Origin of the sequence: Nonomuraea sp. NPDC048881, from assembly GCF_040649795.1 — a bacterium.
GTDB lineage: Bacteria > Actinomycetota > Actinomycetes > Streptosporangiales > Streptosporangiaceae > Nonomuraea.
Genome location: NZ_JBEZGC010000007.1, coordinates 60876 through 286665 on the forward strand (window position 1 = coordinate 60876; position 225790 = coordinate 286665).

Annotated in this window: 210 protein-coding genes, 1 tRNA gene and 2 pseudogenes (2 of these 213 only partly in view); 109 read left to right on the forward strand and 104 right to left on the reverse strand. The window is 72.2% G+C overall.

What is annotated here, in order from left to right; translation table 11 throughout:
- The 7 genes from AB0C33_RS25195 to AB0C33_RS25225 all read right to left on the reverse strand — a co-directional run.
- Positions 1 to 1283: the 5' portion of an ABC transporter substrate-binding protein gene (locus AB0C33_RS25195; protein WP_358291912.1), read on the reverse strand. The gene continues 388 nt to the left of window position 1, outside the view; the window shows 1283 of its 1671 coding nt (coding positions 1–1283); its start codon is at positions 1281 to 1283; its stop codon lies beyond the left edge, outside the window.
- 359 nt (positions 1284 to 1642) lie between these two features.
- Complete coding sequence (locus tag AB0C33_RS25200; protein WP_358291913.1) at positions 1643 to 3448, reverse strand: prolyl oligopeptidase family serine peptidase; 1806 nt, start codon at positions 3446 to 3448, stop codon at positions 1643 to 1645.
- 40 nt (positions 3449 to 3488) lie between these two features.
- Positions 3489 to 4346, reverse strand: coding sequence for a glutamate ABC transporter substrate-binding protein (locus AB0C33_RS25205; protein WP_358291915.1), 858 nt, complete (start codon positions 4344 to 4346; stop codon positions 3489 to 3491).
- A gap of 121 nt (positions 4347 to 4467) precedes the next feature.
- The gene (locus AB0C33_RS25210) at positions 4468 to 5385 is read right to left on the reverse strand and encodes an amino acid ABC transporter permease (RefSeq protein WP_358291917.1); all 918 of its coding nucleotides are present in this window, start codon (positions 5383 to 5385) and stop codon (positions 4468 to 4470) included.
- Complete coding sequence (locus tag AB0C33_RS25215; RefSeq protein ID WP_358292773.1) at positions 5382 to 6038, reverse strand: amino acid ABC transporter permease; 657 nt, start codon at positions 6036 to 6038, stop codon at positions 5382 to 5384. Before AB0C33_RS25215 ends, AB0C33_RS25210 begins: the two co-directional genes overlap by 4 nt.
- Before the next feature lie 70 nt (positions 6039 to 6108).
- Positions 6109 to 6960 (reverse strand): glutamate ABC transporter substrate-binding protein, encoded by an 852-nt coding sequence (locus AB0C33_RS25220; protein ID WP_358291919.1) that lies wholly within the window; start codon positions 6958 to 6960, stop codon positions 6109 to 6111.
- A gap of 25 nt (positions 6961 to 6985) precedes the next feature.
- Positions 6986 to 7741 (reverse strand): amino acid ABC transporter ATP-binding protein, encoded by a 756-nt coding sequence (locus AB0C33_RS25225; RefSeq protein WP_358291921.1) that lies wholly within the window; start codon positions 7739 to 7741, stop codon positions 6986 to 6988.
- Positions 7742 to 7878: 137 nt separating this feature from the next.
- Here AB0C33_RS25225 and miaB point away from each other — a divergent pair, with 137 nt between their 5' ends.
- Positions 7879 to 9372 (forward strand): tRNA (N6-isopentenyl adenosine(37)-C2)-methylthiotransferase MiaB, encoded by a 1494-nt coding sequence (miaB, locus tag AB0C33_RS25230; protein WP_358291923.1) that lies wholly within the window; start codon positions 7879 to 7881, stop codon positions 9370 to 9372.
- A 57-nt stretch (positions 9373 to 9429) separates the two neighbouring features.
- Here the strand turns inward: miaB and AB0C33_RS25235 are convergent, their stop codons facing one another.
- The gene (locus AB0C33_RS25235) at positions 9430 to 9891 is read right to left on the reverse strand and encodes a hypothetical protein (protein WP_358291925.1); all 462 of its coding nucleotides are present in this window, start codon (positions 9889 to 9891) and stop codon (positions 9430 to 9432) included.
- Positions 9892 to 10216: 325 nt separating this feature from the next.
- Here AB0C33_RS25235 and AB0C33_RS25240 point away from each other — a divergent pair, with 325 nt between their 5' ends.
- From AB0C33_RS25240 to AB0C33_RS25250, 3 genes are all read left to right on the forward strand, one after another.
- On the forward strand, positions 10217 to 10762 hold the full coding sequence (locus AB0C33_RS25240; protein WP_358291927.1) for a hypothetical protein: 546 nt from the start codon (positions 10217 to 10219) through the stop codon (positions 10760 to 10762).
- 81 nt (positions 10763 to 10843) lie between these two features.
- The gene (locus AB0C33_RS25245) at positions 10844 to 11590 is read left to right on the forward strand and encodes an isocitrate lyase/phosphoenolpyruvate mutase family protein (protein ID WP_358291929.1); all 747 of its coding nucleotides are present in this window, start codon (positions 10844 to 10846) and stop codon (positions 11588 to 11590) included.
- Between the two features lie 38 nt (positions 11591 to 11628).
- Positions 11629 to 12300, forward strand: a complete 672-nt coding sequence (locus tag AB0C33_RS25250; RefSeq protein ID WP_358291930.1) for a hypothetical protein — start codon at positions 11629 to 11631, stop codon at positions 12298 to 12300.
- Positions 12301 to 12322: 22 nt separating this feature from the next.
- On the opposite strand, the gene AB0C33_RS25255 is transcribed toward AB0C33_RS25250, so the two are convergent.
- Positions 12323 to 13225 carry a ribonuclease Z gene (locus AB0C33_RS25255; protein ID WP_358291932.1) on the reverse strand — a complete coding sequence of 301 codons (903 nt, stop codon included), beginning with the start codon at positions 13223 to 13225 and terminating at the stop codon, positions 12323 to 12325.
- Between AB0C33_RS25255 and AB0C33_RS25260 the strand changes: the two genes are divergently transcribed.
- The 12 genes from AB0C33_RS25260 (at position 13224) to AB0C33_RS25315 (ending at position 27789) form a co-directional block, all read left to right on the forward strand.
- Positions 13224 to 13754 (forward strand): methylated-DNA--[protein]-cysteine S-methyltransferase, encoded by a 531-nt coding sequence (locus AB0C33_RS25260; RefSeq protein WP_358291934.1) that lies wholly within the window; start codon positions 13224 to 13226, stop codon positions 13752 to 13754. The two genes, AB0C33_RS25255 and AB0C33_RS25260, sit on opposite strands and share 2 nt — an antisense overlap.
- A gap of 40 nt (positions 13755 to 13794) precedes the next feature.
- Positions 13795 to 14700: a tRNA (adenosine(37)-N6)-dimethylallyltransferase MiaA gene (miaA, locus tag AB0C33_RS25265; protein ID WP_358291935.1), complete on the forward strand. Its 906-nt coding sequence runs from the start codon at positions 13795 to 13797 to the stop codon at positions 14698 to 14700.
- Between the two features lie 9 nt (positions 14701 to 14709).
- Positions 14710 to 15522, forward strand: a complete 813-nt coding sequence (dapF, locus tag AB0C33_RS25270) for a diaminopimelate epimerase (protein WP_358291937.1) — start codon at positions 14710 to 14712, stop codon at positions 15520 to 15522.
- Positions 15523 to 15574: 52 nt separating this feature from the next.
- Positions 15575 to 16330: a hypothetical protein gene (locus tag AB0C33_RS25275; RefSeq protein WP_358291939.1), complete on the forward strand. Its 756-nt coding sequence runs from the start codon at positions 15575 to 15577 to the stop codon at positions 16328 to 16330.
- Positions 16331 to 16349: 19 nt separating this feature from the next.
- Complete coding sequence (locus AB0C33_RS25280; RefSeq protein ID WP_358291941.1) at positions 16350 to 18629, forward strand: tetratricopeptide repeat protein; 2280 nt, start codon at positions 16350 to 16352, stop codon at positions 18627 to 18629.
- A gap of 1 nt (position 18630) precedes the next feature.
- The gene (locus AB0C33_RS25285; RefSeq protein WP_358291943.1) at positions 18631 to 19389 is read left to right on the forward strand and encodes a glucose 1-dehydrogenase; all 759 of its coding nucleotides are present in this window, start codon (positions 18631 to 18633) and stop codon (positions 19387 to 19389) included.
- A gap of 26 nt (positions 19390 to 19415) precedes the next feature.
- Complete coding sequence (locus tag AB0C33_RS25290; RefSeq protein ID WP_358291945.1) at positions 19416 to 20039, forward strand: GNAT family N-acetyltransferase; 624 nt, start codon at positions 19416 to 19418, stop codon at positions 20037 to 20039.
- 82 nt (positions 20040 to 20121) lie between these two features.
- Complete coding sequence (locus tag AB0C33_RS25295; protein ID WP_358291947.1) at positions 20122 to 22515, forward strand: FAD-dependent oxidoreductase; 2394 nt, start codon at positions 20122 to 20124, stop codon at positions 22513 to 22515.
- Positions 22512 to 23714 carry a sarcosine oxidase subunit beta family protein gene (locus AB0C33_RS25300; protein WP_358291949.1) on the forward strand — a complete coding sequence of 401 codons (1203 nt, stop codon included), beginning with the start codon at positions 22512 to 22514 and terminating at the stop codon, positions 23712 to 23714. Before AB0C33_RS25295 ends, AB0C33_RS25300 begins: the two co-directional genes overlap by 4 nt.
- Complete coding sequence (locus tag AB0C33_RS25305; RefSeq protein WP_358291951.1) at positions 23714 to 23962, forward strand: sarcosine oxidase subunit delta; 249 nt, start codon at positions 23714 to 23716, stop codon at positions 23960 to 23962. The genes AB0C33_RS25300 and AB0C33_RS25305 overlap by 1 nt, the downstream gene beginning before the upstream one ends.
- Positions 23959 to 27060, forward strand: coding sequence for a 2Fe-2S iron-sulfur cluster-binding protein (locus AB0C33_RS25310; RefSeq protein ID WP_358291953.1), 3102 nt, complete (start codon positions 23959 to 23961; stop codon positions 27058 to 27060). Before AB0C33_RS25305 ends, AB0C33_RS25310 begins: the two co-directional genes overlap by 4 nt.
- A 60-nt stretch (positions 27061 to 27120) precedes the next feature.
- On the forward strand, positions 27121 to 27789 hold the full coding sequence (locus AB0C33_RS25315; RefSeq protein ID WP_358291955.1) for an HNH endonuclease family protein: 669 nt from the start codon (positions 27121 to 27123) through the stop codon (positions 27787 to 27789).
- Here AB0C33_RS25315 and AB0C33_RS25320 read toward each other — a convergent pair.
- Together AB0C33_RS25320 and AB0C33_RS25325 are read right to left on the reverse strand one after the other, a co-directional pair.
- A complete protein-coding gene (locus tag AB0C33_RS25320) occupies positions 27776 to 29035 on the reverse strand; it encodes a HAMP domain-containing sensor histidine kinase (protein WP_358291957.1) in 1260 nt (419 codons plus the stop codon). The genes AB0C33_RS25315 and AB0C33_RS25320 overlap by 14 nt on opposite strands.
- Positions 29032 to 29709 carry a response regulator transcription factor gene (locus AB0C33_RS25325; protein WP_352322768.1) on the reverse strand — a complete coding sequence of 226 codons (678 nt, stop codon included), beginning with the start codon at positions 29707 to 29709 and terminating at the stop codon, positions 29032 to 29034. The genes AB0C33_RS25320 and AB0C33_RS25325 overlap by 4 nt, the downstream gene beginning before the upstream one ends.
- A gap of 93 nt (positions 29710 to 29802) precedes the next feature.
- On the opposite strand from AB0C33_RS25325, the gene AB0C33_RS25330 reads away from it, so the two are divergent.
- Positions 29803 to 30213, forward strand: a complete 411-nt coding sequence (locus AB0C33_RS25330; protein ID WP_358291959.1) for a hypothetical protein — start codon at positions 29803 to 29805, stop codon at positions 30211 to 30213.
- 24 nt (positions 30214 to 30237) lie between these two features.
- Here AB0C33_RS25330 and AB0C33_RS25335 read toward each other — a convergent pair whose 3' ends face one another.
- The 7 genes from AB0C33_RS25335 to aceB all read right to left on the reverse strand — a co-directional run bounded on the left by AB0C33_RS25335 (position 30238) and on the right by aceB (position 37591).
- On the reverse strand, positions 30238 to 30450 hold the full coding sequence (locus tag AB0C33_RS25335) for a DUF2277 domain-containing protein (RefSeq protein WP_352322770.1): 213 nt from the start codon (positions 30448 to 30450) through the stop codon (positions 30238 to 30240).
- 4 nt (positions 30451 to 30454) lie between these two features.
- The gene (locus tag AB0C33_RS25340; RefSeq protein ID WP_358291960.1) at positions 30455 to 31195 is read right to left on the reverse strand and encodes an IclR family transcriptional regulator; all 741 of its coding nucleotides are present in this window, start codon (positions 31193 to 31195) and stop codon (positions 30455 to 30457) included.
- A gap of 38 nt (positions 31196 to 31233) precedes the next feature.
- Positions 31234 to 31983: an IclR family transcriptional regulator gene (locus AB0C33_RS25345; protein WP_352322772.1), complete on the reverse strand. Its 750-nt coding sequence runs from the start codon at positions 31981 to 31983 to the stop codon at positions 31234 to 31236.
- The gene (locus AB0C33_RS25350; RefSeq protein ID WP_358291963.1) at positions 31980 to 33182 is read right to left on the reverse strand and encodes a heterodisulfide reductase-related iron-sulfur binding cluster; all 1203 of its coding nucleotides are present in this window, start codon (positions 33180 to 33182) and stop codon (positions 31980 to 31982) included. Before AB0C33_RS25350 ends, AB0C33_RS25345 begins: the two co-directional genes overlap by 4 nt.
- A gap of 2 nt (positions 33183 to 33184) precedes the next feature.
- The gene (locus tag AB0C33_RS25355) at positions 33185 to 34378 is read right to left on the reverse strand and encodes an FAD-binding oxidoreductase (RefSeq protein ID WP_358291965.1); all 1194 of its coding nucleotides are present in this window, start codon (positions 34376 to 34378) and stop codon (positions 33185 to 33187) included.
- Entirely contained in the window at positions 34378 to 35817 is a 1440-nt protein-coding gene (locus AB0C33_RS25360; protein WP_358291967.1) for an FAD-linked oxidase C-terminal domain-containing protein, read from the reverse strand. The genes AB0C33_RS25355 and AB0C33_RS25360 overlap by 1 nt, the downstream gene beginning before the upstream one ends.
- A 196-nt stretch (positions 35818 to 36013) precedes the next feature.
- Positions 36014 to 37591, reverse strand: a complete 1578-nt coding sequence (gene aceB, locus AB0C33_RS25365; RefSeq protein WP_358291969.1) for a malate synthase A — start codon at positions 37589 to 37591, stop codon at positions 36014 to 36016.
- Between the two features lie 157 nt (positions 37592 to 37748).
- Here aceB and AB0C33_RS25370 point away from each other — a divergent pair, with 157 nt between their 5' ends.
- The 8 genes from AB0C33_RS25370 (at position 37749) to AB0C33_RS25405 (ending at position 49092) form a co-directional block, all read left to right on the forward strand.
- On the forward strand, positions 37749 to 38441 hold the full coding sequence (locus AB0C33_RS25370) for a DUF4097 family beta strand repeat-containing protein (RefSeq protein WP_358291971.1): 693 nt from the start codon (positions 37749 to 37751) through the stop codon (positions 38439 to 38441).
- Between the two features lie 84 nt (positions 38442 to 38525).
- Complete coding sequence (gene hflX, locus AB0C33_RS25375) at positions 38526 to 39938, forward strand: GTPase HflX (protein ID WP_352322792.1); 1413 nt, start codon at positions 38526 to 38528, stop codon at positions 39936 to 39938.
- 427 nt (positions 39939 to 40365) lie between these two features.
- On the forward strand, positions 40366 to 41574 hold the full coding sequence (hutI, locus tag AB0C33_RS25380) for an imidazolonepropionase (protein ID WP_125633626.1): 1209 nt from the start codon (positions 40366 to 40368) through the stop codon (positions 41572 to 41574).
- 35 nt (positions 41575 to 41609) lie between these two features.
- Positions 41610 to 42425, forward strand: a complete 816-nt coding sequence (locus AB0C33_RS25385; protein ID WP_358291973.1) for a DegV family protein — start codon at positions 41610 to 41612, stop codon at positions 42423 to 42425.
- 686 nt (positions 42426 to 43111) lie between these two features.
- The gene (locus AB0C33_RS25390; protein ID WP_358291975.1) at positions 43112 to 43753 is read left to right on the forward strand and encodes a ComEA family DNA-binding protein; all 642 of its coding nucleotides are present in this window, start codon (positions 43112 to 43114) and stop codon (positions 43751 to 43753) included.
- A gap of 1 nt (position 43754) precedes the next feature.
- Positions 43755 to 46691, forward strand: coding sequence for a ComEC/Rec2 family competence protein (locus tag AB0C33_RS25395; RefSeq protein ID WP_358291977.1), 2937 nt, complete (start codon positions 43755 to 43757; stop codon positions 46689 to 46691).
- A gap of 948 nt (positions 46692 to 47639) precedes the next feature.
- Positions 47640 to 48185 carry an isochorismatase family protein gene (locus AB0C33_RS25400; RefSeq protein WP_358291979.1) on the forward strand — a complete coding sequence of 182 codons (546 nt, stop codon included), beginning with the start codon at positions 47640 to 47642 and terminating at the stop codon, positions 48183 to 48185.
- Positions 48186 to 48366: 181 nt separating this feature from the next.
- Complete coding sequence (locus tag AB0C33_RS25405; protein WP_358291981.1) at positions 48367 to 49092, forward strand: MBL fold metallo-hydrolase; 726 nt, start codon at positions 48367 to 48369, stop codon at positions 49090 to 49092.
- 490 nt (positions 49093 to 49582) lie between these two features.
- Here AB0C33_RS25405 and AB0C33_RS25410 read toward each other — a convergent pair whose 3' ends face one another.
- The 3 genes from AB0C33_RS25410 to AB0C33_RS25420 are packed head-to-tail and all read right to left on the reverse strand — an operon-like array spanning position 49583 to position 51094.
- Positions 49583 to 49822 carry a RidA family protein gene (locus AB0C33_RS25410; RefSeq protein WP_358291982.1) on the reverse strand — a complete coding sequence of 80 codons (240 nt, stop codon included), beginning with the start codon at positions 49820 to 49822 and terminating at the stop codon, positions 49583 to 49585.
- A gap of 58 nt (positions 49823 to 49880) precedes the next feature.
- On the reverse strand, positions 49881 to 50786 hold the full coding sequence (locus AB0C33_RS25415; RefSeq protein WP_358291984.1) for an LLM class flavin-dependent oxidoreductase: 906 nt from the start codon (positions 50784 to 50786) through the stop codon (positions 49881 to 49883).
- An 11-nt stretch (positions 50787 to 50797) separates the two neighbouring features.
- Positions 50798 to 51094, reverse strand: coding sequence for an aldo/keto reductase (locus tag AB0C33_RS25420; protein WP_358291986.1), 297 nt, complete (start codon positions 51092 to 51094; stop codon positions 50798 to 50800).
- A gap of 238 nt (positions 51095 to 51332) precedes the next feature.
- On the opposite strand from AB0C33_RS25420, the gene holA reads away from it, so the two are divergent.
- Complete coding sequence (gene holA / locus AB0C33_RS25425; RefSeq protein ID WP_358291988.1) at positions 51333 to 52304, forward strand: DNA polymerase III subunit delta; 972 nt, start codon at positions 51333 to 51335, stop codon at positions 52302 to 52304.
- Positions 52305 to 52334: 30 nt separating this feature from the next.
- On the opposite strand, the gene AB0C33_RS25430 is transcribed toward holA, so the two are convergent.
- Both AB0C33_RS25430 and AB0C33_RS25435 read right to left on the reverse strand, forming a co-directional pair.
- The gene (locus AB0C33_RS25430) at positions 52335 to 53474 is read right to left on the reverse strand and encodes an epoxide hydrolase family protein (RefSeq protein ID WP_358291990.1); all 1140 of its coding nucleotides are present in this window, start codon (positions 53472 to 53474) and stop codon (positions 52335 to 52337) included.
- A gap of 59 nt (positions 53475 to 53533) precedes the next feature.
- Positions 53534 to 54031, reverse strand: a complete 498-nt coding sequence (locus tag AB0C33_RS25435) for a MarR family transcriptional regulator (RefSeq protein WP_358291992.1) — start codon at positions 54029 to 54031, stop codon at positions 53534 to 53536.
- A gap of 68 nt (positions 54032 to 54099) precedes the next feature.
- Here AB0C33_RS25435 and AB0C33_RS25440 point away from each other — a divergent pair, with 68 nt between their 5' ends.
- Positions 54100 to 55404: an MFS transporter gene (locus AB0C33_RS25440; RefSeq protein WP_358291994.1), complete on the forward strand. Its 1305-nt coding sequence runs from the start codon at positions 54100 to 54102 to the stop codon at positions 55402 to 55404.
- Here AB0C33_RS25440 and AB0C33_RS25445 read toward each other — a convergent pair.
- The 6 genes from AB0C33_RS25445 to AB0C33_RS25470 form a co-directional block, all read right to left on the reverse strand.
- Positions 55397 to 56089 carry an ABC transporter ATP-binding protein gene (locus tag AB0C33_RS25445; protein WP_358291996.1) on the reverse strand — a complete coding sequence of 231 codons (693 nt, stop codon included), beginning with the start codon at positions 56087 to 56089 and terminating at the stop codon, positions 55397 to 55399. The genes AB0C33_RS25440 and AB0C33_RS25445 overlap by 8 nt on opposite strands.
- Positions 56079 to 57008 carry an ABC transporter ATP-binding protein gene (locus tag AB0C33_RS25450; RefSeq protein WP_352352447.1) on the reverse strand — a complete coding sequence of 310 codons (930 nt, stop codon included), beginning with the start codon at positions 57006 to 57008 and terminating at the stop codon, positions 56079 to 56081. The genes AB0C33_RS25445 and AB0C33_RS25450 overlap by 11 nt, the downstream gene beginning before the upstream one ends.
- Positions 57005 to 59596 (reverse strand): FtsX-like permease family protein, encoded by a 2592-nt coding sequence (locus AB0C33_RS25455; protein ID WP_358291998.1) that lies wholly within the window; start codon positions 59594 to 59596, stop codon positions 57005 to 57007. The genes AB0C33_RS25450 and AB0C33_RS25455 overlap by 4 nt, the downstream gene beginning before the upstream one ends.
- Positions 59593 to 62652, reverse strand: coding sequence for an ABC transporter permease (locus AB0C33_RS25460; protein ID WP_358292000.1), 3060 nt, complete (start codon positions 62650 to 62652; stop codon positions 59593 to 59595). Before AB0C33_RS25460 ends, AB0C33_RS25455 begins: the two co-directional genes overlap by 4 nt.
- Positions 62653 to 62861: 209 nt before the next feature.
- Positions 62862 to 63131 carry a 30S ribosomal protein S20 gene (gene rpsT, locus AB0C33_RS25465; protein WP_106235424.1) on the reverse strand — a complete coding sequence of 90 codons (270 nt, stop codon included), beginning with the start codon at positions 63129 to 63131 and terminating at the stop codon, positions 62862 to 62864.
- A gap of 131 nt (positions 63132 to 63262) precedes the next feature.
- Positions 63263 to 64252, reverse strand: a complete 990-nt coding sequence (locus AB0C33_RS25470; protein WP_358292002.1) for a hypothetical protein — start codon at positions 64250 to 64252, stop codon at positions 63263 to 63265.
- 55 nt (positions 64253 to 64307) lie between these two features.
- Between AB0C33_RS25470 and lepA the strand changes: the two genes are divergently transcribed.
- Complete coding sequence (gene lepA / locus AB0C33_RS25475) at positions 64308 to 66143, forward strand: translation elongation factor 4 (RefSeq protein ID WP_358292003.1); 1836 nt, start codon at positions 64308 to 64310, stop codon at positions 66141 to 66143.
- A gap of 3 nt (positions 66144 to 66146) precedes the next feature.
- On the opposite strand, the gene AB0C33_RS25480 is transcribed toward lepA, so the two are convergent.
- Complete coding sequence (locus tag AB0C33_RS25480) at positions 66147 to 66563, reverse strand: acyl-CoA thioesterase (protein WP_358292005.1); 417 nt, start codon at positions 66561 to 66563, stop codon at positions 66147 to 66149.
- Positions 66560 to 66853 (reverse strand): hypothetical protein, encoded by a 294-nt coding sequence (locus AB0C33_RS25485; protein WP_358292007.1) that lies wholly within the window; start codon positions 66851 to 66853, stop codon positions 66560 to 66562. Before AB0C33_RS25485 ends, AB0C33_RS25480 begins: the two co-directional genes overlap by 4 nt.
- 76 nt (positions 66854 to 66929) lie before the next feature.
- Between AB0C33_RS25485 and AB0C33_RS25490 the strand changes: the two genes are divergently transcribed.
- Positions 66930 to 67412, forward strand: a complete 483-nt coding sequence (locus AB0C33_RS25490) for a GNAT family N-acetyltransferase (protein WP_358292008.1) — start codon at positions 66930 to 66932, stop codon at positions 67410 to 67412.
- A gap of 60 nt (positions 67413 to 67472) precedes the next feature.
- Here AB0C33_RS25490 and AB0C33_RS25495 read toward each other — a convergent pair whose 3' ends face one another.
- Together AB0C33_RS25495 and ccmA are read right to left on the reverse strand one after the other, a co-directional pair.
- Positions 67473 to 68972, reverse strand: coding sequence for a DUF6297 family protein (locus AB0C33_RS25495; RefSeq protein ID WP_358292010.1), 1500 nt, complete (start codon positions 68970 to 68972; stop codon positions 67473 to 67475).
- A gap of 55 nt (positions 68973 to 69027) precedes the next feature.
- Positions 69028 to 69651 (reverse strand): heme ABC exporter ATP-binding protein CcmA, encoded by a 624-nt coding sequence (gene ccmA / locus AB0C33_RS25500; protein WP_358292012.1) that lies wholly within the window; start codon positions 69649 to 69651, stop codon positions 69028 to 69030.
- 210 nt (positions 69652 to 69861) lie between these two features.
- On the opposite strand from ccmA, the gene AB0C33_RS25505 reads away from it, so the two are divergent.
- Entirely contained in the window at positions 69862 to 70179 is a 318-nt protein-coding gene (locus AB0C33_RS25505) for a hypothetical protein (protein ID WP_358292014.1), read from the forward strand.
- Between the two features lie 111 nt (positions 70180 to 70290).
- Positions 70291 to 70923, forward strand: a complete 633-nt coding sequence (locus AB0C33_RS25510; protein WP_358292016.1) for an MOSC domain-containing protein — start codon at positions 70291 to 70293, stop codon at positions 70921 to 70923.
- Between the two features lie 27 nt (positions 70924 to 70950).
- Here the strand turns inward: AB0C33_RS25510 and AB0C33_RS25515 are convergent, their stop codons facing one another.
- On the reverse strand, positions 70951 to 72195 hold the full coding sequence (locus AB0C33_RS25515) for a glycoside hydrolase family 18 protein (protein WP_358292017.1): 1245 nt from the start codon (positions 72193 to 72195) through the stop codon (positions 70951 to 70953).
- A 63-nt stretch (positions 72196 to 72258) separates the two neighbouring features.
- Positions 72259 to 73464, reverse strand: a complete 1206-nt coding sequence (locus tag AB0C33_RS25520) for a styrene monooxygenase/indole monooxygenase family protein (RefSeq protein ID WP_358292018.1) — start codon at positions 73462 to 73464, stop codon at positions 72259 to 72261.
- 55 nt (positions 73465 to 73519) lie between these two features.
- On the opposite strand from AB0C33_RS25520, the gene hemW reads away from it, so the two are divergent.
- Complete coding sequence (hemW, locus tag AB0C33_RS25525; protein WP_358292020.1) at positions 73520 to 74737, forward strand: radical SAM family heme chaperone HemW; 1218 nt, start codon at positions 73520 to 73522, stop codon at positions 74735 to 74737.
- On the opposite strand, the gene AB0C33_RS25530 is transcribed toward hemW, so the two are convergent.
- The 3 genes from AB0C33_RS25530 to AB0C33_RS25540 are packed head-to-tail and all read right to left on the reverse strand — an operon-like array spanning position 74730 to position 77040.
- On the reverse strand, positions 74730 to 75389 hold the full coding sequence (locus AB0C33_RS25530; RefSeq protein ID WP_358292022.1) for a DUF4870 domain-containing protein: 660 nt from the start codon (positions 75387 to 75389) through the stop codon (positions 74730 to 74732). The genes hemW and AB0C33_RS25530 overlap by 8 nt on opposite strands.
- A complete protein-coding gene (locus AB0C33_RS25535; protein WP_358292024.1) occupies positions 75386 to 76195 on the reverse strand; it encodes a DUF3097 domain-containing protein in 810 nt (269 codons plus the stop codon). Before AB0C33_RS25535 ends, AB0C33_RS25530 begins: the two co-directional genes overlap by 4 nt.
- Positions 76196 to 76212: 17 nt before the next feature.
- Positions 76213 to 77040, reverse strand: a complete 828-nt coding sequence (locus tag AB0C33_RS25540) for a hypothetical protein (RefSeq protein WP_358292026.1) — start codon at positions 77038 to 77040, stop codon at positions 76213 to 76215.
- Between the two features lie 156 nt (positions 77041 to 77196).
- Here AB0C33_RS25540 and hrcA point away from each other — a divergent pair, with 156 nt between their 5' ends.
- From hrcA to AB0C33_RS25555, 3 genes are read left to right on the forward strand one after another with little or no spacing between them, the layout of a single operon-like run.
- Positions 77197 to 78210 carry a heat-inducible transcriptional repressor HrcA gene (gene hrcA / locus AB0C33_RS25545; RefSeq protein WP_358292027.1) on the forward strand — a complete coding sequence of 338 codons (1014 nt, stop codon included), beginning with the start codon at positions 77197 to 77199 and terminating at the stop codon, positions 78208 to 78210.
- 11 nt (positions 78211 to 78221) lie between these two features.
- On the forward strand, positions 78222 to 79364 hold the full coding sequence (gene dnaJ / locus AB0C33_RS25550) for a molecular chaperone DnaJ (protein WP_352324081.1): 1143 nt from the start codon (positions 78222 to 78224) through the stop codon (positions 79362 to 79364).
- A gap of 9 nt (positions 79365 to 79373) precedes the next feature.
- On the forward strand, positions 79374 to 80099 hold the full coding sequence (locus tag AB0C33_RS25555; RefSeq protein WP_358292029.1) for a 16S rRNA (uracil(1498)-N(3))-methyltransferase: 726 nt from the start codon (positions 79374 to 79376) through the stop codon (positions 80097 to 80099).
- Positions 80100 to 80106: 7 nt separating this feature from the next.
- On the opposite strand, the gene AB0C33_RS25560 is transcribed toward AB0C33_RS25555, so the two are convergent.
- Both AB0C33_RS25560 and AB0C33_RS25565 read right to left on the reverse strand, forming a co-directional pair.
- Positions 80107 to 80733, reverse strand: coding sequence for a hypothetical protein (locus tag AB0C33_RS25560; protein WP_358292031.1), 627 nt, complete (start codon positions 80731 to 80733; stop codon positions 80107 to 80109).
- Positions 80730 to 81242 carry a SigE family RNA polymerase sigma factor gene (locus AB0C33_RS25565; RefSeq protein WP_049573205.1) on the reverse strand — a complete coding sequence of 171 codons (513 nt, stop codon included), beginning with the start codon at positions 81240 to 81242 and terminating at the stop codon, positions 80730 to 80732. The genes AB0C33_RS25560 and AB0C33_RS25565 overlap by 4 nt, the downstream gene beginning before the upstream one ends.
- Positions 81243 to 81521: 279 nt before the next feature.
- On the opposite strand from AB0C33_RS25565, the gene AB0C33_RS25570 reads away from it, so the two are divergent.
- From AB0C33_RS25570 to era, 8 genes are all read left to right on the forward strand, one after another.
- The gene (locus AB0C33_RS25570; protein ID WP_358292033.1) at positions 81522 to 81866 is read left to right on the forward strand and encodes a histidine triad nucleotide-binding protein; all 345 of its coding nucleotides are present in this window, start codon (positions 81522 to 81524) and stop codon (positions 81864 to 81866) included.
- Positions 81867 to 81956: 90 nt separating this feature from the next.
- Positions 81957 to 82994: a PhoH family protein gene (locus AB0C33_RS25575; protein WP_352352470.1), complete on the forward strand. Its 1038-nt coding sequence runs from the start codon at positions 81957 to 81959 to the stop codon at positions 82992 to 82994.
- Positions 82991 to 83467, forward strand: a complete 477-nt coding sequence (ybeY, locus tag AB0C33_RS25580) for an rRNA maturation RNase YbeY (RefSeq protein ID WP_352329052.1) — start codon at positions 82991 to 82993, stop codon at positions 83465 to 83467. The genes AB0C33_RS25575 and ybeY overlap by 4 nt, the downstream gene beginning before the upstream one ends.
- On the forward strand, positions 83464 to 84759 hold the full coding sequence (locus AB0C33_RS25585; protein WP_358292035.1) for a hemolysin family protein: 1296 nt from the start codon (positions 83464 to 83466) through the stop codon (positions 84757 to 84759). Before ybeY ends, AB0C33_RS25585 begins: the two co-directional genes overlap by 4 nt.
- A gap of 307 nt (positions 84760 to 85066) precedes the next feature.
- A complete protein-coding gene (locus tag AB0C33_RS25590; RefSeq protein ID WP_358292037.1) occupies positions 85067 to 85720 on the forward strand; it encodes a hypothetical protein in 654 nt (217 codons plus the stop codon).
- A gap of 1 nt (position 85721) precedes the next feature.
- Positions 85722 to 86048, forward strand: a complete 327-nt coding sequence (locus AB0C33_RS25595; protein WP_352352801.1) for a cytidine deaminase — start codon at positions 85722 to 85724, stop codon at positions 86046 to 86048.
- A gap of 7 nt (positions 86049 to 86055) precedes the next feature.
- Positions 86056 to 86526 carry an NUDIX domain-containing protein gene (locus tag AB0C33_RS25600; protein WP_358292776.1) on the forward strand — a complete coding sequence of 157 codons (471 nt, stop codon included), beginning with the start codon at positions 86056 to 86058 and terminating at the stop codon, positions 86524 to 86526.
- 9 nt (positions 86527 to 86535) lie between these two features.
- A complete protein-coding gene (gene era, locus AB0C33_RS25605; RefSeq protein WP_358292039.1) occupies positions 86536 to 87453 on the forward strand; it encodes a GTPase Era in 918 nt (305 codons plus the stop codon).
- Positions 87454 to 87507: 54 nt separating this feature from the next.
- On the opposite strand, the gene AB0C33_RS25610 is transcribed toward era, so the two are convergent.
- Together AB0C33_RS25610 and AB0C33_RS25615 are read right to left on the reverse strand one after the other, a co-directional pair.
- Complete coding sequence (locus AB0C33_RS25610) at positions 87508 to 87981, reverse strand: hypothetical protein (protein WP_358292041.1); 474 nt, start codon at positions 87979 to 87981, stop codon at positions 87508 to 87510.
- Between the two features lie 181 nt (positions 87982 to 88162).
- Positions 88163 to 90730: a BTAD domain-containing putative transcriptional regulator gene (locus tag AB0C33_RS25615; protein ID WP_358292043.1), complete on the reverse strand. Its 2568-nt coding sequence runs from the start codon at positions 90728 to 90730 to the stop codon at positions 88163 to 88165.
- Positions 90731 to 90809: 79 nt separating this feature from the next.
- Here AB0C33_RS25615 and AB0C33_RS25620 point away from each other — a divergent pair, with 79 nt between their 5' ends.
- Entirely contained in the window at positions 90810 to 94226 is a 3417-nt protein-coding gene (locus tag AB0C33_RS25620; protein WP_358292045.1) for a protein kinase, read from the forward strand.
- Here the strand turns inward: AB0C33_RS25620 and AB0C33_RS25625 are convergent.
- Positions 94223 to 94663 carry an ATP-binding protein gene (locus AB0C33_RS25625; protein ID WP_358292048.1) on the reverse strand — a complete coding sequence of 147 codons (441 nt, stop codon included), beginning with the start codon at positions 94661 to 94663 and terminating at the stop codon, positions 94223 to 94225. The two genes, AB0C33_RS25620 and AB0C33_RS25625, sit on opposite strands and share 4 nt — an antisense overlap.
- Positions 94664 to 94770: 107 nt before the next feature.
- On the opposite strand from AB0C33_RS25625, the gene AB0C33_RS25630 reads away from it, so the two are divergent.
- Both AB0C33_RS25630 and AB0C33_RS25635 read left to right on the forward strand, forming a co-directional pair.
- Positions 94771 to 95544: a helix-turn-helix transcriptional regulator gene (locus AB0C33_RS25630; protein WP_352352480.1), complete on the forward strand. Its 774-nt coding sequence runs from the start codon at positions 94771 to 94773 to the stop codon at positions 95542 to 95544.
- Positions 95535 to 95774 (forward strand): DUF397 domain-containing protein, encoded by a 240-nt coding sequence (locus tag AB0C33_RS25635; RefSeq protein ID WP_352352481.1) that lies wholly within the window; start codon positions 95535 to 95537, stop codon positions 95772 to 95774. Before AB0C33_RS25630 ends, AB0C33_RS25635 begins: the two co-directional genes overlap by 10 nt.
- A gap of 19 nt (positions 95775 to 95793) precedes the next feature.
- Here AB0C33_RS25635 and AB0C33_RS25640 read toward each other — a convergent pair whose 3' ends face one another.
- Both AB0C33_RS25640 and AB0C33_RS25645 read right to left on the reverse strand, forming a co-directional pair.
- Positions 95794 to 96273 (reverse strand): hypothetical protein, encoded by a 480-nt coding sequence (locus tag AB0C33_RS25640; protein ID WP_358292051.1) that lies wholly within the window; start codon positions 96271 to 96273, stop codon positions 95794 to 95796.
- A 325-nt stretch (positions 96274 to 96598) separates the two neighbouring features.
- On the reverse strand, positions 96599 to 97330 hold the full coding sequence (locus tag AB0C33_RS25645; protein ID WP_358292053.1) for a Mut7-C RNAse domain-containing protein: 732 nt from the start codon (positions 97328 to 97330) through the stop codon (positions 96599 to 96601).
- A gap of 26 nt (positions 97331 to 97356) precedes the next feature.
- Here AB0C33_RS25645 and AB0C33_RS25650 point away from each other — a divergent pair, with 26 nt between their 5' ends.
- Positions 97357 to 98256: a TAXI family TRAP transporter solute-binding subunit gene (locus AB0C33_RS25650; RefSeq protein ID WP_358292055.1), complete on the forward strand. Its 900-nt coding sequence runs from the start codon at positions 97357 to 97359 to the stop codon at positions 98254 to 98256.
- Here the strand turns inward: AB0C33_RS25650 and AB0C33_RS25655 are convergent.
- From AB0C33_RS25655 to AB0C33_RS25680, 6 genes are all read right to left on the reverse strand, one after another.
- Entirely contained in the window at positions 98247 to 99572 is a 1326-nt protein-coding gene (locus tag AB0C33_RS25655; RefSeq protein WP_358292057.1) for a HAMP domain-containing sensor histidine kinase, read from the reverse strand. The genes AB0C33_RS25650 and AB0C33_RS25655 overlap by 10 nt on opposite strands.
- Positions 99569 to 100234 carry a response regulator transcription factor gene (locus AB0C33_RS25660; RefSeq protein WP_358292061.1) on the reverse strand — a complete coding sequence of 222 codons (666 nt, stop codon included), beginning with the start codon at positions 100232 to 100234 and terminating at the stop codon, positions 99569 to 99571. The genes AB0C33_RS25655 and AB0C33_RS25660 overlap by 4 nt, the downstream gene beginning before the upstream one ends.
- Before the next feature lie 9 nt (positions 100235 to 100243).
- Entirely contained in the window at positions 100244 to 101554 is a 1311-nt protein-coding gene (locus tag AB0C33_RS25665) for an MFS transporter (protein WP_358292063.1), read from the reverse strand.
- Positions 101555 to 101662: 108 nt separating this feature from the next.
- Positions 101663 to 103762: a glycoside hydrolase family 6 protein gene (locus AB0C33_RS25670; RefSeq protein WP_358292065.1), complete on the reverse strand. Its 2100-nt coding sequence runs from the start codon at positions 103760 to 103762 to the stop codon at positions 101663 to 101665.
- A 26-nt stretch (positions 103763 to 103788) separates the two neighbouring features.
- On the reverse strand, positions 103789 to 104763 hold the full coding sequence (locus AB0C33_RS25675) for a GNAT family N-acetyltransferase (RefSeq protein ID WP_358292067.1): 975 nt from the start codon (positions 104761 to 104763) through the stop codon (positions 103789 to 103791).
- Positions 104764 to 104819: 56 nt separating this feature from the next.
- Positions 104820 to 105065 carry a DUF2630 family protein gene (locus tag AB0C33_RS25680; RefSeq protein ID WP_352327988.1) on the reverse strand — a complete coding sequence of 82 codons (246 nt, stop codon included), beginning with the start codon at positions 105063 to 105065 and terminating at the stop codon, positions 104820 to 104822.
- A 38-nt stretch (positions 105066 to 105103) separates the two neighbouring features.
- Between AB0C33_RS25680 and ddaH (AB0C33_RS25685) the strand changes: the two genes are divergently transcribed.
- A complete protein-coding gene (gene ddaH / locus AB0C33_RS25685; protein WP_358292070.1) occupies positions 105104 to 105862 on the forward strand; it encodes a dimethylargininase in 759 nt (252 codons plus the stop codon).
- Positions 105863 to 106121: 259 nt separating this feature from the next.
- Positions 106122 to 107828: a 2-isopropylmalate synthase gene (gene leuA / locus AB0C33_RS25690; RefSeq protein WP_358292072.1), complete on the forward strand. Its 1707-nt coding sequence runs from the start codon at positions 106122 to 106124 to the stop codon at positions 107826 to 107828.
- 67 nt (positions 107829 to 107895) lie between these two features.
- Here leuA and AB0C33_RS25695 read toward each other — a convergent pair whose 3' ends face one another.
- Positions 107896 to 108591, reverse strand: coding sequence for a TetR/AcrR family transcriptional regulator (locus AB0C33_RS25695; RefSeq protein ID WP_358292074.1), 696 nt, complete (start codon positions 108589 to 108591; stop codon positions 107896 to 107898).
- Positions 108592 to 108708: 117 nt separating this feature from the next.
- Here AB0C33_RS25695 and AB0C33_RS25700 point away from each other — a divergent pair, with 117 nt between their 5' ends.
- The 3 genes from AB0C33_RS25700 to AB0C33_RS25710 are packed head-to-tail and all read left to right on the forward strand — an operon-like array spanning position 108709 to position 110857.
- Complete coding sequence (locus tag AB0C33_RS25700) at positions 108709 to 109062, forward strand: YrdB family protein (RefSeq protein ID WP_352327992.1); 354 nt, start codon at positions 108709 to 108711, stop codon at positions 109060 to 109062.
- Between the two features lie 2 nt (positions 109063 to 109064).
- Positions 109065 to 109976, forward strand: a complete 912-nt coding sequence (locus AB0C33_RS25705) for an NAD-dependent epimerase/dehydratase family protein (protein WP_358292077.1) — start codon at positions 109065 to 109067, stop codon at positions 109974 to 109976.
- Entirely contained in the window at positions 109973 to 110857 is an 885-nt protein-coding gene (locus AB0C33_RS25710; protein ID WP_358292079.1) for a Gfo/Idh/MocA family oxidoreductase, read from the forward strand. The genes AB0C33_RS25705 and AB0C33_RS25710 overlap by 4 nt, the downstream gene beginning before the upstream one ends.
- Here AB0C33_RS25710 and AB0C33_RS25715 read toward each other — a convergent pair.
- The 4 genes from AB0C33_RS25715 to AB0C33_RS25730 all read right to left on the reverse strand — a co-directional run bounded on the left by AB0C33_RS25715 (position 110841) and on the right by AB0C33_RS25730 (position 115245).
- Entirely contained in the window at positions 110841 to 111665 is an 825-nt protein-coding gene (locus AB0C33_RS25715) for a hypothetical protein (protein WP_358292081.1), read from the reverse strand. The two genes, AB0C33_RS25710 and AB0C33_RS25715, sit on opposite strands and share 17 nt — an antisense overlap.
- Before the next feature lie 71 nt (positions 111666 to 111736).
- A complete protein-coding gene (locus tag AB0C33_RS25720) occupies positions 111737 to 112741 on the reverse strand; it encodes an acetamidase/formamidase family protein (RefSeq protein ID WP_358292083.1) in 1005 nt (334 codons plus the stop codon).
- A complete protein-coding gene (locus AB0C33_RS25725; RefSeq protein WP_358292086.1) occupies positions 112738 to 114108 on the reverse strand; it encodes an APC family permease in 1371 nt (456 codons plus the stop codon). The genes AB0C33_RS25720 and AB0C33_RS25725 overlap by 4 nt, the downstream gene beginning before the upstream one ends.
- A gap of 57 nt (positions 114109 to 114165) precedes the next feature.
- Positions 114166 to 115245 (reverse strand): substrate-binding domain-containing protein, encoded by a 1080-nt coding sequence (locus AB0C33_RS25730; protein WP_358292088.1) that lies wholly within the window; start codon positions 115243 to 115245, stop codon positions 114166 to 114168.
- A gap of 51 nt (positions 115246 to 115296) precedes the next feature.
- Between AB0C33_RS25730 and AB0C33_RS25735 the strand changes: the two genes are divergently transcribed.
- Complete coding sequence (locus AB0C33_RS25735) at positions 115297 to 115782, forward strand: MarR family transcriptional regulator (RefSeq protein WP_358292089.1); 486 nt, start codon at positions 115297 to 115299, stop codon at positions 115780 to 115782.
- Here the strand turns inward: AB0C33_RS25735 and AB0C33_RS25740 are convergent.
- The 3 genes from AB0C33_RS25740 to AB0C33_RS25750 form a co-directional block, all read right to left on the reverse strand.
- Positions 115751 to 116233 (reverse strand): cupin domain-containing protein, encoded by a 483-nt coding sequence (locus AB0C33_RS25740; protein ID WP_358292092.1) that lies wholly within the window; start codon positions 116231 to 116233, stop codon positions 115751 to 115753. The two genes, AB0C33_RS25735 and AB0C33_RS25740, sit on opposite strands and share 32 nt — an antisense overlap.
- 28 nt (positions 116234 to 116261) lie before the next feature.
- On the reverse strand, positions 116262 to 116456 hold the full coding sequence (locus AB0C33_RS25745; RefSeq protein ID WP_352323421.1) for a hypothetical protein: 195 nt from the start codon (positions 116454 to 116456) through the stop codon (positions 116262 to 116264).
- A gap of 72 nt (positions 116457 to 116528) precedes the next feature.
- Complete coding sequence (locus AB0C33_RS25750; RefSeq protein ID WP_358292094.1) at positions 116529 to 117806, reverse strand: Glu/Leu/Phe/Val dehydrogenase; 1278 nt, start codon at positions 117804 to 117806, stop codon at positions 116529 to 116531.
- A gap of 240 nt (positions 117807 to 118046) precedes the next feature.
- Between AB0C33_RS25750 and AB0C33_RS25755 the strand changes: the two genes are divergently transcribed.
- From AB0C33_RS25755 to AB0C33_RS25770, 4 genes are all read left to right on the forward strand, one after another.
- Positions 118047 to 119576, forward strand: coding sequence for an alkaline phosphatase D family protein (locus AB0C33_RS25755; RefSeq protein ID WP_358292096.1), 1530 nt, complete (start codon positions 118047 to 118049; stop codon positions 119574 to 119576).
- A 9-nt stretch (positions 119577 to 119585) separates the two neighbouring features.
- Entirely contained in the window at positions 119586 to 120311 is a 726-nt protein-coding gene (locus AB0C33_RS25760) for a class I SAM-dependent methyltransferase (protein WP_358292099.1), read from the forward strand.
- A gap of 73 nt (positions 120312 to 120384) precedes the next feature.
- Positions 120385 to 120975: an RNA polymerase sigma factor gene (locus tag AB0C33_RS25765; RefSeq protein ID WP_358292101.1), complete on the forward strand. Its 591-nt coding sequence runs from the start codon at positions 120385 to 120387 to the stop codon at positions 120973 to 120975.
- Positions 120968 to 122161 carry a CU044_5270 family protein gene (locus tag AB0C33_RS25770; RefSeq protein WP_358292103.1) on the forward strand — a complete coding sequence of 398 codons (1194 nt, stop codon included), beginning with the start codon at positions 120968 to 120970 and terminating at the stop codon, positions 122159 to 122161. The genes AB0C33_RS25765 and AB0C33_RS25770 overlap by 8 nt, the downstream gene beginning before the upstream one ends.
- A gap of 140 nt (positions 122162 to 122301) precedes the next feature.
- Here the strand turns inward: AB0C33_RS25770 and rocD are convergent, their stop codons facing one another.
- The 3 genes from rocD to AB0C33_RS25785 form a co-directional block, all read right to left on the reverse strand.
- Positions 122302 to 123507, reverse strand: coding sequence for an ornithine--oxo-acid transaminase (gene rocD, locus AB0C33_RS25775; RefSeq protein ID WP_358292105.1), 1206 nt, complete (start codon positions 123505 to 123507; stop codon positions 122302 to 122304).
- A gap of 1 nt (position 123508) precedes the next feature.
- A complete protein-coding gene (gene ddaH, locus AB0C33_RS25780) occupies positions 123509 to 124306 on the reverse strand; it encodes a dimethylargininase (RefSeq protein ID WP_358292107.1) in 798 nt (265 codons plus the stop codon).
- A 124-nt stretch (positions 124307 to 124430) separates the two neighbouring features.
- A complete protein-coding gene (locus tag AB0C33_RS25785; RefSeq protein ID WP_358292110.1) occupies positions 124431 to 124919 on the reverse strand; it encodes an Lrp/AsnC family transcriptional regulator in 489 nt (162 codons plus the stop codon).
- 91 nt (positions 124920 to 125010) lie between these two features.
- On the opposite strand from AB0C33_RS25785, the gene AB0C33_RS25790 reads away from it, so the two are divergent.
- Complete coding sequence (locus AB0C33_RS25790) at positions 125011 to 127359, forward strand: GH1 family beta-glucosidase (RefSeq protein WP_358292112.1); 2349 nt, start codon at positions 125011 to 125013, stop codon at positions 127357 to 127359.
- Here the strand turns inward: AB0C33_RS25790 and AB0C33_RS25795 are convergent.
- The 5 genes from AB0C33_RS25795 to AB0C33_RS25815 form a co-directional block, all read right to left on the reverse strand.
- The gene (locus tag AB0C33_RS25795) at positions 127356 to 128303 is read right to left on the reverse strand and encodes a 2-oxoglutarate and iron-dependent oxygenase domain-containing protein (RefSeq protein ID WP_358292114.1); all 948 of its coding nucleotides are present in this window, start codon (positions 128301 to 128303) and stop codon (positions 127356 to 127358) included. The two genes, AB0C33_RS25790 and AB0C33_RS25795, sit on opposite strands and share 4 nt — an antisense overlap.
- Positions 128304 to 128383: 80 nt before the next feature.
- Positions 128384 to 129781 carry a glycoside hydrolase family 16 protein gene (locus AB0C33_RS25800; RefSeq protein ID WP_358292117.1) on the reverse strand — a complete coding sequence of 466 codons (1398 nt, stop codon included), beginning with the start codon at positions 129779 to 129781 and terminating at the stop codon, positions 128384 to 128386.
- A gap of 96 nt (positions 129782 to 129877) precedes the next feature.
- The gene (locus AB0C33_RS25805; protein WP_358292120.1) at positions 129878 to 130588 is read right to left on the reverse strand and encodes a hypothetical protein; all 711 of its coding nucleotides are present in this window, start codon (positions 130586 to 130588) and stop codon (positions 129878 to 129880) included.
- 255 nt (positions 130589 to 130843) lie between these two features.
- Complete coding sequence (locus AB0C33_RS25810; RefSeq protein ID WP_352323408.1) at positions 130844 to 131563, reverse strand: DUF5941 domain-containing protein; 720 nt, start codon at positions 131561 to 131563, stop codon at positions 130844 to 130846.
- Complete coding sequence (locus AB0C33_RS25815; protein ID WP_358292123.1) at positions 131560 to 133068, reverse strand: CDP-alcohol phosphatidyltransferase family protein; 1509 nt, start codon at positions 133066 to 133068, stop codon at positions 131560 to 131562. Before AB0C33_RS25815 ends, AB0C33_RS25810 begins: the two co-directional genes overlap by 4 nt.
- Before the next feature lie 140 nt (positions 133069 to 133208).
- On the opposite strand from AB0C33_RS25815, the gene recO reads away from it, so the two are divergent.
- The 4 genes from recO (at position 133209) to AB0C33_RS25835 (ending at position 137337) form a co-directional block, all read left to right on the forward strand.
- Positions 133209 to 133943, forward strand: coding sequence for a DNA repair protein RecO (recO, locus tag AB0C33_RS25820; RefSeq protein ID WP_352352515.1), 735 nt, complete (start codon positions 133209 to 133211; stop codon positions 133941 to 133943).
- A complete protein-coding gene (locus tag AB0C33_RS25825) occupies positions 133940 to 134722 on the forward strand; it encodes an isoprenyl transferase (RefSeq protein ID WP_358292126.1) in 783 nt (260 codons plus the stop codon). Before recO ends, AB0C33_RS25825 begins: the two co-directional genes overlap by 4 nt.
- 120 nt (positions 134723 to 134842) lie before the next feature.
- Positions 134843 to 135751, forward strand: a complete 909-nt coding sequence (locus AB0C33_RS25830; RefSeq protein ID WP_358292136.1) for an ABC transporter ATP-binding protein — start codon at positions 134843 to 134845, stop codon at positions 135749 to 135751.
- Positions 135748 to 137337 carry a polyketide antibiotic transporter gene (locus tag AB0C33_RS25835; protein ID WP_358292138.1) on the forward strand — a complete coding sequence of 530 codons (1590 nt, stop codon included), beginning with the start codon at positions 135748 to 135750 and terminating at the stop codon, positions 137335 to 137337. Before AB0C33_RS25830 ends, AB0C33_RS25835 begins: the two co-directional genes overlap by 4 nt.
- Before the next feature lie 257 nt (positions 137338 to 137594).
- Here AB0C33_RS25835 and AB0C33_RS25840 read toward each other — a convergent pair whose 3' ends face one another.
- Positions 137595 to 138122, reverse strand: a complete 528-nt coding sequence (locus AB0C33_RS25840) for a CGNR zinc finger domain-containing protein (RefSeq protein ID WP_352323427.1) — start codon at positions 138120 to 138122, stop codon at positions 137595 to 137597.
- Positions 138123 to 138213: 91 nt separating this feature from the next.
- Between AB0C33_RS25840 and AB0C33_RS25845 the strand changes: the two genes are divergently transcribed.
- Positions 138214 to 139131: a DMT family transporter gene (locus AB0C33_RS25845; RefSeq protein ID WP_358292140.1), complete on the forward strand. Its 918-nt coding sequence runs from the start codon at positions 138214 to 138216 to the stop codon at positions 139129 to 139131.
- Here AB0C33_RS25845 and AB0C33_RS25850 read toward each other — a convergent pair.
- The 5 genes from AB0C33_RS25850 to AB0C33_RS25870 form a co-directional block, all read right to left on the reverse strand.
- Positions 139071 to 139460 (reverse strand): transcriptional repressor, encoded by a 390-nt coding sequence (locus AB0C33_RS25850; protein ID WP_352323403.1) that lies wholly within the window; start codon positions 139458 to 139460, stop codon positions 139071 to 139073. The genes AB0C33_RS25845 and AB0C33_RS25850 overlap by 61 nt on opposite strands.
- On the reverse strand, positions 139457 to 140329 hold the full coding sequence (locus AB0C33_RS25855) for a metal ABC transporter permease (protein ID WP_352323402.1): 873 nt from the start codon (positions 140327 to 140329) through the stop codon (positions 139457 to 139459). Before AB0C33_RS25855 ends, AB0C33_RS25850 begins: the two co-directional genes overlap by 4 nt.
- The gene (locus tag AB0C33_RS25860; protein ID WP_358292144.1) at positions 140326 to 141105 is read right to left on the reverse strand and encodes a metal ABC transporter ATP-binding protein; all 780 of its coding nucleotides are present in this window, start codon (positions 141103 to 141105) and stop codon (positions 140326 to 140328) included. Before AB0C33_RS25860 ends, AB0C33_RS25855 begins: the two co-directional genes overlap by 4 nt.
- On the reverse strand, positions 141102 to 142007 hold the full coding sequence (locus tag AB0C33_RS25865; RefSeq protein WP_358292147.1) for a zinc ABC transporter substrate-binding protein: 906 nt from the start codon (positions 142005 to 142007) through the stop codon (positions 141102 to 141104). Before AB0C33_RS25865 ends, AB0C33_RS25860 begins: the two co-directional genes overlap by 4 nt.
- Positions 142008 to 142082: 75 nt before the next feature.
- A complete protein-coding gene (locus AB0C33_RS25870) occupies positions 142083 to 142427 on the reverse strand; it encodes a DUF6703 family protein (protein ID WP_358292150.1) in 345 nt (114 codons plus the stop codon).
- 57 nt (positions 142428 to 142484) lie between these two features.
- Between AB0C33_RS25870 and AB0C33_RS25875 the strand changes: the two genes are divergently transcribed.
- The gene (locus AB0C33_RS25875) at positions 142485 to 142772 is read left to right on the forward strand and encodes an antibiotic biosynthesis monooxygenase (RefSeq protein WP_358292153.1); all 288 of its coding nucleotides are present in this window, start codon (positions 142485 to 142487) and stop codon (positions 142770 to 142772) included.
- Positions 142773 to 142866: 94 nt separating this feature from the next.
- Positions 142867 to 144252 carry a glycine--tRNA ligase gene (locus tag AB0C33_RS25880; RefSeq protein WP_358292154.1) on the forward strand — a complete coding sequence of 462 codons (1386 nt, stop codon included), beginning with the start codon at positions 142867 to 142869 and terminating at the stop codon, positions 144250 to 144252.
- Positions 144253 to 144358: 106 nt separating this feature from the next.
- Here AB0C33_RS25880 and AB0C33_RS25885 read toward each other — a convergent pair whose 3' ends face one another.
- Positions 144359 to 145270 carry a dienelactone hydrolase family protein gene (locus AB0C33_RS25885; RefSeq protein ID WP_358292156.1) on the reverse strand — a complete coding sequence of 304 codons (912 nt, stop codon included), beginning with the start codon at positions 145268 to 145270 and terminating at the stop codon, positions 144359 to 144361.
- A 150-nt stretch (positions 145271 to 145420) separates the two neighbouring features.
- Here AB0C33_RS25885 and AB0C33_RS25890 point away from each other — a divergent pair, with 150 nt between their 5' ends.
- Both AB0C33_RS25890 and AB0C33_RS25895 read left to right on the forward strand, forming a co-directional pair.
- Entirely contained in the window at positions 145421 to 146083 is a 663-nt protein-coding gene (locus tag AB0C33_RS25890) for a response regulator transcription factor (RefSeq protein WP_352323395.1), read from the forward strand.
- Positions 146080 to 147252, forward strand: coding sequence for a HAMP domain-containing sensor histidine kinase (locus tag AB0C33_RS25895; RefSeq protein ID WP_358292160.1), 1173 nt, complete (start codon positions 146080 to 146082; stop codon positions 147250 to 147252). The genes AB0C33_RS25890 and AB0C33_RS25895 overlap by 4 nt, the downstream gene beginning before the upstream one ends.
- Positions 147253 to 147427: 175 nt before the next feature.
- Here AB0C33_RS25895 and AB0C33_RS25900 read toward each other — a convergent pair whose 3' ends face one another.
- Positions 147428 to 147871, reverse strand: coding sequence for a hypothetical protein (locus AB0C33_RS25900; protein WP_358292162.1), 444 nt, complete (start codon positions 147869 to 147871; stop codon positions 147428 to 147430).
- Between the two features lie 420 nt (positions 147872 to 148291).
- On the opposite strand from AB0C33_RS25900, the gene ppdK reads away from it, so the two are divergent.
- Positions 148292 to 150928 (forward strand): pyruvate, phosphate dikinase, encoded by a 2637-nt coding sequence (gene ppdK, locus AB0C33_RS25905; RefSeq protein WP_358292165.1) that lies wholly within the window; start codon positions 148292 to 148294, stop codon positions 150926 to 150928.
- Positions 150929 to 151214: 286 nt separating this feature from the next.
- Positions 151215 to 151685, forward strand: a complete 471-nt coding sequence (locus tag AB0C33_RS25910; RefSeq protein WP_358292167.1) for a GNAT family N-acetyltransferase — start codon at positions 151215 to 151217, stop codon at positions 151683 to 151685.
- Here AB0C33_RS25910 and AB0C33_RS25915 read toward each other — a convergent pair.
- The gene (locus AB0C33_RS25915) at positions 151682 to 153172 is read right to left on the reverse strand and encodes a M48 family metalloprotease (RefSeq protein WP_358292170.1); all 1491 of its coding nucleotides are present in this window, start codon (positions 153170 to 153172) and stop codon (positions 151682 to 151684) included. The two genes, AB0C33_RS25910 and AB0C33_RS25915, sit on opposite strands and share 4 nt — an antisense overlap.
- Before the next feature lie 80 nt (positions 153173 to 153252).
- On the opposite strand from AB0C33_RS25915, the gene AB0C33_RS25920 reads away from it, so the two are divergent.
- Positions 153253 to 154473 (forward strand): deoxyguanosinetriphosphate triphosphohydrolase, encoded by a 1221-nt coding sequence (locus AB0C33_RS25920; RefSeq protein ID WP_352352533.1) that lies wholly within the window; start codon positions 153253 to 153255, stop codon positions 154471 to 154473.
- A 77-nt stretch (positions 154474 to 154550) separates the two neighbouring features.
- Positions 154551 to 155714, forward strand: a complete 1164-nt coding sequence (locus AB0C33_RS25925; protein ID WP_358292173.1) for an FAD-dependent oxidoreductase — start codon at positions 154551 to 154553, stop codon at positions 155712 to 155714.
- On the opposite strand, the gene AB0C33_RS25930 is transcribed toward AB0C33_RS25925, so the two are convergent.
- Positions 155677 to 156549 (reverse strand): M23 family metallopeptidase, encoded by an 873-nt coding sequence (locus AB0C33_RS25930; RefSeq protein WP_358292175.1) that lies wholly within the window; start codon positions 156547 to 156549, stop codon positions 155677 to 155679. The two genes, AB0C33_RS25925 and AB0C33_RS25930, sit on opposite strands and share 38 nt — an antisense overlap.
- 242 nt (positions 156550 to 156791) lie before the next feature.
- Between AB0C33_RS25930 and dnaG the strand changes: the two genes are divergently transcribed.
- Entirely contained in the window at positions 156792 to 158633 is a 1842-nt protein-coding gene (gene dnaG / locus AB0C33_RS25935) for a DNA primase (protein ID WP_358292177.1), read from the forward strand.
- Positions 158634 to 158955: 322 nt separating this feature from the next.
- Positions 158956 to 160092, forward strand: coding sequence for an RNA polymerase sigma factor RpoD (rpoD, locus tag AB0C33_RS25940; protein ID WP_043627522.1), 1137 nt, complete (start codon positions 158956 to 158958; stop codon positions 160090 to 160092).
- A 100-nt stretch (positions 160093 to 160192) separates the two neighbouring features.
- On the opposite strand, the gene AB0C33_RS25945 is transcribed toward rpoD, so the two are convergent.
- Genes AB0C33_RS25945 through AB0C33_RS25975 form a run of 7 tightly spaced genes read right to left on the reverse strand, consistent with a single transcriptional unit; the run spans position 160193 to position 168465 of the window.
- A complete protein-coding gene (locus AB0C33_RS25945; RefSeq protein ID WP_358292181.1) occupies positions 160193 to 160999 on the reverse strand; it encodes a transporter substrate-binding domain-containing protein in 807 nt (268 codons plus the stop codon).
- Positions 160996 to 162375, reverse strand: coding sequence for a hypothetical protein (locus AB0C33_RS25950; RefSeq protein WP_358292184.1), 1380 nt, complete (start codon positions 162373 to 162375; stop codon positions 160996 to 160998). The genes AB0C33_RS25945 and AB0C33_RS25950 overlap by 4 nt, the downstream gene beginning before the upstream one ends.
- Positions 162372 to 163007 (reverse strand): FHA domain-containing protein, encoded by a 636-nt coding sequence (locus AB0C33_RS25955; protein WP_358292186.1) that lies wholly within the window; start codon positions 163005 to 163007, stop codon positions 162372 to 162374. The genes AB0C33_RS25950 and AB0C33_RS25955 overlap by 4 nt, the downstream gene beginning before the upstream one ends.
- A complete protein-coding gene (locus tag AB0C33_RS25960) occupies positions 163007 to 164293 on the reverse strand; it encodes a VWA domain-containing protein (RefSeq protein ID WP_358292189.1) in 1287 nt (428 codons plus the stop codon). Before AB0C33_RS25960 ends, AB0C33_RS25955 begins: the two co-directional genes overlap by 1 nt.
- On the reverse strand, positions 164286 to 165137 hold the full coding sequence (locus AB0C33_RS25965; RefSeq protein WP_358292192.1) for a protein phosphatase 2C domain-containing protein: 852 nt from the start codon (positions 165135 to 165137) through the stop codon (positions 164286 to 164288). Before AB0C33_RS25965 ends, AB0C33_RS25960 begins: the two co-directional genes overlap by 8 nt.
- A complete protein-coding gene (locus AB0C33_RS25970; protein WP_358292194.1) occupies positions 165134 to 167302 on the reverse strand; it encodes a tetratricopeptide repeat protein in 2169 nt (722 codons plus the stop codon). Before AB0C33_RS25970 ends, AB0C33_RS25965 begins: the two co-directional genes overlap by 4 nt.
- Complete coding sequence (locus tag AB0C33_RS25975) at positions 167299 to 168465, reverse strand: hypothetical protein (protein WP_358292196.1); 1167 nt, start codon at positions 168463 to 168465, stop codon at positions 167299 to 167301. The genes AB0C33_RS25970 and AB0C33_RS25975 overlap by 4 nt, the downstream gene beginning before the upstream one ends.
- Before the next feature lie 176 nt (positions 168466 to 168641).
- Here AB0C33_RS25975 and AB0C33_RS25980 point away from each other — a divergent pair, with 176 nt between their 5' ends.
- Genes AB0C33_RS25980 through AB0C33_RS25990 form a run of 3 tightly spaced genes read left to right on the forward strand, consistent with a single transcriptional unit; the run spans position 168642 to position 170577 of the window.
- The gene (locus AB0C33_RS25980; RefSeq protein WP_352318900.1) at positions 168642 to 168800 is read left to right on the forward strand and encodes a hypothetical protein; all 159 of its coding nucleotides are present in this window, start codon (positions 168642 to 168644) and stop codon (positions 168798 to 168800) included.
- A 32-nt stretch (positions 168801 to 168832) separates the two neighbouring features.
- On the forward strand, positions 168833 to 170107 hold the full coding sequence (locus AB0C33_RS25985) for a hypothetical protein (protein ID WP_358292198.1): 1275 nt from the start codon (positions 168833 to 168835) through the stop codon (positions 170105 to 170107).
- Entirely contained in the window at positions 170104 to 170577 is a 474-nt protein-coding gene (locus AB0C33_RS25990) for a hypothetical protein (RefSeq protein ID WP_358292200.1), read from the forward strand. The genes AB0C33_RS25985 and AB0C33_RS25990 overlap by 4 nt, the downstream gene beginning before the upstream one ends.
- Before the next feature lie 55 nt (positions 170578 to 170632).
- Here AB0C33_RS25990 and AB0C33_RS25995 read toward each other — a convergent pair whose 3' ends face one another.
- On the reverse strand, positions 170633 to 170950 hold the full coding sequence (locus AB0C33_RS25995; protein WP_352318894.1) for a YtxH domain-containing protein: 318 nt from the start codon (positions 170948 to 170950) through the stop codon (positions 170633 to 170635).
- Positions 170951 to 171076: 126 nt separating this feature from the next.
- Here AB0C33_RS25995 and AB0C33_RS26000 point away from each other — a divergent pair.
- The 5 genes from AB0C33_RS26000 to AB0C33_RS26020 all read left to right on the forward strand — a co-directional run bounded on the left by AB0C33_RS26000 (position 171077) and on the right by AB0C33_RS26020 (position 176787).
- Positions 171077 to 171148 (forward strand) — tRNA-Asn (locus AB0C33_RS26000).
- Between the two features lie 632 nt (positions 171149 to 171780).
- Positions 171781 to 172923: a nitric oxide synthase oxygenase gene (locus tag AB0C33_RS26005; RefSeq protein WP_358292202.1), complete on the forward strand. Its 1143-nt coding sequence runs from the start codon at positions 171781 to 171783 to the stop codon at positions 172921 to 172923.
- 41 nt (positions 172924 to 172964) lie between these two features.
- Positions 172965 to 173738 (forward strand): enoyl-CoA hydratase-related protein, encoded by a 774-nt coding sequence (locus tag AB0C33_RS26010; protein ID WP_352352551.1) that lies wholly within the window; start codon positions 172965 to 172967, stop codon positions 173736 to 173738.
- A gap of 157 nt (positions 173739 to 173895) precedes the next feature.
- Positions 173896 to 174933 carry an NAD(P)-dependent alcohol dehydrogenase gene (locus AB0C33_RS26015; protein ID WP_358292204.1) on the forward strand — a complete coding sequence of 346 codons (1038 nt, stop codon included), beginning with the start codon at positions 173896 to 173898 and terminating at the stop codon, positions 174931 to 174933.
- A gap of 24 nt (positions 174934 to 174957) precedes the next feature.
- On the forward strand, positions 174958 to 176787 hold the full coding sequence (locus AB0C33_RS26020) for a glycoside hydrolase family 15 protein (RefSeq protein WP_358292207.1): 1830 nt from the start codon (positions 174958 to 174960) through the stop codon (positions 176785 to 176787).
- A gap of 5 nt (positions 176788 to 176792) precedes the next feature.
- Here AB0C33_RS26020 and galK read toward each other — a convergent pair whose 3' ends face one another.
- Positions 176793 to 177905 (reverse strand): galactokinase, encoded by a 1113-nt coding sequence (gene galK / locus AB0C33_RS26025; protein WP_358292210.1) that lies wholly within the window; start codon positions 177903 to 177905, stop codon positions 176793 to 176795.
- Between the two features lie 43 nt (positions 177906 to 177948).
- Between galK and AB0C33_RS26030 the strand changes: the two genes are divergently transcribed.
- Positions 177949 to 178785, forward strand: a complete 837-nt coding sequence (locus AB0C33_RS26030; protein ID WP_358292212.1) for a pyridoxal-phosphate dependent enzyme — start codon at positions 177949 to 177951, stop codon at positions 178783 to 178785.
- On the opposite strand, the gene AB0C33_RS26035 is transcribed toward AB0C33_RS26030, so the two are convergent.
- From AB0C33_RS26035 to AB0C33_RS26045, 3 genes are all read right to left on the reverse strand, one after another.
- Positions 178719 to 179390, reverse strand: coding sequence for a DUF6766 family protein (locus AB0C33_RS26035; RefSeq protein WP_358292215.1), 672 nt, complete (start codon positions 179388 to 179390; stop codon positions 178719 to 178721). The genes AB0C33_RS26030 and AB0C33_RS26035 overlap by 67 nt on opposite strands.
- A gap of 79 nt (positions 179391 to 179469) precedes the next feature.
- Positions 179470 to 179850, reverse strand: coding sequence for a hypothetical protein (locus tag AB0C33_RS26040; RefSeq protein WP_358292218.1), 381 nt, complete (start codon positions 179848 to 179850; stop codon positions 179470 to 179472).
- Between the two features lie 46 nt (positions 179851 to 179896).
- Positions 179897 to 180442, reverse strand: a complete 546-nt coding sequence (locus tag AB0C33_RS26045; RefSeq protein ID WP_357979448.1) for a hypothetical protein — start codon at positions 180440 to 180442, stop codon at positions 179897 to 179899.
- A 114-nt stretch (positions 180443 to 180556) separates the two neighbouring features.
- Between AB0C33_RS26045 and AB0C33_RS26050 the strand changes: the two genes are divergently transcribed.
- Genes AB0C33_RS26050 through AB0C33_RS26065 form a run of 4 tightly spaced genes read left to right on the forward strand, consistent with a single transcriptional unit; the run spans position 180557 to position 184952 of the window.
- Positions 180557 to 181288, forward strand: a complete 732-nt coding sequence (locus AB0C33_RS26050; RefSeq protein WP_358292219.1) for a helix-turn-helix domain-containing protein — start codon at positions 180557 to 180559, stop codon at positions 181286 to 181288.
- Positions 181285 to 183759 (forward strand): PEP/pyruvate-binding domain-containing protein, encoded by a 2475-nt coding sequence (locus tag AB0C33_RS26055; protein WP_358292221.1) that lies wholly within the window; start codon positions 181285 to 181287, stop codon positions 183757 to 183759. Before AB0C33_RS26050 ends, AB0C33_RS26055 begins: the two co-directional genes overlap by 4 nt.
- Before the next feature lie 49 nt (positions 183760 to 183808).
- A complete protein-coding gene (locus AB0C33_RS26060; protein ID WP_352352560.1) occupies positions 183809 to 183955 on the forward strand; it encodes a hypothetical protein in 147 nt (48 codons plus the stop codon).
- Complete coding sequence (locus tag AB0C33_RS26065; protein WP_358292224.1) at positions 183942 to 184952, forward strand: phosphotransferase; 1011 nt, start codon at positions 183942 to 183944, stop codon at positions 184950 to 184952. Before AB0C33_RS26060 ends, AB0C33_RS26065 begins: the two co-directional genes overlap by 14 nt.
- 70 nt (positions 184953 to 185022) lie before the next feature.
- Here AB0C33_RS26065 and AB0C33_RS26070 read toward each other — a convergent pair whose 3' ends face one another.
- Together AB0C33_RS26070 and AB0C33_RS26075 are read right to left on the reverse strand one after the other, a co-directional pair.
- A complete protein-coding gene (locus tag AB0C33_RS26070; protein WP_358292227.1) occupies positions 185023 to 187005 on the reverse strand; it encodes an amino acid transporter in 1983 nt (660 codons plus the stop codon).
- Positions 187006 to 187088: 83 nt separating this feature from the next.
- Complete coding sequence (locus AB0C33_RS26075) at positions 187089 to 188060, reverse strand: PP2C family protein-serine/threonine phosphatase (RefSeq protein WP_358292229.1); 972 nt, start codon at positions 188058 to 188060, stop codon at positions 187089 to 187091.
- Between the two features lie 126 nt (positions 188061 to 188186).
- Here AB0C33_RS26075 and AB0C33_RS26080 point away from each other — a divergent pair, with 126 nt between their 5' ends.
- From AB0C33_RS26080 to AB0C33_RS26100, 5 genes are all read left to right on the forward strand, one after another.
- The gene (locus tag AB0C33_RS26080) at positions 188187 to 190304 is read left to right on the forward strand and encodes an ATPase (protein WP_358292231.1); all 2118 of its coding nucleotides are present in this window, start codon (positions 188187 to 188189) and stop codon (positions 190302 to 190304) included.
- Between the two features lie 131 nt (positions 190305 to 190435).
- A complete protein-coding gene (locus tag AB0C33_RS26085) occupies positions 190436 to 191650 on the forward strand; it encodes a cytochrome P450 (protein WP_358292233.1) in 1215 nt (404 codons plus the stop codon).
- A 245-nt stretch (positions 191651 to 191895) separates the two neighbouring features.
- The gene (locus AB0C33_RS26090; protein ID WP_358292235.1) at positions 191896 to 192840 is read left to right on the forward strand and encodes an alcohol dehydrogenase catalytic domain-containing protein; all 945 of its coding nucleotides are present in this window, start codon (positions 191896 to 191898) and stop codon (positions 192838 to 192840) included.
- 3 nt (positions 192841 to 192843) lie between these two features.
- A complete protein-coding gene (gene melA / locus AB0C33_RS26095; protein WP_358292236.1) occupies positions 192844 to 194136 on the forward strand; it encodes an alpha-galactosidase in 1293 nt (430 codons plus the stop codon).
- Entirely contained in the window at positions 194133 to 195194 is a 1062-nt protein-coding gene (locus AB0C33_RS26100) for an amidohydrolase family protein (protein WP_358292238.1), read from the forward strand. The genes melA and AB0C33_RS26100 overlap by 4 nt, the downstream gene beginning before the upstream one ends.
- 4 nt (positions 195195 to 195198) lie before the next feature.
- On the opposite strand, the gene AB0C33_RS26105 is transcribed toward AB0C33_RS26100, so the two are convergent.
- Positions 195199 to 196113: a sigma-70 family RNA polymerase sigma factor gene (locus AB0C33_RS26105; RefSeq protein WP_358292240.1), complete on the reverse strand. Its 915-nt coding sequence runs from the start codon at positions 196111 to 196113 to the stop codon at positions 195199 to 195201.
- A gap of 219 nt (positions 196114 to 196332) precedes the next feature.
- On the opposite strand from AB0C33_RS26105, the gene AB0C33_RS26110 reads away from it, so the two are divergent.
- A complete protein-coding gene (locus AB0C33_RS26110; protein WP_358292243.1) occupies positions 196333 to 197640 on the forward strand; it encodes an FAD-binding protein in 1308 nt (435 codons plus the stop codon).
- Here the strand turns inward: AB0C33_RS26110 and AB0C33_RS26115 are convergent, their stop codons facing one another.
- Positions 197641 to 198915, reverse strand: a complete 1275-nt coding sequence (locus tag AB0C33_RS26115) for a C39 family peptidase (RefSeq protein ID WP_358292245.1) — start codon at positions 198913 to 198915, stop codon at positions 197641 to 197643.
- 254 nt (positions 198916 to 199169) lie between these two features.
- On the opposite strand from AB0C33_RS26115, the gene AB0C33_RS26120 reads away from it, so the two are divergent.
- Together AB0C33_RS26120 and AB0C33_RS26125 are read left to right on the forward strand one after the other, a co-directional pair.
- Entirely contained in the window at positions 199170 to 200156 is a 987-nt protein-coding gene (locus AB0C33_RS26120) for a polysaccharide deacetylase family protein (protein ID WP_358292247.1), read from the forward strand.
- 72 nt (positions 200157 to 200228) lie between these two features.
- Entirely contained in the window at positions 200229 to 200804 is a 576-nt protein-coding gene (locus AB0C33_RS26125) for a GNAT family N-acetyltransferase (RefSeq protein ID WP_358292250.1), read from the forward strand.
- Here AB0C33_RS26125 and AB0C33_RS26130 read toward each other — a convergent pair.
- Positions 200727 to 201173 (reverse strand): Lrp/AsnC family transcriptional regulator, encoded by a 447-nt coding sequence (locus AB0C33_RS26130; RefSeq protein ID WP_357979480.1) that lies wholly within the window; start codon positions 201171 to 201173, stop codon positions 200727 to 200729. The genes AB0C33_RS26125 and AB0C33_RS26130 overlap by 78 nt on opposite strands.
- A gap of 141 nt (positions 201174 to 201314) precedes the next feature.
- On the opposite strand from AB0C33_RS26130, the gene AB0C33_RS26135 reads away from it, so the two are divergent.
- Together AB0C33_RS26135 and AB0C33_RS26140 are read left to right on the forward strand one after the other, a co-directional pair.
- Positions 201315 to 204749, forward strand: a complete 3435-nt coding sequence (locus AB0C33_RS26135) for an indolepyruvate ferredoxin oxidoreductase family protein (protein WP_358292777.1) — start codon at positions 201315 to 201317, stop codon at positions 204747 to 204749.
- Complete coding sequence (locus AB0C33_RS26140; RefSeq protein WP_358292252.1) at positions 204746 to 205879, forward strand: acyl-CoA dehydrogenase family protein; 1134 nt, start codon at positions 204746 to 204748, stop codon at positions 205877 to 205879. Before AB0C33_RS26135 ends, AB0C33_RS26140 begins: the two co-directional genes overlap by 4 nt.
- A 168-nt stretch (positions 205880 to 206047) precedes the next feature.
- Here the strand turns inward: AB0C33_RS26140 and AB0C33_RS26145 are convergent, their stop codons facing one another.
- A complete protein-coding gene (locus tag AB0C33_RS26145) occupies positions 206048 to 206239 on the reverse strand; it encodes a tyrosine-type recombinase/integrase (RefSeq protein ID WP_358292254.1) in 192 nt (63 codons plus the stop codon).
- A 956-nt stretch (positions 206240 to 207195) separates the two neighbouring features.
- On the opposite strand from AB0C33_RS26145, the pseudogene AB0C33_RS26150 reads away from it, so the two are divergent.
- From AB0C33_RS26150 to AB0C33_RS26160, 3 genes and pseudogenes are all read left to right on the forward strand, one after another.
- A pseudogene (locus tag AB0C33_RS26150) lies at positions 207196 to 207959 on the forward strand (transposase family protein).
- Between the two features lie 481 nt (positions 207960 to 208440).
- Positions 208441 to 208515: pseudogene (locus AB0C33_RS26155) on the forward strand (hypothetical protein); the annotation flags it as partial.
- Positions 208516 to 208745: 230 nt separating this feature from the next.
- On the forward strand, positions 208746 to 209243 hold the full coding sequence (locus tag AB0C33_RS26160; protein WP_358292257.1) for a hypothetical protein: 498 nt from the start codon (positions 208746 to 208748) through the stop codon (positions 209241 to 209243).
- Here the strand turns inward: AB0C33_RS26160 and AB0C33_RS26165 are convergent.
- A complete protein-coding gene (locus AB0C33_RS26165; protein ID WP_358292260.1) occupies positions 209237 to 209455 on the reverse strand; it encodes a hypothetical protein in 219 nt (72 codons plus the stop codon). The genes AB0C33_RS26160 and AB0C33_RS26165 overlap by 7 nt on opposite strands.
- A gap of 494 nt (positions 209456 to 209949) precedes the next feature.
- Positions 209950 to 210867, reverse strand: a complete 918-nt coding sequence (locus tag AB0C33_RS26170; protein WP_358292263.1) for a hypothetical protein — start codon at positions 210865 to 210867, stop codon at positions 209950 to 209952.
- Between the two features lie 896 nt (positions 210868 to 211763).
- On the opposite strand from AB0C33_RS26170, the gene AB0C33_RS26175 reads away from it, so the two are divergent.
- Entirely contained in the window at positions 211764 to 212021 is a 258-nt protein-coding gene (locus tag AB0C33_RS26175; RefSeq protein WP_358292266.1) for a hypothetical protein, read from the forward strand.
- Here the strand turns inward: AB0C33_RS26175 and AB0C33_RS26180 are convergent.
- The gene (locus AB0C33_RS26180) at positions 211981 to 212610 is read right to left on the reverse strand and encodes a GNAT family protein (RefSeq protein WP_358292269.1); all 630 of its coding nucleotides are present in this window, start codon (positions 212608 to 212610) and stop codon (positions 211981 to 211983) included. The two genes, AB0C33_RS26175 and AB0C33_RS26180, sit on opposite strands and share 41 nt — an antisense overlap.
- Positions 212611 to 212742: 132 nt before the next feature.
- On the opposite strand from AB0C33_RS26180, the gene AB0C33_RS26185 reads away from it, so the two are divergent.
- The 7 genes from AB0C33_RS26185 to AB0C33_RS26215 all read left to right on the forward strand — a co-directional run bounded on the left by AB0C33_RS26185 (position 212743) and on the right by AB0C33_RS26215 (position 219292).
- On the forward strand, positions 212743 to 213063 hold the full coding sequence (locus AB0C33_RS26185; RefSeq protein WP_358292272.1) for a hypothetical protein: 321 nt from the start codon (positions 212743 to 212745) through the stop codon (positions 213061 to 213063).
- Between the two features lie 301 nt (positions 213064 to 213364).
- Entirely contained in the window at positions 213365 to 213895 is a 531-nt protein-coding gene (locus AB0C33_RS26190; protein WP_358292275.1) for a hypothetical protein, read from the forward strand.
- 409 nt (positions 213896 to 214304) lie between these two features.
- On the forward strand, positions 214305 to 215981 hold the full coding sequence (locus AB0C33_RS26195) for a protein kinase (RefSeq protein WP_358292277.1): 1677 nt from the start codon (positions 214305 to 214307) through the stop codon (positions 215979 to 215981).
- 158 nt (positions 215982 to 216139) lie between these two features.
- Positions 216140 to 216313 (forward strand): hypothetical protein, encoded by a 174-nt coding sequence (locus AB0C33_RS26200; RefSeq protein WP_352318817.1) that lies wholly within the window; start codon positions 216140 to 216142, stop codon positions 216311 to 216313.
- A 28-nt stretch (positions 216314 to 216341) separates the two neighbouring features.
- On the forward strand, positions 216342 to 216866 hold the full coding sequence (locus AB0C33_RS26205; RefSeq protein ID WP_358292280.1) for a MauE/DoxX family redox-associated membrane protein: 525 nt from the start codon (positions 216342 to 216344) through the stop codon (positions 216864 to 216866).
- Between the two features lie 9 nt (positions 216867 to 216875).
- The gene (locus AB0C33_RS26210) at positions 216876 to 217403 is read left to right on the forward strand and encodes a TlpA disulfide reductase family protein (protein ID WP_358292282.1); all 528 of its coding nucleotides are present in this window, start codon (positions 216876 to 216878) and stop codon (positions 217401 to 217403) included.
- Entirely contained in the window at positions 217400 to 219292 is a 1893-nt protein-coding gene (locus tag AB0C33_RS26215) for an ABC transporter ATP-binding protein (RefSeq protein ID WP_358292284.1), read from the forward strand. Before AB0C33_RS26210 ends, AB0C33_RS26215 begins: the two co-directional genes overlap by 4 nt.
- On the opposite strand, the gene AB0C33_RS26220 is transcribed toward AB0C33_RS26215, so the two are convergent.
- From AB0C33_RS26220 to AB0C33_RS26235, 4 genes are all read right to left on the reverse strand, one after another.
- On the reverse strand, positions 219208 to 219708 hold the full coding sequence (locus tag AB0C33_RS26220; RefSeq protein ID WP_358292286.1) for a S26 family signal peptidase: 501 nt from the start codon (positions 219706 to 219708) through the stop codon (positions 219208 to 219210). The two genes, AB0C33_RS26215 and AB0C33_RS26220, sit on opposite strands and share 85 nt — an antisense overlap.
- Positions 219709 to 219748: 40 nt before the next feature.
- Complete coding sequence (locus AB0C33_RS26225; protein WP_358292288.1) at positions 219749 to 219886, reverse strand: hypothetical protein; 138 nt, start codon at positions 219884 to 219886, stop codon at positions 219749 to 219751.
- 1 nt (position 219887) lies between these two features.
- Entirely contained in the window at positions 219888 to 220562 is a 675-nt protein-coding gene (locus AB0C33_RS26230; protein ID WP_358292290.1) for a TetR/AcrR family transcriptional regulator, read from the reverse strand.
- Positions 220563 to 220636: 74 nt separating this feature from the next.
- Positions 220637 to 221926 carry a cytochrome P450 gene (locus AB0C33_RS26235; protein ID WP_358292293.1) on the reverse strand — a complete coding sequence of 430 codons (1290 nt, stop codon included), beginning with the start codon at positions 221924 to 221926 and terminating at the stop codon, positions 220637 to 220639.
- Positions 221927 to 222133: 207 nt separating this feature from the next.
- Here AB0C33_RS26235 and AB0C33_RS26240 point away from each other — a divergent pair, with 207 nt between their 5' ends.
- Positions 222134 to 223033 carry a cation diffusion facilitator family transporter gene (locus AB0C33_RS26240; RefSeq protein WP_358292295.1) on the forward strand — a complete coding sequence of 300 codons (900 nt, stop codon included), beginning with the start codon at positions 222134 to 222136 and terminating at the stop codon, positions 223031 to 223033.
- Here AB0C33_RS26240 and AB0C33_RS26245 read toward each other — a convergent pair.
- Together AB0C33_RS26245 and AB0C33_RS26250 are read right to left on the reverse strand one after the other, a co-directional pair.
- Positions 223012 to 224271: a DUF3500 domain-containing protein gene (locus AB0C33_RS26245; protein WP_358292298.1), complete on the reverse strand. Its 1260-nt coding sequence runs from the start codon at positions 224269 to 224271 to the stop codon at positions 223012 to 223014. The two genes, AB0C33_RS26240 and AB0C33_RS26245, sit on opposite strands and share 22 nt — an antisense overlap.
- Positions 224272 to 224290: 19 nt before the next feature.
- On the reverse strand, positions 224291 to 224998 hold the full coding sequence (locus tag AB0C33_RS26250) for an FCD domain-containing protein (RefSeq protein ID WP_358292300.1): 708 nt from the start codon (positions 224996 to 224998) through the stop codon (positions 224291 to 224293).
- A gap of 66 nt (positions 224999 to 225064) precedes the next feature.
- Between AB0C33_RS26250 and AB0C33_RS26255 the strand changes: the two genes are divergently transcribed.
- Positions 225065 to 225790 carry the 5' portion of a fumarylacetoacetate hydrolase family protein gene (locus AB0C33_RS26255; protein ID WP_358292303.1) on the forward strand. It continues 159 nt past the right edge of the window, so only the first 726 of its 885 coding nucleotides appear in the window; the start codon lies at positions 225065 to 225067; its stop codon lies off the right edge, out of view.

A 225790-nucleotide genomic window follows, 5' to 3' on the forward strand; every position in this document is an offset into this window, starting at 1 on the left:
TAGGTGTAGTAGTCGCCCTGGCGCAGCGGCAGGCCCTTGACGGTGATGCCGCACTTCTTCAGGTCGGCCGAGTACGACTGGTAGTTGGCCGGGTGGTTGCCCGCGTTGCGGAAGGCGCCGATGAGGGTCAGCCCGTTGGGGTAGCCGGCCTCGCTCAGCAGTTGCTTGCACTTGGCGGGGTCGCCCTGGTCGCCAGGCGTCGGGTACGGGTTGTACTCCTGGTAGCCGATGTTGCCGGGCGGGATGACCGTGTGCAGCGCGGTCGCGACGTCCGCGCCGCCGTAGATCTTGGCGATGGCGGTCTTGTTGATCGCGTACTCGATGGCCTGGCGGACCTTGAGCTTGCCCATCGCCCCGCCGGCGTTCTTGCTCTGCAGGTTGAACACCACGTACGGGTTCGTCACCGCGCCGGGGAAGATCGTGAAGTTGGGGTCGTTGCTCTTGAGCTGCGGGATCTGCGAGGTCGGCACCGGCAGGTCCCACGACAGGTCGGCGCTGCCGGCCTCGATCTGCTGCTGGACCGCGTCGGGCTCGCCGACGCCCATCTTGACGTCGATGGCGTTGACGTACTGGTGCCTGATCGGGTCGGACTCCTGCTTCCAGGCCGGGTTCTTCTCCAGCCGGATCGACTTGGTGGCCACGTACGAGGTGATCTTGTACGGGCCGTTGGAGATCACGTGCTGGCGGAAGGTGGCGTCGTCGGGGACGTACTGGTCGTACTCCTGCGGCGCCGCCGAGGCGAAGTTCAGGGCCAGGATGTTGAGGAAGTCACCGGCCGGCTGGGTCAGGGTGAAGACGACCGTCTTGTCGTCCTTGGCCTGCACGCCGGCGATGTCGTGGCCGTTCTGGAAGTCGGCCAGGGCCTTGGCGGTGGGCTTGGCCTTCTCGAACGCCTTGATGTAGGCGTCGCAGTACTCGGCCATGCCCTTGATCGTGCTGGTGTAGTAGCCGGGCGCGCCGGAGCCCGCCACCGGGTTGCAGATGCGCTTGAACCCGCGGACGAAGTCGCCCGCCGTCACCGGCCGCGGTGGCTGGGTGTCCCACTGCACGCCGTCGCGCAACTTGATCGTGTACGTGAGCTTGTCGGCGCTCAGGCCGCCGTTCGCCTCGGTGGGCAGTTCGGTCGCTATGTCGGGCAGCACCTCGTAGCCCTTGGTGGTGTCGGCTCCCGCCGCGACGCCCTGGAGGGCGTACAGCTGGCGCGAGTAGCCGCGCATGATCCCGATGGTGACGACGTAGTAGATGCTGGTCGGGTCGAGATGGTCGACGTCGCCCGAGCCCACGAGCCTGAGCGTGCCGCCCGTGACGGGGCTTCCGGAGCTCTGGCTTGCTGCGGGGGGCGGAGCGGATTTGCTGGTTCCGTTCTGCGTCGCGCAGGAGGTGGCGAGCAGAGTTGCCGCCGCCACCGTGATGATGCTGAGATGGCGCAAGCTGGCCATCTGGCCTCCCTCGTGCCGAGATGGGGGTGTTGTTGGCTGGCACAGCTGGGGCGCGCGTCGTGGCCGCGACGCGCGCCCCACGTTTACTGAGACGAGCAACCCATGCCGGAGGAAGACTGTCGAGGTCGGTTACGTAACTGTTTGCGACTAGCGACTGGTCGGTAATGCTGATTCAGTGCGGGAATTGTCTGGAGATCGCGACATTAACTGAATAGCTGCTGGTAGAAAGCCAGCTCGGCGGCCAGGGCCGCGACCCGCGTCTCCAATCGGCGAAATCCATGGGATTCGCCGTCGAAAGCGAGATAAGTGCACGGGACGCCGCGCTCGGACAATGCGTCGGCGAAGGCCGTCGACTGCTCGGGCGGCACCACCGGGTCGTCGAGCCCCTGCAGCAGCAGCATCGGGCAGGACACCCCGTCGACCAGGCCGAGCGGCTCCCTGGCGGCGTAGACGGCCGGGTCGTCGCCGACCAGCCACTCGACGTAACGGGACTCGAAGTCGTGGGTGTGCGCGGCGAGCGGCGCGAGCGCGCTGACGCCGTAGTAGGACACCCCGCCCGCGAACACGCCGGAGCGGCAGCAGGCGGCCATCACCGTCCAGCCGCCCGCGCTGCCGCCGCGCACCGCGATCCGGGCCGGATCGGCCAGCCCGGAGTCGGCCAGCCACTGGGCGGCGGCGACGGTGTCGGCGACGTCGACCAGCCCCCACTGGCCGCGCAGCCGCTCCCGGTAGGCGCGGCCGTAGCCGGTGGAGCCGCCGTAGTTGACGTCGAGCACGCCGATGCCGCGCGAGGTCAGGAACGCCTTCTCCAGGTCGAGCGCCGTGTCGGCGTGGGCGGTCGGGCCGCCGTGCACGAACACCACGAACGGCGTCGGCTCCTCGGCGACCTGGTGCAGGAAGGCGTGGACGGGCCGCTCGCCCGGCACGACCACCGGCCGCGGATCGGGCACCCCGGACAGGTCGGGCAGGCGCTCGCCGGCCCGCGCCAGCGGCTCGGCCCGCCCGGCGGCGACGTCGACCCGCACGACAGAGCGCGGCAGCCGGGCGGCGTGGCCGACGCCCGTCACGGACATGCCGTCGGCCGCGAGCGCGGCCTGCCATCCCGTGTAGGGCAGATCGAGGTCGTGGAGCGCTCCCGTGGCCGGGTCGAGCACGCCCAGCCGCAGGTCGCCGCGCCCGTGCAGGACGGCGAGCCGCCCGTCGCCGAGCACGGCGTAGGGCGCGCCGCCGAGCTGCCACGGCGGCTGCGTGAACTCCTCCTCGGCCGGGCACAACGCCCGCGGCGCGGCGCCGTCGAGGCCGCACTCGTAGAGGTTCCACCAGCCGGAGCGGTCGGAGACCAGGTAGAGGGTGGCGTCGTCCTTCCAGGCGGGCGACAGGACGGACTCCGCCGCGCCGCCCAGCACCGTGCGGGCCTGCCCGTCGCGCAGCCGGACGACGCGCAGCTCGGTGCCGTCCCAGGGCATGCGGGGGTGGTTCCAGCAGACGTAGGCCAGGTGGGCGCCGTCGGGGGACAGGACGGGGGAGGCGTAGAAGTCGTGGCCGCAGGCCCGCTCCCGGGGCTCGCCGCCCTCCAGCGGGATCGACACCACGGACCGGGTGATCTTGCCGTGCTCGCCGTGGCGCTCGCGCACCGCCCAGATCTCGCCGTCGTGGACGGTCAGGTCGGCGTAGCGGGAACCCTCGGCGGTGAGGGGTTTCGGCTGGCCGTTTTGCCCGAGAAGGTACAGGCGCTGGTCGGCCAGACCGGCGAAGACCACGTCGCCGCCGGGCGTCACGGCATAGGGACGCCCGCCGTACTCGTGGACCCTCGTGCGCGCGCTCCAGGGGGCGGGCAGCAGGTCATGGCAGGTGCCGTCGGCCTCGCGGCGGACGATCGCGGTGCGGCCGCCCTCGCCCGGACGGTCTTCGGTCCACCACACCCGGCCGCCCTGCGCGACGGGCCAGCCGGGCCGCAGACCGGCGGCGGCGACGTCGCGGGCGGAGATGGGGGACGGCCAGAAAGGCATACCCGCATCCTGCCGGAAGATCCGGGGCCGTGGGGCGCGATCAAGAACATCTCTCCTGCGGCGGCATCGAGGTGGGCAGGTTGAGCCCGGTGTCGCCGAACCACTTGCGCAGCAGGCGCGTGGCCGTCCCGTCCCGCCACATCTCGACCACGGCCCGCTCGGCGGCCTCGCAGGTGACGATGTCGCCCTTCTTCAGGCCGATGGCGTACCGCTCGTCGGTGAAGGGGTCGTTCAGCAGCCGGAACAGGCCGGGGGCCTGCTGGGCGAAGCCGGCCAGGGTCAGGTCCTCGGTGGAGACGGCGTCCAGCTCGTCGTCGCTGAGCTTGCGCACGCAGTCGGAGTAGTTGGCCGCGGGCACGGCCACGACGGGCAGGTCGAGCTTGCCGTCAGGAGGCGGGTCGGCGACGCGCTTGAAGGAGTTGGAGCCCGGCACCTGGCACACGCGCTTGCCCCGCAGGTCGTTGACGTCGCGGATGGACGCGTCCTCGGCCCGGACCATCGTGTCCTGGTGCACGAGCACGTACGGGCCGGCGAAGGTCACCTTGGGCCGGCGGGCCTCGGTGATGGAGTAGGTGGCGAACACCATGTCCACGGTGCCGTTCTGGAGCAGCGCCTCGCGGCCCGCCGCCGGCGCCTCCCGCCAGGTGATGCGCACGGGCCGGCCGCGGGCCAGCTTGGCGACGACGTACCGGGCGACGTCCACGTCGAAGCCCACGGGATCGCCGGGACCGGCCTTCAGGCCCAGGCTCGGCTGGTCCCACTTGGTCCCCACGATGACCTGGCCGGTGCCCCTGATCTTGCCCACGACGTTGGAGTAGGCGCCGCCGCCCCCGCACGCCACCGGTACGGCGAACGCGGCCGTGCCGGCCAGCGCCACCACGACTCCACGTATCCGCACGCACAGGAGTCTGTGGGCTCGGCGGCCCGGCGGGCCCGGTCTGCGTGCCGCACCGGCGAAGATCTGAGGCTTTCTTTACGAGACGGCGGCGGGACGGGAACCCCGCCGCCATGCTCGCAGGTCACTCCACGGGGATGTCGGGCGCCATGCCGCCGCCCTCGGTGCCCTGGCCGGTGGCGACGCCGACGGAGGCCGCGCCCGGGGTGGGGATCGGCCGCGCCGAGGTCTTCCTGCTGCGCCGGCTGCGCCGCTCCAGCAGGGTGGCCAGGTAGCTCAGCGTCATGTTGAGCGCCACGTAGATGACGCCGATGACGATCGCCGCCGGGATCAGCGAGCCGAAGTACGCGGCCGGCAGGATCTTGAACCCGGTGTTGAGCAGGTCGACGTAGGCGATGATGTAGCCGAGCGCGGTGTCCTTCAGCAGCACCACGAGCTGGCTGACGATCGCCGGCATCATCGTCGTGACCGCCTGCGGCAACAGCACCAGGCGCAGCACCTGGTTCTTGCGCATGCCCACCGCGTAGGCGGCCTCGGCCTGCCCCTTGGGGATGGCGTGCACGCCCGCGCGCACGATCTCCGCCAGCACCGAGCCGTTGTAGAACATCAGGCCCAGCACCACCGCGATGAAGGCGTAGTCGCCGCCACCGGCGATGGCCGGGGCCAGGTAGAAGATGAAGAAGATCAGCAGCAGCAGCGGGATGGACCTGAAGATCTCCACCACCGCGGCCGCCGGCACCCTGATCCAGGCGTGGTCGGAGAGCCTGGCCAGGCCGAAGACCGCGCCGAAGACCAGCGCGAGCACCGCCGCGGCGGCCGCCGCCTCCAGCGTGCCGAGCAGGCCCGGCAGGATGAACTCCTGCCACACCTCGGCCGTCAGGAACGGCTGCCAGATCTTGCCGTCCCACTGGCCCTTGACGTCGAAGCCCCGGTAGACGAAGTACGCGACGGCCAGGACCGCCAGGACACTGATCGCCGTCAGCAGGTGGTTGCGCAGCCGGGCCCGGGGGCCGGGGGCGTCGAACAGGACGGACGCGCTCATCGTGCCACCGCCAGACGCCGGGCCAGCCAGCCGGAGAAGAAGCCGATCGGCATGGTCACGAGCATGAAGGCCACGACCACCCCGAGGAAGATCGGGATCGAGGCCCCTGTGGTGTCGAACGTGAGCTTCATCTCGGCGGCCACGTCGGCGGCGTACCCGCCGGCGACCGCCACCGTCGTGTTCTTGATCATGGCGATCATCACGCTGGCCAGCGGCGCGATGACCGATCGGAACGCCTGCGGCAGGATGATCAGCCGCAGCGTCTGCATGAAGCTCAGCCCGATCGCGCGGGCCGCCTCCGCCTGTCCCATCGGGACCGTGTTGATGCCCGAGCGCACCGCCTCGCACACGAACGCCGACGTGTAGATCGACAGGCCCATCGAGACGATCCAGAAGGAGTTCGTCCGCGGCTCGCCGGAGAAGACGAGGCCGAGCTTGTCGCTCAGGCCCAGCGCCGAGAACGCCAGCACCAGGGTGAGGGGGGTGTTGCGCACCACGTTCACATAGACCGTGCCCACCGCGCGCAGCACGGGCGTCGGGGAGACGCGCATCCCGGCCAGGACCGTCCCGAGGACGAGCGAGACGACCGCGGCCACGAGCGCGATCCTGATGTTCCCCCAGAAGCCCATCGCGAGGTCGGGCAGGTACTTGATTTCTACATCAACGTAGCACAACCCAATGGGGGGGGGGCGGCCGGGATCCCGGCCGCCGCCTCTGGCGTGACTAGCTGCAGCCCTCGGCCGGGGGCGCGGTCTCCGACAGCTTCAGGCCCTCGATGCCGCCGAACCACTTCTCCAGCAGCTGCTTCATGGTGCCGTTGTCCCAGATCTTCTTCACCGCGGTGTTGACGGCCTCACACGTCTTGGTGTCGCCCTTCTTCAGGCCGATGCCGTACTTCTCGTCGGTGAAGCCCTGGCCGAGCACCTTGAAGTTGCCGCCGGCCTGCTTGGCGAAGCCCGCCAGGATCAGGTCGTCGGTGGTGACGGCGTCGAGGTTGCTGCCCGACAGCTTCTGCACGCACTCGGAGTAGTTGGCCGCGTCGACGGTCGTGGCGTCGATGTCGAGCTTGCCGTCCGGGGGCGGGTCGGTGACGCGCTTGTAGGAGTTGGAGCCGGCCGCCTTGCAGATCTTCTTGCCCTTGAGGTCCTGCGGGGCGTTGATCGCGGCGTCGTCCTTGCGGACCATGATGTCCTGGTGCGCGATCACGTACGGGCCGCCGAAGGACACCTTGGCCTTGCGCTCCTCGGTGATGGAGTACGTGGCGAAGACGATGTCGACGGTGCCGTTCTGGAGGAAGGGCTCGCGGTTGGAGGAGGCCGACTCCTTCCACTCGATCTGCGCGTCCTTGCCGCCGTTCATCTCCTTCAGCACGGCCTTGGCGACGTCGACGTCGAAGCCCTCCGGCTCCGACCCCTTCTTCAAGCCCAGGCTCGGCTGGTCCCACTTGGTGCCGACCACGACCTTGCCGCCGTCCTGAACCTTCTCCAGGACGCTGGCGTAGGTCTTGTCACCGCCGCAGGCGGCCAGGGCGGCGAGCATGCCCACTCCCGTGACCACCGCTCCCAAACGACGCATGTGCATGTATACCTGCCTCAAAATCTCAGTGCGTGAGGATCTTCGAAAGGAAATCACGCGCGCGGTCGGTCTGCGCGTTGGTGAAGAACTCGTCGGGGGTGTTCTCCTCCACGATCTGCCCGTCCGCCATGAAGACCACCCGGTTGGCGGCCCGGCGGGCGAATCCCATCTCGTGCGTGACGACCATCATCGTCATGCCGTCACGTGCCAGCCCGATCATCACGTCGAGCACCTCCTGGACCATCTCCGGGTCCAGGGCCGAGGTGGGCTCGTCGAAGAGGATCATCTTCGGGTCCATGGCCAGCGCACGTGCGATCGCGACCCGCTGCTGCTGGCCGCCGGAGAGCTGGGCCGGGTACTTGTCCGCCTGCGCGGCGATGCCCACCCGTTCCAGCAGCTCCATGGCCCGCGCGTCGGCCGCCTGGCGGTCCTTGCGGCGCACCTTGATCGGGCCGAGCGTGACGTTCTCGCGGATGGTCTTGTGCGCGAACAGGTTGAAGGACTGGAACACCATGCCGACCTCGGACCGCAGCCTGGCCAGCCCCCTGCCCTCCTCGGGCAGCACCTGGCCGTCGAACACGATCCTGCCGTCGTCGATCGTCTCCAGGCGGTTGATCGTCCGGCACAGCGTGGACTTTCCACCGCCCGAAGGCCCGATGACCACCAGAACCTCGCCACGAGAGACGGTCAAGTTGATGTCCTTCAGGACGTGCAACGCCCCGAAGCGCTTGTTGACGCCCTCCAACTGAACGAGTGGAGTGGCGTCGCCGTTCTCCGTCATGGACCAAAACGGTAGAGGTCATTAAGACGCTGGTCACTAACCAGGTGGTACCGATCCGGTCACATCGAGCCGTCAAGCTGGTGTTTTAGACGGGGGCGGCTGCCGCGAGCCGGACAACGACTACCCTTGAAGCTGCCATGACTGTGACCCAGGAGAGCGCCCGCACGTACGAAGTGCGCACATACGGGTGCCAGATGAACGTGCACGACTCCGAGCGCCTTTCCGGCCTGCTGGAAGACGCCGGCTACGTGCCGGCCCCCGACGGCCGGACGGCCGACGTCGTCGTGTTCAACACGTGCGCCGTGCGGGAGAACGCCGACAACCGCCTCTACGGAAACCTCGGCCACCTGCGGCCGGCCAAGATGGACAACCCGCGCATGCAGATCGCGGTGGGCGGCTGCCTGGCCCAGAAGGACCAGGGCGAGATCGTCCGCAAGGCGCCCTGGGTCGACGTCGTCTTCGGCACCCACAACATCGGATCCCTGCCGGTGCTGCTGGAGCGGGCCCGGGTGGCTGGCGAGGCGCAGGTCGAGCTGAAGGAGTCGCTGGAGGTCTTCCCCTCCACGCTGCCCACCAAGCGCGAGTCGGCCTACGCGGCGTGGGTCGCGATCTCGGTCGGCTGCAACAACACCTGCACGTTCTGCATCGTGCCCTCGCTGCGCGGCAAGGAGAAGGACCGCCGTCCCGGCGACGTCCTGTCCGAGGTGCGCACGCTCGTCGGCCAGGGCGTCCTGGAGGTGACGCTGCTCGGCCAGAACGTCAACACCTACGGCGTCGAGTTCGGCGACCGGTTGGCCTTCGGCAAGCTGCTGCGCGCCTGCGGCGACGTCGAGGGCCTGGAGCGGGTGCGCTTCACCTCGCCCCACCCGGCCGCCTTCACCGACGACGTCATCGCCGCCATGGCCGAGACGCCCAACGTCATGCACCAGTTGCACATGCCGTTGCAGTCGGGCTCCGACCGCGTGCTGAAGGCCATGCGCCGCTCCTACCGCGCCGAGCGCTACCTCGGCATCATCGAGCGGGTGCGGGCCGCCATGCCCGACGCGGCCATCTCGACCGACATCATCGTCGGCTTCCCCGGCGAGACCGAGGACGACTTCCAGGCCACCCTCGACGTCGTCCGGCAGAGCCGCTTCGCCAACGCCTTCACCTTCCAGTACTCCATCCGTCCGGGCACCCCGGCGGCCACCATGGAGGACCAGATCCCGAAGGAGGTCGTCCAGGAGCGTTACGAGCGCCTGGTGGCCCTGCAGGAGGAGATCTCCTGGGAGGAGAACAAGAAGCAGGTCGGCCGCACGCTGGAGGTGCTGGTCGCCGAGGGCGAGGGCCGCAAGGACGACGCCACGCGCCGCCTGTCCGGCCGCGCCGCCGACAACCGGCTCGTGCACTTCGCGGTGGGCGAGGAGACCCCGAGGCCCGGTGACATGGTCACCGTCGAGGTCACCTACGCCGCCCCCCACCACCTGGTCGCCGACGGCGCGGTCCGGGCGGTGCGGCGCACGCGGGCCGGCGACGCCTGGGAGGCGCGCCAGGGCGCCCCGGCGAAGGGGCCCGGCGTGCTGCTCGGCATGCCGTCCGTCGGCCGCCCGGCGGCTCCCGCCCCGGCCGCCGGAGCCTGCTCGGCCCACTGAGCCACCGCGTTCCGACACCCCGCCGCTCCTTCGGGACGGCGGGGTGTCGCGCGTGGGTCAGCGCCTGAGACGGTCGAGGAAGCTGTAGCACGGCTGCCGGCGGAAGTCGTCGAACGTGGCGCACGGGTCGGGGCCGCCGGCCCGTACGGAGGGAGGCGGCGGCGGGGGAGGCGCCTGACGGTCCGGCTCGGGGACGACCCGTTCCCTGGGCGGCGCCTGCGGGGACGCGTGCGGAGCCGGACGGCGTACGGCGGCCCGCCGGGACGGACGCGGCGGCGCGACCAGCGGCGGACGCGTGGGAAGCGCTCTGGGAGCGAGCGGCGACGACAGCTCGCCCTTCACCGGCCTGCCCTTTCCCGGAGAGTTCGAGGGCTCGCCCGGCTCCGGCTCCGCCGTCGTGGGCCGGTCGGGCGCCGGCACGGCCTCCATCCAGCCCGGCGACCAGGGGCGGGGCGACCAGGGCCCGGGCGACCAGGGGCCCGCCGACGGGGTGGGCGGCGCCGGGGACGGCTCGGCCACCGGCGAGCCCGCGATCCGCGAAGGAAAATACGATCTTGGGATAAGCGGTGTTTCCTGATCGAATTCACGGCGGATTTGCGGGCGCGATTCCGGAGAACTGGTGAATGCGAGGAAAATCCCTAGCCCGGCCGTGACGAGTACCCCGGCCGCCCCGGCCGCGGCGCCCAGCCGGGGACGGCCACCTGGGCAAACAGATCTTTGGGGGGACAAGTCGTGATTCCTTTGTGATTGGTGTGCGAGCATTCCGCTGATGCGGCTAGTGTGGTCCATCACCCGCGGAAGCCGGCGAGCTTTCCCCGATACGACCGCAGGGAGCTGCACCACCATGCATGATCCGACCGAGACGGATCGTCAGGAGATCCTCTCCGGGCCGGGCTCGTCCCCGAGGCCCCCGGGCAAGAGCAGGAAGACCGCCGTCATCGCCGCGTTCGCCCTCGTGGGCGTGCTCGCCGCGGGCGGCGCCGGCTACCTGCTGGCGGCCAAGCCCGGCCAGAGCACCCAGCAGGAGCAGGGCTCCGGCCGCCCGTCCCCGTCCCCGGCCACGAGCGCCGGCGACGAGGTGTTCGAGGCCGACGACGACGCCACCATGGGCGACGCCACCACCGACGCCCCCGACGACGGCCTGCCCACCGACGGCTCCGACGACTCCGCCATGGGCGACGCCGTCACGGACACGGGCGGCGGCTCCGACCCCGCCGACAAGGGATCGACCGGTTCCGACGGCACCGGCGGCACCGGCGGCACGACGCAGACGGGCACCGGCAAGAAGCCCGGCACCCCGTCCGCCAAGGCCCCGCAGCCGGACGGCGACAATCCCGCCGACGGCCCCGCTGGGGTGCTCAGCGGCCAGTGCGCCAAGAGCGGCTGCTGAGACACCGCCCCCAAGTGGCTCGCCCTTTCCGGCCGGTAATGGATCTGCTGGAGAGCCGGCGGTCCTCGTAGGGTGCCGGGCATGACGACTGACAGAGCGGCCACGTTGCGACGGCTGCACGTGCCCGGCAGCCCGCTGATCCTGCCCAACGTCTGGGACGCCGCGTCGGCGCGCGCGGTCCAGGAGGCCGGGTTCCCGGTGGTGGCCACCGGCAGCGCGGCCGTCTCCCGCGTGCTGGGGTACGCCGACGGCGAGAGGACGCCGGTCGGGGAGATGATGGCTGCCATCGCCCGCATCGCCAGGGCCGTGGACGTGCCCGTGACCGCCGACGTCGAACGCGGTTACGGGCTCGCGCCGGCCGAGCTGGCCGAGCGGCTGGCCGAGGCGGGGGCGGTGGGCTGCAACGTGGAGGACTCCGACCCGCGCACCGACGAGCTGGTCGACGCCGGGGCGCAGGCGGACTTCCTGGCCGGCATGCGGGCGGCCGCGGGCGACGCCCTGGTGATCAACGCCCGGGTCGACACCTACGTGCGGGGCCTGCGCGACCGGGTGGCGGCGGTGTCGCGCGGGCGGCGCTACCTGGAGGCCGGGGCCGACTGCGTGTACCCGATCACGCTGGCGGACGAGGGCGAGATCGCGGCCCTCGTCGCCGAGGTGGGCGGGCCGGTGAACATCCTGTTCCGGCCGAAGGCGCCGTCGTACGCGCGGCTGGCGGAGCTGGGGGTGGCCAGGATCAGCTTCGGCGGCGGCCTCCACCAGGCGGCCCACGCCTACACCCAGGGCCTGCTCGCCGCCATCGCACAAGGCCACGACCCCTACACGACCTGACCGCCGGTTTGGGGCGGGTGGCGCGTACGCTTGCGCTCGTGCTTGTCGCCGCGGCCGTCTGCCCGCAAACCCCGCTGATCGTGACCGGGCTGCCCGAGCTGCGCGCGGCCTGCCGTACCGCGGTCGCCGCGCTCCGGGCCGCCCGTCCCGACGTGCTGGTCGTGGTGGGCGGCGCGGAGGCGACCCGCTCCTACGACGGCGCCGCGGCGGGCACCCTGCGGCCCTGGGGCTTCGACCTCGCGGTGGGCGAGGGCCGGCCCGTGCTGCCGCTGTCCCTGACCGTCGGCCGCCGCCTCCTGAACGACCCCGAACAGCCCCCCGCCACCGACGCCGACGGGGTTCCCGGGCAGGCGGTCGCCTTCGATGCCGCTCCGGCCGAGTGCCGGGCGATCGGTGCCGGCCTGGCCGCGCTCGGGCGGGTCGCGCTGCTGGTCATGGCCGACGGCTCGGCCTGCCTGACCCCGCGGGCCCCCGGCCGGTTCGACGAGGCGGCCGGGCCGTACGACGACCTGATCGCCGAGGCGGTCGGCAGGGCCGACGCGGCGGCGCTGGCCGCGCTCGACCCCGTCGAGGCCGACCGGCTGTGGGTGACCGGCCGCGCGGCCCTCCAGGTGCTGGCCGGCGCCGCCGAGGGGACGCCGCTGACCGGCACGCTGCTCATGCGGTCGTCGCCCTACGGCGTCGGCTACTTCACGGGCGTGTGGCGCTGACGAGGCGGCGCCGGAAGGCGCGTCAGGCCTGGGGGCGGCGGGGGACGGGGATGCGCATCAGGTCGCGGGCGGTGATCACTTCGCCGTCGTAGCTGCGGCGTACCTCCGCCACGAACGCCGGCTCCTCGGCGAACCCGTACCGCTCGGAGAAGTGCGTGAGCACCAGCCTGCGCACCCCCGCGTCGGCCGCCACCACGCCCGCCTCGAACGCCGTCAGGTGCCCGTACTCCTTGGCCAGCGCGCTCTCGGCGGACAGGAACGTCGACTCGATCACCAGCAGGTCGGCCCCGAAGGCCAGCTCGAACACGGCGTCGCACAGGCGGGTGTCCATGACGAACGCGGCGCTCTGCCCCGGCCTGGGCTCGCTGCACTCGGCGAGCGTGACGCCCCGGACCGAGCCGGTGCGCTGGAGCTCGCCGACCTCCGGGCCGCGGATGCCGTGGCGGGCCAGCCGGTCGGGAAGCATGCGGCGGCCGGGCGGCTCCTGGACGCGGTAGCCGTACGACTCGACGGGGTGGGACAGGCGGCGGGCGATCAGCGGCCCCACCCCGGCCAGCGCGCCGGAGACCGGATGCTCCTCGATCACCTTCGTGTCGGCGAACGCGGCCGCGTGCCGCAGCCTGCGCCAGTACGTCTCGCCGGCGGCGGGGAAGACCGCGCGCACCGGATGGCGCACCCGGTCGCGGGCGATGCGCTGCACGACACCGGGCACGCCCAGGCAGTGGTCGCCGTGGAAGTGGGTCACGCACAGCCAGTGGACGTCGTTCGCGCTCAGCCCGGCGTGCAGCATCTGCCGCTGCGTGCCCTCGCCCGGGTCGAAAAGGTAGCCTTGCCCGTCCCAGCGCAGAAGGTACCCGTTGTGGTTACGGTGTCGGGTGGGCACCGCGCTGGAGGTGCCCAGCACCACGAGTTCACGTGAGGACATGATGACCACGCAGTCCACGCTGTCCACGGTCGCGTTCGCCGAGGTGCCGACGCCGGTCGGCCCGTTCGTCCTGGCCGTCACCGAGCGCGGGCTGGTCGCCTCGGGATGGGGGTCGCCCGCCGGACTGGCCGGTCGGCTCGGCCTGGCTGAGGTTCATGATGCGGATCGTACGGCCTGCGCGGTCGCCGAGCTGAACGCTTATTTCGCCGGCGAGCTGCGCACGTTCAGCACCCCCGTGGACTGGCGGCTGATGACCGGCTCCCGGCTGCAGGTGCTCCAGGCCCTGCACCGCGTGCCGTACGGCACCGCCGTCACCTACGGCGAGCTGGCCCGGCGCGCCGGGTCGAGCGTGCCCGCCCGCGGCATCGGCTCGATCATGGGCTCCAACCCGATCCCCATCATCGTGCCCTGCCACCGGGTGGTCGCGGGCAACGGGCTGGGCGGGTTCAGCGGCGGCGTGGGGGTGGAGACCAAGCGCTGGCTGCTGACCCACGAGGGATACCTCCAGCCGACGCTCCTCGACCTGTAGGTGGTCCGTCCACACCCGGACAGTTGACACACTGGTCGGTGTGCGCCAGCAGCCAGTCATCGCCGTCGTGGGCCCCACGGCGGCCGGGAAGTCCGATCTCGCCGTCGACCTCGCGCTCCGGCTCGGGGGCGAGTGCGTCAACGCCGACTCCATGCAGCTCTACCGCGGCATGGACATCGGCACGGCCAAGCTCACCCCCGCCGAGCAGCGCGGCGTCCCGCACCATCTGCTGGACATCTGGGACGTCACGGTCACGGCCAGCGTCGCCGAGTACCAGCGGCTGGCCAGGGAGCTGTTCGCGAAGATCGACGTCCCGGTGCTGGTGGGCGGCAGCGGCCTCTACGTCCGGGCGGCCCTCGACGACCTGGAGTTCCCCGGCACCGACCCGGTGATCAGGGCCCGGCTGGAGGCGGAGCTGGCCGAGCGCGGCCCGGCCCCCCTGTACGAGCGGCTGCGCGAGCTCGACCCGCCCGCCGCCGAGGCGATCCTGCCGAGCAACGGCCGCCGCATCGTGCGCGCGCTGGAGGTGATCGAGCACTCCGGCCGGCCGTTCTCGGCCACCATGCCGTCCTACGACGCCGTCTATCCCAGCGTGCAGCTCGGCCTGGAGGTGCCGCGGCCCGTGCTCGACGAGCGCATCGAGCTGCGGGTCGAGCGCATGTGGGCGGCGGGCCTGGTCGAGGAGGTCCGCGCGCTGCTCGGGCAGGGCCTGGCCGAGGGGCGCACGGCGGGCCGCGCGCTCGGTTACGCCCAGGTCATCCGGTTCCTGGAGGGGGAGTGGACCGAGGAGCAGGCGTTCGCCGAGACGGTCAGGGCCACCAGGCGCTTCGCCCGCCGCCAGGAGTCGTGGTTCCGCCGCGACCCGCGGGTGCGCTGGCTCCCGTACGACGCCCCCGACCTGCTTGAACGATCCCTGGCGCACATCGCCGACCCGGGTGCGGCATAAACTCAGGCAATGCGGTTTCTCAAGGGGCACGGCACCGAGAACGATTTCGTCATCCTGCCCGATCCCGACGACGGCGTGGAAGTGACGGCCGCGCTCGTGGCCAAGATCTGTGACCGGCGGGCCGGGATCGGCGCCGACGGCGTGCTCCGGGTCGCCAGGACCAAGCAGCACGCCGAGGTGGCCGAGCAGGCCGCGGTGGCCGACTGGTTCATGGACTATCGCAACGCCGACGGCAGCGTCGCGGAGATGTGCGGCAACGGCGTACGCGTCTTCGCCCGCTACCTGGTGGACGCGGGGTTGGTGGAGGGGACGGAGTTCTGCCTGGCCACCAGGGGCGGCCCGCGCCGGGTCCGGGTCGAGCCCAACGGCGACATCACGGTCGACATGGGCAAGCCGGCCGTGCTGGGCGAGAGCATGGCGGGCGTCGGCGGACACGAATACACCGGTCTCCACGTCGACATGGGCAACCCCCACCTGGCCTGCGCGATCGGCGACCCGGTCGTCCAGCTCGACCTCAGCCACCAGCCCGGCTTCGACACCGGGGTGTTCCCGGCGGGCGTCAACATCGAGCTGTTCAACCCGGTCGGCGTCAGCCGCGTGGTGATGCGGGTCTACGAGCGCGGCTCGGGCGAGACGCGGTCCTGCGGCACCGGCGCCGTGGCGACCGCCGTGGCGGCCGCGCACATGTCCGGCGACACCACCGGCACCTGGACCGTCGAGGTCACCGGCGGCTCGCTGACCGTCATCCTCGACGAGGACACGAGCTACCTGTCCGGCCCGGCGGTGATTCTGGCGAGCGGCGAGCTGATGCTTGCAGAATGATGTTCTCCTGAGGGATGCTGGGTCCACTTTCCGAACCGAGGAGGGGTTGAGGATGGCGGACCCGCGTACCACGGCGGTCCAGGTCAAGGCGCCGATCGGCCAGTACGGCGGCGGCTTCATGGTCTCCCGCGAGGCCAAGGCCGTCTGCGAGCAGCACGGGCTCGGCCCGCGCGAGCTGTACTTCCGCGGGCGCTGCGGGGTGCTCGGCGAGTGCCACGCCGACGTGGTCACCTCGGTGGCGGTCTTCTTCCCCGCCGCCCACGTCGAGGAGAGCTGGAACGGCGGCAGGAAGATGCCCGTCGAGCAGGCCGTCGAGCTCTACACCGAGGCGTGCAGGCAGTGGGGCCGGCGCAAGCTCGGCGGTCACGACGGCTGCGCCCGGATCGCCGAGCTGCTCGAACCGGTCGTCGCGCAGGCCTCGCCGGTGGGCGCGCCGCTGTTCGCCGGCTGGCGGGCGGTGCCGCTGCCGGACGACCCGCCCGCGCGCGCCGTCCAGCTCATGCACGTCGTGCGCGAGCTGCGCGGGGGCCTGCATGCCAACGCCGTGCTCGCGGCCGGCCTGCACCCCCTGGAGGCCACGCTCGCCGCCGTCCACGACACCACCCCCTTCGGCTACGCCGACGGCGTGACGATCGCCAGGTTCTTCACCTGGCCCGAGCCCTACGCCACCCCCGGCCCCGACGTCGTGGCGCGGCGGGCCCAGGTCGAGGAGACCACCGACGACCTGATGGCCCCGGTCTTCTCGGTCCTGCGCGACAACGAATCGGACGAGCTGATCGAGCTTCTGCGTTTTGGGCACGCTCGTTGACCTGGCAGACTGACTGCCCATGGACGTGGACATCTGGGCCTGGGTCGGCGAAACCCAGCAGCAGCTTTCCGAGGCGGGCAACGTTGGCCTCGCCATGGCGCTGGGAGACCTTCCCGCACAGGCCTACGAGGGCCGGTATCCGCAGCTCGACGTGATGGCCCCGGCCATCGCCCAGCAGGCCGAGACGCTGGAGCTGCCCTGGCTGGAGTTCTACGCCCGCTACTGGCACCTCATGGGCCGCATCGGCGACCGGGCCCAGGGCGCGGTGGCCATCGACGACGCGCGGCAGCTGCTCACGTTCGCCCAGCGCGAAGACGTGCGCGACTGCCCGGCCACCCCGGCCGCCGTCGAGGCGATGGCCGTCGTGTGGGCCAACACCGACGGCCCCGGCTACGCCGGTGACCGCCTGGAGACGGTGGGCGCCTTCCTGGAGGGCACCAGCCCGGAGCGGCCCGCCTTCAGCGGCCTGGTCACCCAGTACGTCGCGGCGCTCGTCGACGCAGGCAAGGCCGGCGAGGCCGTCGCCTACGCCGAGTCCGCGGTCGAGCGGCTGCGCACGGCCGGTCGCGAGGCGAGCTGGGAGCTCGGCGCCGAGGGCGCCCGCGCCCTGCTGGCCGCCGGCCGGGCCGACGACGCGCTGGCCGCCCTGCAGGCCGCCGCCGACTTCGCCCCCGACGACCCGCCCGCCAAGGCCCACCGCGAGGGCGTGCGCCGCGCGCTCATCCTGGCCGAGCTCGGCCGCACGGCCGAGGCCGTCGACGCGCTGCCCGACCTCGACGTGGTCGGCGAGCACCCGCGGGTCTTCGTCGAGTGGTCGCGCGCGGTCGCCAAGCTGGCCGGTTCCTCCCAGATCACCAACACCTGGCAGCTCGGCCGGGTGCTGCGCCAGTGGATCGACTACTTCGGCATGATGGGCGGCTACCGCGCCCGCGTCGAGCTCGCGCTGGTCGCGGGCGAGCTGGCCCTGGCCAGGAACGGCGTGTGGCAGGCCCGCCTGCTGGCCGACCTGGCCGAGTCCGGCGCGGCGGAGCTGCGCGGCGAGACCGGCGACCTGACCGAGCGCGTCGCCGCGCTGCGGGCCGCCGCCGACGCCACCTCCGAGCCCGCGGCCCCCGGGCCCCTGACCGAGCGGGTCGGCCTGTTCGACGCCGCCGACGGCTTCAACGCCGACCCCGAGAAGTGGGTGGGCTGGCTCGCGCCGCTGTCCGGGCAGGACCTGGAGGCCACCCGCCGCCACACCACCACGCTCGGCTTCCTCGGCTTCCCCGCGGCGGGCGCCGACATCTACTGGAAGCTGCTGGTCGACTCCGGCGACATCGCCTCGGCCGACCCCGACGACATCGCCTACCTGACCACCCTGCTCATCGAGGCCCGCCAGGACGAGCGCCTGGAGCAGATGGCCGCGCTGCTGCCGCACGCCGCCCAGTACCTCGCGCTGGCCAGGCTCCACAGCGCCCGCGAGCGCTGGCCGGAGACGCTCGACGCCGCCGAGCACGCGGTCGCGGCCGGGGCCGGCATCGAGGCCAGGCGCCTGCTGTCCGGCGCCGCCCAGCAGCTCGACCACAACGACAGGGCCGCCGGCGTCCTGGCCGAGGTGCTCGACGAGCTGACCGACGAGGACGTCTGGCGCATGGTCGTCATGGCCACCTCGGCTGAAGACTGGGACACCGTGCGCAAGGGCGCGGCCAAGATCGGCATGCCGATCAAGTCCAAGCAGGGCCCGATCGAGGAGGAAATGGGCCTGATCCGGCTCATCCTCCCGGCCCCCGACGGCGGCCAGCGCCAGGTGTTGTCCATCCGCACCGGCCCGGCCACCGCCCGGCTGGCGCTGCCGCAGCCGCGCGGCATGGACTACAACGCCGGCGACCTGGTCGTGTTCGACCCGCAGCTGCTGGAGCCCGTCCCGGAAGACCCGCAGGAGCAGCAGAACTTCGTGCCGCCGTTCGCGGCCGTGCGCATCCTGCGTCCCGGCGGTTACACCAGCTACTTCTTCGACGGCGCCGCGCCGAGCGAGGAGGACTGGGCGGAGTTCACCGAGGTCATGGCCGAGCGCGGCTGGCCGATGTGGGTCTACAGCGACGAGAACTACACCGTCACCCACCCGACCAGCGGCGAGTCGCTGCCGGGCGTGTTCGGCTGGGTCGCGGTGCCGCCGGACGTGTCGGCCGCCGAGGTCGACGCCCTGCTCGACGACGCCACCGAGCGCTGGGTGCACCCGCTGGCCTGGCTCGACCTGGCCCGCGAGATCGACGTCGAGGTCGAGCGGCACGAGCGCATCGTCAAGGAATACGGGCTCTGACGTGCTGGAGCGCTTCAGCCTCGACGGCAAGGTCGCCATCGTCACGGGCGCGTCGTCGGGGCTGGGCGTGGCCTTCGCCCGCGGGCTGGCCGAGGCCGGCGCCGACGTCGTGATCGGCGCCCGGCGCGCGGACCGGCTGGCGGAGACCGGGCGCCTGGTCGAGGAGACCGGGCGCCGCTGCCTCCCGGTCCCGACCGACGTGGCGGCGCCGGAGGAGTGCGACGCGCTGGTCGCCGCGGCCGTGGCCGAGTTCGGGGCGGTCGACGTGCTGATCAACAACGCGGGGGTCGGCACCGCCGTGCCCGCGCTGCGCGAGCGGCCCGAGGAGTTCCGCCGGGTGGTGGAGATCAACCTGCACGGCACGTACTGGATGGCGCAGGCGTGCGCGCGGGTGATGCGGCCGGGCTCGTCGATCGTGAACATCGGCAGCATCCTCGGCGCGACCACCGCCGGGCTGCCGCAGGCCGCCTACAGCGCGTCGAAGGCGGCCGTGGCCGGGCTCACCCGCGACCTGGCCCAGCAGTGGACGGCCCGGCGCGGCATCCGGGTCAACTGCCTGGAGCCGGGGTTCTTCGCCTCGGAGATGACCGAGCAGTACCCGCCCGGCTACCTGGAACGCATGCTGGAGCTGCGGGTGCCGATGAAACGGCCCGGCGACCCGGCCGAGTTGGTGGCGGCGGCGGTCTTCCTGGCCTCCGACGCCTCGTCGTACGTCACCGGTGTCACGCTGCCGGTGGACGGCGGCATCCTGATCACCTAGACGGTCCTTCTAGTACGTTGTCGGGAATGACCGCCCCCTTCGTACGTTCCTACCGTCCGGCCGATCTGGCCGCCGTCTACGACATCTGCGTGCGCACGGCCGACGCCGGTGGCGACGCCCGCGGGCAGTACGCCTCCGACCTGCTCACGGGCGACATCTTCGCCGCCCCATACGTCACCCTGGAGCCCGAGCACGCCCACGTCGTGGACGACGGCACGGGTCAGGCCGTCGGCTACGTCGTGGGCACCGCGGACACGGCGGCGTTCGTCCGCCGCTACCGCGAGGAGTGGATCCCGGCGTCCGCGGCGCGCTGCCCCCTTCCCACCGACCCGCCGGTCACGGCGGACGACGTGATGCTCGCCCTGCACCACCGGCCCGAGCGCATGCTGGTGCCCGAGCTGGCCGGCCACCCCGCCCACCTGCACATCGACCTGCTGCCCGACTGGCAGGGCAAGGGCTGGGGACGCCGGCTCATGAGCGCCTTCGTCGACGGCCTGCGCGCCGCCGGGGTGCCGCGGCTGCATCTGGGGATGGTCAGCACGAACGCGCCCGCGCGGGCCTTCTACGACCGGCTCGGCTTCGCGGAGCTGGCGGTGGCCGACGCCGGGCCGGTGACGTACCTGGGACGGGACACCTCGCCGCTCGGCTAGCTCTTGTCCGCGGGGAGCCAGGGCCTTATGTTCGTTGCGTAGTCCGGTGCGTGTTGCGTATTAAGGAACAACCGGAGGCGTGATGGGTCGGCCGCGCGTGGTGATCATCGGAGCCGGGATCGTGGGGTGCGCGGTGGCCGACGAGCTCACCGAACGCGGCTGGAGCGACGTCACCGTCGTGGAGCAGGGCCCGCTCTTCGCCGCGGGCGGCTCCAGCTCGCACGCCCCCGGCCTGGTCTTCCAGACGAACCCGTCCAAGACCATGACCGAGTTCGCCGCCTACACCGTGCGCAAGTACACCGCGCTCGGCGCGCACTGCTTCCGGCAGGTCGGCGGCCTTGAGGTGGCCACCACCCCCGAGCGCTGGACCGACCTGCACCGCAAGCTCGGCTGGGCGCAGTCGTGGGGCGTCGAAGGGCGCCTGCTGGACGCCGCGCAGTGCGCCGAGCTGTGGCCGATGCTGGACCGCGACCGGGTGCTGGGCGGCTTCCACGTGCCGAGCGACGGCCTGGCCGCCGCCGTGGCCTGCGGCGAGACGCAGGCGGCGCGGGCCACCGAACGCGGGGCGCGCTTCCTCGGCGGGCACACCGTGACCGGCGTCGAGCAGCAGGGCGGCCGGGTCACCGGCGTCTCCTGCCTGGCCGCGGGGGAGTACCGGACGATCCCGGCCGACGTGGTCGTGTGCGCGGCCGGATTCTGGGGCCCGTCGATCGGGGAGATGGCCGGGCTGACCGTGCCGCTGCTGCCGCTGGCCCACCAGTACGCGAAGTCCGCCCCCCTGCCCCCGCAGCCCGAGGGCCCCATCCTGCGCCACCAGGACCGCGACCTGTACGCCCGGCAGCACGGCGACCGCATCGGCATCGGCTCCTACGCCCACCGCCCCATGCCGGTCGCCCAGCACGAGATCGGCCCCAAGGGCACCACCATGCCCTCGGTCCAGGCGTTCACCGAGGAGGACTTCGAACCCGCCTGGTGCGACGCCGCCGAGCTGCTGCCCGCCCTGGCCGGGTCCAAGTACGAGGACGGCATCAACGGCGTCTTCTCCTTCACCGCCGACGGCTTCCCGCTGATCGGCGAGGCGCCGCACCTGGACGGGTTCTGGCTGGCCGAGGCCGTCTGGGTGACGCACTCGGCCGGGGTGGCCAGGGCGGTCGCCGAGCTGCTGGTGACCGGCCGGTCGCAGGTGGACCTGCACGAGTGCGAGCCGGCCAGGTTCGAGCAGGCGCAGCTGTCGCCCGCCTACGTCGAGGAGCGCGGCAGGCAGAGCTTCGTCGAGGTCTACGACGTCATCCACCCGTTGCAGCCCATGGAGTCGCCGCGGCCGATGCGGACCAGCCCGTTCCATCCGCGTCAGGTGGAGCTGGGCGCGTACTTCCTGGAGTCGGCCGGATGGGAGCGGCCGCACTGGTTCGAGGCGAACGAGCCGCTGCTCGCCGGACTCGAAGAGCCGCGGATCGGCGCCGACCGGCGGGACGCGTGGGCCGGTCGCCACTGGTCGCCCATCGCGGCCGCCGAGGCGTGGGCCACCCGCGAGCGGGTCGCGCTCTACGACATGACCTCGCTCAAGCGCATCGAGGTCAGCGGTCCGGGCGCGGCGGCCTTCCTCCAGCACATGACCACCAACAACGTGGACAAGAAGCCCGGCACGGTCACCTACACCCTGCTGCTGGACGCCGGCGGCGGCATCCGCTCCGACCTCACGGCGGCGCGGCTGGCCGAGGACAGGTTCCAGCTCGGCGCGAACGGCAACCTCGACCTCGACTGGCTGACCCGGCACGCCCCCCGCGGGGTGCACATCAGGGACATCACGCCCGGCACCTGCTGCGTCGGCGTGTGGGGGCCGCAGGCCAGGGAGCTGGTGCAGGGGCTCACGGACATGGACCTGTCCAACGAGGGCTTCCGCTACTTCACCTGCCGGTCCGGGTACGTCGGGCAGGTGCCGGTGCTCGCGATGCGCGTCTCGTACGTGGGCGAACTGGGGTGGGAGCTCTACACCGGCGCCGACATGGGACTCAAGCTGTGGGACACGCTGCGGTCCGCCGGGACGCCGGTCGCGGGCGGGCGGGCCGCGTTCAACAGCCTCCGGCTGGAGAAGGGGTACCGGCTCTGGGGCGTGGACATGACCACCGAGCACGACCCGTACGAGGCCGGGCTGGGCTTCGCGGTCAAGGAGGACAAGGACTTCCACGGCCGCGACGCGCTGCGCGCCGAACCGTCGCGCAGGCTCGTGCCGCTGCTCAGCGCCGAGGTGGTCATGGGCAAGGAACCGGTCTGGCACGCCGGCCGCGTCGCCGGGTACGTCACCAGCGCCGCGTACGGGCACACCATCGGCCGTCCGATCGCCTACGCCTGGCTGCCGGCCGAGCTGGCCGGACCGGGGACGCGGGTGGACATCTTGTACTTCGGCCGCCGCGTGCCCGCGGAGGTCGCCGCCGAGCCGCTGTTCGACCCCCGGATGGAGAAGATCAGACGTTGACCCACCCCGGCTTCCTCTGGCGCAACCCCGATCCGCGGCCCTCCTACGACGTGGTCGTCGTGGGCGGTGGCGGGCACGGCCTGGCCACCGCCTACTACCTGGCCAGGAACCACGGCCTGACGAACGTCGCCGTCCTGGAGAAGGGCTGGCTGGCCGGCGGCAACATGGCCCGCAACACCACCATCATCCGCTCCAACTACCTGTGGGACGAGAGCGCCGCCCTCTACGAGCACTCGCTGAAGCTGTGGGAGGGCCTGAGCGCGGAACTGGACTACGACCTGCAGTTCAGCCAGCGCGGCGTGCTCAACCTGGCGCACAACCTGCACGACGTGCGCGAGGGCAGGCGGCGGGTCAACGCCAACCGGCTCAACGGCGTGGACGCCGAATGGCTGGACGCCGACGAGGTCAGGAAGTTCTGCCCGATCGTCAACGTCTCCGGCCGGGCCCGCTACCCCGTCCTGGGGGCCACCTTGCAGCGGCGCGGCGGCATCGCCAAGCACGACCACGTCGCCTGGGCGTTGGCCCGCCAGGGCGACGCGTACGGCGTGGACCTGATCCAGGGCTGCGAGGTGACCGGGTTCGAGATCACCGGCAACCGGGTGACCGGCGTGCGCACCTCGCGCGGGCCCATCGCGGCGGGCACGGTGGCGCTCGCCTCGGCCGGGCACACCTCGGTCCTGGCCGAACGGGCGGGGATCCGGCTGCCGCTGCAGTCGCACCCGCTCCAGGCGCTGGTGTCGGAGCTGCTGGAGCCGGTGCTCGACTGCGTCGTCATGTCCAACGCCGTCCACGTGTACGTCAGCCAGGCGCACAAGGGCGAGCTGGTCATGGGGGCGGGCATCGACGCGTACAACTCCTACGGACAGCGCGGCGGGTGCCACGTGATCGAGGCGCAGATGGCGGCGGCCCTGGAGCTGTTCCCGCTGTTCAGCCGGGTCCGCGTGCTGCGGACGTGGGCCGGGATCGTGGACGTCTCGCCGGACGCCTCCCCGATCATCGGCGCCACCCCCGTGGACGGCCTCTACGTCAACGCCGGGTGGGGCACCGGCGGCTTCAAGGCGACCCCCGGCTCCGGCTGGGTGTACGCCGACACGATCGCCAACGGCCGGCCGCACCCGCTGGCCGAGCCGTTCGCGCTGGAGCGGTTCACCACGGGCGCGCTCGTGGACGAGCACGGCGCGGCGGCGGTGGCCCACTGATGCTGCTGCTCGACTGCCCCCACTGCGGCCCCCGCGACGAGACCGAGTTCCACTACGGCGGCCAGGCCGGGATCCCCTACCCACAGGCCCCCGGCGAGCTGTCCGACCAGGAGTGGGCCGCCTACGTATTCCTGCGCGACAACCCCAAGGGCTGGTTCCGCGAACGCTGGTTCCACACGCACGGCTGCCGGACCTGGTTCACCGTCGAACGGCACACGGTCACGCACGAGATCAGGAAGGCGCCATGAGGTTCACCTTCGACGGCCGTCCCCTCCAGGGGGAGCCGGGCGACACGCTGGCCGCCGCGCTGCTGCGCAACGGGGTGCGGGTGGTGGGCCGGGGCGTGGAGTCCGGCCGCCCGCGCGGCGTCTTCTCGGCCGGCCCCGAGGAGCCGAACGCCCTGGTCCGCGTGGGCGCCGACCCGATGCTGGCGGCCACGACGGTGGAGCTGTACGAGGGGCTGGAGGCGTGGAGCCTGCGCGGCAAGGGCCGGGTGGACCTCGACGCGGCCGACGACCGGCGCTGCGACAAGGGCTACCTGCACTGCGACGTGCTGGTGGTCGGCGGCGGCCCGGCCGGGCTGGCGGCGGCCGCCGCGGCGCGCGCGGCCCGGGTGATCCTGCTCGACGACCAGCCCCGCCTCGGCGGCGACCTGCTGAACAGCCGGGTGCTGCTCGACGGGGCGCCCGCGCTCGACTGGGTGGACTCGCTCGACCTGTCCGGCGTGCGGGTGCTCACCAGGACCACGGCCGTCGGCTACCACGACCACAACTACGTGGTGGCCGTCGAGCGGCGGGCGCGCGGCGAGCGGCTGTGGCACATCAGGGCCCGCCGGGTCATCCTGGCGACCGGCGCCCACGAGCGTTCGCTCGCCTTCCCCGGCAACGACCGGCCCGGCGTCATGCTGGCCTCGGCCGCCCGCGCCTACGCCAACCGGTACGGCGTGCTCCCGGGCCGCCGCGCGGTCGTCCTGGCCTGCGCCGACTCAGGCTACGAGGCCGCCGCGGACCTGCGCGCGGCAGGCGTGGAGATCGCCGCGATCGTCGATCCGCGCCCCGCAGGACTCACCCCCGACGCCCTGGCAGGGCAGGTGATCACCGGCACCACGGCCGGCGCGGACGGCGTGCTGACCGGCGTGCGGGTGGGGGAGCGGCACATCGAGGCCGACCTGCTGGCCGTGGCGGGCGGCTGGAACCCCGCCGTGCACCTGTTCAGCCAGTCGCAGGGACGGGTGCGCTTCGACGAGGGAGTGCAGGCGTTCGTCCCGGACGTCTCGGCGCAGGCCGAACGCTCCGCAGGCGCCTGCCGCGGCCGGTACGGCACCCGCGAGGCCATCGCCGACGGCCACGCCGCCGGCCGGGAGGCCGCCGGATCCGCCGCCCGCGAACTCCGCGTGCCCGACTGCGACGAGCGCCCCCCGCGGCCACCCGCGGCGTTGTGGCTGGTCGAGGGGGACGGCGACGAGCCCGCCTTCGCCGACCTGCACCGCGACGTGACCGTGACCGACCTGGCCAGGGCGACCGGCGCCGGGATGCGCTCGGTCGAGCACGTCAAGCGCTACACCACCGCGGGCACCGGCGCCGACCAGGGCAAGACGTCGGGGACGGTCGTCGTGGGCGTGATGTCGGCGCTGCTCGGGACCGCGCCGGGGCAGGTGGGCACGACCACGTTCCGGCCGCCGTACACGCCGGTGTCGTTCGCGACGCTGGCCGGGCGCGACCGCGGCGCGCTCTCCGACCCGGTCAGGACCACCGCCATGCACGCCGCGCACGTCGCGGCGGGCGCGGTGTTCGAGGACGTCGGCCAGTGGAAACGCCCCCGCTACTTCCCGCTGGACGGCGAGACCATGGAGGCCGCCGTGGCGCGCGAGTGCCGGGCCGCCCGCACCTCCGTCGCCGCCATGGACGCCTCCACCCTGGGCAAGATCGACGTCCGGGGCGCGGACGCGGGCGCGTTCCTGGACCGGATCTACACCAACCTGTACTCCACGCTCGCCGTCGGCGCCTGCCGCTACGGGCTCATGTGCCGGGCCGACGGCATGGTGTTCGACGACGGCACCACGACCAGGCTCGCCGACGACCACTACCTGATGACCACGACCACCGGCAACGCCGCCGCGGTGCTCGACTGGCTGGAGGAGTGGCGGCAGACCGAGTGGCCGCAGCTCGACGTCTCCTTCACCTCGGTGACCGACCACTGGGCGACGGTCGCCGTGGCCGGTCCCAAGGCACGGCGGGTGATCGCCGCCGTCGCGCCCGGCGCGCTCGGCCTGCCCTTCATGCGGTACGCCGAGACGGACGTGCTCGGCGTGCCCGGCCGGGTGTTCCGGATCAGCTTCTCCGGCGAGCTGGCCTACGAGGTCAACGTGCCCTGGCCGTACGGCAGGGCGTTGTGGGCGGCCGTGCTGGAACTGGGCGCGGTGCCGTACGGGACCGAGGCGATGCACGTGCTGCGGGCCGAGAAGGGGTTCGCCATCGTCGGCCAGGAGACCGACGGCACGGTCACGCCGCACGACCTCGGCATGTCGTGGATCGTCTCCGCGCGCAAGCCCGACTTCGTGGGCAAACGCTCGCACGCCCGCCCCGACACCGCCCGCGAGGGCCGCAAACGCCTGGTCGGCCTGCTCGCCGACGACCCCGCGACGCCGATCGAGGAGGGCGCCCAGCTCGTCAGGGGCGGCCCGGGTGCGCCCATGCTGGGGCACGTCACCTCCGGCTACGCCAGTGCGGCGCTCGGCCGGACGTTCGGCCTGGCCATGGTCAGGGACGTCGTGCCCGGGGACCGGCTCACGGCGGTGTCGGGGACGGCGGCCACCGGCGTGACGGTCGTCGAGCCGGTCCTGTACGACCCGGGCAACACCCGCCGCGACGGCGACCCCCTGGAGGAGGACGCGCCCGCGGCACCCGGGGGCGTTCCGGCGCGGGAGAGCCCGGCGGCGGCGTTCGCCGACCGGTTCGCGGCGGCGAGCGGGCCGTCGGTGCGGCTGCGCGAGCTGCCGTTCGAGCCGATGTGGGAGGTCAGGGGCGCCGATCCCGGCGTGGGGCTGCGGCTCGGCCCGTCGTGGTGGCTGGTGACCGGGGACGCCGCGCCGGGGCCCGGCTGGGTGGACGTCTCGGGGCAGCGGACGGTCCTGGAGCTGTCCGGGCCGGCGGCGGAGGACGTCCTGATCACCGGCTGTCCCGTGGACCTGCATCCCGACGTGTTCCCCGGGCACGCGCAGACGCTGCTGGGCCGGGCCTCGGTGATCCTGGAACGGCGGGCCCCCGGCGAGTACCGGATCCACGTCAGGTCGTCGTTCACCGCGTACCTGGCAGAGTGGCTCTTGGACGCCCTTTTAGCGTTATAAGACCATTTAGGGGTACTTGCTATACCTAGACTTTACGAAAACCGAAGTCTGGGGGATCACGTGCGCACACGGGCGTTCACGGCCGGTCTGGCCATGGTGACGATGCTGGCCGGCTGCAGCGGCCTGGAGGCGCAGTCGGGCGGCCCGGACCCGGCCAAACCGGACTCCGCGTCGGTCTCGGACGCCCGCAAGAAGCTGGACAAGCTCAAGGTCAAGGGCCGAGCCCCGCGCACCGGCTTCGACCGCGACGAGTTCGGCCCCGCCTGGGCCGACGTCGACCACAACGGCTGCGACACCCGCAACGACATCCTCAAGCGCGACCTGAAGGACGAGACGTTCAAGTCGGGCACCCACGACTGCATCGTCCTCACCGGCACCCTGGACGACCCCTACAGCGGCAAGACCATCAAGTTCAAGCGCGGACAGGACACCAGCACGGCCGTCCAGATCGACCACCTGGTGCCGCTGTCGGACGCCTGGCAGAAGGGCGCGCAGCAGTGGTCGCCCACCAAGCGCAAGGAGTTCGCCAACGACCCGCTGAACCTGCTGGCGGTGGACGGCCCGCTGAACAACCAGAAGAGCGACTCCGACGCGGCCACCTGGCTGCCGCCGCGCAAGGCGTACCGGTGCGCCTACATCGCCCGCCAGATCGACGTGAAGAGCAAGTACGACGTCTGGATCACCGACGGCGAGAAGAGCGCGATGGAAGGCATACTCAAGGACTGCTGAGAGCCCCGCCGGGGGCGGTCAGCGTCAGCTCCACGCGGGCCCCGCCGCCCTCGGGCGCCGAGACGGCGAGCGTGCCGCCGCACGACTCGGCGGTGCGCCGCGCGATGTCCAGCCCCAGGCCGGTCGAGCCGCCCCCGCTGATCCCCCGCTCCAGCGACCCCGGGTCGAACCCCGGCCCCGAGTCCTCGACGACCAGCAGGGCCCCGGCCGGCCGGGACGACAGCCGCACGGCCATGGCGGTCCCCTCCGGGGTGTGCGCGAACACGTTGCCGAGCAGCGCGTCCACGCACGCGGCCAGCTCCTCGCCGCCGACGGCGACCGGCGCGGGCGCGTCGGGCAGCGACACCGACACCGGCCGCCCCTGGTCCTCGGCCAGCACCGACCAGAACCGCACCCGCTCGCGCACGACCTCGGCCGCGTCGCACGAGCCGCGCCCGGCCGAGCGCCGTCGCGCCTCGGTGATGACCGCGCTGACCGCCCGCTCCAGCGCGTCCACCCTGTTCTGGACCCGGGCGGCCTCCTCCGGGTCGCGCAGCGACTCGGCCTCCAGCCGCAGCCCGGTCAGCGGCGTGCGCAGCCGGTGGGACAGGTCGGCGACCGACTCGCGCTCGGCGGCGAGCAGGTCGCCGATGCGCCCGGCCAGATGGTTGAGCGCCAGCGCCACCGACCGCACCTCCGGCGGCCCGCCCGGCTCGGCCCGCGCGCTCAGGTCGCCGCCGGCCAGCCGGTGCGACACGCGGGCCAGCCCGACCACGGGCCTGGTCACGGCCAGCGCCAGCCGGTCGGCCAGCACGATGCCGAGCACCATGAGCCCCAGCCCGAGCACGAGCAGCGCCACCCAGGCCGCCCGCACGCCGTGCGTCAGCTCGTCGTCCGGCACGAACACCCTGATCACGGCCGTGCCGTCGGGGGACTGCGCCGAGACCAGCACCTCCCGGCCGCCGGGGGCGGCGGCGGTCACGCTGCGGCCCGTCGCGGCCAGCCGCACGGCGTCGGAGCGGGCGGCGGGCGCGCCCATCGTGCCCCCGCCGGGCAGGAACACCGTCACGCGCCGCGGCACCTGCTCGACGGCCAGCGGCAGGTCGGGCGTGCCGACCGCGACCGCGACGGACTCGGCGGCGGCGGTGGCCCGGCTCATCGCGCCGTTCTCGGCCACCGTGCCGATCAGCAGCGCCATCGGCACCAGCAGGGCGATCAGCACGAGCGACGTCGTCGCCGCCACCAGCAGCGCCAGCCAGCGCCTCACGACGGCCCGACCAGCTTGACCCCGACGCCTCTGACGGTGTGCAGGTAGCGGGGCTCGGCCGCGGTCTCGCCGAGCTTCCTGCGCAGCCACGACAGGTGCACGTCCACGGTCTTGTCGGCGCCGCCGTACGGCAGCCGCCACACCTCCGTCAGCAGCTCGCGCTTGGTGACCACCTCGCCGGGCCGGGCCGCGAGGAAGTGCAGCACGTCGAACTCGCGCGGGGTGAGGTCGAGGGACACCCCGTCGAGCGTGGCCGTGCGCGCCCGGGGATCGACCCGCAGCCCGCCCACGGCCAGCGGCTCCGGCGCGGCCTCGCCCGCGCGCCGCAGCACCGCCCGCACCCGGGCGTCGAGCTGCCGGGCGCTGTACGGCTTGACCACGTAGTCGTCGGCCCCCGCGTCCAGGACGGGCACCATCTCGGCGTCGCCGTCGCGGGCGGTCGCCACGATCACCGGCACCCGGCTCACCGCCCGCAACATGCGCAGCAGCTCGACGCCGTCGAGGTCGGGCAGGCCCAGGTCGAGCACGATCAGGTCGGGACGGTCCTGCACGGCCAGCCGCAACCCCTCCAGCGCGGTCGGGGAGGAGGAGACCGCGTGGCCGAGATCGCGCAGGCCCCGGCTCAACGACGTCCGGATGGTCACGTCGTCCTCGATGAGCAGGATGTCAGCCATATACCCAAACCGTAGACGGTCCGTGGTGATGCACCGGGCATCGTTAGCGTCGCCTTAACCTGCGCTTAGCCGTACGTGGGGGAGGGTGGGAGCGTGAAGCGTCTCGTGCTGGCCTGGGCCGTCACCGCGGCGGCCGCGACCGGGGCGGCCGTGGCCGTGCTCGGCCTGCTCGGAACCGGGGTGACCGGCACGTCCAGCCGCGTGCTCAGCGGGCCGGAGGTGCGCGCCGCGCTCTCCACCGCCACCGCGCGCGCCGCCACGCCCGTGCCGCGGACGTCCGCGCGCGCCCAGGACCGGCTCATGCGCACCGAGGCCGGCACGGTGATCGCCTCCTGCTCCGGCGGCCTGGTCACCCTGCGCTCCTGGAGCCCGGCCCAGGGCTACTCGGTGGACGGCGTCCAGCCCGGCCCGGCCCGCGAGGCGAAGGTCGAGTTCGAGCCGGAGGACGGCGAGGAGGTCGAACTCAAGATCTTCTGCGCCCCCGACGGCCCCGCCACCCGCTGACCGGCCCGCCGGGGCACGGACAGGTCACCGGCCTCCGCGGACTTCCAGCGCCCCCAGCAGCTCCTCGGACGCCCTGGTGATCGCCTCCACGGCCCGGTCGAACGCCTCGGCGTTGTGGGCGGCCGGGGCGCGGAATCCGGAGATCTTCCTGACGTACTGGAGCGCGGCGGCCCGCACGTCGTCCTCGGTCACGCTCTCGGCGTACGGCGGCCGCAGGGTCTTGATGCTTCTGCACATGGTCTCAACGGTAATAGCCGATGCGCTGGCTTATCTCCCTCGCGCCCGCGGCCAGCAACTCACCGACCTCGGGCAGCCGCTCGGGCGTGAGCCGGTACGACGGCCCGGACGCGCTGACCGCGGCCACCACCGAGCCGTCGGCCCCCCTGATCGGCGCCGCCACCGCGTTCAGCCCGACCTCCAGCTCCTCCACCGTGGCCGCCCAGCCGCGCCGCCTGATCTCCTCCAGTCCCAGGCCGTCCGGGGAGGTGACGGTGCGCGGGGTGTAGCGCTCCAGCTCGCCGGCCAGGCGCAGGGCGCCGAAGGCGAGCAGCACCTTGCCGCTGGAGGTGGCGTGCGACGGGGTGCGCTGGCCGACCCAGTTGTGGCCGCTGATCGCCGCCGGGCCGCGCACCTGGCTGATGTTGACCGTGTCGCCGTCCTGGGGGACCGCGATGTTGACGGTCTCGCCGACCGCCTCGGCCAGCCGCAGGCAGACCTCGCGGCCCTCCCTGGACAGGTCGAGCTGGGCCGTGGCCGCGCCGGCCAGCCGTACGACGCCGAACCCCAGCCGGTAGCGCCCCCGGTCGCCGCTCTGCTCCACCAGCCCGCCCTGCTCCAGGGCGGCCAGCAGCCGGAACGCGGTGGACTTGTGCACGTCGAGCTCGACCGCGAGGTCCGTCACCCGGGTGGCGCCCTCGCGGGCCAGGATCTCCAGGATCGCGATGGCCCGGTCGACGGACTGAACCGTCGTGCTGTTGCTCACAGCGCAACAGAATAGCCGCCGGAGCCGGACGGCAGGCGCTACTTCGACGAGGCCGGGGCGAGCTCGCGGCCGAAGTCGGCGGCGATCCTCCGCATGCCCTCGGCCAGCTCGTCGCGGTCGAGGGCGTCGATGCGCTCGGCCGGCCCCGACACCGACATCGCGGCCACCACCCGCTCGCCGTCCCGGACGGGCACCGCCAGGCAGTGGACGCCCAGCTCCTCCTCGCCCAGGTCCGTCGCGTAGCCGCGCTCCTTGACCCGGCCGAGCTCGGCCAGCATGCCGGCCGCGTCGGTGATCGTGTTCGGGGTGCGCCGCGGCATGCCCGTACGCTCGAACACCGCCATCGCCTCCGCGGCCGCCCGCCCTGCCAGCAGCGCCTTGCCCACGGCCGTGCTGTGCGGCAGCACCCGCCTGCCGACCTCGGCGAACATGCGCAGCCTGCGCGGCGAGGGCACCTGCGCCACGTAGACGACGAAGTCCCCTTCGAGCACCGCCAGGTTCGCCGTCTCGCCGGACAGCTCCACCATCCGCGTCAGGTACGGCTGCGCCCACCCGCCCACCATGCTCTCCGCGATGCCGCCCAGGCGGACCAGCCCGCCGCCCAGCGCGTACCGGCGGTCGGACTCCTGGCGCACGTAACCGCGGGCGAGCAGCGTCTGCAGCAGCCGGTGGATGGTCCCGTACGGCAGACCCGTCCGCGCCGCTATCTCCGACAGCCCGGCCTCGCCGCCGTGCTCGGCCAGCGCCTCCAGCACGTCGAGCGCCCGCTCGACCGACTGCACGCTCACAGCGACACCCCGCGCAGGGAGGCGTCCAGCACTTCGGCGGTGTGGGCCACCCTGATCTCCTTCCCGGCCCGGCGCATCGCCGTGGCGATCTGCATCGTGCATCCCGGATTGGCCGAGACCAGCAGCTCGGCCCCGGTCGAGGCGACCGCCCCGGCCTTCCGGTCGCCGAGGTCGCGGGCCGCCTCCGGTTGCAGGATGTTGTACGTCCCCGCCGACCCGCAGCAGATCGCCGACTCGGGGACCTCCCGCAGCTCCAGCCCGGGGATGCCGCGCAGCAGCTCGCGCGGCTGCGCCCGGACGCCCTGGGCGTGGGCCAGGTGACAGGCGTCGTGGTAGGCGACGGTGAGCGGCAGCGGATGCCGCCTGGCCGCCGGGCCCAGCTCGGCCAGGAACTCCGACAGGTCCCGCACCCGGAACCCGGGATCGGCGCCGAACAGCTCGCCGTACTCCTTCATGACCGAGCCGCAGCCGGCCGCGTTCACCACGACCGTCTCGACCCCCGCCCGCCGGAACGCCCTGACCGTCCGGCGGGCCAGCCGCCGGGCCTGATCGGCGCGCCCGGCGTGCACGCTGAGCGCCCCGCAGCAGCCCTGCCCGGGCGGAACGAGCACGTCGCAGCCCTCCAGCGCGAGCACCCGCGCGGTGGCCGCGTTCACCTGCGGGAAGAACTCGCCCTGCACGCACCCGGTGAGCATCCCGACCACGGCCCTGCGCCTGCCCCTGGCCCTGACCAGGCGCGGCAGGCGCTGCCGGTGCTCCACGCGCGGCGCGAGCGCGGCCATGGCGCCCAGGCTCGGATGGACCCGCGTCAGGAACGGCGCCATCCGCCCGGCCAGCCACATCGTCGGCCGCAGCAGCCGCAGCCTGCGCGGATAGGGGAACAGGCTGAACACGATCTCCCGCACCGCCCGATCCCGCGGCTCGCGCACGTGCGTGCGCTCGACCTCGGCGCGGGTCTGCTCGATCAGCCGGTCGTAGCGCACGCCCGACGGGCACGCCGTGACGCACGCCATGCAGCCCAGGCAGGCGTCGAAGTGCCCGGCCATCTCCGGGGTGACCGGAACGCCCTCGACGTGCTGCTTCATCAGGTGGATGCGCCCGCGCGGCGAGTCCATCTCCTCGCCCCACAACGCGTACGTCGGGCACGTCGGCAGGCAGAACCCGCAGTGCACGCAGTCGCCGATCAGCTCCGGGTCCATGGTCACAGGCCTCCCGCCAGCCGTCCGGGCGACATCCTGCGCCCGGGGTCGAACCGTTCCTTGACCCGCCGCATCAACGGCAGCGCGCTCACCCGCCCCCACCTGTCGACCCCGGCGTGCGGCGCGGCCAGCACGTTCACCCGGCCGCCCGCGGCCTCGACCCGCTCCCGCAGCCCGTTCACCAGGCCCGGCAGCGCGTCCTCGGCGACGGGCGCGCCCGGCTCCAGCAGCACCCGGCCGGCGACCACCGACCCGCGCAGCGACAGGCCGCAACCGGCCGCCGCCCGCAGCACGGCGCCGGCCGCCGCGGGCGGGAAACGCACCTCGACCAGCACCTCACCCCGTGGGACGACCCCCCACCAGGACGGCGGCTCGCCGGTCACCGCCCCGCCGCCGCTCAGATCGCGCAGCGCCGCGGCGCGTGCCCGCGCGGCCGTGCCCTCCACCAGCACCGCCAGCGTCACCGGCCCGCCCGGCTCCGGACGGTCCACCTCGACCGCGCTCGGCTCGGCCTGCGCGGCCGCCAGCGCCGCCGCGACGTCCGGCACGTCGTCCGCGGGCATCCCGGCGACCACCCAGCACCGCTCGCCGGGCAGCGGATGCAGCCGGAACGTGGCCTCCGCGATCACCCCGAGGGTGCCGTACGAGCCGGTGAACAGCTTGCCGAGGTCGTAGCCGGCGACGTTCTTGACCACCTTGCCGCCCGACCGGGCGACCGTGCCGTCGGCCAGCACCACCGTGACGCCGATGAGCAGGTCGCGGGCGGTGCCGTAGCGGAAGGCGCGAGGGCCCGGCAGGGCGGCGGCGAGGGTGCCGCCGACGGTCGCCTGCCCGGCGAACGGCACGTCGAGCGCCAGCTCCTGCCCGCGCGCCGCGAGCGCCGCGGCCAGCGCCGCAGTCCGCACGCCGGCCTGCGCGCGCACCACCAGGTCGCCCGCCGCGTGCTCCAGGACCGCGTCCAGGCGGGACAGGCCGAGCAGCACGTCGCACCGCTCCGGCGGCGGACCCCAGTGCAGCTTCGTGCCGCCTCCCGAGGGCACCGCCGCCAGGTCGGCCGCGGCGCACGCGCGCAGCACGGCGGCGACCTCCTCGACGGTCCCCGGCAGCGCCACCCACCGGGCCCCCCACTCGTGCGCCGGGTCTTCGGGCCCGGCCGCCCTGACCGGCACGCCGGTGCCCGAGAACGGATCCGCCATCAGAACTGCTCCGCCCTGCCCGACTCGACCAGCGGGTGCGCGCCCTTGCGCACGCCCGGCACCTCGCCGCACAACCGCGGCGTGGGGAACACCTTGCCCGGGTTGGACAGGCCGCCCGGGTCGAACGCGCACCGGACGAGCTGCATCGTGTCCAGATCGGCGCCGGTGAACATCTTCGGCATGTAGCGGGCCTTGTCCACCCCGACGCCGTGCTCGCCGGTGATCGAGCCGCCGTGCTCGACGCACAGGTCGAGGATCGCGCCCGAGACCGCCTCGGCCCGCTCGCCCGCCCCCGGCTCGGCGTCGTCGAACAGCACCAGCGGGTGCAGGTTGCCGTCGCCGGCGTGGAAGACGTTGGCCACCCTGATGCCGTGCTCGCGCGAGAGCCGGTCGATGGCCGCCAGCACGCCCGGCAGCGACGTGCGCGGCACGACACCGTCCTGGACGATGTAGGCCGGGCTGATCCGGCCGACCGCCGCGAAGGCCGACTTGCGCCCCTTCCAGATGGCCGCGCGCTCCTCGGGACCGGCCGCCACGCGCAGCTCGAAGGCGTCCGAGCAGATCTCCGTCAGCCGCGCGAACTCCCGCTCGACCGACTCCCGTGGCCCGTCCAGCTCGACGATCAGCACCGCGCCCGCCCCCCGCGGGTAGGAGCAGGCGACCGCCGCCTCGGCGGCCTCGATGGCCAGCGCGTCCATCATCTCGATCGCGGCCGGCACGATGCCCGCCCCGATGATCGCCGACACCGCCCGGCCGCCCCGCTCGATGTCCTCGAACGCGGCCAGCACCGTGGTCACCGCCTCCGGCGCCCGGCTCAGCCGCACGGTGATCCTGGTGGCGACGCCCAGCGTGCCCTCCGAGCCGACGAACGCGCCGAGCAGGTCGTAGCCCGGGTCCATGCGGTCGAGGACGACCAGGTCGCCGTCGGGGGTGACGATCTCGCACGCCTCGACGTGGTTGACGGTGAAGCCGTACTTGAGGCAGTGGGCGCCGCCGGAGTTCTCCGCCACGTTGCCGCCGATCGAGCAGACCTGCTGGCTGGAGGGGTCGGGGGCGTAGTAGTAGCCCGCGTCGCGCACGGCCTCGGTGATCGCCAGGTTCGTCACGCCCGGCTCGACCACGGCCCTGCGGTTGGGCAGGTCGATCTCCAGGATCCGGCGCATCTTCGAGGTGACGATGAGCACGCCGTCCTCGCGGGGGAGCGCGCCGCCGGACAGGCCCGTGCCCGACCCCCTGGCCACGAACGGCACCCCGAAGTCGTTGCACATCCGGACGACCCCGGCGACCTGCTCGGCCGTCGCGGGCAGCACGACCACGCCCGGCGTCGCCCGGTGGCTGGTCAGCCCGTCGCACTCGTAGGTGCGCAGGCGTACCGGATCGGTGATCACCGAGTCGGGAGGCAGCAGCGAGCGCAGCGCCGCCGTCAGCGTGTCGAGCACCAGTCACTCTCCAGATCCGTCACCTCTAGTGTGCGACTGTTTCCGCCGGTCTGGCCAGTTTTCGGAGGCAGTTTGGCTGGGTTTCGGGGGGTCCGCTTATTGGCCGGATTTCGGGGGGCCGCTTATCGGCTGGATTTCGCGGGGGTCCGCTTATGTCCGGCGCTGGCGCGCCGGACATAAGCGGAAATTTCAACATCTACGGCATCTGGGCGTACGCCGGCAGCGTCAGGAACTCGGCGAAGTCGTCGTCCAGCGCCACCTCCTTGAACAGCGCCGTCGCCTGCCCGAACAGCCGCTCGTCGTAGCCCGGCTCGGCCGAGATCCGGGCCAGCTCCTCGGCGATGATCCGCTCGACCAGCTCCTTGGTCACCTGCTCACCGGTGTCGGCCAGCGTGATGTCGTTGTGGATCCACTGCCAGATCTGCGAACGGGAGATCTCGGCCGTCGCGGCGTCCTCCATGAGGTTGTGGATCGCGACCGCGCCCAGCCCGCCCATCCAGGCGGCCAGGTAGCGCAGGGCCACGTCGACGTTGTTGCGCAGCCCTGTCTCGGTGATCTCGCCGGGCGTCTCGGAGACCGACAGCAGGTCGGCGGTCGAGACGCGGACGTCCTCGCGCAGCCGGTCCAGCTGGTTGGGCCGCGCCCCCAGGACGCCGTCGAACACCTCGCGGCACACCGGCACGAGGTCGGGGTGCGCCACCCAGGAGCCGTCGAATCCGTCGCCCGACTCGCGCGTCTTGTCCGCCCGCACCTTCTCCAGCGCCACCGCGTTGACCTCGGGGTCGCGCCGGGAGGGGATGAACGCCGCCATCCCGCCGATGGCGTGCGCGCCGCGCTTGTGACACGTGCGCACCAGCAGCTCGGTGTAGGCCCGCATGAACGGCGCGGTCATCGTCACCGCGTTCCGCTCGGGCAGCAGGAACTCCCGCCCCCGCGTGCGGAACTTCTTGATCACGCTGAACAGGTAGTCCCAGCGGCCCGCGTTGAGCCCGGCCGAGTGGTCGCGCAGCTCGTAGAGGATCTCCTCCATCTCGAACGCCGCCGGATAGGTCTCGATGAGCACGGTCGCCCTGATGGTGCCGTACGGGATGCCCAGGAGCTCCTGGGCCCGGGTGAACACGTCGTTCCAGAGCCGCGCCTCCAGGTGCGACTCCATCTTCGGCAGGTAGAAGTACGGCCCCTTGCCCTTGTCCAGCTGACGCTGCGCGCAGTGGAAGAAGTAGAGCCCGAAGTCGAACAGCGACGCCGACACCGGCCGCCCGTCCACCTGGGCGTGCTTCTCGTCCAGGTGCCAGCCGCGCGGGCGCACCACGATCGTGGCCAGCTCGTCGTCGGGCCGCAGTGCGTACGTCTTGCCGCCGGTCTCGAAGTCGATCGCCCGGTCGAGCGCCTCGCGCAGGTTGAGCTGCCCGGACACGCAGTTCTCCCACAGGGGCGAGTTGGCGTCCTCGAAGTCGGCCAGCCACACCTTGGCGCCGGAGTTGAGCGCGTTGATGGTCATCTTCCTGTCGACCGGCCCGGTGATCTCGACACGGCGGTCCTCCAGGCCCGGGGCCGGCGGCGCGACCTGCCAGTCGCCCTCCCTGACCTCCTTGGTCTCCGGCAGGAAGTCGAGCGTCCCGCCGGCCGACAGCTCCGCCTGACGGGTCTGGCGGGCTTCGAGCAGCTCCAGCCGCCTGGCGCCGAACTCCCGCTGGAGAGCCGCCACGAAGCCGAGCGCCTCCGGCGTGAGGATCTCGTCGAACCGTTCGAGCATCGGGCCGGTGATCTCCATGTCCCCCTCTTTTCCGTAGAGTGGAAAACTGATTCTGGATTGTGGAAGTGAAGCTACTCCGCTCAGGGTTCCCGGGTCAAAGGCTGGGGTACCCCTGGGGCGTCGTCGGGGGCATCCCCGATGCGGAGGGGGTCATGCCCGCGAAAAGATCGGGGGCATGAAGACGATTGCTGTGGCGGGCGGGCTGCTGGCCGCCGCGCTGGTGCTGACGGGTTGCCGGATCGAGAGCTTCGGCGGTTCCACGAACCAGGACACCGTGTCCTACCAGGTGACGGACAAGGTTTCCAAGCTGCAGTTGAAGAGCGACGCCGGCGACACGGTGATCACCGAGACCGACGGCACCGCCGTCCGGGTCGTCGAGACGTTGCGCTGGCGAGGCGACGACAAGCCCAAGCCGCAGCACAAGGTCGAGGGCCAGGCGCTTTTCGTGACGTACGACTGCCCGTCCAACTGGGGGAGCTGCAGCGTCGACTACAAGATCGAGATCCCCAGGGGGCTGGCCGTCGACCTCGACAGCGACTCGGGTGACATCACCTTGCGGGCGCTGAGCGGTCAGCTCGACGCGAAGCTCGACTCCGGCGACCTCGAAGGCTCCGGCATGACCGGCAAGAAGGTGTACGTCCAGGCCGACTCGGGCAACGTCGAGCTCAAGTACGCCACCGCGCCGGACAGCGCGGAGCTGCGGGCCGACTCGGGCGACGTCGTCCTGAGGGTGCCCACGGGGTCCTACGACGTGAAGACCGACGTGGACTCCGGCGACGCCACCGTCTCGGTCAAGTCCGACCCGAGCTCCCCCCACAAGATCTCGCTGACCGCCAGTTCCGGCAACGTGACACTCTCGGCGGGATAACCAGGTGATGACGCCGGGGATGTCGTGCCACCATCGTGGGAAGACACCGAGGTGTCCAGACGTTCCCTCATAGAGATGACACGAATGCACGAATACACCGCGCTCGACGAGTTCGAGACCGGCGACATGGACCTCGAGGAGCGCCAGGCGCTGCGCCGCGTGGCGGGCCTCTCCACCGAACTCCAGGATGTCTCCGAGGTCGAGTACCGGCAGCTGCGGCTCGAGCGGGTCGTCCTCGTCGGTGTCTGGACCTCCGGAACCGCCGAAGACGCCGAGAACTCCCTGCTAGAGCTCAAGCTCCTGGCCGAGACCGCCGGGTCCGAGGTGCTCGAAGGGCTCATCCAGCGGCGCCAGAAGCCCGACCCGGCCACCTACATCGGCTCGGGCAAGGCCCTGGAGCTGCGCGACGTGGTCGAGTCGACCGGCGCCGACACCGTGATCTGCGACGGCGAGCTGACCCCCGGCCAGCTCCGCCAGCTGGAGGAGACGGTCAAGGTCAAGGTCATCGACCGTACGGCGCTGATCCTCGACATCTTCGCCCAGCACGCCAAGAGCCGTGAGGGCAAGGCCCAGGTCGAGCTGGCGCAGCTGCAGTACCTGCTGCCGCGTCTGCGAGGCTGGGGCGGCAACCTGTCCCGTCAGGTCGGCGGTCGCGCCGCGGGCGGCGTGGGCATCGGCGGCCGCGGCCCCGGTGAGACCAAGATCGAGCTCGACCGGCGCCGCATCCGCGACCGCATGTCCAAGCTGCGCCGCCAGATCAGCGGCATGTCCACCTCGCGCGAGACCATGCGCCACCGGCGCCAGCGGCGCGAGGTCCCGGCCGTGGCCATCGCGGGCTACACCAACGCGGGCAAGTCCTCGCTGCTCAACCGCATCACCGGTGCGGGCGTGCTGGTCGAGGACGCGCTGTTCGCCACGCTCGACCCGACCGTGCGCCGCGCCCGCACGCCGGAGGGCCGGCTGTTCACGATCGCCGACACCGTCGGCTTCGTGCGCCACCTGCCCCACCAGCTCGTCGAGGCGTTCCGGTCCACGCTGGAGGAGGTCGCCGACGCCGACCTGATCCTGCACGTCGTCGACGGCTCGCACCCCGACCCCGAGGGTCAGCTCGCGGCCGTCCGCGAGGTGTTCGCCGACATCGAGGGCGCCTCCGAGGTGCCCGAGGTCGTGGTGATCAACAAGGCCGACGCGGCCGACCAGGAGGTGCTCGACCGCATCGCCAGGCGCGAGCGCGACAGCATCGTGGTCTCCGCCCGCACCGGCAAGGGCGTCCCCGAGCTCATGCGGCTCATCGAGGAGCGGCTGCCGCGCCTCGACCACGAGGTCCACCTGCTGGTGCCCTACGACCGGGGCGACCTGGTCTCGCGGGCCCACAAGGAGGGCGAGGTGCTCTCCGTGGAACACGTCCAGGATGGCACCGTCCTGCACGCCCGCGTGCTGCCGAGCCTGTTCCAGGAGCTGGAGCGGGTAGGCAAGCCGGTCGAACGCGTCTCTTAGCGGGACGGCTGGGCAGCTCTCGCTCAAAGTAGCGCAGAGCTGCCCAAATAGTGCAGTGGTCCCGGAACCCTGGGGTTGCTAGGATGGCCAGACCTAACGTTGGTCTGGTTTTTTGGTTTCGGTTCTGGGTTTCGGATGATGACCTTGAGTGCGGCAGTCGTCAGCGGAGGCCAGGGGGGCAAGGCGTGGCTGGGTGACGGATGGGATGAGTGGTCTTTCTTCCGAATAACCCTGTACACCAAGCCCGGCTGTGAAATAACGTAACTGAACTGAAATCGCCGGGTCATGTCTCCGGCGATACGGTCACCGCACAACATCACGCGGATGAGAGCAGGAGACCCCCCATGTCGTCCGGACCCGGAGCGGACTCAGTGGGCGCGGCACAGGCCGTGCGCTGGGTGTTGCGCCTGCAGGGGGCGGTGGTGCGATGACCGTTCGGCTCTTGACCAACATCGGCCGCCTGTGGACGGGTAACGAGGTCCTCAGCAACGCGGCCATCCTCGTGCACAACGACCGCATCGCCTGGGTCGGGCGGGCGCCCGACCTCCCGCAGAGCGTGCCCGGCGTCGTCGACGACATCGTCGACGTCGATCACGTGGAGAACCTCGGCGGCGCGCTCGTCACGCCCGGCCTCATCGACGCCCACACGCATCCGGTCTACGCCGGCAACCGCTACGCCGAGCTGGCCATCCGCACCGGCGGCTCCAGCGCGGCCTCGATCACCGCGGCGGGTGGCGGCGTCGGCTCCACCGTCACCGTGACGCGCGGCACCGACCCCTGGACGTTGTGCAACGGCGTGCGCGAGCGGCTGCGGAGCTGGCTGCTCAGCGGCACCACCACCGTCGAGGCCAAGACCGGCTACCACCTCACCCGCGACGGCGAGCTGGCCGACGTGCGGCTCCTGCGCGAGCTGGAGAAGGAGCCGATGATGCCGCGGGTGCACGTCACCTTCCTCGCGGCGCACGTCGTGCCTCCCGAGTACTTCGGCCGTCAGCGCGAGTACGTCGAGGCCGTGGGCGCCTGGTGCGCCGACGCGGCGGCGGCCGGCGCCGACAGCGTCGACGTCTACTGCGACGAGGGCCACTTCACCACCGAGGAGTCCCGCTGGGTCCTCGCCTCGGGCCGCAACGTGGGGCTGCTCCCGCGCATCCACGCCGGCCTGTTCAGCCGTCGCGGCGCCGTGCAGCTGGCCGCCGAGCTCGGCTGCGCCTCCGCCGACGGTCTGCACCACATGTCCGACGAGGACATCGCGATCATGTCCCGCTACGGCGTGCCCGCGGTGGTCTGCCCGGCCACGGCGCTGCAGCGCGGCCACGTGCCGCCGGTCCGTCAGATGATCAAGCACGGCGTGCAGATCGCCCTCGGCAGCGACCACAACCCCGGCTACTGCGGCATCACCTCGATGTCGCTGGTCATCGCCATGGCGGTGTCGGCGTTCGGCATGAGCGTCAACGACGCGCTGCGCGCGGCCACGCTGGGCGGCGCGACCGTCCTCGGGGCGCCCGACCGCGGGGTGCTGGCTCCCGGGCGGCTGGCCGACATCGTCCAGTGGGACGCCGACCACGAAGGCGCCTTCGCCTGGTCCTTCGGGCTCAAGCCGCGCCGGGTCTGGCGGGGCGGCACGCCGGTCCAGTAAGCCCGGACTCGGGAACGGGTGGCTAATCTCGGGATATGCCGCCCTCTGTCGTCGTTGTCACCGATTCCACTGCTTACCTGCCCGCTGTGCCCGGTGTGACGGTGGTGCCGGTACAAGTGGTCGCCCGCGGCATCCCGCGCGACGAGGACACCTTCACCGGCGACCTGGCCACCGTCACCACCTCACGTCCGTCGCCCGCGCGCTTCGCGGCCTGCTACGACGAGCTGGCCGCCGCCGGCGCCACGGGCGTGGTCTCGATCCACCTGTCCGGCGAACTGTCCGGCACCGTCGAGTCCGCCCACGCGGCGGCCAAGGACGCGCCGGTGCCGGTGGAGGTGATCGACAGCCGGTCCATCGCGATGGGCCTAGGCTATCCCGTGCTGGCGGCGGCGCGCTCGGCCGCCGCAGGAGCCTCGTTGGGCGACGTGGCCGACGCCGCCCGCCGCACCGCCGCCGTCACCCGGACCTTCTTCTACGTGGACACCCTGGAGTACCTGAGACGGAGCGGCCGCATCGGCGCCGCCACGTCGTTGTTCGGGTCGGCCCTCATGATCAAACCGCTGCTGCACATCGTGGACGGGCGCATCTCCCTGCTGGAGAAGGTGCGGACGTCGGGACGGGCGATCGCACGGCTGGAGGACCTGGCGGTGGAGGCGGCCGTGGAACTGGGCGGGGCCGGGGTGGCGGTGCAGCACATGGGGGCTCGGGGGCGGGCCGAGGCGTTGGGGGAGCGGTTGTCGAAGCGGGTGGCGGGGGTTCGTGAGGTGCGGGTGGTGGAGGTGGGGGCGGTGATCGGGGCTCATGTGGGGCCGGGGATGCTGGGGGTGACTGTGACGGCGTACGAGGGGTGAACCGGCTTATTTGAGGGCCTTCGGCTGGTCGGTGCTGTGTTTTCCACAGTCGTCTCGTGTCCTGGCTCCGTCGTCCCCAGAATTCGGTTCGGTGGCTCGGAGGTGGGGGTGGCATCCCTAGGTTCGTCGGCGTGCGATCTCAGGACCCGACGGCAGAGCGGACCATAGCCGAATCCAGGCTCCGGTCGATCACGAGTCCTGCCCGGCGGCCGCGTCCGGGACGACGCAACCGACATCCATACGGCGACGAGGCCCAGAACCTTCCGACCTCCCGACTCAGCGCATCCCCACCACCCTCTGCGCCTACTTCTTCTGCGTCCGCCTCTTCCGCGAGCGCTTCTCCTGCGCTCGGTGCTCCTGCGCTCGGTGCTCCTGCGTTCGCGTCTCCCGGGCGGTGGGATGGGCGCGGGGTTGAGCCCTCCTCCGAGCGGTGGGATGGGCGCGGGGTTGAGTCAGCTTCCGAGCTGTGGGGTGAGCCTCGGCCTGAATCGGGGGGCGGGCGTTCGGCGGGGCCTCAGGCGATGTCGCAGCCCGAGCGGCAGCCCGAGCAGCAGACAGAGCCGGGGGAGAGCGTCCCCAGAGCCGAGCGTCGGGTTGGGCGTCGGAGCGGGCCGGGGATCGAGCCCCAGGCCGCCACAGGGACGCCCCCGCACATCCCTCGGCGGGTCACAGGCAGCCCAGCACCCATGCCCCCGACCTTCCAAGCGTTCCGCGACGCCATCACCTCGGCCCAGCCGTCCAGCACCATCGACCTCAGCAAGCCCGGTCTGCGCGTGCTCGTCGCCGTCGGCGCCCTGGCCGTCGCGGTCGCCGTCTTCTTCGTCTGGCGCTCCCAGCCCACTCCGGAGCCCCTCCCGCCGCCACCCGCGACAACCCCTCCATCCCCGTCCCCGACCGCTGCCAAGGTGACCGTCCAGGTGGCGGGCAAGGTCCGCAACCCCGGCGTCTACCTGCTCCCGCAGGGCTCCCGCGTGACGGACGCGGTGACGGCGGCGGGCGGGCTCAAACACGGCGCCTCCACGGGCCCCCTCAACCTGGCCCGACGCCTGATCGACGGAGAGCAGATCATCGTGGGTGCCCCCTCTGCGGTCGTCGCCGCCGTACCTCCCGGATATCCCGGCGCGGACCCCGCCACAGCCATCCTCGACCTCAACGCCGCCACCCCCGACCAACTGGAAGAACTCCCGGGAGTGGGAGAGGTGCTGGCCGCCAGGATCGCCGAGTTCCGTACCGCCCACGGCGGCTTCACCAGCGTGGACCAGCTCCGCGAGGTGAGTGGCATCGGCCCGAGAAAGTATGAAGAAATCAAGCCGAAGGTCCGCGTCTGACATGCCGCCCTTCGACGCCCACTCGGCCCCCGGCCCTTCTGAAATCCCCATGCGCCCCGCCACGACCGTCCCTCTGAGTCTCGCCACCACCGATCCTCCGCGCCCTGCCGCCACCGATCCTCTGCGCCTCGCCACCGCAGACGGCGGCGAGCACAAGCGCTCCTGGACACTGGTCCTCCCGGCGCTGTCCGCTTGGGCCAGCGCCCTGATCATGCTCGGCCAATCGCCCATGGTGGGGCTGACGACAGCCGCCATCACCGTCCTGGTCGCAGGCGTCCTGACCTGGCGCACCCGCTCACCGTTCACCCGCTGGCCCCTCATCGGTTCGCTGATCAGCAGGTTCCTGCCTGCGTCGTTCGGGTCCGTTCTGTCCGCCCTTCCACTGCTCCTGCCGTTCACGCGCCACCGTTCGCTACGTTCGTCGCCCCCTCCCTCAGGACGGATCCCTCCCGGTCGGCCTTCGCCCTTCTTGGGGGCTTGGCGAAACGTGGTGCTCGCGACACTCATCTGCGCGGCGGCGGCCTCCGCGTCTGTCGCCTTCCGCGTCCAGGCGCTGACCACCGGCCCAGTGGCTGAACTCGCCGCCAGGAACGCGAACGTGACCGCTCAGATCGTCCTGTCCGACGACCCGAAGCGCAGGCCACGCAGAAGCGGCCACTTCAACCGGGACAGCTACGTGATCCCGGCCACTCTCAAGATCATCGAGTCGGCTACGCGGCAGAGAGGCAGTTCCACTGCCGGTCGGCCTGAGGAGAACCGTCCCGACGTCCCTGGAGGCAGCGACGGAGGTGTCGCGCAGGCATCCCCGCCACCGGAACGCCAGGCCGTCGACGTCCCCATCACGGTGTTCGCCGGCGGCAACGCCTGGAGCGCCCTGCTGCCGAGCCAACGCCTGCAGGTCACCGGCCGCCTGGCGCAACCAACGCCCGGCGACCTGGTGGCAGCCATCCTCCTGGTACGAGGCGAGCCCCGCATCCTGACACCGCCTTCGTCCATGCAGACCATGGCGGGCACCCTCAGAACCGGCCTCCGGACAGCCGCCGACCCTCTCCCGCCCGACCAGCGCGGCCTCCTGCCCGGCCTGGTCGTCGGAGACGTCTCCCGCATCGACCCTCAAGTGGCCGCCGACCTCAAAGAGACGGGCCTGAGCCACCTGAACGCCGTAAGCGGCGCGAACCTCGCCATCGTCGCAGGCGCCGCCCTGGCGCTCTCCCGCCTGGTCGGCCTCTCCCTGCCGCTGAGAGCCGTCTTCGCGGCTGTCGCGATGCTCGCGTTCACCGTGGTGGCCAGGCCGTCCCCGAGCGTTCTGCGTGCCCTGCTGATGGGCCTGGCCGCCGCCCTCGCCCTGGGTACCGGGCGGGCGAAGGACGGCCTCGCCGCCCTCTCGGCAACCGTCCTCTTGCTGGTTCTTTTCGCGCCGGAACTGGCACGTTCGTACGGCTTCGCCCTCTCGGTCGCGGCCACCGCCGGCATCCTCCTCCTCGCACCACGCTGGCGCGACAAACTCTCCACTCCACCACCGACGGAGACCGGCGACCGCGACGTGACCAAAGCGCCCACGACGACAGACCGGAAACCGGAGAAGGGAAGGGAACGCGGCAACGTACAGGGGCGTGCGGCAAGTGCATCCGAAGAGGCCGGCGACTGCCGCGCGACCTCTCCCCTCGAAGACGCGTCCACCGGTCGAGGACGTGCCGTCGCAAGGATGCGCCGCTTGCCGAGATGGCTGGCGGAGGCGCTGGCCGTGTCGGCTGCCGCGCAAGCGGCCGTGACCCCCGTCCTGGTGCTCATGTCGGGTCAGTTGACGTTGGTGGCGGTGCCCGCCAACCTGCTCGTGGCTCCCGCCGTGGCTCCCGCGACCCTGCTCGGTTTCGCCGCCGCCCTGGTGGCCCCGATCTGGCCGGACGCCGCCGGCATACTGGTCATCCCGGCCGGATACGCGGTGGGCTGGATCGTCACCGTGGCTCGCTGGGCCGTGAACGTCCCTCTCGCCACCCTGCCCTGGCCGGGCGGCCTCCCCGGTCTGGGATTCCTCGCCCTCGCCGTGGCCGTCGCGATCCCGGTGCTCAGGCACCGCCGCTGGCGGACGATGGCGCTGCTGACGGCAGGCGCCGCTCTGGTCGCCGTGCTGGTGATCCGTCCGCTGGCGGGAGCCTGGCCGCCCAAAGGGTGGTTGATGGTGATGTGCGACGTCGGGCAGGGCGACGGGCTGGTGGTGGCGGCCGGACCTGGACGAGGCGTGGTCGTGGACACCGGCCCAGACCCGGTCGTCATGGATCGATGCCTGCGCAGGCTCGGAGTCGAGGACGTTCCCCTGCTCGTCCTGACCCACCCGCACGCCGACCACGTGGACGGCCTGCCAGGCGTGCTCAGGAACCGACGCGTGGGGGCCGTGATCGTCAGCCCTCGGCCGACGGCGGTGCAGTCCAGCGCGCGGATCTCGGCCGTACTGGCTCGACACCGGATTCCCGAGGGGAACGCGGAACCTGGCACGCGATGGCGGTTCGGCCCGTCCGAGCTCACCGTCGTCGCCCCTGACCCGACGTCAGGCGGGAGCAACGGCCAAGGCGAAGGCAGTGTGATCAACAACTCCAGCGTCGTGATCCACGTACGCTGGCGCGCCGGTTCCGCCATGCTCGCCGGAGACCTGGAGACCGAAGCACAAGACGATCTCGCACGCCACCTCGCCCTGCGTGCCGACATCCTCAAGACCCCGCACCACGGCTCGAATCGCCAGTCCCCGGCCTTCCTCGGCTCGCTGGGTGCACGGGCCGCCCTGATCAGCGTGGGCGCCGGCAACGACTACGGCCACCCGGCCACATCGACCCTCGCCCTCCTCCACCGCCTCGGCGCCGCCATCTACCGCACCGATCGATCGGGTGACCTGGCAGTAGTCGAACACGAAGGCAGCCTGGCCGTAGTCCCCCGTGGACCATGAGTGATGCGATGCCGAACGAGCGCGACCCAGGCTCACCGAGGCGGAAAGGAGCCGGGACTGGCACCGGTGAGTCGCCCGAACGGATCAGGAAGTGGCCACCGGAGCCGTGGTCGAGGTTTATGAGCGGGTCACAGGCTGGTGACGTCTCACACCTGGTGGCAAGCCGGTCTTCCGGACGGGGGTGACGGTGGGGTTCGGGCCGGTGCCTCTTCACGCCCGATGCCGAGCCGATCTCCTGGACGGGGATGCCAGCGGTTCTTGGGGCGGTGACCGTTCGCGCCTGGTGGCGAGCCGATCTTCCGGACGGGGATGTCAGCGGGGCGAGAGACGGTGTCTCTTCATGCCCAGTGAGGGTCTCTGGGCCGGTCGGAGGAGCCCGGGGCAGTAAGGCTCCCCGCCGACGCGGGCCGCTCGGACGGCTGCGGGGTGTTCTGTCGCATCAGAAGGCCGGCCCCTCAGATCCTCTGTGCGGTTGATGCAACGTTCCTGCCGGGAGATCGGCTTGCCGCCGGCGTGGACAGTCACCGGCGGCCCGCTCCACAACCTCTCGGCAGTGGTTGCGCTGCTTGCAGAGGTCAGGGGCAGGTGTGACCATCAGCCGCCGTGAAAACGCGGCGCTCTGCGGCGCCGCTTTTGGGAGGCCAGGGCCACTGGCGTCCGGCCAGGGCCACTGGCGTATGGCCAGGGGCCCTGGCTTTCGGGAGGCCATGGCCACTGAGGGTCGGGGTCGGCGGTGGTGGCACGGGCGGGCCTTGCGGCGCGGCGGCCCACGGCCGGTCGGGGCGTGGGGCGTTCGAGGGTGCCCGGATGGGATTGAGGGGTGCGGGCAGGGCGTCGCGAGTCGGCCCGCTGAGCCGAAAGCGGGGGCAGATTCACTTGGCATCGTTCATGTGCGGCATGCTACTGTCCTCTTATCATTCAGCTTATGAACGATTTTGGGAGAGAATAGTGATCGACCCCCGTACCGTGCAGATCGTCTTCGCCGACCTGCAGGACAGCATCGTCGCCCTGAGCAGCACGAACAGCCCCGACGTCATCAGGCGGTCGGCTGGCGTGCTCGGCACGGTCGCGCAGGCGCTGGACATCCCCTTCACCGTGTCGGTCGCCCCCAGGCCCGGTGGGCCCGGTGTCATCGCCGAACTTCCCGAGGCGTCCCCCTTCGTGCGCGGCGGACCGTGCTGCTGGGACGACCAGGCATGGCGCGAGGCGATCGCCACGGAGGGCCGCAAGACGCTGGTCGTCTGTGGTGTGACCTCGGAGATCGTCGTCCTGCACACCGCGCTCGACGCCCTGGCCGACGGCTATGACGTGATCGTGCTGGTTGACGCGAGCGGCGGCATGTCGGAGCGCACGGAGAGTGCGGCCTTCCGCCAGATCGAAGCGGCGGGTGGCACGGTGACGTCCGTGGCGAGCTTCGTCACGAGCATGGTGCGTGACTTCACCACCCCCGTCGGCCGCGGCGTCATCACCGCCCTGCACGGCCTGTCGGGCTAGCGATCACGGCCGCGCCCTCGCCCTCGGCCCGCGCCCCTCACCCTCCGAGTGCGGCCCCGCCGTCAGGCCGCAGTTCTCGCCGTCAGGCTGCGGCCTTCGCCGTCAGGCCGCGGGCCGAGGGCCGCGCCGTCAGACTCCGTCCTCAGTCCAGTCCTCCGTCCGGACCCACGGAAGAAGTTCCATGAAACTGGCGCCTCATCTGCACCGCCTCGGCAATGACGTCGTGGCGTGCTATCTCGTCGACACCGCCGAGGGCATAACGCTCATCGACGCCGGGCTGCCTGGCCACTGGCGGGACCTGCAGCGCGAACTCCGTTCCCTCGGCAAGTCCGTGGACGGCATCCGGGGACTCGTCCTGACCCACGGCGACTCCGACCACCTCGGTTTCGCCGAACGCCTGCGCAGCGAGCACGGCGTGCCGGTGTTCGTGCACGCCGCCGACGCCGTTCGCGCCCGTACCGGGCAGAAGCCCAAGGTCGCGGTCGGGCCTGTGCGGCTTGGGCCGGCGTTCGGCTTCCTCGGGTACTCCATCCGCAAGAACGGCCTGCGCACCCGCCACGTCCGCGAAGTCACCGAGATCGGCGACGGCGACGTCCTGGACCTGCCCGGGAGCCCCGTGATCGTGGGCATGCCGGGGCACTCGCCCGGGAGTGTGGCGGTGCACGTCCCGCTCGCCGACGCCGTCTTCGTCGGGGACGCCCTGACCACCCGGCACGTCCTCACCGGGCGCGAAGGCCCCCAGCCGGCCCCCTTCACCGACGACCCCGCCGAAGCGCTCGTCTCCCTCGACCGGATCGCCCGGCTGCCGGCGTCCTGGGTGCTTCCCGGCCATGGCGCCCCCTGGCGCACCTCACCGGCCCGAGTGGGGGAGGAGGTTCGGACGGCGTCGGCCGGCACCCGCGGATGAACCCGGCACCTGCTTCCCTCGGGTCCAGCACCTGCTTCCCTCAGGTCCGGTGCCCGGTGCCCGGGTCCCTCGGGTCTGGCACCTGTCTCTTGGGCCCGGCGGCCTCCCTCGGGCCCGGCACTCGCATCCGTCGAGGCCGGTGGCGGCGTCAGCCGAGGCCGCGTGGCCCGGCGAGAGGAAGCCGAACGCCGGACCAGACGCACAGGCCCGACCGCAACCTTGGGCTTCTCTGGTGCGGGCTCGGACGGTGTCGGCGGCGTGCACGAACACCGGCACGCCGTGCTCGCGCGGATGGTGAACGGATGGTGGACGCCGCCAGGTCGCGCTCAGCCGGCCTAGTCGGTGATCGCGACGGCGTCCACCTCGAACAGCATGTCGGGCAGGGTGAGCGCGGCCACTCCTGCGAGCGTCTGAGCGGGCGGCAGGTCCCCCAGACGTCGTGGACGGCCTGGAGAAGGATCTCCAGCCTGTCCTGGTCGTGGTCGACGATCTAGGTGCGGATCTGCACCACCTGGCTGTGGTGGAGGCCGGCCGCAGCCGGCGCGTTGCCCAGGTTCGCGAACGACTGCCTGACCTGCTCGGCGAAGTCCTCGGAGACGACGTGGCCCTCGCGGTCGGAGGCGTACTGCCCGGCGACGAAGACGGTCTCTCCGGAGGCGCGGGCGATGTGGCTGTAGCCGTATCCGCCCAGGTTATGCAGAGTCTCGGGATTAATGATGGCGTGTGACATTTGTCCGATCCCCTTTCGGCTGGAAGAGCATCCGCGTGCAGGCGGACGGCCCGTCGCGCTACTTCGCGATCGCCTCGCGGACGGACGGCACGATCTCCTGGGCCCAGCGGGCCAGCGTGGTGAGGTCGGTGGCGCCGTGGCCGGCGGAGAAGAGGACGAAGCCCGAGGCGTCGTGCTCCAGCACCGCTTCGGTCAGCTCCTCGACCCACTGCCCGACCGAGCCGCCGATCCAGCGTCCGTCGTGGTCGCGGGTGGCGGGCAGCGGGCGGTCGGTGATGCGGCCCGGGAAGTTGTAGATCGTACGGATCTCGCGTGGGTCGCGGCCCACCGCGGCGGCCGCCTCGTCGATGATGGGCCGCGAGGCGCGATACCGCTCGCTGCGCCAGTCGGCCGCGTGGCCGGGAATCCAGCCGTCGGCCACCCTGCCCGTGGCGGCCAGGGATTTGGGCCCGTTCGAGCCCGTCCATACCGGGGGCGCGGCCACGGGGGCGGGCTCGATCCCGTGCACCCGGTAGTGGCGTCCCTCGTGGGTGACCGGTGCGCCGCCGCCCGACAGCTTCCGGATCAGGACGATCGCCTCCTCGAAGGCGTCCACGGCGTCGCCGGGGGTCTGCCGGGGCACGCCCATGTCGGCGATGCGGTCCCACAGCCCGCCCGCGCCCATGCCGAGCACGACGCGGCCGTTCGACAGCGCCGACAACGACGTCACCGTCCTGGCCAGCATGGGGGCGGGCCTGGTCGGCAGGTTGGTGACATTGGCCAGACCGGCGATGTGCCGCGTGCCGCCCAGCAGGAAGCCGATCGTGGCGTAGGCGTCCAGGCGCTCGCCGAGATAGGGATGGTCGGACAGCGAGAAGAGATCGAGCCCGTTCCGGTCGGCCTGCTGAACCATGCGCAACAGCTCGGGCAGGTCCTCGAAACCGGAATGCGCGCCGAAACCGAACACCACATCAGATGCAGACACAGTATTGCCTTTCATGCGTCACACGGAGAAAAAGAAGAGGTCACCAGGCGTACGCTTCTGGTGCGGTTTGGAGCCGTGGGGCCAGGCGGCGGGAACAACTCGTCCAGCCTGGTCAGGGTACTGTCGCGCCTGCCGTCCCCCTGGGCGAACCGGCGGTCGATGATCTGCTCGGTGCGGCCGTCGGCATAGACGTCGGCGGTGTCGAAGAAGTCGATGCCGTGCTCGTGGGTGCGATCCATGATCGCGTGACTGTCGGATTCGGACGTCTCCGCCCCGAGAATCATCGTGCCCAGAGCCAACCGGGACACCGACGGACCGGCTGCTCGGCGAAGCGGTTGCCGGACAGGCCCTCGCGCGTCGCGGCCTCGGCGCCCGACGTCCGGGGGAACGCCGAGCCGCCGCGGCCCCCAACGATCATCACAACCGTACGACTCGTCATCATGACTCCGGCCAAATGTAGTTCGTGCCCCGAACTATAGTCGTTCGCAACACGAACTGCAACGGTCGAGTACCAGGTTGTCGGTGCCGCATGGCATGCTGCCTGACATGGCGGGAACCGATCCAGCACTAGTCACCCTGGTCCTCGGCGACGAGGAGCTGCTTGCCGAGCGGGCGGTGGGCGCCGTCGTCGCGGCGGCGCGGGCCGGCGATCCTGGGGCCGAGGTGCATGATCTCGTCGGCGGAAGGGTCGCCACCGGCGAGCTGACCCAGCTGACCTCGCCCTCGCTCTTCGGTGACCGCTCGGTGGTCGTCATCCGCTCGGCGCAAGACCTGCCGAAGGACGTCATCACCGAGGTGGTGTCGTACACGAAGCAGCCCTCCGACGACACGGTTCTCGTGCTGGCGCACCCGGGTGGGGTGAAGGGGAAGGCGCTGGTCGACGGGGTGAAGAAGGCCGGGGCCCAGGTGGTGACGATCAACAAGGTCACCAAGCCCGGCGAGCGGCTGGAGTTCATCAAGGGAGAGGTCAAGCGGGCCGGGCGGAACATCGCGGGTGACGCGGCCCAGGCGTTGCTCGACGCGGTGGGCAACGACCTGCGGGAGCTGGCGGCGGCGTGCAGCCAGCTCGCGTTCGACACCGAGGACAAGACGATCAGCGCGGCGGCCGTGGCGCGCTATCACAAGGGCCGGGCCGAGGTCACCGGCTTCAACGTGGCCGACTCGGCGATCGAGGGGCGCCTGGCCGAGGCCCTGGAGCAGCTGCGCTGGGCTCTGGGCACCGGCGTCGCGCCGGTGCTGCTGGTGAGCGCGCTGGCCGGTGGGCTGAGGTCGCTGGCCAAGGTGGGGAGTGCCCCGCGCAACCTGCGCGGGGGGCAGCTCGCCGCCCATGTGGGGATGCCGCCCTGGAAGGTCGACCGGGTCAAGCGTCAGCTGAACGGCTGGGGGCCGGAGGGGCTGTCCCGGGCGATCCAGGCGGTGGCCACTGCGGACGAGCAGGTCAAGGGCGGCGGCGCGGACACGGCCTACGCCTTGGAGCATGCCGTGCAGGTGATCGTCGCCAGCCGTACGGGCCGGTAGCGCACACCCGCCCGGCGGCGGCGACGCTCCTCAGGCCGGGCGTAGGGCGCGGAAGAACGTGGTGATGTCGGTCGCCAGCTGGGCCGGTTCCTCCAGGGCCATGAAGTGGCCGCCCCGGGCCGGGGTGTTCCAGTGGCGCAGGTCGGTCAGGGCGCGTTCGGCGAAGCTGCGGGGAAGGTTCGCCACGGAGGGCTCGTGGCTGAGGGTCACGGCGGACGGCACGGTGATCGGCGGCCGGGGTGGGTTGCTCGGCCAGTCGTAGTACGACTTGAACGAGGTGCCGATCGAGCCGGTGGCCCAGTAGAGGGTCAGCATGGTGAGCAGGGTGTCGCGGTCGAACCGGGACTCCAGGTCACCGTGGCAGTCGCTCCAGGCGCGCAGCTTGTCCACGATCCACGCGGCCAGGCCGGCCGGCGAGTCGAGCAGGGCGGCGGCGATCGTGTCCGGACGGGTCAGCATGATCTCGCTGTAGCCGCCGTCGCGCTCGTCGTGGGCCGCCTCGGCGTCCAGGAACGCCTGTTCGTCGGGGGTCAGCGGCGGGACGTCCAGGGACGCGGGGGCGGGCGGGTGGATGAGGTGGATCCCGGTCACCTGGTCCGGATAGAGGGCGCCGAGCCAGCCGACGGCCGCGCCGCCGATGTCGCCGCCGAAGGCCCCGTAGCGTTCGTGGCCCAGGACCTCGGTCATCAGCAGGTGCAGCACACGGGCCATCGCGGGCCGGGTGAGGGGCTCGTCCGGCAGGCCGGAGTAGAGGAAGCCGGGCATCGACGGGATCACGACGTCGAAGGAGTCGCCGGGGTCGCCGCCGTACCGGGCGGGGTCGGCCAGGCGTGCCGCCAGGGGAAGCATCTCCATGAAGCTGCTCGGCCAGCCGTGGCAGAGCAGGACGGGCAGCGGCGCGCGGCCGGTCCCGGGGATGCGGACGAAGTGGAGGTCTCGTCCCTGGACGGGGGCTTTGCAGTGGTCCAGCTCGTTGAGGCGGGCTTCCTGGGCGCGGAAGTCGAAGCCGTCGGCCCAGTACGTCACCAGTTCCCGCAGGTAGGCGGGGTCGGTTCCGCCTTCCCAGGGGCGGTGGTCCAGCGAGCGGGTGAACCTGGCGTTGCGGAGACGGGTGCGCAGGTCGTCGAGTACGTCGTCGGGAACCTCTATGCGGAACGGCGTCACGGCCATGTGGTCTCCGAGGTCGGAAGTGTCATCCCAGCATGGGTATCACCGGACGCCCGCCCGCCTCAATGCAATTGATTGGGGTTCGTCTCCACGTAGAGCAGGAGCTGTTTGAGCAGGTTGTCCAGGGTGTCCTGGTCGTCGGGGGGGAGGGCGTTCACCATGGCCGCCTCCAGCACGGCCAGGACGGCCATGGCCTCCATCCAGAGGTCGTGACCCTTGGGCGTGAGCTCGATGTCCACGCGACGGCGGTCCTCGGTGCTGCGGACGCGGCGTACCAGACCTGCCTTCTCCAGCGTGTCGAGGCGGCCCGTCATGCCGGCGGGGGAGAGCAGCAGCTCGGCGGCCAGCTCGGTCGGGGTGGCGGTGCCGTTGTGGGCGGCGAGCCTGTGGAGCGTCTGGAACTCGAAGTCCTGGACGCCGGTCTGGGCCAGCGCGGCCGCCTTGGCGTGGCCGAGGTGCTTCACCAGCGACTGCATGCGGGTCACGATGCCCTCCACCCGCTCGTCGAAGGGCGCCTTGCCGCGCCAGCGGGCCAGATGACGATCGACGGAGTCCTCCACGGCACAGGATCATACGCCAACAAGTAATTTGTTGACGAATCATTCGCTGACGAAATACCTTCCTGGTCATGTCGTTTTCGTTGTTCGCCGGGCCCAGGAACCGGCTGCTGGCCGGACGCTGCATGTCCGCGCTGGCCACAGCCATGATCCCCACCACGCTGACCCTGGCCGTGCTGCGCGCCACGGGGTCGGGGGAGGCGCTGGGGCTGGTGCTGGCCTGCGAGATGGTGCCGTTGTTGTTGCTGCTGCCGGTCGGCGGCGTGCTGGCCGACCGCGTCCGGCCCGGACGGGTCGTGCTGCTCGCCGACCTCACGCGATGCCTGGCCCAGGGGCTCATGGCGGTCGAGCTGCTGGCCGGGGTGGCTCGGATTCCGGACCTCGCGGTGTTGTCGGCGGTCTCGGGGGCGGCGATCGCGTTCGGGAGTCCGGCCGTGCCGCGGCTGGTGGTGGCGGTGGTGCCGGGGCCGGACCGGTTGCGGGTGAACGCCCGGATCGGGGTGGTGACCAGCGTGTCGGCCGTCCTGGGCCCGGCGCTCGCGGGGACGCTCACGCTGGCCGCCGGGCCCGGGTGGGCCGCGGGGAGCACGGCGATGTTGTTCGCGTGCTCGGCGCTGACCCTCGGCGGGGTCCGTACGGCTGCCGGGGGCGCGGGGCGCGAGAAGGTCGCGGAGGAGCGGAATGCGGTCCCCGGCGGGCAGGCCGGTCGGCGGTGGGGGGTCGGGTTCGGGCGGGAGCTGGCCGAGGGGTTCAGGGAGGTCAGGAGGCGGCCGTGGTTCCTGGCCTGTGTGCTGTCGCACGGCGTGTGGCACTTCATGGCCGGGTTGTTCCTCACCCTGGGGCCGGTGGCGGCCGTGCAGCGGCTGGGAGGCGAGACCGGTTGGATGATCATCGTGCAGAGCGGCACGGTCGGGCTGCTGGCGGGGGTGCTGGTCGCGCCGCGGTTGCCGGTGCGCAGGCCGCTGGTCGCGGTTCAGGTGGGGGCCGCGCTCTATCTGCTGCCGATGGTGGCGTTGCCGGTGGCGGTGGGGTTCGGGCTGTCGGCCGTGGTGGTCGCGGTGGCGTACTTCGTGGCCATGGTGGGGCTCGGGGTGCTCAGCCCGTTGTGGGAGACGGTGGTGGCCGAGGAGATCCCGGAGGGAGCGTTGGGCCGGGTGCGTTCGTTCGACCAGCTCATCTCGTTCGCGGCGCGGCCGGTGGGGCTGGCCGTCGCGGCGCCGCTGGCGGGCCTGACCGGGATGGGGGTGCTGATGGTCACCGGTGGGGTGGTGGTCGCCGTCGCCAACCTCGCCGCCGTGGCGCGCTCGCCCAGGCCCGCGCCCGCTCCGCCCGCCGGTGAGCGGGCGGAGCGGGCAGAGGAGGGGCGGGTCAGGTGAGGGAGGGTTCCCGGACGACGCCGTCGCTGATCTCCAGCACCCGGTCCGCCAGTGTGATCAGGTTGGGGTCGTGCGTGGCGACCAGCGCCGTCACCCCCTCGCTGCGCACCAGCGCGCGCAACAGCTCCATGATCTGCCGCCCGGTCTGCGAGTCGAGCTGCCCCGTCGGCTCGTCGGCCACCAGCAGCTTGGGCCGGTTGCCCAGGGAGCGGGCGATCGCCACCCGCTGCCGCTGCCCGCCCGACAGCTCGTACGGCCGCTGGTTCATGTGCTTGTCCAGCCCCACCAGCGCCAGCAGCAGCCGGACCCGCTCCTCCCGCTCGGCGGACGGCACGCGGGCCAGCCGCATCGGCACCCCCACGTTCTCGGCCGCCGACAGCACGGGGATCAGCCCGAACGACTGGAACACGAAGCCCACCACGTCCCGGCGCAGCGCCAGCAGGGCGTCCTCGGACATGGACGTGACCTCGTGCCCGGCGACGACGACCCGTCCGGCGTCCGGACGGTCCAGGCCGCCGATCTGGTTGAGCAGCGTGGTCTTGCCCGACCCCGAACGTCCGCGGACCGCCACCAGCTCGCCGGGGAACACCTCGAAGGACACCTCGCGCAGCGCGACGACCTCCTTGGGCCCGCTCCGGTAGACCTTGCGGACCCCCTCCACCACGACCAGGGGCTCATTGCTCATGGGAGGGCTCCTCTCGGGCGGGCCAGACGCCGATGTGGTCGGATTCGAGTTCGAGGCGCACCCGGCGTTCCATGTCCAGGGCGTTCATGAAGTCGCGGGGGAGCTGCAGGCGGCCCACCCGGTCCAGCACGGCGTACTCCTCGGCGACGATCTGCCCCTCGGCGCCCTCGCGCCGCAGCGTCTCGCTGCTGGTACGTCCGTCGCGGATGCCCACGGTGCGGTCCACCTGCTCCGACACCAGCGGGTCGTGGGTCACGATGACCACGGTCACGCCGAGCTCCCGGTTCGCCTTGCGCAGGGAGTCGAAGACCTGCTCGGACGTCTCGCTGTCCAGCTCGCCGGTGGGCTCGTCGGCCAGGATGAGCTGCGGCTCGTTGGCCAGGGCGACGGCGATGGCGACCCGCTGCTGCTCGCCGCCCGACATCTCGGGCGTGCGGCGGTCGGCGCAGTAGCCGACGCCGAGGAGCTCCAGCAGCTCGCCGGCGCGGGCGCGGCGCGCCCGGCCGCCGCCGGCCAGCTTCATGGGCAGCTCGACGTTCTCCCTGGCGGTCAGGTACGGCAGCAGGTTGCGCGCGGTCTGCTGCCAGATGAAGCCCACCACGGACCGCCGGTAGCGCAGCCGGTCCTTGGCGGTCATCGCCAGCAGGTCGGTGCCCGCGACCCTGGCCACCCCCGCGGTCGGCACGTCGAGCCCCGACAGCACGTTGAGCAGCGTGGACTTGCCCGACCCGGACGCGCCGACGATGGCCACCAGCTCGCCCTTGTCGATCACCAGGTCGAGGCCCTGCAGGGCGACGACCTCGACGCCCTCGGTCTTGTAGATGCGCACCAGGTTGTCGCAGACGATGTGCGCGTCGGCGCCGAACGCGGTCTTCTCCCGCGTGGCCTTGGCTTCCAGCTCTGACAGGGTCGGGTTCATGTGAGGTCCCCCACTCGAAGGACGGCGCCGAGGCTGCGACGGCGGCTGATGGCGGTGTGCGTGTACGCGCCGAGCACGGCCACGACGGCCAGCCCGGCCGCCAGCGCGGTCGGCGTGATCAGGTCTAGGGAGTAGTCGCCGACGGGCAGGTCGCCGGCGTAGGAGGACAGGTCGACGCCGGGCCCGAGCGCCGCGGGCAGCCCGAGGCCGAGCAGCAGGCCGGCCAGGGCGGTCAGCAGGATCATCGGCATGATCTCCAGGACGGTGAGCCGCTGCGCCTGCCGGTCCGACAGGCCCAGCGTGCGCAGGAACGACAGCGCCCTGGCCCGGTCGGCCGCGCCGATCACCAGCGAGAGGATGACGGCGACCAGCGCGTACGCGGCCAGCGACACCGTGACCACGACCAGCGTGGTGCGCACGGTGCTGGTCAGCGGGTCGTCCTGGATGGCGGCCAGGGCCAGCGACTGGGACTCCACGGTGCTGAGCGGGACCAGCGGGCGCAGCTGGTCGAGCGCGGGGTTGCCGCGGATGAGCAGGGTGTTCACGGCGGGCCGCACGAGCGAGTTCATCGGCAGGATCATGAACTTGCCCTGGTTGTAGAAGCCGGGCACGGAGGTGATCACACCGCCCTCGGGGACCTTGAGCCGCGACTGCCAGCCGATCTCGTACGTGCCCCGTCCCTTGAGGTCGGGCGAGACGAAGGCGCCGCTCCCGGTGGGCACGCCGATCGGCGCCCCCGCCAGCAGCCGCCGCCACTCGGGCAGGTCCACGGCGATGGCCTCGGCGCGCTCGGCGCCGTACCCGACCTGGACCCGGCCGGTCTGCGCGAGCACGACCTGCTCGACGCCCGCGACCTTGCGCACCCGCTCGATCACGTCGGCCGGGATCTCGATCCGGGACGTGATCTTGACCGGCGCGCCCACCTGCTGCCAGGACGCCAGCCGCTGCGTGCCCACCAGCCCGTCGGAGATCACCGCGGCGAACACCGACACGCCGAGCGCGGGCAGCAGGATCAGCACCGGCAGCACCGACGCGGCGCGCGCCCTGGCCGCCCTGGTCAACCCCAGGAACGGCACGGCTCCGGGCCGCCGCGCAGTCAGCCGGACGAGCAGCCGCAACGGGTACGGGTAGCAGCGCAGGATGATCACCGCCGCGGCGAGCGTCAGCGCGATCGGCACCACCAGCAGGAACGGGTCGAACCCGGCCGAGGCGGCCAGCCCGCGGGTGCGCAGCAGGTACGCCCCGGCCAGCGCGAGCACCACGACCAGCACCTCCAGCGTGAGCCGGCGGGCGGACGGGCGGGCGGTGCTGACGTCCGCGCGCTGCTCGTGCAGCGGCACCCGGTGGGTGACCGCCAGCCCGGCGGCGGTGAACCCGACGGCGGCCAGCACCACCAGCAGCGGCCCGACGTGCACGATCGGCAGCACGGGCCCGGGGACGAGCCAGGACAGCGCGTACCCGGCGAGCCCGGAGGGCACGACGGCGAGCGCGGTCAGCGCCGCGCCGGTGCCCGCCACCTGCGCCAGCGACCCGCCACGCGCCCGCGTCAGCGCCAGCGTCTGGTCGAGCCGGCCGGAGAGCAGCTGCACCGCCAGCACGATCACGCCGACCGCGACCAGCAGCAGCCCGCCGAGCACCAGGTACATCACGGTCTGCGCGGTGGACTGGGCGGCCAGGAAGTCCGTCAGCAGCTTGGCCAGCGCGGTCAGCACCCGGTACGGGCTGTACGAGCCCGACGCCTGCAACCCGATCACCCGCTCGAACTCGCTGAGTGCCGCCTGGACGTCGGTCGCGGCCAGCGCGTCGGCCTTGTCCGGGGCGATGGGGAGCACCCAGTTGTAGGACAGGTTGCGCCCGTCGCCGCTGAGCGCGGTCAGCCCGTCGTCGGACATGATCGTCGTGATGTGCTTCTCGAACTCCAGCTTGCCCGGCGGCAACATCCTGGTGACGGTCAGGATGTCGCTGTTGTGGCTCCAGTAACGGTCGTCGGCCTTCTTGGCCCTGAACGCGCCGACCAGCTTCACCGCTACGTAGTGGCTCTCGCCGAGCACCTTGACCTGGCCGATCTTCAGGTCCATCGCGGTCAGCGCGGACTCGGTCAGGCCCACCTCGATCAGCGGGATCGTCTCGCCCTCGAAGCGCATGGTCGAGGGCTTGCCCGGCGCCTGCCCCTGGACCCAGTCCACCCGCCGGTCGGCGTCGGACAGCCAGCCGAGGTTCATGAACATGGTGCCGCCCGAGCCGTGGATCGGGGTGACCACGGTCTTGGCGCTCATGTGACTGTCGCCCGTGCCGGCGGGCACCACCAGCGGCCGCAGCGCCGAGGGCAGGAGCTGACGCCAGCGCCGGTCCCTGGACTCGAACTGCTCGCGCTCGTGCAGGTCCTCTTCCTTCGACATCGACCCGACGGTCACGGTCAGGTCGGCCTGCTCGGCGGGCGCGGTCCTGAGCGCCTCGCGCAGCGCCTGGTCGAACGACGACTGCATCGCCCTGGGCAGCCCCGCGACGAGCAGGCAGGCGCTCAGCGTCAGCACGAAGAGCACGGCCACCGCGCCCAGGTGCGTACGGGCCAGCAGCGGGATCCTCACTGTTCCTCCCGAATGCCGAGACCCTGCCTGCGCAGGTTGCGTGCCAGTCCGGCGACGATGGCGAGCAGCACGGCGGCCACTCCGGCGAGCATGGCGCCTGTGGCGCCCCACGGAATGTCGAGCACCACGCCGGGGGTGACCGCCGACGCCTGCCCGGTCAGCACGATGTGCGGCACCACGAGCATGCCCACGACCACGGCCAGCCCGGTCCCGGCCGCCAATGACAGCGCGATCACGAACGTCTGCTCGATCGCCAGCATCCCGAACATCTGCCGGGAGTTCACGCCGAGCGCCCGCAGGATCGCGAACTCGTTCATCCGCTCGCGGGCCGCGACCGCCGCGTTGACCAGGAAGCCGAGCGCCGCGAACACCAGCGCCGCGAGGAAGCCCAGCATCAGCGCGCCCTGGAGGCCGCTGGCCAGCGGGTCGTCCTGCATCTTGGCGGCCAGTGCGCGCTGGTCGATCGCGGTGACGTCCCATGCGGGACGGCTGGTGAGCGCGGCCGCCGCCCGGCCGTCCGGGGTGGCGAGCCACCACTCGGTGGCGGGCCTGGGTAGCTGCGCCGCCGCCAGATCCTGCGCCTGCATCGTCCCCCAGTCGGCCAGTACGGCGTGTTGCCCGGCGGTCGTCGTCGGCATCGTCTCCACGACGGCCACGACCTTGACGTCCATCACCCTGCGGTCGATGCTGGCCCGTCCCACCTGGCCGACGCCCAGCTTGAGCGACTCGGACAGGCCGGCGGTGAGCACCACGGGCAGCGGCCCCTGGACGGACGGCGACCCGAAGACGGCCGTCGCGGGCTGCCGCCCGGTCGCCTTCACCGACATGGCGGGCGCGGTCACCGGCCGCCCGTCGGCGCTGATCCCGGTCACCGTCAGACTCCCGCTCCCGGAGGCCGGCGCGCTCACGACCAGCCCGCGCAACGACAGCGGGTACGTGATCTTCCCGCTCCGTCCCGCCAGCGCCGCGAGGTCCACGTCGAGGGTGTTCTCGCCCTTCTTCAGCACGCCCAGCGACACGTCACGCCACACCCCGAGCGCGTCGGACAGGACGAGCCGCACCGGCAGGTCGGCGTCGGCCGTGGCGCGCAGGGTGAGCGCGGCCGGCTGTCCCGGCAGGTCCAGTTTGCCCGCCTGCGGCCCGGTCAGCGCCCGGGAGATCTCCGCGACGGGCCGGTCGGCCAGGTCGGGGCGGAGCTGGAACAGCGTGCCGAGCTTGGCCGCGTCGATCCCGATGAGGATGGCGTTCTCGCTGCTGACCTCGGTCTGGCCGCGGAAGACGGGCGAGGCGGCGGTCACGCCGGGCAGGGCGGTGAACGCCGTGCCGCGGCCCAGCGGGCCGAGCTCCGGGGCGTCCGGCGGGCCGGACAGGCGCAGGTCGGCGCCGGCCTGATGGCGGGCCTGGTCGAGCTGGGAACCACGCCAGGTGGCGGCGGTGGCCATGGACACGATGCCGATGGCGATGGCCATGGTGAGCAGCAGCGCGGGGCCGGCGTACTTGAGCGGGCGCCTGCTGACCTGCCACGCGCCGAGCGCCGGGGCGAGGGACGGGCGCCTGGAGGTGATCCGCTCGGCCACCGCGGAGATGCGCGGGACCAGCCGCAGGCCGAGCATGCCGCCGGTGAGCAGGGCCAGCGCGGGCCCGGAGATGATCAGCGGGTCGATGCCTAGCCCGCCGCCCGCGGTCGTGGTGACCGGCGCGCCGTAGTGCTGGAGCTGCCAGATCGCGAGGCCGGCCACGACCAGCAGCGCGACGTCGGCGCCCGCGCGCTGGATCAGCCCGCGCCCGCCGCCGCGCCCGCGCGCCGACTGCTCCTCCACGTACGTGCGCCGCGCGCCCGCCAGCGCGGGCAGCACCAGCAGCACCGCGGAGGCCACGGCCACGGCCACCGACACCAGGAACGTGCCCAGGCCGACCGAGGGGTCGAGCCGCACGCCCGACGCCTTGATCCAGGGCAGCCGGCTCACCAGCCCGAGCAGCGGCGGCCCGAGCAACGGCGCGACGATCGCGCACGGGAGCGCGACCAGCATCGCCTCGCCCCCGGCCAGCGCGGCCAGCCGCAGCGTGCCCGCGCCGCGTGAGCGCAGCAGCGCCACCTCCATGCGCCGGTGGTCGGCCAGCAGCCGCGCGGTGAGCATCAGCGCGTACGCCGCCAGCAGCAGCAGTTGCAGCACCGGGATCAGCATGGTCGAGCGGGCCACCAGCGAGGCGGTGTCGAGCTGGGTGAGCATCTCGGGCAGGCGGCTGGTGGTCACGCAGCTCGGGCAGTCGCCGGCCTTCAGGTGCGCGCCCACCTCGCCGACCGCCGCGGCCAGCGGGCGCAGCTGGGCCGGCGTCAGCGAGCGCAGGTCGGGCTCGGCGGTCCAGGTGGCGTTCACGTTGGTGGCGAAGCGGCCGATGAACGTCTCGCGCGAGACCATCAGCGGCCCGTACGTGGTGAAGTCGCCGCGTTCGACGCCCCTGCTGAGCAGCGTCTCCCCGGTCCAGCGCTCGCCGAAGGGGTCGTCGAGCTGGAACACGCCGGTGATGCGCACCTGGACGGGCTCCGGCGACAACCGCCCCACGGTGGTCAGCTCCTGGCCGACCTTGAACCCGGCCGCCGAGGCCGCCGACAGCGAGACCGCCGCCTCCACCCGGCCGTCGGCGGCCTTGGGCCAGGCGCCGGAGACGAGCTTGGCGTGCTGGTCGAGGCCGTCGTAGCTGCCGAACCTGAGCAGCTCGGGCCGCTCCTGCTGCTCCTGGCCGGGCATGGCGTAGGAGTCGGAGCGGAAGCTCGTGGTGAGCGCCGGCGCCTTGGTGTACGCCTTGGCCAGCTCGGCGCGCACCGCCCGGTCGTAGACGGGGAACGTCTTGTCCGTGACCGGCGCGCTGATCGTCGCGGACGTCTGGCGCAGGGAGGCGGTCTCCATCGTCCTGCGCACGCCGGCGTCGGCGATGGAGGAGGCGTACATGGTGAGCGCCACCAGCGTGGTGGTGGCGAGCAGGATCGAGCCGAACGCGGCCAGGAGGAGCAAAGGCTCGCTGAACGCCCGTTTGACGACCAACGGCCCCCGCATGTGTCCCCCTTCGTCCGTTTAGGTGAACCCTCACGGAGAGGGCGGACGAGAGGCAAGGTGATCTTGTCAAGGGATGCTCAGCCGATACCCGGCGGCGATGCCGATGTGATATCGAAACTGTGACAAGAAGTGCACGAAACCAAGAACGCCGCACCCCGGGAAGGAGTGCGGCGTCAGCGCTCGCCCGGGTGTCGCCGGGCGGCAGGAGCTTACTTGGCGGCCAGAGCGGCAGCCTGCTTGGCGATCGCCGACTTGCGGTTGGCGGCCTGGTTCTTGTGGATGACGCCCTTGCTGACGGCCTTGTCGAGCTGGCGGGCGGCGACGCGCTGCAGCGCCGCGGCCTGCTCGACGTCGCCCTGCTCGGCGGCCTCGCGGAACTTGCGGACGGCCGTCTTCAGAGAGGACTTGACCGCCTTGTTGCGCAGACGCGCCTTCTCGTTCTGCTTGTTGCGCTTGATCTGGGACTTGATGTTCGCCACGAAGAAGCCTCGGTGAAAGTCTAAGGATGGATGGGGCGCGCGGGCTCGATGAGAGGGCGCGCCACACGCAAGTGAACAGGGTACCAATAACCCAGGTGGCTGCTCAAATCAACGCCCCGGGTGTTCTCAGTTTAGGCCAGCCAGCGGGTCATGTACTCCTTCCAGTCCTCTTCGGTGGCGGCGAAGTCGACGTACAGGGCCAGGCCGAAGCGTTCGCGGCGGCCGTGGTCGGACAGGGCCAGCCGGGCGCCCTCGGCGGCCATCGCCACGCTCTCGGCGGCGTCCAGCCAGGGCAGGCCGTGGTCGTGGTAGGCGGGGGCGCCGACGAACAGGGACTTGCCCTCCGGGACGAGGTCGAGGGCGAGCGCGGCCTGCCTGGCCACGTAACCGCCGTAGAGGGACTGGGCGGGCGCCCCCGAGTCGTACGTCATGATCGCGACCTGGTCCACCCGGTTCACGACCTCCTGGAAGTAGCCCTGCGACCAGTATTTGTCGTGGCCCAGGACGAGCCTGCCCGCCGGGCGCATGAGGGGATAGGGCTCGATCTGCGGGGTCGAGGTGGACAGCAGCTTCGTGTGCGTCCTCGTCCGGTCCAGCAGGTCGAGGAAATTCGTGTCGCCGTCGCCGATCGGCTCGAAGTTGTAGTGGACGCCGTCGTAGCCCGCCTTCATGACGGCGGCCACGCCGGCCAGGACGTTCGTGCGGGACCGGGCGTCGTCGAGGTCGAGGCCGTTCTTGACGGACTGGCCCAGCCAGGCGGAGACGCGGACGCCGGGCAGGTGCCGATGCATCCATGTCACGAAATCTGCGGCTTTGGGGTACTTGGCGGGATCAAGGCGGCCGTCCCACTCGAACGGGCCGGAATGGACGTACACGTCCTTGATTCCGGTGGTGCGCAGACGGACGGCGAGTTGTTCCACGTCCCGCTCCGTACGGCGGCCGTCGACCCAGGCGTGGCCGAGCCAGAGGGCGTCGTTGCCGGTGCTCTTCGCCCAGGCCGCCGGGGCACCGGTAAACTGGAGACGGAGCGCGACGGCGAGCAGGCCGGCCAGCGCCACCACGACGGCCAAGGCCAGCGCGACCAGGCGCAGGCCGCGGCGGACGACGGTCCGGATAATCATCTGGGCATGTCACCATGAAAGACGCTTGACCTCAACCCTGTCGAAACGGACTTCGGTGCGCACTCAGCCTGGCCAGACCGACCCCGCGTTGATCCGCAACTTCTGCATCATCGCGCACATCGACCATGGCAAATCGACCCTTGCCGACCGGATGCTGCAGATCACCGGCGTGGTCGACGACCGCTCCATGCGCGCCCAGTACCTCGACCGGATGGACATCGAGCGCGAACGCGGCATCACGATCAAGTCGCAGGCCGTGCGGCTGCCCTGGGACGGCCACGTCCTCAACATGATCGACACCCCCGGGCACGTCGACTTCACCTACGAGGTGTCCCGGTCGCTGCAGGCGTGCGAGGGCGCGATCCTGCTGGTCGACGCCGCGCAGGGCATCGAGGCGCAGACCCTGGCCAACCTCTACCTGGCCATGAACGCCGACCTGCACATCATCCCGGTGCTCAACAAGATCGACCTGCCCGCGGCCCAGCCGGAGAAGTTCGCCGAGGAGCTGGCCGGCCTGATCGGCTGCGACCCCTCCGACGTGCTCAAGGTGTCGGGCAAGACCGGCGTGGGCGTGCGCGAGCTGCTCGACCACGTGGTGGCGACCGTCCCGGCGCCCGTGGGCCAGGCCGACGCCGCCGCGCGGGCGCTGATCTTCGACTCCGTCTACGACACCTACCGCGGCGTCGTGACGTACGTCAGGGTCATCGACGGCCATCTGAGCAAGCGCGAGCGCATCCTCATGATGTCCACCAACGCCACCCACGAGACGCTGGAGATCGGCGTCATCTCGCCCGAGCCCAAGCCCGCCGAGTGCGGCCTCGGCGTCGGCGAGGTGGGCTACCTGATCACCGGCGTGAAGGACGTGCGCCAGTCGCGCGTGGGTGACACCGTCACCTCCTCGGTCAAGCCCGCCAAGGAGATGCTGGCCGGCTACGAGCACCCCAAGCCGATGGTGTTCTCCGGGCTCTACCCGATCGACGGCGACGAGTACCCGGAGCTGCGCGAGGCGCTCGACAAGCTCCAGCTCAACGACGCCGCGCTGATCTACGAGCCGGAGACCTCGGCCGCGCTCGGCTTCGGCTTCCGCGTCGGCTTCCTCGGCCTGCTGCACATGGAGATCGTGCGTGAGCGCCTGGAGCGCGAGTTCGGCCTGTCGCTGATCTCCACCGCGCCCAACGTGGTCTACCGCGTGGTCATGGAGGACGGCAAGGAGCTCACGGTCACCAACCCGTCCGAGTTCCCGACGGGCGGCAAGATCGCGCAGGTCTTCGAGCCGGTCACCAAGTCCACGATCCTGGCGCCGGCCGAGTTCATCGGCGCGATCATGGAGATCTGTCAGGGGCGGCGCGGCCAGCTCCTCGGCATGGACTACCTGTCCGAGGACCGCGTCGAGATCCGCTACACGCTGCCGCTCGGCGAGATCATCTTCGACTTCTTCGACCAGCTCAAGTCGCGCACCCGCGGCTACGCCTCGCTCGACTACGAGCCCGCAGGCGAGCAGGAGGCCGAGCTGGTCAAGGTCGACATCCTGCTGCAGGGCGAGGCCGTCGACGCCTTCAGCGCGATCGTCCACAAGGACAAGGCCTACTCCTACGGCGTCGACATGGCCAAGAAGCTGCGCGAGCTGATCCCGCGGCAGCAGTTCGAGGTGCCGATCCAGGCCGCCATCGGCGCCCGGGTCATCGCCCGCGAGAACATCCGGGCCATCCGCAAGGACGTCCTGGCCAAGTGTTACGGCGGTGACATCTCCCGTAAGCGCAAGCTGCTGGAGAAGCAGAAGGAAGGCAAGAAGCGGATGAAGATGGTCGGCCGCGTCGAGGTGCCCCAGGAGGCCTTCGTCGCCGCGCTGTCCACCGACTCCGGCGCCGCCGCCGACAAGAGCAAGAAGTAGCCGCTACAGGCCCAGCACGGCGGGCGTTCGCGCGAGCGCCCGCCAGTGCGTGCCCGGGTCGGGGAGCAGGCGGCGGGCCCGCAGGTCCATCAGGCCGCCGACGCCGGTCAGCTCGGCGGCCAGCTCGCCGTCCGCGCCCCTGAACTCCTGCCTGATCCGGAACGTCTTCCCCGCGCCCCACTCGAACGCGCAGGTCACCTCCACCTCGTCGCCGGCGCGCAGCTCGCGGTGGAAGCGGATGGTGTTCTCCAGCGTCACCGGGCCGACGCCGGCCTCCCGCAGGTCGTCGATCGAGATGCCGGCCGCGCGCAGGCACTCCCAGCGGGCGTGGTCGCCGTACTGGTGGTAGACCACGTTGTTGAGGTGGCCCTGGGTGTCGAGCTCGTAGCCGCGTACGGCGATGCGGACCGAGAAGGTCATGATCGTTCCTCCAGCCAGGCGTGCGATTTGGCGGTGAGGTAGCGCAGGCCGTCGTCGCCGAGCTCCACCCAGTCGCCGCGGGCCCAGCCGCCCGTGGTCTGGGGGGCGAAGCCGTGCCGCTGGAACAGCGCCGACGCCTCCTTCTGGGTGAGACCGCGGCGGCCCCACTCCGCGATGACCCGGGCCGTGCGCTCGGCCTCGCCCGGCTCCTCGTCGCCCAGGGCGGCGGCCAGCTCCTCCAGGCCGCGCGCCATCAGACGCAGTGAGGCCTGCACGCGGGCGATGTCCATCGGCGCTCCCTCATCGCTCTTCGATTGCTACCGATAGCTTAGCGATGGCAGCGGATACCCTGAAAGGGTGGAAGTGGTGCGTACGGAACGAATGGTCCTCTCCCGGATCCGCCCGGAGGACCTCGAAGCCGTGCATGAGATCCACTCCGACCCGCGCACGAACGTCTACAGCTCCGCCGGGCCCACCGTCGACCTGGAGGCCAGCCGGGTCATGCTCGACCTGTGGCTGGCCGACTGGGCGGACCGGGGGATCGGCTACTGGGCCGCCCGGCTGACCGAGGGCTCACAGGTGCTGGGCGTCGGCGGCCTGCGGCACGCGGCCCTGGACGGTGAGGACGTGCTCCACCTGTACTACCGTTTCCGCCCCACCGCCTGGGGCCACGGGTACGCGGTCGAGCTCGCCAGGGCGGCCCTGCGCGTCGGGCGCGACCTGGGCACCGTGGTGGCCCTGATCGGGGACGGCAACGAGCCGTCCCGCCGGGTGGCGGAGAAGGCGGGCCTGCACAGGGAGCGCACGATCCCGTACGGCGGCGTGCCGAGCGACGTCTACGTCGCCTGACCGCCGAGAGCGGTCGCCCGGCCGCTCTGAGCCGGGTCGCGTGAGCGGTCGCCTGGCCGCTCAGGGGCGGGCACGCCGGCCCGGACGGGGCCGCACCAGGACGCCTGCCAGCGCCACCAGGCCGGCCACCGCCTGGGCCGCCAGCAACCCGCCCGGCGAGGCCGGCCCGGTGGCCAGGGCGACCACCGCGGGCAGGCAGCCGAGCAGCGCCAGGTCGGCGCCCGTCGCCGCCCACAACACCGGGCCGGTCGGGACCGCGCCGCCGGGGGTGTCGATGACCGGCATCGAATGGTCGACCGGCCCCCTCCTGGCCATCCGCAGCGCGCCGGCCGCGAGCGCGGGCGCGCTGAGCAGCCCGAACACCCAGGTGCCGGACGGAAGCCCGCCCACCGCCACGACGCCGGCCAGGGCCAGGGCCGCCCACACGCCGCCCAGCAGGCCGGGCAGCAGCGCCCGCGCCGCCAGCGCCGGACGCCGGCCCACGCCGGTCAGCCGGGCCAGGGCGGGGTTGTCGGCGTCCCGGCGCGCCCCGGACGTGCCGGACGCCGCCACCGCCAGCGCCCCGCCGAGCACGACCAGCCCGAGAGCCGCCGGAGCGGCGCCCGCCTGGGCGAACACGGCGGGCAACGCCGCGCTCGCCGCAGTGGCCGCCAGCCGCCAGGGCCGGCGGCCGAGCCGCACCCAGTCCTGCCAGGCCAGCGCGAGCGGCGCGGGCAGCCCCGGCCACGGCCGCGAGGCGAGCTTCCTGGCCCGCCAGTGGTTGTCCTCGGCGATCCAGGTCAGCGCGCCGGGATCGAGGGTGACGGCGGCACTGGTGACGTGCCCGGCCCGGGTGGAGGCGGTCAGCAGCAGACGGGTGGGGATGGCGGCCAGCGACCCCCACGCCCGGCGGGCCAGGACGGCGGCGAGCGCGGCCATAGCCGACGCCGTGGCGGCCAGCGCGGGCAGGGGCGCGTTCGCGGCGGCCGCGAGCGCCGTACGAGCCTGCCCGCTGACGGCGACCACGGCCAGCACCAGGAGCGCGACCAGCACGCCGGTCAGCCACAGGTTCCAGGTCGGGGAGGACTGGGCGAGCATCGCCAGCGCCATGCCCGCCACGCTCGCAGCCGTCGCCACCGCCAGGGCGGCCAGCAGCCGCCACACCAGCGCGCCGGGCGCGCCGAGCGCCGCCAGCAGCCCGAGCCCGAGCAGCAGCCCCGCCACCAGCGCGACGACCATGAGCACCCGCCCGGAACGCCCGAGCAGCCGCCGCCGGTCCAGCGGCGAGGTCAGCAACCAGGACGCCTCCGCCGCCGGCACCATCACCGGCCCGGCCGCCCGCGCCAGCGCCAGGCAGCCCGCGAACCCCAGCAGCACCAGGGCGACCCCCGCGCCCATCCGTCCCGGCTCGACCGCCCCGCCCAGGCCGGAGACCACCGAGGACAGCGGCTGCCCGACGACGGCGAGCAGCATGCACAGGCCGAACAGGCTGACGTAACGATCGATCAGCCCGGCCGGGGCACGCCCGCGCGCCCGGACGAACGCCCGCACCGACCGCACGCTCACCTCGCCCGCGCTCACCGCCCGCCCGCCTTCCCCGTCAGGCCGGTCTCCCGGACGACGGCGTCGTGGCCGCTCATGCGGGCACCCCGGCGGGGGAGACCCGGCGGGCGGCGTCGGCCAGGGCCTGGTCGTGGGTGGCCATCACCACGGTGCCGCCCTCGTCGGCGTACTCCTCCAGCAGTTCCCCGAGCCGGACGCGGAAGGCCGCGTCGAGGCCGCGTTCGGGCTCGTCGAGCAGCAGCAGCGTGCTCGGCCTGAGCAGCGTGGCGGCCAGGCAGAGGCGCTGGCGCTGGCCGGTGGACAGGTTGAGCGGCGGCGCGTCGGCCCGCTCGGTCAGCGCGAACTCCTCCAGCGCCGAGTCCACCGTCATGCGCGCCTCGGCGTACACGGCGCCCATGAGCTCCAGGTGCTCGCGCGCCGTCAGCCCCGGGTACCAGGCGGGCTCGTCGCCGAGCAGTGCAACGCGGCGCCAGAAGGGCGCGTCGTCGGCGGGCTCGGCGCCGAACACGCGGATCTCGCCGGAGGTGGCGGGCTGGAGGCCGGCCAGGCAGCGCAGCAACGTGGACTTGCCCGATCCGTTGGGCCCGACGACCGCCACGACCTCACCCGGCTCGACGGCCAGGTCGAGGCTCCGGAGCACGGGATTGCCCCCGAGCTCGACGGACAGGTCCGCGACTTCGATGATCAAATCGCTCACCGTTCGAGCGTAGCCACCCCACCGGCCGCCCGCGCGACCGGTCTCCAGGGCCTTTCCGGGCCTTGCCCCCGCCTTCCCGCGGCCTTCCCGGGGCCTTCTCGGGCCCTTCTCGGGGCCTTCCCGGGGCCATCCCGGGGCGGGAGAGCCGATTCTGTCGGTGCCGGTCGCTACCTTTGCTGTTCCCGAACACCAGTGCTACTGGAGGGTGACGTGATTGCTTCTGAGCGATTCGAGCGTGCCGCTGTGCTGGGGGTGGCCGTGGCGGAGGAGACCAGGCGGCTGCTGCGGCTTCACCTGAGACCCGCCGAGGTGGGCGGCGACGGCAGGGTGGTGGTCGACGTGCCCTATCCCGACGCGGCGGTGGTGGCGGCGCTGCTCGACGTCGCGGCCGAGTGTTTCGGCGAACGTGGCGGCTCGGTCGAGGAGACCAGGCAGGCGGCCCTGGAGACCCTGTTACAGCTGGCGGAGTTCGACGCCGAGTCCCAGCTCGCCCGGGTGCCGCCGGAGCCCGACGACAGTCGCGGGTGACGGCTCGGCGAACAGGTCGAATAGTCACATGTCCGTGCTTCTCCATTGATAGGGCGAGAAAGGCGGAAAAATCGGTGCGTCGCGGGCCTGTCCGTCCGCTACCGTCGCGGCATGCGCATCCTCTCCGTCAACGTCGGGCTGTCGTGCGACGCGGAATGGGCCGGCAAGCTCGGCCGTACGGCGATCGACAAGCGGGCCGTGCCCCACCGGGTGGAGGTGCTGCGCAACGGCCTGGCCGGCGACGAGCGGGCCGACACGCCCAACCACGGCGCCCCCACCCACGCCGTCTACGCCTACGCCCGCGAGGACTACGACTGGTGGCAGGGCGAGCTCGGCCGCGACCTGCGCGACGGCCGCTTCGGGGAGAACCTGACCACCGCGGGCCTCGACGTCAACGGCGCCCTCGTGGGCGAGCGGTGGCGCGTCGGCAGCGCCCTGCTGGAGGTCACCGGCCCGCGCATCCCCTGCGTGGTGTTCCGCAACTGGATGGACGAGCCGGGCTGGCTCAAGCGCTTCACGCGCGCCGCGCGGCCGGGCGCCTACCTGGCCGTGGTCGAACTGGGCGAGCTGGGCGCGGGGGACGAGGTGGAGATCGTCTCGCGCCCGGAGACCGGGATGACCGTGGCGGACGCCTTCCGCGCCCGCCACGGCGACGCCGACGCGCTGGCCCGGGTGCTCGCGGTCCCCGGCCACGCCCCGGAATGGGACGAGCTGGCCGCGCGCGCGGGCCAGGCGAGCGGCTAGAGCCCACCCACCCGGCCGGCCGTCCGTCTAGCGCAGGACGGCGTACAGGGCCGAGGTGAGGGAGGCGCGGGCGTCGTCCTGGTCGATCGACCACATCATCGAGCCGCCCAGGCCCTTGAGCCGGATGTAGGCCGCCTTCTCCAGCAGCGACGCCGGGTCGTCGTAGGACCAGAACTCGTTGCCGTCGTAGAGCCACATCGCGCCGGTGCGCACGTCCCGGTAGCGCTTGCCGGGCTTGGCCGCCAGGTCCTTGTAGTCCTCGCTGCCCGGCCCCCACTTGCCGGCGGCCGGTCCGGTCGCGGGCTGCCAGAGGCCGTCGCCGCCGCCGGTCACGCCGGTCCAGCCCTGCCCGTACGCGGGCACACCCACGACGATCTTGCGGCCGGGCGCGCCGCGCGACAGGTAGTCGCGCACGGTCTGGTCCACGCTGTACCTGACGGGGTTGGGGTCGCGCCGGTCGTTGAACAGGTTCCCGTTGTGCCCGGTCCGCGGCTCCCAGGTGCCGTGCAGGTCGTACCCCTGGACGGTGGCGAAGTCGAGCGACCGGAACACGCGGCGCACCTCGAACCCGGCGTCGATCTTCGCGGCGGCGGCCGGGAGGAAGGCGGTGAGCTGGGAGCTCGCCGAGAAGGCCCGGAGCTGGGCGCGCAGTTCCTCGACGAAGAGGGTGAAGTTGCGCCGGTCCTCGGGCCTGATCACGTTCCCGTCGTTGCCCGCCGAACCAGGCCACTCCCAGTCCAGGTCGACGCCGTCGAACACGCCGGCGCCCGCGCCGGGCTCCAGGCCCGGCAGGTTGCCGCGCAGCCACAGGTCGACGCACGACCGGGCCAGCGCGGACCGCGACTCGGCGGTGAGCACGGCGTCGGAGAAGTACTTGGACCCGGTCCAGCCGCCGAGCGAGATCAGCACCTTGAGGCCGGGGTGCTTGGCCTTGAGCTTGCGCAGCTGGTTGAGGTTGCCGTTGAGCGCCTGGCCCGGCTGGTCGGCGACGCCGTCCACGCTCTGCTCGGCCGGCACCGGGCGCTGCCAGTCGGCCCAGGGGTCGGCCGAGTAGCAGGAGCCTTCGGCGTTGACGAAGCCGAAGGCGTAGTTGAGGTGGGTGAGCTTGGCGGCGGCGCCGCTGGTGTCCACGTCCTTGACGTGGTAGTTGCGCCCGTACACGCCCCACTGGATGAAGTAGGCGACCCGCTTGAATCCGGGATGGGCCTCGGCGGGCGCGGACACCGCCGTGAGCCCGAGTAAGAGCGAGAGTGCGAGGAGGATCTTCTTCACGGGCGCTCCTGGGGGGTGAACTTATAAGAAACTTTCCTATAAGTTGACGCGATCGTAGAACCGTCACCCCGTGCCGTCAACGACGCGCGACACCTCCTCGGCGCTGGAGAACAGCCGCCACGCGCGCGCCGGGTCGCCGAACAGCGACAGCACCAGATCGGCCACCTCCTGCCTGGTCGCGGCGGCGGCGAGGAGGGCGAGGACGTGCTCGGCCGGCGGCCGCAGGAAGGCGTTCGTCCACGCGACGACCGGCTCGGCCGCCACCCACATGCGCCGGGCCGTCTCCCGCGCGAACGCCGCGTCGTGAGGGCCGCCCGCCGCGATGGCCTCGGCCACGATCCAGGCGCAGGCCGAGCCCAGGTTCGCGCCCTGCCCGGTGATCGGGTCGTTGGTGACCCAGGCGTCGCCGATCGCCAGCGCCACGCCGCCGCCGGGCAGCTCGGCCACCGCCTCGCGCACGACCGGCGTGATCGCGCCCTGCAACAGGTCCTCCGGCCCGAGCAGCTCGAACGCGGCCGCATCGATCAGCTCGGCCAGGCGCGGCGCGTGCTCGGGCAGCAGGGCGAGCAGCGTCCTGCAGAACTCGTCGGCGGGCACCCGGGCCAGCACGTCGAGCGGCCCGCCGGGGATCGCCTCGACCAGGATGCCGCCATGCACGCCCGACCGCGTCATCATCGCCATGCACAGGATCTCGCCGCAGCCGGGCGAGATGTTGAAGCCGAAGGCCGGCCCGGGATCGAACCCGTGGAACAGCCCGGCGGCCAGGATCCGCTGCGGCGCCTCGTACGGAGACCAGGCCGGAACCCGCGGGAACAGCTCGCGCACCGAGCGCCGCCCGGTGGCCACCACCATCAGCTCGTGGTCGCGCGACCAGTGGGCGACCTGGCCCGCGTCCGGCGGGAGGGGATCGACGACCAGGCGGCCGCCTCTGCTCGTGTAGTCGTCCATGAGCGCCGGCAGCAGCACCCGGAAGTCGACCCCGTGGAACGGCTCGGTCACGCGGCCGGTGAACTCCAGCGGCGGATCGCCCTTGATCGAGAGCCTGCCGCTGACCAGCAGGCAGCCGGGGTCGAGGAAGTGCAGGCTGCCCAGCTCCCGCTCGCGGTCCTGCGCGCGGCCCATCCTGCCGACCGTGTTCGGCAGCCGCCCGCGGCCCAGGTCGGCCGCGTCGCCCTCGCTGTAGAGCGTGGTCGCGACGCCGAGCTGCTGGAGTCGCAGGGCCAGCGTCAGGCCGGAGATCCCCGCGCCCACGATTCCCACGCCCGTCATGTGCCGCCTCCTTCGATGGCTCGGAGCACACCCGTGAGCAGGCACACTGGATGACGTGCCATCCACCCTGCCCGACGGCGATCCGGCGCCCGCCTCCGGCGAGCTGCCCGACAGCGCGCTGCGCGGGCTCGGCGAGCGCCCGTTCGGCTTCTACGTGCACGTGCCCTTCTGCGTCACCCGCTGCGGCTACTGCGATTTCAACACCTACACCGCCGCCGAGCTAGGGCCCGGCGCCTCCCACCGCGACTACGCCGACACGGTCGTGGCGGAGGTGCGCCTCGCCCGGCGCGTGCTCGGCGACGCCGACCTGCCCGTGGAGACGGTGTTCTTCGGCGGCGGCACGCCCACGCTGCTGCCGCCCGAGGACCTGGCGCGCGTCCTGGCCGCGATCGACGCCGAGTTCGGGCTGCGGCCGGGGGCGGAGGTCACCACCGAGGCCAACCCCGAGTCCGTCGATCCCGCCTACCTCGACAAACTCCGTCAGGGCGGCTTCAACCGGATCAGCTTCGGCATGCAGAGCGCGCGTGAGCACGTGCTCCAGGTGCTCGATCGCCGGCACACGCCGGGCCGTCCGGCGCGGGCCGTCCAGGAGGCGCGGGCGGCCGGGTTCGAGCACGTCAACCTCGACCTGATCTACAGCACGCCGGGGGAGTCCGACGACGACTGGCGGGCCTCGCTGGCCGCCGCGATCGAGGCCGGGCCCGACCACGTGTCGGCGTACTCGCTGATCGTGGAGGAGGGCACCAGGCTCGCGGCCCGGATCCGGCGCGGCGAGCTGCCGATGCCCGACGACGACGTCGCCGCCGACCGCTACCTGATCGCCGAGGAGATGCTGGCAGAGGCCGGTTTCTCCTGGTACGAGGTGTCCAACTGGGCCACCTCCGAGCAGGCCCGCTGCCGGCACAACCTGCTCTACTGGACCGGCGGCGACTGGTGGGCCGCCGGCCCCGGCGCCCACAGCCACGTCGGCGGCACCCGCTGGTGGAACGTCAAGCACCCGGCCGCCTACGCCCAGCGCCTGGCGGCGGACACCTCGCCCGCGCACGCGCGCGAGGTGCTCACCGGCGACGACCGGGCCGCCGAGCGGCTGATGCTGGAGCTGCGGCTGATCTCCGGCTACCCGCTCGCCGAGGTCGCCCCCGGCGCCCGCACGTCCGTGGCGAGCGCGCTGGCGCGCGGGCTGCTGGAGCCCGAGCCGTTCAGGGCGGGCCGGATGGTGCTCACCCTCAAGGGGCGGCTGCTGGCCGACGCCCTGATCACCGAGCTCATGTGACCAGGCGGATGGCGAACGGGTAGCGGTAGTTCTCGCCCCGGTTGGTGGCGATGGCCGCCTGGACGTGGAAGATCAGCGACACGATCCAGATGATCGGGAACAGCAGCAGGCCGACCAGCACGATCGACAGCACGATCGCCACCGCGTAGCCGATGAACATCGTGATCTGGAAGTTCAGCGCCTCGGCCGCCTGGTCCCTGACATAAGGGGACTCGTCCTTCTTCATCAGGTAGATGACCAGCGGGCCGACCCACGAGACCAGCAGGCCGAGCAGGTGGGCGAGCATGGCCATCGTGGTGTCGTCGCTGCCGCGGCGCGGGCCGAACCGGCCGGGCACGTACGGCCCGGCGGGGTAGCCGTAACCCGGCTGCTGCCCGTAGCCCGGAGCCTGGCCGTGGCCGGGGGGCTGGCCGTAGCCGGGCGGCGGGGGCACGTAGGGGGGCGGCGTGGGCATGGGGCCGGGCTGCGGACCGGGCCGGCTCGGCGGCTGCCGCCCGTAGTCGGGCTGGGAACCCGGCTGCTGCCCGTAGCCGAGCTGGGGGCCCGAGCCCTGGTCGCGGGGCACGTCAGAAGGCGGCACGTCGTAAGGCGGGACGTCAGAGGGCGGGACGTCCGGGGTGGAGTCGTCGGGGGGTGGCGGGGCCTGGCTCATGATGCCTCCGTAACGAAGTCGATCAGTTCCTCGACCCGGCCGAGCAGCTCCGGCTCCAGGTCGGCGTAGGACGAGACGGCGCCCAGAATGCGCCGCCAGGCGTCCGCGGGCTCCATGCGCCAGCCCAGTGCGGCGAGCACGCCCTCCTTCCACGGCACCCCGCGCGGCACGTCGGGCCAGCTCGGGATGCGCAGCACGGACGGTTTGACCGCCTGCCAGATGTCGATGTACGGATGACCCACGACGAGCACGTGCGGCGAGGTGATCCGGGCCGCGATCCGGCTCTCCTTCGACCCCGGCACCAGATGGTCGACCAGCACGCCCAGCCTGCGGCCCGGCTCGGGGGCGAACTCGGCCACGATGGCGGGCAGGTCGTCGACGCCCTCCAGGTACTCGACCACGACACCCTCGACCCGCAGGTCGTGGCCCCAGATCTTCTCCACGAGCGCGGCGTCGTGCACGCCCTCGACGTAGATCCGGCTCTCCTTGGCGACCCGGGCCCGCAGCCCCTCCACGGCGATGGACCCGGACGCGCTGCGCCTGGGCCCCGCCGGGGCCGCGGCCGCCGGGCGCACCAGCGTCACGGGCCTGCCCTCCAGCAGGAACGCGGCCGGCGCCAGCGGGAACAGGCGGCGTTTGCCGAACCGGTCCTCCAGGGTGACGGCCTCCTTGTCGCAGGCCACCACGGCGCCGCAGAAGCCGCTGTCGGCGTCCTCCACGACCAGGTCGAGTTCGGCGGGCACCTTCGGGATCTTGCCCTTGCCCGGCCGCCGCCAATTGCCCGCCAGCACATCGCCCTCGTACACACGGGGACCGTAGCAAATCACCCGCTGACCGCAAGGCGCTTACGCGCGCCGCTGCGCCGTACGAGGACGACGACGGTGCCGATGATGCCGATGAGCAGACCGGCGCCGGGGAACAGGAACAGCGCCGCCACCCCGCCGAACAGGCCGCCCGCCGCGGAGAGCACGTCACGGCCCACGCCGAAGCGGGCTGACGACTCCTCCTGCGTGGCGCAGGTCAGCTGGTAGTCGCCCTTGGCGGGGGCGTTGACGGCGAGGATCTCCTGCCAGGTGGTGCCGCCGGCGCTGAGCGTCTGGGTGCCGGAGACCTTGACCAGCCTGGCCTGGGCCGGGCCGCCGGAGATCTCGCACTGGTAGTTGACCCGCGTGTCGGTGGCGATGTAGACGGCCGGGCGCTTGGCGGGGTCGATCGCGACCTTCACGCTTTCGCCCGACGCGAACGTGCTCGTCGGGGCCATGTCCGAGACGCTGCTCAGCACGCCGCCGGCGAACACGACCACGCCCACGACGCCGAGCACGACGGCCACGGCCCACACGACGGCGATCCACCACAGGCGGGGCTTGATCGCCTTGCCGTCGATCCTGGCCGGGAACTGCGGCTGGCCGCCGTACTGGTTGTGGGGGCCGTACTGGTCGGGGTGGGCGTACTGGTTCTGCTGGCCGTACTGGTTCTGCTGGCCGTACTGGGGTGGGGGGCCGTACTGGGCGGGCGGCTGTTGCTGCTGGTAGGGCGGCTGGCCGTGCTGCTGGGGCTGGTACGGGGGCTGGGCGTACTGGTTCGGCTGACCGTAGTAGGGACCCTGCCCCTGGGGCGGTCCGTACTGCGGGGGCTGGGAATTGTCGGTCATGCGGCAAGTGTGAGGCCTGTCGCTTGTAAGTCGCTAGCAACAGGATGGGACCTGGTGTTATCGCACCTTGTGGGCGAGAGCCGTACACTTGGCACTCGGGAACACGGAGTGCTAGACCTGTCGTTTCCCTGTTAGGCAGAGGCAGGAGGTGAGCACGTGCTCGACGAACGGAAGCTGGCGGTGCTCCGCGCCATTGTCGAAGACTACGTGTCCACCAACGAACCGGTGGGCTCCAAGGCGCTGGCGGAGCGCCACAACCTCAAGGTCTCCCCGGCAACGGTCAGGAACGACATGGCCGCTCTGGAGGAGGACGGGTACATCACCCAGCCGCACACCAGCGCGGGCCGCGTGCCGACGGACAAGGGCTACCGCCTGTTCGTCGACCGGCTCTCGCAGGTCAAGCCCCTGTCGGGGGCCGAGCGGCGGGCGATCGAGACCTTCCTCGCCGGCGCGGTCGACCTCGACGACGTGGTCTTCCGCACCGTGCGGCTGCTCGCGCAGCTCACCAGGCAGGTCGCGGTCGTGCAGTACCCGACGCTGACCCGTTCCACGGTCAGGCACGTCGAGCTGGTCCCGCTCAACGAGCGGCGGGTCATGCTCGTGCTGATCACCAATACCGGGCGCGTCGAGCAGCGCGTGATCGAGCTGCCCGAGGTGGTGGAGGACGACCGCATCGCCCATCTGCGCGCGGTGCTCAACTCCTGCCTCGACGGCTGCGGGCTGAGCAACGTCCCCGAGCTGGTCGCCGACCTGCCCGAGCGGCTGCCCGCCGAGGACCGGCCCGCCGTGGCCACGATCCTGTCGGTGCTGCTCGAAACCCTCGTCGAACGCCATGACGAGAAGATCGTGTTCGCCGGCGCGGCCAATCTCGCGGGCGCCGACTTCGCCACCGGCCTGCGCGACGTGCTGGAGGCGCTGGAGGAGCAGGTCGTGCTCATGCGGTTGCTCGGCGAGACATCCACAGACACCCCGTCCGCGCTCACCGTGCGCATCGGCTCGGAAAACCCCTACCTTCGCGGCACGTCCATCGTCGCAACCGGATACGGTTCTGGCGACAACCAACTGGCCCGGCTCGGCGTGCTGGGTCCCACCAGGATGGACTACCCCGTGACGATGGGCGCCGTACGCGCGGTGGCACGCTACGTCAGCCAGATCCTGGCTGCATCTTAAGAGGTCGATAAGTGGCAAACAGCGACTACTACGCCACCCTCGGGGTGCGCCGTGACGCCAGTCAGGACGAGATCAAGAAGGCCTACCGCCGCCTCGCCCGCGAGCTGCACCCCGACGTGAACCCCGATCCTGAGACCCAGGAGCGGTTCAAGGAGATCACGCAGGCCTACGAGGTGCTGTCCGATCCGAACAAGCGCCAGATGTACGACCTGGGCGGCGACCCCTTCGGCGGCGGCGCGGGTGCGGGCGCGGGCGCCGGCGGCTTCGGCGCGGGCTTCCCCTTCAGCGACATCATGGACGCCTTCTTCGGCACCGCGGGCGGCACCCGCGGGCCGCGCTCGCGCGCCAGGAGGGGCCGCAACGCCACCATCCGGGTCGAGCTCGACCTGCGCGAGACGGCGTTCGGCACCACCCGCGAGCTGGTCGTGGACACCGCCGTGCTGTGCGAGGTGTGCCACGGCGCCGGCGCGGCCCCCGGCACCCACCCCGACACCTGTGACATGTGCAACGGGCGCGGCGAGATCTCCCAGGTCACCCGTTCGTTCCTGGGCCAGGTCATGACCTCGCGGCCGTGCCCCCAGTGCGGCGGCTTCGGCAGCATCATCCGCCACCCCTGCCAGGAGTGCTCGGGCGACGGCCGGGTGCGCACCCGCCGTACGATCAAGGTCCGCATCCCCGCGGGCGTCGAGGACGGCACCCACATCCAGCTCGCCGGCGAGGGCGAGGTCGGCCCCGGCGGCGGCCCGCCCGGAGACCTGTTCCTGGAGATCGTCGAACGCGCGCACGAGATCTTCGAGCGGCGCGGCGACGACCTCCACTGCACGGTCCAGATCCCGATGACGGCCGCCGCGCTCGGCACCATCCTCGCCGTCGAGACGCTCGACGGCTCCGAGGAGATCGACGTGCGCCCCGGCACCCAGTCCGGCCAGGTCATCACCATGTACGGGCGCGGCGTGCAGCGGCTCAACGAGTCCGGCAGGGGCGACCTGCTCATCCATGTCAACGTCGAGACCCCGATGCGGCTCGACCAGACGCAGGAGGACCTGCTGCGCGAGCTGTCCAGGCTGCGCGGCGAGGAGCGGCCGCCGGGAAAGTTCGCCCCGGGGCAGCAGGGTTTTTTCTCCCGCCTGCGTGACGCCTTCAACGGCAGGTGACGATCACCCGTGACCGTCCCCGTGTTCCTCGCCGAGGACCTCAACGGCGCCGAGCTCACGCTCGACGGCCCTGAGGGGCGGCACGCGGCCTCCGTGCGGCGCCTGCGCGCCGGCGAGCGGGTCGACCTGACCAACGGCGCGGGCGACGTCGCCGAGTGCGTGGTGCGCGAGGTGTTCAAGGACGCACTCGCGCTCGACGTGCTCGCCCGCTACACCGTCGAGCCGCCCGCGCGGCGGCTGGTGGTCGTCCAGGGGCTGCCCAAGGGTGACAGGGGCGAGCTGGCCGTCGAGATGATGACCGAGGTGGGGGTCGACGTGATCGTCCCCTGGGCCGCCTCGCGCAGCATCACGCAGTGGAAGGGCGACAAGATCGCCAAGGCGGTGGGCCGCTGGCGTGCCACGGCCCGCGAGGCCGGCAAGCAGGCGCGCCGGTTCCACCTGCCGCAGGTGGCCGAGCTCGCCTCCACCGCCCAGGTCGAGGGGCTGCTGGCCGACGCGGCGCTGGGGCTAGTGCTGCACGAGGAGGCCGCCGAGCCGCTGTCGAAGGTGGCGCTGCCGCCCGGCGGCGACATCGTCGTCGTCGTGGGGCCGGAGGGCGGGGTCTCGGAGGAGGAGCTGCGCAGGTTCGCCGCGGCCAAGGCGGTGCCCGTGCTGCTCGGGCCCACCGTGCTGCGCACCTCCACGGCGGGGGTGGCGGCGGCGGCCGTGCTGCTCGCGCGTACCGGGCGCTGGTGATTCCAGCTCAGGGTGTCGTGTGCGGCACGTCCACCAGCGGGCTGCTCAGGTCGCTCGGGCCGGTGGGCACGTCGTCCGGCGGGCACTCGTCGGAGGGGCACGACGTCGGCGATTCGGTCGTCTCCGGCGGGGTCGGCGTGGGGGTCGGCGTGATCTCGGGGCACTCCTGGTCGCCGGCGGGCTCACCGCTCGGGCAGGGCGTCGAGGACGGCGTCGGCGACGGCGTGGGCTGCCTGGTCGATCTGGCCGTCTCCGAGGGCCGGTGGGTCTCGCTGTGGCTCGGCGGCACGACCACCGCGGGCGGCGGCTCGGCGCTGTGACTGTCGCGCCTGGGCGGCGTGGACAGCCTGGTCGAGGAGTTGCCGGGGGTGGTGGTCGAGTTGTCCACCACCTTGACGGGCGTCTCGAAGATCTGGGAGCGCAGCCCGGGAACGACCATCACGATCGTCCCCGCCACCAGCACGGCGCTGACCGCCGCCGCGCCCGCACGCCACCAGAACAGGTTACGGACGCCGCGCCGCTCGATGCGGGTGCGGATGATCTGCAGTCCTTCCGGCGAGGGCACGACCGCGTCCGCCTCCGCGCGGAGCGCACGGCGCAGGACGTCGCCGTACTCGTCGGGGGGCTGAGTCATGACATCTTCTCCAGGACGGACCGCAACGCGGCCATTCCACGGGCGGTGTGGCTCTTGACCGCGCCCTTGCTGATGCCCATGGCGTGGGCGATCTCAGCTTCGGACAGATCTCCGTAATAACGCAGAACCAGTGCTTCTCTCTGTCGGGTCGGCAGGGCGCGTAACGCCTCGATGACGGCGGAGCGTTCCAGCTCGCCGATCGCGCCGTTCTCGGCGCTCGGGGCGTCCGGCAGGCCCTTGGGTGCGTACTTCTCGACGACCGCGCGGTGACGCAGCACGGAACGGGACCGGTTGACGACAGACTGACGCAGGTAAGCGAGTGCTTTGTCGGGATCGCGCAGTCTGCGCCAGGCGCCGTGAATGGCGACGAACGCGTCCTGCACGACTTCCTCGGCGGTTGCCATGTCACGCACCAGCAACACCGCGAGACGCACCAATGACCGGAAGTGCGCGCTGTAGAGCGCGGTCACGGCCATGTCGGCATCCCACCCGACCGGCACCGCCCCCATCGACCTGTCGGCCAGAAGGGTTTCGGTGGTCACATCAGTGGGACGCGCGGCCTTCCCAGAGGGTTTACTCTCTTCCGGTTCTGAAGGTTTCCCCGGTTCCTTAGGGTGCATTACCCAGTCGTGTTCCTCGCCAGGTGGCGCTCGCCCGACCCTGAATCAACTTTTTTGCTCTGAAGTGTCGCACACTCACCCTAACCGCGCGGATCTTCGGGCGCACGACACCACGGATTACCGATTCGCAACGGACTGCCGAACGGTCGCTCTCGATAGGGTACTGCCGTGAGCGACTGCCTCTTCTGCAAAATCGTGGCCAAGGAAATTCCGGCCGACGTCGTCTACGAGAACGCCAGGGCGCTGGCGTTCCGCGACATCAATCCGCAGGCCCCGACGCACGTGCTGGTCATCCCGCGCGCGCACCACCCCGACGCGGCGTCCATGGCCGCCGCCGACGACGGGCTCGCCGACGACGTGCTCAAGGCCGCGCACGCCGTCGCCGTCCAGGACGGCGTGGCCGAGGGGGGCTACCGGATCGTCTTCAACACCGGCCCCGGCGCCGGCCAGACCGTCTTCCACGTGCACGCCCATGTTCTCGGAGGGCGTGACCTCACGTGGCCGCCCGGCTGATATTGACGCGAGCAATCAGCCTGGTGCCGGATACGATGGGCGGAGAAGAACACCGAACAGACCGGGAGGCATCAGGCCGCTGGCCTGCCCATGTCCGAACTACATGAATCCCGACGCACGGCACCTCCCTCGCGCACTCAAGCCAAGGTGCTGATTCCGGACGAATACCCGATGGTCAGCCTCCTCGGCTCCCGTGACGAGCTGCTTCGCGTCATCGAGGGCGCCTTCAGGGCCGACATCCACGTGCGGGGCAACGAGATCACCGTCACCGGCAGCCCCGACGAGAGCGGCGCGGTCGTGCGCCTGTTCGAGGAGCTGGTCGAGGTGCTGCGCAGCGGGGGCGAGCTCACGCCCGACGCGGTCGAGCGGAGCATCGCCATGCTGCGCATGACCTCCGACCGTCCGGCCGAGGTGCTCTCGCTCGACATCCTGTCCTCCCGCGGCCGCACGATCAGGCCGAAGACCGTCAACCAGAAGCGGTACGTCGACGCGATCGACCAGCACACGATCGTGTTCGGCATCGGGCCCGCGGGCACCGGCAAGACGTACCTGGCGATGGCCAAGGCCGTGCGCGCGCTGCAGGAGAAGCGGGTCAACCGCATCATCCTGACCAGGCCGGCGGTCGAGGCGGGCGAGCGGCTCGGCTTCCTGCCCGGCACCCTCTACGAGAAGATCGACCCCTACCTGCGGCCGCTCTACGACGCGCTGCACGACATGGTCGACCCCGACTCGATCCCGAAGCTGATGGCCGCGGGCACGATCGAGGTCGCGCCGCTGGCGTACATGCGCGGCCGTACCCTCAACGACGCCTTCATCATCCTCGACGAGGCCCAGAACTCCTCGGCCGAGCAGATGAAGATGTTCCTGACCCGGCTGGGGTTCAACTCCAAGATCGTGGTGACCGGCGACGTGACCCAGGTCGACCTGCCCTCGGGCACGGTGAGCGGGCTGCGGGTCGTCCAGGACATCCTGGAGGGCATCCCCGACATCCACTTCGCCCGCCTGTCCAGCGCCGACGTGGTGCGCCACAAGCTGGTGAGCGACATCGTCGACGCCTACGGGCGCTACGACGCCACCCAGGCCGCCCAGGAGCCGAAGGCCATCCACCGGGGGAAACGACGCCCGTGAGCATCGAGATCAACAACGAGTCCGGCGTCGGCGTCGACGAGGAGAACCTCGTCGCGCTGGCCACCCACGTGCTCGGCGAGATGGGCATCAACCCGCTCGCCGAGCTGTCCATCGTGGTGGTCGACGAAGACGCCATGTCCGAGCTGCACGAGAAGTGGATGGGCGAGCCCGGCCCGACCGACGTGCTGGCCTTCCCGATGGACGAGCTGCGTCCCGGCGGCGGCGCGCGCGGCGACGGCGAGAGCCCGGCCGACCCGGCGCTGCTCGGCGACGTCGTGCTCTGCCCGCAGGTCGCGGCCAGGCAGGCCAAGGAGGCCGGGCACAGCGCCCAGGCCGAGCTGGAGCTGCTGTGCACCCACGGCATCCTGCACCTGCTCGGCTACGACCACGCCGAGCCCGAGGAGCACAAGGAGATGTTCGGGCTGCAGGCCCAGATGCTCGAGTCCTGGCAGGAGGTGCGCGACTCGCGGTGAACGCCTGGTTGCTGTGGGCCATCGCCCTTGTGATCATCGGTGGCCTGATCGCCAGTGCGGAAACGGCACTGACGCGCATCTCCCGGGTGCGCGCGGAGGAGTTCGTGCGCGAGGGCCGGCGCGGGGCCGATCGGCTCCAGGCCATCGTCACCGACCCGCCCCGCTACCTCAACCTGCTCCTGCTGCTGCGCCTGAGCTGCGAGCTGGTGGCGACGGTCATCGCCACGCTGCTGTTCATCGACCTCATGCACGACCAGGGCTGGGCCTACGTGGCCGCCGCGGCCGTCATGATCGTGGTGAGCTACGTCGTCGTCGGGGTCATGCCGCGGACGCTGGGGCGCCAGCACGCCGAGCCGGTCGCGCTGGCCGGGGCGCCGATCGTCTACGGCCTGACCCGCATCTTCGGCCCGCTGCCCAAGCTGCTCATCCTGCTCGGCAACGCCCTGACCCCCGGCAAGGGCTTCCGCGACGGCCCGTTCACCTCCGAGGCCGAGCTGCGCGACCTGGTCGACCTGGCCGAGGAGCGCCGGGTGATCGAGCCGGACGAGCGCGAGATGATCCACTCGGTCTTCGAGCTGGGCGACACGCTGGTCCGCGAGGTCATGGTGCCCCGCACCGACATGGTCTACATCGAGCGCGGCAAGACGATCAGCCAGGCGCTGTCGCTCGCGCTGCGCAGCGGCTTCTCCCGCATCCCGGTCGTGGGCGAGAACGAGGACGACGTCATCGGCATCGCCTATCTCAAGGACATCGCCCGCAAGATCCACGAGTCGGGCGAGGGCGGCGGCAAGGAGACGGTCGAGTCGATCATGCGGCGGGCCGCGTACGTGCCGGAGAGCAAGCCCATCGACCAGCTCATGCGCGAGATGCAGGCCCGGCAGATCCACATCGCGATCGTCATCGACGAGTACGGCGGCACCGCCGGCCTGGTCACCATCGAAGACGTCCTGGAGGAGATCGTCGGCGAGATCACCGACGAGTACGACCAGGAGGCCCCGCGCGTGGAGACCATGTCCGAGGGCGCGCTGCGGGTGACCGCCCGCATGCCGGTCGACGAGCTGGGCGAGCTGTTCGACACCGAGATCGAGGTCGACGACGTCGAGACGGTCGGCGGCCTGCTGGCCCACGCGCTCGGCCGGGTGCCGATCGCCGGGTCGCAGGCGGAGGTGGCCGGGCTGGAGCTGACGGCCGAGAGCCTGGCCGGGCGGCGCAACCGCATCAGCACGGTCGTCGTCCGCCGGATCGCGCCGTCTGCGGAGGACGACGTCCAGGCCGCCGCCGACCGTGACTGACCACTTTGCGGGGAGATGTCGCAAGCGTTCTACAAGTCGTCTGCAAGCGGGGTCCGGCAGTCTCATACCTGACACCCGGTGCGGTGGGTGTCACGAGGAAGCGTCCGAACGCCGGGTGGGGTTCGCGGCCGGAGGGCGCTCCTGGGGGGACGACGGCGTTCCGGCCAGCTAGCCGGCCAGGACGTCGATCGGCGTAAAGGGTGTTCTCGTCTGGAAACCGGGCGAGGGCACCCTTTTTGCGTTTGGTGGAAACTCTGCGGAGATTGCCGCATTCGTCGCCGGGGGAGGCTGCGGTCCAGGGGGAATCATGAAAGCGCGGATCATCGTGTACGGGCTGCTGGCCGCGACCCTGACGGGCTGCGCGGGCAGCGGCGGCGGGGCGGACGGGAAGGTGGCGGCCGTCGTCGACGCCCAGGCCATGGCCCAGCTCCGTGAGGTGCTGACCAGGCGGCCGAGCCTGCCGGACGGCTTCGCGCAACGGCCCGAGCAGGCCTGGCGGGTGCCGTTCGGCCGGGTGGACCAGGCGTGCCGGGCCGCGCTCGACGTGGCGGCCGGGCACGCGCCCGAGGAGGGGCTCACCGGCCAGGCGGCGGTCAGCTACCAGGGGGACGGCCTGGGGGAGCGGGCGGCCGTCGGCCTGGCCAGGTACGCCGGCGAGGAGGCCGAGGCGCGCTTCGACGACCTCAGCGAGGCCCTGGAGTCGTGCAGGGAGATCCGGACGTCGGGCGGCACCGCCCTGCGGGCCCGCAGGCTGGACGTCGGCGACGCCGCCCGCTCCGGGGACGAGGCCGCCGCGGCACGGCTGCGCGGACGGCTGAACGGCTACCCGTACGCCCTCGACGTCGTGCTCTCGCGGGACGGCGACACGCTGGTGTCGGTCGTGCACGCGGGCATGAGCGACGTCGACCGGGACCGGACGAGGAAGCTGGTCGCCGCCCTGCTGTCGATGTCCACGGCCTAACCTGGTTCCCGTGACTCTCGATCCTGAAGACAGCAAGATCATCACCCTGGCGCGGGCGGTCAGGGCGCGCAACGAGGCCGCCGAGGGCGCCGCCGTGCGCGACGAGACCGGCCGCACGTACTCGGCGACCGGCGTCGCGTTGTCGTCGCTGACGCTGTCGGCCGTGCAGGTCGCGGTGGCCATGGCCGTCTCCGGCGGCGCGCGCTCGCTGGAGGCGGTCGCGCTGGTGACGGCGGGCGAGCCCGACCCGGCCGACGAGGCGGTCGCGGCCGAGCTGGGCGTCAAGGCCCTGCTCGTGGCCGGTCCCGACGGCACGCTGAGGTCCTGACGTGGCCATGTCGCCGTTCCTGGCCCGGCTGCGCGCTAAGATCGGCAACGACCTGCTCATGCTGCCGTCGGTCAACGGGTGCGTCTTCGACCGCGCCGGGCGGGTGCTGATGGCCCGGCACGGCGACGACGGCCTGTGGGCCACCCCCGGCGGCGGCGTCGACCCCGGCGAGCGCCCGCAGGACGCGGTGGTCAGGGAGCTGCGCGAAGAGCTGGCCGTCGAGGTCGAGGTACGCGGGCTGGTCGGCGTCTACGGCGGCCCCGAGTACCGCACGGTCTACCCCAACGGCCACGAGGTGGCGTACGTCATCGCCATGTACGCCTGCACCCTCGCCTCCGGCACGCCGACCCCCGACGGCGAGGAGATCAACGACTACCGGTGGGTGACCGAGCACGAGGCCGGCGGCCTGACGACGCCGGCCTGGACACCCCTTGCGCTGCCCGACGCGTTCGCCTGGTGGCGTGAACATGGCAGCTGATAAGCGACAATGCACAATGTGACTTCGCCAGACAATCATCGCGCCGGATTCGCCTGCTTCGTGGGAAGGCCGAACGTCGGCAAGTCCACACTGATGAACGCCCTGGTCGGCGCCAAGGTGGCGATCACCTCGTCCAAGCCGCAGACGACCAGGCGGGTCATCAGGGGCATCGTGCACCGCCCCGACGCCCAGATCGTCATCGTGGACACGCCGGGCCTGCACCGGCCGCGCACCCTCCTCGGCGAGCGGCTGGACAGCCTGGTGCTGTCCACGCTCACCGAGGTCGACGTGATCGGCTTCTGCGTGCCGGCCAACGAGCCGATCGGCAAGGGCGACCGCTTCATCGCCGACAAGCTGGCGGCGGTGAAGAAGACGCCCGTGGTCGCCGTGGTGACCAAGTGCGACCTGGCGAGCCGGGAGCAGGTCGCCCAGCAACTGCTCGCGGTGTCGCAGGTGGCCGAGTTCGCGGCGGTCGTGCCGGTGTCGGCGCAGTCGGGCGAGCAACTCGACGTGCTGGGCGACGTGCTGATCGAGCACCTGCCCGAGTCACCGCCGCTGTACGAGGGCGGGCAGCTCACCGACGAGCCCGAGCAGGTGATGGTGGGCGAGCTCATCAGGGAGGCGGCCCTGGAGGGCGTGCGCGACGAGCTGCCGCACTCGATCGCCGTGGTGGTCGACGAGATGATGCCCCGCGAGGGGCGCGACGACCTGCTCGACATCTACGCCCACATGTTCGTCGAGCGGCCCTCCCAGAAGGCCATCGTCATCGGGCACAAGGGCGAGCGGCTGCGCGACGTGGGCACCAAGGCCCGCAAGCAGATCGAGGCGCTGCTCGGCACGCGGGTCTACCTCGACCTGCGGATCAGCGTGGCCAAAGACTGGCAGCGCGACCCCAAGCAGCTGCGCCGCCTCGGCTTCTTCGACTGACGCCGCCGGTGACCCTGCCGGTGATCCCGCCGGTGATCCCGCCGGGCCGGGCGGTCAGCGTGCGCGGCGCACCAGGGCCAGCACGGACAGCACCACGATCGCGACCGAGCAGGCCAGCGCGGCGAACCAGCCGAACCTGATGACCGGCTCGACCGACAGCAGCCCGCCCAGGTCGATGGAGAGCCGGTCGCCGAGGCGCTGCGGGTCGGCGACGAACATCACCAGCAGCAGCGTGGCCACCGCGCCCGGCACCACCGCCAGCGCCGCCACGCGCGGCCGGCCGCCCAGCAGGCCCGTGACCCCGAGCGCCAGCGCGGCCAGCCCGGCGAGCAGCGTGTAGAGGCCCGTGCTGACGTCGACGCCGCGCACGTCGTCGGAGACGCCGGCGCCGATCAGGTCGCTGCGGGCCTCGACGCCGGCCCAGGGCATGATCGCGGTGAGCACCAGGAGGGCGGCCGCGACGGCGACGGCCAGCGCGGCGCCGCGGCGGGCGGACGTCGTCCGGGCGGGCTTGAGGTCATCGGCCACACGATCACTGTAAGCCGGGCCCCCGGCCCTCACCACCCGACGCGACGGACTCGTCACCAAGCCGGCCACCCACCGCGGCGGGCGGGGGTGGGGAGGGGGCGACGGGGCCCGGGTGATGGCCTGCGGGGTGCAGGGCCGCGGGGTAGTGGAGTGCGGACCCGCGGGGTGCACAGCAGCGGGGTCAGGGGGTGGAGAGGAAGGCGCGGGCGTTGGCGGCGGCACGGCGGTCGCCGGTCTCGTCGAAGACCTCCAGGGCGGCCCTGGCCAGCTCGCGGGCGCGCCCGGCGGCCCCCTCGGCCCGGTTGACCCCGGCCAGGGCCAGCAGCGCGTACGCGTCCAGCAGGCGGTCGCCGAGCCGTACGGCGATGCCCCTGGCACGTTCGGCGGCCGACCTGGCGTCGGCTCTGGCGCCCTGCGCCAGCCGTACGGCGGCCAGGTCGAGCAGGGTGTCGGCCTGCCGATGACGGTCGCCCAGCTCCGTCAGGTGACCGACGGCCGCCAGGAGGTGGACGGCGGCCTCCTCCAACCGGCCCGCGCGGCGCAGCACCGCGCCGAGCACGCGCTCGGCGTCGGCGGCGTCCCGCTGGTGGTCGGCCGCCTCCAGGCAGGCCAGCAGCGCCCGCTCGGCCTCCTCCAGCCGGTCCCGCTCCAGGTGCACCCGGCCCAGGCGGCGCCGGGTCTGGTTGACGTCGCGGGTGCGGCCCTGCCGCAGGAACATGCCGAGCGCCAGCCGCAGCTTCTCGTGGGCCAGGTCCCATTCGCGCTCGGCCAGGTGCAGGTCGCCCTGGCCGAGCAGGACGAGCGCCTCACCCCGGTCGTCCCCGGCCCGCCGCGCCGACTCCAGCGCCCGCTCCGAGACCGCCCGCCAGTCGTCGAGGAACCGGTGCCGCTCCAGGTACGGCCCCAGCAGGTGCGCCAGCCGCCAGCACGGATCGTCGAGCCCGGCGGCGTGCAGATCGGCCACCAGGCTCACCAGGAACGGCCGCTCGGCGTCCAGCCACTCGACCGACTCCCTGATGTCCCTGGTCGCCACGGCCGTGCCGGGGTCGCCCGACACCAGCGAGAAGCGCGAGGCGCGCACCCGGGCCAGAACGAGCTCCGACACCTCGGCCAGCACGCCCGGCAGCGGCTGCTCGCGCGCGAACAGCCGGGTCAGGTCGTGCATGCGGTAGCGGATCTGGCCGGCCGCGTCCACGCCGTGCGTCTCCAGCAGGCCGGCGTCCACCAGGGCCTCGGCGCCGCCGCCGAGCCGGTCGGTGAGCCAGTCGGCGAAGTCGGGGGCCGACAGGGCGCCGAGGCCGCGTAACGTCCGCCTGGCCGGTTCGGGCAGCCCGTCGTAGCCGATGGCGAACACGCTGCGGACCGTCTGGTCGCCCGCGTGCAGCCGGTCGAGCCGCTTGTGCTCGTCCTCAAGGAGGCCCACCAGGTAGTCCACCGTCCAGTTCGGGCGGGCCGCCAGCCTGGACGCGGCGATGCGCAGCGCGATCGGCAGGCCGCCGCAGAAGCGGGCCAGCCGGTGCAGCGCCTCGTCCGCGGGCCGTCCGGAGCCGGCCACGAGCAGGGCCAGGGCGTCCTGCCGGTCGAGCACACCGACCGACAGCCGGGTCGCGCCGGTCAGGCCGCCCAGCGACGAGCGGCTGGTCACGACCGTCGGGCAGGACGTCAGCAGCGGGCGCACCTGGGCCTCGCCGGCGGCGTTGTCCAGCAGGACCAGCAGGCGGCGGTTGGCCGTGTAGGTGCGGAACAGGCGCTCGCGCTGCTCCAGCCCGGCCGGGATGGCCTGGGCCGGGCAGCCGAGCCAGCGCAGGAAGTCCTCCAGGACGGCCGAGGGGGCCGTGGTCTCGCGCAGGTCGGCGTACAGGATGCCGTCGGGGAAGGACTCGCGGGCCCGCCAGGCGGCGTGCACGGCCAGGGCCGACTTGCCCGCGCCGGCCTGGCCGTGCACGACGACGTGGCCGCCGACCACCCGGTCGAGGAGGTCGGCGCGGCCGGTGAAGTTCGCGATGTCCGGCGGCAGCAGCACCGGGGGGCCCGCCGAGACGTGCAGCGACACGTCGTCGTGGAGCATGCGGTGGTAGAGCAGCTGCAGCTCGGGGTCGGGCTCGATCGCGTGGCCGCCGTCGAGCTGGTCGCGCAGCACCGCGTACGCGGCCAGCGCGTCGACCCGGCGGCCGCTGCGGTAGAGGGCCAGCATGTACTGGCCGCGGAAGCGCTGCCACAGCGGGTGCTGCTTGGTCAGCCGTTTCAGCTCGGCCAGCAGCTCGCGGTGGCGGCCGGCGTCGAGGTCGGCCTGGACGCGGCGTTCCAGGGCGAGCAGGCGCAGCTCCTCCAGCTCCTCGCGCAGGCGCCGGGTCTCCTCCCACCGCTCGCCGTCGGGGTCGAGGTCCTCCAGGGCGGGGCCGCGCCACAGCGACAGCGCCTCCTCGTACGAGCCGCGCTCGACCAGCAGCCGGAACCGGTCGACGTCGAGCTGGTGCGCGCCGATCGCCAGCACGTACGAGCCGGACACGGTCGTGATCACGTCCTTGCCCAGGAGCTGGCGGAGCTGGCCCACGTACCCGCGGACGAGGGAGTCGGAGCGGTCGCCGCCCTCGCGTGGCCACAGCAGCCGGCGCAGCCGTTCCACGGTCAGCGGGCGGCCCGCGTTCAGCAGGAACATCGCCAGCAGGTCCCGGTGCTTCGGGGTCGTGGGGGTGCGATCCCGGCCGCCGTCGCGGACGTCGAGCGGCCCCATGATGCGGAATTCCACGCGGCCTTCCTTTTCGGAGGAGATGTCGATCAGAATGGCACATCTGATGGCTCCCCTGATTTCGTCCGACCCTCACCGCTTGGGCCGTTACTGGCTGGCCGCACGGCTGGGTGCGGGCGGCCAGGGCGTGGTCTACGAGGCGTACGGCGAGGCCGGGGAGCGCGTCGCGGTCAAGGTGCCCAGGTCCGACAGCGCGGAGTCGCGGTCCAGGCTGGCCAAGGAGGCGGCGGCGGCCCAGCGGGTGGCCTCGTTCTGCACGGCCAGGGTGATCGAGGCGCAGGTGGACGACGCGCCGCTGTACATCGTCAGCGAGTACGTCCCGGGGCCGAGCCTGCGGGAGGTGGCCGCGGAGGCGGGGGCGTACGAGGGGGACGCGCTGCGCCGCCTGGCGATCGGCGTCGCGACCGCGCTGACGGCCATCCACCGGGCCGGGATCGTCCACCGCGACCTCAAGCCGGACAACATCATCCTGGGCCCGGACGGCCCGCGCGTGATCGACTTCGGCGTGGCCAGGGAGGTGGGGCCGACCACGACCGGGCCGATCATGGGCACGCCGGGCTACATGGCGCCCGAGGTGCTCACCGGGCGCGCCGCCACCGAGGCGGCCGACGTGTGGGCGTGGGGGATGGTGGTGCTGTTCGCGGCGCGGGGGCGCGACGCGGTCGAGGCCGGCGAGCCGATGGCGGTCGTGGGCCGGGTGCTGGAGTTCGAGGCGGACGTCGCCGGGCTGCCGGAGGAGCTGGCCCCGCTGGTGTCGGCCGCCACCGCCCGTGATCCCGCCGCCCGTCCCGCAGCCGGGGACCTGCTGCTCCGCCTGCTGGGGGAGGGCGCCCGCCGGGACGCCGGCGACCCGCTGGCCCGTGGCGGGATCGTGGCGGGGGAGCTGAGGGGGCAGGCCGGGCCCGATCTGGGGGCGATCGCCGAAGAGCTCTACGGCGAGCTGAGCGAGGACGAGCGGACGGCCGTGCCCGAGGTCTTCCTGCGGCTGCTCGACGACGACGGCCTGCGTCCCGTGGAGCGCGAGGAGCTGCCCGAGACCAAGGCGGTCGACTCGATGCTCGCCGTGTTCGTCTCGGCGGGCATCCTGGCGCAGGACGGTGACGCGTACGAGCTGGTCGCCCCCGGCCTGGTGCAGGCGTGGCCGCGGCTGCGCGACTGGCTGGCGGGCAACCGCGAAGGGCTGCCCGTGCACCGCCGCCTGGCCGAGGCCGCCGCCGAATGGGACGCCCACGGCCGCAAGCCCGCCGACCTGCTCCAGGGCACCAACCTGGACCGCACGCTGCAGTGGGCCGCCACCGAACGCAAGGACCTCACCCTGGCCGGACGCGAGCGCGACTTCCTGGACGCCGCCGCCGGACAGGCCCGCAGGCGCACCCGGCGGCGCGGCCTGCTCGCGGCCGTGCTGGCGGTGCTGCTGGTGGTGGCGCTGGGCGGGCTCGGCGCGGCGGAGTACCTGCGCAGGGAGTCGGCCCGGCAACGGGACGAGGCGCTGGCCAGGGAGCTGGCGCTGCGCGCCGCCGGGCTGCGCGAGCTGGAGCCCGCGCTGGCCGGCCTGCTCTCCGTGGCGGCCTGGCGGCTGGCCCCGGCACTGGTCGAGACGGCGGGCACGCTGTACGACGCGGGCTCCCAGCACGTCACCGACGTGTTCGTGGCGCCGTACGTGGACGCGGGGAGCGTGCAGGCGCTCAGCACGGACGGTCACGTCCTGGCCTCCGTGACGGACGGCACCGCCCGCGTCTGGGACGTCCCGACCGGCCGGAAGCTGCACGAGCTGGCCGGACTCGGCGCGGGCGTGCGGAGCGTCGCCGTGAGCCTCGACGGCCGCCTGCTGGCCGCCCTGGACGACAAGGGCGTGCGGCTGTGGGACGCCGTCACCGGCAGCCGCCTCGGCGGCCGGTTCGCGAGCAGGGCGAGCGGATTCGGGGCGCTGGAGTTCGACCGCACCGGCCGCCGGCTCGCGGTGCCGTACGGCTCCGACGGCGAGCAATGGTGGGACGTCGCCACCCGTAAGCCCCTCACCGCCCCCGGCGGCGCGATACTCAACGGCGTCAGCCCCGACGGCCGCTACGGCTTCGTCGCCGACAGCGAGGACCGGTCCGAGGTGTGGGACCTGAGCCGCCGCCGGCGGCTGCACCTGCCGACGCTGCCCGGCACCGGCACCACCGTCGAGGCCAGGTTCAGCGACGACGGCCGCGCCCTCGTGGTCGTCGAGGACGTGGCCCGCCACGACAAACCCAAGGTCCGCCTGTACGAGCTGCCCTCCGGCACCACGGAGTACGAGCTCGAAGGCGCGAACGGCCAGGCCGCGGACCTGGTCTTCGACGGCCGGTACGTGGCCACGTGGGGTCCGGCGGACCAGCTCGTCCTGCGGCCGCGCGACAGCCTGGTGACCGCTCTGCTGCTCCCGGTGCCGGACGGCGTCACGCAGGTCCGCTTCGACCTGGCGGGAAAGGCCGTACGCCTGCTGAACGAGGCGGGCGGCGTCTCCACCGTCGATGTCTCCACGCTGTTCGATCCCCGGCTCGGCGATGAGCTGCCCGACCTGCGGATGAGCCCGGACGGCCGGGTCCTGGCCGTCAAGCGGGACGACCGGCTCGAACTGCTCGACCCGGCGACCCGCCGCCGTCTGGCCGGCCCGATCGCCTGGAAGGGCGACGGCTCGGCGATGGCCTTCAGCGCGGACGGCACGCGGCTGGCCTACGGCGACGGCGCCCGCGTCCGCGTGCTCGACGTCGCGAGCGGGCGGGAGACGCAGGTGTTCGGGCTGGCCGGGAAGGGGGCGGAGAAGGCCGACGCGCTCGCCTTCGACCCCGGCGGCCGGACCCTGGCCGTGCTGCCGTCCAGGTTCGAGGGGGAGCTGCCGCTGGAGCTGCACGACCTCACGAGTTCGCGGGCGCGGATCACGAAGGTGACGGGCGCCGGGCCCATGAGCTTCGCGCCGGACGGCTCGCGGCTGCTCATGGGAGGCCCTGAGGTGCGGCTCTACGATCCGGCGGGCGGGACCGCGCTGCCGGTGGGGGCCGAGGCGCGGCGGGTCGGCGGCGCCTTCGCCTACAGCCCGGACGGTCGCCAGGTGGCCTTCTCGCATCCTGACCGGATCACGCTGTGGGACCGGGACCTGCGGACCATGCTCGGCGCCTTCCCCAGCGTGCCGGGCGCGGAGCAGTTCGCGCTGCCGGTCTGGTCGCCCGACGGACGGCTGATCGCCACGTACGAGAAGGGCCCGCGGATCCGCCTGTGGGACGTCGCCTCGCGGCGGTACGTCGGGGTCGTGTTCGACGCGATGGCAGAGTCGGCGGGCGACAACGCCTGGCTCGGCTTCTCGGCCGACGGCACCAAGCTGTACACCCTGGACGACGACGGCGCCTTCCGTACGCACGACCTCGACCGGCGGCATGTGGCCGCGACCGTGTGCGCCCGCACCGGCCGCGCGCTCACGGCGGCGGAGTGGCGGGCGTACCTGCCGGGGGTCGAGCCGTTCGACGTGTGCCGCTAGGACGCCCAGGCGACGACCTGGAACCAGACCGCCTTGCCGGGCGGCACGGCGTTCCAGCCCCAGTCGTGGGACAGGCTGTGGACGATGGCCAGCCCCCGCCCCCGGCAGGCCAGCGGGTCGGCCTGGCCCATCCGGGGAAGGGTGGCGCACGAGTCGCGGACCTCCACGGTCAGCAGCCGGCCCTCCCGGACCACCACGACCCGGACGGGTTCCGCCGAGCGGGCGTGGGTGAGCGCGTTGGTGACCAGCTCCGAGACGAGAAGCTGGGCGATCTCGACGGCGGCCTCCGCCGCTTCGTGATCCTTGGCGACGTCGCGGACGAACCGCCGCACGGAGGAGACGCAGCCGGGGTGCCGGGGCATCCGCCGTTCGCCGAGGACCGTGTCCGGCAGGGGCCGCCGGTCGGCGAGCGTCACGGCGGGACTTTCGGATTTCATGTGGCCAGCGTGACGCCATATGACTACGGTCGGTAGTGATCTGATTGCAAGGAGTGGACTTTGAAGTCCGTGCCGTTGGCGTTGAACCCGGGCGAGGGGAGGGCAGGGTGGCCGACTTCTACGCGCCTCAGGCGATATGGGGCAGAGAGTTGCGGCACTACCGGAAGGCGGCGGGCCTGACACAGGGGCAGCTCGCCGAGCGCATCCATTTCAGCGAGGGCCTGATCAGCGGCGTCGAGACCGGTCAGCTCCCGGCCAGCCCCGAGTTCGCCGAGGCCTGCGACAAGGCCCTCGGCACCGGCGGAGCCCTGCGCCGCCTGCTCGACTGGCGCAAGGGTCAGATCTTCCCCTCCTGGTTCGGCAAGTGGCACGAGAAGGAGCAGGCGGCGCTCACCCTGCGCACCTACGAGCCGCTCCTGGTGCCCGGCCTCCTGCAGACCGAGCAGTACGCCCGCGCCCTGCTGCGCGGCAACGAGGCCGCGGTGGCCGCGCGCATGGAGAGGCAGGCGATCCTTGCCCGCGACGACCCTCCGTCGCTGCGCTGCGTCATCGACGAGGCGGTGCTGTTCCGGCCCATCGGCGGGCCGGAGCTGATGAAGGGTCAACTGCGGCGGCTGCTCGACGCGGTCACCCCGCGGCTCAGCATCCAGGTCCTCCCGCACGGGCTGCACTCCGGCTTGACGGGTGGCTTCGTGATCGCGACCCTGGACGGAGGCTCCGAGGTGTTGTACGCGGAAACCGCGGTGCGCGGCATCACGACGAGCGATCATGAGGACGTCTCGGCGGCCGTGGAGCGGTTCGAGGCCATCCGTACCGAGGCGTTGCCCTTGAGCATGTCCCTTGAAACGATAAAGAAAGCCATGGTGGAACGATGGACCTGAGCTGTGTCCAGTGGCAGAAGTCCAGTTTTTCCGGCGACAACGGCGGCAACTGCGTCGAGATCGCCGAGCTCAAGAACGTTCCTGGCGGCCCTGCGCACAAGGGCGGGCAGGCTGAGCTGGTCGTCGTGCGTGACTCCAAGGACCCCGACGGGCCCAAGCTGTTCTTCACGCCCGCCGAGTGGGACGCGTTCGTGGCGGGCGTGAAGGCGAGCGAGTTCGACCGCGCCTGACGGCGAGGTCACGGTGGGTTCAGCAGGTGGCGGGGCCGGCGTCCCGCTGGACCTCTATGGAGGGCGTCTCGCCAACGTGCGGCGGCATCGCGGACGCGGACATCAGCGGATCGCCCGGGGTGCCGCCGACCTTCTCCAGGAAGTCGGCCCACTCGGTCGGCACGGTGAGCGCGGTGATCGCGTACCACTCCCCGGCCATCGCGGGGTCGCCGCCTTCGAGCGAGACGGGCACGTCCCACTGGCCGGAGGCCCGCACGGGGTCGACGCGGTAGAAGCGGGTGTGTCTGGTGCGCGGCGTGCCGGTCGTCCGGCGTACGCCGATCAGCAGGGTCGTGCCCTCGGGCAGCGTGGCGGTGCCTCTCACCAGCGGGCAGGGCGAGGCGGTGGCCCCGGGGCCGGTGACGGGCGCGGTGATGACGAGCCGGGGCGTCTCCCGCTCGCTCTGCGCCTGGCTGTACTTCACCACGACGCCGGGCAGGCCCACCAGCGTCGTGGCCATGCCGACAATGGCGGTGGCCCACTTCCTTCTGACGCTCCATACGCGTGGAGCGGGCCCGGCGCCATGGCCGAGCTTTCGATTCTTGGCCATTTGCGGTATTTCCCCCGATCGTGCGCCGCGAGATGGATACGCGGAAACGCGACGTATCCGATTTTTTCCGGATAAACGTCGAATTGGAGTCTTTTGCTCAACGGGGTGGAAGGGTGTCAGTATGCACCCGATTTCGGGTGATGCCGTTTCCCCTGCTCATACCCTTGATCGTCCGCGTAACCCCCGGCCGAGGGTCTTTTTGAGATCAACTTGACGGTCGTTCTCAAAGTGCGAATCAGCGGCTATTGGCCCAAATGCGCGCCGATTGCACGATCTCCTCAAGGTTGTCGCTGTGCGCGCCCTGCCAGTAGACCTGTCCGCAGTCGCCGCACCGGCCGTAGGCGTCGTAGCTGCGCCGGGTGCCGGCCTCCAGCAGCGGCCCGACCTCCTCCTTCGTCACCGGCACGAGCACGCCGTTGCAGGCCGTGCAGCGCGTCCACGGGGCCAGCGGCGGCTCGAAGCGTTCGAGCACGTCGCGGAGCTGGTCGGCGGGGCGCGAGCCGCGGACGTAGGCGCCCAGCCACAGCGCGCGGCGGCGCAGCAGGCCGCGGTCCTGGGTGAGCAGCACCCGACACTCCTCGTTGGCCTGGACCACCAGCGCCGGGTCGTCCATGTCGTTGTGGTACGCGGTGTCCACGCCGAGCAGGCGCAACCGCCGGGCCAGCGTGCCGAGGTGCACGTCGAGCAGGAACCGCGGCCCGGCGGGCAGCGGCTGCGGCCGGGGCGTCGGGTGCACCTCGACCGTCTCGCCCGGCGCGAGCAGGTGGGACGGGGCCACGCCGCGGCCTTCCGACAGCATCGGCCCCGCCTCGGTCAGCGGGATGCCGAGCGACTCCACGTGATGGCCGAGCGTCGAGGTGCCGTCGGTGGTCACCCGCTGCCACTCCCCCCGGCGGCTCACGGGCACGAACATCCTCAGCTCGGCGGCGATGCGCAGGCGTGCGTCCCGTTCGGTCACACTGTCCATTCTGCGCGACCGGATACCGTGACATCATGCCCATGTCCCGCCGAGCCTTCCTCGGGCTCGCCGTGCTCGTGGCCGGCTGCTCCACGGCCAGCCCCGCCGAGCTGCGGCTGGTCACCGGGCTGGCGGGCGGCCCGTACGGCGCGCTCGGGCAGCGGCTGGCGGGCGAGCTGCGGCACGACGGGCTGACCGTGCGGGTGGTGGAGACCGCGGCCAGCGTCCAGAACCTCACCATGATGGCCGGCGGCCGGGCCGACGTCGGGTTCGCGCTGGCCGACAGCGCCGACGACGCGGTCAGGGTGCGCCACCAGCCGGTCTCCGCGCTGGCCCGGATGTACATGAACTACGTGCATCTGGTCGTCCGCGAGGGCGCGCGCATCACCGGCGTCGGCGACCTGGCGGGGCGTCCGGTGTCGATCGGGGTCGAGGGGTCGGGCACGGCGGTGACCGCGACGCGCGTGTTGTCGGCCGCCGGGCTGCGCACGCCGCCGCAGATCACCAGGCTCGGCCTCGACGCCTCCGTCACCGAGCTGCGCGGCGGCCGCATCGAGGCGTTCTTCTGGTCGGGCGGCGTGCCGACGCCCGCGCTCGCCGCGCTCGACGACATCGCGCTGGTGCCGCTGGAGTCGCTGGTGCCGGTGCTGCGCCGCCGCTACGGGCCGGTCTACGAGCACGCCGCCGTGCCGGCCGGCGCGTACGGGCTGGCCAGGCAGGTGCCGACCGTGGGCACGCCGAGCTACCTGATGTGCCGTACGACGCTCCCCGACGACCTGGCCTTCACCGTCACCGAGACGCTCTTCCGCGCCCGCGACCGCCTCCAGGCCCCCTCGGCTCCCGGCGGCCGCCTCGACAGGCGTTACGCCATCGGCACCGGCGTCGTGCCCCTGCACCCGGGCGCGGCCCGCTACTACCGCTCGGTCTACGGCTGAGCCAGGGCCAGCTCGACCACCAGCCCGTGCGGCACGGCGGGCAGCAGCCGCAGGGTGGCCCCGCACGCCTTGGCCAGCTCGGCCGCGATGGCCAGGCCGAGCCCGCTGCCCGGGACGTTCGCGTGCGCCCCCGACCGCCAGAACCGCCCCAGCGCCTCGGCCCGCTCCTCCGCGCCCAGCCCCGGCCCGTCGTCGGCGACGCGCAGCGTCCCGCCGTCGAGCGTGACCGTCACCGTGCCGCCCTCGGGGACGAACTTCTGGGCGTTGTCCAGGGCGATGTCGGCGATCCTGGCCGCCGCCTCCGGCACCACCGCGCCCGCGGGGACGTCGGCCACCAGGCACACGCCCTTGGCCGCGTAGACCTCGCGCCACACCGCCAGCCGCTCGCCGAGCCCGACCTCCTTGCCCGCCAGGCCCGCGCCCGCCTCGACCTTGGCCAGCGCCAGCAGGTCCTCCACCAGCAACGCCAGCCGGTCGAGCTCGGACATCGCCTCGGCGTACTCGGCCGTGCCCTCCTCGCGCAGGTGCGGCTCCAGGTTCTCCAGCCGCAGCCCGAGCACGGTGAGCGGGGTGCGCAGCTCGTGCGAGGCGTCGGCCACGAACGCGCGCTGCCGTTCCATCGCCGCCGAGACCGCGTCGGCCATCGCGTTGAAGCGCTCCTCCAGCCGCCGCAGCTCCGACGGGCCCGCCCCGGGATGCGCCCGCGCGTCGAGCTGACCCTGCGCGATGGCCCGCGTGGTGCGGTCGAGCTCGGTCACCGGCCGCAGGATCCAGCGGGCCAGCCGCCGGGCCGCCAGCGCCGACCAGGCCAGCGCGACCAGCGCCCCCGCCGCCAGCGCGCCCCAGACCAGCGACACGTCCAGCCGGGCCTGCCCGGTCGGGGCCTCCAGCAGCACCACGCCGGACACCTGCGCGTCACGCCCGGCGGGCTCGGCCAGCAGCACCGTGGCCGGGCCGAACGGGCTGACCGTGGGCAGGTCCTCGGTCGTGCGGCCGGACAGCGCGAGCCGGGTCGCCTCCCGGTCGTCGGCCTCGAACCGGCCGGCCGAGACCAGGATCGAGCCGTCGCGGTCGCGCACCCGGACGGCCGCGCCGTACAGGTCGGCGTAGCGGGAGACCTCGGTGATCAGGCCCGTGCGGTCGTCGTCGCGGGCCGCGGCGTCGGCCAGCTCGGCGAAGCGGGTGGCGTCGGCGCGCCGGTCGAGCAGCAGGCGGTTGGTCCGGTGGGAGGCGTAGGCCAGGCCGAGCGGCACCGCCAGCGCCGCGATCAGGAAGACGATCAGCGTGGTGAACGTGACCACCAGCCGCGCGTTCATCCCGCCGGGCCCAGCCGGTAGCCGGTGCCGCGCAACGTCTCCACCAGCCCGGGACGCCCGGTCTTGGACCGCAGCCCCGCCACGTGCACGTCGAGCGACCGGGACGCCGACAGCAGCGGATCGCCCCAGACCTCGTCGAGGATCTCCTCCCGGCTGCGCACCACGCCCGGCTCGCGGGCCAGCAGCGCCAGCACGTCGAACTCGCGCCTGGTCAGCGCCACCGGCCGCCCGGCCACCGTGACCTGCCTGCACTCCAGGTCGATGCGGACGTCGCCGACGCACACCACGTGGTCGCGCGCCGGCATCGGACGCGTGCCGCGCCGCAGCACCGCCTCCATGCGGGCCATCAGCTCGACCGTGCGGAACGGCTTGACCAGGTAGTCGTCGGCCCCCGAGCGCAGTCCGCGCAGCACCTCGCGCTCCTGCGTGCGCGCGGTGACCACGATGAGCGGCACCGCCGAGACGCGGCGCAGCCGGCGCAGCACGTCGAGCCCGTCCATGTCGGGCAGGCCCAGGTCGAGCAGGACGAAGTCGACGCCCCCCGCCAGGCGGAGGGCGTCGACGGCCAGGCCGGCGCGGGTGACCGAATGGCCGTGCCGGGCCAGCGCCGTAGTGAGCGCGGAGGCGAGACGATCGTCGTCCTCGACCAGGAGAACCCGCATGGTGCCAGGTTAGACGCGGGCGGTGACCGGATCCGACGGCTCGGCGCCCTCGCTACGGGACAGCGCCGCGTCGCGGGTCTCGCGCATGGTCAGGTAGACGACCAGGGAGACGGCGGCGCAGGCGGAGACGTACCAGTAGAAGCCGGACTCGATGCCCTTGTCCTTGAACCACAGGGCGACGTACTCCGCGGTGCCGCCGAACAGGGCGTTCGCGATCGCGTACGGCAGCGCCACCCCCAGCGCGCGCACGTGCGTCGGGAACAGCTCGGCCTTCACCACCGCGTTGATCGAGGTGTAGCCGGTCACGATCACCAGGCCGGCGAGCGACAGGACGAGCGCGCCCCCGAAGCCGCTCGCCCCGCCCAGCGCGGTCATCAGCGGCACCGTGCCCAGCATCGACCCGATCCCGAACGTGATCAGCAGCGGCCGGCGCCCGATGCGGTCCGACAACGACCCGGCCAGCGGCTGCAGGCACATGAAGATGAACAGCGCGCAGAAGCTGACCAGCGTGGCCGTCTCCTTCGGCAGGCCCGCGGTGTTCGACAGGTACTTGGTGAGGTACGTCGTGTAGGTGTAGTACGCGACCGTGCCGCCCATGGTCAGGGCGATGACCAGCAGCGCCTCCTTCTTGTGCGCCAGGAGCTGCCGGATGGTGCCCTTGTCCCGGCGCTCCTCTTCCTCCTCGCCGTACGCCTCCGTCTCCAGCAGGCTGCGGCGCAGGTAGAACACGACGGCGGCGGCCAGGGCCCCGACCACGAACGGCACCCGCCAGCCGTAGGAGTTCAGGGCCTCCTTCGACATCGTGTTCTGCAGGATGATCTGCAGGCCGAGGCCGACGAGCTGGCCGGCGGTCATGGAGACGTACTGGAAGCTGGAGGCGAGGCCGCGCCGGCCGCGCGGGGTGGCCTCGGTCAGGTACGTGGCGCTGGCGGCGTACTCGCCGCCCACCGACAGGCCCTGGAGCAGCCGCGCGACCACCAGGACCAGCGCGCCGGCGTAACCGACCGACTCGTACGTCGGCGCGATGGCGATCAGCAGCGCGCTGGCCGACATCAGCGTGACGGTGAGCGTGAGCGCCGCCTTGCGGCCCCGGCGGTCGGCGTACCGGCCGAGCAGCCAGCCGCCGAGCGGGCGCATGAAGAAGCCGACGGCGAAGATCGCCGCGGTGTTGAGCAGCTTGGCCGTGTCGTCCCCGTCAGGGAAGAACGAAGCGGCGAAGTACACGGCGAAGCTGCTGTAGACGAACCAGTCGTACCACTCGACCAGATTGCCGACGGAGCCGCCGATCACTGCCTTCCACGGCACGCGCGCTTTGTTCATGTAGGACCTCCTGGGGGGAGTGGATGCAGGCCAGAGCCTCTCCCCAGAAGGTTGTTCGGACAAGGTGCGGCGGCTCAGATCTAACGTGCGCTTAACATCGGGTTTTCCTCAGCGCAACGGGGGCCGGGCGTTCTTCGCGCGTTCGAGTGCCAGATCGGCCCACCACTCGCCGCTCTCCGGCGCCACCACGCCGCGTTCGGGGTCCTTGTCGCCGTTCGTGCCGCGTCGGCACCGTCCGCCGGAGCTGCCGGCCCGGGTGATCCACAGGTAGGCGTCCGCCAGCTCCTCGCCCGTGTCGGTCGTGGGCCGCTCGCCGACGCCCCGGCCCGGTGGATTGCACCAGGTCTGCGGGTCCTTGTACTTCTTCGTCGGTGACCACGAGCCCTGGCCGTTCCTGGCCGTGTCCACCACGAAGTGCGGCAGGTCGCCGCCGGGGTCGGCGTCCTTCGGGCAGGTGGCGCCGCCCGTCCTGCGCATGACGGCGATGCAGGCCGACAGCGACTTGCCGTACTCGACGGCCTTGGGGGTGGGCTGGAAGGAGGCGGTGTTGACGAAGAACCCGTCGGCCCGGTCGATCCCGGCGCCGATCAGGCGCTGGGCCATGACCTCGGTGCCGGGGTAGAGGTCCTGGCTGCCGTCGAGGTAGACGGCCGTGCCGGGGTGCCCGGTCTTGAGCGATTGCACGGCCTCGCGCAGGTCCCGGTAGCGCTGCTCGGCCGTGCCGGCCAGCGCGCAGTCCTTGGTGCCGGGCAGGTTGACCAGGCTGGACGGCTCCAGGATGACCACGGCCTTGCGGTCGCCGATCTGCCGGGCGACGCCCTTGACCCACTGCTGGTAGACCTGCATCTCGCCCGCGCCGACGGCGGCGCAGTCGCCGCCGCCCGGCATGTAGTTGACCAGGAAGACGGGCACGCCGCCCGCCTCCTGCGCGGCGGTCACGGCGGTCTCGACCGTGGCCCTGACCTCGGGCTGGTTCAGGCGGATGGCGTGCGGGACGGCGGCCAGCCGCTCCATGAGCGCGGCGTCGGCCGGGCGGTCCTTCTGCCACACGGCGGCCTGGCGGGCGGCGGCCTTCTCCTTCTCGGACCAGAAGGTGACGCCGTTCTCGCGCAGCGGGTTGCGGGGGGTCGCGGTGGAGGCCGGTTCTGTGCCGGTGGCCGTGCGGGTGCTCGCGGGGGTGTCGTCGTGGGGCCACAGCAGGGCCGTGGTGACGCCGGCGGCCGCCACCACGACCGCCGCGGCCGCGGCCAGCAGCCTCATGCGCCGCTTCCCCGCCGCCGTCGCGTCCGTCCCTTCGAGAGGAGAAGGGGGGACGGTGGCCGGCGTCCCGGCGGCGGGAGGTGAAGGGGGGACGGTGGGCGGCGTTCCGGTGGTGGGGGAGGGGGGTGGGGTGGGGAGGGCGGCGGAGGGGGTGGCGGTGCTGAGGGCGTCCATCAGGTCCTGGGCCGTGGGGCGGGCGGCCGGGCTCTTGGCCAGCGACGCGGTCACCAGGTCGAGCAGCGGCCCCGACAACCCCCGCAGCTCGGGAGCCTCGTTGACGATGCGTAACAGGATCGTCGGCACCGACCCCGACCCGAACGGCGGCAGCCCCCCGGCGGCGAAGGCGACCGTGCAGCCCCACGAGAAGATGTCCGAGGCCGGCCCGACCCGCGACCCCGCCACCTGCTCGGGCGACATGTACGACGGCGTCCCCACGATCGCGCTGCTCATCTCCGACTCCGCCAGCCGCGCGATGCCGAAGTCGATGACCTTGGGCCCCACCTGGGACAGCAGCACGTTCGACGGCTTGAGGTCACGGTGCACGACCCCGGCCCCGTGGATGGCCCGCAACGCCATCGCCATGGCCGCGGCCAGCCCGTCGAGCGCGGAGCCCGTCAGCGGCCCGGAGTCGCGCACCGCGTCGTCCAGGCTGGGCCCCTCGACGTACTCGGTGACCAGGTACGCCACGGCCGCGTGCACGTCGGCGTCGAGCACCGGGGCGGTGCAGAAGCGGGCGACCCGCCGGGCCGCGGCCACCTCGCGGGCGAATCTGCGCCGGAAGTCGGGGTCGGCGTCCATCCTGGCGTGGATGAGCTTGACGGCCACCCGGGTGCCGCCGGGCTCCTCGCCCAGGTAGACGACGCCCATGCCGCCCTCGCCCAGCCGGCCCAGGAGGGCGTAGCGCCCCACCTGCCGCGGATCCGCGTCCCTCAGCGCCTCCAACGTCATGACGTGTCAGGTTAGCCGGGGAAAGGTCAGACCGTCAGCCGCCACTCGTCCCACTCGTCGAGCAGCTCGAACCCCATGGCCTCGTTGATGGCCAGCATGTGGGCGTTGGACGTGGCGTTCCAGGTGATGATCCGCTCCAGGTGGGGCTCGCGCTCGCGCAGCCACAGCAGGTTGGACAGCTTGAGCAGCAGGCCCAGCCGATGGCCGCGGTGCTCGCGCAGGACGGTGGTGTCGGCCTGGTGGCCCCAGCCGTCGGAGCGGTCGGCGGTGAGGTAGATCCGCGTGTAGCCGGCGGGCGCGCCGTCGGACTCGCGCCTGGCGATCATCGTGTAACAGGTCTCGCCGCCGAGCGTGACGCGCTCCTCGCGCAGGCGCAGGCGGTCGAGGTTGAAGGTCATGTCCTCGACGTCGGCGTCGCGCGGGGCGTCGTTCATGCCGTTCATCAGCGTGGCGAGGTCGGCCAGCAGCTCAGGACCGGCCGGGCCGGCGAACCGCTCGACGCGGTAGCCGGGCACCTCGGGCAGCATGCCGCGCAGCGCGGCCCAGTCGGCCGTGCGCAGGTCGAGCGTGCGGCGGGCCTCCTGGAGCGCGACCGTCATCCCGTGGGCGCGGGCGAAGCGGGCGCCGACGCCGGTGGTGGGCGTCTCGGTGAGCAGCAGGGTGCGGCCGTGGGCGCGCATCCGGCCGAGGGCGTGCTCGAACAGCTCGCTCCCGAGGCCGCGGCCGCGCAGCTCGGGCCGGACCACGAGCGGGAACAGCCAGCCCATGTGCCGGTTGTCGGACTGGGGCAGCGCCAGGCTGTAGCCGCCGGCGACCTTGCCGCCGTCGGTCAGGACCCAGGACTCGACCCGGTCACCGGGAGGGCCGAGGAGGGCGATGACGGACAGGCGGGTGAGTGACAACTTGGGGCCGGGCTCGTGCGCGTGGGCGGCCAGGTAGGCGTCGTGCAGGCCCGTCATCAGCTCGCCCGGCCGGTCGAAGTCGATTGGCTGGATGTGCATCCGTCCAGCCAATCGCATCGGCGTGGCGTCTGGCCAGCCGTTTTACCGCCGCGGCCCTACTGCCGGTAGTTCTCCACCTCGCCGGCCGGGCGGACGGCCGCGCCGTCGGGGTCCTCGCCCGCGCCGCGCCTGGCCCTGCGCTGCCGGAGCAGGTCCCAGCACTGGTCGAGCGCCACCTCCAGCTGCTTGACCCGCGCGTGCTCCTCGTCGGAGGTGACCTCGCCCGCCGACAGCCTGCCGCGCAGCTCGTGCTCCTCGGCGACCAGAGCGCTGATCCTGGTGAGAATCTCGTCGTCCCGCATGCCCAAGACTCTAACGACTGCGTGATAGAACACGCCCTATGTCTGGTATCGCGCTGGTAAGGAAGCCCGGACCCCGGATCGCCGAGGGCATCGTCACACACATCGAGCGTGCGCCCGTGGACCACGAACGCGCACGTCACCAGCACGACGCCTACGTCGCGGCGCTGGCCGCGGCCGGATGGCGGCCGGTCTACGCCGAGGACGCCGACCACCTGCCCGACGCGCCCTTCGTGGAGGACGCCGTGGTGGTGTCGGGGCGGCTGGCCGTGCTCACCCGGCCGGGCGCGCCGGAGCGGCGTCCGGAGGTGGAGTCCGTGGAGCGGGCCGTACGGGAGCTCGGCCTGAAGGCGGTCCGGATCGCCCGCCCCGGCACCCTGGACGGCGGCGACGTGCTCCAGGTCGGCCCCACCGTCTACGTCGGCAGGTCGGCCCGCACCGACGACGAGGGCGTCAGCCAGCTCGCCGCCCTGCTGCCCGAGCGGCGGGTCGTGCCCGTCGGCCTGCGCGGCGTGCTGCACCTGAAGTCGGCGGTGACCGCCCTGCCCGACGGGACGCTCATCGGCGATCCCGGTCGCGTCGAGCTGCCCGGCCTGCTCGAACCGCCGGAGGAGCCGGGCGCGCACGTGGTGCCGCTGGGCGGCGACCGGGTGCTGCTGGCCGCCTCCGCCCCGAGGACCGCGGCGATGCTGGAGCGGCGCGGGCTCGTCGTGACGAGGGTGGACATCTCGGAGTTCGAGCGGCTGGAGGGCTGCGTCACCTGCCTGAGCGTGCTCATCCCGGACCAGTCACCTGCCTGAGCGTGCTCATCCCCGACCAGCGGTGGCGCGCTCCGGAATTTCGCGGCCCTGACCTGGTGTTTCACCATCGGTGGACCGATCGGCTCTCATGATGTGAGATCAAGGGCAGCGAATCCCGAGACGTCTGGTAGCGTGCTTGGCATGCTGCGCGGGCTGCTTCTTAGCTGCCGCGGCGAGGGCCTGTAAGGCCGGCTCCCTCGTCGCGGAGCCAGTCATGCGCGTCGGCCGCTTTCGACTCGACCGACGAGGAGCAGCAGACATGAACGCCCAGCAGCCCAGTCCCATGCCGGCCCATCGTTATCAGCCGTTCGAACCGATCCGGCTGACCGATCGCACCTGGCCCGACCAGGTCATCACCAAGGCGCCCCGGTGGTGCGCGGTCGACCTGCGCGACGGCAACCAGGCCCTGATCGACCCGATGGACTCCCACCGCAAGCTCCAGATGTTCGAGCTGCTGGTACGCATGGGCTACAAGGAGATCGAGGTCGGCTTCCCGGCCGCCTCCCAGACCGACTTCGACTTCGTCCGGCAGATCATCGACGAGGGCCGCATCCCCGACGACGTCGTCATCCAGGTGCTGACCCAGGCCAGGCCCGAGCTGATCGAGCGCACCTTCGAGGCGATCGAGGGCGCCAAGCAGGCCATCGTCCACCTGTACAACTCGACCTCCACCCTCCAGCGCCGCGTCGTGTTCGGCCAGGACAAGGAGGGCATCACCGCCATCGCCGTCGAGGGCGCCAAGCTGGTCAGGAAGCTGGCCGAGGCCACCGACGTCGACGTCTTCTACCAGTACTCGCCCGAGTCGTTCACCGGCACCGAGCTGGAGTACGCCGTCGAGGTGTGCGACGCCGTCAACGAGGTGTGGCAGCCCACCCCCGACCGCAAGGTCATCATCAACCTGCCCGCCACGGTCGAGATGGCCACGCCCAACGTCTACGCCGACCAGATCGAGTGGATGCACCGCAACCTGCGGCACCGCGACTCGATCGTGCTGTCGCTGCACCCCCACAACGACCGGGGCAGCGCCGTGGCCGCCGCCGAGCTGGGCTACATGGCCGGCGCCGACCGCATCGAGGGCTGCCTGTTCGGCAACGGCGAGCGCACCGGCAACGTGTGCCTGGTCACCCTGGGCATGAACCTGTTCTCGCAGGGCGTCGACCCCGAGATCGACTTCAGTGACATCGACGAGATCCGCCGCGTCACCGAGTACTGCAACCAGCTGCCCGTGCACCCGCGCCACCCGTGGGGCGGCGAGCTGGTCTACACCGCCTTCTCCGGCTCCCACCAGGACGCCATCAAGAAGGGCTTCGAGCACCTGGAGCGCGACGCCGCGGCGGCCGGCACGCCGGTGGCCGAGTTCACCTGGGCGGTGCCCTACCTGCCGATCGACCCCAAGGACATCGGCCGCACCTACGAGGCCGTCATCCGGGTCAACAGCCAGTCGGGCAAGGGCGGCGTGGCCTACATCATGAAGGCCGACCACCAGCTCGACCTGCCGCGCCGGCTGCAGATCGAGTTCTCCAAGGTCGTGCAGGCCCGCACCGACGAAGGCGGCGGCGAGATCAGCCCCACCGCCATGTACGAGATCTTCCGCGACGAATACCTGCCCAACCCCGCCAACCGCTGGGGCCGGCTGAGCCTCATGGCCCACCGCCACGAGTCGACCGTCGACGACAAAGACCGCATCGGCGCCGACGTGCGCCTCGACGGTGAGATCCGGGAGATCGCGGGCGTGGGCAACGGCCCGATCTCGGCCTTCATCGACGCCATCGCCGGCGTCGGCATCAAGGTGCGGGTCCTCGACTACGTCGAGCACGCGATGAGCGCCGGCAGCGACGCCAAGGCCGCCTCCTACCTGGAGTGCGAGGTCGACGGGCAGGTGCTGTGGGGTGTGGGCATCGACGCCAACACCACCACGGCCTCGCTCAAGGCCATCATCTCGGCGGTCAACCGCGCCACGCGCTGACGTTCTCGCGCAAGGGGCAGGAGTGCACGTTCACTCCTGCCCCTTGCGCCGTGCCGGGACGTTCCGGTCACGCGGCGAGGCCGAGCGCCGCGGCGGCCAGCCGCAGCGCGTGGTCGAAGGCCGCCCGCCGGCTGTCGATCGTGTTGTTGAACTGGCCGAACACCTCGAAGTTGACCCAGCCGTAGAGCGTCGACCAGGACGCCATCGCCCGCCACACCACGTCGTCGGGCACGCCGGGCATCAGGGCGCGGATGTTCTCGGCGTCGGCGGCCACCTCGGCGGGCGGCTCGGGGGCGGCCGGCGGGTGCAGCCCGCCCGCGTTCCAGGCGTCGGTGACGATCGCGCCGAGCACGGTGACGTCGCGCAGCCGGGCCGCGACGGTGTCCTGCGGCGCCTGGTAGCCGGGCACGGGCGAGCCGTAGAGCAGGGCGTACTCGTGGGGGTGGGCCACCGCCCAGTCGCGGACGGCATGGCCGGCGGCCAGCCAGCGGCCGAGGTGGGCCGTGCGCGGGCAGGCGGCCTCGGCCTGCTCGACGGCCTGGCCCAGCGCGTTGTAGCCGTCGATGATCAGGGCGGTCAGCAGGTCGTCGCGGCTCGGGAAGTAGCGGTAGATGGCCGAGGAGACCATGCCCATCTCCCGCGCCACGGCCCGCAGCGACAGGCCGCCCGCGCCGTCGGTGGCCAGTTGTCGGCGGGCGATGTCGGTGATCTCCCTGGTGAGCTCGGCTCTCACGCGCTCTCGCGCGGTACGGCTGGCTGTCATGCACAGCAGGTTATCAGAGCACTGGCAAAAAACGAGAGCACCGCTCTTGACGAGTGCCGCTCTTTTGAGAGAGCATTGCTCTCGTAAGCGAACAGCGCACCCCCTCAGGAGATCCCCATGCTCGCCCTCGCCAAGAACGCCAACGCCGCCCTGATGTTCTTCCTGGAGCTCGGCGTGCTGGGCGCGGTGGCCTACTGGGGCTTCACGCTCAGCCCCAACTGGGTGATCAAGCTCCTGGCGGGGCTGGGCGGCCCGGCGCTGTTCATCGCCGTGTGGGCGCTGTTCGGCGCGGGAGGCGGCGCGAACGCCACGATCCCGCTCACCGGGCTGGCCCGCGTCGCGCTGGAGATCGTCTGGTTCGGCGGCGGCGCGCTCGCGCTCTACGCGGCCGGCCGCGTCACCCCGGCGATCGTCTTCGCCGCCGTCTTCGTCGTCAACGCGCTGCTGCGCGTCATCTGGAAGCAGGTCTGATCATGGGTAAGCACGTCGTCGTGGGGTCCGGCCAGGTCGGCACGCACCTGGCCGCCAAGCTCGCCGCGCAGGGGCACGAGGTCGTCGTCGTGACCCGGTCGGGCCGCGGGCCGGAGGGCACGGTCAGGGTGGCCGCCGACGTGGCCGACCAGGCCCGGCTGTCGGAGCTGGCCAAGGGGGCCGACGTCCTGTACAACTGCGTCAACCCGGCCTACCACCGGTGGCTGACCGACTGGCCGCCGATGGCCGCCTCGTTCCTGGCCGCCGCGGAGTCGAGCGGCGCCGTCCTGGCCATCCTGGGCAACCTCTACCCGTACGGGCCGGTCTCCGGCCCGATGACCGAGGACCTGCCGCTGGCCTCCACCACCCCCAAGGCCCGGGTGCGGGCCAAGATCTGGCACGACGCGCTGGCCGCCCACCGCGAAGGGCGGATCAGGGTGACCGAGGTGCGCGGCTCGGACTTCTTCGGCCCCGGCGCCACCGACCAGTCCCACCTGGGCACCCGCTTCATCCCCCCGCTCAGGGCCGGCCGGACGATCCGGCTCGTCTTCCCCGCCGACGTCCCGCACAGCTGGACCTACCTGCCGGACGTGGCCGACGCCCTGATCATCGCCGGCGCCGACGAGCGGGCGTGGGGTCGCCCCTGGCACGTGCCCACCAACGACCCGATGACCTTCCGCGAGGTCGGCGCCCGGATGGCCGCCCTGCTGGACCTGCCGGCGCCCACGATGACCACGCTGCCGTGGCCGCTGCTGCGGGTGTCCGGGCTGTTCTCGCCCATGATCGGCGAGCTGTGGCACGTGCGCTACCAGTTCACCGCGCCCTACGTGCTCGACTCCTCGGCGTTTCAGCAGGTCTTCGGCGTCGCGCCTACGCCGGTGGAGGCCGCGCTGAAGGCTACGCTCGACGGATGAAGATAGCCATGATCGGCCTGGGCGACATCGCGGAGAAGGCGTACCTGCCCGTGCTCGCCGCCCAGTCCCTCGACCTCCACCTGTGCACCCGCAACACCGCGCGGCTCGACCGGCTCGGTGACGCCTACCGCGTCGCCGACCGGTCCACCAGCGTCGACGAGGTGATCAAGGCGGGGGTCGACGCCGCGTTCGTGCACGCCGCGACCGAGGCGCACCCGGAGATCGTCGAGCCGCTGCTCAGCGCCGGGATCCACGTCTACGTCGACAAGCCGATCGCCTACAGCCTGGCCGAGTCCGAGCGCCTGGTGCGCCTGGCCGAGTCCGAGGGCAGGTCGCTGATGGTCGGCTTCAACCGCCGCCACGCCCCCGGCTACGCGGGGCTCATGGCCCTTCCCCGTCATCTCGTGCTGCTGGAGAAGAACCGCGACAACTACCCCGACGCGCCCCGGCGGGCCATCTTCGAGGACTTCATCCACGTCGTGGACACGCTCAGGTTCCTCGCCCCCGGCCCGGTCACCGAGACCAGGATCCGCACCCGCGTCCGCCGCGACCTGCTCGAACACATCGTCCTTGAGCTGTCGGGCGCCGGGTTCACCGCGATCGGCGTCATGAACCGGGTCAGCGGCGCCGCCGAGGAGACCTGCGAGGTCATGGGCGACGGCATCAAGCGGCGGGTGGTCAACCTCGGCGACGTCCTCGACTACGAGGGCGGCGAGACGCTCACCAGGCGGCCCGACTGGGTGCCGGTCGCCCGGCAGCGCGGCATCGAGCAGATCTGCCAGGAGTTCCTGCTCGCGGTCCGCGAGGGCCGGGTGATCAGCGCCGAGGACGCCCTGATCACCCATGCCATCTGCGAAGAGGCCGTCAGCCTGGCTTCCTGACCCGCATCGACTCGTCGGCCCTGGCGAACATGCGGTCGAACGTCGTCCCGCCCAGCCGGGCGAGCACCGTGTAGCCGTCGGTGTCGCTCAGCGGGCTGGAGGAGGAGACCACGCCCGCCACCGAGTCGCCGTACAGCACCGGGCCGCCGCTCCCTCCGGCGGCGGCATGGCAGTTGCGGGTGACCATCAGCCCCGGGCCCACCGTCGAGCCCTCGACCGCGTCGCCCAGGCAGCGGTACATCTGCGTCCCCGGGTAGCGCTTGCCCGCCGGGTAGCCGAGCAGTTCGAGCCCGCGCAGCCCGGCGCCGCGGCTCGTGCGCAGGGGCGGCAGGCCCTGGCCGACCACGTCCTCCAGCGGGCGCCTGCCCTTGACGACCCCGACCAGGCCGACGTCGTACGGCAGCACGTCGGGGGAGTCGGGGTTCGCCCGCCAGCGGTCCGGCGCCCACGTGCGCACCGCGGACCAGACGCCGTGCCGCGGGTTGCCCCTGTCGAACCCGGGCATGAAGACCAGCCGCTTGAGCGGCCGGCCGTCGTGGTAGAGGCAGTGCGCGGCCGTCAGCACCAGGCTGCGGCTGCGCGAGCCGATGATCGCGCCGCCGCACCACACGTCGGTGCGGGTGACGGGGTCATGGCCGAGCAGCACCCCGGTCAGCCGCCGCGCCCCCGTGTAGGGGCGCGGGACCGGCGCGTAGCCCAGGCGGTCGCCGTCCGGGGTCAGCACCTGGGGGACGGGGACGCTGCGCTGCGCGACATCGGTGACGCCAGCCGGATCGAGCAGGACCAGAGACAGTACCAACCTGAGCACTTTCCCACTCTACGGGGAAGATGATCAATGCCCTGACCTGCGACACCAAGGTTTACCTAAGTGGGGGATTGTCATGCGTCGTACTGGGCGCCCAGGGCGCGCAGGCGGGCGTGGACGTCCTCGTACACCGAGGGGGCGCCCAGGTAGGTCTTGGGCAGCTTGGCGACCATGGTGTAGTTGGTGTCGCACACGTTCCCGACCGGCGCCTGGCCGGCCTGGCTGACGAGCTGGTACGCGTCCAGCGTGTCGAGGCCGGTCAGCTCCGACGTCCAGGTCACCAGGTCGTGCTGGCTGATGCGATAGGCGTCCTCCAGGGGCCTGGCCGAGCCGGTGGACATCAGGTGCAGGTCGTCCTCCAGCCGGGGCCACGGCGTGGCCACGCCCTTGATCAGCTCGACCGCGACCACGGTGTTCATGGCCGACTCGACGGCCGTGCCGCAGACCTCGCCGTGCCCCTGCAGGCCGTGGCCGTCGCCGATCGAGAACATGCCGCCCTCGACGTTGACGCCCAGGTAGACGGTGACGCCGGCGCGCAGCTCCGGGGTGTCCATGTTGCCGCCGTGCGCGTCGGGGGTGATGGTCATGCGGGCCTCGTTCGCGCCCGGGGCCACGCCCACCGTGCCGTGCATCGGGTCGAGCGGCAGCGCCACGCTGAAGTCGCTGTTGCGCGCGTGGTAGACGGCCACGCCCTTGTCCACGTCGATGTCGTAGCGCCAGACCCGCTCCTCCAGCGGCGGCTGGAGCGTCGCCGTGGTGTGGGTGCCGGTCAGCGCGCCGAAGTGCGGGAACGTGGTGGAGACCGCCCAGTCGCGGGCCGGGGTGATTCTGACGAAGTGCAGCGCCAGCGTGTCGCCCGGCTCGGCCCCCTCCACGTGGAAGGGACCGGTGACGGGGTTCAGGTACGGGAACTCGCAGACCCGCGACGGCAGGTCCTCCACGGTCCGCACCCGGCCGCCGAAGCAGTCCTCGGTGTACAGCTCCAGCACCGTCCCGGGCCGCACCCTGCCCAGGGCGGCACGGCCGCCGAAGGTGTAGCTGAGCTCCTCCGGCGTGGGGTGGTAGGAGACGACGTTCACTTGACCTCCGAGGGAAGAACGGGCCTGCGGCCGACGAGATAGCTGACACCCAGGATGACCAGTCCGACCGCCAGCCAGATCAGGCCGACCGTCTGGGTCACCAGCTTGGTGTTGTACACCACGGCGGCCAGGACGAGGAAGCCGATCGCCGGCGCGACCACGTGCGCCCACACGTTCCCGCTGCGCCTGCGGAACCAGTGGTGGACGACGACGGCCACGTGCAGGATCAGGAAGGCGGTCATCGCGCCGAAGTTCACGAGCTGGCTGAGCAGCGGGATGCCGTAGTTCTCCAGGCTGCTCATGTAGAGGCCGATGCCCAGCGACAGCACGGCGACGGCCAGCGTGGCGTTCACCGGCACCTTGTGCCTGGGGTGGACCTTGGCCAGGAACGAGGGGAGCATGCGGTCGCGGGCCATCGCGAACAGCAGCCGCGAGGTGGCCGCCTGGGCGACCAGCGAGTTGGCGAAGCCCCAGGCGATCGCGGTGGCGACGGCGGTCAGCACGCTCAGCCAGTGGCCGCCGGCGAACTCCGCCATGCGGTAGAAGGCGTCACCGTTCTTGTCACCCTTGGCGATCAGCTGCGCGCGGTCCGGCATGAGCAGCGCCGCGACCCACGTCTGCGCCACGAACAGCACCGCGGCCAGTCCGAGCGCCGCCACCATCGAACGGCCGAGCCGCCTGCCGTCCTCCTTGTTCTCCTCGGCCAGCGTCGAGATGCCGTCGAAGCCGAGGAAGGACAGCACTGCCGTGGCCGCCGCGCCGAACACCAGCGTCCAGGTGAACGTCGAGGGCTCGAAGATCGGCGTGAACGCGCCCGCCTGGGCCTTGCCCTGCGCCAGGGCGATGCCGCCGACCACCAGGAAGATCGCCAGCACGGCCAGCTCGGCGACCAGCATCACCCGCGTGATGCGCGCGGTCATCTGGATGCCCATGTAGTTGACGGCCGTGTTGAGCAGCACGAAGATGACCAGCCAGCCCCAGACCGGGATCCCGGGCACGAACGAGTTCATGGCCAGGCTGGCGATGAGGTAGAGCAGCGACGGCACCAGGATGTAGTCGAGCAGGATCGCCCATCCGGCGATGAACCCGACCGGCGCCGAGATGCCGCGCCCGGCGTAGGTGTAGACGGAGCCCGCCATGGGGAACGCCTGGGCCATCTGCGAGTACGACAGCGCCGTGAACGCCATGGCGACCAGGCCGATGATGTAGGCCAGCGCGACCATGCCGCCGGACGACTGGAACACGCCGCCGAAGATGCCGAACGGTGCGATCGGCACCATGAAGATCAGGCCATAGATCATCAGGTCGGCGAAGCCCAGAGAGCGTTTGAGCTCTTGGCGGTAGCCGAACTGCTCAACGGTGCTCATGTTGCGCGGCTCCTTGTTGAGGTTGGGGGGCGTTTCGCACCTTAGAGCCAAAGTTTTCTAGTGAAAAGGTTTCTCAAGCAAGAAATCCAGGCCGTCCGCCCTGCCGAGGTGCACCGTGCGCCGCACCTGCCGGTTCAGCAGCGTGAGCGGGCCGCGCGCGCTGACGATCGTGGTGCCGTCGGCCACCGCGTCGAGGGCGGGGACGGCCAGGCTGCCCGCCCGCGCGGACAGGGCGGCGAGCATCGCGACGGCCTCGTAGCAGCCATGGCCGTGGGCGTTGAGCATGGGGGCGTGCGGGCCGAAGCGTTTGGCGTACCGCTCGGCGAAGTGCAGGCTGGCCTCGGTCGGCAGGTCGCGGAAGTAGCCCATCGACGCGTAGAGCTCGCCGGTGCCGTCGCCGCCGATGCCGAGCAGGCCGTGCTCCTCCAGCGCCCCGCACAGCCGGGCCGCGCCGAGGCCGGCGGCCGCGTAGGCCCGGTTGAAGGCGACCAGGTCGCTGCCGATCAGCGTGAGCAGGATCGCGTCGGGGCGGGCGTCGGCGATCCGGCCGAGCCAGGAGGCCGCCTCGCCGTACCGGACGAACGCCTCGCCGACGACGGTCGCGCCGCGCGCCCGCAACCGGCGGCGGGCGCCCGCGTGCACCAGGCGGGGCCAGACGTAGTCGTTGCCCAGCAGGTACCAGCGGCGTGCCCGGTGGACGCTGACCAGCCATTCGATGCCCGGTTCGAGCTGCCTGCCGGGGGTCTCGCCGAGGAAGTAGACGCCCGGCGCGTGCCCCCCGCCCTCGTACGGCGGCGCGTACACGAACGGGACCCGCCCGCCGATCGCCGCGACCACGTCGATCCGCACGTCGCTCGCGTGCGTGCCCACCACCGCCTCGACCGTGCCGGACGCGACCAGGCCGGCCACCTCGGCCGCCACCTCGCGCCCCGGCCGCCCGCCGTCGACCAGCACCAGCTCGATCTGCCTGCCGAGCACGCCGCCCCGGGCGTCGACCTCCTCGGCGGCCAGCACCGCGCAGTTGATCGCGCACGGCCCCACCAGCCCGAGCACCCCCGACACGGGCACGACCAGGCCGATCCGGACCGCGTCCGAGGGGATGAGCCGGGCCTCGAAAGGATCGACGATCGCCGCCACGCCGACGAGTATCCTCCGAACTAGCTCTCCGGTGAAAGGACCTGATCTCTCATGGCTAAATCCGGGCTGGGGTCCTCACTCGCGTACGTGCTCAGCCGCGCCGAACGCGAGGTCACGCGCGGCCTGGCGGCGACCCTGGCCGGCGAGGACGTCACCGTCGAGCAGTGGCGCATCCTGCGCGCGCTGGCCGACGGCCGCGGCCACTCGATGGGGGAGCTGGCCGAGGCGGTGCTCATGCCGCACCCGACGCTCACCAAGGCGGTCGACCGGCTGATCGACCGGGCGCTGGTCCACCGGGGCGCGTCGGCGGGCGACCGGCGGCGGGTGGCGGTGTTCCTGGCCGACCGGGGGCGCGACCTGCTGGCCCGGGTGGACGGCGCGGTGGCCGAGCACCACCGGGCCATCGCCGCCGCGTTCGGCCAGGAGCGCACCGAGCGGCTGATGCGCGAGCTGGACGAGCTGGCCGCGGCCCTCGACCGGGCCTCGGCGCAGGCGCCGGGCCCCGTCAGTCCAGCCAGTACGTGTCGTGGCGGATGAAGAACTCGGCCTTCTCCTCCTCGCTCTTGCCGGCCAGGTCGAGCAGGCCCTCGAAGTAGCCCTCGCGAGGGGCGCCGGGGGCGAAGTGCAGCAGCATGGTCGCGGGCTCGCCCGACTCGTTGCGGAAGGCGTGCACGCCGCCCTCGGGCACGTGCACCCAGTCGCCGGGGCGGGTGTCGATCCAGCGGCTGCCGTCGTAGATCCGCACCGATCCGTCGAGGATGTAGAACGACTCGGAGATCGACTTGTGGAAGTGGGGGCTCGGGCCGGACGGCTCGGGCCCCATCACCCAGCGGTAGAGCCCGAACTGGCCGTTGGTGGTGGCCCCGGTGGCCAGGTAGTGGGCGGTGTTGCCGGTCGGGTAGGTCAGCTCGGGGGCGTGCTCGTAGGGGCGGTACGTGGCGGACAGCTCGCCTTTGTCGCCCGAATAGCGTGGTTCCGGATAGGTCATGAGGCCATCCTGCCCGACCCGCTCGCGATCAGCTCTCGCGGTTCTTCCCGTCGTGGCCGGACCACAGCAGCAACGCCAGGCCCGCGACCGCGAGCCCCAGGTAGGCCGCCAGCGGCAGCTCCACGAACCGCCCCACGAACCCCCACTCCGTGTCGAACCAGACGCGCCCGGCGAACCCGCCGAGCCCCTGGATGATGGCCATGACCCCGATGAAACCCCTCATGACCACGACCGTCGCAGAACGGGACCCGCCCCGGCATCCGACCTTGGGCGGGTCACGTGCGACCAAAGTAGGTCAGGGGTAGAGGCCCCGCATGCTGTGGGCCTCGGCGACCCGGCCCACGCCGATCACGTGCGCCGCCTCCCGCAGCGTCAGCCCGCGCTCGGCGGACATCGACTTGACCTCGGCGAAGGCGCCCTCCATCAGGTCGCGCAGCTTCACCTCGACCTCGCGGGAGCTCCAGGAGAAGGCCTGCATGTTCTGCACCCACTCCAGGTAGGACACGATCACCCCGCCCGCGTTGGCCAGGATGTCCGGCACGACGGTGGTGCCGTTCGCGGCCAGGATCTCGTCGGCCTCCGGCGTGGTGGGGCCGTTGGCGCCCTCCACGATCAGCCGGGCGCGCACGCGGGGCGCGTTCGCCTCGGTGATCACGCCTTCGAGCGCGGCCGGGACGAGCACGTCCACGTCCAGCTCGAACAGGTCGTCGTGGGCCATGGCGTCGGCGTGCGGGTAGCCGGCCACGCCGCCGGTCTCGGCCACCCAGGCGCGCACGCGGGCGACGTCGAGGCCGCCGGGCGCGTAGAGCGCGCCGGTGACGTCGGAGACGGCGACGACCTTGCAGCCCTCGTCGGACAGGTACTGCGCGGCCAGCGCGCCCACCTTGCCGAAGCCCTGCACGGCGACCGTGACGCCCTCCGGCGAGCGCCCGAGCGCGGCCAGGGCCGCGATCTGCACGCCGCGCGAGGTCGAGCCGGTGCGGCCGAGCGAGCCGCCGAGCGTCATCGGCTTGCCGGTGACCACGCCGGGCACCGAGTAGCCGGCGTTGACGCTGTAGGTGTCCATGATCCAGGCCATGGTCTGCTCGTCGGTGCCGACGTCGGGGGCCGGGATGTCCTTCTCCGGGCCGATCAGCGGCAGGATCTCGTTGACGTAGCGGCGGGTGAGCCGTTCGAGCTCGATCGTGGTCAGCGCGCCCGGGTCCACGGCCACGCCGCCCTTGGCGCCGCCGTACGGGATGCCGACCAGCGCGCACTTCCACGTCATCCACATCGCCAGGGCGGTGACCTCGTGGATGTCGGTGCTGGGATGAAAGCGGATGCCGCCCTTGGCGGGGCCGCGCGAGACGTTGTGCTGGACGCGGTAGCCCTGGACGACGTCCATGCGTCCGTCCTCGCGGCGCACCGGGACCGAGACGGTCAGCGAGCGGCGGGGCGTGGCCAGCATCGTGCGGAGGCCGTCGTCGAGCCCGAGGTGGGCGGCGGCCTGGTTGAGTTGGTGAAGAGCGGAGTCGAGCGCCTGTTGACCAGGTGTGATCAGCGCCGGCGTCTTTGACGGCACCATGATGCTCATGGTCGAGTTTCCTCCTGTATGCGCGCCCATTTTGTGGGAGAAGGCGCCGTTGCCTTCCCTCTTGGGCGTGTTGTCTCGATCATCCTAGGCGGGGCAGTTTGACCTTGCCTAGGCTATGAAGGCATATCCAAGCCGTTGATCAACGTGCTGGGAACGTGCCACTCTGGCAGGCTATCGAGCGAGAGTGTGCCGAATCGTCGAAAACCGGAGGGTTGGATGCCCGCACTCGTGGTTGGGCCGATGTTGCGTCACGTCGACTCGGTCAGTGCCTCGATCTGGGTGGAGACCAGCGAGCCCTGCACGGTCACCGTCGAGACGGCAGGCGGGGCTTATCGGTCGCCCACCTTCACCGTGCACGGTCACCACTACGCGATCGTGGATCTCGTTGACCTGTCCCAGGATATCGCCTCGTATTCCGTCAGCCTCGACGGGGACCAGGTCTGGCCCCTGGCGGGTCGCCCGGCCAGCCGGGTGCGGCTGCTGCCCGCCGAAGGGCCCCGCAGGCTGGCGTTCGGGTCGTGCCGCACGAGCGTGCCGCACGACTCGGCCCACGTCCGCACCCACGGCGACGACGTGCTGCGCGCCTACGGCGTGAGCCTCATGCGCGCCGACGAGGAGGAGTGGCCCGACCTGCTGCTGCTCCTCGGCGACCAGGTCTACGCCGACAGCCCCTCGCCCCAGATGCTCGACTACATCCACGCGCGCAGGACCACCGAGCCGCAGGGCGAGATCGCCGACTACGAGGAGTACGCCGAGCTCTACCGCCAGGCGTGGACCGACCCGGAGATCCGCTGGCTGCTGTCCACCGTGCCCACCGCCATGATCTTCGACGACCACGACCTGCGCGACGACTGGAACACCTCCCAGCCCTGGCGGGAGAAGATGGCCCTGACGAGCTGGTGGCCGCGCCGCGTGGTCGCCGGGCTCGGCGCCTACTTCGTCTACCAGCACCTCGGCAACCTGGCGCCGGCCGAGCGCGCGGCCGACCCGCTGGTGCGCGAGCTCACCGAGGGCGGTGGCGACGGCGGCCCGGCCCTCGACGCCTTCGCCGCCAAGGCCGACGCCGAGCCGAGCAGCAACCGCTGGAGCTACACCCGCGACCTCGGGCACACCCGGCTCATCATGATCGACACCCGGTGCGCCAGGCAGCTCACCCCCGGCGACCGGCGCATGCTCGACCCCGAGGAGTGGGCCTGGCTCCAGGAGCAGGCCGCCGCCCCGGCCGAGCGGCTGGTCATCGGCTCCTCGATCCCCTTCCTGCTGCCCGAGGGCGTGCACGGCGTCCAGAACTGGAACGAGGCGCTGTGCGACGGCAAGTGGGGCCGTACGGTGCAGCGGTGGTCGGAGCAGCTGCGCCAGGCCGTCGACCTGGAGCACTGGGCGGCCTTCCGGCGCTCGTTCGAGGACCTGGGCCGGCTGCTGGTCCGGCTCGGCAAGCCGGCGGTGATCCTGTCCGGCGACGTCCACTACTCCTATCTGGCCAAGGCCTCGGCCGGGCAGATCTACCAGGTCGTCTGCTCGCCGATCCGCAACCCGCTCAGCCGGTTGCTGCGCTGGGCCAACGTGCTCACCCAGTTCGGGCTGGCGACGCTGGTGGGCGGCCTGCTGGCGCGGCTGGCGGGCATCCCGCGGCCGCCGTTCCGCTGGCGGGTGACCAAGGGCCCGCTGTTCCAGAACGCGCTGGCCACGCTGACCTTCCCCGACACGATCACCTGGTACGAGGCGGCGGGCGACGATGTCCGGCCGATCGACTCGGCCCGGCTGGCGTAGAAATGACCCATGGATGATGACCAGTACTCCAGGGCCGTGCCGTTCTACGACCTGTGGCACGAGGACGGGCACGTCCCCGAGATCCGCGAGTCGCTCCCGCCTCTGCTGAAGGGGGTGCGGGGCGGCGTCATGGAGATCGGCGCGGGCACCGGCCTGATCACCGAGGTGATCGTGCGCGCGACGGAGGGCGAGGTGTACGCCGTCGAGCCGGCGCCGGCCATGCGGTCGGTGCTGCTGTCGCGGCTGTCCGCCGACGAGCAGGCCCGGCGCCGGGTCACCGTGCTGGCCTGCGGGGCGCTCGACGTCGATGTGGACGAGCCGGTCGAGGCCGTTGTGATGATCTCGGTGCTGCAGGCGTTCCCGGCCGGGCGGCGGGAGGAGTTGTGGCGGGTGCTGGCCAGGCAGCTCGAACCGGGCGGGCTGCTGCTGTTCAACTGGCGCGAGCGGCCCGCGCCCACGCCGGGTGAGCTGGAGCTCATGGGGTCCTACCAGGTCGGGCGGCACGCCTACGAGGTCTGGGGCCAGGTGCTCGACGTCACCGGCGAGACCGTGCGCTCCCGTTTCCTCTACCGGATCAGGCAGCGCGGCGTGGTGATCAGCGAGGACGAGGTGACCAGCGAGGCCCACCGTCCCGGCGGCGACCGGCTCGCCGCCGAGCTGACGGCGGCCGGGTTCGTCAGGGACGAGGCCCCCGGCGGCCTGTCCGCCTGGCGAAAGCAGCGAAAGGCGGCATAGCCCGAAAAAGGTGGAACCGGGCTTCCGGGTGCGGCCAACAACAGGGTGACCGCATGAGAGAGGACCGGATGTGGTGAGTGTCGAGGACACAACCGCAACGCTGGATGACTCGACCCTGATCGGGCATTCGCTGAGCGATCCTGAGCGTTTCGCCGCGCTGTTCGACCGGCACGCCGACGAGATCCACAGGTACGCCGCCCGCCGCCTGGGCGTCGAGCTGGCCGACGACGTGACGGGGGAGGTGTTCCTCGTCGCCTTCCGCGGCCGCGGCCGCTACGACCGCACCCTGCCCGACGCCCGTCCCTGGCTGTACGGCATCGCCACCAAGGTCGTGTCCCAGCACCGCAGGGCCGAACGGCGGCGCACCGCGGCCATGGCCAGGGTCGGGGCCGAGCGTCCGGGCGCGTTCGACGAGCGCAGCGCCGACCGGGTCACCGCCGAGCAGCTCCAGCCCCGCCTGGCCAGGGCGCTGACCAGGCTCAGCGCGAGCGAGCGCGACCTGCTGCTGCTCGTGGCGTGGGCCGACCTGACCTACGAGGACGCCGCGCGCGCCCTCGGGGTGCCCGTGGGCACCGTCCGGTCCAGGCTGCACCGGCTCCGCGTCAAGGTACGCAGGGCGCTCGGCGGCATCGATCCCTTCGCAGAGGAGCCCCAGCATGGATGACGAGATCCGGACGTTCGCCGACGGCAGGCCGCCGGCGCCGCCGTACGAGCCGCAGGCCCGCGCGCGGGCCAGGGAACGACTGCTGGCCGAGGCGCGCGGCGGGCGACGCCTGCGGCTGCCCAGGCTGGGCTGGCAGACGGCCGCGGCCTTCGGCGTCACGGTGGTCCTGGTCGGCGGCGTGGCGGTGGCGCTGTCGGGCCAGGGCGGGACGGACGCCCGCCCGGCGACCTCCGTGATGCTGTCGGCCGGCGAGCTGAGCCCCCGGCCGGACCAGTTCATCCTGATCGAGTCCGACACCATGTACGGCTCGCAGTCGATCGACAGCTCCGGCGGGCAGAGCCGCTACCTCTATCGCCAGCACCGCAGGATCTGGAAGTCCGTGGACGGCAGCAAGGACGGCCTGCTGCAGATCGAGGGCCGCGAGCCGCGCCCCTGGCCGGGCGAGCCGCTGCCGGCGGACGCCACGAGCTGGCGGGGCAGCGAGTGGAACCGGCTGGCCTCCTGCCCCGACCTGCGCGGCCCCTACCGCGACGACTACGCCTACCTGAGCACGCTCCCGGCCGACGCCACGGCCATGCGCGACCGCCTCTACCAGCCGGCCCCCAAGGGCGACAAGGACGTCGATCCCGACGCCGTCGCCTTCACCCGCGCCGGCGACCTCGTCAGGGAGAACTACCTGCCCAAGGCGCAGCGGGACGCCCTGTTCGAGGCGGTGAAGGCGATCCCCGGCGTCGAGGCGGCCGAGGGCGTCGCCGACTCCTCGGGACGTGTGGGCGTGGCGCTGGGCCGGGTCGCCGACCGGGGCGTGCGCGAGGAGCTGATCTTCGATCCGGCCGGGCACACGTTCCTCGGCGAGCGGCAGGTCGTGGTCGACGCCAAGGCGGGCGCGCCCAAGGACAGCGTCGTGGCGTTGACGGCCCAGCTCGACGTCTCCGTGGTGGACGCCCTGCCGGAGGCCCCCGACGCCGCCGCCGACGCGAGCTGCATGCCGGAGACCCAGGCCCCCACGCCCATTCCCTCGGAGTCCGGCTCGACGACGGCGAAGCTGCCGACGGCCGAGGCGACGATCACGTTCACCCCGGAGCCGAGCAGCGTGCCCGCGGTCGAGCCGACCGGCGAGCCGGAGCCGACGGTGACGCGTACCGTCACCCCTACCCCGATCGAGAGTGCCCCCGCCGGTTCGTGACCCCGGTCGGCCGACAACCCAGCAGGCCCACAGGGCGCGCCGTCACGGCGGCGCGCCCTGTGCGGGGTCAGCGACCGTTTCCCGGAGGGCCGCCGGCCGTGGTACGGCGGGTGGCCCGACCAGGCGAAGCCGTAGGAGACCTAGAGGTCTTCGAGGACGGCGGCGAGCTGGTCGACCGCCCAGACCAGGTCCTCCTCGGAGATCACGATCGGCGGCGCGAGCCGGATCGTGGACCCGTGGGTGTCCTTGGCGAGCACGCCGCGCGCCATGAGCGCCTTGGAGACCTCGCGCCCGGTGCCGAGGGCCGGGTCGATGTCCACGCCCGCCCACAGCCCGCGCCCGCGCACCGCCACCACGCCCTTGCCGGCCAGCTCGCGCAGCCGCGCGTGCAGCACCTCGCCGAGCCGGGCGGCCCTGGCCTGGAACTCGCCGGTGTTCAGGATGTCGATGACGGCGATGCCGACCGCGCAGGCCAGCGGGTTGCCGCCGAACGTGGACCCGTGCTGGCCCGGCTTGATGACCCCGAGGACGTCCTCGTCCGCGGCGATGGCCGAGACCGGCACCACGCCGCCGCCGAGCGCCTTGCCCAGGATGTAGACGTCGGGGACGACGTTCTCGTGGTCGCAGGCGAACGTGCGGCCGGTGCGCCCGAGACCCGACTGGATCTCGTCGGCGATCATCAGCACGTTGTTCTCGGTGCAGATGCGCCGGACCTCGGTCAGGTAGCCGTCCGGCGGCACCAGCACGCCCGCCTCGCCCTGGATCGGCTCGACGAGTACGGCCACGGTGTTGTCGTCGATCGCCTCCCTGATCGCCTCGGCCGAGCCGTAGCGGACGATCTTGAACCCGGGCGTGTACGGCCCGAACCCGTCGTGCGCGTCGGGGTCGGTGGAGAAGCTGATGATCGTGGTGGTGCGGCCGTGGAAGTTGTCCTCCATCACGATGATGTTGGCCTGCTCCGGCGCGACGCCCTTGACCTCGTAGCCCCACTTGCGGGCCACCTTGATCGCGGTCTCGACGGCCTCGGCGCCGGTGTTCATCGGCAGGATCATGTCCTTGCCGGTGAGGTCGCCGAGCCCGGCGCAGAACTGGGCGAACTGGTCGTGGTAGAAGGCCCGGCTGGTCAGCGTGAGGTTCTTCAGCTGCTCCTGGGCGGCCTCGATGATCTTCGGGTTACCGTGGCCGAAGTTCAGTGACGAGTAGCCCGACAGGCAGTCGAGATAGCGCTTGCCCTCGACGTCGGTGACCCACGCGCCGTGCGCCTCGTGGATGACCACGGGCAGCGGATGGTAGTTGTGCGCGCTGCGGCGCTCGCTTACTTCGATCAGCTCTGCGCTGGTGCTCATGTTACTTCTCCCCCCTGATCTCCAGTGTGCAGCACTTGGGACCGCCGCCCGCCTTGCGCAGCTCCGACAGCTCGACCGGGATCACCTCGTAGCCGTGCCGCTTGAGCTCCAGCTGGAGCCCGGACGCCTCGGAGTTGATCACCACGTTCCGGCCGTCGCTGACCGCGTTGAGGCCGAGCACCTCGGCGTCCTCGGCGGTCGCGATCACCGCGTCCGGGAACATCGCGCGCAGCACCTCCTGGCTGCCCTGGGAGAAGGCGCCGGGGTAGTAGGCGACGTTGCGGCCGTCGAGCGGGAACAGCGCGGTGTCCAGGTGGTAGAAGCGCGGGTCGACCAGCTTCAGCGAGACGACCGGGCGGCCCAGGTACTCCTGCGCCTCCTGGTGGGCGACCACGTCGGTGCGGAAGCCGGTGCCGGCCAGGATGACGTCGTCGAGGGTGAGGAAGTCGCCCTCGCCCTCGTTGACGTGCGCAGGCTCCAGCGTCGGGTAGCCGCGCTCGACGAACCAGCGCAGGTAGGCCGGGCCCTCGGGGCCGCGCTCGGGGAAGGTGAAGCGGGCGCCGTAGACCCGGCCGCCGACGACCAGCGCGCCGTTGGCGGCGAACACCATGTCGGGCAGGCCCTCGATCGGGTCGATGAGGCTGACCTGGTGCCCGAGCTCCTCGTACGCCGACTTCAGCCCTTCCCACTGACGGATCGCCACCTCACGGTCGGCGCCGGCCTCGGGGTCCATCCACGGGTTGATGGCGTACTCGACCGCGAAGTAGTCCGGGCGGCACATGAGGAAGTGTTTGGGCATGCAGGGCTCCGTCGTCGTCAGTTCAGGGGAAGTTCCCGTGTCGGGGGAGACGGGGACAGCCTAAGAATTGACGTTTGCGCAGGCCAAGCGGTGCGCATTGCGCGTTGGCGCAGGTCTGTTGCGTCTATCGGCCGGCGACGTGCGATCCGTTGCGCGAGTCCGTCAGGGCGGCTCCCGGCGGGATGTCCACCAGCCGCGACAGCACGATCGAGCTCTTGGTCCGCACCACGAAAGCCTCCGCCGCGATGCGCTCGATGACCCGCTCGACGTGCCGCACGTCGGTGGCCCTGATGTGCAGCAGCGCGTCGGCCTCGCCGGTGATCGTGGCCGCCGCCACCACCTCGGGGAACCTGGCCACGGCCAGGGCGATGTCCGACGGCTTGGTCTTGCCCTGGCAGAACAGCTCGACGTACGCCTCGGTGGTCCAGCCGAGCGCCTGCGGCGCGACCCGCGCGCTGAAGCCGGTGATCGCCCCGCTCTTCTGCAGCCGGTCGACCCGCCGCTTGACGGCCGACGCGCTCAGCCCCACCTGCTGGCCGATGTCCGCGTAGGTCGCGCGGGCGTCGTCGACGAGCGCCGCGATGATGTCACGATCGAGCCGGTCCAGTTCCACGGGCTCTGTATACCGCCTGGCCAGGCTGGCGCGCGACGAGCGCCGCGCGGGAGACTGGGCGTTCGGTCCACTGCCGGAGGATTGCCGCCACATGAATATCGCACGTTTTCCCGAGGGTTTCGTCTGGGGGGTCTCGACGTCGGCCTTCCAGATCGAGGGCGGCACGGCCGCCGACGGCCGCGGGCCGTCCATTTGGGACGCCTTCGCCGGTGGCCCGCCCGACGCCTGCGACCATTACCACCGATATCGCGAGGACGTCTCGCTGATGAAAGAGCTGGGAATGGCCGCGTACCGGTTCTCGGTGAGCTGGCCGCGCATTCTTCCGGACGGCTCGGGAAAGGTGAACACGGCCGGTCTCGACTTTTATCAGCGGCTGGTCGACGCCCTGCTGGAGGCGGGCATCACGCCGTTGGCCACCCTTTATCACTGGGATCTGCCGCAGGCGCTGGAGGAGCGCGGCGGATGGCCGTCCCGCGACACCGCCCGCTGTTTCGCGGACTACGCGGCGATCGTGGCCGAGCGGCTCGGCGACCGGGTCGGCACCTGGTTCACCGTGAACGAGCCGTGGGTGGCGGCCTTCGTCGGCCACGGCTCGGGGGTGCACGCGCCGGGCCGCCGGTCGGCCGCCGAGGCGTTCAGGAGCGCCCACCACCTGCTGCTCGCCCACGGCCTGGGCGCCCAGGCCCTGCGCGCCGCCGGGGCCGCCGAGGTGGGGGCCGTGCTCAACTTCTCGCCCGTGCTGACGCCGGCCCAGGTCGGCGACTTCGACCGGCCGCTGTCGGAGGAGGACGCCGAGGCCGTGGCCAGGATCGACGCGCTCGTCCACCGGCAGTTCCTCGACCCGATGCTGCGCGGCGCCTACCCCGCCGACCTGCTGCCGGTCATCGAGGAGCACGCCGGGCTCGGGCACGTCCACGACGGCGACCTGGCCGACATCGCCCAGCCGCTCGACCTGCTCGGCGTCAACTACTACGCGCCGGCCGTCGTCCAGGCGCAGCCCGGCGAACCGGCCGACCCGGCTTATCCGGGAAGCGCGGGCGTGCTTTTCAGCACCATTCCCACGGCGGTCACCGCGATGGGCTGGCCGATCGTCCCGAACGCCCTGTCGCTGTTACTGCGGCGGCTCACCGGCGAATATCCGGAACTCGAACTGATGATCACCGAGAATGGCGCGGACTTCGTCGACACGGTCACCCCCGACGGCATTCACGACGTCGACCGCGTGCATTTCATCGAGGAACACCTGCGGGCCCTGCGGACCGCCGTCGAGGAGGGCGCGAACGTCCGCGGATATCTCGCCTGGACGCTGCTCGACAATCTCGAATGGGCCGAGGGGTACCGGCGCAAGTTCGGCCTCGTGCACGTCGACTTCGACACCCAGCGCAGGCGGCCCAAGGACAGCGCCTTGTGGTACCGCGATGTCATCAGGCGCAACGGCCTGACCGAGGCCCCGCCCAGGCGTCCCACGCTGGAGACGGTGGCCGCCCGCGCCCGAGTCTCCCGGGCCACGGTCTCCCGCGTCGTCAACGGCGAGGCGTCGGTCAGCCCCGAGGTGCGCTCCACGGTCCTGCGGGCCGTCAAGGAGCTCGGCTACGTGCCCAACGCCGCCGCCCGCAGCCTGGTGACCCGGCGCACCGACACCGTCGCGCTCGTGCTGTCGGCCCCCAGGCACGCCGCCGACCCGATGGTCGCGGCCGTCGTCCAGTACGTGACGAGCCTGCTGGAGGGCGCGGGCAAGCAGATCACCCTCATGCTCGCCGACACCGCCGAGAGCCAGCGCCGCATCGTCCGGCACGCCGAGGCGCGCCTGGTGGACGGCGTCGTCCTGCTGCCGCCCGAGCGGGGCGACACCCTGGCCGAACGGCTCTCGCGCACCGGCGTGCCGCTCGTGCTGCTGGGCCGGCCGCCGGTCGCCTCGCTGGTGCCGTACGTGGACGCCGACAACGCCGCGGGCGCGGCGGCGGCCACCGAGCACCTGCTGGCCACCGGCCGCCGCCGGATCGGCATGATCTGCGGCCCGATGGACCTGGTCGCCACTCAGGACCGGCTCGCCGGCCACCGCGCGGCCCTCGACCGCGCCGGCTTGCGGCCCAGACTGGCGATCGGAGACCTGACCCGGGCCTCCGGCACGGCCGCGGCCGACCAGCTCCTCGGCGACGCCCCCGACCTGGACGCGATCTTCGCGGCCGACGACCAGATGGCGATCGGCGCCCTGCCGGCCGCCCGCGCCGCGGGCCGGCGGGTGCCCGACGACCTGGCGATCGTGGGCTTCGACGACATCGACGCCGCCTCGGCCACCACCCCGGCCCTCACCACCGTCCGGGTCCCCGTGACGGAGCAGGCGCTGGCGCTGGCGCGGCTGCTGCTGTCGCGGCTGGAGGGCCGGAGCACCACGCCGGTCGTCCTGCCCACCCGGTTGATCGTGCGGGAGTCGGCCTAGATCTGCCGCTCGAACAGGCTCGGGAAGACCTTGGACACCTTCGACAGCAGGTACTCGCCGTAGGTGCCGGTGAAGTCGACCTGGCCGTCCCAGCGCTCGCCGGCGGCGTAGGGGAGGGGCGGCACCACGCTGTCCCAGCCGGGGTCGAAGAAGAACGGGTAGCTCAGGCGCTCGTTGCCGCTGCGGTTGCGCACGCGGTGCGGGGTCGAGCGGTAGCGGCCGCCCGTGAGCTTGTCGAGCATGTCGCCGATGTTGCAGACGAACGTGCCCGGCAGCGGCGGCGCCTCGATCCAGCCGTCCGCCGTCCGGACCTGGAGGCCGCCGTTGGCGTCCTGGAGGAGCAGGGTGAGCAGGCCGTAGTCGGTGTGCTCGCCCACGCCCCAGGTCTCGTCGTCGTCCGGGGGCGCGGGCGGGTAGTGGAAGACGCGGAACAGGACGGTCGGGTCGGCGGTGTAGCCGGTGCGGAAGTAGCCCTCGTCCAGGCCCAGGCTGAGCGCGATCCCCGACATGACCGCCTGCGCGACCCCCGTCATCGTGTCCAGGTAGGCGAGCACGGCCTCGCGCAGCTCGGGCACCTGGACCGGGAACTGGTTGGGGCCGTGCAGCGGGAGCGGGCCGGGCGGCTCCTCGGCGCCGAAGTAGACGCCCTCCTTCAGGTCCGGACGCCCCGAGGTCAGCTCGCCGCCCACCGGGAAGAAGCCGCGCCAGGCCGGGCCGCCGCGGTCCATCGAGATCTCGTCCTTGACCTCCTCGGGCAGCGCGAAGAAGCGCCTGGCGGCGGCGTCGAGCCGGTCGAGGAGCTCCTGCGGCACGCCGTGCCCGCGGACGTAGAAGAAGCCGCTGTCCCGGCAGGCGGCGCCGATCGCCGCGCCGACGGCCTGCCTGTCGCCGCCCGGGGTGTCGCCGAGCAAGGGGGAGATGTCGATCACCGGCAATTCGCGCACCGTCTCATTGTCCCCCAGCCCGGGGGCGGCGAGCCGGGCTCTGGGTACGCCCGCCGCCCCGAGGAGGACCCTGAGAGGGGTCAGGTCGTCGAGAAGGTGAACCAGTTGACGTTGACGAAGTCGGCGGGCTGGCCGCTGCTGAAGGTCAGGTAGACGGTGTGCGTCCCGGTCACCCCGCTGATGTTGGCGGGGACCGTGCGCCAGCTCTGCCAGCCGCCCGTACTGGCCAGCGCGAAGTCGCCGATCGGCGGGGCGGACGGGCTGTCCAGCCGCACCTGCACCAGCCCGCTCACGCCGGCCGCCGCCCCCGACGCCACTCTGGCCTTGAACTGGCGGGCGGGCTCGGAGCCGAAGTTCACCCCGTCGTAGCGCAGCCAGTCGCCGCCCGCGATGGCGCCGACGTTCTGGCCGCCGCCGGTGTCGGTGGTGGTCTCGACGATGGTGCCCGACTGGGCCTGGTAGCGCTCGGCCTGGATGGTGGAGCGCGCGTCCACGCCGCCCGGGACGGTCGGGGTCGCCGTCGGTGTGGAGACCGTGCCGCTCTGCCAGACGGCCACGTAGTCCACCAGCAGCGGGTGCCCGGGGACGGTCGCCGCCGTCGGCGTGCCCGTGCCGGCCAGGGCGTTGGGGAACGCGCCGCCCATGGCCAGGTTGAGCAGCAGGAAGTAGCCGCCGTGCCCGGTCATGTTGGTCCAGGTGGTGGCGTCGAGCTGGTTCTGGCTCACGCTGTGGAACTGCTGGCCGTCGACGTACCAGCGGAGCTGGTTCGGGCTGGCGGCGCGGTCCCACTCGAAGCGGTAGGTGTGGAAGGCCGACTGGCAGGACGATCCGGGGCAGGCCCGGCTCGCGCCCAGGCCGGTCGTCTCGTTGCAGGGCCCGCCGGGGCTGACGCCGCAGTGGAGCACGCCCCACACCGAGTCGATGCCGTTGACGTTCTCCATGATGTCGAACTCGCCGATGCCCGGCCAGTTCCAGTAGTTCCCCCGGTACGGCGCCCCGAGCGCCCAGAACGCCGGCCAGTAGCCGAGCGCCGCCTGCCCGGTCACGTCCGGCATCTGGATCCGGCCCTCGATGCGCAGGACGCGCCCGTCGGCCGGCTTGAAGTCGGCCCGCCTGGTCTCGATGCGGGCCGAGGTCCACTCGCCCGAGCCGCTGCGCAGGGGCGTGATGCGCAGGTTGCCGGAGCCGTCGAGGCTGACGTTGGAGGTGCTGGAGGTGTAGTTCTGGATCTCGCCGGTGCCCCAGTTGCCCGGCCCGCCGGGGTAGCCGTGCCCGGTATCGATGATCCACTCGGCGGACGAGGGCGGCGTGCCCGCCGAGCCGTTGAAGTCGTCGGACCAGACCAGCGACCAGCCGGACGGCGTGGACGGCACGGACGCCGAGGCGCTGACGGCCACTTTGACGAGCAGGCCGGTGAGTGCCACGAGCACCACCGCCACGGCCACCAGGCGGCGCCTGTGCCGGATCTCTGTTGTCATCCCTGCTCCATGGGGGGTGGTGGAGTCGAGTGAGAGAGCGCTCTCTTGACGCGACGTAAACACGCTGCTGACCGCGTGTCAATATGGGAGAGCGCTCTAGAGCAGGTCGACGGACGACGTCCCGGCGGCCTCGAACGCCGCCCGCCAGAAGCTCTCCAGCAGCGGGAACCGGTCGGGGTCGGACTTCTTCGCCCGCAGGAATCCATGCACCACCACCGCGTACCCGGACAGGTCCGGCAGCAGCCGCGCGTCCCGCAGTTCCTCGATCTTCCGGCCGCGGGCGGCCTCGCTCAGGTCCAGCTCGCCGACGTCCAGGTCGCCGTGGTCGTTGAGCAGGTCGCTGAACACGATGAGCCGGTGCTCCCTGTCCGGCTGCCGCAGCGCGCTGAGCTGCTTGACCGCGTACCGCAGGGCGCCCAGGACGTCCGAGCCCCGGCCCTCCTTCGGGCAGTCGAGCAGCTCGGCCGCCCGGGGGAGCACCTGCGTGATCCGGCGGGCCCTGACCCGGTCCTCGACCACGGGGTCGTCGCCGGGGTTCTCGGTGCGGGTGGCGGCGATGGGCACCGGGTCCTCGCGGCACGCGCTGCTCTCCGAGTCGCCGGTCACCGCCGCGAAGCCGATCCAGTCGCAGCCCTTGGCGAACCCCGGCAGCTCGGATTCGACGTCGTTCCCGGCGGTCACCGGGTCGGCGTAGCCCGTCGAGTCGACGACCGCGCCGCACACCGGGCCCGGATCCGTGCCGCACCCGCTCACCGGGCCCGCGGCCAGCGCCAGCACCACCACGACCCGCCCGGACAGGCCCGTCATCGGCGCCCTCCGGCCGGGGAGGTCCGCGCGCCCGTCCGGGGAATCCCCTCGTCTGAACGGCCGCGGCAAGAACGCCATCCGCGTCTCCTGGCTCCGGCCGGACCGGACCTCGGCTCGAATGTCCCTGGATTTCAGAATAGTCCGTCATGTCCTTTTCCGGCAGGGCGATTCGGCGCCCGCACGCGAAACGGCGGCCACCGGCGCCCTGATCGGGAGCCCGTGACCGCCGTCGTGTCCGGAGGGGGAGGTGGCCGCTCAGCCCTTCTCCGCCTCGCCGGTGGCCTGTTCGAGCGCGTCCTCGGGCGAGGCCTCGAGGTCCTGCTCGGCGTCGGCGCCGGCCTGCGCAGAGGCCTTGTCCAGGCGCACCCAGCTCGTCACGCTCTCCACCGCGAACAGCACGAACAGGTACGCCGTCAGCACCGCGAGCACCGGCGTCAGCCAGCCCAGCGCCGCACCGGCACCGATGATCAGCAGGCGCAGCTCCCAGCCGAGCCCCGCGTGGAACACCCACGCGGGCGGCCAGATGCTCTGCCGGGTGCGGTAGACGGTGTCGTAGGTGTGGTAGCCCACGACGTAGACCAGCACGAACAGCAGCCACTTCGGCGCGCCGGCGGCCAGGCCGATCGCGATCATGGCGAGGAACTCGGTGCCGCGCAGCAGCGGCGGGGTGAGCCAGTCGAAGCGGCCGAGGTGGTCGCGCGGCGCGGTCGGCAGCACGAGCAGCAGTGTGATGGCCACCGGCACGAGCAGCAGCGGCCCCTTGTCGGGCAGCCCGACGACGGTGACGGCGACGACGGCGAGCAGCGCCACGAGCGTGGCGGGCACGGGCGGCAGGCCCTTGCCCAGCTTGCCCGCGAGGGCGTGCACGAGCGGGCCGTCGTCGCGGTAGGCGAGCAGGCGGGCGGTCTGGATGCGGCGGCGTTCCTCGTCGGGGTCCGGCGTGGGGGTGGCCATGGCCTGCGGTTGAGTGATCATACGAGCGACCTCATGAGGCGTCCGGTGAGGGTGTAGGCGGCGGCGACGGAGCCCCAGATCACGAGGGTGAGGAAAGTGATCCGGGCGTCGAAGAGGGCGGCGGTGATCGCGATGGCCGCGAACCGCTCGCCGATGGGGAACACGATCATCTTCCGCGCCCAGTGGACCGCGCGGAACTTGCCCGCCCTGGTCCACATCTTGAGCACGCCGCGCAGGCCCTGGCTGCGCTCGACCTTGCGCCGCTCCAGCGCCCTGCGCAGGTCGCGGTCGTCGGGGGCGTCGAGCGGGAGGGTGGGGAGCTGCCCGGGCGGCTTGCGGCGGTTGGAGATGCCGAAGGAGAAGTCGAGCAGGTGGCGTACGGACTGGAGCCCGATGGCGGCCAGCGCCAGGATCCAGATGTCGTCGCCGTTGCCCGAGACGACCCAGCCGACGGCCAGGCCGGCGAAGACCACGTATTCCTTGAAGCGGTCGAAGGTGGCGTCGAGCCAGGCCCCCAGCACGCCGAACTTGCGGGCGTACCGGGCCACCTGCCCGTCGACGCAGTCGAAGACGAAGGCGAAGTAGATCAGCAGGCCGCCGGCGACCATCCACGGCCGGTCGCCGGTGGCGAAGCAGGCGGCGGCGGCCACGCCGAGCAAGATCGAGATCAGCGTCACCTGGTTGGGCGTGAGCCCGCGCCGCGCCGCCCAGCGGGCGATGAAGCGCGAGTAGGTGGAGACGAAGTAGGTGGTGAAGAAGCCGTCGGCGCCCTTGACCGCGTTGTTGAGCCGGGCGCGGTCCTCGTTCATGCCGGCCATCTCGGCGCCGGCCTCGTTGACCTCCTCCGGCGTGCTCACCCGGCGGTAGAACAGGTCGCGGCGGCCGCGCACGCCGACCGACACGCCGTTGCGCACCAGGCCGAACACCACGAGCTGGACGAGGTCGTCGTCCGCGCCGAAGCGGTCGGCCATGAGGGCCAGCTCGCGGCAGGTCTGCGCGAGCACGGGGGCGTTGCGGGCGCTGATGTGCAGCGGGCCGAGCAGCACCGCGTTGGGCCTGGTCACCGCGTGGTTGGCGGTGCCGACCGACACGACGCGCGACTTGCCGACGCGCGCGCGCACCGGCAGCCCTTCGAGCCGGCCGTAGCCGATCTCCGGGTCGGCCTCGTCGATCGGTACGGTGTCCTCCTGCGCCTCCTCGGTCACCTCCAGACGCGGCTCCTTGGCCACGAGCGCCAGCGCGCCGCGCTTGGCCTTGGTGATCTGGTAGATCAGCTCGTCGTGGACGACCGAGTTCTGGGGGATGATGAAGAGGCTCTCCGTTGCCGATTCTGCGACGTCGGCCAGGGCGCGAAGGGCGGCGGCCACGTCGCCGGTCTCGATCGTGGCGGGCCGCGGGTCATAGGAGACGAGCTGGCTGCGCAGCCGCTCGGCCACGGTGGGATTGCCGGGCAGCGCGGCCAGCCTCAGGCCGGTCGGAGAGGTGTCGGGGCCGGGCGAAGAGCCCAGCAGGACCACGCGGGTCATGACTCCCTTTCGAGGCAGTAGCGGGGGGTTGAACAACGGGTGATGCGGGGACAGACGTCAAAGTCTAGTGACGGCAGGGCAAACTCGCGTCACCAGAGCATGCCCGGAACATGCCGCGCGTGCGGCCGTAAGATGGGCAAGTGAGTCTCTACCGCGACGAAGGCGTCGTCCTGCGGACGCAGAAACTCGGTGAGGCCGATCGCATCGTCACCGTTCTGGCCAAGCGCACCGGCAAGATCCGGGCGGTGGCCAGGGGCGTGCGCCGCACCAAGTCACGCTTCGGCGCGCGGCTGGAGCCGTTCACGCACGTCGACCTCCAGCTCCACACCGGCCGCACGCTCGACGTGATCACCCAGGCGGAGACCATCAGGCCCTACGGCGAGGCGCTGGCCGTCGACTACCCCCGTTACACCGCCGGCAGCGCCATGCTGGAGACGGCCGACCGGCTGACCCACGGCGAGAAGGAGCCGGCGCTACGGCAGTTCCTGCTGCTGGTCGGCGGCCTGCGCACGCTGTCCGAACGCGCCCACGAGGCCAGGCTGGTCCTCGACGCGTACTTCCTGCGCTCGCTGGCGGTGGCCGGTTACGCGCCCGCGCTGGAGGCGTGCGCCAAGTGTCAGGCCCCGGCGGTCAGGGCCTTCGCCATCGTCGCGGGCGGCGTGGTGTGCGGGGCGTGTCGTCCGGCGGGCTCGGCGGTGCCGGCGGGGGAGACGATCGGGCTCATGACGGCGCTGCTGCGCGGCGACTGGGCCACCGCCGACGCCTCGGAGTCGCGCCACCGCAGCGAGTGCAGCGGTCTGGTGGCCGCATATCTGCAATGGCATCTGGAACACGGAATACGCTCTCTGCGACACGTCGAAAGGGAGCATGCGTGAACGTCCGGCCTCCGACCCCTCATCCGTCAGGCGCCACCCCGCCGCCGATCCCGCGTGACCTCGTGCCCCGGCACGTCGCCATCGTGATGGACGGCAACGGCCGCTGGGCCAAGGCACGCGGCCTGCCGCGCACCGAAGGGCACAAGGCGGGCGAGTCCTCGCTGTTCGACGTCATCGAGGGGGCCCTTGAGCTGGGCGTCCCCTACTTGAGCGCCTACGCCTTCTCCACGGAGAACTGGAAGCGCTCGCCCGACGAAGTGCGCTTCCTGATGGGCTTCAACCGCGACGTCATCAGGCGGCGGCGCGACGAGCTCAACGCCATGGGCGTGCGGGTGCGCTGGGCGGGCCGGCCGGGGCGGCTGTGGAAGAGCGTGATCTCCGAGCTGCAGAGCGCCGAGGAGATGACCCTCGGCAACAGCAAGCTGACGTTGCAGTTCTGCGTCAACTACGGCGGCCAGGCCGAGATCGTCGACGCGGCGGTCAAGCTGGCGGCCGACATCGCGGCCGGGCGGGTCAAGCCGTCCAAGGTGAGCGAGAAGGTGTTCGCCCGCTACCTCGACGAGCCGGAGATCCCGCCGGTCGACCTGTTCCTGCGCTCCTCGGGCGAGCAGCGCTTCTCGAACTTCCTGCTGTGGCAGTCGGCCTACGCCGAGATGGTCTTCCTCGACCGGCTCTGGCCCGACTTCGACCGCCGCGACCTGTGGGCGGCGTGCGAGATCTACGCCAAGCGCGACCGCCGCTACGGCGGCGCGATCCCCAACGAGGTCACCGGCGCCTAGAGAAACCCCTGGGTTCACCCCTGCTGAGCTGCCGCGCTGGACAGTGACTATACGCGGATATAGCGTCCTACTCGTTCGGGTAGTCAACTGTACGAGCGAACAGTCACGAGGCAGATCAACATGAGCGACGCCATCTCGGTGGCCGCACTCGTCAAGGCGTACGGCCGGACCAGAGCCCTCGACGGGCTCGACCTGAGCGTGCGCACCGGCGAGGTGCACGGCTTCCTGGGCCCCAACGGCGCGGGCAAGAGCACGACCTTCCGGATCCTGCTCGGCCTCGCGCGGGCCGACGCGGGCAGCGTCCGCCTGCTCGGCGGCGACCCCTGGCGCGAGGCCGCCGAGCTCCACCGCCGCCTGGCGTACGTGCCGGGCGACGTCACGCTGTGGCCCGACCTGTCCGGCGGCGAGGTGATCGACCTGCTGGGCCGGCTGCGCGGCGGCCTCGACCGCGGGCGCAGGAAGGAGCTGCTCGACCGGTTCGGCCTCGATCCGCGCACGAAGGGCCGGGCCTACTCCAAGGGCAACAGACAGAAGGTCGCGCTGGTGGCGGCGCTCGCCTCCGACGCCGAGCTGCTGCTGCTCGACGAGCCGACCTCCGGGCTCGACCCGCTCATGGAGGAGACGTTCCGGGAGGTCGTCAGGGAGGAGCGGCGGCGCGGCGACCGTACCGTGCTGCTGTCCAGCCACGTCCTGTCGGAGGTCGAGGCCCTGTGCGACCGGGTCACGATCATCCGCGACGGCCGCGCGGTCGAGAGCGGCACCCTGGCCGGGCTGCGCCACCTGACCCGCACCGCCGTGCACGCCGAGCTCGACCGGCCCGCCGAAGGGCTGGCCGGGCTCCCCGGCGTGCACGACCTGCGCGAGGAGGGCGGCCGGGTGCGCTTCGACGTGGACGCCGACGCCCTCGGCCCGGCGCTGCGCCGCCTGACCGCGGCGGGCGTGCGCACCCTGGACAGCCGCCCGCCCACGCTGGAGGAGCTGTTCCTGCGCCACTACGCAGCCGGCCGGCCGGCGGAGGCCGTGCGATGAGCGGCACGTGGACGCTCGTCCGCCTGGCGCTGCGCCGCGAGCGCGCCGTCGCCCCCTGGTGGCTCCTGCTGCTGGTGGCCCTGAGCCTGGCCATGGTCGGCTACATCAACCGCAACATGGGCAGCTACGAGTTGAAGCTGGCCTACACCGAGGTCGTCCGCCGCTACGCCTTCTTCCGTGCGCTGGGCGGCGGGGTCGTCGAGCCGCGCCTGGAGGTGCTGGCGACCTGGCGCAGCGGCGGCTTCCTCTACGTGATCAACGCCTTCGCCGCCCTGACGACCGTGATCAGGCACACCCGCAGGGAGGAGGACGCGGGCCGGACCGAGCTGGTCCGCGCGGGCGTGGTGAGCCGCCGGGCGCCGCTCGGCGCGGCCCTGCTGGTGGCCGGGGCGACCAGCCTGGCCGGCGGGGCGCTGACCGCAGCCGCCCTGCTCGCCGCCGGTCTCGAACCCATCGGCACGCTCGCCTACGGCGCCGCCGTCGTGGTGGCGGGCTGGGTGTTCGCGGGCGTCGGCGCCGTCGCCGCGCAACTGGCGCGCGACGCCCGCACCGCCACGGTCATCGGCCTGTACGCCCTCGGCCTGGCCTACGTCCTGCGCTACGCCGCCGACGCGAGCGACCGGCCCTGGCTGAAGGCCCTGTCACCGCTCGGCTGGAGCCACCTGGTGGACGCCTACCGGGCCGACCGCTGGTGGCTGCTCGGCGTCTCCACGCCGGCCGCCGGGGGGTTGTGCGCGCTGGCGTACGCGCTGCTCGGCCGTCGCGACCTGGGCTCGGGCCTGCTGCCGGAACGACCGGGCAAGGAGGAAGCCCCCCGGCTGCGCGGCCCGGTCTCCCTGGCCTGGCGGCTGCACCGCGGCCTGCTGCTGAAGTGGGCGGCGGGGACGGCGGCGTTCGCGGCGATGGGCGGCGCGATGGGCCCGCTGGCCAAGGACGTGCTGGCCCACCCGAGCGTCGTGGTCGCCAACATCACGAACCTGCTCGGCGTCCCCGCGGCGGACGCCCTCGACGGCTACATGTGGTACTACCTGCTGATCCTCGCCTACGGCAGCGCGCTCTACCCGGTGCTCATGGTCGTGCGGCTGCGTTCGGAGGAGACCTCCGGCCGCGCCGCCCAGGTGCAGGCCACGCCCCTGACCCGGGTCCGCTGGGCGGCCGGGCACCTGGCGGTGGCCGCGCTCGGCACGGCCGCGCTGCCGGCGCTAGCCGCCCTCGTCTTCAGCGCCGTGTACGCCGCGCTCCTCGGCGACTTCGCCGGCACCGCGCCGCGCTTCCTGGCCGCCGCCCTGAGCCAGGCCCCGGCGGCGTGGTGCGTCGGCGCGGTCTGCGTGGCGGCCTACGGGCTGCTGCCCCGGGCGAGCGTGCCGCTGTGCTGGGCGGCCTGGATCCTGACCGTCCTGCTCGGACAGGTCGTCGCGCCCTTCTACGGGGTGTGGGGCGGCACGCCGTTCGAGCCGTTCCACTACCTGCCGAACATCATGGCGGGGCAGGCGTTCGGCACGGCGCCGGAGCTGACGCTGCTCGCGCTGACGGCCGCGCTCACGGCCGGCGGGCTGCTCGCCCTGCGGCGGCGCGACGCCAGCTGAGGAGACGTGGCGTCGCGGCGGTATCCGGAATTCTGGCACGAGGGTCAGGCTGAGAGCCGGTGAAGGCGGGTACAACCCGTTCCCCCATGATGAAGGAGGGCCGATGATCCCAGGTTGCGGCTCGTGCAACTGTTCCGACGTCTTCGCCACCGCCAAGCCGCCGTGGTGGCAGACGTCCAGCGAAGCACCCTGAATCACCCGCACCTGCCGCCCGTCCCCCGATCGTCGCGGGGACGGGCGGTTCGCGTGCGGGACGGTCAGGCGCGGCGGCGGGCCCGGTAGGCGGCGACGTGCATGCGGTTGCCGCAGGTGCGGCTGTCGCAGTAGACCCGCGAGCGGTTGCGGGACTCGTCGACGAACACGCGGTCGCAGTCGGGGGCCGAGCAGGTGCGCAGGCGCTCCATCTCGCCCTCCACCAGCAGGTGCGCCAGCGCCACGCCGCAGTCGGCGGCCACGTGCTCAGCCAGGGAGGCGTCGGTGGCGAAGTAGTGCACGTGCAGCGGGTGGCCGTCGTGCTCGGTCAGCCTGGGCGTGATGCGCGTCTCGGCGAGCAACGCGTTGAGCGTGCGCACGGCGCTCGCCACGTCGGAGGCCGTGAACACCCGGTGGAACGCCTCGCGCACCATGCGCACCTGGCCGAGGTCGCGGGCGGTCAGCGCGCCGATGCCGCTGATCTGCCGGGACTCCACGAAGGCTTGCAACTCGGCCAGGCTGGCCAGACCGTCGTCGCCGCCGGTGGACGGCGAGGTGTTGACCAGGTCGACAACGGTCGCCAAAGAATGCACCATGTCATGGCCAAACGGCATGTTGACTCCTGTCGGGGCCGGTTCTAGCGTGGTCGCAGCGTATCTCTCCCATGGGACTCCGGGGGTTTCCGTGAGTGCATATCGGCGTATCGTCCTGATCGCGATCGCCGGAGCACTGATCATCTCCACCTCCGCGCCCTTGGTCCGGCTGTCCGGGGCGTCGCCCGCGACGTCGGCGTTGTTCCGCTGCGCGTACGCGGCGCCGCCCATGGTGCTGCTCGCCTGGCTCGAACGGCGGAAGCTGGGGCCCCTGCCCTGGCGGAACGCGCTGCCGGCCTGGGCGGCGGGCGTGCTGTTCTCGCTCGACCTGCTGTTCTGGCACCAGTCGATCAAGCTGGTCGGCGCGGGCCTGGCGACCGTGCTGGGCAACCTGCAGGTGTTCATCGTGGCCTTCGCCGCCTGGGGCCTGTTCCGCGAGCGCCCGTCCAACCGGCTCATGGCGAGCACGCCGATCGTCTTCGGCGGGGTCGTGCTGATCTCCGGGGTGTTCGACGGCGCGGCGTACGGGCTCGACCCCGTCATGGGCGCCGTCACCGGGCTGGCGACCTCCGTCGTGTACGCGGCCTACCTGCTGCTCATGAAGGCCGGGCCGGGCCGGACGGCGGGGCCCCTGGCGCACGCGACCGTCGTGGCCGCCGTGCTGATCGCCGCGCTCAGCCCGCTGTTCGGCGGCGCCGACCTGGCGCCGGAATGGCCGGCGCACGGGTGGCTGCTGCTGCTCGCGCTGGGGCCGCAGGTGGCCGGATGGCTGCTGATCACGTACTCGCTGCCCAGGCAGCCCGCGGCGCTCACGGCGCTGCTGCTGCTCGTGCAGCCGATGACCACGGTCGCCATCTCCACGCTCACGCTGGGGGAGCGGCCCTCCGCGCTGCAGCTCGCCGGGTGCGCCGCCGTCGTGCTCGGCGTGCTGTACGGCTCCCGCGGCCCTCAGCCCACGCGGGCCGGCGCCGAGCAGGACGAGCAGGTGCCGAAGACCTCGACCGTGTGAGTGATCTCGGTGAAGCCGTGGTCGCTGCCGACCGCCTCCGCCCAGCGCTCGACGGCCGGCCCGGCCACCTCGACCGTGTGGCCGCAACGGCGGCAGACCAGGTGGTGGTGATGGTCGTCGCTGGCGCACGCCCGGTAGACCGACTCGCCCTCGTCGGTGCGCAGCACGTCGACCTGGCCGCAGTCGGCCAGCGCCTGCAGCGCCCGGTAGACGGTGGTCAACCCGATCTTGGCGCCGTGCAGGCGCATCTCTGCATAGACGTCCTGGGCGCTGCGGAACCCCTCGCTGCGGCGAAGGGTGTCGTGCACGGCATCGCGCCTCGTCGTCATGCGACCTCCTCGACACGGACATGTGGTCGCCGGCTCACTGGGGACTCCTGGATACGGCCTCGCCGTACGAATTTACCGACAGCCAGGGCCAGGACGAAGCCGGCGAGGGCGAGAAGCACGATCGCCGCGCCCGGAGGCACCCGCGACGACATCGTCGAGGCCAGCAGACCGCCCACCGAGGCGAGCACGCCGAACAGCATCGCCAGGCCCATCGTGGCCCGGAAGCCCCTGGTGAGCTGCTGGCTCGTGGCCACCGGGATCACCATCAGGGCGCTGACCAGCAGCAGGCCGACCACGCGCATGGCGATGACCACGGTGAGCGCGGCGGTGACCGCGATCAGCAGGCTGAGGAAGCGCACCGGCAGGCCGCTGGCCTTGGCCATCTCCTCGTCCTGGCAGAGCACGAACAGCTCCCTGCCGAAGACGACGACCACGCCGATGACCGCCACGGCCAGCGCGCCGATGATCCAGATGTCCTCCCGCGTGACGCTGGCGATGGCGCCGAACAGATAGGAGTTCAGCTTGGCGTTGCTGCCGCCGGGGGCGATGCCCATGAGCATGACGCCGCCCGCGATGCCGCCGTAGAACAGCAGGGCGAGCGCGACGTCGCCGCTGGTCCGGCCCCGGGCCCTGACCAGCTCGATCGCCACCGCGCCCAGCACCGAGACGACCACGGCCGTCAGCACCGGCGCCGTGCCGGTCAGGAAGCCCAGCGCCACGCCGGTCAGCGCGACGTGCCCGATGCCGTCGCCGAGCAGCGACAGCCTGCGCTGCACGATGAACGTGCCCACCGCGGGCGCGCACAGCCCCACCAGCAGTGCGGCGATCAGCGCGAGCTGGAAGAGGTTCTCCTGCAGAAGGTCGATCATCGCGCTTCTCCCTGCCAGCCGGTCAGCGGGCCGGCGGCCGGCTCGTCGGCGTGCGGATGCTGGTGCTCGTGTCCCGGCCTGGCGCACTCGCCCTCGGGCCGCGGCGGCTCGCCGTCGTGCGCGACGCGGCCCTCGCGGACCACGACGCCGCGGGTGATCAGCGGCTCCAGCGGGCCCAGCTCGTGGGCGACCAGGACGATCGTCTTGCCGTCGCGGACCAGGCCGCCCAGCGTGTCGGCCAGGAGCTGCTGGGTCTCGGCGTCGACGCCCGCCGTGGGCTCGTCCATCACGTACGTGTCGGGCTCCCCGGCCAGGGCGCGGGCGATGAGCACGCGCTGCTGCTGGCCGCCCGAGAGCGACTGCACGGGGTCGCCGGCCCGGCCGGTCAGGTCGACCGCGTCGAGGGCGTGCGCGACCGCCGCCCGGTCGGCCGCGCTGGTCCTGCGCAGCCGGCGCTGCCTGGCGACGCGGCCCGAGGCCACGACCTCGCGGACGGTGGCGGGCACGCCGCCGCCGACCTGGAGGCGCTGGGGCACGTAGCCGATGCGCCACCAGTCGCGGAACCGGGCGGGCGGGGAGCCGTACAGGAGGGTCTGGCCGCCGGACAGCGGGGTGAGGCCGAGCAGCGCGCGGACCAGGGTGGACTTGCCCGAGCCGTTGGCCCCCAGGAGGGCCACCACCTCGCCGGGGCAGACGGTCAGGTCGACGCCGCGCAGGATCTGCCGGCCGTCGAAGCTGACCCGGCCGCCGGTCATCGCGAAGGCCGTCTCGCTCATGCCGCACACCCCAGAGCCGTGCGGAGGGTCTTGAGGTTGTCGCGCATGGCCGTCAGGTAGTCGCCGGCGGGCTTGCTCTCCAGCGGGTCGAGCACGGCCGTCTTCGCGCCGACCTCGCCGGCCAGCACCTCGGCCACCTTCGGGCTCACCAGGGACTCGGTGAAGATCGTGGTGGCGCCCTCGGCCCTGGCCAGCGCGGCCACCTCCGACAGGCGCTTGGGCGACGGCTCGGTCTCGGGGTCGAGCGTGATGCCCACCTGCTTGAGCTTGTAGCGGTCGGCCAGGTAGCCGAACGCCTCATGCGCGGTGACCAGCGTCTTGCCGGCGCAGCCGGCCAGGCCCTTGGCGAACTCCTGGTCGAGGCCGCCCAGCACGCCCGCCGCCGTGGCGGCGCGGTCCTTGTACGCCTGCGCGTGGGCGGGGTCGGCGGCGGCCAGCCGCTCGCCCAGCTTTCCGGCGACCGTGGCCAGCCGGGACGGGTCGAGCCAGATGTGCGGGTCGTAGGAGACGCCGTGCTCCTCCGCGTGGCCCTCCTCATCGGCGTGCCCGCCCGCCGGGATCGTCGTGACGACGGCGGCGGCGTCGAAGGCGGTGTCGGCGGAGACGGCGTCGTCGACGGCCGGCTGCACGCCCTTGACGTAGACCGTGAGGGCGGCGTCCTGGAGCTTGGTCATCTGCTGGATGCCCAGCTCCAGGTCGTGCGGCTCGACGCCGGGCGCGGTCAGGACGGTCACGTCGGCGTCGAGCCCGGCCACCTGCTCCGTGAGCCACTGGAGCGGGTAGAAGGCGGCGATCACCTCGGGCCTGCCGCCCGCGGCGGTCTCGGTGCTCTCCGCGGCCCCGGCGCCACAGGCGGACGTGGCCAGCAGGGCTGCTCCGGCGAGGAAGGTTACGGCGCGCATTGGGGGCGTACGGGACATCACGCCCTCAAGTATGGAGAAAATGAAAATGATTGTCAAAATCTCCGGCGGGCCGGACTAGAACGCCCCAAACCGGTCAGCGGCCAGGAGCGCCAGGAAGACCAGCATCACGACCCGCAGCAGCCGCCCGCCGATGCCCAGCGACGGCCACGACAGGTACGCCAGCCACCCGACGAACGCCAGCACCACCAGCGCCGCCACGCCGCCCAGCCAGTTGGCCAGCGCGAAGGCGGCCAGCAGCAGGATCACCAGCACGGCGGGGGCCACCCACCTGGGCACCTGCGTGAACAGAAAGGTCATCGGGACCGCGCTGCGCCGCTCGACGGCCTTGCGCGCGCCGCCCGCGCCCGGCGTGAAGAACTGCTCGCCCTGGGGCAGCGGGCGCTTGTTTTTGGAGACCACGTCGAGAGCCTATGGGAGTTCGCCTGACACCAGGGTGCGCACCTCTAGGCTGGGCTGGTGCTCGCCGTGATCCGATACACCGTGCCAGAGTCCCAGTCCCAGGACTTCATCAAGCAGGGCCACGCCATCCTCGACACCTTCGCCGCCCAGCCGGGTTTCCACCGCGGGCGGCTGGCCCGTTCGGTCGACGAGCCCAACCTGTGGGCGCTGGTCAGCGAGTGGGAGGGCGCCGGGTTCTACCGCAGGGCGCTGTCGGCCTCCAGGATGGTCATGTACCCGTTGATGATCCTCATGGTCAACGAACCCAGCGCGTACGAGGACGTGTACACGCAAGAAGGTGCGTAGCGATACTCGCGCGCGGGACCGGGTGAGCGTCCCCTAAGCTGGGATCTCACCGAATTCACTCGCCGACCTCCAGCCGGAAAGAGACGCAACCAACATGGCACGACGCACCGACGTCATGGACACCATCGTCAGCCTCGCCAAGCGCCGCGGGCTCGTTTACCCGTCGAGCGAGATCTACGGCGGACTTCGCGCGTCGTGGGACTACGGTCCTCTGGGTGTCGAGCTGAAGAACAACGTCAAGCGGCAGTGGTGGCTGTCGATGGTCCAGTCGCGCGACGACGTGGTGGGCCTCGACTCCTGCGTCATCCTGGCCCCCGAGGTCTGGCGGGCCAGCGGCCACGTCGAGACCTTCACCGACCCGCTGACCGAGTGCCAGTCGTGCCACAAGCGCTTCCGCGCCGACCACCTCGTCGAGGCGTACGAGGAGAAGAACGGCAAGGAGCCCGAGAACGGCCTGGCCGACATCACCTGCCCCAACTGCGGCAACAAGGGCACCTTCACCGAACCCCGGCAGTTCAGCGGCCTGCTCAAGACCTTCCTCGGCCCGGTGGAGGACGAGTCGGGCCTGGCCTACCTGCGCCCGGAGACCGCCCAGGGCATCTTCATCAACTACCTCAACGTGCAGCAGTCGGCGCGCAAGAAGGTCCCGTTCGGCATCGGCCAGGTCGGCAAGTCCTTCCGCAACGAGATCACCCCGGGCAACTTCATCTTCCGCACCCGCGAGTTCGAGCAGATGGAGATGGAGTTCTTCGTCAAGCCCGGCACCGACGAGGAGTGGCACCAGTACTGGATCGACGAGCGGTTCCGGTGGTACTCCGACCTGGGCATCAACAAGGACAACCTGCGCCTCTACGAGCACCCGCAGGAGAAGCTGTCCCATTACGCCAAGCGCACCGTCGACGTCGAGTACCGCTTCAACTTCCAGGGCTCGGAGTGGGGCGAGCTCGAAGGCATCGCCAACCGCACCGACTTCGACCTCACCGCCCACTCCAAGGCCTCGGGCGTCGACCTGAGCTTCTTCGAGCAGGACACCGGTGAGCGTTACGTCCCCTACGTCATCGAGCCGGCCGCCGGCGTCGACCGGGCCACGCTCACCTTCCTGCTCGACGCCTACACCGAGGACGAGGCGCCCAACGCCAAGGGCGTCCTGGAGAAGCGCACGGTGCTGAAGCTCGACCACCGGCTCGCGCCGGTCAAGGCCGCGGTGCTGCCGCTGTCGCGCAACGCCGACCTGTCGCCGAAGGCCCGCGACCTGGCCGCGCAGCTGCGCAGGCGGTGGAACGTCGAGTTCGACGACGCGGGCGCGATCGGCCGCCGCTACCGCCGCCAGGACGAGATCGGCACCCCGTTCTGCATCACCGTCGACTTCGACACCCTCGAAGACCACGCGGTGACGATCCGCGAGCGCGACAGCATGGCCCAGGAGCGCATCGCCATCGACCAGGTCGACTCCTACCTGCGCCAGCGTCTCAACGACTGACCCCGGCTGCACCTCGTCGGCGCCGCCCCGGCTCTCCGCCGCGGGCGGCGCTCGCGTTCTCGGGCCGGGCCGCGCAGGACGGGTTGAGCAGAACAGGCCGGGCCGGTCAGGACAGATGGCGGCCGAACCAGGTCAGCACGTAGTCGTAGGCCTGCGAGGCGGCCCGTTCGTCGTAGCGGGCGCCCGTGTCGTTGAAGAAGGCGTGGCCGACGCCGGGGACGGTCACCAGCTCGTGGGTGAGCCCGGCCTTCGTCAGCGCCGCCTCGGCCGCGTCCCTGGTGGCGTTGACGCGGTCGTCCTGCTCGGCGTAGATCGCCAGCACGGACGCCTTGGCCTCGGTCAGGTCCGCGTCGTCGGGCAGCGGGCCGTAGAAGGGCGCCGCGGCGGCCAGCCGGGTCTCCCCGGACGACAGCAGCAGCCACGTCATCCCGCCGCCGAAGCAGAACCCGATCATGCCCAGCCCGGCGCCCTCGGCCCGCTTCTCCAGCTCGTCGACGGCCGCCTTCATGTCGGCCACGAACCGTTCCTGGGGGATCTCGCCCAGTTTGGCGGTGACCTGCGCGGTGTCGGCGAACGCGGCCGTGCCGCCGTCCCGGGAGAGCAGGTCGGGTGCCAGGGCCGAGTAGCCGCTGGCGGCCAGGCGGCCGGCGACCGAGCGGATGTGGTCGGTCAGCCCGCGGTTCTCGTGCATGACCAGCACCGCGCCCTTGGGGATGGCGGCGGGGGACCAGGCGGCCCGCAGGGGGGTCCCGTCCGGGCCGGGGAACGTGATCTCCTGCGTGGGCAGCGGGGCCGGGCCCGCGGGGGAGGCCGCGCCGGACGGCGCGGCCGCGAGCGGCGTAGTCGTGCTCGCCGGGTCGGTGTCGGGAGTGGCGCCGCAGGCGGCGAGGAGAGCAGTGGCGGCGGGGAGGGTGAGCCCGAGGAGGCCCAGGCGGCGCAGGGCCTCGCGCCGCGAGATCAGGCCCTCTACGTGGTCGAGTGCCACTTCTTCTGCCAAATATCGCTGGAAGGGCGTCATGGTCGAAAGATCTAACGGTGAACACCGAAAAATCGTGTAAAGGCGATAGTTATGTGGTTTTTCGCTGGCGTTTGGTGAGGTGGTGCTGGAGCCGGGAACGCCGCTCCGGGCCCATGGCGTGACCCCTCATCCGGAACTATGGTCAAGATCATGCGACTGCTGGTGGTCGAGGACGAGGAAGACCTGGTCGACGCGTTACGGGTGGGTCTGGTCCGGGCGGGCTACGCGGTGGACGTGGCCTACGACGCGCCGTCGGCGCACGAGAAGCTGGAGGTCAACACCTACGACCTGGTGCTGCTCGACCTGAACCTGCCCGGCGGCGACGGCTTCGAGCTCTGCCGTTCGGTACGGGCCGCCGGCCGCGGGGTGCGGATCATCATGGTCACCGCCCGCGACCGCCTCGACGACCGGGTGCGCGGCCTCGACGAGGGCGCCGACGACTACCTGGTCAAGCCGTTCGCCTTCCCCGAGCTGCTGGCCAGGGTGCGGGCGCTGCTGCGCAGGGACACCGGCGGCACCGCCGTCCTCCAGGTGGGCGGGCTGCGCATCGACACCGCCCGCATGGAGGTGTCCCTCGACGGCCGCTCCCTGGCCCTGACCCCCAAGGAGTACGGCGTGCTGCACTACCTGATGACCCGTCCCGGCCACGTGGTCTCCACCGAGGAGCTGCTCGAACACGTCTGGGACGAGCACGCCGACCCCTTCACCAACACCGTCCGGGTCACCGTCGGCAACCTGCGCCGCAAGCTCCAGGAGGACGGTCTCATCGAGACGGTGATCAGCCGCGGCTACCGGCTCAGGGAGCCGGCGTGATCCACACCATCCGCTTCCGGCTCACCGTGCTGTACTCGGGGCTGTTGTTCGTGCTGGCCGCGCTGGTGCTGGGCGGCATCTACGTCGCGGTCTCCAAGACCACCGAGGAACGCCCGTACTCGACCGAGTACGCCAAGGCGTACCGCGGCAACCAGTACGTGGGCAAGCAGGAGGTCGTCTTCATCGAGGAGGTCGAGAACGAGGTCAACATCAGGACGCTGGCCACGCTGCGCGACTACTCGCTGGCCACCCTGGCCGGGCTCTACCTGGCGTCCCTGGGCATCGGCTGGGTGTTGTCGGGACGGGTGCTGCGTCCGGTCCGGTCGATCACCCGGACGACGGAGGAGATCCAGGCGACCGACCTGACGCGGCGGATCAGGCTGGGCGGCTCGCGCGACGAGCTCAAGGACCTGGCCGACACCATCGACACCATGCTCGACCGGCTGGAGGAGGCGTTCAGCGCGCAGCGCCGGCTGATCGACGACGCCTCGCACGAGCTGCGCAGCCCCCTGACGATCATCCGGGCCAACGTGGACGCCGTGCTCGCCTCGCCCGACGCCAGCGAGGCGGAGCGGGCCAGGGCCGTGCAGATCGTGGACCGGGCGACCACCCGCATGACCAGGCTCGTGGAGGACCTGCTGGCCAGCGCCCGGCGGCAGGCGACCGCGTTCGCCGATACCGACCTCGACCTGAGCAGGGTGGCGCGGGAGGCGTGCGAGGAGTACGCGGCGCCGGCCGCCGCCCGCGGCCTGACGATCACCCGCGGGCTGGACCGGAACCTGGAGATGACCGGCGACCAGGACGCGCTGCGCCGGGCCGTGGCCAACCTGCTGTCCAACGCGGTGCGCCTGACCCCGCCGGGCGGCGGCGTCCGGGTGGAGGCCGGCCGGTCGGGCGGCTGGTTGTGGGTCGCGGTCAGGGACGACGGCCCCGGCCTCGGCGTGGCCGAGCAGGAGCGGGTCTTCGACCGGTTCTGGCGTGGCGAGGCCAGCCGGCGCGACCGGCACACGGGGCTCGGCCTGGCCATCGTCCGGCAGATCGTGGAGTCGCACGGGGGACGGGTGGCGGTGTTCTCCAGGCTGGGGCAGGGGGCCACGTTCGTGTTGTGGCTGCCGCCGCGCGACGGCGCGCCGGGCCCGGCGCCCGAGACCAACCCCATCCCCGCCTGACCGCCCGCCCCGCCTGACCGCCCCCGGTTGAGCGACCGCCCGCCCTCCCTGACCGCCTCGCGGGACCCGCGCCGTGGGACCCGCGCCGTGGGACCCGCGCCGTGGGACCCGCGCCGTGGGACCCGCGCCGTGGGACCCGCGCCGTGGGACCCGCGCCGACGCGGGCCTGTGCGTCCTACTCCACCACGCGCCCGACGAGCTGCCCGTCACGCGCCACCGCCACGCAGTACGCCGTGCGGTGGCGCGGCCACTCCTCCTCCAGCGGCGGTAACGCGGTCACCTTGACCTCGCCCCGCCTGCCCGGCGTGATCCGCAGCCGCGGCGCGCAGAAGTCCGTGGCCTGCCGCCTGGCCTGCTCGGCGCCCGGCCACGCCCCCTCCGGCACGACGTAGATCATGCCGAACTCGGCCGCGTGCGGGTTGCCGCACGGCACGAGCGTCGCGATCAGGTCGTCGGGGATGGACACGAGGCAGTCGCCCGGCCGGAGCTGGGTCGCGTGCCGCTGTTCCGCTCCCGGCACCGTCGACCCCCCGGAGGGCTCGGGCGTTCCCGAGCCGCAGGCGGACAGCGCCAGGACCAGGCAGGCGGCCATCAGACCTCGGGGCGTCGTGCGGGACATGCGAGCAGAGTGTCATGCCTCGATCACGTCCATATCGCGGAACGACCCGAGGTGGGTCACGTTGAGCGATCACGACGGCCGCCGGCCGGTCGCGGGCGCCGGAGGTCCAGGTAGATCACCGTGTCCGCGGAGGGCTTGGCCGATCCCGCGACGAAGCCTGCACGCCGCTTTGGCTTGCCGCGAGCCGCCATGGGCGTCTCCTGGCGGGACCGGATCCGATTCCCCACCTCTCGCTCCTCTTTCTCAAGAATTGGTGTAAACCAATTGGTATAAACCAATTTATCGGGCAGCGGTCCTATAATTGGATTAGACCTGTCACGGGCGGTTGACCTGCAAAAACGATGACTTAACCGAGGAGTGCAGTTTCATCATCAATTTCGCCGGTAGAGTCCCGGGCAGAAGCGTTGGATTGGAGCTGTGGTGGCCAAGTACGTTTACGACTTCACCGAGGGCAACAGGAATCTCAAGGATCTTCTCGGTGGAAAGGGCGCGAATCTCGCCGAGATGACGAATCTCGGGCTGCCCGTACCCCCCGGATTCACGATCACCACTGAAGCCTGCCGTCACTACCTGACGGAAGGCGCTCTTCCCGACGGCCTGGAGCGCGAGGTCGCCGAGCACCTGGACGCCCTGGAGGCCCAGATGGGCCGCCGGCTCGGTCAGGCCGACGATCCGCTGCTGGTCAGCGTACGGTCGGGCGCGAAGTTCTCCATGCCGGGCATGATGGAGACGGTCCTCAACATCGGGCTCAACGACGAGTCGGTGCACGGCCTGGCCAAGCAGGCGGGCGGCAACGACCGCTTCGCCTGGGACTCCTACCGCCGGTTGATCCAGATGTTCGGCAAGACCGTGCTCGGCCTCGACGGCGACCTGTTCGAGCACGCGCTCGACGAGCTGAAGGGCCGTCGCCAGGACACCGACCTCGACGCGGGCGAGCTGCAGGGTCTGGTCGAGACCTACAAGGGCATCGTCCGGGAGCAGACCGGCAAGGACTTCCCCGCCGACCCCCGCGAGCAGATGCGGCTGGCCGTCATGGCGGTCTTCGACTCGTGGAACGCCCCGCGCGCCATCCTCTACCGCCGCCAGGAGCGCATCCCGGCCGACCTCGGCACCGCCGTCAACATCGTGGCCATGGTCTTCGGCAACGTCGGCAACGACTCCGGCACCGGCGTCGCCTTCACCCGCGACCCCGGCTCCGGCCAGCAGGGCATCTACGGCGACTACCTGCAGAACGCCCAGGGCGAGGACGTCGTCGCCGGCATCCGCAACACCATCCCCCTCCAGGAGCTCGAACGCCTCGACAAGCGCTCCTACGACGAGCTGCTGCAGATCATGGAGACGCTGGAGAACCACTACAAGGACCTGTGCGACATCGAGTTCACGATCGAGCGCGGCAAGTTGTGGATGCTCCAGACGCGGGTCGGCAAGCGCACCGCCGCGGCCGCCTTCTGCATCGCCACCCAGCTCGTCGACCAGGGCCTGATCACCCTCGACGAGGCCGTCACCCGCGTCACCGGCGACCAGCTCGCCCAGCTCATGTTCCCCCGCTTCGACGGCGGCGCCGAGAAGAAGAAGATCGCCAAGGGCATGAACGCCTCGCCGGGCGCCGCCGTCGGCAAGGTCGTCTTCTCCTCCGAGCGCGCCGTCGAGCTGGCCGGACGGGGCGAGGACGTCATCCTCGTCCGCCGCGAGACCAACCCCGACGACCTGGCCGGCATGATCGCCGCCAAGGGCATCCTGACCAGCCGCGGCGGCAAGACCTCGCACGCCGCCGTGGTCGCCCGCGGCATGGGCAAGACGTGCGTGTGCGGCGCCGAGGAGCTGGAGGTCTCCACCGGCGAGCGCACGTTCACCGCCCCCGGCGGCGAGGTCGTCGCCGAAGGGGACGTGATCTCCATCGACGGCACCACCGGCGAGGTCTACCTCGGCGAGGTCCCGGTCGTGGACTCGGCCGTCGTCGAGTACTTCGAGGGCGCGCAGCCGGACGACGACCTGGTCAGGGCCGTGGACCGGATCATGGGCCACGCCGACTCCGTGCGCCGGCTCCGCGTCCGCGCCAACGCCGACACCCCCGAGGACGCCGCGCGGGCCCGCCGCTTCGGCGCCCAGGGCATCGGCCTGTGCCGCACCGAGCACATGTTCCTCGGCGAGCGCCGCCAGCTCGTCGAGGACCTCGTCCTGGCCGACGGCGACCAGGAGCGGCAGGCCGCGCTCGACGCCCTCGAACCCCTGCAGAAGGCCGACTTCATCGGCATCTTCAAGGCCATGGGCGGCGACCCGGTCACCATCCGGCTCATCGACCCGCCCCTGCACGAGTTCCTGCCGGACCTGGTGGACCTGTCGGTCAAGGTCGCCACCTCGCCCGACGTGACCGACAAGGACCGCAGGCTGCTGTCGGCCGTCAAGAGGCTGCACGAGCAGAACCCGATGCTGGGCCTGCGCGGCGTGCGGCTCGGCCTGGTGATCCCCGGGCTGTTCGCCATGCAGGTGCGGGCGATCGCCCAGGCCGCGGCCGAGGTCCCGGGCGCGCGTCCGGAGATCATGATCCCGCTGGTGGCGTCGGTCCAGGAGCTGGAGTCCGTACGCGAGGAGGCGACCAGGATCCTCGCGGAGACCGGCGTCGAGGCGCTGATCGGCACCATGATCGAGGTGCCGAGGGCGGCGCTGACGGCGGGCCAGATCGCCGAGGCCGCCGAGTTCTTCTCCTTCGGCACGAACGACCTGACCCAGATGACCTGGGGCTTCAGCCGCGACGACGTCGAGGCCGCCTTCTTCTCGCGCTACCTGGAGCTCGGCATCTTCGGCGTCAGCCCGTTCGAGACCCTGGACCGCGACGGCGTCGGACGGCTGGTCAGGATCGCCGTCGAGGAGGGCCGCGCGGCCCGTCCCGACCTGCACGTCGGCATCTGCGGCGAGCACGGCGGCGACCCCGACTCGGTGCACTTCTGCCACGAGGTCGGCCTCGACTACGTCTCCTGCTCCCCGTTCCGCATCCCGGTGGCCCGGCTGGAGGCCGGTCGCGCGGCCCTGACCGACACCGACTCCGACACCCGCTGACGAGCGCGGCGGCCGGGGCCCCGGGCCCCGGCCGCCCCTACCCGCGGCGCCGGTTGGCCAGCGCCACGGCGGTGAACACCACGATCCCGATCAGGAGGAAGAAGAGCACGAAACCGATGATGATCTCCGGGACGCCTAAGTTCACGGGGGTTCCCTCCCTGCCGGCGCCCCCTGGAGGAGCGCTCCTTGCGACGGATCGTAGGAGCGCCCGGTTGAAGATCTGTTGATTTCCTGTCCATGAACCCCGGAGATCGCGCGAAAAGCGGCTTTTGGGATACTTTCCGCCATGAAAGATCTCCTGGAATGGGAGCTGCGGCCCGCCGGGCCGGACGAGGTGGAGGCCATCGCGGAGCTGCGGGCCACGGTGATGCGCCCCGACCTGGAACGGCTGGGCCGCTTCGACGAGCACCGGGTACGGCAGCGCTTCCGCGACTCCTTCGCTCCCGGGCACACCTCCGTCATCCTGGCCGGCGGCGCCTTCGCCGGCTGCGTCACCCTGCGCCCCGCCGCGGACGGGCACTGGCTGGAGCACTTCTACCTCGCCCCCGCCGTCCAGAGACGCGGGCTCGGCTCGGCCGTGCTGCGGGCGCTGCTGGACCGCGCCGACGCCGAGCGCGCGACCGTGCGCCTGGTCGTCCTGCGGGGCAGCGCCGCCCAGCGGCTCTACGCGCGGCACGGCTTCACCGTCGAGGGCGAGGACCAGGTGGACGTCCTCATGGTCCGCCGGCCGGAGGCCAGGCAGCCCGCGACCCGCTAACGGGGCAGGGCCTCCTCGGCCGGCACGTAGTCGTGCCGCATCCCGTGGTCGCCCAGCCACTGCCGCAGCCCGGCCACGGCCTCCGGATCACCCGCGACCCGGGCCGCGTACTCGGCCAGGGCCACCTCCTCGCCGTCCTCGAACAGCAGCCGGGCGGGGCCCGACCAGGACAGCGTCCACCTGGCCTCGCCGAGCTGGATCAGCACCGCCTCCAGCGCCTGCCCCAGCACCCCGGCGAGCAGCGTCTCCGACGGCTTCCAGCCCAGCTCGCGCAGCCGTTCGGCCAGTTCGGCCTGGCGGCCCCTGGCGATCGCCTCGAAGGCCGCGTCGAGGTAGGGCCGCGTCGCCCCCATCACCCGCTGTCCCGCCACCGCCAGGTCGTGCAGGGCCTCGGCGTTGCGCGCGGCGTACATGCCCTGGGCCACCAGCTCGTCCCACGGCACCGGGCGCAGCCCGGCCAGCGCCTCCGGCGTCCACATCGACCGCTCGACCGCCTCGGCCGCGACGTCGGGATCGCGCAGCAGCGTCAGCGCCGGACGCGGATCGGGGACGTGCTCGGGCTCGGGCAGCACCGCGATGGCGGCCAGCCGGTCGGCCAGGCTGGGATGGGAGTCGTACGGCGAGACCTCCTCGGGCCGCTCGCCCAGCCGGGCGATCTCGGCCTGCCGGCCGGGGTCGTTCATCAGCGCGTGGAAGCCGCCGAACACCGAGGCGGGCCGGGTGCCGCCCACGCCGGTCAGCGACAGGTAGTCGCCGGCGTACAGGTCCCAGCCCAGGGAGGTGTCGTGGATCTTGCGGAGCGCGCCCGACATGGCCTGGCGCCCGCCGATCGCCACCGCGAACTCGTCGGCCTCCAGCTCCTGGCGACGCGACACGGCCTGCGACACCCGCAGGTAGAGCTTGGCGTACCCGGCGAAGAGCCGTTGAATGAGCGGATGGTTGCCCAGCCCTTGCACGGTCGCGATCAGCGAGACCCGCCCCCGGTAGACGGGCGCGCCGAGCCGCGTGTGCGCCCCGCTGTAGTGGCCCAGCTCGTGCCCCAGCACGGCGCGCAGCTCGTCGACGGTGAGCGTCTGGAGCAGCGGCAGCCCGATGAACATGCGCCGCCGCGTCGCGCGCAGCCCCAGGAACCGGGTGTCCTCCGAGACCGCCGCGTTCACCTCGGGGACGAGCCGGATCTCGTCGGGCGGCGCGGTGCGCACCCGCCGGGCCAGGTCCTCCACCGCCTGCCAGAGCGCGGGCTCGTGCTCGCGCCCCACCGGCACGCCCGGCAGCTCGCCCCCCTGGTTCCTGCCCACCATGAACAGCGCCCGCACCAGCGCGCCCGCCGCCAGCGTGAGCACGATCGCGACCTTCAGCGCCGCGGCGTGGAAGTCCACCAGCAGCAGGACGTCGAAGAACACGGCGGCCACCAGGATGACGCCGACCAGCACGTAGAAGCCGGCGAGCAGACTGAAGGCCAGCACCGCTCGGAACGCTGTCGTCATGGGGGAGGGCTCCCGGGGAAGGGGTTCTCGCGAGGCTCGACACTAGCGGAGACAGGAAACTGGATAAAATCACTGCACCAATGTCGTACTACGACGAGCACGACCAGGAACGATGGGTCCCGGAACCACCCGGCAACCCCGGCCGCGGTGCGTTCGAACGCGACCGCGCCCGCGTCCTGCACAGCGCCGCGCTGCGCAGGCTGGCGGCCAAGACCCAGGTCGTGGGCCCCGGTGAGACGCTCGGCGGCGGCCAGCACATCCCGCGCACCCGACTGACCCACTCCCTCGAATGCGCCCAGGTCGGCAGGGAGATGGGCGCCACGCTCGGCGTCGACCCCGACCTGGTCGAGACCGCCTGCCTGGCCCACGACCTCGGCCATCCGCCGTTCGGGCACAACGGCGAGGTCGCGCTCAACGCGCTGGCCACCTCCTGCGGCGGCTTCGAGGGCAACGCCCAGAGCCTGCGCCTGCTCACCAGGCTGGAGGCCAAGGTCCTGACCGACGACGGCCGCAGCGCCGGCCTCAACCTCACCAGGGCCGCACTCGACGCCTCCGTCAAATACCCCTGGACGTGCGAGAAGTCCCCGAAGTTCGGCGTCTACCACGACGACCTGCCGGTCTTCGAGTGGATCAGGGACGGCGCCCCGGAGGGCCGCGTGAGCTTCGAGGCCCAGATCATGGACTGGGCCGACGACGTCGCCTACTCCGTCCACGACCTGGAGGACGCGCTCCACTCCGGCCACGTCACCCCCGAGGCGCTCCAGTCGCCCGTGGAGCGCGGCGCGGTGGCCCGCGTCACCCGCGCCTGGTACGCGCCCGGCGCCGACCTCAACGAGCTGGAGGAGGTCTTCGCCAAACTGATCGCCGACCCGCTGTGGCCGCGCCGCTTCGAGGCCACGCTCGCCGACCTGGCCGGCCTCAAGGCGCTCACCAGCGGCCTGATCGGCCGGTTCTGCCGCTCGGCCCAGACCGCCACCAAGGAGGTCCACGGCGCCCGCCACCGCGCCGACCTCGTCGTGCCGCGCGCCACGCTGCTGGAGTGCGCCCTGCTCAAGGGCGTCACCGCCCACTACGTGATGACCACCGAGGGTCACCACGCCAACCAGGCCAGGCAGCGCGAGCTGATCACCGAGCTGGCCTCGCTGATCACGCTCGGCGCCCCCGCCACCCTCGAACCCGCCTTCCGCCCCGCCTTCCTGGACGCCCCCGACGACCCCGCCCGGGTGCGCGTCGTGATCGACCAGATCGCCTCGCTCACCGACACCTCGGCCGTGGCCTGGCACCGGCGCCTGTCGAAGTGACGGAAGGCCGCCGGGGCCGGTGAAACCGGCCCCACGAGCGGCTTTGCGGACCTGCCTCGTCGGCGGATACTGCGCGCATGGCTACATATGTCATCGTCGGCGCGGGCCTTGCGGGAGCCAAGGCCGCGCAGACGTTGCGCGAGGAGGGCTTCGCCGGCGAGGTCGTGCTCGCCGGCGCGGAGAGCGAACGCCCGTACGAACGGCCGCCCCTGTCCAAGGAGTACCTGCGGGGCGGCGGCGAGCGGGAGAAGATCTACGTCCACGCCCCCGGCTGGTACGCCGACAACGACGTGGAGCTGCGGCTCGGCCTGCCCGTCACCCGCATCGAGCCCCGCAACCACGTCGTCAGGTTCGCCAACGGGTCCCGGCGGGCCTACGACAAGCTGCTGATCGCGACCGGGGCGACGCCGAGACGCCTGCCCGGACCCGCCTACTACCTGCGTACCGTCGAGGACTGCGAGGCGCTCAGGCGGCGCTTCGCCGAGGGCGGCAGTGTCATCGTGGTCGGGGCGTCCTGGATCGGGCTGGAGAGCGCGGCGGCGGCCCGCGCGGCGGGCTGCCCGGTCACCGTCGTCGAGCCCGAGCCCACCGCGCTCAACCGGGCGCTCGGCCCCGAGCTGGGCGCGGTGTTCGCCCGCCTGCACGCCCGCAACGGCGTGGACCTGCGCTTCGGCACCGCCGTCGCCGAGGTCACCGGCACCGGCGTGCGGCTCAGCACGGGGGAGCGGCTGACGGCCGACCTCGTGGTGGCCGGCATCGGCGTCGCGCCCGAGGTGGAGCTGGCCCGGGACGCGGGCCTGGAGGTGCGGCACGGCATCCGCACCGACGCCTCCCTGCGCACCTCGCACCCCGACGTCTACGCCGCCGGCGACGCCGCCGAGCCCTTCCACCCCCTGTACGGCCGGCACGTCCGCGTCGAGCACCGGTCGGGCGCGCTCAAGGGCGGTCCGGCCGCCGCCCGCGCCATGCTCGGCCAGGACGTCGTCCACGACGACATCCCCTACCTCTACACCGACCAGTACGACCTGAGCATGGAGTTCACCGGCGACACCGACGGCCACGACGAGATCGTCTGCCGGGGGTCGGTGGAGGACCTGCGGTTCGTCGCCTTCTGGCTGCGCGCGGGCCGGGTGGTCGCCGGCATGAGCGTCAACACCCGGGACGCCGTGCCGGAGATCCAGGAGCTGATCAGGTCGGGCGTCGTCATTGACCGAAAGGAGTTGACGACGGGTCCGCCGTGATCGGGTTGTCGTCCTTGGGCTCGGCGGTCCTGCGCGGCTTCCTGGGCTGCTTGGTGGCCTGCGGCACCTTCTTCGAGGTGCACTGGACCGCGCAGCGCGGCGTCTCGCCGAGTTTGCCGCGCAGCGCCAGCGTCTCCTTGCGGGGGGAGAGCGTGCGGTTGCCGGAGCGCCAGGCGTCCAGGTAGTCCCACGGCTCGACCATGCCCCGGCGCACCCACCAGTAGGCCGGGCCGGTCTTCCAGGAGATCGCGAAGTAGAGGTTGGAGCCGGCGTCGCGGGCGTTGCCCGACCTGCCCACCCGGCCGAGCAACTGCCCGGCCTTGACCCGCACGCCGGGCCGTACGCCGTCGGCGACGGAGTCGAGGTGGCCGCCGAGGTAACGCACGCCGTCGTCGCCGATGATCGTGACGAACCGGCCCTCGCGGTCGGCGCCCTTGTCGGTGGAGGGCGCCCACCGGTTCTTGACGTTGACCTCGTCCACGACGCCGTCCACCGGCGCGACGAACGAACAGCCCTGCGGGGCCCAGATCGTCGTCTTGGGCAGCACCAGCAGGCTGCGCTGGTAGGTCGTGCCGCAGCCCTTGACCGGGAACGTGTAGGTGAACTTCGACAGCTTGGGCGGCGGCACCTTGACCGGGTCGTCCCCCTTGGGGGGCTGCTCGGCCTGCTGCTCGCCGTCCTGGCCGGACGGGCCGGGCGAGGGGATGGTGGCGGTGACCGCCGGGGTGACGGTGGGCGTGCCCGTGGGCGGGGCCGTGGAGGGCGACTGGGCGCTGACGCCCGCCACCCCGGTCGCCTGGGCGCAGGCGCCGGTGAGCAGCACGGCGCCGGCCACAACCGCCCACCGTACGATATGCCCGGAATGCATAGTCTTCCTCACCCGTGTCACCGTTTCCACCGACAACCCTCACCTTTGTAGCCGACCACGGGACTCCGCATCACCAGTTTCCCGCTTTAGCAACCCAGAGGTGACGCGCGTCTTCCCCGGCCGTCGACAGCCCGTGCCACGCCGTTCACCGGCCGCGGCACACCCCGCGCGGGGCGGAACCGTCGGTCGGGCGGAATAGACTCACCGGCGTGGCTGGCCGGATCCGTGATGTCGACATCGCGCTCGTACGCGAGCGTTCCCCCATCGCCGACGTGATCGGCGAGCACATCCAGTTGCGCAACGCCGGAGGGGGCAACCTCAAGGGCCTGTGCCCCTTCCATGACGAGAAGAGCCCGTCGTTCAACGTCACCCCCGAGCGCGGAATGTACTTCTGCTTCGGGTGCTCAGAAGGCGGCGATGTGATCACGTTCGTCGAGAAGATCGAGCATCTGCCGTTCGGTGAGGCGGTCGAGCGGCTGGCCCAGCGGGCCGGCATCCAGCTCCAGTACGAGCAGGGCGGCTACGTCCCCAAGCGCGACCACGGCGAGCGGGCCCGGCTGATCGAGGCCCACCGGGTGGCCGCCGAGTTCTACGCCGAGAAGCTGTTCGGGCCCGACGCGGCCCCGGGGCGGCGGTTCCTGTCCGAGCGCGGGTTCGAGCGCGCCGACGCCGAGATGTTCGGCGTCGGCTACGCGCCGGCCGAGTGGGAGGCGCTGGCGCGCCACCTGATGGGGCGCGGGTTCACCGCCGACGAGCTGGTCAAGGGCGGCCTGGCCAAGGAGGGCAGGCGGGGGCCGATCGACCGGTTCAGGGGGCGGCTGATCTGGCCGATCAGGGACGCCACGGGTGACGTGATCGGATTCGGCGCACGCAAGTTGCTCGATTCCGACGATGGTCCGAAATATCTGAATACGCCTGACTCGCCGCTTTACAAGAAGAGCCAGGTCCTTTATGGCATTGATCTCGCCAAACGAGAGATCAGCAAGCGCGCCCAGGCGGTGATCGTCGAGGGATACACCGACGTGATGGCCTGCCATCTGGCCGGAGTTCCGACCGCGGTGGCCACCTGCGGCACGTCGTTCGGCGAGGAGCACATCAAGATCCTGCGCCGGTTCCTGCTCGACCAGGCCGAGTTCCGCGGCGAGGTCATCTTCACCTTCGACGGCGACGCGGCCGGCCAGAAGGCGGCGCTGCGGGCCTTCGCCGACGAGCAGAAGTTCGTCACGCAGACCTACGTCGCGGTGCAGAGCGACGGCCTCGACCCGTGCGACCTGCGGATCAAGCAGGGCGACGCGGCGGTGCGCGACCTCATCGCGAGCCGCGAGCCGCTGTTCCAGTTCGCCATCAGGAGCACCATCTCCCGCTACGACCTGCGCAGCAACGAGGGCAAGATCGCCGCCCTCGACGCGGCGGCGCCCATCGTGGCCGGGATCAAGGACGTCGGCCTGCGCAAGCGCTACGCCATCGACCTCGACCGCTGGCTCGGGTTCATGGACGAGCGCTTCGTCATGCAGCGCATCGGCGAGGTGGCCAACACCCAGCAGGGCCGCCCCCAGCGCGCCCCCAAGGCGGCCCCGGTCGATCCGAGCGTGCGGGTGGAGGGCGAGCTGCTCAAGCTGGCCGTCCAGCGGCCGGCGCTGCTCGGGCCGCGCTTCGACGCCCTCGACCCGCAGGCGTTCACCGCGCCCGACCACGTCGCGCTGCACAAGGTCATCCAGGCCGCCGGAGGCGCCGGCTCGGCCGGTCACGGCGGCCGCGAGTGGGTCGACCGGCTGCTGGAGCACGCTCACGACGAGGGCGCCAGGGCGCTGGTGACGCGGTTCGCGGTGGAGCCCGTCCAGGCCGACGCGCACGCCGAGGAGCGTTACGCGGGGGCCATGCTGGCGGCCATCGAGGCGATCGCGGTCGACCGGGCCATCGCCCAGGCCAAGTCCCGTATGCAGCGCCTCAATCCGGTGGAGGAGCAGCAGGAGTACAACAAGCTGTTCGGCGAGCTGGTGGCGTTGGAGCAGCAGCGCCGGGTGCTGCGCGAGCGCGCCGCGGGAAGCTGACCGCCGGGGCGTTTTGATAACAGTTCGGCAGCGGGGACGGGCGGTGAACCGGGTGGTTCGCGGGGAATCCCGGCCGGTCCGCGCTGCCGTAATGGGGCATCTCCGGCGTCTTCCGGGCAGCGAAAGAGATACGTCCGGCCGGCGGACGTCGCCGGACGTGGGATTCCAGACCGCGTAATTGACTTTTCTTTCCTGATCAAACTCGGGCCAAACCTTTACTCGATCTCAATTCGGTAATGCTGATCGTCTTACCTTCCGCAACAAAAATGGGTCTGCCATTTGATGGAACCAATACTGCAGACTGTCTCCCGTGGGTGCATCGGTGCTGCCAAGCGGGCCGCCATCGGTAGATCAGGTGGCGGACCTCGTCGCGAAGGGAAGGGAGCGCGGAAGCGTAACCGTCGATGACGTCGCCGCCGCGCTTGACCGATCCGAGCTGCCGTCCGACGCGCTGGAACGCGTCGTGCGGATGCTCGCAGAGAACGGCGTGGAGGTCCTCGAGCCCCAGGGCGACGAGGAGTCCACCCGCGCCGATGAGGAGGACGTAGGCAAGCGGGCGCCGACCAGCGATCTCGTCCGTATCTATCTGCGGGAGATCGGCCGCGTCCCCCTGCTGACCGCCGAGGAGGAGGTGGAGCTCGCCAAGTCGATCGAAGCCGGCCTGTTCGCCGAGGACAAGCTGGCCAACGGGGTCTCGCGTCTGGCCTTCCCGGAGTTCAGGGAGCTCGTCTGGCAGGGCACCAGGGCCAAGCAGCGGCTGATCGAGGCCAACCTCAGGCTCGTGGTGTCGATCGCCAAGCGGTACGTGGGCCGCGGCATGCTGTTCCTCGACCTGATCCAGGAAGGCAACCTCGGGCTCATCCGGGCGGTCGAGAAGTTCGACTACACGAAGGGCTACAAGTTCTCCACCTACGCCACCTGGTGGATCAGGCAGGCGATCACCCGGGCGATCGCCGACCAGGCGCGCACCATCCGCATTCCGGTGCACATGGTGGAGACCATCAACAAGCTCGTCAGAGTGCAGCGTCAGCTCCACCAGGACCTCGGTCGCGAGCCCATCCCCGAGGAGATCGCCAAGGAGATGGACCTCCCGGTCGACCGCGTGGTGGAGATCCAGCGCATCGCCCAGGAGCCGGTGTCCCTGCAGTCGCCGATCGGCGAGGAGGACTCCGACCTCGGTGACTTCATCGAGGACGCCGACGCCGTCGTGCCCATGGAGGCCGCCGCCTTCATCATGCTGCAGGACCAGCTCGACGACATCCTGGCCACGCTGTCCGACCGCGAGCAGCGCATCATCCAGCTCCGCTTCGGCCTGGCCGACGGGCATCCGCGCACGCTGGAGGAGGTGGGCAGGGAGTTCGGCGTGACGCGCGAGCGCATCCGGCAGATCGAGTCGAAGACCCTGGCCAAGCTCCGCCACCCGACGCGCGCGCAGATGCTCAGGGACTACCTGGACTGACCCTTCGACCCCGCGACGGGCCCGGCGAGCGTGCCGGGCCCGTCCGCATGCCGGGCGGCGGGCTCAGGAGCAGCCCTCGAACGCATGCCGGGCGGCGGGCTCAGGAGCAGCCCTCGAACTGCGGCACGGCGATGTTGGTCAGGTTCAGGCCCGCCTTGCCGAACCACTTGTGCAGCAGCTTGCCCGCGGTCCCGTCCTGGTACATGTCGGTGATCGCCCGGTTCACCGCCTCGCAGCCCGGCACGTCGTCCTTGTGCAGGCCCACCCCGCTTCGCTGCTCGTTGAACTGGGCGTTGGCCAGCCGCAGTCCCGACCCGTCCTGGTTGGCCAGGCCGGCCAGGATCACGTCGTTGGTGGTGACCGCGTCCACCTGCCGGTTCTTCAGCGCGCTCAGGCACGTCGCGTAGTCCTTGAACGGCACCAGCTTGGCCGCCACGCTGCGTTCCTCCACGACCCGCTCGGCGGCGTTCGAGCCCTCCACCGCGCAGATCCGGCGGCCCTTCAGCTGCCGGACGTTGTCCACCTTGTCGTCCGGCCGCGTCAGGATGTCCTGGTAGGAGATGTGGTACGGCCCCGCGAACAGCACCTTCGCCTTGCGGTCCATGCTGATCGTGTACGTCGCCACCACCATGTCGGCCCGCCCCTGGACCAGCACCTTGTCCCGGTCGCCGGCCAGCACGGGGATCAGCTTGAAGTCCTTGCCCAGCCGCTTGGCCACGTAACGCGCGACGTCGACGTCGAAGCCCTCGAAGGTGCCGTCCGGCTTGCGGAAGCCCACCGACGGCAGGTCGGGGCGGACGGCGATGACGATGGAGTCCTTGTCGAGGATCGACTCCCGGCCGCCGGTCCCGCAGGCCGCGGCGGCCACCGCGGTCAGGGCCAGGGCCGCTACCAGTGCCCGCTTCAACGGTACTCCTTGAGTCTCGGCCACACCCCGGCGATCATCAGCAGCCCGATCCCGGCGATCGCGAACGGCAGCAGCCGCCACAGGTTGTCCAGCGCGTTCTCGCCGGCGTCGATGGCCTGGTCGAAGGTGCGCTCGTGCCGTTCGGCCAGGGCCACCAGGGCCCGGTCGTAGGCGTCGAACGCGGCGGTGACCGGTTCGAGCTTGGCGGTCACGGCCTCGGCGGTCCTGCCCTCCAGCGCCAGCGCCCGGAAGGAGGTGTCGGCCTTCTGGAAGGCCCGGTACGCCTCCAGCACGCGGACGCCCTCAGGGCCGGTCAGTTCGGGCCCCAGCATGCCGCGGGCCGCGCCTGCGTCGGCGGCCACCTTCGCGTGGTACTGGGTGAGGTTGCCCGATTCGAAGTAGACGACCGTCTGCGACTTGTCCAGGAACGTGTGCTCGTAGGTGTCGGCGCGGTCCTTGTCGAGCAGGTACCGGCTCTGGTCGCCCTGCATGCTGTTGCTGATCGCGCGGGCCTTGGCCAGGGTCAGGACGGAGTCGAAGCCCTGTGTCTTGGCCGTGCGCAGGTCCGTCTGGTCCTGGCCGAGCACGTTCACGCCGAGGATCAGCGAGACCAGGGTGGCCAGCGTGGCGACCAGCAGCGCCGGGCCGAACACCCGGCGGAACCGCCGGGCCAGGAAGATCTGGAGCCAGATCAGGCAGCCCAGCGCGAGCAGCCCGGCCAGCAGCACCGCGGAGCGCAGCAGCGGGACCATGGCGTTCTTGTCGTCGTAGGTGCGGCGGACGATCGTGCCGCTCTCCAGGGTCAGGTTGTAGGCCTGCGGCAGCAGCACCAGCCGCATCAGGTCGGTGGCCTGCCGGTAGGTGCCCACGACGGTGTCCGGCGGCGCGCCGGGGGCGTGCCGGGACTGCTCGTTCAGCAGCAGCGCCTGCCCGGCGAGCCGTTCGTAGCGGCCGAGGCCGTCGAGCACCGACTGCACGGTCCGCCGCTCGGCGGCGTTGTCGCCGGCCAGCTCGAACGCCTTCAGCAGCGCCTGGTTGGCCTCCGTGCGCCGCCGCTCGTACCGGTCGACGGCCTGGCGGCGCTGCTGGCCGTACTGGTCGCCCATGACCAGCGCGTTGGCGACCTGGGCGTCCATGTCGCTGAGCGCCAGGTAGAGCCCGGCGGTGGCGACGACCTGCGGCCCGGCGTCGCGGCCGATGACCTGCAGCCCGTCGCCGGCGGTCAGGCTGCCCACCCCGAGCGCCGCGAACAGCAGCGCGAGCGCCGCCACGGTGACGCCGGAGATGACGCGGATGCGGCCGGGCACGCCGCGGCGCGGCAGGGGGGCGGGGGCGCCCGCCGGGACGACGGCGCCCGGGTTCTGCACCAGGGTCACGGTGTGCCCTCCCTGATGGTGATGACGGTCCAGGCGCCCAGGTGGATCCGGTCGCCCGGACCGACCCGGACCGGCGTGTTGATCTCCACCGTCCTGCCGTTGACCTGGGTGCCGTTGGCCGAGCCGGGGTCCACCAGCGTCCAGGTGCCGTCGGGCTGGGCCAGCAGCACTGCGTGCAGGTGCGACACGCCGGGGTCCTCGGGCGGGCCGGTCAGGTCGATCTCCGGCGCCAGGTTCCTGGCCTTGCTGCGCCGCCCGATGCGCACCTGCTCGCCGACCAGCCCGAACGAGCGCTCGGGACAGTACGGCGGGAAGGCCATGCGCGCCGCGTCGGGACCGCCCTCGGCGACCACCTTCTCGTAGTAGGTGCGGTCGGCGGCGGCGACCGCCTCCCACCGCGCCCCTCGCACCGGGAGCGGGACGCCGCCCCCGCCGCCGGTGAAGTCGTGGCCGCACACCTCGCAGAACTGCCCGGCGCGCGGCGTCTGGCAGACCGGGCAGGCGTCGTCACCCCCGCCGGCGCCCGCCGCCGGCTGGGGCTGGGACGCGGCGGGCGCCCCGGCCATCTGCGCGCCGCAGACGTCGCAGTAGTCGTCGGAGCCGGAGGCGTGCCCCTGGGGACAGGTCGCCATCAGCCCTCGCCCTTACGCAGCCGGCTGGTGCGGACGGAACCGGTGTCCAGCTCGATCTCGTCGGCCTTGTCCACGTTCCTGCGCAACCGGGCCGTGCCGGTCGCGGGATCGACCTCCACGACCTTCTCCAGCAGCCGGGCGGTGTCCTCGCGGCCCGACTCCGCGGCCAGCTCCCTGGCCTTGGCCAGGCGCGCGGTCGCGGCCTCCACGTCACCGGCGGCGCGGGCGCTGAGGCCGTCCTGGATGAGCTCGTGCAGCTCGGCCTGGCCGGTGTAGTGGGCGACCTTCCGGTTGATCTGCGTGGACTGCGCCAGGTCGTCGGTCCACTGGGCCAGCACGTTGCCGCTGGCCACGACGTCCTGGGTGTCGGGGCGCACCAGCTTCACCCAGCCCGCCCTGATCTCCTGGCCGATCTGGCCCGGCGGCACCTCCACGCACAGGTGGTACTCGCGTTCCTCCTGACCCCACGAGCCGGTCGGGTAGTCGCCGGTCAGCGGGTTGACGTCGGTGCGCTTGCCGGTCAGGTCGAGCAGCGTGGGGGAGACCTGCTTGACGAACTTCAGCTTGGCGGTCTGCGGCACCAACACCCGCAGCGACAGGTCCGCCACGGTCTTGCTCATCGACGTCTGCGTCACCCGGCGGAAGAACTCGGCCAGATCACTCTGGTTCCGTACGAACTCGAACGAGCCGAGCATCGCCTCGGCGACCTTCCGCAGCTCGGCGGGCACCCAGTCGTCGCCCACGCCCAGGCTGTCGCAGACGAACTTGCCGCTCCACCCCTGCAGCACGGCCCCGAACACCTCGGGACGCTCGTTGTTCTGGCCGTCGGTCATCAGCAGCGCGTGCCTGATCGCGTTCGGGTAGCCGCTCAGCAGGTGCCCGGCCAGCTTCAGCCACTCGCCGATGGCCGTGCCGCCGTGCGCGAGCAGCCTGCTGATCGCCCGCTCGGCCTCGGCGCGGGTGGCGGGCGTGGCCCTGACCAGGTTGGCGTTGCCGCCGGGATAGACGACCTTGGCCCGCTCGGTCCCGGCGATCACCGCGAAGTGCACGCCGTCGCGCAGCGCGTGCACGGCCGCCGCCGCGGCCTGCCGGGCCTCGCGGATCTTGCCGCCGCTCATCGAGCCGGAGGTGTCGACGATGATGACCTCGGCCGCCTCGGTGGGCGCGGCCTGGGCGAAGCCGCCGCCGGAGGAGGCCACGGTGAGGATCGCGTGCACCTCCCGGGCGTCGGTGGACAGGTACTTGTTCTGGTCGATGTTCAGTGTGAACGTGGGCTGGTCACCCATGCGTTTCTCCTAGGGGGATGAGAACGATCGTCACGTTGTCCTGGCCGCCGGAGGCCAGTGCGTGGCGCAGCATCTCGCGGGCCATGTCGAGAGGGGTTCCCGTCTGCGGGAACCGGTAGCCGTCCAGGTAGCGCCACAGCCCGTCGCTGCACACCAGCAGCAGGCCGGGCGCCCCCGGGGCGAGCGTGCGCACATGCAGCGACACCTCGCCGGAATCCGCGCCGAGCCACGCGGTGATCTCGCCGGTCGGGACCACGTCGTCCTCGGTCAGCAGCACGCCCTGCCCGGGGGCCTCGCCGGGCAGCCAGTACGCCCGCGTGTCGCCCGCCCAGCTCAGCGTGATCCCGCCGGGGCCGGCGACCGCGGCGACGTAGGTGCAGGCGGGGGCGTCGTCCACGGAGGTCGCCAGGGCGGTCACCGCCTTTCCGGCCAGCTCGAACGCCTCCTGCGCGGAGGCTCCCCTGGCCAGGGCGGCGCCCGCGGTCTCCACCGCCGCGGCCGAGGCCTGGTCGGCCCGCGGCGAGCTGCCCACGCCGTCGCACACGACCGTGATCACGGCGTCGCCGGTGGTCAGCAGGGCCATGGCGTCCTCGTTGCGGGCGCGCCGCAGGCCCTTGTCGGTCACGGCGGCGGACCCGCCGTCCAGGACGGCCTCGGCGTGGTCGCGGCCGGTGGGCTGGCGGGCGCCGCAGAGTTCGCAGTAGCCCTCCGCGTCCACCGCGGCCGCGCCGCAGGAGGTGCAGACCGGCGCGCCGAGCGCGTGGCCGCACCGCTCGCAGTAGACGTCCCCCTGGACGATGGGGGACGCGCACATCGGGCAGTTCTGGGGGGTGGGTTCGGTCACAGCCACGTCCTCGGTCGTACGGCGTTCGCCTCGTCGATGAGCGCGTGGCGTTCATGGCGGGAGCCGGCCGCCACCGCGAGCTTCCGGTAGATCGACTCCAGTCGCCTGCGCAGCCCCGGCTCGGTGAAGTCGGCCTCGGCCAGCTTCGTCCCGGGCGGCGCGGGGTTGTTGTCCAGCCAGGCCAGCGCGCAGCGCAGCAGCTCGGCGGTGAGCAGGTCGCGGCGGCGCGGGTCGAGGTCGGCCAGGTTGGCCAGCCGTCCGGCCGCGCCGACCAGGTCGGGGGCGGACACCGTGCTCAGGTCGGCCCGGCGGAACACCGAGGCGGCCAGCGCCACCTGCGCCGCCACCCGGTAGCTGGAGGTGGGCGGCACCTCGTCCAGCACGTTGACGCGGCCCGTCCTGGCCAGCCCGAACGCGGCGCTGACGTAGGAGTGGTCGGTCCGCCAGACGGCGTTGTACCAGTGGGCCGACTGCCTGCCGGCGCACTCCAGCGCGAACGCCAGCGCCAGCTTGGGCGCGAGCTCGCCGGGCAGCGCCGACACGCAGGCGTCGAACATCGTCACCGCGGTGTCCGTCTGGTGCGTGGCCAGCGCGAGCACGCCGCGGTACCAGGTCGTCCGCCAGTCGCCGGGGAGCTGTTGTTCCAGCTCCGACAGCGCTACCGGGGTCTCGGCGGCGCCCGCTTCAGCCAGCAGCCTGGCGCGCATGAGCCGGGTCTCGGGCGTCGGCGGCATCGCCGAGAGCTGGTCGAACAGCTCCTTGCCGTCGAACCCGAGCAGGCCCGCCAGCGCGCCCGCCGCGGGGTCGAGCGGATCGACGTGCGGCACCGGCAGCTCGACCGCGACCACGGCCGGGTCGAGCGGGCCGAACACCTCCTGGCGGGAGTCCGACAGCGCCGTCCACACGGCCGAGCGCTCGGGCCCGAACAGGGTCGAGGGCGCCGGGAACGGCACGCCATCCTCGGCCGCGCTGATCTCCCGCAGCACCCCGACGAGCTGCTCCTCCATCTCCCACGCGCTCTGGAACCGGTCGGCGGGGTTGGGCGCGGTGGCCTTGCGCAGCAGCCGCGCGAACGACTCGTGCCCGCAGTCCTGCGGCAGCGGGCTGGCCACGCCGCCCTTGGCCGGGCTCCAGGACGGGATCGTCAGCACCGCCAGGGTCCTGGCCACCGTGTAGAGGTCGGAGGCCACGGACGAGGGATGGGTGTCCAGCTCGGGCGCGTGGTAGCCGACCGTCGCCCAGGACGTGCCGGGCGGCGAGCCGACCGGCTGGACGGCGCCCAGGTCGATCAGCTTGAGCCGCCGGCCGACCCGGATCACGTTGGCCGGCTTGAGGTCGCAGTAGACCAGGCCGTTCTCGTGCAGGTAGCCGAACGCGTGCAGGATCTCGCGGCCGTAGATCAGGGCCTCGCGCAGCGGCAGCGGGCCCTGGCGGCGCAGCTCGTGCAGGGACTGGCCGCCGACGTACTCCATGACGATGTAGCCGAGGCCGCCGGAGAGCTGGAAGTTGAGGATCTTGACGATGTTCGGGTGGTCGACCGTGGTGAGGAACTTGCGCTCGGCCTCGGCCGCCGCCAGCGCCTCGGCGTCGTTGGTGTTGAGCAGGCCCTTGAGCACGACCCAGCGGCCGTCCAGGGCCTCGTCGGCGGCCAGGTAGATCCAGCCGAGGCCGCCGTGCGCCAGGCAGCCGAGCACCCGGTACTGCCCGGCCACCATGTCGTCCTTGGCCAGCTTCGGGGTGAAGGAGTACGGCGTGCGGCAGTGCGGGCAGAACCCCTCCGTCAGCCCCGGACGGCCCTGCCGGGACCGGCCCACCGGCTCCCCGCAGGCCGGGTTGGCGCAGAACCGCTTCTCCTCCGGCACCTGCGGATCGGCCATCACGGCCGTCGCCGGATCCCGGTACGGCACGGACGGCAGGTCGGCGATGCCGCCCAGCACCCCGGCCCGCGACCTGCCGCTGCTGCTCACCGGCGAGGTCAGCGACCGGCTCACCGGCTGGGTGTTCACCGGCCCCGAGAGCGGCCCCGAGAGCGGCCCCGAGCCTGGGGCCGACGCCTGTTGGGGGACGGACACCGCCGGCGGCGGCGCGGCCGCCGCGTTGCCGCACAGGTCGCAGTAGCCGTCCTCGATGGTGCCGGTGCAGCCCGGCTGCGCGCAGCGGGTCATGGCTTACCTCCGTGTATCGCGCGCTGGTAGGTGTCGACCGCGGCGGCCGCCTCGGTCAGGTCGCAGGGAGCGCTCCACAGCAGGGATCGTGCCCGCTCGAAGCACGCGGTGGCGCCGGGGTCCTCGGCCATGCCCTTGCGCACCGCCATGGCCTGGCAGGCGCCGAGCCGGCCGCGTAACTCGTCGCGCCTGCCGACCAGGCCGTACAGGGCCTTGGCGGTGGCCCGCGCCCGGTCGGCCGCCTTCTCCGCCTCGCTCTCCACGCTCGCCAGCCGCCTGGCGCGCACCACCCAGGTGTCGGCCGAGGCGTCGAGCGCGGCCAGCTCGCCGGTCAGCTCCTCGACCCGGCTGCGCGGGCGGGCCTGCGGCGGCAGGGCGATCTTGACCACGACCGCGCCGTGGGCCAGCCTGGCCTCGCTCTCGGCCGCGCGTACCCGGTCGAGGGCGGCCACCAGGTCCTCGCGGCGCCTGGCGTACTCGCGTTTGACCACGATCGCCTGGTCGATCTCCGCGCGGGCCTCGGCCAGCACGCGGGCGACCCCGCCGAGGTCGGGGCCGACGCCCGCGCCGAGCGGGTCGGCGAGCAGGGCCGCGCGCATCCGCCGCAGCTCCGCCTCCCGCGCCTCCAGGCCGGCGCTCTCGCCCAGCTCGCGCTCCAGGTCGCGGATCTCGCGCAGGACGCGGTCGGCGTCGTCGAGCCGGGGCAGGACGGCGTTCCACACGGCGTCGATGTCGTTGAGCGCCGAGGTGACCTCGCGGAAGGCGCCGTCCATGCGGGCGACGGTCTCGTCGAGGGTCAGCCGCTCGTCGGCCTCGGGCAGCAGCGAGCGCTGCTCGACGGGCTTGGCCGCGGCCCGCAGCACGACGGACGTGCCCGACAGCAGCCGGGTCAGCTCGTCGAGCTGCTCGGCCCCGAGTTTCGCGCGCGCGGCCCTGACCTGCTCGGCCTCGCGCAGCACGGCCCGGTAGGCGTCGTTCAGCAGCCACAGCCGGGTCAGCGCGGCCTGGACGGCGGCCCAGCGCTGCCGCGTCACCCCGTCCAGCGTCGCGCCCTTGAGCAGCTGGTACGTGGTGTGGGATTCGAGATCGAGCAGGTCGCCGGAGATCCGGTCGCGTTCGTCGGCCCGAGCGCGCAGCGCGTACTCGGCGCCTTCCCTGCTCATGGGTGGTCCCAGACTCATCACGCTCCCCGTGAAGAGGGCCCCCGATGCCCCGTGTCCTACCGGCTCAACGGGAGTCTTGACCGGTTGGTTCCAAAGGGTAGGGGTGACCCTGACTTGTCCCTGATTCAACCCTCGGTCACCTGCAAACGGCTTAACGGATCTCCTACGGTGGAGACATGGCACGCATCCTTCTGATCATCGCCGCGATCATCGTCGCACTGCTTCTCGTCGGCCCGCTCGTGGGTTTCGTCTTCACGCTTCTCAAGTGGGCTCTCATCATCGGCGCCGTCGTCCTCGGTGTCACGTTCGTCGCGAAGTGGGCCAAGAGGCCGTAGCTTCCGCCCGCTTCCCAAGGCATAGTGAGTGAATGGAGGCGCGGCCGGCGGTTGACGATGCCGCGCTCGGGCGCGAGGCCCTGGCCGTGCTCGAGGCGAACTGGACGGGCAGCGGCACCGTGCCCGCGCCGGGTCTCTACCCGCACCAGTGGAGCTGGGACTCCGCGTTCGTCGTCATCGGCCTGGCCAGGCACCGTCCGGAGCGCGCCCGGGAGGAGCTGCTCAGCCTGCTGAGCGGCCAGTGGGCGACCGGCATGGTGCCCCACATCGTCTTCCACACCCGCGAGGCGTACTTCCCCGGGCCGTCGGTCTGGCGCTCGCAGGAGCACGCCTCCGCACCCAGGGTCTGCACCTCCGGACTCACCTCCCCGCCGCTGCAGGCGCTGGCGCTGCGGTGGCTCTACCGGCACACCGGCGACGTCGCGTTCGTCCGGCGGACGTTCCCGCTGCTCGTCGCCCAGCACCACTACCTGGCCTCGGCCCGCGACCTCGGCGGCGCCGGACTGGCGGCGATCGTCCATCCCTGGGAGTCGGGCATGGACGACAGCCCGGCCTGGGACCAGCCGCTCGCCGCGCTGCCCGCCATCGGTTACGGATACCGCAACGTTCAGCTGGCCGACCGCCACCCCGACAGCGACCACGACCGCTACGTCTGGCTGGCCATGCGGTACCGCGACGCCGGCTACCGGCCCGAGTACCTGCGCGACGACCACCCCTTCGCGGTCGAGGACCCGATGTTCAACGGCATCTGGCTCGCCTCCTGCCAGGCGCTGGCCGAGCTGGCGCCGGTGGCGGGGGCCGACCCCGCACCCCACGCCGAGCAGGCCGAACGCATCAGGCAGGCCATGCTCGACCGGCTCTGGGACGGCTGCTTCTACCCCCTTGACCTGCGCTCCGGCCGGCTGATCAAGGTCTGCACGGTGGGCGCGTTCGGGCCGCTGCTCGATCCCGGGCTGCCCAGCGACCACCTGCACGCCTGCGTCGAGGTGCTGGAGTCGGCCCGGTTCATGGGCGCGACCGGCTACCCGGTGCCGAGCTGCGAGATCCGCGCCGCCCAGTTCGACCGCACCCGCTACTGGCGCGGGCCGTCCTGGGTGAACACCAACTGGCTGTTACGCCGGGCCGCCGCCGTCCACTCGCTCGACCAGCTCGGCCGGCAGCTCGCCAACGGCACCCTGCGGCTGGTCCGGCAGGCCGGGTTCCGCGAGTGCTTCGACCCGTTCGACGGCAGCGGGCGCGGGTGCAGGGACTTCTCCTGGAGCGCGGCGCTCACCCTCGACCTGCTCGCCGATACCGTGGAGATATGAGCATTCTTCGCCGCCTGCCCGCCGACGTGCGCCGATCCCTGGACACCCGGCTGGGGGAGCGGGTGCTGACGTTCACCGAGACCGCCGACGGTCACCTGGTGGCCACCAACCTCGCCCTGTTCCTGTCGGACGGGACGCGGGTGCCGTACGAGGAGATCGACAAGGCGTCCTGGGACGACGAGGGGCTGCGGGTCGTCACCACCGGCGGCGTCCGTCACTTCGAGCGCGTCGCCGAACCGCGGATGGTGCCCGAGACCGTGCGCGAGCGGGTGAACTCCACCATCGTGGTCAACAAGCGCGTCAGCCTGCCGGGGCGCGGCGGCGTCCGGCTGGTGGCCAGGCGTCCGCCGGGCGGCGAGGTGCTGGGCTGGACGCTCGTCTTCGACGACGGGCTCGATCCGACGGACCCGGGCCTGCGCGCGCAGGCCGAACAGGCCCTGGAAGGCGTCCGGCGCAGCATGGGCGTGTGAGGGATCACACGTCCGTGCCGCGCCGGATCTCGGGGCCGATCTCAGGGCCGGGCCCTCAGTAGGGGATGCCGGTCTCGCGGGACTTCCGTTCCGCGAGATCCTCCTCCTCGGGCCAGCCGCTGCCGGACCTGTGGTGGCCGTCGGAGCCGAGGAACGGGATCTTCTCCTGAAGCGTCCCGCCCACCTTCTCCCTGGCCGCCCCGGCCAGCCTCGACGCCTGGGCGCCGACCACCCCCGCGGCCTCCTGGACCCTCGGGCTGTCGGCCACGCGCTGGGCCGCCCGCTTGATCTGTTCGTACCGCTCGCGGCCCGCCCTGCTGCCGAGCACGTAACCGACAGCCAGACCGACCGCAAATGTCATCCGATAACGCATCTTGCACCTCCGCTGTCTCCCGGCCTACCCCAGTTGCGATGCGACACGCACTCCAAGAGTGCGCTAATCTATTCCTGCGCACGACGGAAGGGCCCAACAAGCCCGACCAGCAGGGCGAACGTTCGATCCCGCGTAGCTCAACGGCAGAGCAGCCGGCTGTTAACCGGCAGGTTATAGGTTCGAGTCCTATCGCGGGAGCTGTAGTCAGGCAGCAACTCAGGCCCTCTCACCGAGACAGGTGGGAGGGCCTGAGTCGTTCCATGGAGACGTCCCCTCGCTGAGGGCTCCAGGAAATCATCTCGCTGACACCCTCATTGGGAAGTTGTACATCCGCAGCGGTTCCAGTGACGTCCTCCTCACTCCGTGAGAAGCCGTTGACCACGTCTGAAGCACCCCTCACCCCGGAGCAGGGCCGCACTCCGCCGGCGGGCCTGACGCGTGCCAGGGCGCGGCAGATCATCGGGCGTCTCACGCTCTGGGTGGCGTTCGGGGCGAGGAAGTGCGGGAACTGACGCAGCGGATCTCCGACGCGCTCGAAGAGTCACGGATCGCCGATGATCCGAAACCCTGAGCGATCAGGGCACACCGCCGCGAGCCGACGAGGGCATGTCCTGAAAGGAGAGGGATTCACGCGTTGTAGTGGGTGAGTTACCGATTTTGGCGTTACGCGGGACAACGGGCGTTCGCGGCGGCAAGATGGGGGAGCCGGCCGGGTGCGGCCGGTAGCCGCGGGAAGTCGTGACGGGGGCGTGGAGAGGGCGCCGCCGGCAGGACGTGCCGCCGACCCGGAATCGGCGGGGCGCTCCGCTGAGCGAAATGTTGGTTGCCGCGTGCGTACCTGGATCAGGTCACTGCGTCCCTTCGATGTGCATGCCGTGCACGCGCTGTTCGAGCGCACCACGGACCTCCGCGAGGCGGAGCGATTCATCAGGCTCTTCCACGCCGAGAACCCCTCCGCCGGCGGCCTGGCCGCCCGGCTGCGCGACGTCGCCAGAGACGTCGCCCGCCACGGCACCTACGTCCACACCTTCGAGGAGCTGGAGTTCGGCGCCCGGGTCGCCTGGCGCAACAGCGGCCGGTGCATCGGACGCCTGTACTGGCGTTCGCTGAAGGTGCGCGACCGGCGGGAGGTGACGACGGCCGAGGGCGTGGCGGTCGAGTGCGTGGCGCACCTGCGCGAGGCGACGGGGGAGGGGCGCATCAGGCCCACCGTCACCGTCTTCGCCCCGGACACCCCGGCCATGCCGGGCCCCCGGGTGCTCAACGACCAGCTCGTCCGCTACGCCGGGCACCGGCTGAACGGCGGCGGCGTCCTCGGCGACCCGCGCAACGCCGAGCTCACCGACCTGGCCAAGGAACTGGGCTGGCGCGGCGGGCCGGGCCGGTTCGACGTGCTGCCGCTGGTCGTGCGGGCCGGGCTCGGCGACCCGCTGGTGTGCAACCTGCCGGGCGACGCCGTGCTGGAGGTGCCGCTGCTGCATCCCGAGTACGCGTGGTTCGCGGAGCTGGGGCTGCGCTGGCACGCCGTGCCGGTCATCTCGGACATGTGCCTGGAGATCGGTGGCGTCTGCTACCCGTGCGCGCCGTTCAACGGCTGGTACATGGGCACCGAGATCGGGGCGCGCAACCTGGCCGACTCCGACCGGTACGACCTGCTCCCCGAGGTGGCCAAGCACCTCGGCCTGGACACCTCCACCGAGCGCTCGCTCTGGCGCGACCACGCGCTGGTCGAGCTCAACGTGGCGGTGCTGCACTCCTTCGAACGGGCGGGGGTGACGATCACCGACCACCACACCGAGTCCCGGCGCTTCCTGACCCACCTGGAACGCGAGGAGCGCGCCGGACGGCGCTGCCCGGCCGACTGGTCGTGGATCGTGCCGCCGCTGTCGGGCGGCGCGACCCCGGTCTTCCACCGCTACTACGACACCTGCGAGCTGACCCCCGCGTACGTGCACCGCCACCCCGCCCGCTGACGCGCTTGCCAGCCCCGCCCAGAACATGGTTCGGTTAGCGCATGGCGGAACTCGTGCTCTCATCGTCGGACCGGGGCGTGCTCACGCTGACCTTCAACCGTCCCGACACGCTCAACGCCTGGACGGACGCCATGGGCCGGCGCTACTTCGACCTGCTGGCCGAGGCCGAGAAGGACCCCGACGTCCGGGCGATCGTGGTGACCGGCGCAGGCAAGGGCTTCTGCGCCGGCGCCGACTTCAGGACGCTCGCCGCCATCCAGACCGGCTCCTACGACGAGACCCCCGACCCCCGTCCCAACACCTTCCCCACGACCATCGGCAAGCCGATCATCGCCGCGGTCAACGGCGCCTGCGCCGGGCTCGGCATGGTGCACGCGCTCGTCTGCGACCTGGTCTTCACGGCCGAGGAGGCCAAGTGGACGACCGCCTTCCCGCGCCGCGGCCTGGTCGCCGAGTACGGCCTGTCCTGGGTGCTGCCCCGGGTCATGGGCCAGCAGCGGGCCATGGACGTCCTGCTGTCGGGCCGGGTGTTCAGCGGGCGGGAGGCGTACGAGCTGGGGCTGGCCAACCGCGCGGTGCCGGGGGAGTCGCTGCTGGCGCAGGCCCAGGAGTACGCCAGGGAACTGGCCGTGCACAGCTCGCCGGCGTCCATGGCGGTGATCAAGCGGCAGGTGTGGCAGGACTGGGACGTCACCCTGGAGGAGTCGGCCAGGAAGGCCGTCCACGAGATGCTGGCCTCCTTCGGGCGGCCCGACTTCGCCGAGGGCGTCGCCAGCTTCCTGGAGCGTCGCCCGCCGGACTTCCCGGCGCTGTGAAACCGCAGGCCGGAGGGGGTACGAGCGGAGCGCGCCGAGGTTAGACGGCGATCCCCGCCGGGTAGGGCTGGGCGTGTCCGAAGGGTCCGCGGCCAGGCCGGGGCGTGGGGGACGTCCAGCGGGGGCACGTTCGGGGGGCGCGGTGCAGGCTTTCGTCATGAAGGAGATCGGCCGGGTCGGCTTCATGGACAAACCGGTGCCGCGGCCGGGTCCGCGCGACGCCGTCGTCCGCACCACCACCGCCCTCATCTGCACCTCCGACTCCCACACCGTCCAGGGCGGCATCGGGCCGCGCGCCGATCTCACGCTCGGGCACGAGGGCGTCGGCGTGGTGCACGAAGTGGGCGAGGAGGTGCGCGACTTCCGGCCGGGCGACCGCGTCCTGGTGGGGGCCATCACCCCCGACTGGGGCGATCTCGCCTGCCAGAACGGCCATCCGTCGCAGTCGGGCGGCCCGCTCGGCGGGTTCAAGTTCGCCAACTCCAAGGACGGCGTCTTCGCCGAGTTCTTCCACGTCAACGAGGCCGACGCCAACATGGCGAAGATCCCCGACGGGGTGCCGGACGAGACGGCCGTCTACTGCGCGGACATGCTCTCGACCGGGTTCATGGGCGCCGAGAACGGCGACATCCCCATCGGCGGGGCGGTCGCCGTGCTGGCCCAGGGCCCGGTGGGCCTCATGGCCACCGCGGGCGCCCGGCTGCGCGGCGCGGGCCTGGTCATCGGGGTCGAGTCGGTGCCCCGCCGCAAGCGACTGGCCCGCGACTTCGGCGCCGACGAGATCGTCGACTTCAGCGCCGAGGACGTCGTCGAGGGCGTGCTCCGCCTGACCGGCGGGCAGGGCGTGGACACCGCCATCGAGGCGCTCGGCGCGGACGCCACCTTCCAGACCGCGATCAAAATCGTCAAGCCGGGCGGGACGGTCTCCAACACCGGCTACTACGGCCAGGGCGAGTTCGTCCGCATCCCGCGCGTCGAGTGGGGCGTCGGCATGGCCGAGAAGAAGATCACGACCGGCCTGTGCCCGGGCGGGCGGCTGCGCATGGAACGCCTGCTGCGCGTCCTGGAGGGCGGCCGCGTCGATCCCACGCCGCTGACCACCCACACGTTCCCCTTCGCGGAGATGGAACGCGCCTTCGAGGTCTCGGACAAGAAGCTCGACGACGTGGTGAAGGTGATGATCACCTTCACGTGAGGACCTCGGAGGAGAACGGCGGCCATGCTCGATCTCGATCCACCCTTCCGCCCGGTGCGCCACCGGGAGGGCTACCCGGCGCTGGAGGACCTCGGGCTCATCGGCGACGGCACGACGGCGGCGCTGGTCGCCCTCGACGGCTCGATCCCGTGGTTGTGCCTGCCGCGCTTCGACAGCGACCCGCTGCTGTGCGGCCTGCTCGACCGTGAGCGCGGCGGCTGCTTCACGCTGACGGCCGACGACCTGCGCGAGGCCAGGCAGTACTACGAGCCGGACACCGCCGTGCTGGTCACCGAGCTGCGCGGCCCGTCCGGCGTGGTCCGGATCACCGACGCGCTGGTCCTGCGCGCCGGCGCCGACCTCAGCGACGACGCCGGCGGCGGACGGGGCGAGCTGGTCAGGTCCGCGGTCGTCCTGGCGGGGGACGTGCGCCTGCGGGCCGAGCTGGCGCCGCGCGGCGGCGGGCAGGCCCGGATGCTCGGCAGCGGCCTGGAGGTGCGCGCGTCCCGCCGGCCCGACCTGCGGCTGCACCTGCGCTCCAACCGGCCGCTGACCGGGCTGCGCACCGTGCACGACCTCCAGGAGGGCGAGCGCCTGGACCTGGTGCTGTCGTGGGGACGCATCCACCGTCACCACCGGTTCGACCCCGAGTCGATGGTGCGGCAGACCGCCGACGCCTGGCGGCGCTGGATGGGCGCGTGCACCTACCAGGGGCCGCAGGAGGCGCTGGTCCGGCGTTCGGTGATCACGCTGAAGCTGTGCGACGACTGGGTGAACGGCTCGCTGGTCGCGGCGCCGACGTCCTCGTTGCCGGCGCCCGTCGGCGGGGTGCGCAACTGGGACTACCGCTACACCTGGATCCGCGACGCCGCCTACGCCGTCTTCGCGCTGCGCCGCGTCGGCTTCGCGGAGGAGGCCGACGGTTTCCTCGGCTGGGTCCTCGACGCCTTCGAGCAGAGCGGCCAGCCGCGGATCATGTACACGCTGCGCGGCGACCCCGTACCCGAGGAGGTCCTCGACGCCGACCTGGAGGGCTACCGGCGCTCGGCGCCGGTGCGGTGGGGCAACGGCGCGGCCGACCAGCGCCAGCACGACGTGTACGGCGAGGTGCTGGACTGCGCCGACCAGTGGCTGCTGCCCGGCCGCGACCTGCAGCCCGCGCTGTGGTCGGGGCTGTCGGCGCTGGCCGAGGCCGCCGCGCACAGCTGGCGGCAGCCCGACCAGGGCATCTGGGAGGTACGCAGCCAGGGCCGGGTCTTCACCTACTCGGCGGGCATGTGCCAGGTGGCGCTCGACCGGGCCGCGGCCATCGGCGAACGGCTGGGCCTGGCCGGTCCGATCGCCCGATGGCGCGCCACCGCCGAGGAGCTGCGCCGGCTGATCCTGGAGCAGGCGTGGGACGAGGACGCGCAGTGCCTGAGCGAGCACCTCGACGGCGACGGCGGCCTGGACGCCAGCCTGCTCGCGCTGCCGCTGCGCAAGGTCGTGCCGGCCGACGACCCGCGGATGGCGGCGACCACCGCCGCCGTCGCCGAACGCCTGTCCGCCGGTGACGGCCTGCTCTACCGCTACCTGCACGACCAGTCGCCGGACGGCCTGCCCGGCGACGAGGGCGCCTTCCTGCTGTGCAGCTTCTGGCTGGTGGACAACCTCATCCTGCAAGGCCACCGGGCCCGCGCCGAGGAGCTGTACGCCTCCCTGTGCGCCCGCGCCGGCCCGCTCGGCCTGCTCCCGGAGCAGATCGACCCGGCCACGGGCGCGTTCGCGGGCAACTACCCGCAGGCGTTCAGCCACATCGGGGTGATCGCCAGCGGGGTCAACCTGGCACGGGCGGGGGCGGCCCGCACGCCCTGACCGGCTCAGGCCAGGCGGTGGGCGCCCTTGGCGGCGGTGGCGGCCAGGAAACGCGGGGCCTGGAAGCCGCGCTCGGCGTAGGCGGCCGAGACCGACTCGCGCACGCCGTCCAGGCGGTCGTCCGGGACCAGGGCGATGGCCGAGCCGCCGAAGCCGCCGCCCGTCATCCTGGCGCCGCGGGCCCCGCCGCGGAAGGCGGCCTCCACGGCCACGTCGAGCTCCGGCGAGGAGACCTCGTACTGGTCGCGCAGCGACAGGTGGGAGGCGTTGAGCAGGGCGCCGATCTCGGTGACCTTGCCCGCGCGCAGCAGGCCGACCAGGGCCTCGACGCGGTGGTTCTCGGTGACGACGTGCATGACGCGCTTGCGCTCGTCGCCCTGGAGCCGGTCGAGGGCCGCGGCCAGGTCGGTGACGTCGCGCAGGGACTCCACCCCCAGCTTGCGGGCGGCGGACTCGCACTCGGCGCGGCGCTTGGCGTACTCGCCGCCGGCGTGCTCGTGGTGGACCTGGGTGTCGATGATGAGGATGCTCAGGCCCTCGGCGGCCAGGTCGAGGGGGATCTTCCTGGAGCCGAGCGAGCGGCAGTCGAGGAACAGCGCGTGGCCCTCCTCGCACAGCGCCGAGGCGGCCTGGTCCATGATCCCGCACGGCATGCCGACGAAGTCGTTCTCGGCCCGCTGGCTGAGCAGCGCGATCTCCATCGGCGTCAGGCCGAGCCCGTGGACGTCGTTCAGCGCGGAGGCGACGGCCACCTCCAGCGCGGCGCTGGAGCTGAGCCCCGCGCCCTGGGGCACGTCGCCGTCGATCGCGATGTCCGCGCCGGCGACCCGGTCGCCGAGCATGGCCAGGACGCCCACCGCGTAGCGGGCCCAGCCGGTCGCCTCCTCCCTGGCCGAAAGCTCGATCGGGCCGCCGGAGGACTGGAGGGACAGCAGCCGGACGGTCTGGTCGGCGCGCGGGGTGACGGCGGCGCTCACTCCCCACGGCACCGCGAAGGGCAGGACGAAACCGTCGTTGTAGTCGGTGTGCTCGCCGATCAGGTTGACCCGGCCGGGCGCGCGCCAGACCGTCCGGGGATCGGCACCGAAGGCGGCACGAAAAGCTTCAGCAACGCGCATAATCCAACACTCCTCAACAAAGGCCCGACCGTAGACTAGCGCCATGGAGGAGCTCCTGGATCCAGCGCTCGGCCAGGTCCGGGTGTTCCTGATGCACGACGACAACAAGCGGCGCAAGCTCAAGTACAACCTGGGCCATCGGCGGCTGCTCACCTTCGGCGGGGCGTACTCCCATCACATCAGGGCCGTGGCCCAGGCGGGAAGGCTGCACGGCATCGAGACGATCGGGGTGATCAGGGGCGAGGAGCACCTGCCGCTCAACCCCACGCTCGCCTTCGCCGCCTCCTGCGGGATGACCCTCACCTACCTCGACCGCGCCACCTACCGGCTCAAGCACACGCCCGAGGTGCAGGCCCGGCTGCGGGAGCGGTGGGGCGACGTCGCCATCCTGCCCGAGGGCGGCAGCAACGCCGCGGCCGTGCGCGGCTGCGCCGAGCTGCCGCCCGAGATCGACGTCGACTACGACGTCGTCTGCTGCCCGGTCGGCACCGGCGGCACGCTGGCCGGCATCTCGGCCGGGCTGCCCGAGGGCAGGCGGGCGCTGGGCTTCGCGGTGCTCAAGGGGGCCGGCTTCCTGGCCGGCGAGGTGGCCCGGCTCCAGCGCGAGGCCTACGGCCGCACCTGGACGAACTGGTCGCTCGACCTCGACCACCACTTCGGCGGCTACGCCCGCTCGACCCCCGCCCTCGACCGGTTCGCCGCCGAGCACCGGGTCGAGGGCGTCTACGTGGCCAAGATGCTCTACGGCGTCCTCGACCTGGCCCGGCGGGGGGCGTTCGCGCCGGGCACCCGCGTCGTGGCCGTGCTGACCGGTCAGCCCTCGACGTCCGTGGCCGCGTGCGGGGCGCCGACCGGCTTCGACTCGGGCGAGCCGCGCTGACGCAGGTAGACCGACAGCACCACCATCGACAACACGGCCAGCAGCTCCGACTGCCAGTTCTGCAGGCTGCGGTTCCAGAACTCGGCGGAGGTCACGTACTGGCCCCACGAGACGGGGTCGCGCAGGTCGCCGAGCCGTTCGGAGTTGTAGGCCGCCTGGCCCGCCACCGACTGGGCCAGCCACGACAGCACGAAGATGGCCCCCATCACCAGCCCGAGCGAGTTGCTGAACAGCCACAGCCGGGCGCCGCGGGCCTTGGCCCAGGCGGGGGAGTAGCTGGTGGCGTACGCGCCGACCTGCTGCTCCTCGTCCGACTCGGCCCCGGCGTCCTCCACCTTCTTGGACTCGGGGGAGCCCTTCTGGACGAGCCAGACGGTCAGCATGATGTACAGGAAGAACTGCAAATACTCCGACTGCCAGTTCTCGGCCACGTCCACGGCGAAGTCGGAGGAGGTCACGTACTCGGCGAACGACACCGGGTCGGCGCCCTGGACCAGCTGCACGTCGTTGAACTGCAGCATGCCCGCCACCGCCTGCCCGCCGAGCGCCAGCAGGAACATGACCAGGAAGGCCAGCGAGAGGGAGTTCTCCTTCAACCACTTCACAACCGCGCCCACCCCATGGCCAGGAACCAGGCCAGCCCCGCCGCGATGACGAGCAGGGTCAGCGTGAACATCACCCGCATCAGTCCTCCACCTCGCATTCGTAGGGCAGGTCGTGCACGGGTCGGCAGCCCGCGGCCTTGACCCGCCAGCCGTCGTCGAAGCGGTGCAGGAACAGGGTGTCGCCGGCCAGCCGCACCTGGGCCTCCTTGCCCCACACGTTCACCTCGGTGACCGCGCCGCCGGGCCCCAGCTTGAGGTCGCCCAGCGCCTGGGCGCAGGTCTGGCCGCGGTCGGGCAGCTTCTCGGCGGTGGTCCTGGCCAGCAGCCCGCACGCGGCGTCCTCCTGGTGCGCCGCCAGGGCCGCGTGGAACTGCTCGGCCGCGCGGGCGGGGGACGTCGTGTCCACGGCGCAGCCGACGGCCGCCAGGAGGAGCGCCGTCACGACGAACGGAAATCTCATGAGCCTCCCGCTACCCACGGGGGCACCGGGCATGCTGGCCGGCGGGCTACCCGAGCTGGTCGAGCACCGGGGCGACCAGCGCGTTGAGCTCGCGGACCAGCACGAGCACGGCCCGGTGGGCACGCTGCTCGACCTCGTCGTGCGGCCCCTCGGGCTCCGGCGGGAGGTCGCCGAGGGGCACGGGCGCCTCGACGAGCAGCGTGGCGCGCAGGAACGGGATGCGGGCGAGGTCCTGCTGGCTCGGCTCGACGTACTGGCCGAAGGTCTCCTGCCAGCCCAGCCAGCCGCGGTCGCGCCACCAGGCGCGCGACCTGGTCAGCTCGGCGGGCGGCGGCGAGACGATCCGGACGCGCGCGAACAGGGTGCCGTCCCAGGTGTTGCGGTGGCAGGTGGCCTCCAGGACGCGGCGGTCCCAGCGCACGTAGCCGGGGGTGAGGGCGGGCGGGGTGGCCAGCCGCCAGGCCGCGCAGGCGAACCTGACCGGCGCGATGTCCCCCCACTCGAACTCGTCGAGGTTCTTGCGCACGTGCACGGCGTAGCGCCCGTCACGGTCCCTGTCGAACTCCTGGTCGATCCAGAACGCCTTGCCCATGCCCCCCACGCTACGGCCCGGCGGCCCCTTCCCGGCGGCGTACGGGAGATCCGGCCTTGCCATCAATTACGTGACCACATAAGCTCATCCAGTCAAACAATTGGAGGACGACGTATGGCCAGAGCGGGCAGGCCGCCGCAGGACCCCGCGCGGCAGGCCGAGCGCGCCCACCGGATCCTCGACGCCGCCGCCGAGCTGATCCTGCGCTGGGGCTACGACAAGACCACCGTCGACGACGTCGCCAGGCGCGCCGGGGTCGCCAAGGGCACGATCTACCTGCACTGGAAGACGCGCGAGGAACTGTTCGCCGCGCTGCTGCGGCGCGAGCGGGTGCTCATGCTGGACCGGGTGCGCGACCGCGCGCCCGCCACCCTCGGCGAGCTGTTCGGGAGCCTGGCCTCGGCGCTGCTGCACCGGCCGCTGCTGCACGCGGTGCTGCTCGACGACTCCGAGGTGCTCGGCAAGCTCACCCGGCTCAAGCGGCAGGGCCCGGCGGCCGGCGGCCTCGAACTCGGCGGCCCCTTCGACGCCTACCTGCGCGAGCTGGTCCGGCTGGGCGCCGTGCGCGCCGAGCCGGCCGAGCACGTCACGGTGATCGGCTCGATCTTCTACGGCTTCATGTTCCTGCCCGGCGCTCAGCCGGAGTCGGAGCGGCTGCCCGACGACCGCGTCGCCGATCTGCTGGCCGAGACCGTCGAGCGCGCGGTGGGCACCGGACGCGCGCTGCCGCCCGACGACGCCGCCGCCGTCGCGCGGGCCACGCTCGACCTCCTCGACGCCCTCGCCGACGTCGCCCGGCGCAAACTGGCGACATCCATGAGCCCGGCCAAGGAGCGCGTGCAATGAAGGCAGTCATCCCCCTCGACGACGAAGCCGCCGACCTCGGCACCGCGGGCGGCAAGGGCGCCTCGCTGGCCCGGCTGGTCAGGGCGGGGCTGCCGGTGCCCGGCGGGTTCGTCGTCACGACGCGGGCGTACCGGTCGTTCGTGGCGGCGTTCGCCGACGAGATCGCCGCCGGCGGCGACCCCGGCGCGCTGTTCGCCGCGCACGAGATCCCGGCCGGCCTGGCCGAGGAGATCCGGGCCGCGCACGCCGCGCTCGGCGACGACGTCGCGGTGGCCGTGCGCTCCTCGGCCACCGCCGAGGACCTGCCCGAGCTGTCGTTCGCCGGGCAGCAGGACACCTTTCTCAACGTCAGGGCCGACGGCCTGCTGGAGGCGGTCCGCCGCTGCTGGGCCTCGCTGTGGAACCCGCGCGCCGTCGCCTACCGCGAGCGCAACGGCGTCCCGCACGACGACGTGGCCCTGGCGGTGGTCGTCCAGGAGCTGGTGGACGCCGACGCGGCCGGGATCATGTTCACCGCCGACCCGGTCACCGGCGCGCGCGACGAGATCGTGGTCAACGCGTCCTGGGGGCTCGGCGAGGCCGTCGTCGGCGGGCAGGTCACGCCGGACACGATCACCCTGTCCGGCGGCCGGGTCACCGGCTCGCGGGTCGCCGACAAGACCGTCATGACCGTGCGCACCGCGAGCGGCACCCGCGAGGAGCCCGTGCCCGAGGAGCTGCGCCGCGCTCCCGTGCTCGACGCGGCGCAGGCGGTGGAGCTGGCCGCGCTCGGCGAACGCGTCCAGGCCCTGTACGGCATGCCCATGGACGTCGAGTGGGCCAGGCGCGACGGCACGTTCGCGATCCTCCAGGCCCGCCCGATCACCGGCCTGAAACCGCAGGTCGAGGAGTGGAACGACAGCCTCAAGGGCGACTACCTGTGGACCGCGGGCAACCTGGGCGAGGCCATCCCCGACGTGATGACGCCGGCGACCTGGTCGTTCGTCCGGATCTTCATCCACGAGGCCATGTCGGCCTCGGCGCTGCCCGGGTTCGACCTGGTGGGCAACATCGGCGGCCGCTTCTACATGAACCTCAGCGTCGTCCACTCCATCGCCGCGGCCCTGGGCATGCGGAGCAGGCTGGGCGCGGTCGAGCAGGTCTTCGGCAGGCTGCCGGCCGGCCTGGAGGTGCCGCTGGTGCGGCTGTCCCGCTGGGAGATCGTCCGGCGCGTCCTGCCGATGGCCGTCACCCTCCAGCGGCGGGTGCGCCGGAACATCAAGGACCTGCCGGCCTTCCTCGCCACCTCCCGGCAGCGCTGCGAGGAGCTGCGCGAACGCGTCGCCGCCACGACCGGCGGCCCCGAGCTGGCCGACCTGTGGACGTCCGCCATCGAGCCCCACCTGGTCACCTCCAGCCGCATGCTGGAGGCCGCCGGCCGCCAGGGCGGCGCCACGCTGGTCTGGACCCGCGACCGGCTGCGCAGGCTGATGGGCGAGGCAGACGCCGAGGCCATGCTCACCGGCGTCAACGCCGACGGCGAGCTGGCCAGCCTCGGGCCCGTCCTGGGCCTGGGCCGGCTGGCCAGGGGCGAGATCAGCAGGGAGGAGTTCGCGCTGGCCTACGGGCACCGCGGCCCGCACGAGTTCGAGGTCTCAAGGCCCCGGCCCGGCGAGGACCCGGCCTGGATCGACGCCCAGCTCGCCGGCCTGCGCGATCTGCGGGCCGGCACCGAGGCGCTGCTGGCCCGGCAGGAGAAGGCCAGGCAGGAGGCGTGGGCCCGGTTCGCCGCCCGCTACCCCGGCAAGGAGGCCCGGATGCGCGCCCGGGTACGGCGGTGGAACGCGGTCGTCCGCGACCGGGAGAGCGCCCGCTCGGAGAACATCCGGGCCTTCTGGGTGCTGCGGGCGTTCGTGGTGCGCGCCGGGGAGCTGACCGGGCACGGCGACGACCTGTTCCACCTCTACCTGGAGGAGATCCTCGACGTGCTGCGCGGCGACGCCTCGGCCCTGGCCCGGATCCCGGTCCGGCGGGCGACCCACGACCGGTACGCCGCGCTGCCGCCGTACCCGACGGTGATCGTCGGCCGGTTCGACCCCGTCCGGTGGGCCGCCGACCCGGGCCGCCGGGCCGACGTCTACGACGCCCGCGGCTTCGACGTCCCGGTCAGCGACACCGTGACCGGGTTCCCCGGCGCGCCGGGCGTGGTCGAGGGCGTGGCCAGGGTCATCGCCGGCCCGGAGGACGGCGACCGGCTGGCGTCCGGCGAGATCCTGGTGACGACCCTGACGAACGTCGGCTGGACCCCCATGTTCCCGCGCGCGGCCGCCGTCGTCACCGACATGGGCGCGCCGCTGTCGCACGCCTCGATCGTGGCCCGCGAGCTGGGCATCCCGGCCGTGGTCGGCACCGGCAACGCCACCATGCGGCTGCGCGACGGCGACCGCGTCCGCGTGGACGGCGAGCGCGGCACGGTCGAGTTGCTCCAGTGAAAAGACTGCGCCAAGTCGGCCGGCCCCCGGCGGCCGGTGTGTTCACTGGATGACCATGATCGAACAGTGGATCCTCGACGACGAGCGCGAGCTCGAAGCGCGCTGCGCCCGCTTCCGCCTCGCCCTGCTGGGCCTCGACCGCGACGCCGCCCAGCCCGACCTCCAGGAGGCCCGGCAACCGGATGACACCACCTGAACAGCACGACCCGCCCGGCAATCGGACGACTCCGCCTGAACGGCACGACCTGCCCGGCAATCGGACGACTCCGCCCGAACGGCACGACCTGCCCGGCAACCGGACCGGGCCGCTCGGGTGGGAGGACCTGCCCGGTGCTCTCGTCCGGGAGGTCGAGCGGCGGCTCGGGCGGGCGGCGGCCGGCTTCGCGGAGCGGCACGGCGGCTTCACCGGCGGCGTGCGCGGCGTGCTCACGCTCGCCGGCGGCGGCCGGGTGTTCGTCAAGGCCGTGCCCGCCGGTTCGCCGCACGCGGCCGACTACCGGGCGGAGGCCGTGGTGGGCGCGGCCCTGCCGCCGGGCGTGCCCGCCCCCCGGTTCCTGTTCTCCTGCGAGGCGGCGGGGTGGGTCCTGCTCTGCTCGGAGGTCGCGCCCGGCCGGATCCCGCACGAGCCCTGGCACGACGACGAGCTGGCCGCCGCGCTCGCCCTGCTCACCGCGTGCGCCCGCGAGCTGACCCCGTCCCCGCTGGAGGGCCTGCCCACGCTGGCCGGGCGCATGTCGGGACGCTGCGAGCTGTGGAACACCCTCGACCCCGCCCGCGCCGGAGCCTGGGAACGCGCCCGCCTGCCCCGCCTGGCCGCGGTCGAACGCCGCTGGACCGCCCTGGTCACCGGCGGCACGCTGCTGCACTTCGACCCGCGCTTCGACAACATCCTCATCGACCGCGACGGGACCGCAAGCCTGGTGGACTGGGGGCGTGCCTGCACCGGCCCGGCCTGGGCCGACCTGGTCTGCCTGCTGCTGCAGTCGGACCTCGGGCCGCGTGACCCAGAGCGCCTGCTCACCACGCACCCGCTCGGCCGCCGGGCGCCCGCCGACCAGGTGGACGCCCTCCTGGTCGCCCTCCTCGGCTACTGGACGCGCTCGGCCACCGCGCCCGCGCCGCCGGCGCTGCGCGACCGTCGCGAACGCTCCCGCCGCGCCACCCTCTCCTGGCTGCGCACCCGCTGGCCCTGACGCGACCCCGAACCGGCCCTGGACCGGCCCTGGAGCGGCCCTGGACCGGCCCTGGACCGGTCGCGGCCGGTCAGCCGCCGACGTGGATGCCGGGCCGCCGCTGCGGCTCGGGCTCGACCTTGCGGATGATCTCGCGGACGACCGGCGCGGTGTCGCCGCGGCCCAGGATGAGGTAACGCAGCAGGTGCACCATCGGCGAACCCTCGGCCCACTCGAAGTAGCAGTGGGGCCGCACCCCGGTGCCGTCGCGCAGCGCCAGCAGCACGGCCGCGATCGCGTTGGGCGCCGCCGGGCTCTCCGCGCGCAGCACGCGGTGGCCGTCGACCTCGACGCCGCGCACCCGCAGCACGTCGCTGAAGCTGGACGGGTCGATGACGTCGATCTCCAGGAACAGCACGTCGGCCCGGCCCGGCACCGGGTTCATGGACCGCTGCTCGCTCTCCTTGGCCAGGTATTCGGCCGCGTCACCGGGACCGCGCCGGTTGGCGATGATGTTGAGCGCGCCGTCGTGGTTCAGCGAGTCGGTGACGAACCGGCGGGCCGTCTCGTCGAACTCGATCCGGTCGGCCCGCAGCTCGGTCGTGCGCGACACCCGCGAGATCAGCGAGATCGCGACGATGCCGAGGATGAAGAACGCCGAGATGGTGATGCCGTCGGGCTTCTCCCTGATGTTCTCCACCAGCGCGTAGACCAGCACCAGGGTCAGCACGGCGAAGCCCACGACGGCCGGGGTCTGGCGGTGGCGGACGGCCGAGATGGTCACCGCCACCGCGCCGGAGACCATCATGGCCAGGATGCCGGTGGCGTACGCGCCGGCCTGGGCGTCGACGTCGGCGTTGAAGGCCAGGGTGAGCAGGACGCAGATGGCCGTGTAGACCAGCACGACGGGCCGGACGGCCTTGCCCCACTCGGGCGCCATGCCGTACGAGGGCAGGTAGCGCGGCACGATGTTGATCAGGCCCGCCATGGCCGAGGCGCCGGCGAACCAGAGGATGAGGATGGTGCTGACGTCGTAGACCGTGCCGAAGCCCTCGCCGAGCCGTTCGTGCGCCAGGTACGCCAGCGCCCGGCCGTTGGCCTGCCCGCCCGGCGCGAACTGCTCGGCCGGGATGAGCACGGTCGTGACGAAGCTGGTGGCGATCAGGTAGACGCTCATGATGAGCGCGGCCACGGTCAGCAGCTTGCGGGTGTTGCCGATGCGCGAGCGCAGCCGCTGCTCGGGGTCGTCGCCCTGGGCGGCCACGAGCGGCATCATGCTGACGCCCGTCTCGAACCCGGACAGGCCCAGCACCAGCAGCGGGAAGGCCAGCACCGCCGGGCCGACCAGCCCGGTGAAGCCGCCGCGCCCGTTGAGCAGCGCGTCCGTCCAGCGTGACAGGGTCTCCGGCTCGGCCGCCACGTCGGCGAACCCGACGGCCACGACGACCGCGTTGAGCAGCAGGAACAGCGCCACCAGCGGGATGGCGACGCCGACCGCCTCGGTGAAGCCCATCAGGAACACCCCGCCGAGCACCACCAGCAGCACCACGGTGATGATCACCGCGTGCCCGTGCAGGAAGCTCGGGAAGTACGGGTTCTCCAGGATGTGCACCGAGGCGTCGGCGGCCGACAGCGTGATCGTGATGATCCACGACGTGGCCACGAACCCCAGCAGGACCAGCACGAACAGCTTGCCCCGCCAGAACGGCAGCAGGCGTTCGAGCATGGCGACCGACCCCTGCCCGTGCGGGCTCTCCTTGGCCACCCGCCGGTACATCGGCAGCATGCCCAGCAGCGTCAGCGCCACGATGAGCAGCGTGGCCAGCGGCGACAGCGCGCCGGCCGCGAGCGCGGCGATGCCGGGCAGGTAGGCCAGGGTGGAGAAGTAGTCGACGCCGGTCAGGCACATGACCTTCCACCAGGGCTGCGGCTCGCCGTGACCCTCGGCCGACTCCGGGCCGACGGGCTGGACCTGGTGCCGCAGCAGCCATCGCGCCGGCCGGCTCGAAGGCGGCCCGGTACGGCCCGCGCTCTCGACCGACTCGGGTATGGCAAGCTCACCGGTACCGCTCACCGGAACTTCCTCTCGGGGACGCCGCCAACGAACGTCCCCACCTTAGGGGGTCCGATCCCGGCGGCCCCCGCCGCGGTCCTCCCTCAGAAGCCGTCCTTGCGGGAGTCGGCCGGAAGGGCGGTGGCGGCCGGGCCGTCCGGCGCGGGACCGGCCGCGCGCTCGGCCGGGTCCGGCGCGGGCACCGGTTGCACCAGCACCAGCGTCAGGTCGTCGCGCAGGTCGCCGGCGTGCTCGTCCAGCAGGTCGAGCAGGTTGGGCAGCGCGTGGTCGAGGCCGGGCGCGGCCAGGGCGTGCCGGACGTGCTGGTCGAGCGGGAACTCAACGCCGTCGGCGTCCCTGGCCTCGCTCAGGCCGTCGGTGTAGAGCAGCAGCCGCTGGGACAGGCCGAGCCCGGCGCGCCGCATCCGCGGCTCGGGGCACAGGCCGAGCGGCGGCGAGGGCTCGGGCGGCTCCAGCGCCTCCAGACGGTGGCCGATGCGCAGGGGAGCCGGATGGCCGCAGTTGACCAGCCGCACCTCGCCGGGCACGAACTCGGCCAGCAGGACGGTCACGAAGTCCTCCTCGCCCAGGTGCGGGACGAGGTCGGCGTCGAGCGCCGTGGCCAGCGTCACCAGGTCGGGCGCGTCGGGCGCGTGCCGCCGGAAGGAGGCCAGCACGACGGCGCTCAGGCGGACGGCCTCCATGCCCTTGCCCTTGACGTCGCCGACGATCAGCCGCACCCCGGAGGGCGCGACCAGCGCGTCGTGCAGGTCGCCGCCGATCAGCGCCTGGTCGGTGGCAGAACGGGTGTGGACGGCCAGGCTCATGCCGCCGAGCCGGGGCGGCAGCGGCCGGACGATCGCCTGCTGGGCCAGCTCGGCGATCTGCCGCACCCGGGACAACTCGCGCTCCTGGTCGCACTGGAACCGGTAGGCCACGGACGCCAGCCCCGTCGCAGGGGCGAGGACGAGCAGCCCCGTCAGCGGGTCGAAACCGGCGCGCCCGAAGGTGACATAGAGCGCGACAACCCCTTCGACCAGCAGGAACAGCAGGAACCAGCCTCGCTGTGAACGCATGGTGTGTCTCCGGATATCGGCTTCTTCTTTCCGGACGCGGCGAACAGGGTGAGTAGCTACTTTCTCACTTTTAGTCACGCAGTGCATCAGGTTCCGGCAAGCTGCTGTCACAACTTCATCCGATAGGTGGCGATCACGATGGCAGGTAAGTGGCAGGCGGGCAACCTTCCAGCGGAACTCACGAGCCTGATCGGCCGCGGCGCGGAGTTGGAGCAGGTGCGCAGGGCGTGCCGGCGTTCGCGGCTGGTGACCCTGACCGGGGTGGGCGGCGTCGGCAAGACCCGCCTGGCCCTGCGCGCCGCCGCCGACCTGCGGCCCGACTTCGCCGGCGGCTGCTGGCTGGTGGAGCTGTCGCCGCTGGACGACGGGACCCTGCTGCCGCACGCCATCGCCGAGGCGCTCCGGCTCACCGACCAGACCACCAGGCCCATGTCCGAGGTGCTGGCCGAGCACCTGTTCGGGCGCGAGCTGCTGCTCGTGCTCGACACCTGCGAGCACCTGGTCGGGGCGTGCGCGGCGACCGTCGAGGGGCTGCTCGCGGCGGTGCCCGGCCTGCACGTCCTCGCGACCAGCCGCCGTCCGCTGGAGGTGGGCCCCGAGCTGGTGATCGTGGTCGACCCGCTGCCGGTGCCGGCCGCGGGCGCCACCGCGCCGCTCGGCCATGACGCCGTGACCCTGCTCGTCGAGCGCGCCGCGGCGACGATGCCGACCTTCGAGATCACCGACACCAACCGCGACGACGTCGTCCGGCTGTGCCGCAGGCTCGAAGGCATCCCGCTGGCGATCGAGCTGGCCGCGGCCCGGCTGCGCGACCTGCCCCTGGGCCATCTGGCCGACCGGCTGGAGGACCGCTTCGCCACCCTGGAGGACGACCCCGCGCTCACCCAGGAGGCCGACCCGCCCTGGCACCAGGCGCTGCGTACCGCCGTCGGGTGGAGCCACGAGCTGTGCGAGCCCGCCGAGCGGCTGCTGTGGGCGCGGGTGTCGGTGTTCGCCGGCGACTTCGACGCCGAGGCGGCGCGCCGGGTGTGCGCCGACGAGCGGCTGCCCGAGGCCGACATCGGGCTGCTGCTCGACGCCCTGGCCGACGAGTCGATCCTGACCTGGCTGCCGACCGGCTCGGGCGAGCGCTACCGCATGCTGGACACGCTGCGCGAGTACGGCGCGGGCTGGCTGCGCGGCCTCGGCGAGGAGGAGGAACTGCGCCGCCGGCACCGGGCCCACTACCAGGATCTGGCCGTGCGCGGCGCGGCCGGCTGGCTCGGCGCCGGCCAGCCCGCCTGGTACGACCGGATGGTCGGCGAGCACGACAACCTGCGCGCCGCGCTGGAGACCGCGCTCGGCGAGCGGGACGGCGCGGCCGCCCTCGACCTGGCCGGCACGCTGGCCTTCTTCTGGTACGGCTGCGGCTACGCCAAGGAGGGCCGCCACTACCTGGGCCAGGCCCTGGCGCTCGACCCGGCCCCCGGCCCGGTCCGCGCCCGCGCCCTGTGGGCCGACGGCCTGCTCGCCGCCACCCAGGGGGACGCCGCCGCGGTCGAGGCGCGGGCCGATGAGTGCGAGGCCGCCGCGGCCGACGACGACGCCTTCGCCGCGCTGTGCGTCAAGGCGCTGCGCTCGTCGGCCGGCGTGATCCGCGGCGACCTGGAGCAGGCCATGGCGGAGTCGGAGCCGGCGTACGCGATGCGCTGGAGCGGCGACGAGCTGACGATCGCCGGGCTGCTGGCGCTGATGTGCCGGGCAGTCGCGCACACCGTCGCCGGCCGGATCGAGGAGGCGATCTCGGTGCTGGAGGATCTGCGCGCCCTGTGCGACCAGCAGGGCGAGCAGGCCATGCGCTCCCACGGCGACCTGCTGCGCGGCCAGGCCGAGCTGGCCCGCGGGCGGGTGGCGGCGGCCGTCGCCTACGGGCAGGCGGCGTTGCGCACCAAGCGGAGGCTGCACGACGACTTCGGCATCGGGCTGACCGTCGACCTGCTGGCGCTCGGCGCGGGGGCCGCGGGCCGGCCCGAGCGGGCGGCCCGGCTGCTGGGGCTGGCGCAGCGGATCTGGAGCAGCCACGGTCAGGCGCAGGCCAGTGTCCCGGCCTGGGTGGCGGCCCGGCAGGAGTGCGAGCGGCAGGCGCGCGAGGCCCTGGGCGACGACGCGTACGGGTCGGCGTTCCGCGCCGGGTACGACGGCGAGGTCGACGCCGGGATCGCGTACGCGCTCGAACCCGAGGGGGAGGGGCTGCCGAACGTGTGAGACCGCCGATCCTGGGGCTCCGACGTGGCGGAGGAGGCAGATGTTGCCTGCCAAGGGGTGACAACCTCACCCCTTGGATCCATCGGCGTTACCACGGAGAGTAGGGAGACATCCGTACATGGGAGGCTGCATTGGACACCGCGCCACTTCCGTTCCCGGTTCCCGGCGAGCGGACGTCCGACACGATCCGCCGCCTGCGGGACGAGCACGGACCGGTCCTGCCCGTCCTGCTGCCGGGGGAGGTGAACGGCTGGCTGGTGACCTCCTACGAGGCGACGGACGAGGTGCTGGCCAACGACGAGGCGCTCTACAGCAAGGACGCCAGGAACTTCACCGGCCTTCATGACGGCAGCGTCCCCGCCGACTGGCCGCTGCGCCAGGTCATCGAGGGCGACCACCTGCTGACCAAGGACGGCGCCGACCACCGGCGGCTGCGCAGCCTCATCAACCGCGCCTTCACCCCGGCCCGGGTGGCCGCCCTCGCGCCGCGCGTCCAGGAGATGACCGACGAGCTGCTCGACCGCATGGCCGAGCGGGACGGCGAGGTCGATCTCGTGCACGCCTTCAGCGAGCCGCTGCCGGTCGCCGTGATCTGCGAGCTGTTCGGCGTCCCGCAGGAGGAGCGGGCGCAGATCCGCGAGTGGACGGGGGTGATGTTGTCGCACGCCGCCGCCCCCGACGAGGTGAACGCGGCGGCCGGGTCGCTGCTCGGCTATCTGGCGGCCTTCATCGCGCGCCGCCGCCGCGAGCCGGCCGACGACCTGACCACCGGCCTGATCCGCGCCAACGAGGACGACGGCGGCCGCCTGTCCGACAACGAGCTGCTGTGGATCCTGTGGGTCGTGCTCGTCGCCGGCCACGAGACGACCGTGCACCTGATCGCCAAGGCGGTCGTGGCCCTGTGCGCCGACCCCGCCCAGCTCGACCGCGCCCGTACGGAGGACGCGTGGGAGCAGGTGGTCGAGGAGGCGCTGCGCAGCCGCAACTCGGTCGTCGGCCTGGTCTTCCGCTACGCGCTCAAGGACGTCACGGTCGCCGGCACCACCATCCCGGCGGGACGGCCCATCGTCGTCGGGCTCACCGGCGCGGGCACCGACCCGGCCCGCTACGGCCCGGACGCCGGCCGCTTCGACCTGGGCAAGGCCAAGGAGGGGCATCTCGGCTTCGGCCGGGGCCCGCACTTCTGCCTGGGGGCGCCGCTGGCCCGGCTGGAGGCCAGGATCGCGCTGTCGTCGCTGTTCGGCAGGTTCCCGGGGCTGCGGCTGGCGGTCCGCCCCGAGGAGATCGCCTACACGGCGTCGATCATCACCGAGGGGCCGCTGGCGGTGCCCGTACTGCTGCGCTGATTCTGCCTGTCAAACCGGCTTTCCGTGATTCGGAACAGGGTGGCCGGGTCGAGGATGACGTCCTCGACCCGGCCGCTCCTGTCGTGCCGGGTGCGGTGACGCCCCCTCACTTCCTCTCGGCCGCTTGACACGATCTTCGCCGCAATGGTCTCCTAGCGCCAGTTCGGAATAGCATTCCTTATGACGGAACAGGAACAGGACGGGATCTCCATGGAACGCGCGCATTCGACCGCCGGCCGGCCCTCGTGAGGGCTCTCGTCTTCACCGCCCCCGGCGTCGTGGAGCAGCGGGACGTGCCCGAGCCCGTGGCCGGGCCGGACGAGGTGCTGGTGCACGTGGTGGCCTCCGGCATCTGCGGCAGTGAGCTGCACGGCGTGCGGACCCCCGGGTTCCGGGTGCCGCCGCTGGTCATGGGGCACGAGTTCGCCGGGCGCACCGACGACGGGCGGCCGGTGACGGTCAACCCGATCCTGTCGTGCGGCGCGTGCGACGTGTGCCTGATCGGCCGGCCCAACGTGTGCAGGAAGCGGCAGATCATCGGCGTGCACCGGCCGGGCGCCTTCGCCGAGCGCGTCGCGGTGCCGGCCGGGGCTGTGGTGCCGCTGCCCGACGGGCTCGGCTGGACCGCCGCCGGCGTGGTGGAGCCGGCCGCGAACGCCGTGCACGCCTGGGGGCTGGCCGGGCGGCCGGCCGGGGCGCGCGTGGGCGTGATCGGCGCCGGGGCCATCGGCCTGACCTGCCTGCTCACCGCCCTGTCCGGTGGCGCGGCCGGCGTGGACGTGGCCGACCGCTCGCCCGAGCGGCTGGCCGTCGCCGCGGGGCTCGGCGGCGTGGCGGCGGGCGCCGAGCTGACCGGCGAGTACGACGTGATCTTCGACGCGGTCGGCGCCGCCGCCACCCACGAGCAGTCCCTGTCCCGGCTGCGCCCCGGCGGCGTGGCCGTCTGGCTCGGCCTGGCCGACCACGTCGCCGGGTACGACGCCGCCGACCTGGTGCGCGGCGAGAAGCGCGTGCTGGGCTCGTTCGCCTACGATGCGGCCGACTTCGCCGCGGCCGTCGGCCTGGTCGGCCGCTGGGACCTGAGCTGGGTCCGGACCTTCCCCCTGGAAGAGGGCGCCGAGGTCTTCACCCGGCTGATGAACGGCCAGGCCACCCCCGTCAAAGCCCTGCTGACCCCGGAATCGAGGTAACCCATGGCCCGCATCGTCCTGGTGGGCGCCGGCAGCATCACGTTCGCCAAGAACCTCCTCTCGGACATCCTGACATTTCCGGAATTGTCGGAGTCCACGATCGTGCTCCACGACATCGACCAGGCCCGGCTCGACACCGCCGCGGCGATGGCCCGCTGGATGGTCGCCGAGCTGGGCATCGGCGCCCGGATCGAGGCGTACGCCGACCGCCGGCCCGCCGTCGAGGGCGCCGACTACGTGATCAACGAGATCGCGGTGGGCGGCCTGGAGGCGGTCAGGCGCGACCTGGAGATCCCCGCCGCGTACGGCGTGCGCCAGACGATCGGCGACACCCTGGGCATCGGCGGCATCTTCCGCGCCCTGCGCACGATCCCCGTCATGGTCGGCATCGGCGACGACCTGGCCGAGCTCGCCCCCGACTCGGTGCTGTTCAGCTACACCAACCCGATGTCGATGATCCCCTGGTCGGTCTACGCCGGCACTCCGTTCAAGAACGTCGTGGGCGTCTGCCACGCCGCCCGCGACACGCAGAGCACGCTGGCCGCCATGGTCGGCGTGCCGGAGGAGGAGATCTCCTTCCTCACCGCGGGCGTCAACCACCAGGCGTTCGTGCTGCGCTTCGAGCGCGACGGCGAGAACCTCTACCGGCGGCTCGACGAGCTGATCGACCGGGACCCCGAGCTGCGGCGGCGGGTGCGCGTGGAGGTCTACCGCAACTTCGGCTACTTCCCGACCGAGTCCTCCGAGCACGGCTCGGAGTACCTGCCGTGGTTCCTGCCGCACGCCGAGGAGGTCGAGCGGTACCGCATCCCGATCAACGTCTACCTGGAGTGGCTGGCCGAGGGCTACGAGGAGTACGAGCAGTACAAGAGCTCGCTGGAGGCCGGCCGGGGCGTGCCGATCGAACGCGGCGACGAGCTGGCCTCGCTGGCCATCCACTCGATGGAGACCGGCACCCGCAGGCTGATCCACGGCAACGTGCGCAACGGCGGCCTGATCTCCAACCTGCCGCCGGAGGCCACCGTCGAGGTGCCCTGCCACGTCGACCGGTCCGGCGTGCGGCCGCTGCCCGTCGGCGAGCTGCCCGCCCAGGTCGCCGCACTCAACCGGGCCTTCCTCAGCGTCGGCGAGCTGACCGTCAAGGCGGCCCTGGAAGGGCGGCGCGACCACGTCTACCAGGCCGCGCTGCTCGACCCCAACACCGCCGCCACCCTGCCGGTCCGCAAGGTCCGCGAGCTGGTGGACGCCCTCATCGAGGCCCACGGCGACCTGCTGCCCGAAGGCATCAGGAAGTGACCCTGTCGTCCGACGCCGGCCTGCCGCTGTCCCGCTACCGTCCGGTGTCGCAGCTCCGGGTGGCCGTGCACGAGGTCGACCGGGCCCGGCTGCCCGTCGTGGACGCCCACATCCACCTCGGCCGCTGGCTGTCCGAGGACGGCGGCTGGATGGTCGAGGACGTCCCCGCCCTGATCGGCATGATGGACGAGCTCAACCTGCGCGGCATGGTCAACCTCGACGGCCGCTGGGGCCGGGAGCTGGCTGAGAACCTCGAACGCTACGACGCCGCCCATCCGGGCCGGTTCGCCACGTTCTGCCACGTCGACTGGTCCGAGACCGCGACGCCCGGCTTCGGCGAGCGGCTGGCCGCCCAGCTGCGCCGCTCGGTCGCCGAGGGCGCGGCCGGGCTGAAGGTGTGGAAGGACGTCGGGCTGCGGGTGCGCGACCACCGGGGCGAGCTGGTCATGCTCGACGACCCCCGGCTGGACCCGCTGTGGGCCGCCGTCGGGGAGGCGGGCGTGCCCATCGCCCTGCACACCGCCGACCCGGTCGCCTTCTTCCAGCCCGTGGACGAGCGCAACGAACGCCTCGAACTGCTGGCCGCCCGGCCCGACTGGAACTTCTCCGGGCCGGGGTTCCCGCCGTTCGAGCGGCTCATGGAGGCCATGGAGTCGATGGTGGCCCGGCATCCGGCCACGACCGTGATCGGGGTGCACGCCGGGTGCTGGCCGGAGAACCTGGGGTTCGCCGGCCGGATGCTGGACGCGTACCCGAACTTCCACATCGACATCGCGGCGCGCGTCGCCGAGCTGGGACGCCAGCCGCGCGCCACGCGGGCGCTCATGCTCCGCCACCCCGGCCGGGTGCTGTTCGGCACCGACGAGATCCCGCCGCACCCGGACGTCTACCGGATCCACTTCCGGTTCATGGAGACCGACGACGAGGCGTTCGCGCACTCCCTCGACGACCCGCCGCTGATGGGCCGGTGGACGATCTCCGGGCTCGACCTGCCCGACGACGTCCTGGAGCAGGTGTACGCGGGCAACGCGCTGCGGCTCGTGCCGCGGCTGGCCTGACCGGTCAGGGCGCCGGCACGCCGCCGTCCGGGGCGGGGCCGGGCCCGGGGTCGAGGGCGGGGTCGAGGGCGAGGTCGAGGGCGGCCAGGCGGGCCGGGTCGGAGACGATGTCCATCTCCGTGATGCGCTCGCCGTCCGTCGTGACGCGCAGCACCAGGAACAGCCGGCCGCCGCGCAGCACGCCGATGCCCGGCCTGCCGTCGATGAGCAGGAGGTCGGCGAAGCGCGCGCGGCCGGAGTCGGTGAGCGTGCCCTGGGCCACCGGACGGGCGCCGCGCCGCTCGCCGCCCGACCCCGGCACGTCCGACCGGTGCAGCACGTCGGGGTCGAGGACCGCCAGCAGGGCGTCCAGGTCGCCGGCGCGGGCCGCGGCGAGGAAGGCGGCCACGAGCCTGCGCTGCCTGGCGTGGTCGGCGGCGGGCAGGACGGGCGTGCCGTGCACCCGCTGCCGCGCCCGGCTGGCCAGCTTCTTGGCCGTGGCGGGGGAGCGCGCCACGATCTGCGCGATCTCCCCGAACGGCATCGCGAACAGGTCGTGCAGCACGAACGCGACCCGCTCGGCCGGGCTCAGCGTGTCGAGGACCACCAGCAGGGCCAGCCCGACCGAGTCGGCCAGCACCGCCGCGTCGGCCGGATCGCCGTCATGGACGCTCACCTGGTCGAGCCGCTCGCCCTCGACGAGCTGCTCGTCCCTGCGTCCACGGGCGCGCAGCATGTCGAGGCAGACCCGGCCGACGATCGTGGTCAGCCAGCCGGGCACGTTCGCGACTCCGTCCGTGCTGGCGCGGGCGGCCCGCAGCCAGGTCTCCTGGACGGCGTCGTCGGCCTCGTCGGCCGAGCCGAGCATGCGGTGCGCCACCGCCCGCAGGTGGCTCCTGGTCAGGTCGAAGTGGCCGGCCAGGTCGGCTTGCGCGTTCATCGGTCACCTTTCGTCGCGCCGGGTCGTCATACAGGCTGCTGGGCGACGACGGGGGGCGACCATGGCGGCATCCTAAGCCCGTCAGGACATGGTGAGGGGCCCCGGCACACGAGCGCGCCGGGGCCCGTCGGCATGTCCCCGGGGCGATCTTTCCGGCGGTCGGTCACCTTTCCCAAGCCCGCGTCGTCAAGGAGGTGAGTCTTCATGAAGGAGTGGACGATGACGTACGACAAGCTGCGCACCGCGGTCGAGGGACGCGTGTGGCTGCCCGGCGACGAGGGATTCGAGGCGGCGGCCAGGGCGTGGAACCTGACCGTGGCCCAGCCGGTGGCCGCCGTGGTCGAGGCGGCCGACGCCGCCGACGTGGCCGCCCTGGTCCGCCATGCCCGCGAGGAGGGGCTGACCGTCTCCGCCCAGCCGCGCGGCCACGGCGCGAGCGGCACCGCCGACGGCGTGATCCTGCTGCGCACCGACCGGCTGGACGAGCTGGAGATCCACCCGGCCGCGCGGCGCGCCCGCGCGGGGGCAGGCGTGACCTGGGGCGCGGTGCAGGCCGAGGCGGGCAGGCACGGCCTGACCGGGCTGGCCGGCAGCAATCCGGCCGTCACCGTCACCGGCTACACCCTCGGCGGCGGCCTGAGCTGGTTCGGCCGCAGGTACGGCTGGGCGGCCGACAGCGTGCGCGCCTTCGACGTCGTGGACGCCGAGGGCCGGCCCGCGCGGGTGACCGGGGAGAGCGACCCCGACCTGTTCTGGGCGCTGCGCGGCGGCGGCGGCGACTTCGCGCTGGTCACCGCCGTCGAGTTCGACCTGTACGCCGAGCGCGCCCTGTACGGCGGCCGTCTCATGTGGCCCGGCGCAAAGGAGGCCGAGGTGTTCGCGGCCTTCCGCGAGCTGACCGCCGACGCGCCGCCCGAGCTGTCGTTGTGGGTGAACCGGGTCCAGTTCCCCAAGGCGCCTCCGATGGTGACCGTGGACCTGGCCTACCTGGGCGAGGCGGCCGAGGCCGAGAGTCTGCTGGACCGGCTCGCCAAGATCGACGGCGTGCTGAGCGACACCCGGTCCGCCATGGCCACGGCCGACCTCGGCGCGATCACCGCCGAGCCGACCGACCCGGCGCCCGCGGTGGCCCGCACCGAGCTGCTGACCGGGCTGGACGCCGGCGCCGTGGAGATCCTGCTGGCCGAGCCGGTCGGGCCGCTGGTCGCCATGCAGGTCAGGCACCTGGGCGGGGCGCTGACCCGGCCGGGCGGCGGCGCCGGGGGAGCGCTGGCCGAGCCGTACCTGCTCTACCTGCTCGGGGCCGGGATCAGCCCCGAGCTCGGCCAGGCCGTACGGGCCAAGCAGGACGCGGTCGTCGCCGCCCTGGGCGACCGGGTGAGCGGCCGCAAGCCGTACACGTTCCTGTCGCCGGGCGAGCGGGCGGCTCAGGCGTTCCCCGAGCCGGCGCTCGCCCGGCTGCGCGAGATCAAGCGGTCGCGCGACCCGCAGGGCGTGTTCCGCGCCAACTACCCGGTGCTGGACTGATCACCAGTTGGCGGGCAGGCCCGGCGTCGTGGCGGGCAGGGCGTGGCCGGGCGGGCGGATGACGTAGGCGACGCCGCCGCTGCTCGAACCGCGCAGCCACACGTTCTCGAAGTCGGCGCGCGGATAGACGTGGCGGACGGCGTCGTTGCTGGACGAGGCCGGGTCGTTGGCGATCACGTCGCCCGACGCGGTGAAGCCGACGATCACCATGAGGTGGCCGTCGGTGCCGTAACCGGCGCCGGGCAGCTCGCCCTTCTTGAACGACTGTGAGGTGATCACCGGGATGCCCGCCTTGATCAGCCGCTCCAGCTCGGTCAGGGTGCGCAGGCGGGTGACGAAGCCGTCCAGGCCGTAGCGGCCGGCGTAGGCGGTGTTGAACGGCCAGTTGCCGGCGCCCTGGTAGGCGTGGTCGTAGGTGTAGCGGGCCGCGTGGTCCACCTCGGGGTTCGGGTCGGACGGGTCCACCCAGGAGGTGTCCTGCGCGCTCGGCCACTTGTCCCAGTAGCCGAGCACCATCGTGGTCGAGGTCGGGCTGCACCACGCCTCGCCGCCGCCGTCCCACTCGGGGTAGTGGCCCGCGTGCACGTTCTGGGAGCGGCGCGGGACGTTCAGCTCGACGCCCCACGCCCCGCCGCCGGGGCTGACCGGGACGGTCTTGCGGTCGGGCACGTTCGAGGCCATCGCGCCGAACGTGCGCACCCGGGGCGTCACGGCCGAGCCCGGACTGCGGTAGAGAGTCAGGCGGAGCTGGTACGCCGACAGCTGCCGCCCGGACGCCGCCACCAGCGTGTCCACGGCGACGGACCCGTCGGCGTCGCCCTGGCCGGCCACGGAGGTGCGCAGGATGTCGCCCTCCGCGTAGGACCAGCGGCCGAGGACGTACCACTTGCTCAGCCCGGCGGTGTTCCTGGCCCTGGCCTCGACCTGCAGCCAGCTTCCCTGGGGCACGTCGGCCGTCCAGGAGGCGATCAGCTGGGTGGCGGGGAAGCCGACCGTGCGCTCGGGGCCGGTCCAGCGGGCGTACTCCCACGTCCTGGTGCCCAGGGCGTCGGTGTAGGAGGTGGTGCCGGCGGCCGAGGCGAACGACAGCCCGTCGGCGGCGGACGTGCCCTCGCCGGTGCCGGTGGCGAAGTCGGCCCGCTGGTAGACGACGTCGGGCACGACGGGGCCCGGCTTCGTCCCGGCGGCGTCCTTCCCGGCGACGGCGGCGACGGCGGGCGGTTGGAGGGTGGTGGCCAGCAGGAGTCCGGACAGGAGGACGGTCAGCGCGCGCATGAACCCACCTTGCTCGGAAGGCTTCGGATGGGCCCGACAGTAGGGACATCCGGCGGGCAAAACATCGGGAAATCTACGTATGGGCCATGAAGCTTTCCGCGCGCCGAAACTTTCTCTCCCGTTCGCCGCAGCTCGTCCTGGTGTTGTCCTCCAGGCGGTGGCGAAAGTTTCTGTGATGGATTGACATATTTCGGCATGGTCATCACACTCGCGATCGAGCTTCCCGTACCCGCCGCACGCCTTGGAGGCAGACCATGATCAGGAAGTTGCTCATCCTCGGCGCCGCGTGCACGTTCGCCGCGGGCCTCGCGCTGACCTGGGCCACCACCCCCTCGAACGCCGCCGACTGCGGTGGCGGCTACGTCGGCCTCACCTACGACGACGGCCCCGACCCCGCCACCACCTCCACCCTGCTCAACGCGCTGACCTCCAACGGCCTGCGGGCCACGATGTTCAACGTCGGCCAGAACGCGCAGAACAACCAGGCCCTGGTCCGCGCCCAGCAGAACGCGGGCATGTGGATCGGCAACCACAGCTGGACCCACCCGCACCTGACGCAGCTGAGCGCCGCCCAGATCCAGTCCGAGCTGCAACGCACCCAGCAGGCGATCCAGCAGGCCACCGGCGCCGCGCCGAGGCTGTTCCGGCCGCCGTACGGGGAGACCGGCGCCACCCTCCGGTCGGTCGAGCAGCAACTCGGCCTCACCGAGATCATCTGGGACGTCGACTCCCAGGACTGGAACGGCGCGAGCACCGCCCAGATCGTCCAGGCCGCCGGCCGGTTACAGAACGGCCAGGTCATCCTGATGCACGACAACTACGCGACGACCATCGCCGCGATCCCGCAGATCGCCGCGAACCTGCGTGCCCGCAACATGTGCGCGGGCATGATCTCGCCGGCGACCGGCCGGGCCGTCGCGCCCGACGGGAGCGGCCCGTCCGCGCCGCCCTCGTCCCCGCCGCCCGGCGGCGGCGCCTGCACGGCGACGGTCTCCGCGGGCCGGCAGTGGGCCGACCGCTTCAACCTGTCGGTCGCGGTCTCCGGCACGAACTCCTGGATCGCCACCGTCGCCGTGCGCAGCCCGCAGAAGATCATCGCCACCTGGAACGGCACCCCGACCTGGGACGGCACCGGCAACGTCATGACGATGCGGCCGAACGGCAACGGCAACACCTTCGGGTTCACCGTCCAGCACAACGGCGACCGGACCTGGCCCGCGGTCTCCTGCCGGGTGGGGTGAGGCCCGTCCCGGTATGGAATGCTCTCCGCCATGCTGATAAGGAACGGGACAATTGACGACATTTCCCCGATCGTGGCGTTGCATGTGGAGAGCTGGCGCACGGCCTACGCGGGCATCATGCCCGACGGTTTCCTGAACGGCCCCCTGGGCGACGACCGGCTCGCGCTCTGGCGGGAGCGGCTGGACCCGCCCGTCCGGGGGACGGGCCTGTTCGTCGGCCACGACGACGAGGGGAAGCTGCTCGGCTTCGCCTACCTGCTGCCGTCCCCGGACGGCCGGATCCTGCTCGACAACCTGCACGTGCGGCCGGGGAGCACGGGCTCGGGCGCCGGATCGCGCCTGCTGCGGCACGGACTGGCCTGGGCGGCGGACGAGCATCCCGGCCGGGAGGTCTACCTGGAGGTGCTCAGGGCGAACACCCGGGCCATCGGCTTCTACGAACGGCACGGCGCACGCCGCACCGACGAGCGGATGTGCCGTTTCCAGCAGGGGTTCGAGCTGCCCGAGCTGGAGTACGCCTGGGTGAACCGACCCTCCGGCGACGCGCGCCGCGAGCGGACGGCCGGGTCGTCAGGTGAGGGCGTCGCGCGTCCAGGAGCCCAGGACCAGCAGGGATTTGGTGCCGGTGACGTTGCCGGCCCGGCGTAGCCGGTCGATGACCTGCTGGAGGTGCCCGAGGTCGCGCACCCGTACGTGGATGAGGGCGTCGGGGTCGCCGGCGATGGTGAAGACGGCCTGCACCTCGGGCACGTCCGTCGCCGTGCGGACGATCTCGCCCACCGGCGTGGTCCCCGGGTACCGCAGCTCGGTGAACGCCTCGATGCCCCAGCCGAGCTTGGCGTAGTCGATCTGCACGGTGAACCCGGTGATCACCCCGATCTCCCTGAGCCGGTCGACCCGCCGCTTGACCGCCGCCACCGACAGCCCGACCTGCTCGGCCATCTCGGAGAAGGTGCGGCGGCCGTCCTCGCGCAGCAGCCGGAGCACCTGATGGTCGATGTCGTCGATGTCCGGCATGTGAGAATCCTCCTTGGTGACGCAAAGTTCTTCTGCGCCAGAATCGCCCAGCTCACATTATTTGCGTCTTCGTTGTGGTTTCACGTCTGATACTTGCGCACAGTAGCTCTCCGTTGCTGTGCTGGGAAACCCCACATACGCATTGCCCGCCAGGAGGTTCGCGTGAGCGTGAACAGCGCGACCGTGTCGCTCGACGACAAGTACGCCGCGCCGGACGGCCGGGTGCTGATCTCCGGCATCCAGGCCCTCGTCCGGCTGACCCTCGAACAGCGGCGCCTGGACCGGGACCGCGGCCTGAACACCAGGGCCTTCGTCTCCGGCTACCAGGGCTCCCCGCTGGGCGGCCTGGACCTGGAGATGGGCCGCGCGGCCCGCTTCCTGGACGAGGCCGGCGTCGTCTTCCAGCCCGGACTCAACGAGGAGCTGGCCGCGACGGCCGTGGCCGGCACGCAGCTTCTCGGCCAGGTCCCCGGCCGCAGCCACGACGGCGTCACCGCCTTCTGGTACGGCAAGAACCCCGGCCTCGACCGCGCCGCCGACGCCATCAGGCACGGCAACATGGCCGGCACCGCCGCGCTGGGCGGCGCGGTGGCCTGGATCGGCGACGACCCCGGCTGCAAGTCCTCCACCGTGCCCAGCTCGTGCGAGCCGATGTGCCAGAGCCTGTCGATGCCGCTGCTCGCGCCCGGCTCGGTCGCCGAGATCATCGAGTTCGGCCTGCACGCGGTCGCCCTGTCCCGCGCCACCGGCCTGTGGACGGGCCTGAAGATCGTCGCCGACATCGCCGACGCCTCGGCCACCGTCGAGCTGGGCGCGCCGTACGACATCCCCACCCCTGACCACGCCGACCGCGGCAAGTCACCGATCCTGGTCGGCCCCTCCGCCCTGGACGCCGAGTACGACCTGCTCACCCGCAGGCTGGAGCTGGCCCGCGACTACGGCCGCAGGCACGGGCTCAACCGCGTCATGCGCGACGCCCCCCGCGCCACGCTCGGCATCCTGGCCTCCGGCACCACGTACGCCGTGGTCCTGCGCGCCCTGGCCGACCTCGGCCTGGACGAGAGCGCCACCGAGGACCTCGGGCTGCGCCTGATCCGGCTGGGCATGCCCTTCCCGCTGGCCGAGGCCGACCTGGCCGCCATGACCTCCGACCTCGACCGGGTGCTGGTGGTCGAGGACAAGGTGCCGTTCCTGGAAGGGCAGCTCAAGCAGGCCCTCTACGGCGGCGAACGCGCCCCCGTCGTGTCGGGCCGGGACCTGCTGACCGCCCGCGGCACCCTCGGCGCCGAGGACGTCGCCAAGGCGCTGGCCACCTGCCTCGGCCCCGACCGGCTCCCGCGCGGGACGGTGCACCTGTCCCGCCCCGCGTCCGCCGCGCGCCGCCTGCTGCCGATGGTCGCCGCGCGCACGCCGTACTTCTGCTCGGGCTGCCCGCACAACTCCTCCACCCGCACGTCCGACGACACGCTGGTCGGCGTCGGCATCGGCTGCCACGCCATGATCGCCCTCGACGGGCACGGCCGCGGCACCCAGATCGGCATCACCCAGATGGGCGGCGAGGGCGCCCAGTGGATCGGGCTCGCGCCGTTCACCCGGGACCGGCACTTCGTGCAGAACCTCGGCGACGGCACCTTCCACCACTCCGGCTCCCTGGCCGTGCGGGCCGCGGTGGCGGCCGGGGTGACGATGACGTACAAACTGCTCTACAACGACGCCGTCGCCATGACCGGCGGCCAGCGCGCCGAAGGGCGGCTCGACGTGCCCGCGCTCACGCGCTCGCTGGCCGAGGAGGGCGTGCGCAGGATCGTCATCACCACGCCGGAGCCGGAGACGTACCGCGGGGTGCGGCTGGCACCGATCGCCTCCGTGCGGCACCGCGACGACCTCGCCGACGTCGAGCGCGAGCTGGCCGCCCTGGATGGCGTGACCGTCCTGCTGCACGACGACAAGTGCGCGGCCGAGGAGCGGCGGTTGCGCAAGCGCGGCAAGCTGCCCACCCCGACGGCGAAGGTCGTGGTCAACGAGCGCGTCTGCGAGGGCTGCGGCGACTGCGGCGACGTCTCGACGTGCCTGTCCGTCCAGCCCGTCGAGACCGAGTACGGCCGCAAGACGCGCATCCACCAGCCGTCGTGCAACTCCGACCTGAGCTGCCTCAAGGGCGACTGCCCGTCGTTCCTGCTGGTCGAGCCCGGCACCAGGGCGCCGCGCGAGCTGCCGCCGCTGCCCGTGCGGCTGCCGGAGCCGGTCGTCAGGCTCGACGGCGACGCCGAGACGCTGATCCGGATGCCCGGCATCGGCGGCACCGGCGTCGTCACGGTCTCGCAGATCCTGCAGATGGCCGCCCACCTCGACGGCCTGCACGCCGCCGGCATCGAGCAGACCGGCCTCGCGCAGAAGGGCGGCCCGGTCGTCAGCGACGTGCGCATCGCCAAGCGGCCGGTGGACGGCTCGGTGCGCGCCTCGCGCGGCACGGCCGACGTGCTGATCGGGTTCGACCTGCTCGGGGTCGCCGCCGACGCCAACCTCGCCGTCGCCGCGCCCGGCCGGACGGTCGCCGTGGTGAACACCTCCATCGTGCCCACCGCCGCCATGGTCACCGGACGGGCGACCGTGCCCGGCTCCTCGGCCGACGCGGTGGTCAGGCTGGAGTCCGCCACGGAGGGCGCGGACAACCTGTACCTCGACGCCCACGAGCTGTCCGAGGCGCTGTTCGGCGACCACATGCCGGCCAACATGCTGCTGGTCGGCGCGGCGTACCAGCACGGCTGCCTGCCCGTCTCGGCCGCTTCGATCGAGGCGGCGATCAGGCTCAACAAGGCCGCCGTCGAGAAGAACCTCGCGGCCTTCCGCTGGGGCCGGGCCGCCGTCGCCGACCGTGAGGCGGTACGCCGGGCCGCGCTCGCCGAGCCCGCCGAGCGGCCCGCGCCCGGCCTGGAGGAGACGCTGGCCCTGCGGGTGGCGGACCTGACCGGCTACCAGAACCAGACCTACGCCCGTACGTACGAGACCGACGTCAGGCGCGTGGTCGCCGAGGCGGCCAGGCGCGCGGGGGAGGAGGCCGGCGCGCGCGTCGGGCTCGCCTACGCCCGCTCCCTGCACAAGCTCATGGCCTACAAGGACGAGTACGAGGTCGCCCGGCTGCACCTCGACCCCGAGGAGCAGGCCAGGCGCGAGCGCGAGTACGGCGCCGACGCGGTCGTGTCCGTGCTGCTGCACCCGCCGCTGCTGCGCGCGATGGGCATGAAGCGCAAGATCCGGCTGCGCCGCTCCGCGCCGGTGCTGTTCCGCGGCCTGCGGGCCGCACGCGTGCTGCGCGGGACCGCCCTCGACGTGTTCGGCCAGGCCGAGGTCCGCCGGGTCGAAAGGGAACTGATCACCGAATATCGTGATCTCATGCGTGCCGCCCTCGCCCGGCTGACCCCCGGCACGATCGACGCCGTCGCCGAGATCGCCGGCCTTCCCGAGTCGATCCGCGGGTACGAGGACATCAAGCTCGCCCGCGTCGCCGAGTTCCGTGAGCGGGCCGCGGCCGCCCTGGCCCGCCTCGCCGAAGCCGCACCCAAGGAGTCGTCGTGACCGTTGACCGCCTGCTCCCCGACCAGGACGCCAAAGACCTGATCGAGCTGACCCGCGACATCGCCGACAAGGAGCTCGCGCGCCGGGTCGACGAGCACGAGCGCGCGGAGACGTACCCGGAGGGGCTGTTCGCCACCCTCGGCGCGGCCGGACTGCTCGGGCTGCCCTACCCCGAGGAGTTCGGCGGGGGCGGGCAGCCGTACGAGGTGTACCTCCAGGTGATCGAGGAGCTGGCGGCCCGCTGGGCGGCGGTCGCGGTGGCGACGAGCGTGCACACGCTGGCCTGCTTCCCCGTGGCCGCGTACGGCACCCCCGAGCAGCGCGAACGCTGGCTGCCCGACATGCTGGCCGGACGGATCGTCGGCGGCTACAGCCTGTCGGAGCCGCAGGCGGGCTCGGACGCGGGCGCGCTCACCTGCCGGGCCGAGCGCACCGAGAGCGGCGACTACCGCATCACCGGCAACAAGGCCTGGATCACCCATGGCGGCATCGCCGACTTCTACGCCCTGTTCGCCCGCACCGGCGAGCGCATCTCCTGCTTCCTCGCGCCCGGCGCGGCCGAAGGGCTGACGTTCGGCCGCCCCGAGGAGAAGATGGGCCTGCACGCCGTGCCGACCACCAGCGCCCACTGGGACGGCGCCGTCATCGACGGCGACCGGCTGATCGGCGAGGAGGGCCAGGGCCTGCAGATCGCCTTCAGCGCCCTCGACTCCGGCCGGCTCGGCATCGCGGCCTGCGCCGTCGGCCTGGCCCAGGCGGCCCTAGACGAGGCCGTCGCCTACGCCAAGGAGCGGCAGACCTTCGGCAAGCGCATCATCGACCACCAGGGCCTCGGCTTCCTGCTGGCCGACATGGCGGCGGGGGTGGACAGCGCGCGGGCGACGTACCTGGACGCCGCCCGCCGCCGCGACGCCGGCCTCGACTACAGCCGGCAGGCCAGCGTGGCCAAACTGGTCGCCACGGACACCGCGATGAAGGTCACGACGGACGCGGTCCAGGTGTTCGGCGGCTACGGCTACACCAGGGAGTTCCGGGTGGAGCGCTACATGCGCGAAGCCAAAATCATGCAAATCTTCGAGGGGACGAACCAGATCCAGCGCCTCGTCATCAGCCGGCACTTGGCCAAGTAGAGCCTGACATGCGGAAACCCCGCTTCCCTGTGGTGGGAGGCGGGGTTCTTTGTGTGGGGGTCGGGCGTCTAGATGATCACTGTTCCGTGCCTGTTCCGTGAGAGATCTCGCGTGGACGGAACAGGCGGTCGTCGATGGCCTTGCGGGCTCGGTCGTGGGAGCCGGGCATCAGGTGGGCATAGACGCGGAGGGTGTGAATCCGGGGTCGGCGTGGCCGAGGTATTCGGCGAGGTCCCTGACCGAGACGCCGCCCGCAAGCATGACGCTCGCGTAGTAGTGGCGGAGCTGGTGCAGGCCCTCCTTGCGGGAGGTGGTGTAGCGCCTGCGCTGACGGGAGTCCTTGCCTGGGGGTGGGATCACTCCCGCTTGGACGAGTGCGGGCTTCCATACGATCTCGCTGTAGGTCCGGGACCTGACGTGGCGGTCGTCCGTCCAGCGGAAGAGCAGGTTGTGGGTACGCGGCTTGCCGTCCAGCTTCTCCCAGGGCAGGGAGCAGACCAGGGAGCGGTAGACCGAGACGTGTCGCCTGACCGCCGCGGCCGCCCAGTCGGGCAGTGGCGCCGTTACCAGTTATCTGTTGTCTGGATTGACGTTCTGGGTACCAACCAGGACGGTCTCAGCCACATCCGCCGCAGCGGCGATCGGACTGAATAGCGCAACGATTGACACAAGAGAAGTGATGACCAAAAGAGCGATTCTTTTCATTTGTGAGTTGAAATCCTTTCTGGAGTGACTCTGCTCGACATTCAGATAAATCCATGATTTACAGATCAACCCCCCGGTTTGATTAAATCTCCGGAGAGATCGAGGATAGTCGTCATCGGTCCAACGAGACAAGGCTTGTAAAGATCGTAGCGAATGTGATAAAAGAATCTTTCCAGACGTGCTCCAGTACTATTCGACAGCCTTCCTTACCCGGATATGCGGGAGCTCCTCGCCTGAGCGCCTCAGATCCGCGGCATCGTCGACCATCCTGGGCACGAGCAATTGCGAGGACGTTGCGGATCCTCGTCCCCCTCGCCCTGTCCACCGCCAGGCGCACGGACCCCTCTCGCCGAGTCCGCCCTCTCTTGCGGTTTGTTGAGTGACAAACTGAGCCTCGATCCACCGATCGAAATCTGGCAGGGAGATGATGAAATGAGGCGAGGTACCCTCTGAACTGGGAAGATTGGAGTTCTTCAAGCTTCAATGAGTGTTTTCCATCCTGAAGCCGCAGGTCGCGGGCGTGCTACACGACGGAGCCTGATCGACAAGTAGAAGAGCCCCTGGTAGAAGGGTTGTCGACCAAGATCAACCGTTAGACCAGAGGCTCCGAGTTGCTGTTCTACCGCGCCGCGCTGCCGTTGTCACCTCAGACCCTGTCCTACCTGTCCGGCATCCTGCGCCGGCACCGCAAGACGGTCCGCTCGCCCTGGCGCCGCCTCAACCCCGGCAACAAGCCCTGCTCGTCCTCGTCCACCTGCGCAAAGGCGAGACCCTGGCAGAGGCCGCCGCCGGCTTCGGCGTCGGCATCGCAACCGCCTGGCGCTACATCCGCGAGGCCATCACCCTGCTCGCCCGCCGCTCGCCCCGCCTGCAGCAGGTATTACGCGCCGCCAAGCGCGCCGGCTACCCCTACCTGGTCCTGGACGGCACCCTCATCCCCACCGACCGCGTGGCCGCCGACTGGCCCTACTACTCCGGCAAACACAAGAAGCACGGCATGAACATCCAAATCCTGGCCACCCCCGACGGCACCCCCTTGTGGACCTCCGGCTCCCTGCCTGGCTCCGTCCACGACCTCAAAGCCGCCCGGATCTGGGGCATCCTGCGCCGCCTCAAGGCCGCCGACCTGGTCACCCTCGCCGACAAGGGCTACGTCGGTGCTGGCGAGCACGTACGCGTGCCCTACAAGGGCCGCAACAAGCCCGCCTCCCAGAAGGCCGCCAACGCCGCCCACGCCAAGCTCCGCGCACCGGGCGAACGGGCCAATGCACAGCTGAAGACCTGGCGTATTCTGCGCAAACTCCGCTGCTGCCCACTTCTCGCAGGTCAGCTCGTCAAAGCGATCCTCGTCCTTCAGCTCCGCGAAGCGGGATGAAAAGCACTCACGGCACAGACTGACATGCGCCCACTGCTCCGGAGTCTCATTCCTACTCGCGGGATCTCCAGCTCGTCGTTCGGCACATCGACGTGGCAGCAGGTCTGCGATAGCTCGAAGCGACGAGAGGCCGAACCCTGCGGTTGAGGCGGTGGCGTTCGGCTGGCGAATCGTCAGACGGCGCTGGCGTTACTGCGTGGTGCTATACAGCACCCGGATACAGCAACGCCGCCTCACCCCGATGCCACCAGTCTCCAACTGCCGCTTGAGCAGGGAGAGGAAGCCTCTATGTCGTGACTGGCTCCCGCTTGCAAGCACGAGCTCACCAAGCATCTGTGCAGACCGCCTCGGTGCCCTCCTTTGTTCCGCCGCTGTTCCATGGGAGCACCGGAACCAGCGAGAAGTGATGCGAGACGTCCGCAGACGTAGGCGCTGCTCAGCAGCGTGATCGAACTGGTTCCGCAGGTGATCGCATAGAGGGTCGGAGATCATGCAGATCTTCGAGGGCACCAACCAGATCCAGCGCCTGGTCATCGCCCGCCAACTGGCGAAGTAGCCCCTGACGTCCGAGAACCCCGCTTCCCTGTGATGGGACACCGTTGGCGAAGTAGGCCAAACAGAAACAGCCCCCTGGTCACGTTTGTGATCACGGGGCGTTTCCTGTGTCAGGAAGTGCACGCCGGGCAAGCAAGGGCATGTCAGAGAGTGTCTTGGATCCCTGAGTCCCTCCCCCGAGCAGGGCGGTGACTTCACGCGAGGGGGAACGGGTACGCGATCATGTGATCCATGTCGATCCCCCGGGACCCGCCCGCCCCCGCACCACCGCAGAAGTCCAGACATTCGCGAGTGGCTCGCCGAAGCGGCTGCCTGGCCTTGCTATTAGTGCCGCTCCTGCTGCTCGCGGCGATCGTCATGGCGCCGGTGTGGATCAATGACCACCGGCTGGCGCGCATGGTGGACCGCATCCAGGAGTATCCGCTGCCATCCGGAACAGACTTCGGGTACTTCGACCCGCAAGTAGAGGTGAGCGGCGACTCCGGCGACTGCTGGTACACCATCCGCTTCGAGCTCTCCACCGAACGGCCCGTCCAAGAAGTGCTGAACCACTACCGCCAGGCAAAGATCGAAGACCCCGACGGAGACCTCGGCGACTACGAGGTGGTGGCCTTCACGCTGTTCGACGAGCCCGGCACCCCCGTGGATGACACCTCCGCCACAAACTCAGTGATCATCAACCTGGACGGCATGTACGACGACACCTGGACGGACATGCGCTGCTACTGACACGGCGACCGCCGCAGGCCAAAGCCCTTGACGCCTTGGGCGACAGTCCCCTCCACGCCTGCCTTGTGGGCGTAGCCCATGCGGCCATCGGGATGGAAAGGGACTCGTTGAGCACTTCGAGGGATCTCGTGCGAGTCGGCGAAGATCTCGGCAACCGACGCGGCCGGCAGCGTCCGGCGTTGCGCGATGAGCTCGTACTTGGCGAGCGTCATCGAGTCTCGGACGCGAAGAAGGCGGCCGCTTTTTCAAGAAGACCAGCTTCTCGGGCAGCTCGGCGTTCTCCCGCTCCAACTCCCGGATCCGCGCCCGCTCCGGCCCGGAGAGCGCCTGCCGTTCCTCCTGCGCGCTCGCGATCCGATGCCGGTTCACCTCGCTGCCCACGTCCGATCGCCCTCCAGCGTCCGGCGAGAACCGCCTGCGACGCCTCGTCACGTACCAACCTCTTCCAGACTTCTGTCGGCTTATGTAGCCGACTGTCCGGAATCTGCTGGGCACCCCGGACTACCTGCGGTAATCGCTGAGATCACCTCAATGCACGCTGATTGCGGGGAGCCTCACGTGCACGGTGTCTGATGCCGGTCGCCTACAGCAAGATGTCCGCCCCTCGTGCTGAGCCTCTGCCTCGGCCGCGATCTGGCGCCGGCTCCTTGCCGTTAGCCACCGAGAGAAGGATCGAGTCGCCGTTGTCGCGGCGCATCCGCCTTCCTCACCATGGCTCTTCCCCTCCCGGTTCCCAGCCGGACTCCCCAATGGGCAGGAAATCGTCCACCTGATCCAGAATCGGTCGGCCCGTTTCGCTGCGCACTTCGCATGCCCGCTGTACCAGGTTCTCGCCTACGGCCGGGACGATGTGCACGGCCACGCTTGCCTCCCGCGCGGCGAGTCCCGCGTCGACCAGGCGAAAGAGGGCGGTCAGCGCGGCGCGCGGGCAGTAGTGCCGCCTGGCGAGGGCCACCAGAGCACGCGTGGGGTCAGCCCACGCTGCTGCTGTGCCGGCACGCTCAGCCGGCGGGGTTCTGAGGTATCGCACGTGAGCGTAGCGGCGCGCGTACAAGGTATCTTCATCGAGCTCTTGCTCGACGAAGCCGTCGTAGCCCTCCGTCCAGCCTTCCCAGCGCCATTCGGGCACCGCCACGCTCCAGCTGCTGGGATTGTCGTCACTGTGGAATGCCAGGTAGCCGACGCGGTGCTTGTAGTGGCGGATCGGCCAGGTCATCTCGCATCTCAACATCGGCCTTGGCGGAAACAATCGCCAGCCGAGACGATTCTCGCTCCGGGGTACTTCCGCAAGCGGGTCGGAAATGATGTCAGAAACATCAAGGAAAAGGTCGATGTGGGTGGAGAGGAGTACGTCTTTCAGATTCCGGGGGTCACCGTCGGCCGCCGCCTTCTTCTGCCCGGGGTGGACGTTTACTGCCCTTGGCGCAGGGCCGGGCGGTCGCCGCTCATCCCGGGCATCTTCCCACAGCAGCTTCCATCGCCGTCGATACACGTCAATGACAGCTGCTTGACCCGGTTGGCCCGGGTGGGCGCGGGGATCCGCCCACTCCAGCAGGACTTCGATCAAAGCCCATGGGGCGGTGAAGTCTCTAGCCGGGTTGCCGTGATTGAACCAGTCGCTCACTGTACTGGTACTGAGTGAGGACAGTCCGAGGTTGACGCGCCGTCGGTTGGCCTCGGCGATGGCTTGTGCCCGGGTTCGTTCGGGTGTGAGTGCGCGAGCCTCCAGGCGTGCCAAGTCTTCCAGCAGCAGCAGCCGCCTGCCGGGACCAGGCGTGTGGTTACCGCTCAACGCCGGACGCCTGTGCTCCGGCCGGTCCGGTGCGTCCGGCCGGATTGGCAGCGGCAGCCTCTCTGACCTGTAGGTACGTCAATCCGATCCGGTTGATCCGGCAGTTGTTCTCTCCGTGATCCCGAGACGTATGGAATCGGCAAGGGAAGTCGCCCGAAGACGAGGCGGCCTGAATGGCTGGAGAGTGTCATGACCATTGCCGTGTATGTCATCGCGCCGCTCGCAGTTGTCATGGTGATGGCCGCCGTAACTATCGCTGTCGTTAGCATCGCACTACGGGGAACGCCCCCGCAGGAACGCGCGCGCATTCTGTATGCGGTAGCAGCTGTGATCCGCGCAGCTCGGTATCCCCGATCGGGTCGGGTCCACCGCGGACGTTGACGGGGCGAGCGAACGGGTCGTGCGCCTCGGCGTCACCGACGGTGGCTCTCAGAAGGAGTCCCGCACTCCAACGTCACTAAATGGGTGTTTGAGAAGCCAGTGGGGCTCGGCGTGGCGGTGTGGCGAGCAGCACTGACGCTGCCAGGGTGGCCCGATGCCCCCGGACCGTCACCCCTCGGATCTGAACGACGCGCAGCGGGAACTGATCGAGCCCTTAGTGCCCAAGCCGAACGCGGCGGACGCCCGGAGAGGCAGCCACGCCAGGAGATCGTCAACGCCATCCTGTACGTGGTCCGCTCGGGCTGCCCTGGCGGTACCTGCCAACTGACCTGCAACCCTGGAAGACCGTGTACTGGTACTTCCAACAGTGGGAAGCCGCCAGTGGCACCGAGGGACACTGCTGCGCGAGCTTGCGCATCAATGCCCGCCGCCAGGACGGTCGCCCCGATGAGCCGACGGCGGCCATCATCGACTCCCCCAGCGTCAAGGGCGCCGACACCGTCGGCCGTGACAGCCGCGGCTACGACACGGGCAAGAAGGTCAACGGCTGTAAGCGATTCATCATCACCGACAGTGGCTGTGGTTGGCGGGGGCTTCGAAGATGAGGCCGTGGCCGTCCTCTTCGTCCCAGTCTTCTCCGACCTTGACGAAGCCGAAGCCGGCGATCGTGGCCAGGGACGCCGCGTTGTCGGGGCTGATCGTCGCCCGTACGGTCTTGACCGCCGGTTCGGCCGCGGCCCGGTGCAGCAACTCGATCAGGATGGCTCGGCCGTACCCCTGGCGACGGAACTCTGGAGCGACCGCGTAGCCGATCTCCACCATGCCCGCCTCGTCGGGCGGTCCGTGAAAGCCCGCATGGCCGACGACGACGCCTTCGGGCCCGGTCACCGCCTGCCGCGCCATCCACGGTGCGTGGTCAGGGTCGGCGGCCATCCGGTCGATCCGGATCTGCCACAGCCATCGTGCTCTGTCTGTCACGAAGTAATCCGTCAGGGCGACCCCGGCCGCATCGCTGGCTGTGGTCAGATCTCCGTCGAGCAGAGCGGACATCGCGGTGCTCGACAACTCGACGAAGCGCACCTGCTTCGGACTGGTGGGGAATGACGTCTGGCGATCGGCTTCATCTGTCACCGTGCGATGGTCGCAAGGTGTTCGACAGACGTCCACGAGTTTTTGGCCGGTTTCGGTGCTCACCGTAGGAGCAGCAGGGCGCCGGGTGTTAGGCCCCTGGTTACTTACGTAACGGATAGTAGTTGATTAATCACTCTATGCTTAGGGTTGGGGTTGGGCGGCATCCGCCGCTCCCGTCCCGAAGGGAAATCGATCATGCGACGCATCCCGATCGCGCTGGCCGCTCTCGCCGCCGCCGGCGCCGTGGCGATGGCTCCGCTCGCCACAGCCCAGGCCGCCACCGCGGTTTCGCTCAACGCGCCGGTGGCGCGGGCGGGCGAGGTCATCACGTGCCAGGAGGTGGACGCGCAACTGCCGGACATCTTCGCCCGCGCCTGCGACACCGACCATTGGGGGCCTCTGTCTGATTTCGTCATCAATTCCAGAGACCGGGCCGTCTACCGCTGCGTCACCGGCTGGGCCGAAGGCAGCCTGTGGGTCCGTGGTCAAGGATGCCGGCGGCTCCAGACCTCCTGACCGGCCGACGGTTCAGACCGGCGGCTCAGACCGGTGGCCCGAACCGTCGTGGGCGCGTGGGGGAGTTCGTCCGGAAAGTCCGCGAAACGCCGGGACTGGTGACTGCATCGTGAGCGCCGCCGGTCCGGCGGCGGCCGGGAGCGGCCGGAGGGCCGCTCACCCGGCGGGCCGATCCGCCAGGCGGCGCCGAGCGTTCCCGCCGGTCCTCCGCCCGCGCCTTGCGGGGTGCCCCGGGCGGGCGCCCGGCAACCTGACGCAGAGCACCTCTCCGTGCCCGCATCGCCGTGACGGAAAGGACCGCATGCGGTTGCATTTCATCGGCACCGGATCGATCTTCACCGACCGGATGAGCGCGAGTGCGCTCATCGACGGCACGCTCCTGGTCGACACACCCAACGGCTCGGTCAAGGCGATGCGCCGTGGCGCGATCGACCTGACGGCCATCGACCTCTGCCTGATCACGCACCTCCACGCCGACCACTTCTTCGACATCATCTTCCTGCTCAGGGAGCAGGGGCTGCTGCGCGAACGCGACCGTGAACTCGTCCTGCTCGGCCCCGCCGGGCTGGAGGAACGAGTTCGGCCCCGCCGGCGGCCGATGGGAGGGCCCCGGCCGGGGGCGCGACTACCTGGTACGGGCCCCGCCGGTGCAGCACACCACACCGATCGCGCTGGGCTACGCCATTCATGGGCCTGGACGACGTCGGGGCCCTGGCCGGACGCTGGCGCGACCGCGCCTTCATCCCCACCCACCTCGGCGACGACGTCACCGGCTCCGACCGGCCCGACATCGTCTTCCCCGCCGACGGGCAGGCCTTCCCCCTCGACGTGAATGGCCTGACCGGCAGCCCGGACCAGACGCCGGAGCGCGCCGACATGGAGAGCGGCAAACGACGGCGTCCGCGACCACTTCATCGACGCCCTACCTGGCCAGGTTCGACGTCGCCGAGCAGGAAGGGACCTCCCCGGCCGCCGGCCGGAAGGCGAAGTCCGGCCGCCACGGTGCCAGTGCGCTGAACGGCCCGCTGCCCAAGGAGGCCCGGCGCCCTGCCGGATGGGGACCACCACCAGGCGCCGCCGGACCTGCGGCACGCGGCGCCCCGGCGCCGCCGAGAAGCCGCTCCGACGCCGTCCGGGCAGCCCGGTGGCGACGCAACTCTCGATGGGGTGCTCGGCAGTGACTTGACCCGCTGTGTGTGACTTTGAGGAGATCTTGCCGGCGAACGCTAGGGTGAGATCTTGTGCAGTCGCTCACGCCGGAAGACTTACCTCAAATAGGTCCCTATCGCCTGGTCGGGGTGCTGGGACGAGGCGGTCAGGGAACGGTCTACCTGGGGCACGGGCAGTCCGGCGCGCAGGTCGCGGTCAAGGTGCTGCACGCCGACGCCGCGGCGGACGAGAACGCGCGCCGCCGGTTCCTGCGCGAGGCCGAGGCGGCCCGCCGGGTCGCCGCGTTCTGTACCGCGCGGGTGCTCGACACGGGCCTGGTGGGCGGGCGGCCGTACATCGTCAGCGAGCACATCCCGGGGCCGTCGCTCGACCTGCTGGTCAGGACCGAGGGGCCGCGTTCGGGCAGCGGGCTGGAGCGGCTCGCGGTGGCCACGCTCACCGCGCTGGCGGCCATCCACCGGGCCGGGATCGTCCACCGCGACTTCAAGCCGCACAATGTGATCATGGGTCCCGAAGGGCCCGTGGTGATCGACTTCGGGATCGCCAGGGTGACCGCCCTGACGGCCACGCACAGCGTGGTGGGCACCCCCGTCTACATGGCGCCGGAGCAGTTCGGCGGAGCGCTGGTCACCCCGGCGGCCGACCTGTTCAGCTGGGCGTCCACCATGGTCTACGCGGCCACCGGGCAGCAGGCCTTCCGTGGAGACGCCCTTCCCGCCATCATGCACGCCATTCTGACCCGCGAACCCGACCTGTCGTCCGTGCCGGGGGAGCTGCGTCCGGCGCTGACGGCCTGTCTGGCCAAGGATCCCGCGGCCCGTCCGGACGCCGCCACCCTGGTCCGCCGCCTGACCGGCGACGAGCCTCCCGCCCCGACGGAGCCGTACGGGTCACCTGGATGGGGTGCCCCTCCCCGGCCTCCCCCCGGGGACGGCGGCGGCCGGGCGAAGAGGGTGGGGCTGGCCGTCGGCGCTGGAGCGGTCGCCCTGGTGCTGGCCGTGGTGGGCGTACGGGCCGTGGCCAAGAACGCGGTACGGGGAGCGCTGTTGAGCGACCGGCCCGCCACCACCGCCGCCTCCTCCCTCCAGCCGAGCCCCTCCGACACGCCGGCGCCTTCACAGACGCCCGCCCAGACGCCCTCCCAGACGTCTTCGGAGACGGCGTCGGAGAAGCCGCGCGAGGACCCGTTCACCCCCGCCGACCTCGACAAGGAGAGCACGGACCCGACCCCGATCACCGCCGACGCCCTGCTCCCGCAGTCCTTCACGAGTGCCATGGGGATGCGTTTCAGCCGTAAGGCGGCCGGGGTGGAGGACTGCCCGAGCCCGTGGCCCGTCGCCAGGGTCAAGTCCGCCCTGCGCAAGGCGCGCTGCGACGACATGGCCGTGGGCGTCTACGTCGGCTCCGGCGCCCCGAAGGGACGCGTCATGGTGACCGTCTGGGTCGTCCCGCTGAAGGACTCGGGCCGGGCCCGCGCCGCGTACGCGAGGCTCAAGGACGCCTACGCGCAGGAGTGGGGCATCCGGTGCCCTCAGACCGGTCCGGGGTCGACCGGAATCTGCTACACGTCGAACTGGTGGGACGTGCAGCTGTCCTCGTGGACCGGGCAGCGCGGCCGGTACGTGATCCGCACCCTCGCCGTCCACACGAACCTCACCAGAGCCGCCGCCGCGGCCAAGTGGCTCAAGGACGCCTCGCGCGCGGCGTTCAAGAACTCGGGCCCCCTGGTCCACCAGAACGGGCAGTGAACGACACCGACGGCCTACGTGCGGATAACGATCAGTCCGGAAATGTCAAGATCACTTGCTGCTCAAAGCCATCTCCAGTATCAGCCGATCTCTCCGTTAACTCCGGTCTCTTGCTGGGCGACGTTGATCGCGTAAAGATCCCCACGCAAGGAGCTGCCATGATCCGCGCACTCAACCAGCTGGGAGACCGCCTCCTCGACAAACTCCTCCCCTCGGCGAACGCCTCGGCCGCGTGCTGGACCGACTGGTGCTGCCAGGGCAAGTTCTGCCGGACCTGCTGCTACCACGACTCCAGCGGCACGGTCAGCTGCGGCAGCTTCGACTACTGCTGACGCCTCCTCCCGATCTCCCATGACAGCCATGCAGTACGTCGCGCCGGCCTGCCGGGTGGCGCTGGGCGTCGTCTTCCTGGTCGCGGTGGCCGGCAAGGTGCGCGGCAGGGCCGCGTTCGCCGGGTTCCGCGGGTCCGTGCGCGGCCTGGTACCGCTGGGGCCGCGGGCCGTCACGGCGCTGAGCGGCGCCGTCGTCCTGGCCGAAGGGTGCGTCGTCGTGCTGCTGGCGATCCCCGGGACAGTGCGGGCCGGCGTGCTGCTGGCCGGCACCGTCCTGGTGGGTTTCTGCGCCGGGATCGTCAGGGCGATGCGCTCGGGCGCCACGACGCCGTGCCGGTGCTTCGGCGCCGCCGGGACGCCGCTCGGCGGCCGCCACCTCGTCCGCAACGCCGGGCTGCTCGCGCTGGTCGCCGCCGGGCTCGTGCCGGGGCACGCCGCACCGCATCCGGCGGGCGTCGCCCTGAGCGTGCTGGCCGGCGGCGTCCTCGCCGTCATCGTGATCTTCTTCGACGACCTCGCCGACCTGTTCGCCGCACAACCGCGTCACCCCTGAGGAGCCCGCATGCCCTATCTCGTCGCCGCCGTCGTCATCGTCGGACTGTTGTGCCTGGTGAACCTGGTGCTGACGCTGGCGGTGATCCGCCGCCTGCGCGCGCACACGCTACGGCTGTCGGAGCTGGGGCCGACGCGTCCCCCGACGGTGCAGCCGGGCACGACGATCGGCGAGTTCAGCGCGACGACCGCCGACGGCGGGACCGTGTCGCGCGCGTTCTTCTCGGGGGTCTCCGTGGTGGCGGTGTTCTCCACCGAGTGCGCGTCCTGCCACGAGCTGCTGCCGGAGTTCACGTCCTACCTCGCCGACACGCGTCCCGAGCGGGTGCTGGCCGTCGTCACGGGCGACCCGGACGAGGCCCGGCGGTTCACCCGCGAGCTGACCTCGGCCACCGTCGTCGTGGAGCCGATGGGCGGCCCGGTGAGCAGGGCGTTGCAGGTCTCGCAGTTCCCCAGCTTCTTCCTGGTCGACGGTGACGCGGTGGTCGTGGCGGCCGACACCGCCCCGGGCAGGCTGCCGGCGGTCACCCGCCGATGACCCCTCCCGCCGGGCCCGGCGGCGCCGCCCGGGGACGGCGTGCGCGCGCGGCCGTGGCGCTCGCCTGGCGGGCGCATCCGGCCGCCGTCCTGGGGTCGGGGATCGCGGTGCTGCTCATGGGGCTGGTCCCGGTGGCCGCCGCGTGGCTGACCAAGCTCGTCCTGGACGGCCTGGCCGCCGGGGCGGGGCCCGCCGAGCTGCTGCCGCCGGGCGTGGCCCTCGGCGTGACCGGCCTGGCCGGCGCGGCCCTGCCCGCGGTCGCGGAGTACGCCCAGGAGCAGCTCCGCCGCGCCCTCCAGGTGCTGATCCAGGACCGGCTGTTCCAGGCGGTCAACGCCCATCCGGGGCTGAGCCGGTTCGAGAACCCGGCCTTCCACGACCGCATGCGGCTGGCGCAGGAGGCCGGGCAGAACGCGCCGCAGCGGATCGTCCGCTCGACCCTGGGGATCGCCCAGGGAGCCGTCACCCTCGCCGGGTTCACCGCGGCGCTGGCCGTGCTCGCGCCGGGGATGATCGCCGTCGTGGCGCTCTCCGCGATCCCGTCGGTCCGCGCCCAGCTCGACCTGTCGAGGCGTCGCGCGGGCATGATGTGGGGCGTCAGCTCCAGGACCCGGCGGCAGATCTTCTTCGCCGGCCTGCTCACCAGCCCCGACGCGGCCAAGGAGATCCGCCTGTTCGGCCTCGGCGACCTGCTGCGCGGCCGGATGCTGGCCGAGCTGCGCGCGGTCAACGCCGCCGAGCAGGGGCTGGCCCGCCGGACCCTGCGTACTCAGGGCGCGTTGTCGCTGGTGGGGGCGGCCGTCGCGGCGGCCGGACTGCTCTGGGCGATCATCGCCGCCGCGTCGGGCGCGCTGAGCGTCGGCGACGTCGCCGTGTTCGTCGCGGCCGTGGCCGGGGTGCAGTCGGCGCTGGCGTCGATCGTCGGCCAGTCGGCGGACGCGCACAACGCGCTGCTGATGTTCGGGCACTACCTCGACGTGGTGGCCGACCCGCCCGACCTGCCCGTGCCGCGGCGGCCGCGGCCCGTCCCGGCGTTGCGCGAGGGCATCGAGGTGCGCGACGTCTGGTTCCGGTACGACGACGCCCATCCGTGGGTGCTGCGCGGGGTCGACCTCTTCGTCCCCCGCGGCGGCTCGCTCGCCCTCGTCGGCCTGAACGGCGCGGGCAAGAGCACCCTGGTCAAGCTGATCTGCCGGCTGTACGACCCGGTGCGCGGGTCCATCCTCTGGGACGGCGTCGACCTGCGCGAGACGGACCCCGCCGAGCTGCGCGGCCGCATCGGCGCGGTCTTCCAGGACTACATGTCCTACGACCTGACCGCGGCCGAGAACATCGGCCTCGGCGACGTCGCGGCGATCGGCGACCGGGAGCGGGTCGAGGCCGCCGCCCGGCTGGCCGGCGTCCACGAGACGGTCGCCGGGCTGCCGCGCGGCTACGACACGCTGCTGAGCCGGATCTTCTTCGGCGACCGGGACGACCCCCAGGCCGGAGTGGTGCTGTCCGGCGGTCAGTGGCAGCGCCTGGCGCTGGCCCGCGCCTTGATGCGGAAGGGGCGCGACCTGCTCGTGCTGGACGAGCCGAGCTCCGGCCTGGACGCGCAGGCCGAGCACGCCATCCACCAGAGCCTGCGCCGCCACCGCGCCGGACGCACCAGCCTGCTGATCTCCCACCGGCTGGGCGCGGTCCGGGAGGCGGACGCGATCGTCGTGCTCGCCGAGGGCCGGATCGCGGAGCAGGGCTCGCACGCGGAGCTGATGGCGCTCGGCGGGGAGTACGCGAGCCTGTTCACCCTCCAGGCCCAGGGCTACGAACCGGCCACCCCACCGGACCCGCGGACGGGCGACATCGACCGGACGACGACGCCGAGCACCCGGTCGAACGGCACGTAACCCCACACCCGCGAGTCCTCGCTGACCGGCCCGTCACCCAGGACCACCAGCCGTCCGGCCGGGACCGTGTCGCCCGGCGCCGCCCCCACCCGCCCCGCGACCTCGGGCGGAACCGGGTCGCCCGGCACGGCCACCGCCCGCTTGATGAACCACATGGCCGCCCCCGGCGCCGGCAGCGGCCCGGTGCGCCACTCGCCACCGGGCGGCAACGTCTGCAGCACCACGACCTGACCGCGTCCGACGCCCGCCCCCGTCGTCCTGCGGACGAGCACCCGGTCGCCGGTGCGGTAGGTCGGCAACATGCTCGCCCCGCTGATCCGGACGACGACCAGGCGCCGCCGGGCGACGGCCAGCCCGGCGGCCAGCCCGGCGGCCAGGGCCGCGATCGGGGCCAGCAGGATCAGGACACGCCGCACGACGCCCTCCCAAGTCGATCATCACCGGAGACTGCCGACACTAGCGGCGGATCTCCTCGCCGGACAGCCCGGACAGCCCGGACAGCCCGGACAGCCCGGACAGCCCGGACAGCCCGGACAGCCCGGACAGCCCGGACGGCCCGGACGGCCCGTGTGGCCCGCCGAAGGGGCCGCTCACCTCACGGCCCGGGCCGGCCGGGGTGGTCGAGGCCGGCGGTGAGCTGGTCGATCGCCGTGTCGATGCGCCGTCCGAGCAGGGCGGTGTCCGGCGGCCCCGCGGAGGCCGCGGTCTGCCGGAGCCACTGGTCGAGGACGACGCGCAGCGCCGTCAGGGCCGCGGCCGCGCACAGCAGGGGATAGCCGGTGTCGCCGGGACGCCCGGGGGCGGGGTGGCCGACGTGCTCGGCGATCGCCTCGGCCAGGGCCTGCTCCTGCGCCGCGAGCACGGCCAGTTGCTGCGGCACCAGCGTGGGCGCCGACCGGACGAGCTGCAACGCCCGGACGTGGTCGCGGCCGGCGGCGTCGCTCTCGTTCATGACCGTCAGCACGGCCTCGCGGAATGCCCGCAGGACCGGCTCGGTGCGCGGCCGGGCCCTGAACCGGGCGACGAGCTCCTGCGCGGCGGTGGCCAGCGAGGCCACGACCGCCTCCTCCTTGCTGGAGAAGTAGTTGAAGAACGTGCGCAGCGCGATGTCGGCCTCGCCGGCGATCTGCTCGACGGTCACGTTCTCGACGCCGTGGCGCAGGGCCAGCCGGAGCGCCGCCGCGCGGAGGGCGGCGCGGGTGGCCTGCTTCTTGCGTTCGCGGCGGCCGGGCGACGCGGGCTCCCCGCCGCCCGATGCGAGCTGAACCACCCCGGCCTCCTCTGCCACGGTCCTCATTATGGGCTCCGGCAGGGCGACGGGACTCCGGCGGGCACTGCGCCCGGTCAGGACCAGGCGACCGGCAGGGAGTGCACGCCGAAGATGAGCATCTCGTCGCGCACCGGCACCTGGCCGGCCGGCACGGCCAGCCGCAGGTCCGGCAGGCGCGTGATCAGCTCCGTCAGGCCGATGCGCATCTCCACCCGGGCCAGCTGCTGGCCCAGGCACTGGTGCACGCCGTGCCCGAAGGCCAGGTGCGGGACGCGGGCGCGGTTGACGTCGAACCGGTCGGCGTCGAGCCAGTGGCGGGGGTCGCGGTTGACCTCGGGCGTGGCGATCACGACGGTCGCGCCGGCGGGGAGGTCGGCGCCGCCCAGCGTGACGGGCTCGGTCGTGACGCGGCTGACGCCGAGCTGGATGATGCTCAGGAAGCGCAGCAGCTCCTCGACCGCGTTGTCGACGAGGGAGGGGTCCGCCCGCAGGGCGGCGAGCTGGTCGGGGTGCTCCAGCAGGGCGAACGCGCCCAGTCCCAGCATGTTGGCGGTGGTCTCGTGGCCCGCGCCGAGCAGGACGAGGGCGACGTCCACGAGCTGGGCGTCGGTCAGCGGCGGGTCGGCGTCGTGGACGAGCCCCGACAGCAGGTCGTCGGCCGGCTCGGCGCGCTTGGCGGCCACCAGCCGCTGCATGAACGCGTACAGCTCGACGCCCGCCACCGCCCGCTCCTCGTCGGTGGAGCCGGCGTTCAGCCCGACGGAGGTGCGTTCCTGGAACTCGGCGCGGTCGGCGTAGTCGACGCCGAGCAGCTCGCAGATGACCAGCGACGGCAGCGGCAGCGCGAACGACGGCACGAGGTCGGCCTCCGTGCCGGCCGCCTTCATCGCCTCGATGTGCTCGACCGCGATCTCGGTGACCCGGGCCTCCAGCTCCCGCATGCGCCGGACGGTGAACTGGCCGGTCAGCAGCCGCCGGATGCGCGTGTGCTCGGGCGGGTCCATGAACACGAAGAAGCCGTCCTCGCGGCTCTCGACGGACGGGCCCGCCGGAAGGGCGCCGGCCGCCTGCTCGGCCACCTCGTGCGGTTGCAGCGACGTGGCCTCGCGGTGGCGGACCCGGTCGGCGCTGAAGCGGGCGTCCGACAGGACGGTGCGGGCCTCGTCGAAACCGGTGACCAGCCACGCCCGCGCGCCGTTGAGCAGCTCCACCGGCCGGACCGGGTCCTGGCCGCGCCGCTCCCGCAGGCCCGGCGGCGGGTCGAACGGGCACCCGCCGCGCACGACCAGGTCGGCGGGCAGGATCCGGCGCATCGCCGTGGGACTCGCACCGGGGGAGTCGTCGGTCAGGCTGCGGTCGCTCATCGGCACGTCCTGTTCTCTCGGGTGCGGGCCGTTCCACCCTACAAAGATGCACGACGCGCATCAATGCACGTTGTGCATGTCCATTCGATCGCCGGGTCAAGGTGTGCCCGCGGGCCCACGGGGCAAAGGCACGCATCCGACAGCTCACCCGCACGGGAGGAACGTGATGACGCGACAGCCTGGACGAGTGCCGGTTGCGGGGTCGGCGTGAGCGGTAAGGGGGGCTCGCAGGAGGCGACCTACGCGGCGCTGGCCGCCAACCTGGGGATCGCCGTCACCAAGTTCGTGGCGTTCTTCTTCACCGGTTCGTCCTCGATGCTCGCCGAGGGCATCCATTCCTTCGCCGACTCGGGCAACCAGGGGCTGCTGCTGCTCGGCCAGTCCCGCGCCAAGCGCGGGCCCACCCCGTCCCATCCCTTCGGCCACGGGCGCGAGCGGTACTTCTACGCCTTCCTGGTCTCCGTCGTGCTGTTCTTCGGCGGCGGCCTGTTCGCCCTGTACGAGGGTTACGAGAAGATCAGCCACCCGAAGCCGCTGGAGAGCTGGCCGTGGGCGATCGGGGTGCTGGTGGGCGCGATCGTCATGGAGGGGCTGTCCCTGCGCACGGCGGTGCGCAACGCCAACCGGGCCCGCGGGGGCCGGTCGTGGCTGCGCTACATCCGCGAGGCCAAGGCCCCCGAGCTGCCCGTGGTCCTGCTGGAGGACACCGCCGCCCTGCTCGGGCTGGCCTTCGCCCTCATCGGGGTCACGCTCACGCTGGTCGTCGGCGACCCGGTCTACGACGGCATCGGCTCGATCGCCATCGGCGTGCTCCTGATCATCGTGGCTGTCACCCTGGCCACCGAGACCAAGAGCATGATCATCGGTGAGTCGGCGTCGCCGGAGGTCCAGCGGGCCATAGAGGAGGCCCTGCGCGAGGACGACGCCGTCGCCTCCTTCACCCGCCTGCGCACCCTGCACCTGGGCCCGGAGGAGCTGCTCGTGGCCGCCCGGGTCACCGTCGCCGAGCAGGGGGACGCCGTGGCCGAGGCGCTGGCCAAGGCCGAGCGGCGCATCCGCGAACGCGTCCCGATGTCCACGGTCGTCTACCTGCAGCCCGAGCCCTGACCCTGCTGCCACTGCCGCACCCACGAGCGGCCGTAGTCGTTGCCGTGCGGCGTGCGCAGCACGGTGTGGACGTGGAACGGCTTGGGCGTGTCGTAGTCGAGGAAGACGCCGCGGTGGTGGTCGAGCTCGGCGACGATCACCGGTGACTGCAGCCGGTAGTAGAAGACGTCGCCCGGCCGGTGGCCGCCGATCCAGCAGAACCAGGTCTCGTCGAGGTGCGCCGCGATCTCGCGCAGCCGGGCGGCGCGCGGCCCCGCCGGGAGCAGGCCGACGAACGACTCGGCGACGGCCAGCGCGTGCTCCCGGGCCGCCGCGGGCATGGCGGCGACCCGCACGCCCTCGAACGGGATCACGCGGTTGTCCTGGAACGCCCCGGCCAGGTGGCGTTCGTCTCCCGGGTGCACCCGTCCCTCGGGCATCGCCGGGTCGACCATGTGCTCGTAGACGACGGCCTGCCGGCGCTGCTCCTCCGGCAGGGCGGCCATCAGCCGCAGGCCGCGGGCGACCCGGTCGGCGAACAGGTCGCGCAGGCCGGCGTGCGGACCGGCGTCGATCTCGTCGGGCTCGGCGCCGAGGAACACCGGCGACAGCGCCATGCGGCCCTCGACGACCAGGCAGTTGAGCGCGCAGTGGTGGCCGTAGAGCTGCCAGCCCCAGGGGGCCCGCGGGTCAGGCGTGCCGTAGAGGGCGAAGTTGTAGCTGAACTCGTTGAGTATCGTCTCCAGGCCGACCACCTCGCCCAGGAAGCCGTTGACCCGCATCACCGCGCGGACGAGCCGGCCGCCCTCGGGCGAGAGCGAGGCGCCCACCAGCGCCAGCGCCTTCTCCCTGACGGCCGGAGCTCGCAGGTCCAGCCGCAGGCCGGTGTCGAACTGCATGAACTCCGGGTTGGCCCAGGTCTGCCACGCCACGTCGTCGGCGTCGTGCGAGAGGCGTTCGCGGTCCTCGTCGTCGAGGCAGGCCAGCAGGTCGCGGGCGGCCGACACCATCGCGGCGACCGGCGCCTGCTCGCCGGGGGCGGCCGGGGTCAGCGGGTACAGGCCGTCCCGCAGGACGCCGTCCTCGGTGACGCCGCGGAAGTCGTTGCCGTACAGCGGGGTCCAGCCCTCGATCAGGCCGCCGGTGAACGTCCCCGGTCTCCTGGCCAGCTCGCGGTAGGCGTAGGGGTCGAGGCCGCGTACGCCGGCCAGCCGCGGGTGGTCGTGCGGGAACAGGTACTGGCGGAACTCGCCGGACATGAGGGCTCTCCGGTCTGTCTCAGACGGTGGTGTTGTGCCGGGCGACGGCGGCCCGTACGGCGCTCTCGTCGCCGGCCGCGATCGCCTCGACCAGGTCGGCGTGGATCTGGTGGCGCAGCTCGCGGTAGCCGGCGCCGGCCGCGTCGTCGGGACGCGCGGACGCGGCGCCCAGATGGCCGAGCGTGCCGAGGTAGACGGCCCGGGCCATGGCGTTCGGGCTGATGGCGGCGATGCGCTCGTGCAGGGCCCAGTTGGCGCGCATGAAGGCGTCCCAGCCGGGCGCGGCGCGCAGCCGCCGCAGCAGGCGGCGCAGGTCGGCGACGTCCCGGCGGGTGCGGTGGCGGGCGGCGCCGACGTCGATCAGCTCCTCCAGGTGGTCGCGCAGCTCGACGGCGTCGGCGACGGTGCCCGGCTCCTCGGCGACGCCGAGCAGGGTGTGCCGCAGCCGCACCACCGGGCCGGGGTCGGCGACGAACAGCCCGCCGCCGCGGCCCGGCCGGATCTCCAGCACCCCACGGTCGCGCAGCAGCCGGACGGCCTCGCTGACCGTGGCGTAACCGAGGCCCGTCTCCGCGCGCAGCGCCTCCAGCGTGCCGACCGGCTCCCCGGGACCCAGCCCGCGCGACCTGATCCGCTCGTCGAGCGCGGCGGCCAGCCGCTCGGCCCGCGTGCCCGCGCCCTGCCCGAGCGCGGCGGCCGGTTGTCCGGGGGAGGAGGAGTAGGGCATAGTCCGGATCCAACCATAAAACCTGCGAACCTTTGGCAGGTTTTCGCCGCCGTGAGGAGATGAGCGATGAGGATCGTCGGGATCCGCCGGCACGCCGCCGGGGGCGTCGAGGCCGGCGCGTTGTCGGCCGACGGGGCCGAGGTCACCGTGCTCGCCCCGCTGGAGCGGTTCTGGGCCGGCGCGGCCGCCTTCCTGGCCCGCGAGCCGGCCGGCGAGCGGCTCCCGGTCGCGTCGGTCACCCTCGTGCCGCCGGTGCTGCCGGAGGCCCGGGTGATCTGTATCGGGCTGAACTACCTCAGGCACGTCGCCGAGGGCTCCTACGCGGGGGAGGGCGTGCCGCCGCACCCGACGCTGTTCGCCCGCTGGACGCGGTCGCTGACCGTGGGCGGCGTCCCGGTGCCGGTGCCCTCGGGCGAGGACGGCCTGGACTGGGAGGGCGAGGTGGTCGCGTACGTCGGCGCGCCGCTGGTGGACGCGGACCCGGAGGAGGCGCTGGCCGCGGTCGCCGGCTACTCGGTCTTCAACGACCTCACCGCGCGTAGGGCGCAGAAGCTCACCAGCCAGTGGATCCTCGGCAAGAACGCCGACCGGTCCGGCCCGCTCGGCCCGCTGGTGCCCGCGTCCGAGGTCGGTGACCTGCGCGACGGGCTGCGGGTGCGGACCCGGGTGAACGGCGAGGTCGTCCAGGACGGGCGTACCGACGAGATGGTCTACGGCGTCGGCGACACGCTCGCCCTGATCTCGCGCACGTTCACGCTGCGGCCCGGCGACCTGCTGGCCACCGGCACCCCC

What these genes read in the sequence shown, in the direction of transcription:
- AB0C33_RS25255 (WP_358291932.1), bottom strand. Translation starts at nt 13,225, where the DNA reads ATGTCCTCACGTGAACTCGTGGTGCTGGGCACCTCCAGCGCGGTGCCC.
- hflX (WP_352322792.1), top strand. Translation starts at nt 38,526, where the DNA reads ATGCACGAATACACCGCGCTCGACGAGTTCGAGACCGGCGACATGGAC.
- AB0C33_RS26190 (WP_358292275.1), top strand. Translation starts at nt 213,365, where the DNA reads ATGCGGTTGCATTTCATCGGCACCGGATCGATCTTCACCGACCGGATG.
- aceB (WP_358291969.1), bottom strand. Translation starts at nt 37,591, where the DNA reads ATGGAGATCACCGGCCCGATGCTCGAACGGTTCGACGAGATCCTCACG.
- rocD (WP_358292105.1), bottom strand. Translation starts at nt 123,507, where the DNA reads ATGAGCACCAGCGCAGAGCTGATCGAAGTAAGCGAGCGCCGCAGCGCG.
- AB0C33_RS25855 (WP_352323402.1), bottom strand. Translation starts at nt 140,329, where the DNA reads ATGATCGACCTTCTGCAGGAGAACCTCTTCCAGCTCGCGCTGATCGCC.
- AB0C33_RS25645 (WP_358292053.1), bottom strand. Translation starts at nt 97,330, where the DNA reads ATGGACAGTGTGACCGAACGGGACGCACGCCTGCGCATCGCCGCCGAG.
- AB0C33_RS25995 (WP_352318894.1), bottom strand. Translation starts at nt 170,950, where the DNA reads ATGCGTTATCGGATGACATTTGCGGTCGGTCTGGCTGTCGGTTACGTG.
- ddaH (WP_358292107.1), bottom strand. Translation starts at nt 124,306, where the DNA reads ATGCCCAAACACTTCCTCATGTGCCGCCCGGACTACTTCGCGGTCGAG.
- AB0C33_RS25915 (WP_358292170.1), bottom strand. Translation starts at nt 153,172, where the DNA reads ATGACGACAGCGTTCCGAGCGGTGCTGGCCTTCAGTCTGCTCGCCGGC.
- AB0C33_RS25305 (WP_358291951.1), top strand. Translation starts at nt 23,714, where the DNA reads ATGCTGCTGCTCGACTGCCCCCACTGCGGCCCCCGCGACGAGACCGAG.
- AB0C33_RS25705 (WP_358292077.1), top strand. Translation starts at nt 109,065, where the DNA reads ATGGGTAAGCACGTCGTCGTGGGGTCCGGCCAGGTCGGCACGCACCTG.
- AB0C33_RS25665 (WP_358292063.1), bottom strand. Translation starts at nt 101,554, where the DNA reads ATGAACAAAGCGCGCGTGCCGTGGAAGGCAGTGATCGGCGGCTCCGTC.
- AB0C33_RS25970 (WP_358292194.1), bottom strand. Translation starts at nt 167,302, where the DNA reads ATGACCCGCTGCGCGCAGCCGGGCTGCACCGGCACCATCGAGGACGGC.
- AB0C33_RS25655 (WP_358292057.1), bottom strand. Translation starts at nt 99,572, where the DNA reads ATGAACGCGCGGCTGGTGGTCACGTTCACCACGCTGATCGTCTTCCTG.
- AB0C33_RS26205 (WP_358292280.1), top strand. Translation starts at nt 216,342, where the DNA reads ATGCAGTACGTCGCGCCGGCCTGCCGGGTGGCGCTGGGCGTCGTCTTC.
- AB0C33_RS25395 (WP_358291977.1), top strand. Translation starts at nt 43,755, where the DNA reads ATGCCGCCCTTCGACGCCCACTCGGCCCCCGGCCCTTCTGAAATCCCC.
- AB0C33_RS25225 (WP_358291921.1), bottom strand. Translation starts at nt 7,741, where the DNA reads ATGACGGAGAACGGCGACGCCACTCCACTCGTTCAGTTGGAGGGCGTC.
- AB0C33_RS25410 (WP_358291982.1), bottom strand. Translation starts at nt 49,822, where the DNA reads ATGTCACACGCCATCATTAATCCCGAGACTCTGCATAACCTGGGCGGA.
- AB0C33_RS25460 (WP_358292000.1), bottom strand. Translation starts at nt 62,652, where the DNA reads ATGCGGGGGCCGTTGGTCGTCAAACGGGCGTTCAGCGAGCCTTTGCTC.
- galK (WP_358292210.1), bottom strand. Translation starts at nt 177,905, where the DNA reads ATGCGCGTTGCTGAAGCTTTTCGTGCCGCCTTCGGTGCCGATCCCCGG.
- AB0C33_RS25710 (WP_358292079.1), top strand. Translation starts at nt 109,973, where the DNA reads ATGAAGATAGCCATGATCGGCCTGGGCGACATCGCGGAGAAGGCGTAC.
- AB0C33_RS25295 (WP_358291947.1), top strand. Translation starts at nt 20,122, where the DNA reads ATGGGTCGGCCGCGCGTGGTGATCATCGGAGCCGGGATCGTGGGGTGC.
- AB0C33_RS25910 (WP_358292167.1), top strand. Translation starts at nt 151,215, where the DNA reads ATGAAAGATCTCCTGGAATGGGAGCTGCGGCCCGCCGGGCCGGACGAG.
- AB0C33_RS25210 (WP_358291917.1), bottom strand. Translation starts at nt 5,385, where the DNA reads ATGAGCGCGTCCGTCCTGTTCGACGCCCCCGGCCCCCGGGCCCGGCTG.
- AB0C33_RS25810 (WP_352323408.1), bottom strand. Translation starts at nt 131,563, where the DNA reads ATGATCACTCAACCGCAGGCCATGGCCACCCCCACGCCGGACCCCGAC.
- AB0C33_RS25385 (WP_358291973.1), top strand. Translation starts at nt 41,610, where the DNA reads ATGCCGCCCTCTGTCGTCGTTGTCACCGATTCCACTGCTTACCTGCCC.
- AB0C33_RS26075 (WP_358292229.1), bottom strand. Translation starts at nt 188,060, where the DNA reads ATGCGTTCACAGCGAGGCTGGTTCCTGCTGTTCCTGCTGGTCGAAGGG.
- AB0C33_RS25200 (WP_358291913.1), bottom strand. Translation starts at nt 3,448, where the DNA reads ATGCCTTTCTGGCCGTCCCCCATCTCCGCCCGCGACGTCGCCGCCGCC.
- AB0C33_RS25800 (WP_358292117.1), bottom strand. Translation starts at nt 129,781, where the DNA reads ATGACAACAGAGATCCGGCACAGGCGCCGCCTGGTGGCCGTGGCGGTG.
- AB0C33_RS26130 (WP_357979480.1), bottom strand. Translation starts at nt 201,173, where the DNA reads ATGCCGGACATCGACGACATCGACCATCAGGTGCTCCGGCTGCTGCGC.
- AB0C33_RS26045 (WP_357979448.1), bottom strand. Translation starts at nt 180,442, where the DNA reads ATGGGCAAGGCGTTCTGGATCGACCAGGAGTTCGACAGGGACCGTGAC.
- AB0C33_RS25565 (WP_049573205.1), bottom strand. Translation starts at nt 81,242, where the DNA reads ATGGGGGCGGTGCCGGTCGGGTGGGATGCCGACATGGCCGTGACCGCG.
- AB0C33_RS25745 (WP_352323421.1), bottom strand. Translation starts at nt 116,456, where the DNA reads ATGAGGGGTTTCATCGGGGTCATGGCCATCATCCAGGGGCTCGGCGGG.
- AB0C33_RS25450 (WP_352352447.1), bottom strand. Translation starts at nt 57,008, where the DNA reads ATGAACCCGACCCTGTCAGAGCTGGAAGCCAAGGCCACGCGGGAGAAG.
- AB0C33_RS25990 (WP_358292200.1), top strand. Translation starts at nt 170,104, where the DNA reads ATGAGCATTCTTCGCCGCCTGCCCGCCGACGTGCGCCGATCCCTGGAC.
- hutI (WP_125633626.1), top strand. Translation starts at nt 40,366, where the DNA reads ATGACCGTTCGGCTCTTGACCAACATCGGCCGCCTGTGGACGGGTAAC.
- AB0C33_RS25920 (WP_352352533.1), top strand. Translation starts at nt 153,253, where the DNA reads ATGTCGTACTACGACGAGCACGACCAGGAACGATGGGTCCCGGAACCA.
- AB0C33_RS25650 (WP_358292055.1), top strand. Translation starts at nt 97,357, where the DNA reads ATGCCCATGTCCCGCCGAGCCTTCCTCGGGCTCGCCGTGCTCGTGGCC.
- AB0C33_RS25260 (WP_358291934.1), top strand. Translation starts at nt 13,224, where the DNA reads ATGATGACCACGCAGTCCACGCTGTCCACGGTCGCGTTCGCCGAGGTG.
- AB0C33_RS26015 (WP_358292204.1), top strand. Translation starts at nt 173,896, where the DNA reads ATGAAGGAGATCGGCCGGGTCGGCTTCATGGACAAACCGGTGCCGCGG.
- AB0C33_RS26120 (WP_358292247.1), top strand. Translation starts at nt 199,170, where the DNA reads ATGATCAGGAAGTTGCTCATCCTCGGCGCCGCGTGCACGTTCGCCGCG.
- AB0C33_RS26185 (WP_358292272.1), top strand. Translation starts at nt 212,743, where the DNA reads ATGCGACGCATCCCGATCGCGCTGGCCGCTCTCGCCGCCGCCGGCGCC.
- AB0C33_RS25865 (WP_358292147.1), bottom strand. Translation starts at nt 142,007, where the DNA reads ATGCGCGCCGTAACCTTCCTCGCCGGAGCAGCCCTGCTGGCCACGTCC.
- AB0C33_RS25900 (WP_358292162.1), bottom strand. Translation starts at nt 147,871, where the DNA reads ATGTCCCGCACGACGCCCCGAGGTCTGATGGCCGCCTGCCTGGTCCTG.
- AB0C33_RS25835 (WP_358292138.1), top strand. Translation starts at nt 135,748, where the DNA reads ATGAGCGGCACGTGGACGCTCGTCCGCCTGGCGCTGCGCCGCGAGCGC.
- era (WP_358292039.1), top strand. Translation starts at nt 86,536, where the DNA reads ATGCACAATGTGACTTCGCCAGACAATCATCGCGCCGGATTCGCCTGC.
- AB0C33_RS25740 (WP_358292092.1), bottom strand. Translation starts at nt 116,233, where the DNA reads ATGACCTATCCGGAACCACGCTATTCGGGCGACAAAGGCGAGCTGTCC.
- AB0C33_RS26215 (WP_358292284.1), top strand. Translation starts at nt 217,400, where the DNA reads ATGACCCCTCCCGCCGGGCCCGGCGGCGCCGCCCGGGGACGGCGTGCG.
- AB0C33_RS25735 (WP_358292089.1), top strand. Translation starts at nt 115,297, where the DNA reads ATGGCTAAATCCGGGCTGGGGTCCTCACTCGCGTACGTGCTCAGCCGC.
- AB0C33_RS26050 (WP_358292219.1), top strand. Translation starts at nt 180,557, where the DNA reads ATGGCCAGAGCGGGCAGGCCGCCGCAGGACCCCGCGCGGCAGGCCGAG.
- AB0C33_RS25355 (WP_358291965.1), bottom strand. Translation starts at nt 34,378, where the DNA reads ATGGCGGATCCGTTCTCGGGCACCGGCGTGCCGGTCAGGGCGGCCGGG.
- AB0C33_RS25830 (WP_358292136.1), top strand. Translation starts at nt 134,843, where the DNA reads ATGAGCGACGCCATCTCGGTGGCCGCACTCGTCAAGGCGTACGGCCGG.
- AB0C33_RS25850 (WP_352323403.1), bottom strand. Translation starts at nt 139,460, where the DNA reads ATGACGACGAGGCGCGATGCCGTGCACGACACCCTTCGCCGCAGCGAG.
- AB0C33_RS25885 (WP_358292156.1), bottom strand. Translation starts at nt 145,270, where the DNA reads ATGACGCCCTTCCAGCGATATTTGGCAGAAGAAGTGGCACTCGACCAC.
- AB0C33_RS25700 (WP_352327992.1), top strand. Translation starts at nt 108,709, where the DNA reads ATGCTCGCCCTCGCCAAGAACGCCAACGCCGCCCTGATGTTCTTCCTG.
- AB0C33_RS26160 (WP_358292257.1), top strand. Translation starts at nt 208,746, where the DNA reads ATGTCGATCCCCCGGGACCCGCCCGCCCCCGCACCACCGCAGAAGTCC.
- AB0C33_RS25695 (WP_358292074.1), bottom strand. Translation starts at nt 108,591, where the DNA reads ATGACAGCCAGCCGTACCGCGCGAGAGCGCGTGAGAGCCGAGCTCACC.
- AB0C33_RS25245 (WP_358291929.1), top strand. Translation starts at nt 10,844, where the DNA reads ATGACGACTGACAGAGCGGCCACGTTGCGACGGCTGCACGTGCCCGGC.
- AB0C33_RS25540 (WP_358292026.1), bottom strand. Translation starts at nt 77,040, where the DNA reads ATGACCGACAATTCCCAGCCCCCGCAGTACGGACCGCCCCAGGGGCAG.
- AB0C33_RS25560 (WP_358292031.1), bottom strand. Translation starts at nt 80,733, where the DNA reads ATGACTCAGCCCCCCGACGAGTACGGCGACGTCCTGCGCCGTGCGCTC.
- AB0C33_RS25350 (WP_358291963.1), bottom strand. Translation starts at nt 33,182, where the DNA reads ATGGACCCGGAGCTGATCGGCGACTGCGTGCACTGCGGGTTCTGCCTG.
- AB0C33_RS25955 (WP_358292186.1), bottom strand. Translation starts at nt 163,007, where the DNA reads ATGGCGACCTGTCCCCAGGGGCACGCCTCCGGCTCCGACGACTACTGC.
- AB0C33_RS25975 (WP_358292196.1), bottom strand. Translation starts at nt 168,465, where the DNA reads ATGAGCAGGGAAGGCGCCGAGTACGCGCTGCGCGCTCGGGCCGACGAA.
- AB0C33_RS25370 (WP_358291971.1), top strand. Translation starts at nt 37,749, where the DNA reads ATGAAGACGATTGCTGTGGCGGGCGGGCTGCTGGCCGCCGCGCTGGTG.
- melA (WP_358292236.1), top strand. Translation starts at nt 192,844, where the DNA reads ATGGCCCGCATCGTCCTGGTGGGCGCCGGCAGCATCACGTTCGCCAAG.
- AB0C33_RS26055 (WP_358292221.1), top strand. Translation starts at nt 181,285, where the DNA reads ATGAAGGCAGTCATCCCCCTCGACGACGAAGCCGCCGACCTCGGCACC.
- AB0C33_RS25980 (WP_352318900.1), top strand. Translation starts at nt 168,642, where the DNA reads ATGGCACGCATCCTTCTGATCATCGCCGCGATCATCGTCGCACTGCTT.
- AB0C33_RS25480 (WP_358292005.1), bottom strand. Translation starts at nt 66,563, where the DNA reads ATGACCTTCTCGGTCCGCATCGCCGTACGCGGCTACGAGCTCGACACC.
- AB0C33_RS25335 (WP_352322770.1), bottom strand. Translation starts at nt 30,450, where the DNA reads ATGTGCAGAAGCATCAAGACCCTGCGGCCGCCGTACGCCGAGAGCGTG.
- AB0C33_RS25760 (WP_358292099.1), top strand. Translation starts at nt 119,586, where the DNA reads ATGGATGATGACCAGTACTCCAGGGCCGTGCCGTTCTACGACCTGTGG.
- AB0C33_RS25600 (WP_358292776.1), top strand. Translation starts at nt 86,056, where the DNA reads ATGTCGCCGTTCCTGGCCCGGCTGCGCGCTAAGATCGGCAACGACCTG.
- AB0C33_RS25390 (WP_358291975.1), top strand. Translation starts at nt 43,112, where the DNA reads ATGCCCCCGACCTTCCAAGCGTTCCGCGACGCCATCACCTCGGCCCAG.
- AB0C33_RS26200 (WP_352318817.1), top strand. Translation starts at nt 216,140, where the DNA reads ATGATCCGCGCACTCAACCAGCTGGGAGACCGCCTCCTCGACAAACTC.
- AB0C33_RS25220 (WP_358291919.1), bottom strand. Translation starts at nt 6,960, where the DNA reads ATGCGTCGTTTGGGAGCGGTGGTCACGGGAGTGGGCATGCTCGCCGCC.
- AB0C33_RS25860 (WP_358292144.1), bottom strand. Translation starts at nt 141,105, where the DNA reads ATGAGCGAGACGGCCTTCGCGATGACCGGCGGCCGGGTCAGCTTCGAC.
- AB0C33_RS26060 (WP_352352560.1), top strand. Translation starts at nt 183,809, where the DNA reads ATGACCATGATCGAACAGTGGATCCTCGACGACGAGCGCGAGCTCGAA.
- AB0C33_RS25325 (WP_352322768.1), bottom strand. Translation starts at nt 29,709, where the DNA reads ATGGCTGACATCCTGCTCATCGAGGACGACGTGACCATCCGGACGTCG.
- AB0C33_RS25680 (WP_352327988.1), bottom strand. Translation starts at nt 105,065, where the DNA reads ATGCGGGACGACGAGATTCTCACCAGGATCAGCGCTCTGGTCGCCGAG.
- AB0C33_RS25590 (WP_358292037.1), top strand. Translation starts at nt 85,067, where the DNA reads ATGAAAGCGCGGATCATCGTGTACGGGCTGCTGGCCGCGACCCTGACG.
- AB0C33_RS25725 (WP_358292086.1), bottom strand. Translation starts at nt 114,108, where the DNA reads ATGAGCACCGTTGAGCAGTTCGGCTACCGCCAAGAGCTCAAACGCTCT.
- AB0C33_RS26250 (WP_358292300.1), bottom strand. Translation starts at nt 224,998, where the DNA reads ATGCCCTACTCCTCCTCCCCCGGACAACCGGCCGCCGCGCTCGGGCAG.
- AB0C33_RS26105 (WP_358292240.1), bottom strand. Translation starts at nt 196,113, where the DNA reads ATGAACGCGCAAGCCGACCTGGCCGGCCACTTCGACCTGACCAGGAGC.
- AB0C33_RS25430 (WP_358291990.1), bottom strand. Translation starts at nt 53,474, where the DNA reads ATGGCCGTGACGCCGTTCCGCATAGAGGTTCCCGACGACGTACTCGAC.
- AB0C33_RS25755 (WP_358292096.1), top strand. Translation starts at nt 118,047, where the DNA reads ATGTTGCGTCACGTCGACTCGGTCAGTGCCTCGATCTGGGTGGAGACC.
- AB0C33_RS25310 (WP_358291953.1), top strand. Translation starts at nt 23,959, where the DNA reads ATGAGGTTCACCTTCGACGGCCGTCCCCTCCAGGGGGAGCCGGGCGAC.
- AB0C33_RS25240 (WP_358291927.1), top strand. Translation starts at nt 10,217, where the DNA reads ATGCATGATCCGACCGAGACGGATCGTCAGGAGATCCTCTCCGGGCCG.
- AB0C33_RS25880 (WP_358292154.1), top strand. Translation starts at nt 142,867, where the DNA reads ATGGCACGACGCACCGACGTCATGGACACCATCGTCAGCCTCGCCAAG.
- AB0C33_RS25640 (WP_358292051.1), bottom strand. Translation starts at nt 96,273, where the DNA reads ATGGCCACGACGCTGGTGGGCCTGCCCGGCGTCGTGGTGAAGTACAGC.
- AB0C33_RS25960 (WP_358292189.1), bottom strand. Translation starts at nt 164,293, where the DNA reads ATGGGTGACCAGCCCACGTTCACACTGAACATCGACCAGAACAAGTAC.
- AB0C33_RS25530 (WP_358292022.1), bottom strand. Translation starts at nt 75,389, where the DNA reads ATGAGCCAGGCCCCGCCACCCCCCGACGACTCCACCCCGGACGTCCCG.
- AB0C33_RS25575 (WP_352352470.1), top strand. Translation starts at nt 81,957, where the DNA reads ATGTCCGAACTACATGAATCCCGACGCACGGCACCTCCCTCGCGCACT.
- AB0C33_RS26040 (WP_358292218.1), bottom strand. Translation starts at nt 179,850, where the DNA reads ATGAGATTTCCGTTCGTCGTGACGGCGCTCCTCCTGGCGGCCGTCGGC.
- AB0C33_RS26110 (WP_358292243.1), top strand. Translation starts at nt 196,333, where the DNA reads ATGACGTACGACAAGCTGCGCACCGCGGTCGAGGGACGCGTGTGGCTG.
- AB0C33_RS26115 (WP_358292245.1), bottom strand. Translation starts at nt 198,915, where the DNA reads ATGCGCGCGCTGACCGTCCTCCTGTCCGGACTCCTGCTGGCCACCACC.
- AB0C33_RS25625 (WP_358292048.1), bottom strand. Translation starts at nt 94,663, where the DNA reads ATGAAATCCGAAAGTCCCGCCGTGACGCTCGCCGACCGGCGGCCCCTG.
- AB0C33_RS25815 (WP_358292123.1), bottom strand. Translation starts at nt 133,068, where the DNA reads ATGACCCGCGTGGTCCTGCTGGGCTCTTCGCCCGGCCCCGACACCTCT.
- AB0C33_RS25445 (WP_358291996.1), bottom strand. Translation starts at nt 56,089, where the DNA reads ATGAGCAATGAGCCCCTGGTCGTGGTGGAGGGGGTCCGCAAGGTCTAC.
- AB0C33_RS25670 (WP_358292065.1), bottom strand. Translation starts at nt 103,762, where the DNA reads ATGACGTTGGAGGCGCTGAGGGACGCGGATCCGCGGCAGGTGGGGCGC.
- AB0C33_RS25675 (WP_358292067.1), bottom strand. Translation starts at nt 104,763, where the DNA reads ATGCACATCCAGCCAATCGACTTCGACCGGCCGGGCGAGCTGATGACG.
- AB0C33_RS26165 (WP_358292260.1), bottom strand. Translation starts at nt 209,455, where the DNA reads ATGACGCTCGCCAAGTACGAGCTCATCGCGCAACGCCGGACGCTGCCG.
- AB0C33_RS25925 (WP_358292173.1), top strand. Translation starts at nt 154,551, where the DNA reads ATGGCTACATATGTCATCGTCGGCGCGGGCCTTGCGGGAGCCAAGGCC.
- AB0C33_RS25290 (WP_358291945.1), top strand. Translation starts at nt 19,416, where the DNA reads ATGACCGCCCCCTTCGTACGTTCCTACCGTCCGGCCGATCTGGCCGCC.
- AB0C33_RS25280 (WP_358291941.1), top strand. Translation starts at nt 16,350, where the DNA reads ATGGACGTGGACATCTGGGCCTGGGTCGGCGAAACCCAGCAGCAGCTT.
- AB0C33_RS25440 (WP_358291994.1), top strand. Translation starts at nt 54,100, where the DNA reads ATGTCGTTTTCGTTGTTCGCCGGGCCCAGGAACCGGCTGCTGGCCGGA.
- dapF (WP_358291937.1), top strand. Translation starts at nt 14,710, where the DNA reads ATGCGGTTTCTCAAGGGGCACGGCACCGAGAACGATTTCGTCATCCTG.
- AB0C33_RS25485 (WP_358292007.1), bottom strand. Translation starts at nt 66,853, where the DNA reads ATGGACATCGCCCGCGTGCAGGCCTCACTGCGTCTGATGGCGCGCGGC.
- holA (WP_358291988.1), top strand. Translation starts at nt 51,333, where the DNA reads ATGGCGGGAACCGATCCAGCACTAGTCACCCTGGTCCTCGGCGACGAG.
- AB0C33_RS25660 (WP_358292061.1), bottom strand. Translation starts at nt 100,234, where the DNA reads ATGCGGGTTCTCCTGGTCGAGGACGACGATCGTCTCGCCTCCGCGCTC.
- AB0C33_RS25790 (WP_358292112.1), top strand. Translation starts at nt 125,011, where the DNA reads ATGAATATCGCACGTTTTCCCGAGGGTTTCGTCTGGGGGGTCTCGACG.
- AB0C33_RS26010 (WP_352352551.1), top strand. Translation starts at nt 172,965, where the DNA reads ATGGCGGAACTCGTGCTCTCATCGTCGGACCGGGGCGTGCTCACGCTG.
- AB0C33_RS25405 (WP_358291981.1), top strand. Translation starts at nt 48,367, where the DNA reads ATGAAACTGGCGCCTCATCTGCACCGCCTCGGCAATGACGTCGTGGCG.
- AB0C33_RS26235 (WP_358292293.1), bottom strand. Translation starts at nt 221,926, where the DNA reads ATGAGCGACCGCAGCCTGACCGACGACTCCCCCGGTGCGAGTCCCACG.
- AB0C33_RS26210 (WP_358292282.1), top strand. Translation starts at nt 216,876, where the DNA reads ATGCCCTATCTCGTCGCCGCCGTCGTCATCGTCGGACTGTTGTGCCTG.
- AB0C33_RS26030 (WP_358292212.1), top strand. Translation starts at nt 177,949, where the DNA reads ATGGAGGAGCTCCTGGATCCAGCGCTCGGCCAGGTCCGGGTGTTCCTG.
- miaB (WP_358291923.1), top strand. Translation starts at nt 7,879, where the DNA reads ATGACTGTGACCCAGGAGAGCGCCCGCACGTACGAAGTGCGCACATAC.
- AB0C33_RS25520 (WP_358292018.1), bottom strand. Translation starts at nt 73,464, where the DNA reads ATGACGGGCGTGGGAATCGTGGGCGCGGGGATCTCCGGCCTGACGCTG.
- AB0C33_RS25805 (WP_358292120.1), bottom strand. Translation starts at nt 130,588, where the DNA reads ATGACGGGCCTGTCCGGGCGGGTCGTGGTGGTGCTGGCGCTGGCCGCG.
- AB0C33_RS25470 (WP_358292002.1), bottom strand. Translation starts at nt 64,252, where the DNA reads ATGATTATCCGGACCGTCGTCCGCCGCGGCCTGCGCCTGGTCGCGCTG.
- ddaH (WP_358292070.1), top strand. Translation starts at nt 105,104, where the DNA reads ATGTCTGGTATCGCGCTGGTAAGGAAGCCCGGACCCCGGATCGCCGAG.
- AB0C33_RS25890 (WP_352323395.1), top strand. Translation starts at nt 145,421, where the DNA reads ATGCGACTGCTGGTGGTCGAGGACGAGGAAGACCTGGTCGACGCGTTA.
- AB0C33_RS25750 (WP_358292094.1), bottom strand. Translation starts at nt 117,806, where the DNA reads ATGAGCATCATGGTGCCGTCAAAGACGCCGGCGCTGATCACACCTGGT.
- AB0C33_RS25770 (WP_358292103.1), top strand. Translation starts at nt 120,968, where the DNA reads ATGGATGACGAGATCCGGACGTTCGCCGACGGCAGGCCGCCGGCGCCG.
- leuA (WP_358292072.1), top strand. Translation starts at nt 106,122, where the DNA reads ATGAACGCCCAGCAGCCCAGTCCCATGCCGGCCCATCGTTATCAGCCG.
- AB0C33_RS26245 (WP_358292298.1), bottom strand. Translation starts at nt 224,271, where the DNA reads ATGTCCGGCGAGTTCCGCCAGTACCTGTTCCCGCACGACCACCCGCGG.
- AB0C33_RS26020 (WP_358292207.1), top strand. Translation starts at nt 174,958, where the DNA reads ATGCTCGATCTCGATCCACCCTTCCGCCCGGTGCGCCACCGGGAGGGC.
- AB0C33_RS25510 (WP_358292016.1), top strand. Translation starts at nt 70,291, where the DNA reads ATGCGCATCCTCTCCGTCAACGTCGGGCTGTCGTGCGACGCGGAATGG.
- AB0C33_RS25985 (WP_358292198.1), top strand. Translation starts at nt 168,833, where the DNA reads ATGGAGGCGCGGCCGGCGGTTGACGATGCCGCGCTCGGGCGCGAGGCC.
- AB0C33_RS25635 (WP_352352481.1), top strand. Translation starts at nt 95,535, where the DNA reads ATGGACCTGAGCTGTGTCCAGTGGCAGAAGTCCAGTTTTTCCGGCGAC.
- AB0C33_RS25275 (WP_358291939.1), top strand. Translation starts at nt 15,575, where the DNA reads ATGGCGGACCCGCGTACCACGGCGGTCCAGGTCAAGGCGCCGATCGGC.
- AB0C33_RS26065 (WP_358292224.1), top strand. Translation starts at nt 183,942, where the DNA reads ATGACACCACCTGAACAGCACGACCCGCCCGGCAATCGGACGACTCCG.